This window comes from Myxococcus sp. XM-1-1-1, from assembly GCF_020037095.1.
In the GTDB taxonomy this organism is placed as follows: domain Bacteria; phylum Myxococcota; class Myxococcia; order Myxococcales; family Myxococcaceae; genus Myxococcus; species Myxococcus fulvus.
In genome coordinates, this window is record NZ_JAIQDH010000009.1 from 1 (window position 1) to 230686 (window position 230686).

Sequence of the window (230686 nt, forward strand, 5' to 3'; positions counted from 1 at the left end):
CCAGCTCGTCCGCCCGAGTCTGCACCCTCGAAGTGGAGGGGTACCCCGCTTGGTGCTCGCGAAGCCGCGTCGGTGTGACTGGGAAGGGGGCCAGCTCGTCCGCCCGAGTCTGCACCCTCGAAGTGGAGGGGTACCCCGCTTGGTGCTCGCGAAGCCGCGTCGGTGTGGCTGAGAAGGGGGCCGGCTCGTCCGCCCGAGTCTGCACCCTCGACGTGGAGGGGTACCCCGCTTGGCACGCGCGAAGCTGCGTCGGTGTAGCTGGGGGATGTCCCGGCGAGTCCACGAGAGTCTGAGCTGTCATGACTGAGTGATGCCTCGTCCCGAGCGAGCGAATCGGCGTCGCTGCAGCTGAGATAAGCACGTGAGCCTGATACGTCGTGGCCGGGGGATGCCGCGTCGCTCAAGAGCGAAGGTGCGTCGTTGCGGCTACGAGAACGTCCGGTTCGTTCATACGAGTCGGACTCGTGGCCGAGGGATGCCTCGTCTCCAGCGAGCGAAGGTGTATCGCCAGATGCCCCTGTTCGTTCGTGCGATTCGGATTCGTGGCCGATAGCTGCCGCGTCGCCTGGACGCGAAGGTGCGTCGCTGCGGCTGTCAGAACTCCCTGCTCGTTCATGAGAGTCGGACTCGTGGCCGATAGGTACCTTGCCGTGCTCGCGTGAAGCGGAGTCGCCGTGGTCGAGACCTTCCTCCGCCTGCTCGTTTGCGGCTGGAGCTCCTTGGGCAACGGATTCTCTGTCCTGTCTGCGCGAGGCCGCATGGCCGAGGCCCAGAGGAACGGTGTCTTCTTCGCGTGATGTGGGGCCGCCTTGGTTGAAGGCTGCTTCGTCTTGTCCATGCGGAGCGTGGTGGACGGAGACACTGCTCTTTCCGAGCGAGGATGCGTCGCCGCGGTCGAAGGATGCCGCGTCTCGCCAGAGAGCGACCGAGTGGCTGTGGGTGCCGGATTCAACAATCTGCACGCGAGGGGCCGAGTCTCCGTGGTCGGTACGGATGCCGTCCGGCGTGCGCGAACTCGTGTCCGCATGAACGTGCGGAGCTCGTTCGCCCGCGTGCCACCGTACGTCGCCATCCTCGTCGCGAGGAGCCCCCCTGCGCGGACCATCAACGTCTCCGGAAGGTGACGTGCCACCTCGCTCACGAAGGTGTTCGAGCGCCGCACCGAAGACCTCCGCATGTTTCTGGAGCACTCCTCCCGATGCGCCCCAGTCCGCGATGACGCGCGACAAGAACCCCTGGGCTTCCAGGGGCATCTCCGCCCCGAACAGTCTCCGCAGCAGTCGGCTCACGGTGCTCCGGGAAAGCGGAGCCGTCTCTCCCAGCAACAGCAGCTCATGGAACACCGTCTGCCGCGCACCCTCGATTCCGCCCGGCAGCACCCGCTCCGGAAGCTCGCTCATCGCCCGGAGCAACGCCCGCATCGACCGGGACTCGCGCGGACGCAGCAAGTCCATCACCCTGCCGAGAACATCCTCCCCACTCCGGTCGACGAGCACCGTCCGCAAGTCCTCCGTGTCCCGCAGCGCCAGGAGGAAGTGCCGACTGTCCTCGGGAAACGACGTCAGCAGCGCGCCGAGCAACTCCTCCACCGTCGGCCCTGCCTTCGTCCCGAAGCGAAGTCGGCTCACCAGCGCGGACTTGAGCGCATGTGCCTCCCACCGCGACAGGTCCGCGTCACGAACTCCCCAGTCCTCCGTGCCTCCCGGAACCCGCGTCGCCGAGAGCTCCTCCAGAACCACCGGCTTCCCATCCAGCAGCGCCGCGAGCAGTCGCGCGAAGAACAACGGCTTGTCCTCGGCGCGCGCCGCGAACACGGGCAGCGCCGAGCGCAGCGGACTCCCTTCATCTCCGGGGCGCGGCATCAGCCGCACCAGCAGCTTCGACAGCACCTCCTCGGGAATCCGCCGCACCGCCCGGACCAGCCGCGCCAACGAGCCACCCGATTGCTCCCAACCGAGCGCCCGCCGCTGCAGCGAGCGAGGCAGCTCCGGCAGCGTCGCGACGACCCGCTCCGCCGTCAGCTCCGGCATGCGCACGAGCGTGGCCCACGGCAGCTCCCCATGGCGGAGGTAATACCGAAGCGCCTCCGCCAGCTCATACCGCGCCGATGCCGACTCCGTGGTCGCCAGCTCCTCATCGAGCACCGGAGTCTCCACCTCCTCGACCTCGGGGAGCGGCAGCTCGCGCACCAGCTCCCCGATGACGGACGACAGCGACGCCAGCACCGGGTGCCGCTTCCGCACCTGCTCCAACCCGGAGTCCAGCGTCGTCAGCAGCTCCGGATAGTCCAGGCCCTGGCTCTCCGAGACCCCCTCGAGCAGGAGCTTCAACGCGCTCTTGCGGTTGAACTGCGAGCCCGCGTCCTTCACCAGGTACGTCAGCGTCAGCGACCAGAGCAGCCGTGACAGCGCCCGGTCACTCAGCGGCAACACCGGCTCGATGCGATGGAGCGCCTGGAGGCTGACGATGTAGTCGATGAGCAACGCCGCGTGCTTCGGCTCCAGGAACATCACGAGCTGCTCCAACTGCCGCTGGTCGAGCTGCAACACCAACCGGTCCAACACCCGCCCGAGCGTGGCGTGCTTGCCCACCAGCCGCACCAGCGAGGCCGGAGAGCTCCGGGCAAGCTCGGCGAAGAGCGCGCCGAACGAGAACGCCACGCCATGCGGTGCCCAGAAGGGCAGGGTGCCATGCAGCAGGTAATGCTCCAGCAACTCCAGCCGAAGCTCCTCCTCGGTCCGAGGCCGGTCCTCCGCCCGTGTCGACGAGCGCCGCTCCCGCACCGCCTGCTCCACGGCCTCCTGGAGTCGCAGGGAGAGCCGCTCCTCCACCACCCGCTCGAAGTCGTCGAACGGCACCGTCCCCAAATCCACATCGAGTCGGTCGAGGCGCAGGTGCAGCCCGGGGACATCCACCGCGTCGAACACCTTCTCGATGATGGCGAGCAGCCGACGCCGGTTGAAGTCACTCAGCCGGGGCTGGAGCGCCAGCGCCTGCTCCTCCGACGCCAAGGTCACCCGCAGCGTCTGCTTGCGGAGATGATGCCGCGAGCCCGTCATGCGGTGTCCGCCCCGGACTCACGGGCCGCCGCTTCCAGGAAGTCCCTCAGCCGCGCCGAGGCCAGCGAGAGCCCGGGCTCATCTGCCTGCCGGAGCGCATTCCTCCAGGCCCAGTAGAGCCGCTCGAAGGCCGCCATGCGCGAGGACCCGAGGAACAGACACTCCGCGACCACCAGCGCGGGCGCGTTGCTCCGGATGACCTCGCGCGCGAACGACTGGAACTCCGGCTCACGCCACTCGCCCGTCGCCGTGGAGATGACCGCCGTCACCGTGAAGTTGTAGGGGAAGGCGTCCTCGCCCTCGCGCCGGGCGGACCGCAGCAGCAGGTGCTCCACGATGTAGAGCTGCGAGCGTTGCCGGTTGAGCTGGCGCGCCTGCTCCACGAGCGCATGCGCCCGCGCCACCGCGCTCTCCACAGTCGGAAACTTCCCCGCCAGGTGCCAGCCCGCCTCGGAAGGCGCCTTGCACACCAGGGACAACGAGGACTCCCCCGGCAGCGTCCCCACGCGGAAGTGCTCCACCGCGCCCGCCGCGCTCAGGAACTCGCCCCCCAGCAGCTGGGAGCGCAGGGGCGGCGCGGGAGGACTCTCCGGCGCGGGCAGCGAGGCGACGGGCGTGAAGCGCTCCTCGAGCATGTCCTCATATCGAGCCAGCGCGCGGCTCTCCGGCGCCGTGCTCGCCGAGTCCGAGAGATTCAACCCATGCTCATCCAGCCCATCGATGAGCGTGCGCGAGTCCGCGACGGGCATCCCCAGCTGGATGCGGCTCTTGATGGCCATGCCCGCGACGTTCCGCGGCCCGGGGCGCTCCAGCGCGTCGATACCGCGTCCACGCGAATGCGTGCTCTCGACCAGGTGCTCGAACAGCGCGAGCTTCGCGCGCAGCACCCGCTCGGCCTGGAGCGCGTCCGGAGTGCCGTCCCACGACGTGCCCGCGACGGAGTCCTCGTCCAGTTGCTCCCCGCAGAGCGCCAGCAGCACATCGAGGAACCGGTTGCGGCGCGCGGTGACGGGGTCCTGGCTTGCGACCAGCTCCTCCAGTCCGAGCGCATAGCCCGGCGAGTCCCCTCCCTCCGAAGGCTCCGCGAGCAACGGCTCCACATCCGGAACCGCGTCGGTGAGCAGCTGGAAGAAGTACGTCCGCTGCAGGTCCGGGTCGCCGGAGAACAGGTCCCGCACGTGCGCGAGCTGCGCGAAGAAGTCCGTGAGGAGCTGCTCGAACACGAGCAGGTAGCCCTTGAGCTGGCGCGCCTGGGCCTGACGCAGCGGCGGTGCGCCCTCGGGGAGGCCCGCGGACCCGATGCCGTAGACCATGGGGTACTGCGTCTGGATGGAGGTGTACGCGCGGAAGTCCTGGCGCTGACCTCGGGGCATGCCGAGGTACTCCTCGTATTGGCTCCCCAGCGGATAGGTGCGGCGCTGCTCGGCCCACAGGCGCTCCAGCTCACGGCGCACCCGCGCGGGATGGGGCTTCACCTCCACGCCGTTGCGCAAGAGCCGAATCGAAAACCCGCCCCGCTTCGCGTCCGTGCGGGTGTCGAGCCGCAGCACCTGCTCCGGCGCCACCGGCAGCGCGCCGTCGGGTCCGGTGGCGACCTGGCCACCCGCGCGCAGGCTCACCCCTCGGACACTGGAGACGCCGGGCGTCTGCGCCATGACGCGGATGAGGTCCTGGAGCGCGATGGACGCCGCCTTGGGTTGCAGCTGCGCGTCCGCGATGAAGCCGTTGCGCAGCAGCGGCCCCTCCAGGATTTCATCCGGAGTCCGGCCCGCGTCGAGCAGGGACTTGAGTGACTCGCGACGCGGCTCGGGCGCGAGGAGGTTGCCGATGCGGAAGAACAGCGCGGCGAGGATGTCCTCGGGCGTCCGACGCTCGTCGATGCTGGCCTCGGCGGTGACGACGGCGTCGAGCGGCTCCAGGAGCGAGACGTCGCGGAGGTCCTCGCACAGGGCGCGGTGCCGGCTGTAGACGCGGCGGACGGCGTCGAGGATGGCGTCGGGGGAGCGCTCGTCGGTGGCGCAGTCGTCGCGCCCCGGCGCGAGAATCCTCACGTCGTAGAGCCCCTGGACCTCTCCGGTGGTGACGGGGGTGAGCCAGACATTGGCGACCTGGGGCACGCGGTCGATGAGCAGCTTGCGGTAGTCGCGCTCCGTCACCGGGTCGCACGGGAGGATGTCGAGCGCGGGGAAGAGCCCCTGTCGCGCGGGCTCGATGACGCCCGTGACGGGGTCCACCAGCAGGTCGGCGAGCGGGAACGTCGCGCGGTAGGACAGCTCCGTGAGCGCATAGCAGAGCTGCTGCAGCGTGGTGACGCCGGAGTCACTCGCGTTGTAGTCCGTCCATATCTTCCCCGAGAGCTCCTGGAGGAGCGCGGTGCCCGCCTTCTCGAGCGCGGCGTAGTCCAGGCCCACGTTCGTGGGCGGCGTGGCGGTGACGGTGACGGGCTCTGTCATGGTGTGCTCCGAAAGGGCTCAGTAGCCATCCGCGGCCAGCAGGGCGGCGGGCGCGTCCGCGGCGCTCAGCGCGTGCCGGGTCTCCGAGGTGAGGAAGTACCAGTCGGACTCCAGCGTCTCGGGACGCGGCGAGTGCTCCAGCTCCAGCGAGAGCAGCTCCTCGACATAGGGGCGCGTCTGGATGAAGTCGGAGACGTCCGCGCTCGAGCCGTACTCGCCCTGCCGTGTCGCGCGGGACGCATCGAAGTACCAGGGGGACAGGTACTCCACGAGCTCGCGGTCGAGCCGCTCCAGGCTCGCGCCCGTCTCCTCTCCGGCGCGGAAGCGCACCGCCGCGTCCACCTTCACGCGGACGTAGAGGGGATTGACGGCGCGGACCTGCGCGAAGCCGCTGGCGCGCTCCGCGAGGAATTGCTCGACCTGCTCGAGCAGCTCGGACGTGGCCTGGGGCACCGTCGGGTCCGCCGACGCCGACGCGTCGCGCCCGGGCACCACCACCACGAGCACCGCGCCCGGCACGCCGGACTGACGGGGCGCGTGCGCGGGCAGGGCCTTCACCTTCCAGAGGGACGGGAAGCGCTCCAGGGCCAGCCGCTCGTAGTCCCACGCCAGCACCGCGCGCTCCTTGTGGCGCAGGCGCTCCGAGGCGCGGACCTCGAACGTGTGCGCCGTCTCCGGCGGACGTCCTCCGAACGACGCCATCGGCTGGGAGATGCCGCCGATGTCGGGCAGCGCCTGCACGGACTGGGTGATGCTCCCGGCGGGCACGGGCGTGTCCACATCGACGCCGGGCGCGCTGCGCGTCGCCGTCACCGCGTGCGGCGTGAGCGCGAGCGTCCGGGGGAAGTCGTCCGCCTCCTGTGGGACGGAGGCGCGCAGCCACTGGTAGTCGCCCTCGTCGGCGACCTTCGGCATCAGCGTGCTGCCTCGCGAGGTGAAGGTGGGCAGGCCCAGGGTGAGGATGCCCGTGCCCTGCAGTCCCCGCGTCGAGTCCGAGAGGACCTGGTCCGGAGGCAGCGGGCGCCACCCCGTCGCCGTGAGCCACTCCCACTGCACGGTGGGGACCTCGCCCGTCCCGGTGAAGGTGCCGCTCAGCTGGAACAGCATCGTGAGGCCCTGGGCTTCGTCCAGGCCGGTGAAGCCGAGGTACAGGTTCGCGGGGGCCTTGAAGTGGGGGAGCAGCGCGACGGGCCGCTGGGCGTCGACGGTCACCTGCTTGAAGCCCTCGAAGGGCAGCAGGTGGAAGAAGCGCGCCTCGTCGAGCAGGCAGTGCGCGGAGTAGTGCACGGCCAGCGTCCGCACCTGGGGCAGCCAGGGGGGATTCGGGTACTTGATGTCCTTGAGGAGCCGCGACTCCCGCGAGGAGGTCTGCGAGCCGTCGGGCAGCTCCGCCAGCACCGCGTTCAGCACGTTGACGGTGTAGAGCGAGTCACCGAAGGCATACGACGGGGTGGCCAGGCGCAGCTCGAGCGCGCTCGTCGCCGGGTCGTAGTAGTCGGGTGGAGTGCCGGGGGCCACGTCGAACTGCTTCAGCACGGTGTCCTGGCACAGCGTGCCGCGCGGCTCGGGCGGGGGCGTGTCGCAGTCCGGCTTCGTGCGGAAGAGGCAGCAGCGCACGCCCTCCCGGGGGGCGTCCTCGCTCGGGGGAGAGCCGGGGCACCGCGGCGCGTCGGGCAGCACGAGGGGCTGGAGCGTCCAGGCGCCGGGGCGGAGCACGCGCAGGTCCGCGCTGAAGCTCGTGTTGTCGAAGAGGTCCTCCGTCGGCAGCCCGTCCGGCCCCACGCGATAGTCGCGGTAGTAGCCCGCGAAGCCCTCCGTGTCCGAGGGGAGGTTGAACCAGTCGAGCGCGAGCGAGAGCGTGTCGAGGCGTTTGACGAACAGCTCGGTGTGACGCAGGCGCGCGTACGAGCCCACCACGGGCGACGCACCGAAGAGGGCCCACGGGGTGCTCGGGTCCACCTCGCCCTGGGTGTTCTCGATGCTCACGCCCGTCAGCTCGCGCACGTGGACCTGCAGCTCCAGGTTCTGGAAGGCCACCGCGTCGAGCAGCGACACGGGATGGACCTCGACGCCGTTTCGCAGGGCGACGGGCTCGGGGTTCAGCAAGGCGCGCAGCATGGGCAGGTCCGGCGCGGGCGCGGCGCCGTTGGGCACCACGGCGGGCGCGGACGGGGGCAGCTCGAACCAGAGCCCGAAGAACGTGACCACGGGCACCACGCCCACGGGCCCGAGATTCGCGGGGAGGATGGGCTCGTAGCGCTCCACCGTCAGCCAGCCCTCCTCGATGGAGACCTGGAGGGTGAACGACTCGCGCAGCACCTGCAGGAACACGGTGCTCGCATCGAGGCCGGTGGCCTCGGCGAGCGCCTCCAGTCGGGAGCTCAGGAGGCGAGCGGACTCGGGCGAGAGGGGCACGTTCAACGTCACCACGCGGCTGCCGCCCGTCAGGCTCAGGTAGCCGGAGGCGAGCGCGAAGCCGAGCGTCGCGGGGCCGGTGACGGTGGTGGCGGTGACGCCCTCCCGCACGGCGCCGAACGTCGCCCAGCCGGCAAGGGGCTCCACCGCCGGGTCCGGCGTTGCCTCCGGCTCGAGCGGCATCTCCGAGACGAGCACCTGCTTGACGACGGTGAGTGGCGTCGCGCCCTCGACGGGCGCCGCGACTTCCGGAACCAGCGGTCCGCTCAGCACCCGCAGCGCGAGGCGTCGGGCCACGGTGGCGCGCGAGACGCCCACCGCGGTGTCCGAGGCGAAGAGGATGTCCTGGCCGTCCGGACGCTTCCCCGCGGGGAACAGGGTGCCTCGGGGAACGACCTCACTTCGCACCGCCTCGTCATCGGCGAGCGTGAAGGTGAGGTACGTGCTGTCCGGCAGCGCGCCGCGAGGTCGCAGGCGCAGCACGTCGCGGTAATAGAACGACGCATACCGCCCCGACACCGAGTTGACGGTGTCCTGCGCGGTGCGGAAGAGCCGCACGAACGCCATGTAGAGCGCCAGGTGCGGAGGATGGTCTCCATTCGCCAGCACCGAGGGCAGCACCTGCCGCGCGAGCCCCTGGAGCTGCGAGAGCGAATCCAGGAAGGCCCCCAGCAGCGGCTCCAGCTTCGCCATCGCCGAGCGCGCCCGCGCCTCCTTCGTCGCGCCGCGATACGCCGAGCCATCCGCCGGCAGGTCCTCCAGCCCCCAGAGCGGCGACATCCCAGCGACGTCCAAGCGGATGAGCCGCCCCAAGGCCTGCGGCCCGGCCGCGCCCTTCGCCAGGCTCACCAGCGAGCGCAGCGCCCCAGACAGCGGCCCCTCGACGGCCTTCACCAGGTCCTGCCCCAGGAGCCGCGCCGCCTCGCCCTGCGCGCCCAGCCCCGCGCCGCGCAGCCAGAGGTCGAACCGACGCGCGAGCCCGAGGATGAGCTCGAAGCCCTCCGAGAGCGTCTGGAAGGCGCGCTCCGGCGTCCGCGACAGGTCCACCTCCCGCGTCGTGCGCAGGAACTGCTCCTCCACCGAGTCCGTGTCCAGCGCGTCGATGGACGCGAGCACCATCACCGGGTCCGCGAGGAAGAACTCCGACCAGTTCCCGTCGCGCTGGTTCTTCAAGTCATAGAAGTAGACGAGCGCCCCGAAGCGCGGCGCGAAGTCGAGCAGCTCCGAGCGCGTGCGCCCGTCCACCGGCGCATACCCGTCCTCCAGCGCGCGCAGCCACCGCGTGAGCTGACTGGGCGCGTCGTTGAGGGCGACCTTGTTGTCGAGCGGAGCCATGGTCTAGGGCCCCGTGACCGGGATGCTCCCCTCCTGCAGATAGAAGGGATAGACGAGGTTGCTGCGCGAGTTCGTCTGCGTGACGACATAGGACACGGTGATGGAGAGCAGCCCGTCCACCGAGGCGTCCTTCTGCACCGTCACCGCGTCCACGACGATGCGCGGCTCCCAGTAGAGGATGGCCTGCTGGACGTAGTCCTGTATCTGCCGCGTCAGCGTGGTGTTCACGCCGCGGAACACCATCTGCCGCAGCTCACAGCCGTAGTTGGGCAGCATGGTGCGCTCGCCCAGCGACGTGGACAGGAGCACCCAGAGGCTCTCGCGGATGTCCAGCTCGCCGCTGGCCATCATCACGCCGCCGGTGCTCCGGGAGAACGTGGGCGGGAAGCTCCAGCCGGTGCCGAGGAACGAAGGGGCCTTGGTCTCCATGGCGCCTCACCCTCCAATCATCACCGTGGGCAGGCCCACGAGCACGGTGCCGCCATGGGCCGTCTTGTCCCCCAGCCGCGCCGCGGGCAGCCCCATCACCTTCACCGTCATGGAGCCCTTCACGATGGCGTCCGGAGGCCCCACGCAGATGGCGATGTCGCCCACCTTCGCCGCGGGCAGCCCGCCGATGAGCACGGTGACGGCGCCAGGGCCCGCGATGGGGCCCCCGACGTGCGGCACCTGCACGGGCCCCACGGGCGTCGTCATGGGGCACTGATGGAAGTCGGTGAGTCGGGCTGCGGGAGGCATGAGGCACTCCTTTCAGGCACGGCACTCAGTTGATTTTGACCAGCGTGCCGCGCACCGTGAGGACGCCGCTGGACGTCACCTCGGCCTGCGCGTTGCCGCTGGCCGCGAACTTCATCGAGGCCTTGTTCGTCACCTGCGCGCCGCTCACGGAGACATTTCCCGTGGCCTCGAGCGTCAGGTTCCCACCCGCCTTCACCGCCACGTTGCGCTTCGCCGAAATCTTCACGTCGGACGCGCTGTCCAGCGCGATGCCCCCCTTGGACAGCGACACCGTGTTGCCGTTGCTGTCCTGGAGCGAGAGGGCCCCGGACGTGTCGTCCAGCTTCACCGTGTGGCCGCCGGGCGTCTTGATGAGGATGACCTTCTTCTCGTCGTCGAACGACAGCTCCAGCTTGGAGCGCGTCACCACGGCCTTCTTCGTGTTCTGCTCGTCCGGCGCCGTCGCGGGCGCGCGCTGCTTGCTGTACACGGAGCCCAGGATGATGGGGTCTCTCGGGTCCTCGTTCATGAAGCCCACCACCACCTCGTCGCCGACCTCCGGATAGAACAGCGCGCCCACGCCCTTGGACGCGTAGAACATCCCCAGCCGCGCCCACACGCCCTGGCTCGGGTCCTGGAAGAGCGGCAGCCCCACCAGCACGCGCAGCTCCCCGCCGGGGTCCTTGGCCACCTGCTTCACCACGCCCGTCTGCAGCCCCTTGACCGGAGGAAGCTGCCCGGACGCCCCGGGCGCCGCGATGTCCGGGGCCTCCGACGTGAACCAGCGCGAGGACAGCCCGAAGTCCACCGTCGTCAGCCACCGCCCGTCCTCGATGTGGTGCTGCACGCCGCTGATGAAGGCCGTGCCGTTGAAGCGGGGCCCCAGCCCGCCCAGCTCCAGCGTCTTGCCCACCTTGGCGAGCGCGCTGCCCTGGAAGCGCGCCGTGCCGCGAATCTTCGACAGCTTCGACAGGAGCAGCTCCGCCGAGGCCCAGTCCTGGAGGTCCGTGGACGTCAGCTCCGCGCCCGTCTGCACCACCACCTTCTTCGCGCCGAAGACCTTGGCCAGCTCCGCCGAGGAGACGTTGCCCTGCTCCTTCACCGACACCGCGCGAGGCCCCGACTCGATGAGCTTCTGCGCGCCCGCGTCCCAGGTGTAGCCCTTGATGGAGGACGCATCGAACTGCGTCGTCGCGTCCAGCTCCGCCTGCAGGTCCAGCAGCGTGGTGCCGTACGCCACCGCGAGCACCGGCGCCTGGGCCGTGTCCGGCTCCGCCACTGTCACCTTCCCGCCATCCGCCATGACGACCAGGCCGTTGAGCTGCGCCCGCGTCACCATCAGGTCCCAGTCCGTGGCGTAGTACTGGACGATTTCGTCGTGCACGCCGGTGGTGGCCTCCACGCTCCCGGACAGCCCGTTGCGCGACAGCAGCGTCTGGATGAGCGCGCTGTCCTTCACCTTCTCGAAGAAGCCGCTCTTGCGCTCCAGCGTCATCTTCAGCGCCTCGTCGCTCAGCTCCACCACCAGCTTCGAGCCCGACGCCGCGTCGATGTCCAGCCCCTGCCGGCACACCACGCCCTCGAAGATGCGCGTGTTGTCCCCGTCGTAGCCGGCGGAGATGGTGACGCGCGCGCCGGGCAGGAAGGTGGACGTCGCGCTGATGGGGAAGGTGCCCGTGGACGCATCCCCGTCGAACAGCACCAGCTTCGCGCGCGGCAGCTTGTTGACCCCCAGCCACGTGTCCACCGAGACGACGCGGAACGTGGAGGGGATGAGCGCCCCGTTCGCCTGGATGGCGAACGTCGTCAGGGCGCCCGCGTCCTTCGCCGGAGTGGGCGTGCTCATGTCTGGCCTTCCTTCAGCGGCGGGAAGATGAGCTGCGAGCCCACCGTGAGCCGCCGGAAGTCGACCAGGCCGTTGACCCGGGCAACCTCCAGGTAGAGCGTGCTGGTGCCGTAGATGCGGAAGCACATCAACGGCAGCGTGTCCCCCGCCTTCACCGTGCGCACATGCGTCAGGTCCGGAGAGCTCATCCGGGCCTGGAGCGCCAGCTCCACCTCGTCGTTGTAGCCGAGGAACGTCCCCTTGGCCCGGGCGCGCAGCGGCGTGCCGTCCGGCTTGAACAGCGTGTACGTCATGCTCAGCTTCGACAGCCGGCACTTGAACAGGAACGTGCCCCACGACAGCTTCAGGTAGTTGGGGCTGTGGATGTTCCCGTTGTAGGTGAAGACCAGGTTCTTGAACTTCGACACCTGCTCGGAGATGCCGTCGTCGGTGAAGGGCATCAGCCCCGGCAGCGGGCTGGGCACCACGCCCGTGCCGTCGAACACCAGCTCCAGCTCCACCGTGTCGGAGGGAATCCGGTTGAACTCCGGCGAGCCCCCGCTGCTGCCCTGCGGCTGCACGTCGTTGTACTTGACGCAGTACGTGTGCGAGTACGACGCCGGGTTGATGTACACGGTGTAGCGGCCCACCTCCGACGTGAAGTCGGACTTCTGGTAGGCGAAGACCATCATCTTCTCGAGGCTGCCGGAGAACCCCATGGTCAACGCTCCCGCTGGGCCTTGAGCACCTGGAGCACGCGCCGCACGCACTCCTCCATCATCCGCTCCTTCTCCGCCTTCTCCTCCGCGTGGTTGCAGTCCGCCACCGGCGTGCTGGACACCTCCAGGCCGTCCTCGCCCGAGCCGCCCTTCACGCTGACCTGGATGCCCACCTCGTTGACCTCGAGCGGCATGCGCGCCTCACATCAACCGAGAGGTGAGCTGGGCCAGCTTGATGGCCACGGAGGCCGGGCTGCCCAGGTTCACCCTCTCGAAGTAGTTGTAGGACAGCTCCAGGGACTCGGTGAGGATGCGGTTCTCCTGCGAGCTCATGGGGGAGACCTGCCAGCGCAGCGGCCACGCGTTGACGAAGCCCCACGCCACCAGCGGCAGGCCTTCCTCGTTGAGCAGCAGCACCAGGATGTTCTGCGGGAGCAGGGGCAGGGACAGCCCCGAGCCCACGCTCTGTCCGAACCACTCCGCCAGGAACGAGTCCCGCGTCACCACGCCCCGCTTGAGCACCAGGTTGGAGTACCGGGCCGCCTTGGGCAGCTTGTGGATGAAGCGGTTCTCGCCGCCCTCGGTGACGTCCTCGGTGTCCCAGCGCGCCTCGATGCCGGAGATCTCCTGGAACGACGCGTCCAGATCGCTCGCCGCCGCGAGCAGCGTCGCGGAGCCGAGCACGGAGACGCTGAAGTAGAACGCGCCTGGCGGATAGTAGGGTTCGGACATGGCGATGAGAGGGGATTAAGGCGCGGCGACGACCAGCGTCTCGAAGGCGAGCTCGAGCGTCTCCACGGCCACCTCGTTGCCCTCGGACTTGAGGTCCGTGCCGGAGAGCTTCGTGGGCCACGCGTTGTTCAGCGTCCACGTCATCTTCGGCGCGCCCTGCTCATCCAGCAGACTGATGATGACCGTCCGCCGGGCAATCGTGTTCATCTTGATTTCGTTGTACCAGTCCCAGAAGCGGGCATCGTTCACGAAGATGCCCTTGCGCATCCTCACGTTCCCCACCTTGGCCAGGCCGGGCATCTTGATGGGATAGAAGCTGGGGTTGTTGCCGTGCCGGTACTCGATGACCTGCGTCTCCGTCTCCAGGCCATCCACTTCCTGGAAGCTCACGGAGGTGTCGTCCCCGAGCTGCACGGAGAAATAGAATTTCGGCAACGGCCAGATGTCGTTCTGAACTTCTCCTGCCATGGCGGCTCCTCGTTCGGCTTGAATCGGGTGGAATCAGTCGTGGAACGGCACGAAGGCGCTACGCGCTGGCGCCTTCCATCTTCTGCTTGAAGGTCAGCTCGATGAACTCCGCCGGGCGGATCATCTGCAGGGTGACCTGCACGACCATGTAGCCCTCGAGCACGTCCTGGGCCGTCATGGTGCTGCCCAGACCGCACTCCACGCTGAAGGCATCCGACGCGGTGGCGCCGAGCAGGCCGCCCTGCGACCAGAGCCCCTGCAGGAAGCTGGACACCATGGACGTCACCGACGCCCAGGTGCTGCCGTCGTTGGCGGAGAAGACGAAGCGGTCCAGCGAGCTCTTGATGGACTGCTCCACGTAGACGAGCGTGCGGCGCACCTGGATGTAGCGCCAGTCGTTGCTGTTGCCGTCCAGCGTGCGCGCGCCCCACACCACGGAGCCTCGGCCCACGAACTCGCGCACGGCGTTGATGGCCTTGCCGTCCACCGGGACGTTGAGGTCCGCCTGCTGGTCGTTGTTGAGCTTGAAGGTGGTGCTGGTGACGGACGTCAGGCTGACGTTGGCCGGCGCGTTCCACACGCCCCGGTTGGTGTCGTTCCACGTGTAGATGCCCGCCATGGCGCCGCTGGACGGCAGCACGTCGTCCTTGCCGGTGATGACGCGCAGCATGTCCGTGAGCAGGGGCAGCGCGGCGGTGAGGTTCTGGTTGAGCGCCAGCACCTCCTCCTCGAGCGTGACGGTGCCAATCTTGTCGATGTCCGCGTCCACCGCCGTCTTGCGCGTGGGGTTGGTGGCGTAGAGGTTGGCGCTCTCCAGCTTGAGGATGTCCTTGAGCGTCGCCTCCAGGGTGATGTTCCGGTAGTCGAAGTCGCTCACCTCCTGCACGGAGGTGTGCAGGAAGGGGAAGTACGCCATGCCGTAGTTGAGGAACTTGTCCCCGAGGATGCCGCGGTAGTCGGTGATGACCTGCGTGAGGGTGTCCTTGGTGACGGTGGCGGAGCCCCACACGTCCAGGAGCGCCACGCGGTCCTTGAGCTGCCCGCACTGGTCGAGCATCTTCGAGGAGACCTTCTGGTAGTCGGCCAGCGTGGTGAGGTTCACCGCGTCCGGGACCACGAGCATCGTCGGGCCCACCTGCTCGGCGATGACGTCCAGGCCGCCCTTGAGCGCGTCGGCGCCCAGCGTGGCCGTGTAGTCGCCCACGGAGACGATGTACGCGGTGCCGCCGCCGTTCGCGTAGAACAGCCGCAGGCTGTTGAAGAGGTTGAACTGGGTGCCGGTGGAGTTGACCAGGTTGTAGTACTTCCAGGTGGGCGTGGCCGCGTCGTACACCTTGAAGTCGTAGTCACCGGCCTTCTGCTTGGCGGTGTCGGTGACCTCCTCCAGCCGGAAGAGCGGGTCCGGCGCGCCGCCGAACACCTGCTGGTAGTCCGCCAGCGAGTTGATGAGGATGGGCTTGTTGAGCACGGGCTTGCCGCTCAGCTGGGCCGTCTGGGTGTAGCCGATGAAGGCGGGCACCGCCGTCTGGATGCCGACGACGGAGGGTGGGAAGGCGTCCAGCTCGGTGACATAGACGCCGGGAGTCTTGCGTGCGGGTCGGGTGGCCATCGGGTCCTCGTTTCGTGGGTGGCGCTGCTGCTGCTCTGGGGTTTCAGAGGTTCAGGAAGATGTCCGAGTAGTCGCGCGTTGCTTCCGGCGCGGCCCGCGAGTCACCGGAGCGCCGGGTGGGGCGCGTGCTCCGGGGCCTGCCGGGCGCAGGTCCGCTCCGGGGCAGCACCAGCGCGGGCGTGGCGACGGGCACGCGCGACATCAGCGTGTTCTCGAAGAGGCCCTGGGTCCTCAGCCCCTTGAGCTCGAAGATGAAGCTGGAGAGCTCCTGCAGCGGCAGGTCCTGGTCCGCGATGAAGCACTGGGTCACCCCCGCGCCCGGGACGGGGACGGGGACGGGGCCGGAGAAGGTGACGGGCTGGGACGTGTCCGTGTCGACCAGGCGCAGCTGCTCGTAGGTGACACCCTTGGGCGGGACGACGAAGTAGCACCAGCGCGTGCTGCGCCGCTCGAAGCGCAGCTGCAGCTCCAGCGGGACCACGCGCGCGCCCTCTCCCTGCGGAGGCACGTCGCACAGGGGATACAGCCCCGTGTCCTGCGGCGAGGGCTTCGCCAGCACCAGGTCGATGAAGCCCAGCGGCGCGGGGTACGCCTGCGTGTAGAGGACGACCTCCTGGTCCAGCACCTGTCCGTCGGCGGCGAGCTGCCGCAGGGTGTAGAGCCCCTCTGGTACGGCGACCAGGTCCAGGTAGAGGACCGAGCCCACGCGCTGCTCCTCCCCCGGCCCCTTCGCGCGCGCCTGCGCCACCTGCGCGCAGGTGATGAGGTAGGGCGTTCGCTGGGCCAGCAGGGACCTGGGGATGCTGCACGGCTTGCAGAGGACCTGCTCCCCGGACACGTCCATCACCACGACGCGGTCCACCGCGTCGCTCACCAGCACCACCTGCACTTGGGTGCCCACCACGCGCTGCCGGCTGTCGGCGGTGACGTGCTCACCGGGGTTGAGCAGGATGGGCGGGGTGAGGGCGCCCTCGCAGTGGAGCGGCTGGTCCGTGGGGGACGGGGGGCTGCCCACGAAGTGCGCGCCCAGGTTGTTGAAGTAGAGGTTGTAGAGGCTGGGCTGGAAGTCGCTGGGCAGGTCGGTGAAGTTGACGAAGTAGGGCGTGTCGGAGACGAGCACGAAGGACAGCCACGTCCACTGGCCCTGCTGGCTCCTGCGCTCCACCGCGGAGAAGAAGGCGTCCAGGCGGTTGGAGTCGAAGAGCACGGAGAAGTCCGTGCCCTCGTCGAGGAAGAGCAGCCCCCAGTCGCGCATCCTCACGCGCGTGTCGGGCGTGGGCTGGCAGCGCAGCGCGGGGCAGCGGTCGTCCGAGCCGTTGAAGTACGTGTGGCGCAGGTCCACCGTCACCAGCCGCTCGTAGGCGTAGCGGCGGGCGGGCCCGTCGTTGCCGTGGGGCGCGGGGCCGGGCTGTTGCCGGGGGCCGGGCCTCAGCCGCGAGGGGCCGTCCAGGGCGCGCTCGTAGGCGCGGCGGGCGCGGCTCATGGCTCCTGCTCCCGGGGCTGTCCTGGCGCCTCGACACCCTTGGCCGCCGGCACCTGGGCCTGCATGGCCGTGCCCCGGTAGGGAATCATCCGGACCTTGTAGAAGACGGACGGCAGGTACTTCACCCCCGCCAGTCCCATCAGGTGGTTGAGGCCCAGGAGGTCCAGGTTGACGAACTCGAAGGTGAGCTTGTCGATGTCCGGGTCCAGCCCGGGCAGGCTCTGCTGGGTGAACCAGGGCGTCTGCTGGAAGTAGCTGATGACCTGGGAGATGGCCTCCAGGCCCACCGCGTACGCCTGGTCCTCGAAGTTGGCGTACAGGAGGACGAAGAGGTCGATGTAGAGCGGCGGCGAGACGATGCCGTACGTGTCCTGCGACACGGGCACGTTGCGGTTGTACGTGCTGACGATGGTCTCGTGCTGGAGGTTGGCCAGGTACATCACCACCGCGTCGCGTGCGGGCGCGGCCGGACGGCCCTCGGGGTCCGTCAGGTTGGAGAGCACCACCCAGGGCTCCTGCCGGGGCGCGAGCTCCGCGTTGCGGAGGAACTCATCCAGCCGCGCGCGGACGAGCTCCAAGGTGCCTCCAATCTTGCCCAAGACATACCTCTCTCAGCGCGCCCCCGGGGCACGTCTGTCTTCAAAGGTGGAGTGAGACCCGGAGGGCCGCCGGGCTTCTTCACGAGGGCGCACCGGAAGAGGGCGCGACGTCGTTGCCGCTGAATGCGCTCACGCGAGGGTTCTGCTCGCGGAGTGAAGTCACAGTAACAGGTAAAACCTGTGTGTCAAACGAGGGGGATTGGGCAGACGTGCCGGGGAGGATGTCTGTTCAAACCCGTCGTGTCTGTCTTTGGCGTCTGGGGAAGGAGGCCGCGCGGGGAGGGGTGGCGGGGCGCGGTGATTCCGACGCGCGGCATTCCCCTCCCCGAGGGACGCACGGGGCCAAAGGCCCGTCAGCCGGGGCGCACCTGGAGGGTCCGGGCGGCGGGTGTTCCCGGACAGCGCGGGTCGGGTGGGGCGGCCCGGGCGTCGACGGGAGAGGGTGAGTCAGCGCCGCCCGGGCCGGATTGTCGGCCTCGCGCGCGTTCGGGCGGGGGGGGGACGGAGGTAGGGCCCCGCAAACGAATGAGTCCGCCCTTCTTTCGAAGGACGGACTCGGTGTGGTTCAGCGTCCCCGATGAAGGGGCCGATGGGAAGCAATCAGGCGAGCGACGCGGCGTCCAGGCCGGCGTCGGCCATGAGCAGCGCCAGCTCCGCCTTGAGCTTGTCCTTGGCGCGAATCTCCAGCTGGCGGGCGCGCTCGCGAGAGAAGCCGAAGTGCTCGCCCAGCTCGCTGAGCGTCATCTCGGAGTCGCCCATCACCCGGTTCTCGATGATGAAGCGCTCGCGCGGGTCCAGGCGGCGCAGGGCGCGCTGCACCAGCTCCCGGGTGAGGCCCGCCTGCTGGCGGTCGGCCACCTCGTCCTCGTGCGAGGCGGTGGCGGACTCGACGAAGTCCAGGTGCGTGGCGTCGCCGTCCTCGCCCACGGGGGCGTCGAGCGACAGGTCACGCCCGCCCATGCGCTGCTCCATCTCGCGCACCTCGGAGGCCTTCACGTTCAGCTTGCGGGCGATCTCCTCCGCGTTGACGATGTTCGCGTCGCCGGCGCCCATGCGCTCCAGCTCGCGGCGGGTGCGCGCCAGGCTGAAGAAGAGGCGGCGTTGCGCCTGCGTGGTGCCCAGCTTCACCAGGCTCCAGTTGCGCAGGATGCAGTTCTGGATGTACGCGCGAATCCACCACACCGCGTAGGAGATGAGGCGGATGCCCTTGTCCGGGTCGAACTTCTGCACGGCCTTCATCAGGCCGATGTTCGCCTCCTGGATGAGGTCCGACATCTTCAGGCCGTAGGAGCGGTACTCGTAGGCCACCTTCACCACGAAGCGCAGGTTGCTCGTGACGAGCTGGTGGCCCGCCATCAGGTCGCCCTTGCGGAAGCGCCGCGACAGCTCCTGCTCCTGGGGCTGCGTCAGCAGCGGGTACTGGTTGATCTCCGAGAGGTACGTGGAGAGGGAGTCCGGGGAGGAGAAGTGGGAAGAATCCTGCATGGCGTCTCTCGGGGAAGGGGGCCGTTGGGAGCCGCGCCTCGGCGGCACGGGTGGGGTCCTTCGCAATGCGCATGCCACGGGCCACTTGCGCCATTTCCCAATGAGTCCAGGGGTTTGCATCGAGGCCCGGGGGTGCTTAAGGGCGGACCTCTTTCGTTTTTACAGGGGGCGGATCCGAAGACTCTTCCGACTGTCTTCCAGTCGACGGAGCCTGGGAGTGGGTGTCGGGAGGAGCGCGGGCGAGCGGGGAGGCGGCTGTGTGCGGGGCGTCTCGGGTGGGTGGGATCGTCGCCACCTTGGGGGGATGGCGGACCTGTTCCAGCTCTTCGCGGTGTCGGCGGTGGTGATGGGGGTGTCGCAGACCGTCGCGCGTGAGCGCATCTTCGCGCCGCTCCGGGCGCGGCTGGGGGGCAAGGAGACGTGGTGGGGGTATCTGGTGTCGTGTCCCTACTGCGTGTCCCACTACGTGGCCTTCGTGCTGGTGCCGTTGACGGGGACGTACGCCATCGACGTGGTGGTGGGAGGCTGGGTGGGGTGGGGCTTGAGGTGGTTTCTCTCCGCGTTGCTCGTCACCGTCATCGCGGCCTTCTACCGGGTGCTCTTCTGGTTCGTGGACGAGAGCCAGGGGCTGGTGCGCCGGCGTCAGCGCACCGAGGACGAGGAGACGGCGACGAAGCGGCTGGTGCGAAGACAGGTGGAGCAGAAGGTCTCGGGTGAACCCCCGGAGCCGCTGCCTCCGTCACCGCACTGAGGCGCGGGGCTACCCGTGGCCCGGGCGTCATGAGAAGAAGGAGCCCGTCTGGCGTCCGGAGGACGACTTGAAGCCAGGGGCTCGATGACGGACGAATCGAAGCAGGCGGCCGTCCCGAGCGGGCGCGCCTGGGTGGTGTTCGCGGGGATGGTGGTGGTGGCGCTGGGGTTCTTCGCCCGGGCCGCCTTCTCGAGCGACGTCTTCATCGCGGGCGACACGCTGCGCGCCTTCTATCCGATGCGGGCCTTCTGGGCCGAGCGCGTGTCCGCGTTCGACCTGCCCGAGTGGTACGCGTACGACGGCTTCGGGCAGTCCTTCCTGGGCATCTTCCTGTCGGGCGCATTCCACCCCACGTCGCTCTTCCACCTGGTGTTGCCCCTGGGCGCGGCGGTGAAGCTCACCGTGTTGTCCTGCTACCCGGTGGCCATGCTCGGGGTCTGGGCGCTCCTGCGCGAGTACGGCGTGCCGCGACCGGGCGCGCTCTTCGGCGCGTGCTGCTTCGCCTTCAGTGGCTACCTGGTGTGCATCACCAACAACCCCACCTATCTGCTGGCGGCGAGCACCGTGCCCGCGGCGCTCTGGGGCGCGGTCCGGTTCCTGCGCGCGCCCTCGGCGCGGCGGCTGGCGGTGGGGGCGGGGTTGTTGGCGCTGGTGGCCTTCGCGGGGGACGCGCAGGGCTTCGCGATGACGAACGCGCTCGTCGTGCTGGTGGCGCTGGTGGACCCCGAGGCGGGCGGCTGGCGGCGTCGGGTGACGACGTGTGCGGCGCTGGTGGTGACAGGCGCGCTGCTGTCCGCGCCGCAGCTGTTCCCGGCCGCGGGGCTCGTGTTGTCCGGCGAGCCGGGGGCGCGCTCGGTGGTGGAGGCCCAGCGCTTCTCGCTCCACCCCTTGCGGCTGGGGGAGCTGTTGATGGGGCCGTACCTGGCGGACAAGCACGGGCTGCGCGGCGTCCCGGACGTCGTCGTCTGGAACCTCGTTCCCTCGGGAGGCTTCGGCCGGGTCTGGGTGGATTCCATCTACGTGGGCACGCCCGCGTGTGTGCTGGCGCTGGCGGGGCTCTGGGCCTGTGCGCGGCGGCCGAGGGCGTGGGTGCTCGCGGGGGCGTGGGTGCTCCTGCTCGCGCTCTGCCTGGGAGACTCGATCCCTCTCTATGGCTGGGTCTACCAGGTGCTGCCCTTGTGGCGCCCCTTCCGCTACCCGGAGAAGCTGGTGCCGCTCGTCACGCTGGGTCTGGCGGTGGCGGCGGGGCTCGGCTGGAAGCACTGCCTGGTGGAGGACGGCACGCGCCGCGCCGTCGTGGGCGCGGGGCTGGTGCTGGGCGCGCTGGGGGGCGTGGTGGCATTGGGGGAGGCGGCGGGCGGGTGGTGGACGCGCGGCGTGCTGACGCCTCGCTGGCCGGAGGTTCCCCCGGTCGTCGTGGGGGGGCTGTCGGGCAACGTCGTGTGGGCGGGCGCGGTGACGGTGGTGCTCGCGCTGGCGTGCGCGGCCCTGGCCTGGCCGTGGGGGGCGGCCAGGCTGCGAGCCGGGCTCTTCGTGGCGCTGGAGCTGGGCGCGCTGGTGTGGGCGCACGAGCCGCTGTACGTGCTCGCGCCGGCGGAGTTGCTGGAATTGTCGCCGCCCTTCGCGGACCGGATTCGTGAGCGGGTGCCCGCTGGCGAGCCGGTGCGGGTGGGGTCGTCGGTCCGCGCCATCGGCAACGCGAGGGCGGTGCCGGGGCTCGACCATCACGGCCGGCTGAGCCTCGGCTTCACGACGGGGCTGCTCCCGGACACGGCGACGCTCTGGGGATTGGAGAGCGCCAATGGCTACATGCCCGGGGAGAGCGTGCGGGTGCGCGGGCTGAGGCGGGATGTGTCGCGCTGGTACGGGGAGCTCGCGCCCAGATTGGGCACGCCCTTCTCGGTGCACAGCACGCGCGCGGGCTCCGGCGTGGTGTTGCCCCCCACGGTCCGGGTGCTCGCCGAGGACCCCTTGTTCGAGACAAAGCTGGTGGAGCACCCGGAGGCGCTGGCGAGGGTGCTGCTCGCCCGGCCCCGGTGTGTCGCGGGGAAGGATGAGGCGCTGGGGCTCCTGCTGACGGGGCCACTTCCGCCTCGCGATGTCGCCGTCGTGGAGTGCGCCGGCGGCCCCCTGCCCGAGGCCTCCGAGCGGCTGACGGGCACCGTGCGCGTGGAGCGTCCCTCACCCGAGCACCTGCTCGCCGAAGTGGAGGCCTCCGAGCCCGCGGTGCTCGTCATCAATGATGCCTGGCAGCCCGGATGGACGGCGTGGGTGGATGGACGGGAGACGGCCATCCTCCCCGCCAATGTCGCGGTCCGCGCGGTGGCGGTCCCCGCGGGCCAGCACCAGGTGGAGCTGCGCTACCGGACACCCGGGCTGCGCCTGGGGCTCCTCGTCGCCCTGGGCACGCTGCTCGCGTGGGTCCTGCTGGAGCGCATGGGCAGACACGCGACGGGCAAGGCGACGACATAGCCCGCGGACGCGTCGGCTCCGCGGTGCCCCAGGGGCTCACTTCGCCGGCGCGGCGTTGCTCGCGCGGACCCGCTGGAGCGCGTGCTCGAGGGCCCTTCGCTGCAGATGCTCCCGGGGCATGCCGGGGGTGCTGTCCAGCTCCTCCAGGGCCTCGGTGAGCAGCCGCTCCGCGCGGGCTCCCTCTCCCCGGGCCAGGAGGATGCGCGCGTGCCCTGCGAGCACGGTGCCCCGCGCGATTCGCGGCGCCAGCGCGAGGGCCCGCTCGCTCGCGGCCAGCGCCTCGTCATGGCGTCCGGCCATCGCGTACAACGTCGCCAGCCGGGCCGGCGGGTTGTAGTCCCCGGGGAGCTCCCGCGCGCTGCGCTCCAGCAGCGCCAGCGCCTCGTCGGGCCTGTCCCTCAACGCCGCCGCCATCACCCGATGCGAGTCGAGCGCGGCGCGCTCCTCGGCGTTCCTCGCGTGCCGGGCCTGGGCCCCCAGGAACGTCCACCACCGCTCCGTCATCCCCCGCAGGCCCGCCGTGTCCCCGGCCAGCTCGTACGCCTCACAGGCCAGCTCGAAGAGCGACGAGCGCTGCAGCGGGCTCAACGCGTCCTCGGGCGCGTCGAGGCCCCGCCGGGCCTCCTCGGCGAAGCGGTCTCGCGCCGCTCGCGCCTCCTCGGTGTCGGCATCCAGCGCGCAGCCCATGCCCACGTACAACAGCCGCGTGCGGTCATCCGCGCGCGCAAGTCCCGGCAGCTCCCTCCCCGCCACCCGCACGCACTCCTCGGCCGACCCCGAGGCCGACAGGGACTTGAGCCACGACACCACCGTGCCCGCCCGCCGCGCGTCCTCCGCCGCCAGCCCCGTCAGCGCCTTCCCATAGCCCTGGGCCGCCTCGGCGTGCCGACCCTGGAGCGCGAGCTCATCCGCCCGCGCCAGCAGCTCCGTGCCCCCATGGCCGCGCTGGAAGGTCCGCTCGGCCTGGGCCAGCAGGCCCAGCAACTGGGGCTCGGACACCGCGCCCAGCGAGCGGGTGATGACCGCGCCATGCTCCGGCTCCAGCACCAACAGGGTCGGCCACGTGTCCACCGGGTAGCGCTGGAGGAAGGGCAGGCTGCTCTGCGCATCCGTGTTCATCGTCAGCCACACGAAGCGCTCCGCCCACGCGCCCAGCGCGGGGGACGTCAGCACCGTCGCGCGCAGGGAGCGACACGACTGACACCAGGGCGCCCACGCCTCCACGAAGAGCGGCCGCCCGCCCTCCTTCGCCTCGCGCAGCGCCCCCTCCCAGTCGTCCTCCAGGAAGACGGGCCGTGCAGGAGGGGGCGTGGCGCGCTGCGTCGTGGTCGAGGACGTCGCGCACCCCCAGAGCAGCAGCAGGGCGCCGACGGCGGGTCGCATCGTCATGGATTCTCCAGGGTTGGCCAGGCTCGATGCCGTCCCCGGACACCCTGGGTGCTGGCGCGGTTCCCAGCAGGTGGGGCCCCGACGCAACTTCCCGATGCCCGTGTGAGAAAATGGTGGGAACGCCCAGCACCCCCATGGGCCGGAGCCCTTCATGAGCCCCATCGACCGCAACCGCCCCGTCTCCCCGCCCGTCGCCCCGTCGCAGACCCAGCGCGCGTCGCTGAAGAACCCGCTGGGCGGACTGGTGGAGGCCGCGAAGAACGGGCTGAAGGAGGTCCCGCGCTTCCTGGAGCAGGGCAAGGATGTCTTCGAGGCCACGCACCTGAGCGAGGTCAAGCGCCTGTTCGGCGGCGACGCCAGGCCGGACAAGACGCTGGACGGCAAGCTGATGGGCGCCAAGGGACAGACGTTCCCGCCCGGCACGCCGCTCAAGGACATCCCCGGCGTCACGCCGCAGAACAACCCGAACCCCGACAAGACGGTCCTCTACATCAACGGCATCCTCACGCCGGCCGCCAACCAGCTCAGCGAGATGCGGGCCATCGCGGAGAAGACCGACGCGCGCGTCATCGGCATCCACAACGCCACCGAGGGCTTCGTCGCGGACCTGGCCCAGTGCGTGGGCGACAAGCTGGACAAGGGCAAGAACCCCGCCGTGGACACCCTGGCGGACACCGTCTACGGCGAGCTGAAGGCGGGCCGCGAGGTCCACCTCATGGGCTACAGCCAGGGCGGCCTCATCACCGCGCGCGCCCTGTTCGACGTGGAGCGCCGGCTGCGCATCGAGGACGGCATGTCCTCCGCGCAGGTCGAGAAGCTCATGGGCAAGCTGAGCGTGGAGACCTTCGGCGCCGCGTCCACGCGCTACCCGGACGGCCCCCAGTACGTGCACTACATCAACAACGCGGATGCCGTCCCCACCCTCACGGGCCTGGGCGGCAGCTTCGACCCCATCGCCTTCGCCAAGGACGCGGGCAAGGGCGCCGTGGTGCACCGCTTCACCGATGGCAACCTGAACCTCATCGGCAACCACATGATGGACACGATGTACGTCAAGCACCGCGTGCCCTTCGAGCAGGCGCGCGCCGGGCAGTTCTGACGCGCCCCCCCACACGCAGGTGAAGTCCACGAGGGCTCGTGCACACGCACGGGCCCTTCGTCATTTCAGGCGAGCGTCCAGCCTCGGACATCGTGGCGAAGCATGACCTTCGCGGGCTCCGCCTCGACGCCGCGAGTGGCCAGGGACCTCAGCCGCAGCTTGTCCTTCTTGCTCAGGTCCCTCCAGGGCAGGAAAAGGGGTGATCTCCGTGCGCGCCAGAGCACCACGCCCCTCCAGCCGCCCTTCATCGCCTGCTCGTGAAGGAAGGCATCGAGCTTCTGGGTGAGCGACACGGGCTTCAGCTCGGGGCTGAGCAGGAAGTCGAGCACCGCCAGCTGTCTGGCTTCGACGGCCCTGACCACGGCGCTCGCGACGACCACCGAGCGCAGGTTCGGGAAGGCCTGCTTCGAGAGGATGGCCTGGACCTCGCCCACGGCCCCCTCGTCGACGGCGCGGTAGAGCGGCTGGGTCTGGCGCTTCTCGCGAGAGACGGAGAAGCGCCAGAGCAGGACCAGCGCCGTGAACGGCAGGACCGCCAGGCCCCACTCCTTTAGCGTCGTCATGCGTCTGTCATAGCATCGGGTCCTGGCTTGCAGGTGTGTCCCGGGTGGCTTCGAGGATGCCGGCCGAGGGCGTCGCGACCCGTGCGTGGCGTCCCTCGGACAGCCGACGTCACGGGGGGCGGGGGCCTTCGAGGCTGGAGGTCGTCAACGCGGCGGCCCGGACGAAGGTCTCGAGGAGCTCGGGGCCAAAATACTGAAGCTGGCTCTCACCGCTCTGATTCCGGACGTGCTCGGGCGAATCCAGATAGCCGATGTAATCCCCGGTGAGCGAGATGACGCGGGTTGCGCCGCCCGCGTCCTCGATCAGGCGACCCGCTGGAAGCGTCACTTCGGCGGGCATGAACAGCAGGCTCGCGGACCCCAGGCTCAGTCGAGATGCCTCGGCTTGGCGAGGACCCAGGTGGCACAGGGCGTTCTCGGTGATGCCGTGCAGGCCAACGGGCACCAGTCGGCTGGCATCGGGACGCGGGAGCTTCACCTGGACTCGCGTGTAGGCCAGTCCCTCCGCCGGGACAGGCGTGGGATGGATGCCGCGAGCCGCGTGCGTCAGGAGCGTTGCGAAGAGCGCATCCCGGGAGGAAGCGTCGCCCTCCCGTGGGGGAAGGGCTGCTCGAGCATTCCCGACCATGCCCTGGAGGAAGAGAACCACCCCACCTTCCTCCTCCATCGTGCGGCTGTACCGCCCTGGATAGTCTCCCGAGAGGGTCCGGGACTTGTGGGGCGCGAGCGTCGGATGCGCCGAGAAGATGGAGAGTTCCGCGACCTTCCGCTGCTCGTGTCGGAAGACCAGACGTGTCAACCGGGCATCGGCCTGGGGTTCGTCGCGACCGCGAGAGACGATGAGGTCGGGGACGCTGCCCTCACCCAGCTCGACGGAGACCGGGGTGAGGGCTTCCACCGCTCGCCGCAAGGCGCTGCTTGTCGCCGCGATGACCGCCTGACTCGCGGCCGGGCGGAACCGCCCGACTCCACCGAGCTGGAAGAGAGAGGACGGTTCGTAGCTCCCCATCGAGGAATGGGTGTGGGTGGCCGTCACCAACAGCTCGGTGACCTTCAACTCCTGGAGGAGGCCCGCCAGAGAGCGTCGCATCGCGGACGGGGGGGTCAACAGCTCCGCCGAGACGATGGCCACCCGGACGTCGCCTGACTGGAGCACCAGGGCCCTGATGGCCAGTGGAGTGGTTGCTTCCGTGGCCGAGGGGCGCAAGGGGCCATAGCCGGCGGAGGCGACGGGCAATGGAACGATGATGTCCTCCACTCCCGCGCCAGCCTGGAGCGGCCCCTTGAACGCGGCGGCGGCCACGACGCGTGGGCTCTCGGACGAGGGCGCCGGGCACCACCAGTCCATGGCTGCGATGGCGTGGAGGACGAGGATGAAGAGGAGCAGCGCACCCAGTTTCTTGAGCCATGGCCGGAGGCGGTGTTGTGGGCTCGGGGACATGCGCCGGAGTGAGCGGGTGGAGTGCGCCCGGCAATAGCAACCTCGAATGGGTGCGTCAATCCAGCGGGGCGCCCCTCGGAGGGGCATGCCGTGGCATGCTCGCCCCGAGAGGCAGGAGCCAGACACCTCGTTCAACCGGCGTGGGACTCGGGCGGCTCAGTAGAAGCAGTCACCATTGCACGCGTAGACCCAGCCAGTGCCGCACCCCGTGGGGGTGTAGCTACAGGCCGTTCCGGTCGTGCAGAACGTCAGGATGGGGCAATAGTCCGAGGCCGTGCTGCAGCTGCAGTTGGCTTTGTTGCCGGCGGCGCTGGCCTGCTCTTGCGGCCCGAGGGTGGCGAGGAGCAGCGTCGCCTCGGTCTGGCCAAACAGAGACGTGGCCTGCTCCTTGATTCGGGCAAGGTCCGCGCCCACCGTGCTCACGCTGGAGCCCTGCGCGAAGAGGGACGGAGTGAAGACGCCCAGGAGCTTCTGGATGAACTCGACCTGGGCCTTGTCCAGGTTGGGATGCGTCTCGAGGTACTGCTGATAGTGCTGCTTCCAGAGATTGCTCTGGGCCTCGGGAGAGAGCTTCGCGAAGATGGCCTTGCGGTAGGCCAACGAGAAGCGGGCGAACTCGTCATACTGCGTGGGCAGTTGCTTCGCATGGGCCTCCACCCACGCCTGGGCTTCGATGCACTCCTGGGCCTTGGCCTGGGTGGGAAGGAGCAGGGCGATGCCGCTGAGTGTGAATGCAAGTGCAACCACGAGTGAATTCAATCGCATGGTGTGCCTCTCCTGTTGGAGGTGACGTCGCCGCAGGGTGTTTGCCCTTGTAGCGACGTCTGTTGTTTGGACTTGAATGGGGTGTGAGGTCAAGTTCCAAGTTTGCCATTCATTGATTCTGCGGGGGGTGGCTTTGTCCTGGCGGGCTGGAAATCCAGGCAAGGTGCTGGTTTGCAATCGCCCTGCGAGGAGGCGCGTGGCCTCGCGGGGTGGGCATCGAGGCGGTCAGGTCGCACAAAAGAAAACTGGCGCGAGCCCGGTGGACTCGCGCCAGTTCTTTTCCAACGGTCCGTCTGGTTCAGCGTCCCGGCGGCTTCAGGTCCGCGGGCAGTCCCCCCGACGTCGGCGGGCGCTCCAGCGCGGAGGGCGTGAGCCCCTGGGTGGAGAGGGGGCCCGCGTCCTGCTGCGAGGGCTTCTTGTCATCGTCCGAGCACGCGCCGAGCACGGCGCACGCGGCGATGACGGCGCATAGATGGCGAGTCATCGTTCCTCCTCCCCGTCTCAGTACTTGACCCAGATTTCCGTGCCGGGATGAATCTCCGTCAGCGGCGTCGTGTCCGGCTCGGAGGCGATGAGCTCCTTCGTCACCGGGTTGGCGCTGTACGCGCTCTTGCCCGACCAGACGATGAGCGCGTCCTTGAACACGCTCAGGTCATGCACGTGCTCCTGCACGGTGTACTTGTTCCAGCCCGGCGTGCGCGCGGGGTAGATGAAGACGGCGGGCGCGGGCTCGGCCTGCGGCTCGCTGCCGGCGTCCGTGGCGCCGTGCTGGTGGTCCCCGGACGTGCCCACCCACTCCACCGTCGTCTCCTGGCCCTGGGCGTCGCGGCAGGTCTGCGTGGTGGGGAAGTACACGTTCGCGAACGGCGTGTTCGGCATGCGCGCGCGCAAGGAGACGCGGTGCGCATGCGTGTCCGCGGCCAGCACCTCGGATGCGGAGGCGCGGGTCCAGGTGATGGACTTCACGTTGCCGCTCGCGTCCTTCTCCACCACCGCCTTGCCGAACTGCGAGTCCAGCGGCCGCACGGAGGTGACACCCTCGGGGATGCGAATCTGGAGCCGCCAGGTGTCCGCGCCGCTGCAGCCGTGGCCGACGGTGAACTGCACCTCATAGGACGTGCCTTCGATGGCGGGGCCGGCGCCGGAGGTGCCGATGTGCGCCTGGGCGGCCGTGCCGACCAGCAGGCCCGCGGACGCGAGCAGGAGTGGGAGTGAGGTCTTCAAGCAGGGCCTCCAGTGGAAGGGATTGCGCTGGAGACCCGGGTTAACAGACGGCCCGCGCGCCACCGATGTGGCCTTTTGCCGCAGCCCCGGGGGCACCCCAATCACTTGCCAGCGACAATCATCCGGAGACCGGAGGGTGCCGCGACAATTCGCCGCACCTGTCCATGAATGACCTGGGGCTCACCACACGCCCTGCTCTCGCAGCAGGGTCCCCAGGGGCCGCGCGCCGCCGCGGTGGGACTCGAAGAGGCTCGCGGCGAGCTGCCGGGTGGGGTGGGCCCAGCCGATGCGCTGCTGCCCCTCGTGAGCCACCGGGCCGCAGTGGATGAGGGAGGCGCGCAGTTCCTCGTCGGAAGTGAACACCGCGTGCTCCAGGGGCAGCGGGCTCTGACTGGCGAGGAACACCTGCCGCCCGCCCAGCTCCCCGAGCGCGGCCTCCACCCAGCGCGGGTGCAGTCCATTGGCGGGCTCGTCCAGGATGGCGAAGTCCTCGTTGACGTCCAGGTAGTACAGGAGCGACAGCAGCCGCTTCTGGCCGAAGCCCAGCTCCGCCTGAGACACCTCGCCCCCGTCGCGGCGGACGAAGTGGAAGGTGAAGCCGCCGAGGCCCACGCGCCCGCCGTTGTCGTACGAGCGCTTCTCCAACACCTCCACGCGCAGCCGTCCGGAGGCCATCCCCGCCATCTCCACGAAGCGCGCGAGGAACGAGCGCTCCAGCGCGTCATGGCGCAGCTCCAGCGCGTCCACCAGGGGCTCCAGCTCCACGCGCTCCTTGAGCCACCCCGGCATCCAGGACGGCAGCGCCATCAACCCCAGCGGGAAGATTTCGCCGTCGTGCGCCTCCATCGCGTAGCGGATGGCGCCCAGCCGCTCGTACATCCCGAGCGCCTCGTCGAAGCGCTGCGGCGCGAGCAGGAAGGTGCGGCGCAGCAGCGTCTTGAGCCGCTCCTTGAGCCCCGCGTCGATGTACTGCGCCGTCATGAACAGCAGCGTCCACACCGAGCGGTCCAAGAGCGACCAGTGCATGGTGCGAGACCACGCGCTCTCCCCATCCACCTTGCAGTCGAGCCCCTCCGAGTCCGCGCGCAGCACCAGCCGCGTCGACGGCGACGTCAGCAAGAGCTCCACCTCGATGAGCGGCTGCAGCCCCGACTCGTGCGTGGGCACGCGCAGCGGCAACAGCCCCGCGCCCTGCCGGGGCGTCGCGTCCGTGCGCTCGGGTACGCGCGTGTCATTGCGCGCGAAGACGTGCAGCTTCATGCCCGGGAAGGCCAGCTCGTACTCCAGCGCGAAGCGCTCGTGGATGAGGCCGGAGAAGTCCGAGCCGAGCACGGTGGACAGCAACTCCAGCAGCGTCGTGCGGCCGGTGCCGTTCTCACCGAGGATGAGGTTGAGCGCGGGCCCGGGTGTCAGCTCGGTGCCGGGGGCGACGCCGCGGTAGTGATGGACGGTGAGCCGGGTGAGCTTCATGCGAGGTCCTCACCCGGCAGCTTCGTGCCCCCGGGGTTACGGCGGGAATACTCCACGCACCGGAGTGTCTGGTGGGCCGCCCGGAGCATGACGCGTCCGGGCATGCGCGAAGCGTTTGGTGGGCTCCGGACTCGTCTATACACTCCGCGCGCTTTCGCACCCCTCAAGAACCCTGGATGCAGAATCCAGAAAGGATGAAGTGAGGACGATGAAGAACGTTGCCCTCGGTTGTCTGTTCTCGGCGCTGGTGGCCCTCGTCGCGGCCCCCGCCTCCGCCCAGCTCGAGCTGCCCGCTTCCAGCCCCTCCGCCAAGGTCTCGCAGGAGGTGGGCGTCACGTCCATCTCCGTCGACTATTCCAGCCCGGCGGTGAAGGGCCGCAAGGTCTGGGGTGACCTGGTGCCCTGGGACAAGCCGTGGCGCTCGGGCGCGAACGCGGCCACCAAGATTACCTTCAGCCACGACGTCACCTTCGGTGGCAAGGCCGTGCCCGCGGGCACGTACTCCATCGTCACGCTGCCCTCGCAGAAGGGCTGGAAGGTGATGCTGAACAAGGAGCTGGGTCTGTTCTCCACGCCCGCCCAGTACTCGCCCGCCAACGACATCGTCACCGTCGCCGGCACCACGGCGGCGATTCCCAGCCGCGAGCGCCTGACGTACGTGTTCAGCAACACCACCGAGGACACCACGTCGCTGGATCTGGAGTGGGAGAAGCTGCGCGTCTCCGTCCCCATCAAGGCGGACACCGCGACGCTGGCCAAGGCGAACATCGAGAAGGCGGTGGCGCAGAGCGCCAGTGAGCACGCGCAGGCGGCCCGCTACGTGGCGGAGTCCACCAAGGACTACGCGGCGGCGCTGAAGCTGGCGGACGCGTCCGTGGCCATCGACTCCAACTGGTACAACCAGTGGATTCGCGCGGACATCCTCGCCAAGAGCGGCAAGTACGCGGAGGCTCGCAAGGCCGCGCAGATTTCGTGGGACCTGGGCCAGAAGGCCCCGAACTTCTTCTACAAGGACCAGGTCTCCAAGGCCCTGGCGGACTGGAAGAACAAGTAGTCCTCCGTCCCGGTGGAGCCCTCCTTCAGCGTCGGGGGGCTCCGCCCGCGAGTCGCCGGTAGAGCGACTCGTACCGGTCGATGGCCGGCGCCTGCCTGAAGCGCTCGACGACGTCGGCTCGCGCTCGGAGGGAGAAGGCCCGCCACCTCGCCGTGTCCCGCAAGAGGCCCAGCACGTGGCCCGCCATGGCGCGCACGTCCCCCAGCGGCGCCAGCAGGCCCGTCTCGCCGTGGCGCACCACCTCCGGAATGCCGCCCACGTCGCTGGCCACCACGGGCACCCCGCAGCTGAGCGCCTCCAGCGCCGCGAGCCCGAAGCTCTCCTGCTCACTGGGCAGCAGGAACACGTCGGACGCGGCGAGCACCCGCACGAAGCGCTCCTGCTTGCCGGGGAAGGCCACGCGGTGGGAGAGCCCCAACTCGCGCAGCATCCGCTCCGCGGGCTCGCGCTCCGGCCCGTCGCCCACCATCACCAGCCGGCACGGCAGCTGGCGGTGCACCTGGGCGAAGACGGCCACCACGTCGGTGATGCGCTTGACGGGGCGGAAGTTGGAGACGTGCACGAGCACGGGCTCGTCGTCGCCCAGGTCCGGGAAGAGGGCCTTGAGCTGTGCGCGCTCGCGCGCGGGGGCGTACGCCTCCGTGTCCACGAAGTTGGCGATGACCTCGATGGGGAAGCTGTCAGGGATGCCGAAGCCGCTCCACGTCGCGTCGCGCAGGAAGGCGGACGGCGTCGTCACCGCGTCACTCTTCAGGATGGAGAAGCGCGTCATCGGCAGGTAGCTGGGATGCACGCCGACGAGCGTCGTGTCCGTGCCGTGCAGCGTGGTGACGACGCGCGGCGCTTGGTCACCCAACACCTCGCGCGCCATCCACGCCGCCGTGGCGTGGGGCACCGCGTAGTGCACGTGCAGCACATCCAGGTGCGCCTGGGTGGCGACTTCAATCATCTTGGACGCCAGCGCAATCGGGTACGTACCGGAGCGCTGGAGCGCGGGGTAGTCGCTCTCCTTCACCTCGTGGAACGACACGCCCCTGGGCAGGGCGGCCAGCCGCACCGGCGGCTCGCGCGCGATGAAGTGGACCTGGTGGCCCCGCTCGGCCATGGCCAGGCCGATGCCGGTGGCGACCATGCCGCTGCCACCGAATGTCGAGAAGCAGGTGATGGCGATGCGGAGGGGAGGGCTCATCGGCGGTGAGGGAAGAACAGGGGCTTCTCGAAGCTATTCCGGCGGAAGTGCTCCACCGGGTCGACGAGCCCCAGCGTCTCCCGCACCACGTACGGCTCGCCGTGGGCCACGCCGACCTGGGCGCCGTAGAAGCGGTCCCTCGCCTCCAGGGAGGAGAGCGACAGCGGGGAGCCCACCAGCGTCGCGGGCGCGCCCGGGCGGGGTTCCACCTGACTCGCGTAGCAGCGCACGGCCGCCGTCTTGGTCTCGTAGACGGAGGACACGTCCACCACGAAGCTCGGCTCGGCCAGGTGGCGCAGCGGATAGTAGAGGACCTGTCGGGGCGTGAAGGCCGCGCCGGGGGGCTCGGTCTCGAACTTGCGCACGCCGGAGAAGAACAGCGCGCGTGTCACCAGGGCGCTCGCGGCCTCGTGGTCCGGGTGGCGCTCCTCCTCCCACGGCACGATGACCAGCTCCGGGCGCAGCCTGCGCAGCACCTCCACCACGCGCGCGACGGCGGACGCGCGCACGCGCTCGGCCTCGGGCGCCTCGAAGCCGGCCCACGGGCTGAGCCAGCCGTCGGGCAGCTCCAGGTTCTCGCGCACGGCCAGGCCCAGCACCCGCGAGGCGGCCTGGGTCTCCTCCGCGCGCGACTCGAGCGTGCCGCGCGAGCTCTTCTCCCCTCGCGACAGGTCGATGATGCCCGTGCGGTGGCCCTGGCTCGCGAGCCGCGCCATCAGCCCGCCGCAGAACAGCTCCACGTCGTCCGGGTGGGGACCGAAGGCCAGCGCCTCCAGCCCGTACGTCGCGCCGCTCGCGCTCATGGCGTCAGGTCCTGGAGGTCGCCGGAGAAGGGGATGCAGGCGTCGAGCACCTGGCGGGTGAAGGCCCGCGTGCCGAAGCGACACGCGTGGTAGGCCATGCCGTGGATGCGCTCCTGCGGCGCGCCCTCCGGCAGCAGCATGGCGCGCAGCCGGTCCACGCGCTCGGTGGTGACCTCGTCGCGCAGCGCGAGCGCCCGGCCGTAGCGGGCCGACAAGCGTGACACCGCCGCGCGCACGGTGCCGCGCGTGCGCTTGAGCGCGTCCAACAGCCGCGGGTCCAGCTTCAGCATCGACTCGCCCAGCGTGTCCAGCTCGGCGGAGAACGCGCCGAACAGCCGCGCCTCCACGGCGCCCGCGGGCTCGTAGGGCTCGGCCGCGTCGCGCGTGGCCAGCTTCGTCAGGAGCGCTTCACGCGGCTGGCTCGCCTCGTCCGCGGTGAGGCCCAGCTTGTGGAGCAGCCTGCGCGCGCGGTCATCGAGCACCCGGAAGCGCGCGCGCGGCACCACGAGCGGCATGGGCAGGCCCGCGTGCGCGTAGAGCGGCGCCAGCTGCGCGAAGTAGGAGACCTCGCCCGGGCCGCCGACGTACGCGGCGGTGGGCAGCCACGTGTCCTGGAGCAGCGGGCGCAGGAGCGCGGAGGTGGTGAAGCGCAAAGGCTCCTGCTCCAGCGCGCGCAGCAGCTCCTCTGTGGTGACGGTGGCGCCGCGCGGGTGGCCCACGAGGCTCCACGTCTGGGGCCCCGCGGGGTCCAGCCGGTAGCGCGCGCCGTCGACCTCGTCCGGGGAGAAGAAGCCCAGCGGCGAGCCAGGGCGGATGTAGACCTGCTCGGAGAAGCCCGCGCGGGTCAGCTCCTCCACGCGCTGGGTGAGCGCGGTGGAGAGGGTGGCCGCGTGCTCGAGCGAGCGCCGGTGGATGGGCGCGGCCAGCGGCGCGAGGCGCGCGTCCCTCGGGTCGAGGAACACCAACCCCTCTTCGGCGAAGAGGGTGGAGAGCACCTCGGTGAAGGCCTCCGCGAGCGTCGCTTCGGGGCGGTAGGCCCACTCGAGCAGGGAGAGGTGCTCCTCGGCCTGGGGCTCCGCGCCCAGCTCCGCGCGCAGCGCCTCCAGGGCCTTGAGGACCCCGGGGCCCAGCTTCTGGTGGGCGATGGGCGCGCGTGAGAGGGCCGCGTCGGGGAGGTCGAGCGACACGCGACAGCGCGCGCCCCTCGGGCTCGCGACGAAACAGTGGTCGACCTCCGGCAGGTCGTGGTCCTCGGTCTGGAGCCAGAAGACGGGAACACAGGGGCGGCCGGTTTCTTCCCGGAGTTTTCGGGCCGCGACGATGGCGGCGGCGGCCTTGTAGAGCGTGAAGAGGGGGCCGAGGAACAGCCCCATCTGTTGGCCCGTCACCACGACGATGGTGCCGGGCTGGGCGAGCTCCTCCAGATGCCGGGTCCTGGCGGGGCTCGGTGCCAGCCGGGCGTTCTGGGCTCGCAGCACCTCGAGCAGCGCGGGCGGGACGGAGCGGGTGGAGGCAGCGGCCGCGGCCTCCGCGCGAGCGGCGCGGTGGCGGAAGCGGTCGGGCAGGAAGGCGAGCGCGCGTGGGTCTCCCTGGAGCCACGCGGTGGGAAACGAGGGCGTCACGGTGCGCGGTGATAACAGGTCGCCTTTGCTCCGGCACGCAGAAGGACCGTGGCGCACACTCGACGTGCCAGCGTGGCTGGCCGCGTCATCGCGGATGAAGGCCGCGCGCGCGTGAGGCGGGTCCTTGTTGTAGGGTCCGCGGCGGATGCGAACCCTGCTCACCTTCGGCATGACGCTGGCCATGAGCCTTGGAATCGGGACCACGGCCTTCGCGCAGACACCTCGACAACCGCACGCGGGAGAAATCGCGGCGGGCCTGCGGCGCCTCGGCGTGACGGGCAGCGTGCTCTACGTGGCGGCCCACCCGGACGACGAGAACACGCGCTTGCTCGCCTGGCTCGTCGGAGAGCGCGGCCTGCGCGCGGGCTATCTCTCGCTCACGCGCGGCGATGGCGGACAGAACCTCATCGGCACCGAGCAGGACGAACTCCTCGGGCTCATCCGCACCTATGAGCTGCTCGCCGCGCGCCGCGTGGACGGCGCCGAGCAGTACTTCACCCGCGCGCGGGACTTCGGCTACACGAAGTCCGCCGACGAGGCGCTGCGCATCTGGGGCCATGACGCGGTGCTGGCGGACGTGGTGCTCGCCATCCGCCGCTTCCAGCCGGACGTCATCGTCACGCGCTTCAACACGAAGCCGCCCAACCACGGACACCACACCGCGTCCGCGCTGCTCGCCGCCGAGGCCTTCGCGGCCGCCGCGGACCCGTCGCGCTTCCCGGAGCAGCTGTCGCTGGTGAAGCCGTGGAAGGCGGACCGGCTGCTGCACAACGTCTCCACGTGGAGCCTGAAGCCGGACGCGGACATGTCCGCCTATCTCAAGGTGGACGTGGGCGGGTACGACGCGCTGCTCGGGCGCTCGTGGGGAGAGATTTCGGCGGAGAGCCGAAGCCAGCACAAGAGCCAGGGCTTCGGGGTCCCCGCCGAGCGCGGTCCGCTGCTCGAGTACTTCCAGCCGCTGGACGGCACGCGCCCCAAGGCCGACGTCTTCGAGGGGCTGGAGCTGTCCTGGCGCCGCTGGAAGGGCACGGAGAGCGTGGCCCGCGCGGTGGAGGAAGCGCAGAAGGGCTTCGACGCGCGCGCGCCGTATCGCTCGGTGCCCGCGCTGCTGAAGGTGCATGAGGCGCTGTCCGCGCTGCCGGACGAACACCCGTGGAAGGCCGTGAAGCTGCGCGAGACGGAGGCGCTGGTGGCCGCGTGCGCGGGACTGTTCCTGGAGGCGCGGGCCGCCGAGGCCACGGGCACGCCGGGCACGTCGGTGGCGGTGACGCTGCACGCGCTGAACCGCTCGCCCGCGGCGCTGAAGCTGGTGAGCGTGACGCTGCCGGGTGGGGAGCGCGTGGCGGTGGACTCGGTGCTCGCGGAGCACGCGCCGCTCAAGCTGGAGAAGAAGCTGGCCCTGCCACAGGACGCGGCCGTCACCACGCCGTACTGGCTGCGCAAGCCCGCCTCTGGCGGCCTGTTCGCGCTGGACGACTCGGACCGCGCGCTGACGGGGCTGCCCGAGGCGGGGCCGGCGTTGTCGGTGTCGTTCGTGTACGAGGCCGCGGGGCGGCGCATCACGGTGACGCGGCCGGTGGTGCACGTGTGGACGGACCCGGTGCGCGGGGAGCTGTACCGCGCGTTCGAGGTCGTCCCCGCCGTCACCGCGACGCTGGAGCGGGACCGGGTGATGTTCCCCAACGGCGCGGCGCAGTCGGTGGCCGTGGTCCTGGGCGCGGGGCGTGGGGACGTGAGCGGCAAGGCGCGGCTGGAGCTGCCGAAGGGCTGGCGCTCGGAGCCCGCGGAGCATGCGTTCCAGTTCGCCACGCGCGGTGATGCGCGCACCGTGCACTTCAAGGTGACGCCGCCCAAGGGCGCGACGGAGAAGGGGCGCCTGCGCGTCGTCGTCGACGTGGGCGGGCGCGCCGAGTCGTGGCGGGTGCGGACCGTGTCGTACGAGCACCTGCCTCCCCTGGCGGTGCGGCAGGACTCGGAGGCCACGCTGGTTCCCTTCTCGCTGGCGACGAAGGTGAAGCGGCTGGGCTACATCCCCGGCCCCGGGGACAAGGTGGCCGAGAGCCTGGCCTCGGTGGGCTACGAGGTGACGGTGCTGCCCGAGGAGCGGCTGGACGCGGAGAAGCTGGAGCGCTTCGACGCCATCCTCGTCGGCGTGCGGGCCTTCAACGCGAACCCGCGCCTCGCGGTGCACCGCGAGCGACTGCTCGACTACGTGAAGCAGGGTGGGCGCCTGGTGGTGCAGTACAACACCAACAGCCGCGTGGGACCGCTGTCGGCGTTCGTCGGGCCGTACCCGCTGGAGATTGGCCGCGAGCGTGTGACGGACGAGACGGCGGTGATGACGCCGGTGTCGGCGGACGAGCCGCTCTTGCGCGCGCCCAACCGGCTGACGTCCGCGGACTTCGACGGCTGGGTGCAGGAGCGCGGGCTGTACTTCGCGTCGAAGTGGGACGACAAGTACCGCCCGGTGTTCGCGATGAACGACGCGGGCGAGGAGCCGCTGAAGGGCTCGTTGCTCGTCGCGCGTCATGGCAAGGGCGTGTTCGTCTACACGGGCCTGGCCTTCTTCCGTCAGCTCCCCGCCGGGGTCCCCGGCGCCTACCGCCTCCTGGCGAACGTCCTCGCGCAATGAGCCCTCCCGTGAATCCCTCCTCGTCACCCGCGCCCGTCGAGAAGCGGCCGGAGCTGGATGACGCGCCGCCGCTGCTCGGCTCGTGGCGCAACATCTACCTGCTGGTGGTCGGCTCCTTCGTCCTCTTCGTCGTCCTGTCGGCGGCGCTCACCTGGGTGTACTCGTGACATTGCTCGACTGGGGGGTGTTGGTCGGGACGATTGTGTTCATCGTCTCGTGGGGGTTGTGGAAGTCGCGGGGCTCGAAGAGCACGGAGGAGTACCTGCGGGGGACTCGTGAGCTGAAGTGGCCCACCATCGGCCTGGCGGTGATGGCCACGCAGGCCAGCGCCATCACGTTCCTCTCCGTTCCGGGACAGGCCTACGAAGACGGCATGCGCTTCGTGCAGTTCTACTTCGGGCTGCCGTTCGCGATGATTCTCATCAGCGCGGTGTTCGTCCCCATCTACTACCGGCTGAACGTCATCACGGCGTACCAGTACCTGGAGTCGCGCTTCGACCTGAAGACGCGCCTGTTCGGCGCCTTCCTGTTCCTGGTGCAGCGGGGGCTGGCGGCGGGCATCACCATCTACGCGCCGTCCATCATCCTCTCCACGATTCTGGGCTGGGCGCTGGAGCCCACGGTGGTGGCGATGGGGGCGCTGGTCATCCTCTACACGGTGACGGGCGGCTCCACCGCCGTCAGCCAGACGCAGAAGCAGCAGATGGTGGTGATGATGGGCGGCATGGTGGTGGCCGCGCTGGTCATCCTCTGGCGGCTGCCCTCGCACGTGTCGTTCGGTGACGCGGTGGACGTGGCGGGCGCGTTCGGTCGGATGAACGTGGTGAGCTTCGATTTCAACGTGCAGGACCGTTACAACTTCTGGTCCGGACTCACGGGCGGCTTCTTCCTGGCGCTGTCGTACTTCGGCACGGACCAGTCACAGGTGGGGCGCTATCTCACGGGGCGCTCCATCACGGAGAGCCGGCTGGGGTTGTTGTTCAACGGCGTGCTGAAGATTCCGATGCAGTTCCTGATTCTCTTCGTCGGAATCCTCGTCTTCGTCTTCTACCAGTTCAGCACGCCGCCCCTGCTGTTCAACGAGACGCTGGGCGAGCGGATGCGAGGCTCCGGGCAGGCGGCGGAGTACGCGGCGCTGGAGACGAAGTGGGAAGAGGTCCAGTCGAGCAAGCGCGCGCAGGTGGAGCGGTACCTGTCGGCGGGGGACGAGGCTTCGCGCACGGGTGTGCGTGAGGCGCTGCGTGCCGCGGCGGGAGAGGCGAGCCAGGTCCGCAAGGACGCCAAGGCGCTGGTGACGCGGGCGCTGCCGGGGGCGGAGACGAAGGACTCGGACTACATCTTCATCAGCTTCGTGAAGCGGTGGCTGCCCAGCGGGCTGTTCGGTCTGCTCATCGCGGTCATCCTGTCCGCGGCGATGAGCTCCATCGCGAGTGAGCTCACCGCGCTGGGGGCGACGACGACGGTGGACTTCTACCGGCGGGTGTTCCGTCCGGAGGCGTCGGACCGGCACGTGCTCATCGCGTCGAAGTTGTTCACGGTGTTCTGGGGATTGGTGGCGGTGGGGTTCGCGACCTTCGCGTCGCTGCTCGACAACCTCATCCAGGCGGTGAACATCCTGGGCTCGATTTTCTATGGGACGGTGCTGGGCATCTTCCTGGTCGCGTTCTTCCTCAAGTTCGTGCGAGGGCATGCGGTGTTCACCGCGGCGGTCATCTCGCAGGCGACAGTGATTGGGCTCTTCATGCTCAGTGACATCGGCTACCTCTGGTACAACGTCATCGGCTGCGCGCTCGTCGTGGCGCTGAGTCTGGTGGCGCAGTCGGTGCTGCCGCGTGGACCGGAGGCCGCTCCGGCTCCGGGGGCCTGAGCAGGGCGCGGGCTACGGCGCGTAGCCGAGCGAGGCCCGGGTTGCCTCGATTTCCGCGAGGGACATACCTCCATCGCGGAGCCAGCGGCCTCCGCCCGGGCCCTTGCATCTGCTGGCGCAGAAGGCGTCCTTGTCGTCGAGCGGGAGTCGCAGGCCATCCGAGAAGGTTCCGTCGTGACAGGCGCACACGGTGCCGATGTCCGCGAAGCCGACGTAGGCCACTCCGAAGACCGCGCTGCTCAGGATGGCGATGAGAAGCCAAGGCCGTTGGCTCATGGGTGGACCTGTGTGGACCGGGGCATGGCGTGAGCCTAGCCGGATGGATGCATTCGAGCGCAACGGGCTTTCAATAGAAGACATCCCCTGGAACTGGACGGCCTCGCGTTCCGCGAGCTGCGCACTCGCTGAGCCGTCGCGGTCCGCGGAGTCGGCTCAAGCCGCCACGGCCTCCGTGATGCTCATCGCCGTCGGCGTGGCCAGGATGCGCGAGAGCTTCAAGTCCGCCTGGGCGAAGAGCTCGCGGAAGTCCTCTTCCGTCCGCTCGCGCCCCGGAAGCGAGGCCAGCATCATCACGTCCAGCACCTTGCCCCCGTGCGGCCCATTGCCCGGAGGAATGACGGTGTCCACCACGAGCACGCGGCCTCCCTCCGCCATCGCCGACCGACAGTGGCGCAGCAGCGTGACGCACGTCTCGTCGTTCCAGTCGTGGAGGATGCGCTTGAGCACGTACGCATCCGCCCCCGCGGGCACGGACTGGAAGAAGTCCCCCTCCACCAACTCGCACCGCTCCGCGAGCCCCGCCCGCGCGACTCGCGATCCCGAGAGCACGTGCGCATGGTCGAAGAGCACACCTCGCACCTGGGGCGCCGCCTGGAGCACCTCGATGAGGAATCCGCCGTGCCCACCGCCCACGTCGACCACGCGCCGCAGCGGCGTGAAGTCGTAGCTGCCCGCGATGGCCTTGTTCTCAATGTCGGAGAGGCTGGACATGCCCTGGTGGAAGATGTCCCCCTGGACCGGGTCGCTCGTCAGGTAGTCGAAGAAGGGCTTGCCGAAGATGCGGTCGAACGGCGTCTGCCCCGTGCGCACCGTCTGCGTCAGCTCGCCGGTGGGGGCCCAGAAGATTCTCTGCGTCAGCATGCGCACCGCGCTGTGCAGGGAGCCGGGCGCATCCGTGCGCAGGTACTCCGCGGCGGGCGTCAGTGAGAAGCGTCCTGCTTCATCCTCGGCGAAGACCTCCACGCTCGCGAGCAGCCGGAGGACCCGATAGAGCGACTGCGCATGCACGCCCAGCTCCTCCGCGAGCGATGCCGCGCTCCGAGGCCCCTGGACCAGGCGGTCCGCGACGCCCAGCTCCGCCGCCGTGGACAGCGCGCCGGAGAGGATGAAGCCAAAACCCAGGTCGACGATGCGCTGCGCGGGATGCACGGTAGGTGGAGTCATGGCGACATCTTCACGCAGTCCTCCGACAGGACGCCAATGGCCTGACACACCCGCAGTCCCAGGTGGATTGGCGTGCCGCGTCAGCGCGACGTCAGAGCAACGTCTCGATTTCGGTCGTCAACGCCTCCACGGAGGGCACGTCGTCCTCCTCGAGCGGCGCGCTGACGTGGAGGGTGCCGCCTTCGAGCCCCAGGCGCCTGGGCCCTCCCTCGATGATGACGCGCTGGATGCCCGCCTTCACTGTCTCGCGGCCGAGCTCGGCCTGTGCTGTCGCCTTGAGTGCCCCAGCCACGGCATTGGCGAGCAAGACCAGCCCCCGGAGCGGCTCACCGTCCGCGGTCTTGTCGATGGCGGGCTCCCAGCTCAGCTCGCCGCCCAACAGGGCCACCAGCTCCTTGCGCTGGGCCTCCATCAATCGGCGCGCTCCAAGGCGCGTGGGTGCGGGCTCGGCGAGCGGGGACAGGCCCTCGGGCGCCAGCGTCCCGACAAAGCCCGCGGCGTCATGCACGGTGAGCGCCTCGATGGACCCCAGCGCGACGTACGTCGCATCCGTGCCCGCGTCATTCCGCGACGGTGCGCCGCCGCGAACGAGGACGAACACCTCCTGGCGCAGCTGCGCGAGCGCCAGGATGGTGCCGCTCAGCTCCCGCCCGCTGCGCAGATGCAGGGTGACGCGGGGCAGCCGGACCTGCTCCCCGCGCAGCTCGCGCTTCTGGAGCGCCGCGAGGTCATCCAGCACCTCCGCGAGCGGCCGCGCCGACAGCGCACGCAGCTTGCGTTCGTCCTCGGTCATGGGCGGCGCTCTAGAGAATCGCCTCGATGGCGCCGCGCAGGTCGTCCTCTCCGTAGAGCTTGTCCGAGTAGCCGTAGAAGCTCTCGCGCACGAAGAGGGTGTTGTCCTTGATCTCCACGCTCTTGTCGCCCGGGTTCTCCGCGCTCTTGGCGACGTTCTGGAAGACGATCTTGCTGAACTTCGCCTTCGCGGCCTCCTTCCCGAGGTCATCCGCGCAGATGCTCTTCATCACGGTGACGACGAGGCCCGGGCCGTACGACTCGTAATAGTAGTCGTAGCAATCGAGGACGGTCTTGTCCTCGGGGAAGCTGGCGGTGTCGATCTCGAATGGCATCTCGAAGCCGATGGCGGCATTGAGCTCCGACTGGAAGCGCGGGGAATGAGAATCCCGGATGGCCACGATGCGACGACGCTCTGCGAGACCCATGGTGTGTTCCTGTCTCTGAAGGGTGTGGGACGAAAGCACGCAGTGTCCCCACCCCGGTCTCCCACGTCAACCGGATGGGGCCTCCCAGGGAAGCCAATGGCATGACATCCCGGGCGTCCCGGGCGGTTTGTCCTCCTGCCGCCGGCTGGACAATCTGTGTCGCAACACCTCGCACCCAACTGTGCAGGTCCGCCATGGCGCGAGTGTGAAACATGGTCGCGCGCACGCGAATGCGTTAGGTCTGCGCTCCCACCGCCGTCGCACGCGCTGCCCGCGCGCAGGGAGGCACGTTTCCCATGTTGGACTCCGCCGTACCGTCCTCTTCCGCTGTCTTCGAAGTGAAGGGCGAGGATGGCCATGTCATCTCCGACGACTTCTCCCGCCTCGACCTGGACCTGGTGCACGGCTTCCTGACGAAGACGTACTGGAGCCCGGAGATTCCCCGGGAGACGGTGGAGCGGGCCTGGCGTCACTCGCTGGCCTTCGGTCTGTACGCGGCGGATGGCGCGCAGGTGGGCGGCTGCCGCGTGGTGACGGACCGGGCGACCTTTGCCTACCTGGCCGACGTGTTCGTCCTGGAGTCACAGCGTGGCAAGGGCCTGAGCAAGTGGCTGATGCGGGTCGTCTTCTCCCACCCGGACCTCCAGGGGCTGCGCCGTTTCATGCTGGCGACGAGAGATGCACATGGGCTGTACGCGCAATACGGTTTCACGGCGCTGACGGCACCGGAGCGAATCATGGAGCGCGTGGACCCGGACGTGTATCGACGAAAGAAGCAGGACGCGCGCTGACGCAAGCGGCCCCGGCCGGGCTATCTTCGCCCGGACGAGGAGCGGCCCATGGCGAATGGACAGAGGCGGGGCGCGGGGCCCGGCCGGAACGAGGAGCCCCGCATCGCGCCCGAGGACGAGGACGCGACGCGCGACATCCCGATGTCCTACGCCCCGGAGGAGACCCGCGTGGCGCCTCCGGACCCGCCCGCTTCCGAGACTCGAATCGGTCCCCAGGACCTGGTCGACGAGCAGGAGGACATCGTCACCGAGGCGCGCAAGGGGCAGAGCGTACCGCCGCCGCGAGGTGTCGCCGGTCGAGGCCCCGAGGCCCGTGGCGCGGCCCGGGGCCAGGAGGTCATCGTCACCGAGGCCCGCTCCCATCGGAGCCCCTCCACGGGCGATGCACGCGCGGGCCGGGGCCAGGAGGCCATCGTCACCGAGGCCCGGCCCAGCCGACCTCCCGCGCGAGGAGGCGCGGAGAGTGACCTGCCACCGAAGGGACGCACCGCTGGCCGTGCACCACCGGAGGACCCCAGGGGCCGCGCGGATGCACGCGGCGCGCGGGAGCGCATCCAGGAGTTGGACCTGGATGAGGACGAGGACACCAACGCGTCCGCCGCTCACGCCGGAGGTGACGACGAGGAGTTCCAGCTCTTCACCAGCGGCGGTGTCGAGGACGAGCACCTGCCCTTCGCCACGGAGCTTCGAGGCGGAGGCTCGGCTCCGGCGGCGGGGATGCGAGGAGGCTCGGCCCCGGCAGCGGGGATGCGCGGAGGCTCGGCGACGGAAGTGCGAGAGGGCGCGGCCCCGGCGGCGCGAGGTGGCTCGGCTCCCGCGGGGATGCGAGGAGGCTCGGCGGGGGAGGGGCGAGGTGGCTCGGCGCCAGCGACGGAGGTGCGCGGAGGCTCGGCACCCGCGACGGAGGTGCGCGGAGGTCCAGCCCCCGAAACAGAGGTCCCCGGTGGCCCTCCCCGCGTGGAGCGGGTGAAGGTCCCCGCGAGCAACTGGCTGTCACGCGGGAGCGAGAAGCCGCAGGCCTCCGGCGGGCTCGCGGCGGGCGTCGTACGTCTCAGTCCCCTGGAGCCCGCGGCGGGCAAGGTGGCCGCCGCGGCCGAGGACGGCCCCGCGCTGCGGACGATGTTCGCCAACCACTCCGCGCTGCTCGCAGAGCAGCTGCGCGAGGCCCTGTCCAAGAAGATGTACGGGCGCGGACCGCACCGCGTGCTGCGCATCGACGAGCCCGAGGGCCCCAGCACCGCGGGCGGCAAGCTGGCCCGGCAGAACATCTCCCTGGTGCCGCGCAAGGGCTCCGGCCCGTCCCTGGTCTGCGGCTGGGTGGACGTCTCCAAGCGCGAGGCCCAGCTGCGCAACCACGACGCCGTGGCGAAGCGCTACGAGTCCCACCACGGCGAGCCGCTGGAGCTGGTGGCCGAGGAGTACGAGCGCTTCCTCAACGACGTCGAGGAGGTGCTCGCCAAGGCCGTCATCAAGGTCCGCCTCATCGTCCCCGAGGAGCAGGCCGGAGCCCGGATGGTGGCTCCGGCCGTCCAGGCCCGCGCGAAGGGCGGCGTCCCCATGGTGCTGGTGCTCGTGCTCATGGGGCTCGCCTTCGCGCTCGGCCTGTTCGTCGGGAAGACGCCGGGCTGAAGCCCGCGTCAGGCCGGCGGCGGCGCCTCGCGCGCCCAGTGGCGGTGCGCGGCGATGGCCTTGGCGAACATCTGCCCGAAGCCCCGCGTCTCGTTCTTCGCGCTGCGGATGACGCCCAGCGCGTCATCCAGCCCCTTCGCCATCGGCGTGGAGAACCCCGCGGCGTCCAGCATGGAGGTGGCCGCGCCCGACAGCGCCAGCGCCTTGCAGTGCACGTACGCCTCGCGCACGAAGTCCACCGCGAGCGGCACCTTCTTCAGCGTGGCCACGCTGCGCTCGCCGCCGGGCACGTAGACGGCGTCGTACAGCACGGAGGACGCCGTCAGGTACGTCTTCACCGGCTTCTCCTCGCCGCCGTCCGCGCTGGCGACGGGGCCGAGCGTGGGGCCCACCACCTCCACGATGGCGCCCAGCCCCTCGAGCGTCTTGCGCACCTGCGACAGCTCCCGTCCGGCGAACCCGTCCGCGACGAGCACCGCCACCTTGCGCGTCATGATGGAGTCATGCGGCGTGTTCAGCTGGCTCAACGCCGGTGACGCCGTCAGCTTGGAGACGGGCTTGCTCTCCGGCTGCTTGCCGAGCTTGGGCGGCGCGACGCCCACCGCGTTTGCCACGCGCACGGCCATGTCCCGGTCGATGTTCACCAGGACCTTGTTCACCACGCGCTCGCGAATCTCCTCGCGCTCCACCTTGCCAAGCTCGAACTCGAGCGCGGCCACCAGGTGCTCGCGCTCGGGCTGGGACAGGCTGTTGTAGAAGAGCGTGGCCTGGCTGAAGTGGTCCGCGAAGCTGCCGCTGCGCGCGCGAATCTTGTGCCCCTCCACGCGCTCCTGGCGGTGGACGAAGGCGGACTTGGGGTTGGCCAGCATGGGGCAGCCGCCGCCCAGCGAGTTGGGGTGGTAGTTCGCGCGGCTGGTATTGATGCTCTGGCGCCCGAAGCCGTCCTGCTGGTGGTTGTTCACCGGGCAGACGGGCTTGTTGATGGGCAGCTCCGCGAAGTTGGGTCCACCCAGGCGCGTCAGCTGCGTGTCCAGGTACGAGAAGAGGCGCGCCTGCAGCAGCGGGTCATTGGTGAAGTCGATGCCCGGCACGACGTTGGACACGCAGAAGGCCACCTGCTCCGTCTCGGCGAAGAAGTTGTCCGGGTTGCGGTCCAGCACCAGCTTGCCGACCTTCTGCACCGGCACCAGCTCCTCGGGCAGCAGCTTCGTCGCGTCCAGCAGGTCGAAGCCGTACTTCAGCTCGTCGCCCTCGGGGATGAGCTGCAGGCCCAGCTCGTACTCGGGGAAGTTCCCGGACTCGATGGTGTCCCACAAGTCGCGGCGGTGGAAGTCCGGGTCCTTGCCCGACACCTTCTGCGCCTCGTCCCAGACGAGCGAGTGCGTCCCCAGCACCGGCTTCCAATGGAACTTCACCAGCGTCGCCTTCCCCTTGGCGTTGACCAGCCGGTAGGTGTGGACGCCGAAGCCCTCCATGTGTCGGAAGGAGCGGGGGATGGCCCGGTCCGACATCAGCCACATCACCATGTGCGCCGTCTCCGGGACGAGCGACACGAAGTCCCACAGCGAGTCATGCGCCGAGGACGCCTGCGGAATCTCGTTGTGCGGCTCGGGCTTCACCGAGTGGACGAAGTCGGGGAACTTGATGCCGTCCTGGATGAAGAAGACGGGCATGTTGTTGCCGACCAAATCGTAGTTCCCCTCGGGCGTGTAGAACTTGGTGGCGAAGCCGCGCACGTCGCGCACGGTGTCCGCCGAGCCGCGCGAGCCGCCCACGGTGGAGAAGCGCACGAAGACGGGCGTCTTGGCGCTGGGGTCCGTGAGGAAGCGCGCCTGGGTGTAGCGCTCCAGGGACTCATAGACCTGGAAGTAGCCATGCGCGCCGGCGCCCCGGGCGTGCACGGCGCGCTCGGGGATGCGCTCGTGGTCGAAGCGCATCATCTTCTCGCGGAAGTGGAAGTCCTCCAGGAGCGTGGGGCCGCGCAGGCCCGCCTTCAGCGAGTTGTCCGTCTCGGAGATGGGGATGCCCTGGTCCGTCGTCAGCACCGTGTCCTCCTGGTGCATGCGATAGGGCTCCAGTTGCTCGTTCTTGCTGGGAGGCGGCGGGTTCGGCTTCGACGGAGTCTTTCGCGGCGGCATGAGAACTCCCGGACGGCGAGGAACGCGCCGGCACCTGGCGCGCTCGCGGTCTACGCCTCGCGCCGCATGAGAGGGGAACGGCGCGTGCCCCGTGGCACGCGAGCGTTCACCACCCGCCATGTCTGCCTTCAGGAGGGCCGAGAGGTCGACACTCCGGACGCCAGACGCGACGACGCCTCCGCGCTGGGGGCACGGAGGCGTCGGGAGTCAGCGTGGCCGAGGCGCGCTCGGCCCTCGCCGTTCACGGCGTGGGCTGGGCGACGACCGGCTCGGCGGCAGCGGCCTCGGCGGCGGCCTTCTCCTCGGCGGCCTTCACGGCGGCCGCGCGCGCGGTCTCGGCCTCGGCGCGCTTCTTCACCTCCGCCTCCACGACGCCCTTCAGGTTGGCGAGCCCCTTCTCGAAGTCCTTCCCCACCATCGCATCCATGTCCATGAGCAGGCCGAAGGCCTTGCCCATGAAGTCGTTGGTGCCGCTCATGGCCCAGGTGACCTCGGTGCCGCCGGCCACCGGCTTGAAGTGGAAGTCCGTGAGGTTCGTGGCCGCCCAGGGCTTGATGAACTCCAGCTTGACGCGCACGTGCTCGGGGGCGCGGCTCTGCTCGATGGTCATCCGGCCCTCGCCCACCTGCTCGTTGCCGGTCCACGCGTAGCCCGCGCCGACGCCGCTCTGGGGGCCGGAGTAGGTGGTCTTCATGTTCGGGTCCAGCGCCGCCCAGGGCGACCACGCGTTCCACTGGTGGAAGTCGTTCACCTGCGCGAAGGCCACGTCCGAGGGGCCGGGCAGCGTCGCGGTGCGCTGGATGGTGAACTCGGCGGGGCGGGAGGCGATGACGCCCACCAGGATGAGGATGGTGGCGGCGAGGCCGACGAGCAGCTTCTTGAGCATGGGGTGTGCGGTCCTTGTGTCCGGGCGGCCGCCAGCAGGGCGCCGACCCGGGGGCGCGTCATAGAGGCTCCCCGCCGGCCGGCACAAGGCACCCCGTGTCGAACGCAGGGCTTCTCTGGGGTGGAAACGAAGCGGGGCCCGACCCGGACGTACCGTGTCGAGCCCCGCATGCCCCGGGCGCCTTGGAGGGCGCGAAGGGCTAGTTGTAGGTGGCCGTGTACGTGCCGGCGGGAGCGGCGTCGATGAACGCGAAGCTCACGCCCTTGATGGTGCGAATCACGGTGGTGACGGGGGCGCCGGCGCGGGTGACGGACGTCAGGTTGCGGCCGTTGGCGGCGCGCGTGGGCACCATCAGCGACAGGTTGCGCGCCGGGTTGATGACGTTGAACGTCAGCTGCGTCCCGGTGAAGGCCAGCGACGACACCTGCGTCGCCTCGCGCGCGTCGACCCAGTCGAGCAACTGGCGCGCGGTGATGACGGGCACGCCGTCACGCTTGGCGGCGGCGATGATGGTCGCCGAGCCGGAGGTCCCCGCCGACGAGTGCGAGTCCACGTGCATGTTGGCGTTGATGGCGGCGTAGTAGCCCTTGGTGCCGAGCGCGTTGGCCAGCAGCGTGTCGATGTGCGTGGAGAGCGTCTGCCCGGACTCATCCGTCAGCTGCGTGGCGAGCTGGTAGACGTCCAGCGGCGTGCCGTCCAGGTCCGCGAAGCGCATGGGCAGACCGGTGCCGGTGAAGAGGCCCGGCCGGTCGAGCACCCACTCGTGGGGCCAGTAGTAGTAGTTCGTGTCCAGGCGGATGCCGTGCAGGCGCGACACCTTGGGCTGGGTGGACCAGTCGCTGAACGCGATGCAGTGCGTGCGATTGGTGGTGGGCGAAGGCACGAGCGGATAGGCCTGCGCGAAGCCGTCGAGCTGCGGGGTGAAGAAGGCCGGGTCCAGCGTGTTGGCCGTGTAGTCCGCGCAGCCGGTGTTCACATGCAGGGCGTACTCGAAGCCCTGGGCCACGTAGCTGTTGGCCTGGGTGGCCGTCAGCCCGCCGACGTAGTCGTAGATGGTGCCGCGGATGCACTCCCAATCCGCCACGCTGCAGCCCGGGGCGCTGTCGGCCAGGTACTGGTTCCACCGCGTGGTGGTGAGGCCGCTGGGGTGTCCGTCGCCCGTCATCACCACCACGGCCTTGTGCGAGCGAGGGAAGTACCACAGGCGCGGCAGCGGCACGGAGCTGGTCTGGTGCAGCACGTTGGCCAACAGGCGCTGCTGCTCGTCCGCCTGGGGAATCTGGACCTTGTCCATGTTCACCCAGTCCGGCTGCGGGTCGAACGCCGCGTTGCCGTAGAACATGTCGTTGGCGCGAGCGCCCGGGCCGATGGTGGAGCCGTCCCGGTTCTGTCCCTGCCACGCCGGGTTGCCCTGGCGGGTGAGGACCACCGACTTCGCCAGGTCGTACATGAAGGCGGTGGCGGTGCCGCTGCCCACGGTGCGCTGGCTGATGGCGGTGTACGTCGTCGGGGTGGCGGCGTCCGAGTAGAGCGTGGCCACGGTGCGCGTGCCGGTGGTGACGGTGCGGCGGTCCGCGGGGCCGTGGTACTGCATCGTCTCCGCGGTGATGCCCGTGCCCGGCGCCTGGGTGGCGTTCACCAGGAGGTAGCCATTGCTCAGCGTGCCCTGCGAGGCATTGAGCCCGAGCAGCGACTGGAGGTTGGCGGCGGGGCGCAGCGCGATGAGGCTGCCGCCCGCGTTCACCCAGTTCGTGATGAGCGTCACCTGGGCGGCGCCCAGCGTCTGCTCGCCGAGGATGAGGACCTTGTAGTCATTGAGCGACACGCTGACGCCCAGGTTGCCCGCGTCGGTGGTGGCGAAGGACGCGATGCCCTCGGCCTCCAGGATTTCGCGCAGGTAGTCCGTGAAGGGATTGCCCGGCGCGGTGGCCACGAGCACGGGGCCGGCGCCCTGGACGCCCGGACGGGGCGGCGGGCCGTAGGACTCGAAGATGACGTCCACCCAGTAGTTGGTGTTCTGGTGGCTGCCGCTGGGGAAGGTGGACGCGGAGGCGTAGGTGTAGACGCCGTTGCCGCCGGAGGTGGTGGCGCCGGGCAGGGCGTGCAGGGGAGGCGCGTCCACACCGTTGGCCAGGCCGTTGTTGTTGAACGAGTAGCCGCCGAGCGGCGCGAAGTACGACGCCACATAGGTGGTGCCGGCGGTGATGGCCACGGGCGAGGCGAACGTCACCTCCTGCCAGCCCACCGCCGTCTCGTTGGTGAAGGTGGCGGTGGCCAGGTTCAGGCCGGTGGCGCTCCACAGGTTGCCCACGTGGGTGCCGTTGTTGCCGGCGCCCTTGTAGAAGCGCACGCCCTTGACCTGTCCATCCACGTCCGAGCGGAACTTCACGCCCAGCTCCACGGGCAGCGTCTCGGTGGAGGTGGCGTTGGCGGGCAGCGCGTTGGGCGGGAAGATGCGGTAGGCGTCGTCCTGCGGCTGCGTCGGGGGCGGCGCGCCGGTGGCCTGGAAGACCACGTCCACCCAGTAGTTCGAGTTCTCGAAGCTGTTGACGGGGAAGGTGCCCGCGGCGCCGTAGGCGAAGATGCCGTTGCCGCCGCTGGTGGCGCCCGGCAGGGCGAACAGGGGCGGGGTGTCCTGCCCGGTGGAGAGGCCGCCCTGCTCGAAGGCGTAGGCGCCCACGGGCGCGTGGTAGGACGCGATGTACGTCGTGTCCGCGGCGATGGTGACCGGCGTGGAGAAGAGGACCTGCTGCCAGCCGGTGGCCGTCTCACCGGTGAAGGTGGCGAACGCCAGGCGCTGGCCATTGACGCTCCACAGGCTGCCCACGTGGGTGCCGGTGTTGCCCGCGCCCTTGTAGAAGCGCACACCCAGCACGTCGCCGGTGATGTTCGTCTTGAACTTCACGCCCAGCTCCACCGGGGCGGAGTCATTGGTGACGGAGGCGACGGGAGGCGTGGGGTTGGAGGGCCAGAGCGTGACGGGCTCGGCCGGGCGGAAGACCACGTCCACCCAGTAGTTGGAGTTGCCGAACGCGGTGGCGGGGAAGGAGCCCGCGGCGCCGTAGGTGAACACGCCGTTGCCGCCGTTCGCGGGGCCGGCGAGCGCGTGCAGCGGCGGGGCGTCGTGGCCCGCGGCCAGGCCGCCGTTGTTGAACGCGTAGGCGCCGTTGGGCGCGTGGTACGAGGCCACGTACGTCGTGTTGGCGCTGATGCGCACCGGCGTGGAGAAGAGCACCTGCTGCCAGCCGGTGGCCGTCTCACCCGTGAAGGTGGCGAAGGCCAGGCGCTGACCGGTGGCGCTCCACAGGCTGCCCACGTGGGTGCCGGTGTTGGTGGTGCCCTTGAAGAAGCGGATGCCCAGGATGTCTCCCTCGACATCCGAGCGGAACTTCACGCCGAGCTCCACGGCGGAGAAGTCATTGGTGACGGACGCGACGGCGGGGGTGGAGCCGGGCGTGAACAGGGTGAAGGTCGGCTGGGCTCGGGCGGCGGCGGGCAGCACGAGCAGCACCGCGGCCAGGAGCGCCAGCGTGGGGACACGCGGCACGCTCGCGACCCGCGCGGGTCGTGACTTCGGGGGTGTCATTCGGACTTCTCCTTGGGGGGATGGCACGACAGGGCAAGGCAGGCACGGCGGCGCCATGTCTAACCCAGACATCGTGCTCATTTCCAATCGAAGTCGCTGACTGAACGTTCGCGATTCATTGCCATCTCGCGCGATTTTTCGTCTGTATCGAGCGCGCGCTGAGATGGGAAACCACGTCGGACAATGGAGGTGCGGGGTGCTCCAGGTGGGTGTCTCAGGGCATGTCAGACGCTTGCTGTAGAACGAGCGGCCCCGAGCCGTGTCTCGACCTGGTGACGAGCGACCCGTGTGTCTCGGGTCGCTCGGGGAGCCGCGTGGAATCAGGCCGGCAGCGAGCCCTCGCCGGTGGAGAGGATGTTCATGAAGTCCTTCACCTTGCGCACGTAGGTGGCGTCACCGGTGCCGGCGGGGATTGCATCCGGGTTGCTCTTGTCCACGCCGTTGGGGCCGGAGTTGTAGGCGCGCAGCGCCAGGTCCCAGCCGCCGAACTGCTCCTTCATGTCCTTCATGTAGCAGGCGCCCGCGAGGATGTTGGTGGCGGGGTCGGACAGGTCCTTGCCGGCCAGCTCCGGGTGCTTCGCCTGCAGCTCCTTGAACGTGTTGGGGTTGACCTGCATCAGGCCGGTGTCCGTCAGCCCGTTGCCGCCGTTGGTGGTGACGGCGGCGAGGTCACCGCGCGACTCCTGCCAGATCTGCGCGGCGAGCATCTCCGCGGGCACGCCCGTCTTGGCGGCGGCGGACTCGATGGCGCTCCGGAACTTCTCCAGGCCCGGGGGCAGGTTGCCGCCGAGCTTGCCCGAGCCCTCGGTGGGCACCGAATCCGTGCTGGTGGGCGGCGTCAGCGGGGAGGTGCCGAAGCTGGAGGGCGGCGTGGAGGCGTCGCCGATGCTGGGGGGAGGCGGCGGGAGGCACGGCGCGCCCGTCGGCGTGGGGTTGAGGTCCAGCGGGGGACGGCCGCTCGACGCGGGCGCGGCGGAGAAGCCGCTGGTGTCGAACGGGGACGTGCCGGGCTTGGTGCCTTGCAGCCCCCCCTGGAGTCCCTGCACGCCGCCCTGGGCGGACAGCTGGGAGACGACCTGGACCAGCGTGTTCATCACCGAGAGGGTGCTCTCGAGCAGCTTGCCCAGGTGGGCCTTGTTGGGGGAGCCCAGGTCGAAGCCGTCCTGCTGGAGCCCGGGGCCGCCGGTGCCGCACCGCTGGGGCGTGGTGGGGCGGATGCAGCCGCCAGTCTCCGCGCCGCGCAGCGCGGAGGTCTGGGGGGCGGACACGGCGGTCTTCTGCAGGGGCGCGATGCTCATGGCGGAGGCCTCGGGGGAAGGAGTGTGGCGACCCGGGAGGCCATAGCAGCGCGTGTGCCAGCGCCTCCGGGGAGGAGGGCGGCGGGCAAACCCTGGATGTTGCTGGGAGGCGCGAGCGCGGGCGGCTCACGCCCTGGTGACGGCAGACATCAGGCCGATGTTCGGCCTCACCAGGGGGCGTGGATCAGCACTCGGGGAGTCCGACGCTGAGGTTGGCCACCTCGAGCACGTTGACGGCGAGGCCGCCGCGGGCGGTCTCCTTGTACTTGTCCTTCATGTCGCGGCCGGTGTCGCGCATGGTCTTGATGACCTTGTCCAGGCTGACGAAGTGGCGGCCGTCGCCGGAGAGGGCCATGCGGGCGGCGTTGATGGCCTTCACGGAGGCCATGGCGTTGCGCTCGATGCAGGGCACCTGGACGAGCCCGCCGATGGGGTCGCACGTGAGGCCCAGGTTGTGCTCCATGGCGATTTCGGCGGCGTTCTCGACCTGGAGCGGGGTGCCGCCGAGCACCTCGGTGAGGGCGCCGGCGGCCATGGAGCAGGCGCTGCCGACCTCGCCCTGGCAGCCGACCTCGGCGCCGCTGATGGAGGCGTTCTCCTTGTAGAGCACGCCGATGGCGCCGGCGGTGAGGAGGAAGCGCACGACGCCGTCCTCGTTCGCGCCGGGGGAGAAGCGCCAGTAGTAGTGGAGCACGGCGGGGATGATGCCGGCGGCGCCGTTGGTGGGGGCGGTGACGACGCGGCCTCCGGCGGCGTTCTCCTCGTTGACGGCGAGCGCGTAGAGGTTGACCCAGTCGAGCACGGTGAGTGGGTTGGTGAGGCCGGCCTCGGGGCGGCTGAGCAGGCGCTGGTACATGGAGCCCGCGCGGCGCTCGACCTTGAGTCCTCCGGGGAGGATGCCGGTGGACGCGCAGCCACGGCGCACGCAGGCCTGCATGATCTCCCAGATGCGCAGGAGGCCCGAGCGGATGTCCGCCTCGGAGCGCCAGGTCTTCTCGTTGGCCATCATGAGGGCGCTGATGGGCATGCGCTCGCGCTCGCACAGCTCCAGCAGGGTGGCGGCGGACTGGAAGGGGAAGGGCAGCGGGGTGGCGTCCGGGCGGAGGGGGTCCTGTCCGGAGGTGGCGGTCTCGTCGACGACGAAGCCGCCGCCGACGGAGTAGTAGACGCGCGAGGCCAGCTCCACGCCGTCGGCGCCGAACGCGGAGAAGCGCATGCCGTTGGGGTGGAAGGGCAGGGTGCGGCGGCGGTGCATGACCAGGTGTTCGCCGTCGCGGAAGGTGATGTCGCGCTGGCCGAGCACGCTGATGCGGCCCTCGGTGCGCCAGCGGGCGACGATGGCGGGAATGCCCTCGACGTCGACGGCCTCTGGGGTGTCACCGCGGAGGCCGAGCACCACGGCCTTGTCGCTGCCGTGGCCCTTGCCGGTGGCGCCGAGCGAGCCGAACAGCTCGACCTTCAGGCGGGTGAGTTTTTCCAGATGCCCCCCTTCCGCCAGGCGCACGACGAACGAGCGCGCCGCGCGCATGGGCCCCACCGTGTGGGAGCTCGAGGGACCGATACCAATCTTGAAGAGGTCGAAGACGCTGACAGCCATCGCGGGCGCAACATGCCACGTTTCCACTTCCGTCCCACCGTGACGTCGCGGTTCCCTGTGAGGCGCGTGACTTCTTGGCGTGCCAAGGAGAACAGGGTTGTCGGGACACCGAGCAGGCATGCGCGGTGGAATGACGCGCGTCACCGTGGAGGACGCACTGCGTCGCGACTGCGGGCTGTGCGGCGGCTGTGGTGGACGGAGTGTTCCTGGGGGACTGGAACCCGCGTGTCGGGCGTCAGGCGACGGAGCGTTCGGGGAGGGCGATGACGGTGGCTTCACCGCCGCGCTCCTCTTCGTTCATGGCGAGTGACTTGCGGTACTCGGCGGCCTCTGCGAGTCGGGTCAGCTCGAAGTCGCCGTGGTGCTTGCGCACGGCCTGGGCGATTTCGTCGAGGGTGGCGCGGAAGAACTCCTTGCGCTCGTTGACGCGGTTGACGCGGCGTTGGGCGAAGGTCTTGTGCAGGGCGGCTTCGAGCGAGGGCGCATCCGCGGTGCGGATGATGGCGTGGACGTCGAACTCGAAGGGGACGGAGGCGTCGCCGAGCTCGTCGATGCGGTCCTGGGGGACGAGCCGTCGAGTCATGCCGACCTTGTAGATGTTTTCGCCGAAGGAGCCGATGTTGGAGATGACGTAGACGTGGCCGGTGCGGGTGAGCTGGGCCTGGGAGATGGCGCGCTGGCGCTCCTGGTCCTCGACGACGCGCCGTTCCAGCTCGGCGATGCGCTCCAGGAGCTTCGCTTGCGCCGAGCCCTGGCTCTTATCCAGCTCCTCGCGGGCCTTGCGCAGGGCCTCTTCGTCGCGCTGGGCCTCGCGTTCGGCCTCCAACTTGGCGCGCTCCAGCTCGCGCTGGGCGGCCTCCTCCTCTCGCATCTGCTCTCGGATGCGGCGCTGCTCCTCCTTCTCCTCCTGGCGCTTCTCCTCGTACTCGTGGGCGAGGCGGAGCTCCGCGAGCTTCAGCTTCACGTAGGGCTCGGCGATGGAGCACTGCTGAATCTCGGTGAGGGCGTTGATGGCCTCGGCGGACTTCTGGATGCGGGCCTCCATGGCCTTGATGTTCTTGTAGGTGACCTTGGCGACACAGGCGTCGGCCTCGCCGTTGAAGGCTCGCAGGATGAGCCTGAGGGTGCGGTCCGTCTGTTTCTTGCCTTCGGCCTTGCTGCCATTGACCTCCCATTGGATGCGACAGGACGCGGCCTGTTTGTTCTTGAGCAGGGCTTTCTGTTCCTCGCGGAGGCGGTCGAGTCGCTGCTCGTACTTCTCCGAGGAGGAGAGGTTGTAGATGGGCTTGTAGAGGCCGTAGGAGCGCAGGACAGCTTCTTCCTCGAGCGGTTGCAGCTCGGCCCGTAGCGTGACGATGAGGGTCTCCAGGCGTGCCTTCTCCTCGCGGACCTGGGTGACCTCGGCATCGAGGCGCGTGCGCTCCAGCCGGATGGCGTGGTTCGTGGAGGAGTTGATGCGCTCCACCTCCTCCCTGGCGTCACGGATGGCGGTGTCCGCGAGCTCGCGCTCCCGGGCCAGCTCCGCCGCCACGCGGGTCCGCTCGGTGGCGAGCATATGCTCGGACTCGGCCTGGGGGCGCTCCAGCGCGGAGAGGACACGCTGGCGCTCGGCCTCCACGTCGAGAATGGGCTTGAAGCGCGCCTGGAGGGCACGCAGGCGCAGCGCGGTGCGAACCAGGAGCCCCAGGGACAACAGGCTCGAGAGTGCCAGGACCCAGACGACAGGCTGCATACAGGTATCCCCCGTGAAGTCCCCGCGTCCAAGGTCCGCGGAGGTGACCCACTGTGCGCCTGTGGGACGACCAGGGGAATCACACCCGGGTGGTATTCCCCAATGCCACCGTGGAAGCCCGCTTCCGTCATGCTCCCCAGATCCGAGTCTTCGAGCGAGGGACCGACCTGCTCACGGATGTGGAGCCGACGATTCTCTCCGCCCAGTACAACACCCTCAGTCCCGTTGCCGAGGAGGTCTACGTCCGCGCGGTTCCCGACCCGGCTGCGTTTCGAGAGCTCTGTGATGCGCACTGCTCGCGGGAGGCCATCCTCCAGGCCCTGCAGTCCTGAGTGGGAAGGATGCGGGTCCCTCGTAGGGGCCTATGAATCCCGTCCACCATGAGCATCGAACTGTATGCGTCCCCACCCCTGGGGGGATGAGGCGGGAGGCCCCATCCGTCCAGGAGCCTTGGTTCGAAGTCTCTCGCGGTAGACGGCTGTCCATGCTGCGGGACACCGATTCGGTGGCTGCTCACTCTGGCGATTGAGCGCGTGCGGAGCTGGACCGGGCCTCTCGGCAGCAAGGGGCAAGACCCCTATCTTGTGTGTGGGATTGGAGGCGACATGCCTCTGCTTCCCTGGAAAGCCAATTGCAAGGGGGGCGTCAGCTTGGGAGTGCTCCGCACTTCTCTGCGCCTTCGCGAATTGATGACCCAGGACAGGGCCTCTATCGGTGTGTGTGCGGAATGGCCCGCCTGGACCTGGTGTGTGAAATCTAGACGTCAGTGATTGGGGTGGACATTGGGACCGAGAGATAGGCAGGGGGGCTCGATGATGTCGGGTCTCTGGGTACTTGTAGCGTTGGTGCTCCTTGGGGGAATGACCGCACGCGCCGAGCAGAGGGCTCCGACGTGGGTGAAGACCTATCCGCCGGTCGCAGAGGACGCGCCGTTCGAGCTTTCCAGTCCGCTTCTGCGGTCCGAAGCGAGGGAGTTGGGGGAAGACGGGACGCGAGCCTATGAAGATGCTCGTGCGGTATGGGAGTCGCAGCGAGACGTTGCTCAATCCGAACTCTCCGAAGCATTGACCAGGTCCCATGACGCCCTTGGCGAACGGGCTCCTTGGTGGACGCGATTCTGGCACTCTCCATGGCCGTCGGACTCCGAGAGGAGTGCGCTCGAGAAGTCGCGCGAAGTGTTGCAGGAGGTCCTGCAGCAGCTCCATTCCAAGCGCGACGGAGATGCGGCCGCGCGTGCCTATCGCGCGGACGTTCAAGCGTCGATCGAGCGGCGGCTCCACGACCTCGAGAAGCGCATGCAAGGCGGCTACGCACGTGCATGGCTCCTGCTGCGGGACGGAGATCCGCATGATGGAGTTCTTGAGTTGAGGTCGAAGTCCTTGGCCTGGGAGACCCAACTCACTGTCGATGATGTGAGCCAGGTCGCTCGCATCGAGAAGCTCTCCGCCACCGACTTTCAGGAAGGTGTTGTCGGTCAGCCACTTCCGCAGCCCGTCACTGTGCGCGTGACGACCGCCAACGGAGAGCCGGTGTTGGGGGCTCCGGTGACGTTCAAGGGGGGCGCTCCTTCGGTGCCAGGGTTCCTCTCGGTGTCGGGGGGAACGACCCCTGCCACGCAACTCACGGTCCTCACCGATGAGAACGGCCTGGCATCGGTCCGGGTCCTCCCGGATACGAACATCGCCCGGTACCACATTCGTCGACAGGGTACGCCCCACATGCAGCGGCTTGGGTACACCCTGGTGACGGCGGAGACCACGAACGGCACCGAGACCTTCGCTCTGTCAACCCCCTTCGGTCATGTCGGTCGGCCCGACGTTCCGGCGGTCATCGATCGCCTGGCGAACCTCAATGACCTGCATGAAACCGCGATTCAGCTTTGGACGCCGCTCTTCGCGCGCATCCTCGATCGCTACGGAAATCCCTGCACGAATCAGAAGGTGTCCTGGACCCAATCGATGACGACGGGGCGCTTCTTCCGGTTTCAGGGGGTGATGAGCCCCCAGATGCTGGATACCACCAGCCCGCTACAGCTCATGGCGATGGATGACTGGGCAGACATCGATGGTTTGGCGGGGCCCGGCTACATCCCAGGGCCCACCCGGGGGATCTACTACGTCACCGCGGCCGTGGGCACCCTCAGCAAGACCATCTCGATCAACGTCAATAGCACTGCGACGTATACATACCGGGTCACGAGCAACCACCACTTCAACGGAGCCTACGAAACGACTTCTCCTCTGAAGATGGTCAGTCAGATCCTGCGGAGGCCCTTGAATACTCCTGACTGGGTCCCTGTGACCGGCAATGAGCCCGACCTGCTCGGTGTCATGGTTCGCATCCAGACCTTGGACGAACTGGGCAGTGTCCAGGTGGCATCGGTTGACGTGCCGCCCAGTCAGGTCGGTTCGGATCCATTGGATGACGACAAGACGGTGGTCTTTCGTCAGCGCTACCTGCTGCCTGAGGGTTGGCAGCGGGTCATCTCGTATGGGTTCGTCTACGAGCGTCGTGCCAACAATCAGGTTGAGCAGGTGTGCTGCAACCGTCCGCTCTATGGCGTCAACTCGTCCACGACTCCCTCGCTCGCATCGCGTCGCGTCCTTCCTGGCGGCCAGATTGTTCCGACGGGGGGACTGTCGCTGACCTCGGACTCGGGTTTGGGGGCGTTGGTAGTGAATCGCACCTCCGACCGAGTCTATGTCCGAGTTTCGGTGCAGCCTCATGCTGCTGGAGACGCTGTGTTGGCTGTCGGGAGTTATGAGCGAGATGCCGACAACGACATCGTGCTGCCCGAGGCGAGCAATTTTCAGTTCATTCTTCCAATCTTGACCGGAACTCAAGGTGGACGGGTTCGCTTCGAGGTCTTCGCGAAGGACTACGTCGGAGCTCAACCCGTGAAGGTTCTGCAGTCCAGCGAGGAGGTCGAAGTCCATCGGCCCGACTCCGACCTCATTGTCGCGGGCCTTCCGCTGGCGGCGAAATGGATGTTGCCCGCCTGGGATTTCGTCTCGGCCCAGAAGCCCGCGCCGGGTCAGCCTCCCGATGAGGATGCACAGTCCCCCATGGCCTTCCCCGCGAAACTGGGGGTGAAGGTCTACATCGATGGGCGCCTCGTGGTTTCTCGGATGGGGACGGAACTGGCCTCGGCGAGGGTGCGCACGAATTTCTCGGGCATCACCGAGGTGATTCCCCTGAGCGGTTCTGTGACCCAGGGGCTCGATGGCTTCGCATGGGTGGATGTGCCTCCGGGCTCGGTGGGGACCGAGGACGTGGACGTCACACTGGCTCCGGAGAATCCGAATCAGGAGCCCCTCCACAAAGCCGTGCCGCTGACGACGCTCGTGGGGAGCATGGGCAAGCTTCCCGTCTCCCATACCTTCGTCAAGGGCGTCAGTGTCGTGGATGGGCATCTGGTGCGACAGGCAACGGATGTCGAGTCCCCAAGCCGAGGTGTCGGGCTGGCGTGGACGCGAACGTACTCCTCGGGTGTGGCCGAGGAGGGGCTGCTGGGGCCGGGCTGGTCTCACGGCTACGAGGGCGCCGTGCTGCCCGTGGGGGGCGGATTCCGCTACGTGGTCGTGGGAGGTGAAGGCAGCGGTCAAACGTTCAACTGCACGGGGGAGGGCGTGGGGTGTGTGCCCCAGCGCGGCTTCCACGGAACCTTGCGTGTCGAGGGGATGGGGGCTGGTCGCGAGTTCATCTTCCGCTCGAAGACGGGCGTGGAGTATCGGCATGGCTACTTCGACACCTCGGTGTTCCCGGCCAGGTACCGGCTGACGTCCATCGTCGCTCCGACGGGACACAAGGTCTCGTTGCGCTACGGCGATGCTTCCGTGGACAGGGCGCTGACTCGCATCTACGACGAGTCGAGTGGCCGCTTGCTCCAGTTGAGCCATCAGCGGCAGTCGGGCCGCATTCAGCTCCATCGCGTGCAGTTGCATCACGCGACCAGCGTGGACGCCACGGCGCTGACCTCGTTGAATGTCTGTGTCCAGTACAAATACGACGACCAGCAGCGGCTGACTGAGGTGGCGCGCTACGACGAGGGCTGTGGGGCTTTCTCGCCGGCCAGGGTGGAGTCATATGCCTACGAGACCGGCGTTTCCGAGGTGGGGCGGACGCGGATGTCTCAATACACGGGGCCGGATGGTCAGGTGGTTCGCTACACCTACCATGATGCCAGCGCCCCGATGGCGGGTGAGAGCGACTACCTGTTCCTGACGAACAAGGACACGCGGGTGAGGGCCGTGCAGGAGACGCTCTCAACGCAGCCGCCGCAGGAGGCCACGACCCTGTTCACGTACAGCATCGCGCCCGAGTCGCGAACCGTGCTGGGGCAGTCGCTCACCACCTTCGCCACCGAGGTGAAGGGGCCTCGACCGGAGGTGCCCGCGACGCGATATCGGATGATTGCCACGGGTGGTGTCGCGGAGCTGGAGCGGCCGGTGTCCGACGGCGTGGTGGCCACGACGGCTTCGCTGTGGGACCGCCAGCATCGGACGCGAGAAGTGGAGCAAGACGCTCGGGGGCGGGTGACGCGCTTTGCTTATGACGAGAAGGGCAACCTGATTGCCCGTCGTATCGAGGGGAGTGCTCTCGCGTCTTCTGCCGGTGTGGCGGCCACGGCGGGCGTGAAGGATGCACAGGGGCAGGTGGTCTCCGAAGTGGTGGAGAAGTGGGGCTATGAAGCGAGCTTCAATGTGCTCGTCTGTCATGTGGATCCAGAGGGGTATGCGACGGTGTCTCGCGTCGACTCCACAGGGGATGCACCCGAGGACCTCCTGCCGTTCGGCACGGGGCGAATCCTGGAGACGCGTCGCTATGTGAATCGGGTTTCGCGCCAGGTCCTGTCCTCCGTGGGGACGTGTGCGGACGCGGTGTCCTCGCTGTCGGAGTCTCCTCAGGATGTGGTGTTGCGGTGGAAGTATTGCGGTGTCGAGAACGCGTCGTGTCCGACACGCGCGCTCACGGGTGACTGGGTCGAATCGGTTGGCGCGGATGGACACGTGGAGCGCGCAACCGCCTACGACGTCTATGGGCAGGTGCAGTCGAAGACGCTCCAGGTGAATGGCGCCTCCACGGTGTCGGTGGAGTATTCGCACGACGCCCGGGGGCGCTTGCTGGCGGAGTGGGACGGACTGGGGCGCCATCGGACCCAGGAATGGGATGGGCTTGACCGCGTGGTGCGGGAGGAGCAGCTCAACACCCAGGGACCGGGGACGGTTCGCGCGATGTCGTTCACTCCGGGGGGCGTGCTCTGGCGGGAGGAGATTGGAGAAGACTTTGTCCGGACGCACGATCTGGATGCGGCAGGTCGACGGGTGGTCACGCGGGAGTCCGGTGGTGGGCTGACGGCTCCACTGGAGACCTGGTTCGCCTACGACGAGGCGGGAAATCGCACGTCGGTGACGGACAGACGAGGTGTCCAGACGTCCACGGAGTACGACTTCGCGGACCGTCCGGTGAGGGTCAGGGTGTCGGTCGAGGATGCGCCTCGATTTCTCGCCAATCGAGGGAGTGCCGACGAGGTGGGGCGTACGCGGACGGTGGCTCGGTTCGCTTACGACGCCGTGGGCAACAAGGTGTGGGAGTCGGACCTGTCTGGCCATGACCGGACGTACCTGCTGGACTCGCTCTATCGGGTCATCGAGGAGAAGACGCCCGAGGTGCCGGGGGCGGCGGAGTCCTCGGGGGCGGTGCGGTATACGCTGACGTCCGCGTATGACCTGAAGGGCCAGCGGGTTCGGCAGGCGGATGGGAACGGGCACGCGAGCACGGTCGACTACGACCTGTTGGGGCGTGCCACGGTCCTGACGGATGCGGCCGGGCGCGTGGAGCGCCGGCGCCATGACGGGCGGGGCAATGTGACGGAGGTGCGGTGGGAGGCCGGTGGCGTCCAGCACCGCATGCGAAGCGCGACGTATGATGGTCTGGGCCGCGTGCTCTCGACGGTGGAGACGGTGGCGAAGGAGTCGGGCCAGCACGTCTACACGACCCAGACGGTCCACGACGACGGCGCGCATGTCGAGTGGACGCGCAATGCTCGAGGCTTCCTTCAGGCCAGGTACTTCGATGGATTGGGCCGAGTCATCCAGACGGTGGAGGACGCGAGCGGCGGTCCGTTGTCTCGCCAGCCTGACGTGACTGGGATTGGGCCCGCGCTCAATCTAACGAGCACGGTGGAGTACGACTCCTACGGGCGTGTGGCGGCGCAGGTCGACGCGCTCGGGCGCCGTACAGAGACGGTTCATGATGCCCTGGGGCGTCGGACGATGGTGCTTCGCCCGATGGATGTGTCGGAGTCCCAGACCTTCGACGGCGAAGGAAACGTCATTGGCTCGTCGGACCCGCGCGGTCTGGAGCGGCGCTTCAACTTTGATGCGCTGGGACGTGTGCGGACCGAGGAGATCAAGGAGAAGTTCTCCAAACAGAGCATTTGGCTCACTTGGAGTCAGCGGGCCTACCAGGATGTCCCAGGGCTCGACGGTCTTGTCCAAGAGGAGGTGTTGGATGCGCGGAACAATCTGACCGTGCTTCACCGGGATGGACTCAAGCGAGAGGTTCGCCGAATCGACGCGGGAGGGTACGCCTGGGAGACGCGCTTCGACGCGCTCTACAAGCGACAGGAGAAGGACGCGAAGGGGCAGGTGACGCGGTTCTCGTACGATGCTGTGGGGCGATTGGTGAGCCAAACCGATCACGAGTCCGTCGGACAGTCCGCGGCCTACAGCCAGTCCTGGAGCTACAGCGACGCGGAGCGCAAGCAGACGTATGTGAATCGTCGGAACGTGCCCACGGTGAGTCATTCCGATGGCCTTGGTCGCAAGGTTCGCGTGGTCCGAGGGCAAGGGGACGCGGTTGCCGAGGAGTCCTGGAACTATGACGCGGGGAGCAATGTCGTGCGCTCCGTGGATGCGAACGGATACGCGACGGAGCGCCTCCATGACGGCGCGGGGCGTGTGCTCGCTGAGACGACAGGCGCGGGGACTGCGGATTCGGCGACGTCGACATTCCAGTATGACGCTGCTGGGCAGTTGATTGAGAAGAAGGGCCCCCGTGTGATCGGGTTCGCCTTCGATATGCGTTACTCCTACGATGACCTGGGTCGTCGGGTTCGTGAGGAGAATGCGCTCAACGAAGTCACCATCCGTACCTTCGATGGGATGGGCAACCTGGAATGCGAGGTGAAGCCTAATGCTCAGCCCACGCTGCCTCATGGTGGCGCAGCAGGCATGAGTATTGACTCGCTGTTCGAGGAATGCCGATCGAGCGTGCCGTCTGCTCTTTTCTCGAGCGACGAGTTCGGAAAGAGGCTGACGGTCTACGACGAGAACTCGCTTGTCCATATTTTCATGTATGATCCCGCGCGAAATCTCATAGCGAAGCAAGATGCCAACGGGCATCTCACGACCTACGAGTATGATGCGCGGAATCTCCGTACGGCAGAGCATCAGCATCTCGACCTCCACAGGCCCATCACGGGTGGGCGCCAGAACGTCATTCCTCTGTTCGAGGCCGGAGCCGCGCCCTTCAGCAATGTGGGAACCCTCACCTGGCGGTACACGTACGATGCGAACGGGAACCTGGCGTCAACGGTTGACCCTAAGGGGCAGCGGACAGTCTACACGCATGGGTTGCTGAATCGGCTGACAGAAAAGGCCTACTCGCAGCATACGTTGCCTCGAGAACTACCCTCGTTGGAGGCCGAGAGCTTCCTGTACGACGGCGAGGGCAATACGACGCAGGTGAATCAGCTCAAGAAGACGTCGAATGGTGACGTCAGTGAAGTGACGACGTTTACGTTCGATGCGCTTGACCGGGTCAAGACACGGCTGCGCCAGTTCGACGGGAAGCAGGTTGCGTATGAGTACGACGCCATGGGGCACCGCACACGTGTGGTGGACCCGGATGGAGTCGCTACGGTGTACGAGTACGACGCTCTGGGGCGGTTGACGAGCGCGGGGCTCCCTTCGAGCGGAGGTGTGTACTACTACTACTGGCCCGACTCCTTGTTGAAGAGGACTGAATGGTCCAGTGGTGTGACCGAACACCGCTGCTATGACGTGGCTGGGCGGCTCACCCAGATGTCGGTGGTGCGTGGCTTTGGTAGCGGGGACTGCTCGTCGGGAACGATCAGTCACTATGCGTATACGTATGACGCGAATGGGAACCGCATTACACAGGCCGAGTCGCGCCGGTCGCTTCAAACGAACACGAGCGGTCCTGTTGAGTTGACGTCCTATGGCTATGACGTCTTGAACCGCCTCACGGGGGTTGCAGGGCCAGACGGGAAGACCACGCTCTATCAGTTGGATTTCGTGGGAAACCGCACGGGCGAGCGCGAGGCTCCGACGTCGGCAGTGGTGAGCCTCGGACTTGGGCCCGATGCATTCGAGTCGGTGCCGGAATCGGTGCTGACTCGGAATGTAGCCACAACGTTCAATCGGGTCGACTGGCCACGCTGGTCCGTGGACTTGAAGAACTCCGCGCTGGATGTCCTGCACGAGTACGACTTGGCGGGCAACCTGGCGAAAATGACAACGCGTCCCGCTGAGGGGCAGATTCCGGACAATGAGCGCACCTTCGCGTGGGACGTCCGGAACACGTTGACGGCGGTGTTCGACAATGGGGTGGAACTCGGACGGTACGACTACGACAGCGACCTTCAGCGCATCAGGCGGAAGACGGCTTCCGAGAATGTCTCATACGTCCTGGATGACGGGTTCGTTTTGCAGGAGGTCGATGGGAGCCAGAGCCCGTGGGTGCCGCAGCGCCGTTATCACTATGCAAAGGGGCCGCTGGCGGTCAAAGACAGTGATGCTTCGAATGGGATCCCGACCTTCTTGCTCTCAGATGTTCTGGGCAGCGTGACAGATGGCGTCTCTGTCAGGCCGGGGGGCTTTGTTACCGCAGTCCGACGGTACGACGCATGGGGCAATTACCGAGCAGACTCGACGCCCATTGCCGGTGAGTTCAAGCTTGGCTTCACGGGGCATCAGTACGACGTGGAGACGGGGCTTACCTATGCGCGGGCCCGGTACTACAACGGCAAGGTGGGGAGGTTCATCAGTCGAGATAACTTTGAGGGTGATGTGAGCGATGCTCCAAGTCTGCATCGAAACGTGTACGCTCGCGCAAATCCTCTGGGTTATGTCGATCTGAATGGATATGAGGCAGTCGAGCTGACGGACTTCGGAAAGCAATCTCAGGGACAGTTCTATAGTGCCGAACTTGCTCAACTCAGCGACGAACAGCTCGCTGGCGTTCTTCATGAGAGTGCTTATCAGTACAGGGGTGAGTCAGCTGCGTCGAAACTGCAGGGGCTCATGCAGGATCGCGGGCAACTGGAGTCGACTGTCTGCGGTTATCTGGCCTGCAATACGAGCGCGACGGAGTGGCGTGTTGAGCAGGTGAGACGCGCTCTTGGCGTTGCTGGAGGGCGGACGAGTGAATACCTGTCTGGGCTACCAGTCGTCCGAAAGCTAAGGTCTGCTGGAAACCAAGTGGAAGAGGTCGTTGAATCCTTCAAGCAGAGCGCCGGTGAGACTGCCAAGTTTGCTGTTACTGACGCCATTGCCTCAAAGCAGGCCTCTCGCATTGGAGATAGGTTCGCGAGCGCAATGGGGGAGGCGGCGGAGGTCGAGACCCGCCTCGCATTGAATGCTGGAGAAGGGTATCTGAAGGGCAAAGCTATAGAGGGGGTGTTGGCCATAAGTGGAGCCACTGCCGGAAAAGTCGCTGCTCTAAAAACATCCTCCAAGACAGGAGAGGGGTATCGGCTTGCGCTGGGATTGGGGCAGCATCCGGACCACCTTCGCGATGGGTTGGTTCAGCGTTTTGCGAAGCACGTAAAGGGGAAAACGTATTGGGATTTTTATCCAGAGGATCCTGATAATTTTACGGAACTGGGCGTCCGGTTGGGGAACCTCATGAAGGACTCGAAGGAGATTCACTTCAATCTCGATGGCATGATGCTCGGGAGGACAACGCTCCGGGATGTTTATGCGGCAGGCCGGGATGGTATTGGATCGAAGAATATTACCAATTGGGAGTTTTATCAGGCCGCGACGTATTTCCAAGATAAGTCGAGCTTCTACCTTAGAGGCAAGAAGGTCGACTTGTCCGCCATGGGACTTGAAGTAGATTGAGTGTATTGGAGGGAGTCGCGAGGTCTTTGCTTTTTATGGGATTGGAGGTGTTTATGGATTTGGATGAAGTGGTGCAGGTTTTGACTGAGCGGGGTTTGCATGCGCGGCCTACTCCTTTTGACTACGAGACGGCTGTTTTTGTGAGTAGGCAGGATCTTCGCTTTGAGAGAGGTGATGGGGTGCGTGGGTGGAGAGAGTCTTTTGTGCTGCGCCATCTCGATGGCCGCTGGATGATTCTCAGTGGGAGTCATGGATTGGGGCAGGATGAGGTGGCTTTCTCGGACTTGAATGAAGTGGTTCGATATGCTCATTCGCTTTTCGATCGGGTCTTGTCTGCTCGTGAAGTGTGACTCGGGAGGTCTGGCGCTCTGGATATAATTCCAGTGCGCTTCTTGATGGTATCCGGCCGAGGGCCGGCGTGCTGGGCAGAGGCGGGCACGCCGGTTCTCTTCAGGATGCGACGGCGCCAGAGGGCACGTGCGAGTGGAGTGTTGGGCGCACGTGTGCCGCAAATTCTTCGACGCGCTTTCCACTGCGCCCGAGTCCAAGACGGCGCTCGACTTCATCCTAGCGTTGTGCCGCGTCGAGCATACCACCCAGGACTCCTGGACGCGTGGTACTCCGGAACATCTCCGCGCTCGTCGCACCGCAAGCTCAACTGTCCTCGACGGATGGTTCGTCGACCTTTGTTGGGCCAATCGTTGCCTTGGGTGTGCGTAAAGGAGTTGGCCGGGTTCATTATGCCGGGGGGGGCTCCGATTCCGCTTGGGGAAACGGGATAGCGTTGGCCTGAATGTTTTGGAGGTACTGAATATGGCTGTTTTGTTGACTGGCGAGGATGGGGGTTCTGCGTGGTTCTGGGACATCCTCCGGCGCGCCAATGGTCAGGCGAGCGCGTTGCGAGAGATTCTCTGGGAGATGGGTAAATCGGATGTTGCTCGATTCCATGAGGAGTTCGTCAGGACCTCCTCTGTGCTCCGCGGAGAGCCGTTCGACCAGATACTGGGACAGGAGGTCTCAGAGGATGGCTTGATGGACATCGCGTACTGGGTGGTTGCCCAGGGGCGGGACTTCTACGCGAGTGTCCTCGAGCAGCCTGAAACGATTCCTCGAGGTGTCGAGCTTGGAGACCCCGCGGTCATGCATCACGTGACCGTTGAGGTCTTCGACGAGAAGTTTGGCAAGGCTCTGGATTTCTTCTGATGCTGCCTCCGGCGCTTCAACGGGGCGCCGGCTCGATTCCCATCGAGGGCAGGGGCGTGGAGCCCAGGATCTTGGGGCGAACGGCGAGCAGCCTGAGGCCGTTCGCCACGACGAGCAGGGTGCTGCCTTCGTGCAGGACCACCGCGGAGCTGATGCTCGTCAGTCCGAAGATCGAGGCGACGATGAGCACCGCGCTGATACCCAGTGAGATGACCAGGTTCTGCTTCATCACCGAGGTCGCCTGACGGGCGAGGCTCAGCGCGAAGGGCAGGCGAGACAGGTCGTCGCTCATCAGCACCACGTCCGCCGTCTCCAGTGCCGCGTCGGAGCCTGCTCCGCCCATCGCCACGCCCACCGATGCCGCTGCCAGCGCGGGCGCATCGTTGACACCGTCGCCCACCATCGCCACGGAGCCCGTGCGCCCCATCTCTCGGACCGCTGTCACCTTGTCTGCCGGCATCAGTGGCGCCCGCGCCTCGTCGAGCCCCACTTGCTCCGCGATGGACTTCGCCACCCTCGCGTTGTCTCCCGACAGCATCACCGTGCGATTGATGCCCTGCTGCTTGAGCGTGGAGATGACGTGCCGTGCTCCGGCGCGCACCGTATCCGCCACCCCGAGCACGCCGAGGTATCGGCTCGCCTTGCGCACCACCATCGTCGTCTGGCCCGCCTCCTCCAGTCGGTTCACCCATGTCTGGATTTCGGCCGGCACGGCGTCTCCCGCGAAGAGCGCGAGGCTACCCACGTCTACCCAATCAGTGCCAATCCGGGCACGCAATCCCTTGCCGTGGATGGCCTCCATGTCACTGCCGGCCGGTGGCTTGATGTTTCGGGAAGCCGCCGCTTCCACCACCGCGTGCGCCAGGGGATGTGCTGAGAGGGCTTCCACCGCCGCCGCCGTGCCGAGCAGTTCTTCCTCCGTCACTCCGGCCACGGGCGCCGTGCTCAGCAGCTTTGGTTTGCCCATCGTCAGCGTGCCCGTCTTGTCGAAGGCGATGGCGTTCACCTTGCCGAGCAGCTCCAGGTAGATGCCTCCCTTGATGAGCACACCGCCTCGCGCCGCGGCCGCCACTGCGGACAGCACCGCCGACGGTGTCGAGATGGCCAAGGCACACGGCGATGCGGCGACCAGCAGGGACACCGCGCGGAGGATGGCTTCCTTCAGCGGTGTGCCCATCAACACCAGCACCACCGGGAACACCACCGCGCCAATCATCACCAGCGGCGCGACGGTGCGCTCCAGTCGCTGCGCGAAGCGCTGGTTCGGCCCTTTCTGCGCCTCGGCCTCCGCCACCATGTCCACCACTCGCGCGAGCACGGACTCCGACGACAACCGGGTGACCTCTACCTCCAGCAAGGCCTCGCAGTTCACCGTGCCTGAGAACACCTCGTCCCCTGGCACCTTGGCGACTGGCATCGACTCGCCTGTGATGGCCGCCTGCTCCAGTGAGCTCTTTCCTTCCCGAATGATGCCGTCCAGTGGCACCCGGTCTCCCGGGCGCACCACGACGCGGTCTCCTCGCTGCACCTGCGCCACGGGGACCTCGACCAGCTCCGCGCCTCGGCGTACTCGCGCCACTTCGGGACGCAGGGCCCCGAGTGACTCGATGGAGCGTCGCGCCCGGTCCATCGCCCGGTGCTCCAGTGCATGGCCCGCGCTGAAGAGGAAGAGCAGGAACGCTCCCTCGAACCAGGAGCCCAACACCGCAGCTCCCAGCGCCGCCACCACCATCATCGTCTCGATGTCGATGCGCAGTTGGAGCAGCGACTTCACCGAGCCTTTGATGGCGAAGAACCCGCCACTCAGGATGGACAGTGCCCACAGCACCGTCGGCACCACCTCGTGCACAGGGGCGAAGCGCCCGAGCAACCAGCCCGCGACCAGCAGCACTCCCGAGGCCACCACCAGCGGCATCTCCAGGAGTGGCGCCAGTCCACCTCCGTGCGCGTGGTGTGAGCACGCGTGCCCGTGACTCGGGACCTCCAGCGTGTATCCCAGTGACTTCGCGCGGGACTCGATGTCCCTCAGCGAGACCTCTTCGCTGTCGTACTCGACGACGAGCCGCTCACTCGCGTACGCCACATTCGCGGACAGCACACCCTTCACCTTGGTGAGCCCGTGCTCGATGGCCGTGGCCGAGTCCGCCGAGCTCATCCCTCTCACAAACCATGTGTGGTCCTTGTACCGCCGCGCCACCTGCGCGCTCGTGCGCTGCGCCGTCGCGAGCAGCGCCGCTGAGTTCACCAGCTTCGGGTTGTAGTGGAGGCAGACCTCCGCGTAGCCCTGGTCGCGACGGATGTGCACGTCGAGGACGCCGTGGTGGGCCTCCAGCGCCTCCTCCAACTTCTGGAAGCGGCCGTGGTCGTTCGTCTCTCCCGGCAGCGCTCCCTCCAGGTCGAGCTGGAGCGCGACGCCACCACCCTCCGCCGCGCGATAGCCCGGCGGGCGGATCTTCTTCGGCTTCGGGTGGTGGTGATGATGCCCGTCACCGTGGTCGTGGTCGCACGCGGCGCCGTCTGAATGCGCGTGGCTGCCGCCATGCGCGTGGCCGTCCCCGCCGTGCGCGTGGTCGCAGCCCGGGCCGTGTTGATGCTTGTCCCCGTGCGTGTGCGCAGGGCCGTCGCTGTGCTGGCTGCTCGCTCCCTGCTGGTGGCCGTGGTCATGCGTGCAACCTGCTCCATGCTCGTGCCCGCCTTGCGCGGAGCCATGGTCATGCGCGCCACCAGTGCCGTGCTCATGGACAGGGGCGTGTGCACTCTCGTGTGCATGTCCTTCTTGTGCGTGCCCGTGGTCATGCGTGCATCCAGGACCATGCTCATGGGTGGGAGCGTGGTCATGCGCACACCCGGGCCCGTGGACGTGCTTGCCCGGGTCCTTCGTCCCCACGAGCTTCAGCGACTTGAACACGGGCTTCGCGGCGGGCTTGCCCACCGCGCGGGACGGTGCGTCGCCATGTCCGGCGTCGTGCTCGCAGCCCGGACCGTGGACGTGCTCGCGTGGCTCACCGCTCTTCTTCTGCTCGGACATGGCGTGTTCTTCCTGAACCGTGAAACCTGAAACCTGAAACTCGAAACCCTAGTGACGATGACCACCGTGCTTGCGCCGGGGAGCCGGCTCGGGCGCGCGTACCGGCTCGGGCGCCTCGTCTTCGTGGTGCTCCTCGTCCCCGTGCTCCTCCGGAATCGGCTGCGTGAAGCGCTGCCCCGCGACCTCCAGGGTGAACGCCTTGCACTCCGCTGGCACCTCGAACTCGAGCACCGCCGGCAGCCGTCCCTCGTACGACTTCAGCGTGCGGCCCTGCTCGTCGTACACCGTGCCGCCCGCGGCCACCGTCATCGTCTCGTCCACCAGCACCGCCACCAGCTCCGCCATCTCCTCCATGCGGTCCGCGATGCGGTGACACCACAGATGGCCCACGCCCGGGTACGTCTCGTGGGAGATCTCCTCCATCTGCTCCTCGTCCACCTGGTCGCCCACTCCCACGAAGACGAAGCTCATCCTCGGCAGGCGACCCGCGGCAATTTCCTTCGCCACCTGCGTCGCATACGCCCGCACGTCGTCCCCGTCCGAGAGCTGCGAGTCCGTGATGATGACCGCCAGCCCCCGCCGCGCCCCCTTCGCCACCTGCTGCTTCATGTGCGCGACGAAGTCCCGCAGCACCGGCAGCATCACCGTCGCCTTGCCGTAGGCGCGCGGCCCCGGGAAGCGGAAGTCCTTCGCCTGCACCGCCGACAACAGCCCCACCTCCTCCAACTGGCTGCCGTCCCCCGTGGCCCAGTACGCCACGCGCACCTGCCCGTCCCGGTCCTTGCTCGCCAGGTACTCCAGCATCCACCGCATCTGCGGCTCGACCAGGTTCTTCACCGGCGCCAGCTTCGCCAGCACACCCCGAGGACCGTACTCGTCCTCCATGCTGGCCGAGCCATCCATGTAGAGGGCGACGTCCAGCCCCTCCACCGTCGGGTCATGCAGCAGCGTGGCCACCACCTTGTTCCCCATCCGATGCACGTCCGAGAACGGACGCACCACCACCTCGTGCCCGGCCATCAGTGGTGGTCCTCGTCCTCGTGGTGGTCCTCGTCCGGCAACGGCTGCGTGAAGCGCTGGCCATTCACCTCCAGCGTGAAGCTCTCCGCGCCCTCCGGCACGTCGAACTCCAGCACCGCCGGCAGCCGGCCCTCGTACGTCTTCAGCACCCGGCCCTGGTCGTCGTACACCGTGCCGCCCGCGGCCACCGTCATGTTCTCGTCCACCAGCACCGCGACCAGCTCGGCGACCTGGCCAATCTCCTCGGCGATGCGGTGGCACCACAGGTGCCCCACGCCCGGGTACTCCAGATGGGCAATCCGCTCGAGCTGCTCCTCGTCCACGCCGTCCCCCACGCCCACCAGCACGAAGTTCATCCGGGGCAGTCGCCCCGCGACGATGTCCTTCGCCACCTGCGCGGAGAAGCGCTCCACTTCCTCCGCGTCATGCAGCTTGCCGTCCGTGACGATGACCGCACAGCCGCGCCGCGCCCCGTGCTGCACCTGCTCGCGCAAATAGCGCACGTAGTCCTTCAGCGCCGGCGTCATGAAGGTGTGCCCGCCGGGCTTCTTCGCGCCCGGGAACCGGTACTGCTGGACGTCCACGCCCTTGAGCTCGCCCACCACCTCCACGTCCTTGCCCGACGCGCCCGCCGCCCAGTAGGCGACGCGCAAGAGGCCGTTGCGGTCCTTGGTGGCCAGGTACTCCAGCATCCACTGGACCTGCGGCTCCACCTGGTTGGCCGGGTCCTTCAGCGGCGCGCCTCGCAGCCACTCCAGGAAGGAGCGCTTGGGGCGCTCGTACTTGTACTCCTCCTCCATGCTGCCGGACGCGTCCATGTAGATGGCGACGTCCAGACCCTCCACCGTCGGGTCATGCAGCAACACCGCGCGGACCTTCCCCTCCTCGACGTGGAGATCCGAAAACGGCTCGACTGGCTTCTCGTGACCCATCGTTCCCCCTGCTGGATGCGCCGAACGCTATCACCTTCCAACGGGCCGGAAGGTCCAGCGCAAGCGGGGGCTCAGTCCTCGAAGTCGGTCATCCAGTCGGGCTTCTTCGTCGGCGCGGGGGACTCGCCCGGCTCACGCAAACCTTGCGCGGCGGACGGCGCCGGAGCAGCTCCAAAGTCCTCCATCCAGGCAGGCGTCCCAGCCCTCGCGGGCGGCGGCGCCACGGGCCGCGTCCTCGTCAGCCGGGGCTTCGCCGCCTGGGGCTTCTGCGCGGCATGCGCGGACAGGAAGTCCCGCATCCACTCATCCGGGCGCGCGGGCGGCGCTGGAGCCCGAGGGGGCAGGGGACGTGCCGGCACCTGCGCCACCGGCACCGGCGCGGAGACCGGGGGCAGCCGGTCCCCGGCGCCGACCTGTGAGCGCAGCACTCGCTCCGTCTTCGTGGGCCAGCCGGGAAGCACCGCCAGCGCCTGGCTCGCCAGCTCCAGGAACTCGGGCGCGCCCGCCTCGGGAGGAATCCGCACCTTCTCCGCGCGCAGCCACTCGGCCATGCGCGTGAGCACTCCCGGGTGCTGACGGCGCAGCACCGCCACGTCGCCCTTCACCTCGTAGCCGCGCAGCTCCAGCTCCGCGACGGCCATGGCCCGACTCGGCACCGGCAGCTCCAGCTTCGCCAGCGCCGCGGGCCCTCCGTTCGCCTCCGCGTCCTCCTTCAGCTGCGTGAGCACGTCATGGAGGATGCGCGCCACCATCGGCCCGTTGGAGGCGTTGCCTACCTGCAGCTCCGGCGGCACCACGGGCCACGCGAGCACCGCTCCGCCGCCCTCCTCGAGTTCCTCAGGACGGTCTCCCGGCAACAGCGCGTGATAGCCACGCGGCGCGGCGGTGCTCTCCGGCGTCTGCGCGTACTCGAAGGCGTACGGGGCCTGCCGCGTCAGCCCTGCGAGCACATCCCCGCGCGTCACGGTGAGCTGCCCCGGCACGCGCTTGGGCGACGTGTTCGGCCAGGGACCGGACAGGTGTCCATACAGGTACACCGGGTCGTTGAACCCCTCCGCGTCGGCGGGGTGTTCGACGAGCTCCACCTCGAAGAAGTACACCGTCGACGCCGCGATGCTGTGGGGCGTGCGACCGGTGGCGACCTCATGGTGCGCGAGCTGCGCGAGCGCCGAGGCGGGCAGCCGGCTCCGCTCGCTCGCGGGGATGAAGTGCACCGCCCCCAACGCGTCGAGTCCGACGACCCACTCCGACCGCGCCATGTGGTGGAAGTCCAACAGGAACGTGTCCACCACGTGGACCACCGAGGCCGCGTCCGACAGGACGGGCACCGGCGGCGTGGTGGCATGGGGAACGAAGTAGCGGGGCAGTATCACGAGGGTGGCGTGAGGCTCGCGCAAACCCCACGAGCCACGCAAGCGCCCCGGCTCAGCGCCAGAAGGCCGTGTGCACGTCGCGAGCCTCCTGCAGGGGGATGGGACCCTCCACCTGCGTGGGGCTGCTGCCGCGCTCGAACACCTCGCGGCACGACATGGCCAGCCCTCCCCGGGCCGTGCCCACCAGCTGCGCGAACTCCGCCGACGACAGCGAGAACACCACCCGCCGCACGCCGCCCCAGAAGATGGCGCCCGCGCACATCGCGCATGGCTCCGTGCTCGCGTACATCGTGCAGCCCGCGAGCACCTCCGGCGTGAAGCGCTTCGTCGCGTCCCGCATCAGGTTCGACTCCGCGTGCCCCGTGCAGTCGCGCTGCGTCACCACGGTGTTCTCACCCTCGAGCAGCACCTGGCCCTGGGCATCCACCAGCACCGCTCCGAACGGCTGGTCACCCCGGCTGCTCGCGCGACGCGCGGCCTCGATGGACTGCTGAAGGAATCGAATCTCATCCGGACGCATGGGCGGCCTCCTGTTCGGGGCCGGCAACCTAACGACGCGTCACGTGGGGCGCCACGGTTCCTCGGGGATGGCGGGATGTCCGCCGCTCGACCCGGGGTTCTGCCGGGGCCTGGGCTCCGAACGAGTCCAGGCCCCGAAGGCACGACTACTGGTCGTCGCAGGGCGTGCCCAGGCGGATGCCCTCGTACACACCCAGGTCGTTGTAGATGAGCGGCAGGTTCTCCTCGACGGGCACCTGGCGCAGCTCCAGCGACTTCTTCTTGTTCTCGATCCACACCGAGCTCTTCGCCTTGTCCAACACCAGGCGGAGGTCGCCCTTCTTGGTGGAGAAGATCTCGCCCTCGGAGTCGGCGATGACGTTGGTCATCTTCTGCGCCTTCAGGCCGCCGCGAGGACCGATGAAGACGCGGTAGTTCTTCTGCTCCGGCGTCTTGATGCCCTTGTCGACGAAGTAGTAGTTGCCCTTGGTGTCGCGCAGGAGCGCGTACGGGGCGAACTCCTGCGGGTTGGGGGCGTAGCTGGCCTTGCGCAGGATGTCCGCGCCCTGGGCCGTCTCCACCACGGTGAGTGGGATGTTCTTCTCACCACACCGCATGGTGCACTTCTTCTCCTTGCGGTCGAACTCCACCTCCGACACCACGCGCCAGTCCTGGCCGCGGAAGTTCGGGTTGGCGGACTTGTTGAAGAAGCGCGGGTCCACGAAGCTGGTGCCGGAGGTCCAGGGCATGGACGGGACCTGCACGAACTGCTTGCCGTCGCCGTAGAAGAGCTGGTCTCCGCCGCGCTCCTCCTCGGGGGTGACGACGACGTAGTGGCCCTTGCCGTCGGTGCAGACGGCGGTGGACTCCATGACCATCTTCTGGCCCAGGTTCTCCTCCTTGCCCCAGGGGGGCTGGATGCTCTCGGAGGCCAGGGACGCGCTACAGGCGAAGGACACCGCCACGGCGGCGATACGCTGGAAGTTCATCTCAAATCTCATGGACTAAAGGTTCGTCTTGAAGAACTTCGTGGCGAATTCCTGCTGATTGGACGCGTCGCGGGAGGTGGTCCAGATGAGCTTGTCGCCCTCCACCTTCGGCTCCAGGGCATCGCCGAAGCGGCAGCTGACCTGCTTGAGCTTCTCCTTGACGGTCTGCTTCGCGACGTTGGAGACGGTGCAAAGCTGCTTGAGCGACGCGAGCGGCGCCTCACAGTAGCTGCTGATGCTCAGCTCCTTGAGCTGCTCGTCGTTGATGGACGTCCAGTCGATGGCGGCGGAGAGCGACGTGCCGCACGCGGTGTTCGCGTCCTGCACGTGGGTGACGTAGTCCTTCTCCTGCTTGGCGATCTCCCCCTTGCGGTCGAACGCCATCAGCTTCGCGACGGTGCCGTCCTTCTTCTGCTTCTGGTGCAGGTCATAGACGTCCTCGGCGTCGAGCGCCTTGCTGCGCTTCTCGTCGAAGGTGACGCGAATCTCCTTGGAGCGGCCCGGGACGTAGAGCTCGTACTTGGAGTTGCGCATGTACAGCACCGTGTAGCCACGGCCGCGCCACTGGGTCTTGTAGCTGTGCTGCTCGCTGCTCATGGAGCTGCTGTCGTTCAGCTCGAACGGCAGCACCTTGCCGTCAATCTCGGAGCCGGTGCCCTGCACGCGCAGCAGGTACTTCTTGTTCGAGCGCGGGGCGAGGGGAACGACGGCGACCTCCTCGCCCTCGGGGCCGACGAACACCTTGCCGGCCTCCACGGGGGACGCCGCGAGGCTGGCGGTGGACCCCAGCACGAGCGTGGTGACGAATACCGCGACCAGGTTTCTCAAGAAATTCACCTCGGGAATCAAGGGGCCGTCTCCTGGACGGCGCCGTGTGTCAGAGCTCGATGTCGTGCTGCTTGCAGAACTTCCGGACCCGGGCCTGCTCCGCCCGGGAGACCTTCGGCCACTGGGCCTTGGCGTTGCTGAGGTCTCCCTGACGGCAGAAGGCCCGGGTGAGCAGCGAGTAGGACGCCAGTGGGATGACCTTGGGTTCCCGCCGCTGGCTGCTCCGAGCCAGACGGATGGCCTCCGCGGTGTCTCCCCCGTTTAAAGCACGCTCCGCGTCCGCCAAAAGCTGGCGAAGCTCGTCCGACAGCTTTTCGGGAGTCTCGGGTCGGGTGGAAGGACGTGTGGAGGGGGGCGGGTTCTTCGTCGCCACCCCCGTGGGGTCGTCCGGAGGCGGGTCCACCGGCGTCGGGGTGGTGCCCGTCGGCACGGGAGTCGTCCCGGTGGGCGTGTCGGTGCCCTGGGCTAGCGTGCCGGTGTTGGGCGGAGGTGTCGGGGTGGTGCCCTGCGTGCCCGTGTTCGGGGACGTCGGGGTGGTGCCCTGCGCGCCGGTGTTCGCCGTCGGCGTGACGGCCTGCGTGCCCGTGGCGACGGGCGGCGTGGGCTGAGGGCCGTCCTTGGGGCGGGTCACCCACCAGCCGCCCGCGATGACGACGACGAGCGCCGCCACGGCGATGGCGGCCAGGGGCGCGCGACTCTTCGCGGGCTGGCTCGCGGTGCTCGGGGCCACGGCGGAGGGCACCGGCGCGGGGGCGACCAGGCTCTGACCCGCGACGGGCGGAGGGAGCGACGGGGCCTGCTGGGAGATGAGCGTGGGGTCCAGGCCCGGCGGGTCCATCAGCGGGACCTTGGGCGTGGCGGCCTGCGCCTGGGCGACGCCCATCTGTCCGGTGCCACCCGCCGCGAAGCCTCCAGAGGGAGCCTGCGCCTGGGCGACGCCCATCTGTCCGGTGCCGCCCGCCGCGAAGCCACCGGCGGGAGCCTGCGCCTGGGCGACGCCCATCTGCCCGGTGCCGCCGCTGGCGAAGCCGGCCTGCGCCTGGGCGACGCCCATCTGGCCGGTGCCTCCGGACGCGAAGCCGCGCACGGGCTGCACCACGCCCTGGTTGCCCGAGGAGCCCGGGGCCAGGGTGTCGTCGAAGGCGAGGCGGCCCGTATCGGGGCCCTTCTGGAGGCTGCCCGGCGGCAGGGTGTTGGACAGCGACGGCGGCCCCTCCGAGGGCAGCGCGACGCCGGAGGGCGTGCCGGAGGGACGGGGCAGCGCGGCGTGGGAGCCGGTGGCGGAGGAGAGCGTGTGCAGCGGGCTGCCGGTGAGCGCCTCCACGAAGGACGCGACGTCCTGGAAGCGGTCCTGGGCGCGCTTGGCCAGGGCTTTGTCCACCGCCGCGATGGCGTGGGGCGGGGCCTCCGGACACAGCGGAGCGAGCGGCGGGGGCGGCTCGTAGACGACGCGGAAGATCATCTGCGCGATGCCCCCCGCGCCGAAGGCGGGGGTGCCCGTCATCATCTCGTAGACGATGGCGCCCAGCGCGAAGATGTCCGTGCGCGCGTCGATCTCACTGTTGCGCCCCTGGGCCTGTTCCGGCGACATGTACTGCGGCGTGCCGATGAGCATCGCCTCCTGGGTCTGCACCGTGCCGGAGTCGAGGACCTTGGAGATGCCGAAGTCGAGCAGCTTGAGCCGCTCGCCCACCACGCCGCCCGAGTCGGTGGGGACCAGGAAGACGTTGGCGGGCTTCAGGTCGCGGTGGACGATGCCCGCGCCGTGCGCGGCCTGGAGCGCCGAGCCCATCTGCCGCGTGAACGAGTAGACGTCCGACAACGGCAGCCGCCCCCGCTCCAGTCGGGCCTGGAGGCTCTCGCCGCGCAGGAACTCGAGCACCAGGAACGGGGTGTCGTCCTCCAGCGTGTCGTAGTCGAGCACCTCGACGATGTTGGGGTGACCCAGCCGGGAGGCGATTTCGGCCTCGCGGCGGAAGCGCGCGAAGATCTCCGGGGTCAGGTGGTCTCCGCCGCGCAGCACCTTCACCGCGACCTGCTTGCCGGGCAGTCGCAGGTGTTGGGCCAGGTACACCGAGCCCATTCCGCCGCGTCCGAGGATGGAGACGACCTTGTAGGTGTTGCGCAGGACCGTATCGATGGACAGGTCACCGTCGGACGGTCGGTTCATGGGGTTGTGGCTCGCACGGGATTCAATGGGGAGTTTCCACCCCATTCCATCCTCCCACCCCACCGCGAGGCAACCCTCCCGGGGCGTGATTCCGGACGGAGGGCCTCTCGGCCCATGAGAAGCACTGGTGGCTTTCCGCCAGCCTGCTAAGGAAGCAGCCTGTATGACGAAAGTCGCGCCCCAGCAGTCGCTCGAGGTCCGGGTCCGCCGCATCCACCGCCGTGACCTCAACCGGACCTGGGAGTTCCTCAAGCTCGTCTTCCGCGACGTCAATCGCGAGACGGTGGAGTACCAGCGTCCCCGCTCCAAGCGCCGCTTCATGGAGGTCTACACCTCCGAGTGGATCGAACAGCTCCTCTATGAGGTGGACGGCGAGATTGTCGGCTACTCCGAGTGCGCCTTCGAGGCCACCGGCGACGACAACTGGGTGAACCCGCGCTGGTTCGAGAAGCGCGGCATGCGGCCGCTCTTCGTGGAGGAGCTCGCGGTGCACCCGGACTACCAGGGCCGCGGCGTGGGCAGCTTCATGTTGGATCAACTCCAGCACCTGGCGCGCACGCGGGGCTGCACGCACCTGGTGCTGGAGGTGGCGGAGAACAACGAGTCCGCGCTGGCGTGGTACCGGGCGAGGACGTTCTACAAGCTGGATGCCGCCATCTTCCTCGCGCAGAAGGTGCCGGGAGAGCCGGACCTCTTGCCTCCTCGCCGACTCAAGCGCCGCGTGAAGGCGGCGGAGGGCGAGGAGCCGACCTCTCCCACGACCGGCCCCGCGCCCGCGGCCACGTCGGCGCGTGGGGGTGGTGCGCGCAAGGGCCGCGCCGCCGCGAAGAAGGGCTGAGCCCCGCTGGATGACAGGTGCGTGGGACCCGGGGGCCATGGGCCCGGGCCCACGTGGACCGCATGCTCGCGGGCCGTGTCTCCCCTTCGCGGGAGCGGACCTCGGGGCTTGCTCGGATGAAGACGCGATGGCGTGGGGGATGGCTGCTCATCGCCTTCCTCCTCGCGAGCCCTGTGTGGGCGCAGGACGCGCACTACTGGACGCGGCAGTTCGGCAACCGCGCGTGGCTGCTCGGCGGCGCGCTGCTGGGTGACCCCGCGGACATCAGCGCCGTCTACTACAACCCCGGCGCGCTGGTGCTCGTCAGCAACCTGGAGCTGGAGCTGACGGGGAACGTCTTCGAGTACTCGCGCCTGGCGCTGGTCAACGGCCTGGGGCCCGGCCGTGATTTGACGACGTCGCGCTTCGACGCGCTGCCCGCCTTCATCGCGGGCCCCCTGCGCTTCAAGTGGCTGGGCCGCGCGCGCATGGGCTACGCGCTGCTGACGCGCCAGGGCTTCGAGACGCTGCTCACGCGTCGTGACGACTTCTCCGGGAGCAACCTGCTGGGCGTCCAGGGGCTGGAGCAGCTGTCCTCCGACGTGCGGCTGGAGCACGGCGTGAAGGAGCTGTGGGCCGGCGTGAGCTGGGCCTATCCGTTGAGCAAGACGCTGGGCGTGGGAATCACCCCGTTCCTCGCCGGGCGTCAGCAGCATGGGGACTTCCTGGCCATCTCCCAGGGCAGCGGCGCGGACGGTGGCTCCGTGCTCGCCGCGGTGAACCGCGACTATCGCGTCCAGCACCTGCGCCTGCTCGCCAAGGTGGGCGTGTGCTACCAGCGTGAGCGCTGGGCCCTGGGCCTGACGGTGACGACGCCAGGGCTGGGCCTGTTGGGCAAGGGCGAGGTGGGGCTGGAGCGCGCGCTGAGCCAGCAGGGGCTCCCCATCCAGGGACCCGCGCGCATCTCCGACTTCCAGTCGAGTGTCCGCGCGCGCTTCCAGAGCCCGCTGTCGGTGGGCCTGGGCGGCAACGTCCTGCTCGGCGGCACCACGCTGCACGCGGCGGTGGAGGTGTTCGCGCGCGTGCCGGTGTTCCGCCTGCTCGACAGCGACCCCATCCCCGTGGAGGGCCCGGAGCGTGTGCTCGACAGCGACATCTTCTACGGCTCCGAGCCGGTGGTGAACACGGCGCTGGGCGTCGAGCACCGCGTGGGGGACCGGCTGCGCATCTTCCTGAGCGTCCACACCGACTTCAGCGCCGCCATCAAGCTGCCCAACACCAGCACGTTGCTTGCGACCAGTGACCTGTACCACGTGGCCACCGGCCTGCATTTCCCCGTGCGCACCACGCGCGTCACCGTGGGCACCGACCTGGGGTGGGGCCGTCAGTCCACGCAGCGCTTCTCGGATTTGCTGGCGCTGACGGGGCTGCCCCCTCCGAGCGAGACGCAGCGACTGCACGTCTTCCACGCCACCCTCATCGTCGGAATCACGCTGGGCCTCGGGCGGAACACCGAGGACACCTCGGCGCGCTCCGATTCGGAGGCCGATCTTCCCTAGTCGCGCGCGGCGCTCAGAAGCTCAGCGTGCCGAGCAGCTCGAAGGTGTTGCGCAGCACGTGCACGGGCTCGTTCAGGGGGCCTGCGAGCGCGACGGGGGGCGCGAGGTCCCGGATGCCCAGCTCGTGGCGCGACAGCACGTAGCCCGCGCGGATGCCACCGTCCAGGCCTCGCAGCCCGGGGAAGAAGCCTCGCACCAGGATGATGTCCAGGCCCGCGCCCAGGTGGAACGTGTTGGGCCACAGGTTGCGGAAGAAGCCGGGCAGGCGGACCCAATAGGAGTTGGGGTTGGCCATCCGCTCGCCGTTGATGGCGCCGTCCTCGAGCCGGTACCACGTCAACCCGTAGCCCAGCTTGACGTACGGCTGGAAGCCGCCGGGCAGGATGTTGTAGCGGATGCTGCCCGCGTACTCCCACATGTTCAGCTTGGAGCGCAGCTGGAAGAGGGTCTGCCGGTCCGCCAGCGGGACGTCGAGTCCCACCGTGCTGCGCGAGTGCAGCAGCGTGTTCTCCGACGTGAAGCGGTCGCCCAGATAGAAGCTCACCTTCAGCGTGGCGGACACGGCCGTGTCCACCACCGGCTGGATGAAGTCGGACGAGGCGTTCTCGATGCTCGGGTCCAGGGCGAGCAGCTGCGGGGCCCACTCGGCGAGCTGGCGGTCATTGAGGAGCAGGCCCGCGAAGTCCTTGTCGAGCAGGCCCACGCTGACGCCGGCCTCCACGCTCGCGCGCCGCCGGGGCAGCTTCGCCTGGGGCGTGTAGACGGGCTCGTGCTTCTCCACCACCGCGCGCACGGGCAACCCCAGCACGCGGTAGACGAAGTCGAACGGCGGCAGGCTGATGAGCACGGCCACCGGCCCGTTGAGGAAGCCCAGGTTGTTGGAGAAGTTGTCCTGCACGTCGAGCGGGAAGAACCAGGGCAGCTCTCCGGGCGCGTAGCCGATGAAGCCCGCGTTGGGCGCGGGCCGGTTCCAGCCCTCGCTGAATGCCGGGCCGGTGATGGACAGGTTTCCCATGTCCGAGTGCGAGATGATGCCCGCCAGCGGCGACTTCGCGGACGGATAGCCCCAGCGCAGCGGGAGGATGAGCCAGGACCACTCGCGGCGCACGGACGGGTCCTCGATGGCCAGGTCGTAGACGCGCTCCCAGTCGGGCACCAGGTCGATGCGCTCGGCCATGTCGTAGCGCACCACGCCCTCGGGGAGCGGCCGCTTCGGGTCGGCCAGGTACTCCTGGTGGTCGAAGCGCTTGGGCACCGCCTCCGTGGAGCCCGCGGGCCCCACGCCCTTGAACACGCCGGGCAAGGGATAGGTGGCGTGAGACTCGCGCGCATGCGGGCCGGGCGAGGCGAGCAGCTGCTCCAGGCCCTTCGAGTCCGCGCCGATGTAGCCGATGGGGTGCGTGTTGATGCGCGTCTCCGCCTCGTCCGCCCAGACGTAGCTGCGCACCCGCGCCAGCAGCTTCTTCTCGCCGGGCCGGTCCTCGCCGCGCAGCTCCATCAGCTCCTCCCAGCGCTTGCGGGGCAGGTACGCGTTGGGCCGGGCGAAGTCGAAGACCATCGCGTTGTGGTGGAAGAAGTACTCGGTGCGCTTGAGCACCAGCGGGTCCGCGCCGTCGGCCGGCCAGCCTCCCGAGAGGATGCGTCGCAGCTCCTCCTCGGTGAGCACGCGCTCCACGGCGGACAGCGGCGTGATGACGGCGCTCACGTGCTCCCAGTCGCCCTCGTGGTTGTTGCCGCCCGCGTTGAACGGGTAGAAGAACCAGTACTGGATGAACAGCTCGTAGCCGAGCAGGCCGCGCTCCGCGTCGCGGACCTCCGCGAGGAACGGGTGGGCGTAGACCTTCTCCGTGCCCAGGTAGCGCCGCGCAATCTGCCCGGGCTGCGGGCTCGCGTAGGCCTCGTGCCACGTGTCCGGGTCATACCCGGGGAAGTCCAGGTACATGACGGTGAAGGGCGCCTGCTCGGCGGCCACCGCGTCCTGGCGCAGGCGGGGGATGGTGGGGTGGTCCGGGTGGAACTCCTTCAGGAGCGCGATGAGGCGGCAGTCGTCGCGCGCGTCGCGGCCGGACGACTCGGTCCTCAACAGGCTCTCCGGCGCGCCGTCCTCGGGACACGGGTGGCCGAGCGTGGAGAAGTTGATGGAGTCGCTGCGCATCAGCACCGAGCCGGGCTTGGCGAGGTCCCACGTGTCCAGGCTCAGCAGGAGGCCCCCCGGCAGGTCCCGGAACACCTTGTGGTCCATGGGGAAGGTGTACGTGTTCTTCACCAGGATGGGCGCGAAGCGCACCGCCAGAGCCTGCAGCACCCGGAAGCGCTCGTCGTCGATGCCGTCGCGCGGCGCCTCGTCGCGGTAGCCCGGGTCCGCCGGGTCGCCGTAGAGCGCGAGCGCCTGGCTCGCGCTCGTCTGGCGGACGATGCGCGGGTAGGAGAGCGGGACGAAGCGGAAGTACTCCTCGCGCGTCGGCGGGCCGGAGGCGCTCGCGCCCGAGGGACCCGTGACGAGTCCCACGAGCAGTAGCACTCGAGCGGCGTGGACCGCGATACCTCGGCGCATGGTGTCCCCCCGGGACTGGCGGCTCCCGACTCACGAGGGGCGCGCGCGAACGGCGGGGAGACTAGGAGCCGCGCTCGGGCCACATCGCGAGGCGGGCGTGGGGAGCGTCGGACAGCGTACGGATGCGTGGTCGGCGGTGGACACCCGCGTGCCGGCGCAGCCGGTGGTCAACAATCCCGTCGGGCACCGGGCGCGAAGACCCGGTGCCCCGGTGGGGCCGTCAGGCGGGCAGCGGCTGTGTCGTGTCCCGGGGCGCCGTCGCCGCGGGCTCCACGACAGCCGGCGTGCTCGCGGACGTGGCCTGCGGCGCGGCGAAGCCGGTGGACTCGCCCATCGTCTCGCCGTGCTGGCTCAGGTCCAGGCCCAGCTCCTCGTGCTCACGGGGGACCCGCAGCGGGACGATGCGGTCCACCAGCTTGTAGAGCACGTACGAGCCGACGAAGGAGAAGACGGACACCAGCACCAGCGCGGCCAGGTGCTTGAGGAACGTCGTCGTCTCGCCGTGCACCAGCCCCACGTCCTTGGCCAGCACGCCCGTGAGCACCATGCCCACCACGCCGCCCAGCCCGTGGCAGGGGAAGACGTCCAGCGTGTCATCGAGCGAGGTGCGGTTCTTGAAGTGCACCGCCCAGTTGCTCACGAAACTGGAGACAAGGCCCACCATGATGCTCTGGCCCACGGTGATGAAGCCCGCCGCGGGCGTCACCGCCACCAGGCCCACCACCGCGCCCACGCACGCGCCCAGGGCGCTGGGCTTCCGGCCGCGCAGCCAGTCGAACGCAATCCACCCGAGCATCGCCGCCGCGGACGCCGTGTTGGTGGTGGCGAAGGCCAGCGTGGCGAGCGACGAGGCCGACAGCGCCGAGCCCGCGTTGAAGCCGAACCAGCCGAACCACAGCATGCCCGTGCCCAGCATCACGAAGGGCAGGTTGGCCGGCGTGTGCGCGGCGTTCTCCAGGTGCGTGTGCCGGCGGCCCAGCACCAGCGCGCCCGCCAGCGCCGCGAAGCCCGCGGACATGTGCACCACCGTGCCGCCCGCGAAGTCCAGCACCCCCCACGTGCGCAGGAAGCCCTCCGGGTGCCACGTCCAGTGCGCCAGCGGCGCGTAGATGAAGAGCGTGAAGAGCACCATGAAGAGCACGTACGCCTTGAAGCGCACCCGCTCCGCGAAGGCGCCGGTGATGAGCGCCGGGGTGATGATGGCGAACTTGAGCTGGAACAGCGCGAACAGCAGCAGGGGGATGGTGGGCGCCAGGTCAGGATGCGTCTCGCCCCCCACGCCGCTGAACATGAAGAAGGTGCGCGGGTCGCCGATGAGGCCGTGGAAGCTGTCACCGAAGCAGAGGCTGAAGCCCACCACCACCCAGAGCAGGCTGATGACCGCCATCGCGATGTAGCTCTGCAGGAGCGTGGACACGACGTTCTTCAGCCGCACCATGCCGCCGTAGAAGAACGACAACCCCGGCGTCATCAGCAGCACCAGCGCCGTGGCGGTGAGGATCCACGCCGTGTCCGCCGGGTTGATGGGCCCCCCTTGCCGGGTCTGCGCCGCCGGCGTCACCAGCATGCCCGCCACGCCCACACCCACCAGCAGGGCCACTGCCAACCACTTCTTCATCGCGCCTCCCCAGCAAGGACTGACGCGATGCAGTATGGGTAGGGTGGTCGCTGATTTCAATTCCCCAGAGATTAATTGTGGGTTCTGGAGGATAAATATGCGGATGTTTAAGCTAAAACTATGGAACTTGGGCCTCCGAGACAGGCCTGGCTACTTCACGACGATGCCGCCGTCCTTGATTTCCAGGTCCTCGCCGCCCTTGAGGACGACCTTGCCCTTGTCCGTCTGGACGGTGCAGGGGCCGGAGCCCGGGATGGTGAGGGAGGCCGTCTGGTTCTTGCCGAAGGACACGTGGGTCTTCACGCCGCTGCACACCGCGCTCCACGTGTAGTCGCGCGAGTCGCGGTTGGAGTAGCGCACGGTGATGGCCGCCGAGGCGGTGGACGACACCAGCAAGCCGGCCACGAGGGTGGCAATCGAGAGTCGGGCCTTCATGAGTCCCCCAAGGGGTGTGGAGTGGCGCAGTCATAGCCGCTGGGACTGACGCGCGCTCGTGACGTGTGAACGCCACACCCGGGATGGCGGTGCTCACCCTCCCGCGGGTGGAGTCCTACGGGGACATACGAACCGACGTGGCGCGATGGGCGGTGCTCAGGCCCCAGGCGCGGCGCCGTGCTCCAACTCCTCGGGGTGCAGGTGGAACCAGCGCGCGATGAGCATCACCTCCTGCGCCTCGTGGGCCTTGAGGCCGAGCGTCTCGGGCTCGGGGCGCTCGAAGACCTCCCGCGCGCGCGCGGCGAGCGCTTCGTGTTCCTGGGGTGTGCGGGGCGCGGGGCGCTCATCGCGCACGCTGCCTCGTCGCAGGATGTAGACGCGGTCCTCTCCGGCGTAGCCGGGCACGGTGTACACGAAGGACAGGCGCTTCATCGTCCGTCCCAGGGAGACCATCCACCCGCGCAGCGCCTCGAGCCGTTCCGCGCGGTCCCTCAGCTCCGCGGCGTACTCGAACTGGAGGCGGCGCGCGGCCAGCGCCATGCGCTCGCGCAGCAGCACGAGCGGCGCGTCGGACGTCCCCTCCAGGAAGGCCCGGGCCTGGGTGACGCGCGCGTGGTACTCCGCATGCGTGCAGCCCGCGGCGCAGGGAGACAGGCACCGCGAGAGCTGACCGCGCATGCACAAGGGCTCCAGCTTCACCGGGAAGAGCTGCCCCTGGTCCGCCAGCCGCATCGGCGTGTCCGCGGCGCAGTCGCGCAGCTCGAGCAGGTCGTTCACCGCGCGGACCACCTCGGATACCGCGCCCGGGCCGTGGAAGGGGCCGTAGTAGTCGCCGCTGGCGCCGTTGACGCGCCCCACCACGTGCAGGCGCGGGACGGCCTCCTTCGTGAGGTGCAGGAAGCAGTGTCCCCGGTCCCGCTTGTGCTCCACGTTGTAGAGGGGGCGGTGCTGCTTGATGAGGCGCAGCTCGCGCAAGAGCGCGGCGAACTCGCTGGGCGTGTGCTCCCACTCGACGTGGTGCGCGTGGCCGATGATGTCCGCGGCCTTCTCGCCCGGCTCCGCGCGGAAGTAGGAGAGCAGCCGCGAGCGCACGCGCACGGACTTGCCCACGTAGAGCACCTCGCTCGACGGCCCCAGCATCCGGTACACGCCGGGCCGGTTCTCCGCGTGCGCGCGGACGTGGTCGAGGAGCGTGGCGATGCGGGAAGACATGGTGCGGAGGCGCACGGCGCCACGGGCGCCGGACGGGACACCGTACACCTCGCTGGAGGCGGTGGGGGAATGGCCGCGCCGGCCGCGTCATGCCTGGGTGTGGGGCGAGCCGCCCGGCACCACCCTGGCGAGTGGGCGAGCGGCGCCGTGCAACCAGGCTCCGTTTCGGAACGTGTGTCCCTGGGTTTGTGAAGTTTTGTCAGGCGACTTGTCTCGATGGGTTAACGACGTTAAGTGAGTGGCCGATGTAAACCCGCGCCCACGAGAGGGCCGGGCCTTGGCCCGCCCGAGCCGGTGCGGGCGGGAGTCGCGTCATGATGCGTGCCCCGTCGTTGAGCCTGTGCGCCGCGTGGGTGAGCGGTTTCGCCGTCCTCCTGTTGGGTCTGCAGTCGGTGGCGGGGTGCTCTGCTCCCGCCACCGCGGCGTCGGAGCGCGCCTCCCGTGAAGAGGCTCCGGTGCGGGTCCGCTCGGCGGTGGTGATGGAGGAGGAGGTCGCCCAGCCCGTGCGGGCCAGCGGCGCGCTGGCCGCGAAGCAGGAGTCGCGGCTGTCCTTCAAGCTGGGCGGCATCGTCCGGCAGGTCTCCGTCGAGGAGGGCCGCGCGGTGACGCGCGGGCAGGTGCTGGCGGCGCTGGACCCCTCGGAGGTGGGCCCGCAGGTGGCGCAGGCGCGCGAGGCTCGGGACAAGGCCGCGCGGGACTTGGAGCGGGCCCGGAGTCTGTTCGAGGCCCAGGTCGCCACCCGCGTGCAGCTCCAGGACGCCACCACCGCGTTCGAGGTCGCGGAGGCGGGCCTGAAGGTCGCCACCTTCCAGCAGCGTCAGACGAGCCTCGTCGCGCCCGCCGCCGGCCGCATCCTCCGGCGGATGGTGGAGCCCGGCGAGGTGGTGGCGCCCGGACAGGCGCTCTTCCTGTTCGCCAGCGAGGAGGACGGCTGGGTCGTCCGCGTGGAGCTCGCGGACCGTGACGTGGTGCGCGTGAGGGAAGGGGACTCCGCGGAGGTGTTCCTGGATGCCTATCCGGGGCGGACCTTCCAGGCGCGGGTGCGGGAGATCGCCAGCGCCGCCACGCAGGGACTCGGCACGGCCGGGGTGGAGCTGGAGCTGCTCATGTCCCCGTCGGACGCCGCGCCGAGGTTGTTGTCCGGGCTCTCCGCCAAGGCGCGCGTCTTCCCCTCGGAGCGGCGGGCGCTGCGCTTCGTCCCCGTGGAGGCGCTGCTGGAGGGGGACGGCGACACGGCCAGCGTCTTCGTCCTGGCCCAGGACGGCCAGCGCGCGACGCGGCGGCGGGTGCGCGTGGCGTTCCTCTCCTCCGAAACCGGCCGCGCGGCGTTGTCCGAGGGCGTCGAGGCGGGCGCCCAGGTCGTCACCGATGGAGTGTCCTTCCTGCGCGAGGGCCAGCCGGTGGCGGTGGTGGAGGCGCGATGAGGCTGTCCACGGCGGCGGTGAAGAATCCCCAGCTCACCCTGGTGGTGTTCGCCATGTTGGTGGCGCTGGGCGTCTCCAGCGCGCTCTCCATTCCTCGCGCGGAAGACCCCGTCTTCCCGATGGCGAGCTTCACGGTCGTCGCCGTCTACCCCGGCGCGAGCCCCTCGGACCTCGAGCAACTGGTGGTGGACCCACTGGAGGACTCGTTCGAGGAGCTCGACGACGTGAAGGAGGTGTCCAGCCAGATGGAGGACGGGCTGGCGCAGGTGGAGATTGAATTCGAGTCGTCCTCCGACGTGGACGACAAGCACGCGGAGGTGCTGCGGCAGGTCACCGCCACCCGGCCCAGGCTCCCGTCGGGGCTGGTGCGCCTGGAGGTCATCCGCCACAGCGCGTCGAACGTGAGCGTGGTGCAGCTGGCGTTGGTGGGGCCGCACGTCCCGGCGCGCGAGCTGGAGCGGCGCGCGGATGACCTCTCGGACCGGCTGGGGCGCGTGGCGGGCGTGAAGAAGGCGGAGGTCTTCGCGGCGGCGAAGCAGGAGGTGCGCGTGTCCCTGGACCCCGAGCGCCTGGCGCGCGTGGGCGTGTCCCTGGACCAGGTGCTCCAGGCGCTCACGGGCGCCAACCTCAACATCCCCGCGGGCAGCGTGGACGTGGGCACGCGCCGCTTCAACGTGAAGACAGGCAGCGAGTTCACCTCGCTCGAGCAGGTGCGCGCCACGGTGGTGGCCGGCGGTGCGTCCGGCGTGGTCCGGGTGTCGGACGTGGCCGAGGTGTCCTTCCGCGACCAGGACGCCGTGCACCTGGGCCGCTACAACGGGGAGCGCGCGGCCTTCGTGGGCGTCACGCAGAAGGACGGAGGCAACGTCTTCGCGGTGCGCGACGCGGTGCTGGAGGTGGCCCGGGCCTGGGCGGAGGAGCTGCCGTCGGGGATGCGCCTGGAGACGGGCTTCGACCAGTCGCTCCAGGTGAAGAGGCGGCTGGGCGGCTTCGCGGTGGACTTCGCGCTGGCGTTGGCGCTGGTGCTGGTGACGCTCCTGCCGCTGGGCTTCCGGGCGAGCCTCGTCGTGATGGTCTCGATTCCATTGTCCCTGGCCCTGGGGCTGGCCGCGCTGCACCACGCGGGCTTCACGCTCAACCAGCTCTCCATCGTCGGCTTCGTCATCGCGCTGGGCCTGCTGGTGGATGACAGCATCGTGGTGGTGGAGAACATCGCGCGCTTCCTGCGCATGGGGCGCACCCGGGTCCAGGCCGCCATCGAGGGGACGTCCCAGATTGGCCTGGCCGTGCTCGGCTGCACCGCCACGCTGGTGCTGGCCTTCGTGCCGCTGGTGTTCCTGCCCGGCACCTCCGGCCAGTTCATCCGGGGCCTGCCCATGGCGGTGGTGTTCACCATCCTCGCGTCGCTGCTGGTGTCGCTCACCGTGATTCCGCTGCTGTCGAGCCTGGTCCTCTCGAAGGACGAGCACCCGGAGGGCAACCGGGTGCTGCGCTGGCTCCACCACGGCATCGAGCGGGTGTACCGGCCCGTGCTGCACCGCGCGCTGGCGCGTCCCGTGCTGACGCTGGGGGTGGCGGCGGGGCTCTTCGCGGGCAGCCTCGCGCTGGTGCCTGTGGTGGGCTTCAGCCTCTTCCCCAAGGCCGGCGCGCCCATGTTCTACGTCCAGGTGGAGACGCCCGAGGGCACCAGCCTCTCGGAGACCGACCGCGCGGTGCGCTTCGTGGAGGACGTGCTGCGCCGCCGTCCGGAGGTCCGCTCGGTGTCCGCCAACGCGGGCCGGGGGCAGCCCTCCGTCTACTACAACGTGCAGCCCAGCCCCGAGCGCCCCAACGTGGGTGAGGTCTTCGCGCAGCTGGAGTCGTATGACGCGCGCCAGACGCCCGCGCTGCTCGACCTGCTGCGCGCGGAGCTGTCCACGTACCCGGGCGCGCGCATCGAGGTGCGCGAGTTCGAGCAGGGGCCGCCCATCGAGGCGCCGGTGGCGGTGCGGCTGGTGGGGCCGGAGCTGGAGCCGCTGCGCGAGCTGGCGGACCGGACGCAGCGCGTATTGGAGAGCACCCCGGGCACCCTCTACGTGAAGAACCCGGTGCAGACGCGCCGCACGGACCTGCAGGTGGAGGTGGACCGGGAGAAGGCGGGCCGGCTGGGCGTGCCCGCGGCGGAGGTGGCGCGCGCGGTGCGCTTCGGGCTGGCGGGGCTGCCCGCGGGCTCCTTCCGGGACGAGGAGGGCGACGACCACCCCATCCTGGTGCGGCTGCCCCTGGAGTCGGGCGCGTGGCCCGCGCTCGGCGCGCTGGAGCGGCTGCACGTGGCGAGCGTCACCGGCGCCCAGGTGCCGCTCGGACAGGTGACGCGGGTGCGACTGGAGGCGGGCCCCAATCGCATCACCCATCACGAGGGCGAGCGCTCCGTCACCGTCTCCGCGAGCGTGGCCACCGGCTTCATCAACGACAACGTCATCCAGGAGGCGGTGCGCCGGTTGGACGCGGAGGTGAAGCCGCCCGCGGGCTATCGCCTGGAGATGGCGGGAGAGCTGAAGAGTCGTCAGGAGAGCTTCGACGGCGTGTCCGCCGCCGGCATCATCGCGGCGTTCGGCGTGCTGGCGGTGCTGGTGCTGGAGTTCCGCACGTTCCGGGGCGCGCTCATCGTGGCGTCGGTGATTCCGCTGGGCCTGGTGGGCGGCATCGCCGCGCTGTGGCTCACCGGCAACACGCTGTCCTTCACCGCGTCCATCGGCTTCATCGCGCTGGTGGGCATCGAGGTGAAGAACAGCATCCTGCTGGTGGACTTCACGAACCAGCTGAGGGCCCGGGGTCTGTCGGTGGACGCGGCCATCGAGCAGGCGGGCGAGACGCGCTTCTTGCCCATCCTGCTCACCACCCTCACGGCGCTCGGCGGCCTGTTGCCCCTGGCGCTGGAGAACAGCAGCCTCTACTCACCCCTGGCGTGGGTCATCATCGGCGGGTTGATTTCCTCCACCGTGCTCACCCGCGTGGTGACACCCGTGGTGTACAAGCTGCTGGCCCCGGAGGTGGAGCCCGAAGCCGAGGCTCGCGAGCCGGCCGTGTCCGGCGGTAGCGTCCTGTCCCCCGGAGGCGCGGTGTAGCGGCACGAGCGAGGCATCATGGGCATCAAGGAGCGGCGAGAGCGGGAGAAGCAGGCGACGCGGCAGCGCATCCTGGACGCGGCGCGCGAGCTCTATGGCCAGGAGGGCTACGAGGCGATGACCATGCGCCGGGTCGCCGAGCGCATCGAGTACAGCCCCACCGCCATCTACGTCCACTTCAAGGACAAGGCCGCGCTCGTGCGGGAGCTGTGCACGCACGACTTCCTGCGCTTCGCGGAAGTGCTCAACAAGGTCGCCCGGGTGAAGGACCCGCTGGAGCGGCTCAGGAAGATGGGGCGCGCGTACGTCGACTTCGCCCGCGAGCACCCCACCACCTACCGGCTGCTCTTCATGGACCGCCTCCCCGCAGAGGTGGGGTCCAAGTCCGAGGAGTCCCTCGAGCAGGACAACCCGGAGCAGGACGCCTATGCCTTCCTGCGCAAGACGGTGCAGGAGGCGAAGGACGCGGGCTGCTTCAAGCCCGAGCACCAGGACGTGGAGCTGGTGAGCCAGGTGGTGTGGGGCGGGGTGCATGGGCTGGTGGCCCTGCATCTGGTCAAGACCCAGGAGGACCCGTGGGTGGACCTGCGCCCGCTGCCGCGCGCGGCGGAGCTGATGGTGGAGCTGCTGCTGGAGGGCCTCGCGAAGAAGCCCTCCAGCCCGGCGGGGCTCAAGCGGGCTCGATGAAGTTGAGCCGGTAGCCATCCGGGTCGGTGACGACGACCTCCCGGGTGTGCCAGGGCTGCACGGCGGGACCTTCCACCGGGGCCCCCTGGGCCTGGGCGCGCAGGAGCAGCTCGTCCAGTCCGCTGGGGCCCTCGACACGGATGCCCACGAGCACGCCCAGCCCCCGCCGTCCTTCCAGCTGGAGCTGCGCCGGAGGGGCGACGAGGTAGACGTCCACCGCGCCCGCCCACTGGAGGCGGACGAAGGGCGGCTCGGACTGGGTGCGCTCGAAGCCGAGCGCCTCGTAGAACGCGAGCGAGCGCGGCAGGTCCGTGACGAGCAGCTTGACGAACGCCGTGCTCACTTCTTGAGGCCTTCGGCCACCAGGGCCGCCTGCACATGGGGACGCTCGGCGACGCGGGCCTGGAAGGCGCGCACGGCCGGGAACGGCTCCAGGTCCACCTTCATGGGCGCCGCCCAGTTCAGCACGGTGAACAGGTACGCATCCGCGACGGTGAACTGCTCACCCATCAGGAACGGCTGCTTCGCCAGCACGCCGTCCAGCGTCTTCAGGCGCTGCGCGATGCGCTCCTTGTAGATGGCCTTGCCGTCCTCGGGGAACGCCGGGTTGAACAGGGGGCTGAAGGCCTTGTGCAGCTCGGTGGAGATGAAGTTGAGCGTCTCCTGGAGCTGGTAGCGCGGCAGCGTGCCGTTGGCCGGGGCCAGCTTGGACTGGGGCGCCTGGTCCGCGATGTACTGGACGATGGCGGGGCCCTCGGTCAGCACGTTGCCGTCGTCGAGCACGAGCGCGGGGACATAGCCCTTGGGGTTGACCGCGAGGAAGTCCGCGCCCGTCTCCGTCTTCTTGGAGCGCAGGTCGACCTTCTCGACGTCGAACTTCAGGCCCGCCTCACGCAGGACGATGTGCGGGGACAGGGAACAGGCGCCATTCGTGTAGTAGAGCTTCATGGTGCAAGACCTCGCGTGTGGGATTCGCGGCGCGCAGTTGTGCACCTTCCCGAGGTGGGATGCCACCGTTTCCGTGGTGCTCCCACGGCCTGCCTCGTCGGTCGGACGGGTGTCGCTCGGGTGACGACGTGGGCTCCTGGGTCCACCGGGCCCCGCTGCCCGGGGGGCGCGCGCGGTGGTAGTTCTCTGCCTCCCTGACCCCCGAGCAAGCCGCGGCCTCGCGTGCGCTCCATCAGGCAGACATGGCCGGCGTCCACCCCGGCCTGGAAGGACCCTATGCGCTTCAAAGCCACTCTGTTGCTGCCCCTCGCCCTCCTGGCGTTGGGTGCGATGCCGGCGTGCTCCGGCGACTCCGACGACGACAAGAAGCCCGACGCTGGCGGTTCACCAGACTCCGGCACTCCCGACTCCGGCACCCCCGACTCCGGTACGCCCGACTCCGGCACGCCGGGTGGCGGTGATGGCGGCACGGGCACCGCGTCGTGTCCGTCCCATGCGCTGTTCTGTGAGACGTTCGAGAGCGGCCAGGGCAGCTGGGATGAGCAGAAGACGCACGCCACCATCACCGCGGATGGCACGAAGCCACATACCGGCTCGCGCTCGCTGCACGTGGTGACGGAGGACGGCATCGACGAGAAGCAGGGCGAGGGCGAGGCCATCGCCCGGTGGATCCGCTCGTTGAGCCCCACGTTCAGCACGCAGTTGTTCGTGCGCGCACACGTGTTCATGACCTCGCTGCCGGGAGACTTCGGGCAGATGGGGACCTTCTTCGTCCTCTTCTCGGACGCGGGCAATGACTTCGGCGGCTTCGAGCTGCAGGTCATCCAGGACACGGGCTTCGCGCTGGATGACTGGTCCGCGCGCAACGGACAGGGCTGGAACCGCCAGGGGCCGCCGGTCAACCTGGGCATGTCCACCGGCCGCTGGGTGTGTCTGGAGTGGGAGGTCCGCCGCCCCACCGCGTCCAGCACGCACGGCACCACCACAGTGTACGTGGATGGCGCGAAGGCGCACGAGTTCACCGAGATTGGCATGCGCTCGTTCAACACCTTCATGGTGGGCTACGGCTTCGTCCATCCGCAGGGGCCGTCCGCCTCCGAGACGTGGATCGACAACGTCGCGGTGAGCAGCACCCAGCGCATCGGCTGCGAGTAGCGCCCCCGCGCCTTTGGGCCCCCTCCCGCTCCGGGGCCCGGGGCCTTCGCGCGTCGCCTTGTCAGGTTGAAGGATGAAGCTTCGTGTTTGTGTGACACGAAGCTTCGTGCTCACCACGGGGCTGGCATCGAAAGGCAGCGGGTCATGTCGTTGAAGGAGCTTGCGCGCCAGACGGTGCGCATCACGGAGCAAGGACAGTACGTGGCGCCCTCGGGCCGGGTGGTCCAGGTGGGCGACCTGGTGGAGCGAGCGGTGCGGGGGACGGTGCTCTACCGCCCCGAGGACTTCTCGGGACTGACGCCTCGGGGGCTGGCGGCCGGCACGGCGCCGCGCATCGAGGTGACGGGCGACAAGACGGGGCAGGCGGCGCGCAGGCTGGTGGAGGAGGAGGGGCTGACGCGTGTCGCGGCGCTCAACTTCGCCTCCGCGAGGAACCCGGGCGGCGGCTTCCTGGGCGGCGCCAAGGCGCAGGAGGAGGACCTGGCGCGCTGCTCGGCGCTCTATCCCTGCCTGCTCACGCAGCGCGAGTACTACGACGCCAACCGCGAGGAGCGCTCGGCGCTCTACACGGACCACCTCATCTATTCGCCGGACGTGCCGTTCTTCCGCGACGACTCGCTGGAGCTGTTGGAGCGGCCCTTCCTCCTCTCGATGCTCACCGCGCCCGGGCCCAACGCGGGCGTGGTGCTGCGAGAGGACCCGCGTCAGCGACGTCAGCTCCACGCGGTGCTGCGGGCGCGCGCCTTGAAGGTGCTCCAGGTCGCCGCGCATCAGGGGCATGAGGTCCTGGTGCTGGGGGCGTGGGGCTGCGGCGTCTTCCGCAACGAGCCGGCGGAGGTGGCCCAGGCCTTCTCGAGCGCGCTGACGCAGCTGTACGGCGCCTTCTCGCGCGTGGTCTTCGCCGTGTACGAGCGGGGCGGGGACGGGCCGAACCTGCGCGCCTTCCAGGAGCACTTCGACGGCGGAGGGGCGCGGATTTAACTCCGTTTAATCCCACGCCCGTCCCGATTTGGACGACAACTCCCTGGAGCAGCCGCTCGAGGGGGAAGCCGATGCATGGGGACTGGCGCAGTGTTGGGGACTCGCGGGAAGAGACGTCACTCGTGTTCCGGCGGCTGGATGCTCGCACCGTTCGCGTCCTCGGCGGCCCCCGGGAGATGTTGACGGTGCTGGAGGACTTCGCGCGCGGCGAGGGGGGCGCCGCGGCGGAGGTGCTCGAGCCCGGCGTCTGCGCGAGCTGGTGTGGCTGGCGGCTGGATGTCGACGCCACCGAGGTCCTGGGGCGCGCGTCGTACGCGCAGCTCATGGGCCGGGGCGGCCTCCAGCCCATGCGCGTGGCCACGGGCCTGGCGGGGCGGGGCCGGGAGCTGAGCGTCTTCACCGAGGATGCTCGCACGGGCCGGGAGGACTTCCGCTACACGCTGCTGCTCGGCGACGTCGTGCTGGGCATCCGGGGCGAGGTGGACGCGCCCGAGCGCCACGTCTACGACGTCACGCTCCGGGGCGTGGCTCAGCTGCTCGTGCGTGCGCTGCGGCGGGTGCATGCGCGGTGCGCGGCGCACGGCGACACGGCGGTGCTCGTCTTCACGGCGGAGGACGCGGAGCAGCTTCGCCAGGGCGCGCGGGACTGGTGCGCGGCCACCGGGGACGAGGGGTGCCCGGAGTGGGTGTCGCGGGTGGCGGAAGCGGAGTCCGCGGAGGAGGCCCTCCGGGGGCTCATCACCTCCACCGACGACGCGGCCCGCATCGCCGAGCATCTCTTGGAGCTGGGGGCCTTTCTGCTGGAGTCCGAGGCGGCGAATGCCCGGGACGGGGCCGGGGTGGAATTGCCCGCGTGGCGTCAGGAGTAGCGCGCGAAGGCGGACGCGGCCATGGGCACCGGCTCCGAGGAGAGCTCCGGCTCCGTGGAGGTCAGCGGCGGGTAGGCATCCACCGGTGACGCGCGTCCCACGACGAACTCCGCGGCGCTTCGCAGCTTCTCCAGCGCGCGCTCCGTGCAGTGCAGGGTGATGAGCGGCAGGAAGCCCGGCTCGCTCATCCACTTCACCGCGCCCAGCAGGTGGTTCGCGCTCAGGAACCGCATCACGTCATCCCGCAAGGCACGGCTCTCCTCGCCTGCTGCGACGAGGGCGGCGCGCCTGTCTCGGGGAGGCGGAGCCGGACGTGGCTCGCGCTCCTCCCGGGGCATGATGATGGTCTCGATCCACATCGGAGCGCCCTCCGGACGTAAGACCTGGGGGCTCGCTGACCGGGTACGGCTGCTTGCTCCCTGGCCCTCAGGTAACCGGGGAATGATGCGCGATTTCACTTCCGGTTGTTTTCGTCCGGGCGCCAATTCCTTCTCGACGGGCGACAAAATGTGAAAAATCGGAGTGATATTGGAACCCACGATGTCGGGTGGGGACTCACCGGGTAGGTGCGGCTCGCGTGGGGCGCACACCCCAGGTGTCCAAGGGGGGACATACGAATGGGACAGGAGGGTGTGTCAGGCTGGGGCACATGAGACCTGGCCGCGCGCTGGAGTTCGAGACGTTGTTCCCGCCGTCCCTCACACAGGGTGAGGGGAGGCGAGCGTCCCGGGCCGGTGACTCGCGTCAGGTCGTGACGAGGTGAGCATGCGCGCCGGCACGACGCCTCCTCCCCGTGGTCGTCGACGTGCCCAGGGCACGGCCCCGCGTGGCAAGCGGGAGCCGGTGGCGCGGACGTCCACGCCGCGAGGGCTGGGGCCGCCCGCCGTCTTCGTCGGACGCAATCAGGAGCTCCAGCGGCTGAGCGGCCTGCTGCGCCGCGTGCGCACCGGCGTGGTGTACGGCCTGCCCGGGGTGGGCAAGTCCGCGCTGGTGGCCGCGGTGGCGGCGCGCCATCGGGGGCCGGTGGTCCACCGGCGCATCGCTCCGGGGGACGCGCTGGACTCGGTGGTGGACGACGCGCGCCGGCTCTTGCGCGAGGCGCCCGTGGCGCAGGCGTTGTCGGACGACGCGCGCCTGGAGGACCTGGCCCGGGAGCTGGATGCTCGCGGGGCGCTGTTCGTGGTGGATGACCTGCACGTGCTCGCGCGCGAGGAGCGCGTGGCGTTGGTGGAGGGGCTCGGCGGGCGGCTGCGAAGGGGCGCGCTCCTGGCCACCTCGCGCGAGGAGCTCCCGCGCCTGGCGACGAGCCCGGACCGCATCGAGCTGCGACTGGACGGGCTGCCGGAGTCCGCCGCGAAGCTGCTGTGGCGTCAGCTGGACGCGCTGTATGGCGCGCGCGAGGGCTTCGCCGCGGCCTGGGCCCGCTCCCGGGGTGTGCCGTTCCTCCTTCGCCGCGCGCACGCGAACGACGCGGACGTGGAGGAGCCGGTGCGCGCGGCGCTCTCGTCGCTGCCGCCGGATGAGCGGCGCGTGGCCGCGGTGCTCGCGCTGTCGGAGCTGCCGCTGCCCGCCTCCGCGCTCGCCGACGTGCTGCCGGACGGTGGCGCCGGCGAGGCGCTGCGAAGGCTGTCGGCCCGGCTCCTCGTGGAGACGGACGCGCGCGGCCGCCATGGCGTGCACGACCTGGTGCGCGAGGCGTTCCAGTCGCTGCTCGGCGCCGAGGAGTCGCGGGCCGCACACGAGGCGCTGCTCGCGCTGCTGTCACGCGAGCCGCTGCCGGAAGTGGTGCGGGTGCGTGCGATGTCCCGACACCTGCAGGCCCTGGGGCGGCACGAGGAGCGTCGGGCCTTCATCGTCGGGGAGGCGGAGGCGCTCGTGCGCCAGGGCGCGGCCGGGGAGCTGCTCACGCTCCTGGGCTCGCTGCCGCCCGCGCTGTGCACGCCCGACGTGGGGCTGGCGCGGGCCCGTGCCCAGGTGCGCCTGTTGGACCTGCGCCGTGCCTACGAGGAGCTCTCGGCGCTGCGCGCGTCGCTCGGTGAGGACGGGGACGCGGACCTGCGCGAGCAGGTGGGCACGGTGCTGGTGCGCGTGGCGCTCTTCTCGCTGCAACTGGACGCGTGTGAGCGGACGCTGCAGTCGATGCCCATGCCGCGCGACGCGGAGGTGTTCCTCCAGCAGCTCCTGGCGTGGGCCGCGCTGCGCTTCTTCCAGGGGCGACTGGATGAGTCCCTGGAGATGCTGGACGCGGCGTGCTCCGCGTCCGAGGACCGGCGCGTGCTCGGCTGGGGGGCCTATGCCCGCGCGCTGATGTGTTGGATTGAAGGCCGGGACGACGGGCTGGAGGAGCCGCTCAACCAGTGTCTGTCCTTGCTGGAGGACGCGCCGCTCAACTCGCGCGGGCCGCTGGTGGCCGCCATGTCCGCGGGCATCCTCAGCAGGCTCGGCCGCTTCGCTCAAGCAGAGGCCGCGCTCGCGGGCGCGCGGGAGAAGCTGGGCCAGCTGGGCGCGCCCAGGCTGGCGCTGGAGCTCGACTGCATCGCCGCCCTCGTCCGGGGCGAGCGCGGAGAGCGCGGGGCCTCGCTCGCGGGCCTGCGGGAGACGTCGGCCCGCGCGCAGCAGGGCGGCTATCTCTTCATCCACCACCTCTCGCGCGTCAGCGCCGGGCGCATGCTGCTGGAGCTGGGGCGGCGCGCGGAGGGGCTCGCGCTGCTCGACGAGGCCGCGGCGGACGCGAGGGCCCGAGGCGCCGAGGGACTGGCCCGCGCCGCCGAGTCCGCCCGTTCCGCCGACGTGCTGAGACAGGTGGAGCGCCCGTCGGTGGTGGAGCCTCGCGAGGTGCGTCCGGGCATGGCGGCGCGGCAGCGGGCGCTGGCGGCGCTGGCCTCGGCGACGGCGGGGGACAGCGTGCGCGCCGAGGGACTCCTGGCCTCGCTGGAGCCGCTGGCGCGCGGCGAGGACTTCGCCCTGGAGCGCGCGCTGGCGCACCTGGCGCGGGCGCTGCTGCACCGGCTGGCCGAGCGCGCGGCGGAGTCGCGTGCCTCGCTGGAGGCCGCGGCGCGCTCCGCGGCGGAGGGCGAGGCGGACCCGGAGCTGATTCCCGAGCTGGCGCGCACGCTCGCCTCGCTGCGGGTGGTGACCTCCACCGGCGCGCGCCTGGCCGTCGAGGCGCCCGTCGCCGCGTCGGACGCGGTGGTGCTCGACGCGCGCCACCACGAGCTGCGCGCGGGGGCTCGCTCCGTCTCACTCGCCAAACGCGTGCTCCCGCGAAGGCTGCTCTACGCGCTGGCCCGACGTCCGGGCCGCACGCTGCCGAAGGAGGACTGTGTGCGGGCCATGTGGGAGGCGGCCTATGACCCGAGGCTGCACGACAACGCGCTGCGCGTGCACGTGCGTCACCTGCGGGAGATGCTGGAGGGCACCGGCGCGCGGCTGGTGTTCGAGGACCCGGGCTATCGCCTCGACGTGCCACCGGGCTTCGCCTTCGTCCGCGATGAGCCCGGCGCGTCCTAGAGCGGCAGCTCCACCGCGAAGGTGGCGCCGCCGCCGGGCGTGTCCTCCACGTGGATGTGGCCGCCGTGCGCCTCGACAATCTGCCGGACGATGTAGAGGCCCAGGCCCATCCCGCCCTGTCGCCGCGCGTTGTCGCCCTGGGTGAATCGCTCGAAGATGCGCTCGCGGTCCTTCACGGGCACGCCCGGGCCGCTGTCGCACACCGTCAGCTTCGCCTTGTCGCCGTGCCGCGTGAGCGACAGTGACACGGGGTTGCCCGCGCCGTAGCGCAGGGCATTGGACAGCAGGTTGCTCACCACCTGCTCCAGGCGCAGCCGGTCGAAGCGGCCTTCCATCGGCCCGTCCACCTTCGCGCTCAGCGGCACGCCGGTGTGCCGGGCCTCGTCGCCGAAGCGCGCCACCAGGTCCGCCACGACGGCGGCCAGGTCTCCATCGGCGAAGTGGAAGTCCAGCTTGCCCGTGCGGATGCGGCTGACGTCGAGCAGGTTGTCCACGAGCGCGCCCAGCCTGCGCAGCTGGCGCTCGGTGGTGTCCAGCTTCCCCTGGACCTTGGGTGAGCCGAGCGTCTCCTGCGGTTGGCCCTCGGCGAGCCTCCGCAGCAGCTGGGCCTGCAGGCGCAGGGACGTCAGCGGCGTGCGCAGCTCGTGGCTCGCCAGCGAGAGGAAGTCGTCGCGCGTGCGCACCGCCTCCTGCAGCGCGAACTCCGTCTCCTTCAGCGCGGTGATGTCCAGCAGCGCGCCTCGTACCACCATCACCTTGCCCGTCGCGTCGCGCAGCACCCGCGCGCGGCTGGTGAGCCAGTGCCAGGAGCCATCCGGCCAGTGGGTCCTGAAGGTGGAGACGTATGAGTCCGTCTTGCCCGCGGCGATGTCATTCAGCTGCGTCTGCACGGCCGGGCGGTCGTCGGGGTGGAGCGACTCGATGAACCGCTCGTGCGTCCACTCCGCCAGCGGATGGGGATAGCCGTAGAGGCGGTCATGTCCCTCCGAGCGGAACACCTGACCGGTGGCGACGTTGGTCTCCCAGACGGCCATCTGCGCGGAGTCCAGCGCCACCTGGAAGCGCTCGCCGAGCTGACGGAAGCGCTCCTCGGTCCTGGCCACCTCGCTCTCCGCGCGCTGCCTCCGGGTGATGTCCGCGGCGAGCACCCACGTCTCCTCGCCCACCACGCGGACATTGACGTCCAGCCAGACACGCGAGGGCAGCTCCGCCAGGAAGCGTCCGCCCTCGCGAGTGGAGAGCGCGGCCATCAAGCGCTCGTGCAGTACGGTGCCCGCGAGCGCGGGCTCGGCTGTCCAGGGCTCCTGCCCCTGCAGCTCCTGGGCGGGCACGCCGAGCAGCGCGGCGGCGCGGCCATTCACCTCGCGGATGCGCCCCTGGGCGTCCAGGCAGAGGAACGCCTCGCTCATCATCTCCCGCAACACACACAGGCGGGCCTCGGCGGAGAGCGCAGCTTCGTCGGCGGGCGCGGCGGGCATGGCTCCCGTGGGGATGACAGGGGTGTCCGTGGGAGGGAAGGACACGGTGGACGGCGAGGGGCTCATGTAGACCTGAACCGTCCCCTGGCCCTCCAAATGCGTCAAGTCATCCGCTCCGCCTGGGGAATCACGCTGCGGCGCGGCGTCCGCACGACGGGACATCCACCAGCCCCGACCTCGGCCCCTCCACAGGCCGGCCCCGCGTCGAGGGCGGGACATGCGACTCAGGACCCGCCCGTCGGCGCGGTCGGGTCCACGATGGGTTCCGGCATGACCCACGTCCCGGTGGGGTCCAGGTACGCCTGGTCGAAGGCGTAGAGGATGCCGTTCCAGCGGTCCCAGAAGTCGGCCCAGTTGTACTCGGTGGGCGGCGACGTCAACGGGTTGCCGTCGCGGTCCGGCTGGCTGTTCGCATAGTCGGCGTAGTTCCAGATGACCGTGCCGAACTCGGTGCGCAGCAGCGGGGTGAGGGCCCGCAGCAGCGCGACGCGGGACACCTCGTCCGAGCGGGGTGATGCGGGCGAGAAGACGGGCTGCGCCATGTCGTGCTGCTCGCGCCAGGCGATGTAGTTGTTGGCGACGGCGATGAGCGCGTCGCGGGTGGCGGGGCTCGTGGACAGGCGGGCCTGCTCGTAGAGCGCGAAGGCCGCGACCAGCAGGCTCTTGTAGTGCATGCCCGGGAAGAGCTGGTCGAGCTGATAGGGGCGCGGCGTGTCGAACGCGTGCGCCAGCGCGTAGTCGTAGGCCTGCACGGCCTGGGCGGGCACCGCGTCCACCAGCGTGAACTCCGTGAGCACGCGCTCGGGCGTCACCGCACCGACGGCGCTCCGGCGCCACGCCAGGTAGAGCTGCCCCGAGCCGCCGATGTCCGAGAAGATGGCGAGGTTGCCCTCGTGCAGGGTGCGCTCCAGCGTCAGCACCAGGTTCTCGACCTTGTCGAGCGGCCAGAAGCCCGGCGAGGACTGGTAGAGCGCGGCGAAGCGCGCGGCGGTGATGCTCAGCGTGCGCGGGTCCAGGAGCGCCGCGGTGTTGAGCGAGGTGATGAGCGCGCCGAGCGAGGCCGCCGCGTCCGTGGGCACTCCGCGCAGCACCAGCTCCAGGCCCAGCTTCTCCGGCGTGGCGAGCAGCTGGAGGTCGAGCCCCACGCGCTGGAGCGCATGGAGCACCGACAGCGAGGGCTGTCCCCGCGCGGCGGCGATGATGCGCCTGGCGATGGCGGTGCCGAGCATGCCCTCGCCACCGGTGCGCGAGGCATTGGGCGCGAAGGTGAACCAGGTGGGGCGCACGGCGCTGACGCCACCGGGCTGCAGGGCCGGGTCCAGCACCGCGCCCAGCTCGTAGGCGATGGCGATGTAGCCCTCGGTGATGCGCTGGTTGTCCTCCAGCGGAGTCGCCGTGGGCTGGGCGCTCGCGGAGGCGCAAAAGAAGGCCACGGCGAGCGCGAGCCCTCGAAGGGCGTGAGAAGAACGGAGTGCAGGGAGTCGTCGCATGGGGAGTCCGCCGGGAAGACGTGGGGTCCTGGGGAGGTAGTCACTGCCCAGGCTCTTCCAAAGGCGTGGCGGCCCCGCGCTATTGCGGCGCTGTCGGGTATCCGACGGATGGAGGGGCTTGGGAGCCCATGTGCTCCATGAGGCGTGCTGCTGGCGCGGCGCGCTCAGAGGTGGCGGACGGCGTGCTCCTCCCACAGCGAGCCCGGCGCGGTGAACACGTCGGCGGGCTGGCCTTCGAGGACCCACCAGGCGCCTCGGGCCACCTCCTCCTCGAGCTGTCCGGGGGACCATGCGGAGATGCCCTCGAAGGTGAGGGATTCACCGACGGGCAGGTGCGCCTCGCGGCGTCCTTCGTACCAGGCGATGCCCTCGAGGAGGGGCTGTGCTCCCTCGGGGGCCGGGTGGCGCAGCGTGAGGGTGATGTGGAGCGCGGGGTTCACCGGCCCGCCCCAGCGGTCCACGCCCTCGGGGAGGCGCTCGCCCTGACGGGTGCGCACGCGATTGAGCACCACGCCCCACGTCCTGCGCTGGGCGCCCGCGTCGAGGAGCAGCACCACGGTCTCGTCGAAGTTCTCGGAGACGCGGCCAGGGCGCGCGACGAGCAGCGAGCCCGCACGGAGCGGCGCCGCGGGCAGCTGCTCCAGGGACTTGAGCGCGTCGATGGCGCGCGGGAAGAGCACGAGCAGCGCGGCCGCGACGAGCAGCAGCACCCAGCCGAGGTGCCAGCGCGAACGGCGCATCATGAAGCGGGGACCGGACGTGGGCGGGCTCCGGCCGGGTGGAGGAGGGGCGCGCTCACGGCTTGCGGTGGGGCCGCGCGGGAGGCGGGGCCTCCGACATGTGTTCGGCCTTGAAGCGGGCCAGGGCCTGCGCGGGGTCGATCTCCTGGAGCTGCTCGGCCCGGGTCTTCTGGGGCGATGTGTACGGCGTGAGCTCCGAGGAGGCCTGCTGCTTCGAGCCGCGCAGCCAGCGCCGTGTCAGCGAGAAGAGGACGTAGATGCCGAGCGCCAGCAGGCTGTACTTGAGCAGCCACTTCGCCACGCCGATGAAGAGGCCGACCACGGCGATGGCGACGAGCAGGCCGAGGCCGCCGATGACGAGGACCTCGGCGGTGCTCCACGAGGACTCGCGCTCGTCCGAGCCTGTCGTGTCAGGGGACGCCTGCTCCTTCTGGATGAGGGTGGGCTGCTGAGACTCCATGAGAATCCCCCGACCTGGGCCTGACTGACGCGACCGCGTGTGACTCAGCATAGGAGGGATGCCGTTCGACGGACAGTACGGACAAGCGCGAGCGGCGGTGTCCCGGGCTCATACCGGTTACAGGCGTCGCCAGGGATTCATACCGGTTACAGGGCCTGGGCGAGCCCATCCCGGTGACGCGGGCAATCCGATGCGCTGTCCGCTCATGGGACGAGCATCGAGACGCAATGGGGTTACACGGGCCGCCGAGGGGCGAGCCGGTCCAGGTCCACGGGTGTGTCCACGTCCTCGCCGCCTCCGGGGAGCGGCACGATGGCGACGCGGGTCGGCTCGTGGGCAATCACCCCACGTGCGCCCTGGGCGGGAGACAGGGCCTCCAGCTCCGGGAACACGGCGCGGGAGAACAGCGCGGGGACGCCGTGCGTGCCGTCGTATCCGGAGGCCACGATGGGCGCACCGGTGGTCCGCCAGGTGTCCACGAGGGCTCGGAGATGTGATGCCGTGACGCGGACCTGGTCACAGAGCATGAAGAGCACCGCGTCCACGTCGGGGGTACCCGAGGACATCGCCGAGAGCCCCATCGTCAGGGAGCCGCCGGGACCGCGCGCCCAGTCGGGATGCTCGATGATTCGCAGGGGGAGGTCGACGAGCTCGGGGGCGATGATGTCCCGATGGGCGCCGAGGACCACGAGCACGGGACCTTCGCCGAGGGACAGGGCCGCTTCGGCGGCGCGTCGGATGAGCGTCTTCCCCTCGTGGACGACGAGCTGCTTGGGATGTCCGAGCCGAGACGAGCCTCCCGCCGCGAGCAACACCACGCCTGCTCGCGCACGGCCCGCCCTCACGCGAGCTTTCGTACGGGGGGCGGCGCCACCGTGTGGATGGGCGCGCGGCGCTCGCGCAGCTTGCCTCCCTCCCGCTCCGACACCACGGCCTGCAGCTCGGCGACGATGGACAGGGCAATCTCCTCCGCGCCCTCCGCGCCAAGGTCCAGCCCCACCGGGGCATGCAGCTTCTCCAGCATCGTCGCGCTCGGCGCGGTGGCGAGCCCCGCGAGCAGCCGCTCCGTGCGGGAGCGTGGACCCAACACGCCCAGATACCGCAGCGGACGCGGGAGCAATCCCGCGAGCAGCTCCTGGTCCTGCGGCAGGCTGTGCGTCATCAACACCACCAGCGCGCGAGGTGACACCGGAACCGACGTCGCCGCCTCACCCGTCTTCGCCGAGACCACCGCGTGCGCGAGGGGGAACCTCCGTCGCAGCGTCTGCGCGGGGCGGTCCGCGACCACCGTGACACGCCAGCCCAGGCTCGCGGCCTGCGTCACCACGGGCGCGACGTCGAAGCCGCTGCCGAACAACACCAACTCATGGGGCGGCTCCACCACCTCCACCAGCACGTCCGCGCCGCCACACGGTCCGCTCCACGTGCGGCCCTGCTCCATCGCCTCGCGGGCCGCGACGCGGACGGCATCACCCAGTGCGCCCGCGATGTGTCCCGCCTCCACGCCATCGTCACGCACCATCCACCGCGTCCCCACGGCCTGCGCGGGCCCCTGGTACGCGGTGGCGATGACGGCGCGACGTCCCAGGTTCCGGGCCTCGTCCGCGAAGACCAGGGCATCGGCCGGGCCGGGCTCGCAGCGCTCCAGCAGCACGTCCACGACACCATTGCAGCCGAGCGCGAAGGACAGGCTCCCCTCGTCCTCGATGCCCTCTCCCGTGGAGTCGTAGCGGAGCACGCGAGGCCCGGTGCTCGTCCAGAAGAACGCCTTGCGGACGATGTCGGCCTCCAGGCACCCGCCGCTCACGCCTCCGGCGAGCCAGCCGTCCTCACCCATCAACATCCGGGCACCCGGCTTGCGGTACGACGAACCCGACACGGCGACCACCGTGGCCAGTACCCAGGGCCCACGGGAGCGCGCGCGAGCGCGGAGGATGGCGTCCAGGTCCTTCATGTTGGCCCCGAGCCTAGCAGACGGCCGCTGACGTCACCGCGCCACAGAGCCGTCACCCGGCCCGGGGGAGACCGCGTGTGTTGGAGACCGGGCAGGGGCTCGCGCGGCGAGTCGCGCGGCCTGGGCGCAGAGGAACACGAGCAACACCGGCTCGATGAAGTACTTGAACCGCATGTTCTCGCCCTTCTCGAAGAGCACGCTCACCGAGACGACGAACATCACCGGCAACACCAGCCCTGCTACCTGGAGCCAGTCCACACGACGCTTCAGCTCCCGCGCGGCCCGCGCTCCCGCGAGGAGCACCAGCACCCAGAGCACGGGCGACGAGAAGACGAAGTCGAGCGGCGCTCGCCACGGCAGCCGGTCCACCAGGACGTTGGGCTGGTAGCGGCTGGACGGCACGCCATACATCACCGCGTTCTCCGCGAACGAAGCGAGCGTCGCGGAGAGGGGCCGCTCGAAGAGGGCCCGACGGCACACGTACTTCAGCCCCACCGAGTACCGCAGGGCATCCAGGTGGTTGTAGTTGTAGTAGCCCCCGAGCTTCTCGTCCGTGCGCAGCACCGCGGCGCTGGACGGTGGCGGCAGGGACCTGGGCAGCACGTTGTCGGGCAGCCGCACCGCGCCGAGGTCCGGCTCGCCCAGGCCGATGGCCCGACAGAAGTTGAGCCCGTCGAAGCTGGACGTCATGGACGTGTTGAACAGGGCGAGCTGCTTGGCGACGTAGGGGCCCGCGAAGAGCGCGACGACGACGAGATAGCGACCCACGCTCCGGGCCGAGGCCCCCCGGAGCGCGAGACACAGGGCCACCAGTGGGAAGAACGGCCACTGGAAGATGGAGCGCAGGAAGAAGAGGACGAGCGACGCGGCGGCGAGCCGGGCGATGGAGCCGTCCTCACGTGGGAGGCGCCACAGCTCGAAGCAGAACCACAGGAAGGCGAGGGCGCTGGCGGCGGTGCTGTCCAGGAGGGTCGCGAAGGCGAGGGTCCCCGGATGCAGCGCCATCAGCACCGCGGCGACGCGGGCGAAACGCCGCCCCGCCACCTGGAAGACCCAGGCATGCACGAGCGTCACCGTGCCAGCGAACACGAGCGCCCAGACGACATAGGTCCAGCGGTCCACGGCGTCGACCAGGGCCAGGTCCTCGAGCGGGCCCTGGAACAAGGCCAGCGCGGCGCGGAGCACGTCCAGCAGGGGCGGCTGGATGTGCAGATACCAGAGGGAGCGCAGCGGCTCGTCGCGCAGCTCGCGCAGCGACAGCGTCTGCATCATCCGCTCGGAGCTCCACGCCTGGAAGCGCAGCCCGTCTTGGGTGAAGCGGCGCAGCCCCGCCTCCAGCACGAGCAGGAACAGGAAGGACGCGGCGAAGACGACACCCCGCTCGCGTCGGCTCGCGACACGGGCGTCGGGCATCGCGGGCGCGTCCGAGGCGAGGGGAGGGGATTCGGCCACCAGGGGCGAGTCTCGCAGCCTCCCGGGGTCCTCGTACAGTTCACGGAGTGTGACCCGGTCCTCCGGGCGGGCGCGGGGAATCACCCGGGGGACTGGATGATTCCCCTGTCTCAGGCTGTACTTGGCTTTCGCATGCCCATCCTGCGTCAGGCCCACGCGCTCCAAGCCCTCCGCGAGCTCGGTCGACTGGCTCCAGACCTCGCCCGCGTCCGCGCCAACCGCTCGTTGGAGGACAGCCTGCGCAGCCTGAGCGAGGCCTGTCAGACGACGCTCGGCATGGAGCTGGAGACGCTCATCCTGTTCGACGCGCGCTCCGTCGTGCGGTTGTTCGGGCACGCCGAGCAGGCGCGCATCCTCGCCCACCTGATGGACGAGCGGGCACGCACGCTCGCCGAGCACGGCGACTTCGTGGGCGCCCTCTCGGACACCGTCTACGCGGGGCAGTTGCTCATGTGCTCGCGCCAGCGCTTCGGTGTCCACAAGGACGCTGGCGCCGCCGACGCGCTGGAGCGCGAGCTGCCCAAGCCTGCGCCCTGATTCGACTCAGGAGGCGCGACCCGTGACGCGCGCCCGGGGCCTGCGCACCCTCTCGGCGCCGCACGCGGCCGCATGACGCGCGAGCGCCTCGTCGAGCGCGGCGTCGTCCAGCTTCACGCCCCTCTGCCGCCACAGGTTGTCCACCTGGAGCACGCCCTCGCGCACGCGCGCCTCCAGCCGTCCCACCAGCTTCCCTCGATGGAGCAGCGGACAGACGTACCACCCCCACTCACGCTGCGCGGCGGGCTTGTAGACCTCCCACGTGTAGTCGAAGCCGAACGCCACGCGCACCAGCTCCCGGTCCCACAGCACCGGGTCCAGGGGCCCGAGGATGCGCATCCTCGCGTCGGGCTCCGGCTGCTCCCGCTCCCGGAAGCCCACGGGCGCCAGGTAGCGCCGGGGCGAGCCGGGAATGCTGACCGCCTCCAGCACGCCCTCGTCGACCAGCGTGTCGGGGAGCGAGGAGGTGCGCACCTCGGTCAGCGTGGACCAGTGGGGACCGCTCGCGCGGCTGAGCAGGCCCGCGGCCTCCACGCGCTCGGTCAGCCCCCAGCGCTCGAACGTCTGCGTCACCCGCGCCTCGGCCATCCGGGGCAGGGCGCGATGCGGGACGTCGTACAGCTTGCCGCCCGGGCCTCGGCCACACACCACCACCTGACAGCGCGTCCACAGGATTTCCAGCGCCATCGCCGTGGCGCGGGCCGTGCCCTTCCATCCACTCCAGTCGATGGGCACCACCGCGCCATGGTCCTTCAGCTCGCGCGACGAGGAGCGACCGCGCGCCGTCACCTCCTCGAGCACCGCGTGCAGCACCGCCTCCGGCACCCGCTTGAGTCGCTCCTCCAGTCGCCACCAGGGCGCCTGGGCCGCGCGCTCGCGGTAGTAGGGGAACGCGCTGGCGGGCAGCAGGCAGCGCTCCTTGGCGAAGTGCTCGAAGGCGTGCCCCGGCAGCAGGTGTCGGTACACGTCGCCGCGCGCCAGCCCGTCCACGCGCGCGAGCGCCACCAGGTCCGCGTTGGTGCCGATGACATCCAGCGGGTCCAACTGGATGCAGCGCAGGCGCTTCAGGAGCGCGCGCGCACCCCGGGCCCCCTGCAGCGGGAAGGGGCGCGCGAGCCCGAGGTGCGCGACGAGGAAGCGTCGGGCCTCGTCCGGCGGAAGCACGGTGGCGGGAGGATGCGAGGGCACGGTGTGGACTCTAACGTCGACACGGCCGCTTGCCGGGGCCATGTGGGCTCAGGGGCCGGATTTCTCGGCGACGCGCTCCACGATGTCCCTGGGCAGCCGGAGGGCCCGCTCGAACTCCAGGCGCACCGGAGCAGGCACGGGAGGCGAGCGCGCGTCGAGCTGCGCGAGCAGCCGCTCCCCCAGCGCGAGGAACTCGAGCCCCTGTCGCGCGAGGCTCCGGGAGAACGGGTGGAGCTCCACCTCGACGCGTGGGGTGATGGGCGTGCCGCTCGCGCTCCGGTCCTCCAGGACCAGCGTGTCCCCGTGGCGCCAGAGCTTCATGGCGGACTCCTCCCAAGGGGCGGCCCGTGCCTCGTCGGCACCGTCGAGGAGCTTGTCCAACGCGAAGAACCAGCTCCACGTCATCCAGAGCTCGTCGACCGAGTCCTCGTCGCTGAAGGCCACGCCGCCCACGTCGATGAAGAAGCCTCCGACGAAGCTGCAGCAGCTCACGCGGGGACGACGGAGCACATCGTCGAGGTACTCCCGCTCCAGGCCCTGGAGGTCCGCGAGCCCCACCCACCGCTGCTCGACGAACACCCGGAGGTCGGCACGGAAGGACGGAGCGGACATGGCCCCGACTGTACCGTGCAACCTCCTTGCTCGTGTAACCCCATGGCTCGGACGTGGGCCACGGGGACCTCGTCAGTCGCGCTCGTGCGCGTCGGGGTCCTCGGGCTCCGGCTCCAGGCGCGCCTGCCGCTGGCTGGCCTCCCACGACTCCTCCGCGTCGTTCGCATGGACGATGGCGGCCTCCGCGTCATCCTGGGCGCTGGCCCAGGTGGTGTGCCCGCCGGCGTAACCCTCCAGGGGCCGCGGCCCGCGATGGGCCTCCACCTCCAGGTCCCGCTGCTCCTGCTCGCGGAGCCGTTGTCGCTCCTGCTCCCGCTCCCGTTGATGCTGTCGCTCGAGGATGGAGTCATCCGCCATGGCGCCGTCACCTCCTGGCTCCAAACCTGCGGACGAGGGATGAGCGCCGCAGCGAAGCGGCGCCAGGGCCCGGTGGGCCGCATGCTCGGAGGGCGGCCGGAGTGCACCGTCACCCTCCGAGACGTCAGCCTTCGCGCACGCGCAGGACGACCTTGCCGGTCGCGCGCCGGGCGTCCAGCTCGCGCAGCGCCTGCGCGCCCTGCTCCAGGGGGAAGACGGGCCCGACGACGGGCTCGAGCACCCCCTGGTCCGCCATCGCCTCCAGGTCCTTGGCGATGGTGGGCGTCAGCGACGGCTCGTGGATGAGGAAGCCGCCCCACGCCACGCCCACGACGTCGATGTTGCGCAGCAGCAGCTTGTTCACCGCCACCTCGGGGATGCGGCCTCCGGCGAAGCCCACCACCAGCAGCCGTCCCTCCGGCGCCAGCGCCTTGAGGCTCTTGTCGAAGATGTCCCCACCCACCGGGTCCAACACCACGTTGGCGCCCAGGCCGTCCGTCAGCTCCTTGAGCTGCGTGAGCCAGGGGCCCGAGGACAGCAGCACCTCGTGCGCACCCGCCTTGCGGGCCACCTCCGCCTTGCGCTCGTCGCTCACCACCGCCACCACGCGCGCGCCCGCGCCTCGCGCCACCTGGATGGACGCCGTGCCCACGCCGCCCGCGGCGCCGTGCACCACCACCGTCTCTCCCGCCTTCAGCCGGCCCCGGCGGTGCAGCGCGAAGTGCGCCGTGTGGTAGTTCATCACCACGCCCGCGGCGGCCTCGAAGCTCCAGCGCCGGGGGATGCGGAACACCATCTCCGCGGGAATCGCCGCCACCTCCGCGAAGCCTCCCAGCCCGAAGCTGAAGGCCATCACCCGGTCTCCCGCCTTCACCGACGCGCCCTCGGGCGCCGAGCGCACCACGCCCGCCACCTCCACGCCCGGCACGAAGGGCAAGGGCGGCTTCAACTGGTACTGCCCCTTCGTCAGCAGCAAGTCGGGGAAGCTCACCCCCGCCGCCACCACGTCGATGAGCACCGCGTCCTGCGCCTCGGGCTCGGCAAGCTCCACCAACGCCAGCCCGTCGGGTCCGTCCAGTCGCTGCAGCTGAAGTGCGCGCATGTGCCTTCCTCCCGGGACGCAAGCCTCGCGCACCCGTCCGCTTCCGCAAAGCAACTCCACGCGCGCGCCGCTGTCAGCTTCGCCCTGAAGGGCGCGTCCACCGTGAGGATTTCCGGCGTCCGTCCGGTGTGGCCCGACACGCACTTGGGTGCTTGGGGGCGCTGGTTCGACTCCAGCTCTCCCGACTTCAATCGGGAGATAGCTCAGCGGTAGAGCACGAGCCTGAAACCATGGCCGCGCCACTCGGACGCCGGATTTCCTTCCTCCCAAAATTCCCCGGAAATGCCGCGAGAAATGCGGTCCGCGCGCGGACCCCGTGAAGGCCCTTTCGGCCACGCATTTTCGCGAAATTCTGTTCACACCAGGGTTACCCACTACGTCGGGCGACTCGGCGGAAGCGGCGGGTAGGGCTCCGATAAGTTGCTGAAATAGTTGGGGCTTCTGGCTGAAACTCGCAATGTGAGAATAAGCTACTTAGTAAAATTATCGCGCAACCTTGAAATACACAACCATCCTGTGACACTGTGCTTTCTAATCTTTCCGTTTAGGAGGATTACATGGTGAATCAGCGAGTACGCGGTGTTCTTGGTGTAGCGGCGCTGTCCTTCCTCGTTGGTTGCAACGAGTCCACCCCTGCTCCCGAGGCCAAGCCCCAGGACACCGCGACGAAGAGCGCGGCGGCCCTGCAGCTGACCGGGAAGAAGGTTGTTGCTACGGATTCCTCCGGTGTCGCCAAGTTCATCACCGGCGACCTCGGCCCCGCACCGCAGGCGGCCGCGGGCTTCTCGGCCCTGGGCCAGGCGGACCTGGCTCCGGTGGCGGCGCTCATCGCGCCCCAGCTGAACCTGAACCCGGCGGACCTGGTCCTGAAGAAGACGTTCACGGACCGCCAGGGCGACGGCCACGTCGTCTACGGCGTGAAGGTCAACAACATCCCCGTGCTGTACGGCCAGCTGCGTCTGACGACCCGCGGTGGCAAGGTCATCGCGGCGTCCACCAACACCCGCAGCGACCTGAAGGCCACGGCCAAGGCGAGCGTGGACGTGTCGGTGGCGAAGGACGCCCTGCAGGCGGACCGCTCCACGTTCGACGGCCTGAAGATCGAGGACGGCCACGAGCTGGTCTATTTCCGTGACGGCGACGAGCTGGTGCTCGTCTACAAGCTCATCCAGTCGGGTGAGCGCCGCGACGGGACGCCCGTGCGCGATGTCGTCCTGGTCAACGCGACCAACGGCGACGTGATTGCCCGCCACCCGCAGATCAAGGAGGGCCTGGCCCGCCGGATGCACAACGGCAACAACACCACGACGCTCCCTGGCGCGGTGGTTCGCACCGAGGGCCAGCCCGAGGTCGCCGACCCGGTCGTCAACACGAACTACGACCACCTGGGCACGGTGTACGACTGCTACAGCGAGCTGTTCGGTCGTGACTCGTACGACAACGCCGGCGCCACGCTGGTCAGCACGGTCCACCACCGCGTCGCGTACGTGAACGCCTTCTGGAACGGCACCCAGATGGTGTACGGCGATGGCGACGGCGTGAACGCCAGCAACCTGGCCAACTCCCTGGACGTGACGGCGCACGAGCTGACGCACGCCGTGACGGAGTTCTCCTCCGACCTCATCTACGACAACCAGTCGGGTGGTCTGAACGAGTCCTTCTCCGACATCTTCGGCGCGGTGTGCGAGTGGTACGGCGACGGCAACGTCGTCAGCGCGCGCACGTGGCTGGTCGGCGACGACGTGTGGACGCCGAACATCCCGAACGACGCCCTGCGCTACATGGCGAACCCCACGCAGGACGGGGACTCGCTCGACTACTTCCACGACTACGACGACAGCGTGGACGTGCACTACAGCTCGGGTATCTCCAACCTGGCGTTCTACCTGCTGTCGCAGGGCGGCACGCACCCGACGGGCAAGACCACCATCTCGGTCACCGGCATCGGCATCGAGAAGGCCGCGCAGATCTTCTACCGCGCGAACAACACCATCCTCGAGTCGGACGCCACGTTCGAGGACGCGAAGGTCGCCACCGAGCAGGCCGCCGCGCTGCTGGGCTACACCGCGGATGAGATTGCCTCGGTGACCAACGCCTGGAAGGCCGTGGGCGTGGGCGTGCCCATCATCGTGGACACGACCCCCATCCAGAAGGACGTGCCCATCACCGGCATCGGCTCCACCAGCGGCCAGAAGAAGTACTACGAGTTCAACCTGCCCGAGGGCGCGTACGACCTGAACGTCTCCATCGCCGGCGGCACGGGCGACGCGGACCTGTACGTTCGCTACAACAACGTCCCCACCACCAGCCTGTACGACTGCCGTCCGTACCGCGCGGGCAACGCCGAGTCCTGCGCGTTCGCGACGCCGAGCCAGGGCCGCTGGGTCGTCATGCTCAACGCCTACAGCACCTTCTCCGGCGTGACGCTGACGGTGACCTGGAAGGGTGGCTACATCCCCGTGCAGTCCGGCATCGCGCTGAAGAACCTCTCCGGCGCGGCGGGCTCCTCGAACGTGTACACCATCGAGGTTCCGGAGCGTAAGCCCGGCACCGGCATCAACAGCCTGTACATCCAGACGGGCGAGGGTGAGGGCAACCCGGACATCTACGTGAAGCGCGGCTCGGCGCCGACGAAGTTCGACTACGACTGCCGCAGCGTGAAGGAGCACCAGTCCGAGGTGTGCAACCTCATCAACGTGCCGGCCGGCAAGTACTACATCGAGATCTACGGCGCGAAGGGTGGCTACGAGGGCATCGCGTTCATCGCGTCGCACAAGTAATCACCTGATGTAGACGGCGCGGCCCCGAGGCCGCGCCGCTCCAAGGCCCCGGTCGTCCGTTTCCTCACGGACGTCCGGGGCCGATTCATTTCCAGCGGCGCGAAGCCCTCAGAGCGGGCGGGTGGCGGGGCCGGGGAGGATTTCGCGCAGGCACCGCTCGATGCCGCCCCGGTGCTTCCACTGCATGGGGTAGCCCAGCGACACCTCCTCGAAGCGCACCCCGTCGCGCCACTGGGTGAGCGGGATGTGCAGGTGGCCCGTCACCACGACCTCGGCGCGGTAGCGCGCGTGCCAGTCCTCGGTGCGCCTGGTGCCGCACCAGATGGAGAAGCGGGGGATGCGCGGCAGCCGCACGTGCTCGTGCCGGAGCGGGTAGTGGTTGACGAGGATGGTGCTGCAGCCCGGTGGCAGGGCGTCCAGCCGGGCCCGGGTGGACTCCACGCGCGCGGCGCACCACGCGGAGCGGCTGGGGTACGGGTCCGGATGCAGGAGCACCTCGTCGGTGCACAAGAGGTCGTCCTCGAACGCCCACTCCAGCGCCTTGTCCTCCGGCACGTGGTCCGGGCGGAACGAGTAGTCGTAGCCCAGGAACATGGGGACGATGACGCGGTGGGGGCCCTCGCCGGGCCAGCGCGGGTAGGGGTCCTCCGGCGTGAGCGCGCCGTGGCCGCGGCACAGCGCCACCAGTCGCTGGTAGCGCGCGTCGCCGCGCAGGGAGGGTTGCTCGGAGGGCATGGTCCACAGCTCGTGGTTGCCCGGCACCCAGATGACCTGGCGGAAGCGCGCCGTCAGCGTGCGCAGCATGAAATCCATCTCGGACAGCGTCTCGCCCACGTCGCCGGCGACGATGAGCCAGTCGTCCGGGAAGGCGGGCAGGGTCTGCAGGGCCTGCTTGTTGTCGGCGTGGCGCAGGTGCAAGTCGCTGATGGCGTAGAGCTTCATGGGGCGTGCGTCACCTTAACGTGCCCGGGGGGCATGCGCCGCCACGGCTCAGGCCCAGGGGTGGGCGGTGGCCTGTCCCAGGGCACGGAGCCGCGAGTGGAGCTCCCGGGGATGCGCGGCGCGGTCCACCCAGGTGATTTCGCGCGGACACGACCTGGGAGGTGGGCGCACCGCGTGGAGCGCGCAGGCGGTGTGCGGGTGACGCGCGCGCACCGCCTGGAGCAGGTGCAGCCCGTCTCCATCCGGCAGCAGGTCTCCGCAGACGACCACGCGCGGCGGCTGCTCGTGCACGAGCGCGAGGGCCTCCGCCATGTCGCGCGCGAAGCGCTTGGCGCCGGGGAGGTCCCGGACGAGCCGACGCCACGCCGACAGCGCGAGGGGGTCTTCATCCACGAACAGGAAGGTGACGAAGGGCTGCGTGCTCATGGCTTCGACGTGGCGCGGGTGAGGTGACGCATCAGGTCCGCTTCCCATAAGACTACCTGGGAAGTTCTTGGATGCCAACCTCTCAAGTCATATCGACATGGACGAACCCGTTAGGTTAACGAACATGGAAAAGACCCTCGCATCCCGCCTCGGAGGAGCTGCGCGCCTGGCCCGCACCCGGCTGAACCTGACGCAGGCCGACGTCGCGGAGCGCATCGGTATCGCGAGCGAAGTCTACGGGCGGCTGGAGCGCGGCCACATGTTGCCGAGCATCCAGACCTTCCGGCGGCTGTGCGTGGTGCTCTCCATCTCCGCGGACGAGGCGCTGGGGCTCAAGCCCTCGCAGGAGGTGAAGTGGGCCGCGGAGCCTCCCAGCGAGTATGGCGAGTCGGGGGAGCTGCGCCGGCTGTTGCGCCGGGCCAAGCAGCTGGACCGCAGCGCCATCCGGCTGTTGAGCGTGCTGGCCGCGCAGTTCAAGCCCAAGGGCACCTGAGCCGCGGCTTGTCCCCGTTACTTCCGGGGGCTCGTCGTGGAGAGCTTCGACAGCCGGTCCTTGAGCTTCTTCGCGGAGGGGAAGCCGTGGAAGAGCACGACCTGGGGATGGCCCTCCAGCGTCGCGCGCTCCGAGGGTTGCTTCGCGAGCAGGGCCCGGTCGACGCCCAGGAGCAGGCCCGCGTCGGGCCGGGTGCGCAGCTCCGCGAGCCGGCGGGTGAGGGCGCTCGCGTGCCAGGCGTGGAACAGCTCCAGGGCGAACTCCTGGCGCGAGTCGCGGTGTCGGAAGGTGAGGTCCGGCACGCAGAGGCTGGCGGCGCCCACGTGGCGGGGCAGCGGCGTCAGGTCCAGCTCCCACGCGTCATCCTCGAAGCTGGAGGACAGGGAGGCGACCTCCTCGGGGACGTGACCCAACGCGGCGGGTAGGGGAGAGACGAGCGGGTCCTTGTCGCTCAACATCAGCGTGGCCTGGCGGCGCGAGGGCTCCACCGTGGCCTTGAGCTCCCAGCGCTCCAGCACCGGCACCACGGACAGGAACGAGGCGAGCTGCAGGCCGTACTTCTTCTGCAGGGCGAGCATGGCGCCGGGGCCTTCGACCTCCAGCTCCCAGTCCGGGCCATCGCGTCGGACCTCGGCGACGAGCCGGCAGAACTTCAGCCAGCGCAGCACCTTGCGCACGCGCAAGAGCTCCGGTGCGCGAGCCCGCAGCGTCAGCCGCCGCGCGGACAGCAGCGGCCCCTGGGCGAGGGCGAGGTTGTAGCGGTCCACCAGCGCCTGCGCCGTGGGTGCCTCGCCGTCCCAGCCGAGCAGCTTCCGGTTTCCGGGCAGGTCCGCGTAGAGTGCCGCGCGCGCATCCTGGAGCGGTGTGGAGAGGGCCTGCTCGAGGCGGGCCTCGTAGGCTTCCATCGTGGTGTCGGGCGTGAGGGCGCGGAGCACCTGGGCGACGGTCTTCAGCCGGGCCCAGCGGGTCTCGGAGACATCGGGCGCGGGCTCCTCGAACGTGAGCCGGTCCACGAGCAGCTTCACGAGACCGCGCGCGATCTTCGGACGCGACCAGGCGCCCGCGAGCAGGCCGAGGCCTTCCTCCACATCGTCACAGATGGCGCCTCGCGAGGCCTCGACGGAGGCGAGCAGCTCGGCCGCGAGTGCGAGGAGCGCCGGGTCATCGCGCTTCACGAAGGCGGGACGGAGGATGCCCTTCTGCGTGCGGTACGCGAGCAGCTCCCGCGTCAGCATGGCGCGCCTCCCGGGGAGAGCGCGGGGGCGTCACGCTTCACGAACGCGAGACGGAGGATGCGCTTCTGAGCGTGGTGCGCGAGCCGGGGCGTCATGGCGCACTTCCCGTGGAGGGCGCGGGGGGCGTCATGCCTCACGAAGGCCAGACGGCGGATGCCCTCCTGCGTGCGGCATGCGAGCCAGGTCTGCACGGCGCGCCTCCCCTGGAGCGCGCGAGGGACGCGGGGACGTCGCGCTTCACGAACGCAGGACGGAGGATGCGCTTCTGCGCGCGGTATGCGAGCAACTCCCGGGGCGGCACGGCGCGCCCTGCGAAGAGCGCCTGGGGAAATGGAGGCCCATCGACGAACGGGACGGCGGTGGCTCGCATGTCGCGGGACTCCACAGGTGAAGGCCCAGGGACGCGCGTCACCACCCGGGAGTCCGGGCATGGTGGCTGGGTGCCTGCTGCCGGAGCGCTGACGTCGCATCTAGCCCTCCTCCTGGTAGGCGTCGTGCTGCCTGCGCCGCTCGCTGATGCCGCTCTCCGCCGTCTGCGCGGAGCAGACCTCGTACAACATCGCCCTCTTCCCGGGGCGCTTGCGCAGGATGCGCCCCAGCCGCTGCACATGCTCGCGCACGCTCCCGCTGCCACTGAGCACCACGCCCACACGCGCCTCCGGGACGTCGACGCCCTCGTTCAACACGCGCGAGGTGAGCAGCACCGGCAGCTCCCCCGAGGCGAACGCCGCGAGCAGCGCCTTTCTCTCCGGTATCGGCGTGTGGTGCGTGAGCGCGGGCAGCAGCAGCCGTCGCGCCAGCGTGTACACCGTCTCGTTGTCGTCCGTGAAGACGAGCACCCGGTCCTCGCGGTGCTCCAGCAGGATTCGCCACAGCACCTCCTGCTTGCCGCTGGAGGTGAGCGCGATGCGGCGCTGCTCGCGATACGCCCGGTACGCCGCGCGTCCCTCGTCGCTGCGCTGACTCTGCGCCAGGAAGCGCGCCCAGCCCTCGGGCGCCGACAGCCGCACGCCCAGCTTCCGCACGAAGCCCAGGTACAACGCCCGGGCCTCGTCGTAGCGCGCCTTCTCCTCCGCCGTTAGCGGCACCTCCACGCGCTTCACTTCGTAGGGCGCCAGGTACTCCCCCTGGAGCTCGCGGATGTCGGTGCGGTGCACCAGCGGCCCCAGCAGTTCCTCGACCACCCGCTCTCCGCCGTCCGTGCGCTCCAGCGTCGCGGTGAGCCCCAGCCGGTACGGCGCCAGCGAGCCCTCCGCGATGAACCGATAGCTGGGCGCCGGCAGATGGTGACACTCGTCACACACGAGCAGCCCGAAGCGGTTGCCGTGGAACTCCGTCTGCATCGCCGCCGAGTCGTATGTCGTCACCGTCAACGCCTGCCGGTCGTTCACCCCGCCCCCCAGCATCCCCACCGGGAGCGAGAAGTGGCGCGCCAGCACGCCCTGCCACTGCGTCATCAGGTCCAGCGTGGGCACCACCACCAACGTGGGCCGCTTCACGTGCGCGATGGCCAGCACCGCGAGCAGCGTCTTGCCCGCGCCTGTCGGCAGCTCCACCAGCCCCTTGCCCCCCGCGCGCGTCCAGGCATCGAGCGCCGCGCGCTGGTGGGGGAACGGCTGGATGGGCACCGTCAGCTCCGCCTCGAGCGGTTCGAAGCGCTTCGCGCGGTCCTCGTACGCCACCCCCAGCTCGCGCAACCGCAGCACCACCTCGCGGTAGTGCCGGGCGGCGGCGCGGTACACCCCCGTGCGCCCGTCCTTCTGGAAGAGGGCGCCCAGTCGTACGTCGTCCGGCAGCGTGGGTGCCACCAGCGTGCCGCAGTCGAAGTGGAGCTCGAGGGGGGCGTCCATGGCGCGAGCGTTGGACGTAGCCGGTCGATTCCCCTTTCGCCAGCCTCTTGAGAAGTCGAGAGCCCCCGCGAGTCCGAGCGTGCCACCTTGCGGCCGGCCCGGCGTTCGGGGTACCCACCCGCGCCCATGCGTTTTGTCTCGCTCGTTCCCCTGCTGTGTGGGCTGGCGGTCGTCGCCCAAGGTGGTCTCAACAAGCGCTTCGCCGGCCAGTGGGGCCTGCTGAGCGCGGTCCTCATGAACATGGTGGTGGCGACGGTGGCCACCTTCGCCGTGTACGCGGTGGCGCGCACCGTGCCCGGGCTCTGGCCCGAGGCCGCCGCCGCCGAGGGGCGCTTCTCCGGCTTCACCCCCTGGCACCTGCTGCCCGGCTTGTGCGGCGTGGTCATCGTCGTGGGCATGCCGTGGGCCATCGGCCGGCTGGGCGCGGTGCAGTCCGTGCTGCTGCTCATGGCCGCCCAGCTCGTCACCAGCCTCATCTGGGATGCGATGGTGGAAGGGCGCCCGGCGACGGCCGCCCGGGTGTTGGGCTCGGCGGTCGCCTTCGCGGGTGCGGCCATCGCGGTCTGGAAGGGTTAGCTTCCCAGGCAGATGCGTCGCGTCCTCATCGCCAGTCCCCATGCCGCGTCGCGGGAGCTGCTCCGCCGCGTGCTCGCCGTCGGCGACGAGAGCCTGTCCATCTCCGCCACGGGCGACACGGACGACGCGCTCGCCGCCATCGCGTCCTCGCCGCCCGCGCTCGTGGTGGTGGACCTGCGCCGGCAGGACGAGGACCACCCGCTCTTCCTGGGGCTGTTGCGCAAGCGCTACCCCACGCTGCCCGTCATCGCCCTGGTGCCCGGACGGATGCGCATCCTCGATGGCGTCCGCGAGCGCGTCGTGGACGCGCCCGGTGAGTCCGCCGAGTCCCTCCACCAGCTCCTGGAGTCGCTGCGCACGGCGGTGCGCGAGCTGGTCGCGCAGGATTTGCTGCGCGTCCTGCGCACGCCGGTGGGGCGGGCCTGAGCGCCCGTCACAGGCGCAGCCGGTAGCCCAGTCCGCCCGCGAGGACGCCGCCGACATTCACGTCGCCCGTGGTGACGAAGTCGAGCGGCGCCAGGTGGTAGTGCGCCTCCAGGAAGAGGCCCCCTGGCCCCAGCGGCAGCTCCACGCCGAGCAGGGCCTGGAGCCCCAGTCCGCCGCCGCTCTCCGACGCCGTGGCGCCGAACAGGTCCGACGTGGCGCGGTGCAGGTACAGCCCGGGGCCTCCGCCCACGTACGGCGTCAGCGAGCCGAAGGCCCGCTCGAAGCGATAGACGGCCGACAGCAGGAAGGCCACCTCGCGCACCGCGAGCGTGTAGCGGCCATCCGGCGGCGGCGCGCCGAAGCCTCCGAGCTGCGGGTCCGAGAGGACGCCGGACGTCTGCGGGCGGTGGTAGCCCACCTCCAGCGTCACGGCCAACCGTCGCTCGAGCCAGGGCGTGACGTAGCCCAGCTCCAGCCCCAGGTAGAGGTCTCCGCCCAGCGACGTGGTGGACTTGAAGAAGCCCACCTTGGGCGCGAGCAGCACGTTGCCTCCCTCCGTGGGGGCGGGCTTCGCGCCGGAGGTGAGCGCCGCGAGCGCGACGAGCACGAGGGCATTCATGGCTGCACGGCTCCAGGGAGGTCGAGGGGCGCGGCCTGCTCCGAGGTGAAGCCAGGTCCGCCCACCACCGTGAAGCCCTCCGTCGCGGGCACCTCGCCCAGCGCGCCCGCGGGGTCCAGGACCTCCAGCGCATAGGGGCCGCCCACGACGATGCCGCCAGGGCAGGTGGGGTCACCTCCGGGCTCGTCGAACCCCGAGCACGTGGGCACCACCGCGCGCAGCTCCTGCGGCGACACCAGCTCCACCGAGCGCAGGGGAATTCGCTGCGTCTGGGACGGCGCCGACTTCACCGGGGCCACGATGTAGACCTCGGGCACGGCGCTGAACGCGCGCTGGGCGCCGGTGGGTGTGTTGCGGATGAGGACGGTGGTGTCGCCACGCTCCGCGCCGGAGCGCGGTGACACGGTGAGGGTGCCCAGGCGAGGGTAGCGCACGTCGAGGGCGCCCGTCGCCACGGCCTCACACCCGTCTCCATGCGCGACCACCAGGCTGTAGACACCCTCGGGCGTGCCCGGCGGCAGCTCGGACTCCACGCGCGTGGGCGAGACGACGGTGACGAAGAAGAGCGGTTGATCCTCCACGCCCTCGCGGCGCAGGGAGAGCAGCGGGCTGGTGCCCGGCTGGAAGCCCTGGCCCTCGATGACGATGGGGTTGGAGTCCGCGGCCGAGTAGCCATCCGCGGGCGGCATCACCCGCGCCACCGAGGGCGGCTCCACCACCAGCAGCGCGTCCGGCAGCCGGCCCGTGCCGCCCAGGGGATTGGCCACCTCCACCGCGTAGCTGCCCGGGGAGAGCTCCACCGGCGGCGAGCTGTCGCGCGTGGGCACGTCGAGCAGCAGCAGCTCCGGCCGCACATAGAAGACCTGCTCGCGCGTCAGCGTGTACGTGGACGGGCCGCGCAGGGTGACCTCCGGCAGCTCCACCGTGGGCGCGTCGGTGAGCACCTCGCCCGGCACGGGGGAGAAGCGCCGGCCCTGGAGCTCCAGCCTCCAGCCCGTGGCCCCTCCCTGGGCGTTGCAGAGTCGGGTGAGCTCGCCCACGCGGGCTCGCGGATTGACCACCCGCTCCACGGCGGGCGTGGGTCCCTCCGTCGTTCGCGAGCACCCACCGAGCACGAGCACGGCGGTGGCGATGGCTGTCAGGCGCAAGGCGCTCCCTCCCCTTCGGCTGCGAAGTCGCGCACGTTAGGACGCCCTCCCCGGAGGTCCGGAGATTTTTCCGGTTTCGGTCCCCCAGGCCATCCCGCGGGACGGGGGCTCCTTCGCAACCCCGCGAAGTCATTGGTTTCGAGCGGCGTCCGAGGGACGGCACGGCGGATGCTATGGCCACGCGCCGCGGGGGATGACGCGGGTCGGTGGGGGCGATGGGGGCGGGTCGGTGGGGGGCGCTGGGGGGGACGCGAGCGCGTCGTCGCGAGGGGAAGGGCGGGGACGAGTCGGTGCCTGGAGTGGGGAGGCAGGGCTTGTCGGTGGGACGAGGGATGGGGGCCGGTCGGGGGGAGCAGGACGTCAAGCGCGGCGGAGCTTCGGGCGACGCGAGCGGCGTGGCGGGTGGAGGGGGAAGGGCGGGGGGCGAGGAGGCGGGCTCCGGTGGAACGAAGCAGGCATCCGCCGGAGCCTGGTCCACCTCGTTGAAGGGGGGCGAGGCCATGCGCACCGTTGGTCGGCGGGGGTGGTCGCCCCGATGACGACGGTTGGCAAGGTCAGGGGCCGCGGAGCGTCGCGGCGGCTTGGGGTGGGGATTCGACGCATGGGGACGCGGTCCACGCTGCTCGCGTTGGTGGTGCTGCTCGTGGCACCGATGGCGAGCGCATTCGAGGCAGGGGATATTCGCCGTCGGGCGACACAGGACCCCGAGCGGGTCGCGCCCTTCGGGTTGATGCTGGACGCGGGGGTGACGGAAGGCGCGGGGTTGTCCATCTCGTTCCGTCCCGCGCGGGTGGTGCGGCTGCATCTGGGCGCCACGCACAACGGAGTTCGCGCCGGCGCGCGGGCGGGGCTCACGCTGTTGCCGCTGCGAAGCCGGGTGTCGCCCGCCTTCAGCGTGGAGATTGGCCACGCGCAGCCCGCGGACGTGCGCGCCCTGGAGCGCAGGCTGGCGGACCTGTCACTGCCGCCGCTGCCGTCGCTCGAGCGCGTGGGCTACACGTACGCGAGCGGACTGGTGGGCTTCGAGGTCAGCATGCCCCGGAGCATCACCTTCTTCGTGCGCGGCGGGGTGAGCTTCATGGAGCTGTATGGCCCCAGCTTGAAGGACCTGGACGAGCCGCTCCGGGGCACCGTCGGGCCCGCGGAGGACCGGTCGTGGATGCTGCGCACCGTGCGCCCCACGGCGAAGCTCGGCTTCATCCTGAACTTCGGCTAGCGGAAGGTGTCGAAGAAGGCCAGCGCCTGGTCTTCCGCCCAGAAGCGGGGACGGTGCAGCTTGCCGGCGACGAAGCCCACGTGTCCGCCGTGCGGGGTCAACACCACGCTCAGGTGCGGGTTGTCCTTCGCTTCCGGCGGGATGACGGGCGCCTGCAGCATCGGGTCATCCTCGGCGCTGATGAGCAGCGTGGGCTTGCGGATGGCGTGCAGCCTGGGGCCCGACGAGGACTCGGCGTAGTAATGCTCCGCGCTGTTGAAGCCGTGCAGGGGCGCGGTGACGGCGTGGTCGAACTGGCGCACCGTGCGCGCCGCCTCCATGGCCCGGCCGTCGAAGGCGTTGGGGAAGCGCTTGAGCTTCGCTCGCGCCTTGCTCTTGAGCGTGCGCAGGAAGCGCTCGCGGTAGATGCGGTGGAACGGGCCGGGACCATCCAGCTTGGCGCAGCACGCGTCCAGGTCGTACGGCGCGCTGATGGACGCGGCGGCGCGGACGGGGGCCTCCTCGCCCTGGTCCTCGAGCAGTCGGCAGAGCACGTTGGCGCCCAGGGAGAAGCCCACGGCGAAGAGTGGCCCGGTGACGCGGGCGCGCAAGTCCCGGAGCAGCCCGAGCGCGTCGTCGATGTGGCCCGAGTGGTACGTGCGCGCCAGCCGATTGGGCTCGCCGCTGCAGGAGCGGAAGTTGAGCGCGGTGGCGCCCCAGCCGCGCTGGGCCGCGCCCCGGAGGATGGCGGTGATGTAGCCCGCCTGGGAGGAGCTCTCCAGCCCATGCAGGGCCACCACGTGCGGCGCGCCGCTGGGGCCGTCGAAGGTGTCCAGATCGACGAAGTCGCCGTCGGGCAGCTCGCGCCGCTGGCGCTTCAGCGGAGGGGCGTGACGGGGACGCACGAAGTTCGCGTAGATGGTCTGCGCGTGTTCGTTCGTCAGGCCCGGCGCGGCGACGAAGGGCTCGGTCGGCTGGAAGCTCACGGTCGGGGGATAGCGCCCCGGCTCGCCGGGGACAAGGGGCCGTGTCAGGCCGGCTCGTCCGGGCGTTCTCCACCGGGCGCTCCGGCCTGAAGCCTGGCGGCGGCCTGCCGGGCGCGCTTCATGGAGGGGCAGCCCTGCTCCTTCACGGCGCGGGCCTCCTCCGTCAAATCGAAGAGGGCCAGGTACTTGTGCACGCGCTCGTCCAGGGTGGGCGCCTCGATGAGGCGGCACACCTCGTCGGCCTGGTAGTCGCGGCAGATGTTCGGCCGCTGCTCGTAGATGGCGCAGAGGTTGTCGGGCAGCAGGTGCGGGCACCTGAGCCCGAGCGGCTTGTCGAGCGCCGCGATGTCCGGCGCCACGCAGCAGGCGCCACAGAGGGTGCATTCCATGGGGGCCTCAGCCTCGTGGGCTCAACGTGGGACGGCCTTCTTCACTTCCCCGCCGTTCGTCACCGTGAGGACCACGCCCTGGCCCTTCTTCCACGACAGGAACTCGGCCTCCGTCTTCGGCTCCAGCACCTGCTCCTTCACCCCGTCGTCCTCGTAGCGCACGTTCACCACGTACGTCTCCTCGCGCCGCTGACGGTCCTGCGGTCCCACCTGGAGCGTGGGCCAGCGCGGGGCGCCGTCCTGGCCGGAGGCCTCGCGCCGGTCCACCTTGCGCCACTCGTGCGTGTCATAGGTGCACCGCCGCGCGTAGACGGGCTCGTTGCGGTAGCGCGTCTGGTTCTGACAGTCCTCATAGGACTCGTTGCAGTACTTCGTCACGTCCTCGCAGACCTCCTCCGCGAAGCCGTTGCCCTTGTCGCGTCGGCGGCACTTCTCCTCGGTGCCACACGCCACCCTGCGCGTCTTGGAGCGGCACACGCGCTCGGTGCCGTCCGCCACCTTGCGCGTGCCGCGCTGGCGCTCCACGCAGCCGCGCACGTTCTCCACGCCGGCGATTTCTCCCGCGCCGTTGACGGGCATGCGCGCGCTCGCCTGGCGCAGCTCGTCCGCCCAGCCCTCCTTCTCCACGCGGGTGAAGCGCTCCTGCACCACCGCCACCTTCCACGACGTGCCCGTCACTTCACCCGGGTAGTCGTGCGTCTGGTTCGACCAGCCCGAGTACACACAGGTTCCGAAGCAGCACGACAGCAGCGCACCCAGCAACAGCCACATCCCCAGCCGGGGCTTCTTCTTCGGGGGAGGGGCGGGAGCGGGCGGATGTCCCGACAAATCCTTCCGGGGCCCCACCTTCGAGTCCGACTCGCGCTCGGCGTTGCAGTGCTTGCAGCGGGGATGGTCACCCCGGTTGGCGGCGCCGCAGAAGGCGCAGAACCAGTCCTCGCCCGCGTTCGCCATCTCCACGGCCTTCTCGTCCGTCACGCCCTCGCGCAGGGACCTGCCGCTCGCCGCGTCCACGTCGCCGAAGTCGAAGTCCGACTCGTCGCCCGACAGCTCCCGCGGGTTGTTGCAGGTGGGGCAGCGCTTGTGCCGCGCGAGGATGTCCTTGGCGTCGCACGAGGTGCAGTTCCAGGTGCCTTCGATGATGCGCGTGCGCTTGGCCATGTCGGGGCATCCTAGCCGCGCGTCACACCCAGAGGGCGCGCGAGAAGGTCACCCGCTCGGCGGGCGGCAGCCCGTCCCTCAGCGGACGCAGCATGGGCAGCGAGCCCTCCCGGGCCACGCGCGTGGCGCCCGGAATCCGCGCCAGCCAGGGCAGGGTGCCCGGCTCCTCCCAGACGACCACGCGGGACAGGCCCGCCCGGTGCGCCACGCCCCGCGCGGCCTCCATCAGGGCCATGGAGTCCTCGAGCGACTCCGCGTCGAACAGCAGCACCACCAGCTCGCCGTAGCGGGCCATCATCGCCCACAGCGCGAACGAGCGGCCCACCACCGCGCCGCAGGCCTCCGGCCGGGGGCGACGCAAGAGCTCCGCGTAGACCCGCTCCCGCTCCAGGTGCCAGTCCACCTGCGCCGGGCTCGGCCACAGCAGGAAGGGCACGTCCGGACGCTGCAGGCGCCCCATCACCTCCGGCACGTCCCCGTCGCACAGGAGCGCGTCCACCGCGTGCGTGGACAGTCCACCCATGGCGGGCAGGTTCCAGTCCCACGCGGGCGCCTCGCGATAGCCCGAGCGCCGGTAGAGCGGCGCGCCCACGTCCGAGAAGAGCAGGGCCGCGTGCCGGTCCTGGCCCTCCTGGGCGACGTGCTCGGCGACCTGGTCCATCAGCCGCGTGGCGTGTCCGTGGCCGCGCAGCTCGGGCACCGTGAAGACGCTGGCGATGGCCTCGCTGACGCCGGGCGTGGCCACGCCGTCCGGGCCGCGCAGGTGGCTGTCGGTGCGGAACGTCTCGCACGAGGCCAGCACCTGTCCGCCGTCGTCGACGAGCAGCCAGGTGCGCATGCCCTCGCGGCACCAGGGATGCGCGCGCAGCCGCACCTCGCGCTGGTGGAACTGCTCCACGGTGAGGGGCGAGCCCCAGGCGGCATGGGTGACGCGGTCGCGCTCGGCTTTCTGGGCGTCGGTGGCGAGGACCAAGGGCATGTCACGCCAGGGTATCGCCACCCGGCCATCCCGTGCATCACCCGGTTCCCGCGAAGCCGTCCGTCCGCCTCACAGGCGCGTGCTGTACGGGAAGCGCACGTGGAACTGGAGGTAGGCCTGGCCCACGTGGAAGATGCCGTCGCGCACCCGGTCCGGCAGCCCCAGCCCGCCCAGCTCCTGCGGCACGTAGAGCGCGGACTCCCAGCCCAGGCTGATGAGGAAGCTCTTGGAGAGCTGCAGCTCCAGGTCCACGCCCAGCTCCGCGCCCGGCCTCACGAAGTGCGTGTCCGCCAGCGTGTCCGAGTGCAGGTACGCATACGTCAAGAGCACCCCACCACCCACCGCCAGCCGCACCGGGCCGGACGTCAACGGCAGCCCCAGCCCCAGGGGCTTCCAGGTGATGCCATACATGCCGGTGTCGCGCACCTTGGGGGAGATGATGAGGGCGTCAGGGATGAAGATGGACGGGGAGATGCGCACCTCGTCCACGCTCTTGGCGTACTTGCGGTAGCGGGACGGGATGGCGCGCTGGTTCTTCTTCAGCCAGTCCTTGTCCAGCACCGCCTCGACGGAGAGCTTCAGCCCGGTGTGGATGGGCTGGTCGTCGAAGACGGGCCCGAAGAAGAGGAACGCGGCGGGCCCCACGCCCACGTCCACGGGCACCGTGACGTTCCGGGCGGCGGCCACCACGGGGGACAAGAGCAGGCACAGCGACGCGATGCGGGCGAGGTGCATGGTGGGAATCCTCCTGGGTGAAGCCAGCCCCGCCCCGGAATTAAGCACAACCCGCGAATCAACCATTGCCGCACCGCGCGTGTTTGGAGCAGGAAGGAGACGCGCCGGCCCGGGGGGGAGCCGAGGACGTCTCGCGTCGCCCCGAATCCAGGTCCGGCGGCACCGAGACGACTGGAGAACCGATGCTTTCCGCCGCCCTTCTGATTGCCACTTCCCTGCAGGCCCAGACGCCTGCGCCCACGCCCGCCGCGCAGGAGCCCGCCGCCCCCGTCGCGGCCGCGCAGGCCACCACGCCCGAGGAGCGCGCCGCCGTCGCCGCCGAGCGCGCCGCCGCCGCCGCCGAGCGCGCCGCGGAGGCCAGCGTCCGCGCCGCCGAGGCCGCCGAGCGCGCCGCGGGGGTCATCGCCGGCACCCCGGCCGCCCCGGGCGCCGCCGCCCCCGCGGACGACAAGAAGAAGAAGGAGGAGTGGGACATCACCCTGGGCCTGGGCCTCATCTCGCTGACGGGCAACGCCTCCACGCTCACCTTCAGCGGCCTGGCCAGCGCGCAGCGCACGACGGAGCACTGGATTGTCGGCATCCGGGGCTACGGCAACTACGGCCGCAGCCGCCCGCCCGAGGTGGCCGGGGAGGAGCAGGAGTCGCAGCTCGTCGCCCTCAACGCGGGCCTGGAGCTGCGCGGAGACCGCCGCTTCACGCAGATGCTCAGCGGCTACCTGCTGACGGGCGCCGAGACGGACCACGTCAAGAGCGTGGAGTCGCGGACCATCGGCGAAGGCGGTCTGGGCGTGCTGTGGTGGGACGAGAAGAAGAAGGACGAGCGCGAGTCCTACCTGCGCACGGACCTGGCCTTCCGCTACGCGCGCGAGACGCGCTTCCAGTACTACCCCTCGCGCCTGGACCTGCCGGACGTGGACATCGGCGGCCCCCGCTTCGGTGTCGCCTTCCGCTACGGCATCACCAAGGACGTGCTCTTCAAGGAGGACGCGGAGGTGCTCCTGAGCGTCATCGGCGACTCGCGCGTGCTGGTGAACAGCCAGACGCAGCTGGCGGTGAACCTGACGGAGGCGCTCTCCTTGGGCGTCAGCTTCCTGGTGAAGCACGACAGCAAGCCGCCCGAGGGCAAGGTGCCCACCGACACCGCGCTGGCCTTCAACGTCCAGGTCGCGCTGTAGCCCGCAAAAGCAACGCGGCGCCGGGGAGGGTCCTCGGCGCCGCGGCTTGATACGAGGGGCTGCTGCTGCCCCCGGTGGTTCTCAGTGGCTCGGCGCCGGAGGCGGCGAGTCCTTCACGTCCGTCGAGCGGATGCCGCCGCCGAAGCGGCCGCGCTGCTCACCCGTGCCGATGTCCGGCGGCTGCAGGTCGCTGTACTGCGAGCCCGGCGGGTTGGCGCCGCGGAAGCGCGTGCCCAGGTCCGCCATGGGGATGACGAGCGCGAGAATCACGAAGACGATGGACACGGCGAAGATGAGCCGGTTGACGCCCTGGTGCTCCGCGAGGTGCATGAAGTACAGCGTCACCAGCGTGCCCTTCACCGTCGCGATGACGATGGCGAGCAGCAGGCCGAACGACGGCAGGTGCATGCGGCCGGTGACGACGGTGACGACCGTCAGCACCAGGAGGACACCCCAGATGAGCCAGTAGCGGCCCGCTCCGTGGTGCTCCGTCATGTTCTTCTCTTCCTGATGGGATTCGTTGGCGATGGCCATGGTGGTGTCGCCCTCAGACCAGGTACAGCATGGGGAACAGGAAGATCCACACCAGGTCGACGAGGTGCCAGTACATGCTGCCCAGCTCGACCATCGTGTAGTTCTTCGGACCGAAGTCGCCCTTCTTGAAGGCGCGAATCATCGCCACCGTCAGCACGCCCATTCCGATGAGGACGTGCAGGCCGTGCAGCGCCGTCGAGCAGAAGTAGACCGTGAAGTACAGCGAGATGCCCGGCAGCTGGATGTCCGGGTAGCTGTAGTAGCGGCCCGGCAGCGTCCCGACGTGGAACTTGTGGCTGTACTCGAAGTACTTGATGACGAGGAAGGCGACGGCCATCAGGAGGGTGAGCGCCAGCATCACGCCCACCTTCTTGTTCTCGCCGTGCTTCGCATGATGCACCGCGAGCGCCGCCGTCAGCGAGGACGTGATGAGGACCACGGTGTTCACCGTGCCCATCGTCAGGTCCAGGCTGCGGCTGCCCGCCGCCCACGCCTCCGGGAAGAGGAAGCGGTAGCAGCCGTAGCAGACGAAGAGGCCGGCGAAGAGCAGGATTTCCGTCGCCAGGAACAGCCACATCCCCAGACGGGCGGCGTGGTTCTGCACCTCGAGCGACGCGAAGTGCATCGCCAGGCGCGGCGTGTTGGCCGCGCCGTCGGCGGTGTGAGCGCTAGACTGCATCGGGAACCTCGGCCTTCTTCGGGTCGACGTAGAAGTGGGGCTCCTCGGGGAACGTCGGCTGAGGACCCACGAAGTTGTGCGTCGGCGGAGGAGACTCGCTCAGCCACTCGTAGCCCTTGCTGCGCCACGGGTTCTTGCCAGCGGCCTTGCCGTACACCAGCGCGTACGCCAGGTACATGGCGATGATGATGAACCCGAAGGCCAAGAGCGTCGCGCCCGCGGTGGAGGCGACGTTCAGCGCCTGGAAGCGCTCCGGGTAGTCATAGTACCGGCGCGGCATGCCGTTGTTGCCCAAGAGGAACTGGGGGATGAACGTGGCGTTGAACCCCAGGATGATGAGCGCCGCGGACACCAGGCCCCATCCCTCGTGGTACGTGCGCCCGAACATCTTCGGGAACCAGTAGTGCAGGGCGGCCAGGAAGGCCATGATGGTCGCGCCCACCATGATGAAGTGGAAGTGCGCCACGACGAAGTACGTGTCGTGCCACGCCACGTCCAGCGACACCGTGCCCAGCGCGATGCCCGTCATGCCACCGAACACGGTGAAGAACAGGAAGCCGCAGAAGTAGGCGAAGGGCGTCTTGAAGTCGACCGCGCCCTTGTAGACGGTGCCCACCCAGTTGAAGACCTTGATGGCGGTGAACACACCCACCAGCATGGTCAGCACGCCGAACACGCCGGCGTCGAAGGTGGACTGGCCGGACACGAACATGTGGTGGCCCCAGGCGAAGAAGCCCACGAAGGCGATGCCCAGGGACGAGTACGCCACCGCGCGGTAGCCGAAGATGTTCTTGCGGCTGTACGTGCTGACGATCTCGCTCATCACGCCGAAGGCCGGCAGCACCATGATGTACACGGCCGGGTGGCTGTAGAACCAGAACAGGTGCTGGAAGAGCACCGGGTCGCCGCCGCGCGCCGGGTCGAACATGCCGAAGCTGAACAGGTTCTCCACCGTCACCAGGACCAGCAACAGGCCGATGACCGGCGTCGCGAGCACCTGGATGCAGCTCGTCGCGTAGATGGCCCACACGAACAGCGGCATCTTGAACCAGGTGATGCCCGGCGCCCGCATGGTGTGGCAGGTGACGATGAAGTTGATGCCCGTGGCGATGGAGCTGAAGCCGATGATGAACGCGCCGAACAGCACGGGCGCCACCGTCGTCGTCGTGTGCGTGCTGTACGGCGTGTAGAACGTCCAGCCCGTGTCCAGGCCGCCGTTGAGCATGCCCCACAGCGCCAGCACCGCGCCCGCCAGGTAGATGTAGAGCGAGGCCAGGTTCAGTCGCGGGAAGGCCACGTCCTTGGCGCCCAGCATCAGCGGCAGCATGAAGTTGCCGAAGACGGCCGGAATCGCCGGAATCATGAACAGGAAGATCATGACCAGGCCGTGGAGCGTGAACGTACGGTTGTACGTCATCGCGTCCATGATGGTCGGGCCCGGGGTGAGCAGCTCCACCCGGATGAGCAGCGCGAAGATGCCGCCCACGAGGAAGAAGAGCAGGACCCAGAACAGGAACATCAGGCCGATGCGCTTGTGGTCCACCGTCAAGAGCCAGCTCTTGATGGTGGTGCCGTCCACCAGATAGCTCGGGTGGTGGTCGTGGTGCTCGTCGTGCGGGGCGGCCCCCGCCGTGTCGATGCTACTGGATGGGGTCATAGGCGGGTCCCTCGGAGGCGCCCTCGCGGACGTTCGGAGTGCGAAGCGACTTGATGTATTCGACGATGGCGGCCGTCTCGGGGCCCTGCAGCTTGCCCTGGTACGTCGGCATCACGTTCTGGTAGCCCGCCACCAGGTGGGCTCCCGGGTCCATCATCGACTGGGTGATGTAGGCCTCGTCCACCCGGATGTCCTGACCGTCGTCGAGCTTCTCCACGCGGTCATACATGCCGAGGAAGGTGGGGCCGATGTGCGCCGAGCCGTCCACCGAGTGGCACTTGAGGCAGCCCTGCGTACCGGCCAGGATCTGCCCCTGCTCGACCATCCGGGCGACCGGCGGCACCAGCGAGGTGTCCGCGAGCGCGTCCTGACGGTCCTGCAGCCGGCCGCGGCGCTGCTCCTTGATCCAGTCCTCGTACTCCTCCTCGGGGAGCACGACGACCTCGGCCAGCATCTTCGAGTGCGACAGGCCGCAGTACTCGGTGCAGAGCACCTGGTACGTGCCGGGCTTGGTCGCCTCGAACCAGATCTGCGTGTAGCGACCCGGCAGCGCGTCCATCTTGATGCGGAACGCCGGCACGTAGAACGAGTGCAGCACGTCACGGGACGTGATGAGCAGGCGCACGGGACGGTTGGCGGGGACGTGCATCACGTTCACGCCGTTGGGGCCCTCCGGGTAGGAGAACTTCCACATCCACTGCTTGCCCATGACGTAGACGTCCATCGCGTCCTTGGGCGGGGTGGTGACCCAGGTGAAGTCCCGGAAGCCGATACCGAACCAGGCCAGGAAGAACACCAGCGGCACGGAGACGAAGAGGAACTCCGTCTTCAGCGTGGGGACGACGTACTCCGTCGCCTGGGCGGGGAGCCGCCGGCGGTACCGGAAGAACATGAACAGCGCCGCGAGGCCGACACCCGTGGACATCACCATCGTCGTTCCCACGACGAAGTGGTGCAGCAGGTCGACCCGTTCCGCGAACGTGGACGCGCTCTCCGGGAGGAACAGAAGGTTGTTGAGAAGCTCGCTCATGCCGCCGCGCCTTTCTTCAGCTCGCGCCTCCAGAAATAGATCAGCATCGTCGCCAGGGCGAAGAAGACGGCCAGTGCGCCCAGGCGGATGAACCCGAAGATGTAGAAGCCATACCGCCGGGTGGCGGTGTCATACTTGAAGCAGGACATCACCACGCGGTCGAAGCTGGTACCCACGCGGCCGCCGGCCGCCTCCAGCAACGCCAGCTTCATGTCCTTGGGAGGGAAGTCCGTCCCGTACAGGTACCGCGACAGCGTCCCTTCCGGCGTGAGCACCATCACCACCGCGGGGTGGGCGTACTGCCTGGTGCTCTCGTCGTACGTGTACTTGAAGCCCACCGCGTCCGCGAGGCGGCGGATCTCCGCGTCCGTCCCGGTGAGGAAGTGCCAGGGCGCGCTCTCGGGCTTGCCCATGGACTGAAGGTGCTTGCGCCGGCGCTCGCTGCTCATCGCCGGGGTGTCCTCGGGGTCCACGCTGATGGTGACCGCCTCGTAGTCGCGGCCCAGCTCCAGACCCAGCTCCCGCATCGTCTTCACCTGGGCGTTGAGCACCAGGTTACAGAGCATGGGGCAGTTGTAATAGACGAGCGTCAGCAGCGTGGGCAGCGTCTTGGGCAGCACCGTCCCCAGCGTCACCTCCTGGCCATTGGAGTCCAGGAAGCGGGTGAGGGGAGGAACCGGGTCACCCAGGTGCTCCTCCACGTCCACGCCCTTGAGCTGGGGCGGGGCGTCCTGCTGGGCCTCGACGATGGAGCGGGGCGTCTTGCCACCGCCGGGCATCGCCGGGGCCGGGGTCGCCGTGCCCAGCACCAGGGCCACCGCGACGAGCATCCCCAGGCGGGGGGCGCACTGGGGGATGTGGGAGAAGAGGGACATCATCGCGAGCGGCTCTTACGTGATGCTGGCGGCGGAAGCTACTGCCGAGGAGCCGGGGTCGGCTCCTGGGGCTGCTCGGGGGCCGGCGCCGGGGCAGGCGGGGGCGGGGCGTTCTGCTTCGTGATGACCGTCTTCATGGCCTCATCCAGGGACGGATGGGCCTTGACACCCGGCTGGTCACCCCAGCCGGCCTTGAGCGCCTGCTGCTGGCCGCCGATCTTCTCCTCGGCGTGCCAGTCCTGCTCGAACAGGCGCTGGTTGACGATGCCCACCTCGTACTGCCCCATGGCCGCGGGAATGGGAGGAGGACCGTCCGGCTGGGCCTCCTTCATCGTGCGCACCTGGATGGCGTAGGCCCAGACGATGCCCACCGCGAAGATGACGAGCGAGCCGACACCGATGCCCACCACCTTGCTCATGACGATGTGGTCTTCCTCGGCGGCCACACCGTGGGCGCCGACGATGACACGCGACTCGAGCTCAACCTGGGTCTTCTTCATGGCTGCACGTACCTCAGGGACTCCGCGATGTAGGGGTCCTTCACCGGCATCGTGTAGCTGTTGCTCGCGTTCTTCAGCGCGAACCCCACCGCGATGCCACCCACGCCCACGAACGAGGTGACGAGCGTGATGATGCTGAGCGGGTTGGCCAGCAGCTGAGGCCCGGCATTGCCCGTCAGCGCCGGCCAGATGAGCCAGTACAGGTCGAACGCGTGGACCGCCAGCAGGTAGAAGGCCACCAGCGACAGCTTGCGGGGCTGCAGCTTCAGATTTCGCGACAGCAGCGTGAAGAACGGCAGCACGAAGTGCAGGAAGAACAGGGCGATGGAGGCCGGCTTCCACGCTCCGAAGATGCGCAGGCCGTACCAGGGCGCCTCTTCCGGGATGTTGGCGATCCACACCAGCATGAACTGGGAGAAGGCGATGTAGGCCCAGAACGCCGTGAAGGCCAGCATCAGCTTGCCCAGGTTGTGGAAGTGGGCCGTCGTCACCAGGTTGCCGAACAGGCCCTGGCCCCGGGCGTACGTCGCGACGATGGTCAGGATGCAGAACGCCGACAGGAAGCTGCCCGCGAAGTAGTACACGCCGAAGATGGTGGACTGCCACAGCGGCGTCAGGCTCATCAGCCAGTCGAAGGACGCGAAGGTGATGGTCAGCGCCAGGGGAGGGAGCATGCCCGGGGAGAAGCGGCGCAGCCGCCGGGTGAAGTCCAGGCCACCCTCGGTGTCCTGCTGCACGCTCAGCTTGCGCAGCTTCCACGCGGCGAAGATCCACACCGCGAAGTAGATGACGTGACGGATGCCCATGAAGTCCGGGCGCAGGTACCAGTGGATCTTGTGCGACAGGTGCTCGGCTTCCAGGCCGGTGATGCTCGCGGCCAGCGGCGAGCCCGGCCACCAGGGGTACAGGTAGCCCGCCATGAAGACCAGCGGGATGATGAGCGCCACGAAGACGGGGATGGTGGACGCACCCGTCTCCATCGTGCGGCGCAGCAGGATGAGCCACTTGGCCTTGGCCGTGTGGAAGATGGCGATCATGATGATGAACGCCACGCTGATGCCCACCCAGTAGGTGAACGCGAGCAGGTAGCTGTGGGCGGCGATGCCCTTCGCGTCGGTGGCGAAGAAGATGGCCAGGGTGGCCAGGATGCCCAGGACGCCCACGCCGAACGCCGGCACCATGTACTTCGGCGTGCCGGTGTAACGCTCGAGGGGAACGGAGGCTTCGGCTGCGGGGCTCATCGGTTCTCCTGCGGGACGGGCTGCTGACCGGCCGTCCGGATGTTTCGGGCTTCCTGGAGGGCTCGCACGTAGGCGACCACGGCCCAGCGCTCGCGCACGTCGAGCTCGCCGGAGAAGGACGGCATCACACCGTAGCCCTCGTTGATGGCCGTGTAGAAGTGACCCGCCGGCTTGGTCTCCAACTCCAGCAGCGACGGAGGCAGGCGCAGGGCCATGTTCTCCGCCACCACGCTGTTGCCGTCGCCGAGCACGCCGTGGCACTGCGAGCAGACGATGTTGTACTTGCGCTGGCCCAGCGTCAGCAGCGCCTGGTCCACCGTCACGGGGATGGTGGCCGTGGGCTGGCCGTTGGCGCGGCCGGTGACGGCCGTCTGGCGGGCGATGGGGTCCTTGATTTCGGACACGCTCGCGAAGCGCTCACGCGGAATGGTGTTCGCCGGGGGCTGGCGCATGGCGCGGCCATCCGCCCAGAAGTCCGAGGCCTCGTAGTACTCGTACTTGGCCTGGTGCTCCATGCGCTGCAGGAACTCCGAGGGGACGTCGCAGCCCGACAGCGCGACGAGTCCGGCGGCGGGGATGAGCCACCTCATTCCTTCTCTCCCGTGACGACGGTCACCTGGGTGGCACCCAGGGCCTTGAGCTGGTCGATGACGGCGGTGGAGTCCTGGCCCGTCGCGTGCGGCACGCTCAGCCAGTAGCCGTGCGTGGACGCCGTGCGGAACTCCTCGGACTCGAAGACGGGGTGGTACGGCTGCGGCAGCCGGCTCAGCCCCAACAGGCCGAAGAAGATGCCGAACGCCGCGAACAGCACCGACAGCTCGAAGGTGATGGGCACCCACGCCGGCAGCGACAGCAGCGGGCGACCGCCGATGTTCAGCTTGTAGTCGATGGTGTTCATCCACGTCTGCATGGAGAGCGCCGTCACCAGGCCCGTCAGGCCGCCGCACAGGGCGATGAAGGGCACGCGGGACGGCGGGAGGCCCAGGGCCTCCGAGCCGCCGTGCAACGGATAGGGGGAGTACGTATCCATCCCCTGGAAGCCCTTCTCCCGCATCTGGCGGGTGGCATCCACGAGGATGTCTGGCGTCGCGAACTCGGCCAGCACCCAGGAATCGAGGACCTTGGCTTCCATGACTCTAGTGCGCTCCGTGGCTGTTGTGGTGGGCGGCGTGCTTGAGCTCGAGCTGGAGCTCCTTCACCTCGCTGATGGCCACCGCGGGCACGAACTTCAGGAACAGCAGGAACAGGGTGCCGAACAGGCCCAGCGTCCCCACGTAGATGCTCCAGTCCACCCACGTCGGCGAGTAGATGCCCCAGGACGACGGCAGGAAGTCCTGGCTCAGCGACGTGACGATGATGATGAAGCGCTCGCACCACATGCCGATGTTCACGGCGATGGAGGCGACCCACATGATGGGGATGCTGGTCCGGCACTTCTTGAACCAGAAGATGTTCGGCGTGATGACGTTGCAGGCGATCATCAGCCAGTACACGCCGGCGTAGGGGCCCGTCGCGCGGTTCACGTAGAACGTCCAGAACTCGTACTGGTTCTGCGAGTACCACGCGATGAAGTGCTCCATCAGGTACCCGTAGGAGACGAGCAGGCCCGTCGCCAGGATGACCTTGTTCATGTTCTCCAGGTGCCGGTCCGTGATCACGTCCCGCAGGCCCAGGTACTTGCGCGCCGGGACGATGAGCGTGATGACCATCGCGAAGCCGCTGAACACGGCGCCGGCCACGAAGTAGGGCGGGAAGATGGTCGCGTGCCAGCCGGGCAGCAGGGAGACGGCGAAGTCGAACGAAACGATGGTGTGCACCGACACGACCAGCGGCGTGGAGAGGCCGGCCAGGAGCAGGTACGCAATCTTGTAGTTGTGCCAGTGACGACCGGAGCCGCGCCAGCCGAGCGCGAACAGGCCGTAGATGGTCCGCTGCAGCTTCGTCTTGGACGAGTCACGCAGCGCGGCCAGGTCCGGGATGAGGCCCACGAACCAGAACAGCGCGGACACCGTGAGGTACGTGGAGATGGCGAACACGTCCCACACCAGCGGCGAGCGGAACTGCGGCCACGCGCCCAGGGTGCTGGGGTACGGGAACAGCCAGAAGGCGAACCAGGGACGGCCCGTGTGGAGCAGCGGGAACAGACCCGCGCACATGACGGCGAACAGCGTCATGGCTTCGGCGAAGCGGTTGATGCTCGTGCGCCACTTCTGCTGGAAGAGCAGGAGGATGGCGGAGATGAGCGTACCGGCGTGGCCGATACCGACCCACCAGACGAAGTTGATGATGTCGAACGCCCAGCCGACCGGCTGGTTGTTGCCCCACACGCCGATACCGCGGGCCAGCGTGTAGGTGACACCGATGACGAGCAGACCCAGCGCGCTGAGCGACAGGCCGAAGAGCATGAACCAGCCCTTGCCCGGCTTGCGCCAGACATGGTCCAGCAGCGTCTCGTTGAGTGACTTGTCGTCGTGGTGCGGCGCGACGAGGTCCCGTGGCTCGAGCGGGTCGAGCGGGTGGTGGGCAGCGGTCTCGGCCATGGCTTAGTGGCTCCCTTCCTGCGGCGCGGCCTTGGCCGGCTCGAGGGCGGTATTCGGGTTGCGCACGCGGATGAGGTGCGCGGTGCGCGGACGGGTGCCCAGCTCGTGGAGGAGCTTGTAGGCGCGCACGTCCTCATGGAGCTGCGAGACGAGCTGCTTCTCGTCGTGGAGGGAGCCGAAGACGATGGCCTGGGCGGCGCACGTCTGCTGGCAGGCCGTCTTGAGGTCGGCCTCCTTGATGAGCTCCTTCTTGACGCGCGCGTCGATGCGAACGCGCTCGATGCGCTGGACGCAGTACGTGCACTTCTCCATGACGCCGCGGTTGCGCACCGTGACGTCCGGGTTCATCAGCATCTTCTCGGTGGCCGTCTTGTCCGCGGTGTAGTGCAGGTAGTTGAAGCGGCGGACCTTGTAGGGGCAGTTGTTGGAGCAGTACCGCGTGCCGACGCAGCGGTTGTACACCATGTCGTTCAGGCCCTCGTCCGAGTGCACGGTGGCGTTCACCGGGCACACGTACTCGCAAGGCGCCTTCTCGCAGTGCACGCACGCGACGGGCTGCATGACCATCTTCGGGTCGTTCTCCGGACCCTCGAAGTACCGGTCGATGCGCAGCCAGTTCATCTCGCGGCTGACGGCCACCTGGGCCTTGCCCACCACGGGGATGTTGTTCTCGGCCTGGCAGGCGATGACACAGGCGCTGCAGCCCGTGCAGCGCGACAGGTCGATGGCCATCGCCCACTTGTAACCGTTGTACTCGAAGGGCTCGAGGTTGTCCTGGATGCCCAGCTTCAGCTCACCCTTCACGCGGTGCAGGGTGTGCTGGGTGGCGACCGAGGGGTTCTCCAGCTCGGACAGCGGCATGTCCAGCGCGATGGGGCGGTTCTCCATGCGCCAGTGCGTCTGGGTCAGGCTGAACTTGTGGGTGCCGCGCACCTTGGTGAGCGTGGCGCCGCCGTCGAACCAGGGGTTCTTGCTGGTGCGAATCAGGTTGGCGTTGAAGCCCACGCCCTTGGCGACCTGCTCGTGCAGGCCGTCGCGGCCGTAGCCCAGCGCCACCGTGACGGTGTCGTCCTCGTGACCGGGGACCACCCACACCGGGACCGTCAGCTTCTGGCCGGCGTAGGACAGCTCCGCCAGGTCGCCAGGGGACAGGCTCAGCTTCTTGGCCGTGTCGGGGCCGACGAGCGCGGCGTTGTCCCAGGTCATCTTGGTGATGGGCTCGGGCAGCTCCTGCAGCCAGGAGTTGTTGCCGAAGCGGCCATCGTAGACCTTGTAGTCCGTGATGAAGTTCAGCTCGAGGTCACCGGTGGCCGGGGGCGTGTAGCCCGCGACCAGCGAGGCCGCGGCGCCGAAGTCCGGGGCGGTGGCCACGGCGGCGGACGCGGTGTTCTCGATGAAGCCCTGGGACACCCACGTCTCCCAGCGCGCCTCGAAGTCCGCCGCGTTGGCGGACTGGCCGCGCCAGTAGTCGCGCAAGAGCTGGTAGGCGGGGCGGAAGGGCTCGTCCAGGAACATGGCGAGCAGCTCCGCCTCCGGCACGCCCGCGAAGAGCGGCTGGATGAGCGGCTGCGCGATGGAGACGGTGCCGTCCACCGAGCGGCCGTCGCTCCACGTCTCCAGCGGGTGCGCCGCGGGGATGAACCAGTCGGCGTGCGCGCTGGTCTCGTCCTCGTAGAGGCCCGTGTAGATGACGTTCAGCTTGGCGCGGTTGGGGTGGTCCTTGCTGAGCACCTTGGCCAGGCCCACGTCCGCGGGGAGCGTGTAGACGGGGTTGTAGGCGGTGATGACCAGCGTGTCGACGCGGCCCGCCTCGATGTCCTCGACCAGGGCGCGCGCCTGCGACAGGCCGGTGGCCTCCGCGATGGACGCCTGGACGTAGCGGACGGTCTTGTTGGCGTTGCCGAGCGCGTCGTTGATGGCGTGGGCCAGCGCGTGCACGGCGGCCGGCTGACGCTCACCCGCGATGACGAGCGAGCGGCCCGGACCGGCGGCGCGCAGGTCGGCGGCGACCGCCTGCACCCAGTTGCCCATGTCCCCGCGCAGCTCCGACTTGGCGGCGGCGGGACCGGCGAGCGACGCGGCGCTGCCACCCACGGCCTGGGCCACGGCGGCGGCCAGTCCCAGGATCTCGCGGGACTTCAGGCGCTTGCGGTGGTCGGCCATGCCGCCGGTGATGGAGAAGCGGGCCTCCGCCATGTAGAGGCGGTTGAGCTTGCCCTTGCGCGGGTCGCGGCGGTCCGCGAACTCGCGGATGTGGCGCAGGTTGCCCGGGCAGCTCTCCAGGAAGTCCGCGTCCAGCGACAGCACGACGTCCGCGTTGGCGAAGTCGTACAGCGCGGTGACGTGCTGGCCGCCGAACAGCGTGCGCAGGGCGTCCGCGCTGTTGTCCTGGTGGGAGGACGCGCTGAAGAAGCGCGCGTTGGGCAGCTTCTTCAGGATGCGGTTGCGCAGGTCACCCGTCAGCGGGGAGCCCACGGCCTCCGTGAGGAAGCGCACGCGCGAGCCGCCGTTGGCCGCCTTGGTCGAGAGCCCGGCCAGGGTCTCGTTGAGCACGCGCAGGGCGCGGGGGCTCTTGCCCTGGCGCAGCACGCGGGCGCGGCTGGGGTCGTACAGGGACAACAGCCACGCCTGCTCGAAGGTGCAGGCGGCGCCCTGGTTGATGGGGTGGTCCGGGTTGCCCTCGATCTTCACGGGGCGACCCTCGCGGGCGGTGATGAGCAGGCCGGAGGTGTGGCCCGACAGCGTCATCGCGGACGCGTAGTGCAGCGGGTTGCCGGGGGTGACCTCCGGCGGCGTCTTCGTGTACGGCAGCAGCTTCTCGTCCTGGGGACGGGTGCTGCAGGCCGTGGCGCCGGCCAGCGCGAGCGACGCGCCGAGCAGCTGCATGAACTCGCGGCGCACGAAGCCGGAGGGGGGCAGGTCAGCGCCCGCGGGGAACTCGGGGCGGGTCTCCTCCAGGTACTCGGAGGCGCCGAGCTTCTCCTCGAGGCTGCGCCAGTACGTCTGGCCGTAGCCGTGCTCGGAGGAGTTCGCGTGCCGGGCGGCGTGGTCCAGCGCCTCACCCACGGCGTCGGGCGCCGGGGCGGGCCGGTCCGAGACGACCGGGAGCGCGAAGGAAGAGGACTCCTGCGACGGGGCGCCGTCGCGCTTCGTGTTCATCGGTGGCATGTGGAGCAGCTCTCGCGCGAGTGGACGTCGTACTCTTCCTTCAGCTTCTTGCCGAGCGCGGCGGCCTCGGCCTTGTCCTTGGGCGGAGTCCACGTCATCGACGTGATGAACTCCGCGGGCCGCAGGTTCGGCTCGGGGTTGCGGTGGCACTCGAGGCACCAGGCCATGGTCAGCGGCGCGGCCTGCTCGATGGCGCCCATCTGGTCCACGCGGCCGTGGCACGTGGCGCAACCGACGCCCTTGTTCACGTGGATGGCGTGGTTGAAGTAGACGAAGTCGGGCAGGTTGTGGACGCGCACCCACTGGATGGGCATGTCCGCGAAGAAGGCCTTGCGCACCTCGGTCAGGTACGGGCTCTTGTTCCAGACCTGTGCGTGGCAGGACATGCACACGGTGGTGGACGGGATGCCCGCGGAGGGCGCCTTGTCCACGGACCAGTGGCAGTACTGACAGTCGATCTTCTCGTCACCCGCGTGGTGGCGGTGGTCGAATTCGATCGGCTGTTCGACGGGCATCTGCTGGTTCGTGACGTACGGAGACCGTACGTACGCCATGAGGCCGCCGATGCCGATGGCGGGCACGGCAAGAAGCGCCGCGGCGGAGAGCCGAGACACCGTGTTCGTCCAGCGTGGAAACAGAGGGCCGCTCATACCAGGACCATGGGCAAGGGGGCTTCAACGACTACGGTGAACGAGGAGGAGGAAGAGGCCAACGCGTGACTCGACGCGAACAGCGGCGGAACGATCCCGGCCCCGTGGGGGCGGGGGGGCGGCTCCTGGCGCGCGGAAGACGAAGCAGTCACGTCCAACGAAACCTCTATGGATGTTGCCGCGGGCGGGTCCCTCCTCCTGTCCAACCCAGCGCGGCGCGGGACCATTGACCATCGACACCGCAGTGTCAACCATTCTGATGTTGTGGCCGTGGGATACCATTTCCTCGCGCGGAGGCGGGAAATCGCGGTCCGGAAGCGATGAATCTCTCTTCTGGCGGGCGGAAGCGACGTTGAGTCGTTTCCGTCTGAGACGGATCAACGACCCTGTTTCAGCCGCCCCCGGATGCGCGTGTCGGCCCTCACAGACAGGTCGCGCGGCGCGGGTGCGTGAGGTGGCTCACTCCGGGTCGGAGTCCTCGTCGCCCCCATCCGGTGCGCGCCAGCGCTCGCGGCGGCGGGCGAGCAGCTTCTCGACCAGCTCCCGGGCGCGGGCATCGCGGTGGTAGTGGGGGTCGTGGCGGGTGCCCTTTCCCTGGTTGCAGCGGGCGCACGCCAGCGCCAGGTTCTCCAGGCCGTCGGTGCCGCCGGCGGTCCGCGGGACGATGTGCTCGATGGTGGCCCGGCTGATGGGCTCCCCATCCAGGCCCACCAGCAGGTGGGCGTTGCAGTGCAGGCACTTGCCCAGCCAGGCCTCGCGTCCCCGGTGTTCGGTGCGCTCGAAGGTGAGGTCCGTGGCGATGATGCCCAGGATCCTGCGGCGCTTGGCGGTGCTCATCCTACACCTCGACCACGGAAGGGCCGGCGAGGGCGAAGACACGCTCGCCGGGGCGGCGGGTCATGTCGAAGCCGCCGGTGAAGGCGCTGAAGGCCGGGAGGACTCCCACATCCCGACCCAGGTGGAAGCATGGGAGACGGAGCCTGTCCCGGCCAGCCGACAGCCGCACGGTGGGGTGCAGATGCCCCGCCCACACGTAGCGACCTGTCTCGGGGGTGGGGTGATGGGCGAAGCGGAAGGGTCCCTCATCCAGGTGGGACTCGTGGACGTCCAGGCGCCACGCGTCCGGCGGCGGGCCGGCCCTGAGGTCATGGTTGCCCCGGATGAGGACCATCGTCACGTCGGCGTGGGACTCACGCCAGGCGGCGAGTCTTTGGACGAGGGCGGGGGTGAGGCCCTCGCGGGCGTGGACCAGGTCGCCCAGGACGAGCAGCCGGCGCGCTTCGGTGGAGCTGAGCGCGGAGGACAGCCGGGCCAGGTCCTCGTCGAGCACGCCCAGGGGGAGGGGGATGCCGTGGCGCTGGAAGCTCTCCGTCTTGCCCCAGTGGAGGTCGGCCACGGCGAGCGTGCGGGCTTCGGGCCAGAAGAGGGCCCGCTCCGGGAGGAGCTCCAGCGGGGTGCCGCCTACGCGGACCTGGCATCGTCGCGGGTCCATCGCTCCTTCATTCGCTCCACGCGCTCCAGCAGGGACTCATTGGAGACGCTGGCGCTGATGCGCTCGACGACCAGGGGGAAGGCCAGGGGTGTGGGCCTGCGGACATGGACCTGCTCCACCGGGCCCGCCTCCAGTCGCTCCAGGGCGTGCTCCAGGCGGCCCTGCTCGAATTGCTGTTCGAGCACCTCGCGTCGGGCCTGGAGCAGCAGCAGGTGTCCGGGGTCATGGCGGGCGAAGACGTCGTGGAGGAGGGCGGCGCTCGTCTGCACCTGTCGTGTGGACTTGCGGGCTCCGGGGAGGCCGGGGAGCACCAGCCCCGCGACGCGGGCGATGTCGCGGAATTGGCGCTTTGTCAGCTCACCCACGTTGACGCTTTCCAGCACGTCCTCCTCCAGATGCTCGCGCGTGAAGAGCGCGGGGCGCAGCGCCTCCTCGAAGGGGAAGGGCGCGGGGGTGACCAACTCCAGGCCGTAGTCGTTCACCGACACGCTGAAGGTGGCCTTCTGCAGCCGCGTCAGTCTCAGGGCGAGCAGGGCGGCCAGGCCCTCGTGCACCCGTCGGCCCTCGAAGGGGTAGAGGAAGAGGTGGTGACCGTCGCGCGTGTGGCACAGCTCCGCGAGCACCGCGTTCGCCGCGGGGATGCGGGACAGCTTCTCCTGGGTCTCCAGCACGGGCCACGCGGCGGCCAGCTCATCGGAGGTGACGTCACCGTGGCGCGCGGCATCGAGCGTGCGTCGCACCGCGGCGGCCAGGGAGGTGGACAGCGGCAGCCTGCTTCCGCCCCAGCGCGGGGTTCGCGTCACCTTCGTCTTCGCGGGGCGCACGTACGCGGTGAGACCCTGCAGTCGGTTGAACTCGAGCTTCTTGCCGCCGAACTGGAAGGTGTCTCCGGGGCGCAGGCGGCTGACATAGGACTCCTCCACGCTGCCCAGGCGGCCCCCGGTCCAGTAGCGCAGCTCCACCATCGCGTCCGAGGTGATGGTGCCGATGTTGAGCCGGTGCAGCCGCGCGACGCGTGGGTCCTTCACGACGAAGCGGCCGTCGTGCTCCTCCACGCGGCGGAACTCGGGGTAGGCGCTCAGCGTGGGGCCGCCCTCGCGCACCAGCGTAAGCGTCCAGTCGAACTCCTCGTCGGCGAGGCTCGCGTAGGCGGAGGCGCTCCGGACTTCCTCTCGCAGCGCCTCGCGGGTGAATCCGCCGCCGAGCGCGCAGGTGACGAGGTGTTGCGCGAGTACATCCAAAGGCTTGCTGGGTGGAAGGCGTGGCTCCACCTCCTTGCGCGCGAGGGCGTCCCTGGCTGCGGCCATCTCCACCAGCTCCAGCGCGTGCGTGGGCACGAAGAGGATGTTGCAGGTGGCGCCAGGACGATGGGCTCCGCGCCCCGCGCGCTGGAGCGTCCGGCCGATGCCCTTGGGACTGCCCACCTGGACCACGCGCTCCACGGGGCCGAAGTCCACGCCGAGGTCCAATGACGAGGTGCACACCACGAAGCGCAGCATGCCGTCCTTGAGGCCGCGCTCCACGCGCTCGCGCTCCTCCTTGTCGATGGAGCCGTGGTGCAGGGCGAGCAGGTGTTCCCAATCGGGGCGCGCGAAACGGAGACCTTCGTACCAGCGCTCCGCCTGTGAGCGCGTGTTGGTGAAGATGAGCGTGGACTGCTTCGGGTCCAGCCTCGCCGCCACGCCGGCCAGCATGGTGAAGCCCAGGTGGCCCGCCCAGGGGAAGCTGTCGACCGCCTCCGGCAGCAGCGTCTCCACTTCGACGGGACGCTCCATGTTCGCGCTGATGAGCGTGGGTGTGTTCCCGGTGCCGACGACATGGCGCGCGGCCTCGTCCAGGTTGGCCAGCGTCGCGGACAGGGCCCAGGTGCGAAGTCTCGGCGCGAAGTGCCGAAGCCGCGCCAGGGCAAGCTCTGTCTGTGTTCCCCGCTTGGAGCCGAGCAGCTCGTGCCACTCGTCGACGATGACGGCGCGCAGGCAGGAGAACAGCTCCGGTGCCCGCTCGTTCGACAGCATCACGGAGAGGGACTCCGGGGTGGTGATGAGCACCTCGGGGAGCCGCTCGCGCTGACGCTGACGCACGGATGACGAGGTGTCCCCGGTACGGCTCTCCACGTCCAGGTCCGTGTCCAGCACGCTCAAGGGTTCGAGGAGCGCCCGCTCCACGTCTCGCGACACCGCGCGCAGCGGCGTCACGTAGAGAATCTGGAGCCCCGTCTCGCCATGCTCCACCACGTCCGCGAGCGGGCCGAGATACGCGGCATAGGTCTTCCCCGCGCCGGTGGGGACGTGGATGAGCCCGCTGTCGCCTCTGCCGTACGCGGCCCAGGACTCCTCCTGGAACGCATGGGGCGTCCAGCCCTTCGACGAGAACCAGGCGCGCAGCCGCTCCATCGGCGGCGGGCCTCCGGTGACTCGCTCACGTGGGGTCGTCCGCTTGCGGCGCTTGGGAGGGGAGGGTGTCTGGGTTTCGCCTCGGAGCGCCTTGCGTCGGGCCTGGAGCTGCGCCTTCAGCGAAGGCGACCTACGCGCCGGCATGGAGCAGCTCCTTGAGCGAGTCCAGTGAGTCGGCGTCCTGGGGCTTCTTGTCCGTGCGCCACCGGGCGATGCGTGGGAAGCGCAGCGCGACGCCGGACTTGTGACGCGGTGAAGACTGGATGCCCTCGAAGTGCAGCTCGAAGACCTGCTCGGGCTCCACCGAGCGCACCGGTCCGAACTTCTCCCGCGTGTGCGAGCGAATCCACCGGTCCAGCTTGCCAATCTCCTCGTCCGTCAGCCCCGAGTACGCCTTCGTCACCGGCAGCAGGTCCGTCCCGTTCCACACCGCGAAGGTGTAGTCCGTGTACAGCGACGAGCGTCGCCCGTGTCCCGGATGCGCGTAGAGCAGCACCGCGTCCACGGTGAACGGGTCGATCTTCCACTTCCACCAGTCGCCCCGCTTGCGGCCCGTGAGGTATGCGGAGCTCTTGCGCTTGAGCATGAAGCCCTCGACGTTGCGCTCGCGGGCCTCGCTTCGCGTGTGCGCCAGCGCCTCCCATGACTCCGCCTCGACCGCGGGCGAGATGGGGAAGCGGGGATGCGCCTTCAGCAGGGTCTCGAGTCGTGCGCGTCGCTCGTTCAGCGGCAGCGAGCGGACGTCCTGCCCTTCGTGCTCCAGCAGGTCGTAGACGATGAAGGCCGCGGGGGCCTCCGCGAGCACCTTCGCCGTCAGCTTCTGTCGCCCGATGCGACGCTGGAGCCGCGCGAAGGGCAGGGGCTTGCCGTCCTCGTACGCGAGCACCTCGCCGTCCAGCACCGTGCCTTCCGGCAGGGCCTTCGCGGCCTCGGTGATTTCGGGGAAGCGCTCGGTGAGCAGCTCCTCGCCCCGGCTCCACAGGTACACGTCACCGTGGCGGTGGATGAGCTGGCCCCGGATGCCGTCCCACTTCCATTCGACCAGCCAATCCGACAGCTCGCCCAACGCCTCGGGGGGCTGCTCCAGGGGCGAGGCCAGATAGAACGGATACGGCCTGGAGCTCTCTGCGTCCGAGACATCCGGCGAGATGAGCTGCTGGAAGAACTCGCGCGACGGCGTCCAGGTGCCCATCAGTCGATGCGCGACATCTGGCGCGGGCAGCCCCGCGACCTTCGCCACCGCGCGCACCACCAACGTGGAGGACACGCCCACGCGCAGCTCGCCCGTGAGCATTTTGTTCAAGAGGAACACCTCGCGCCGGGGCATCGAGCGCCACCAGGACACGACCTGTTCGCGCTGCTCGGCCACGTCCAACTCGCGCAAGGGCAACAGTCGCTGGGTGAGCCACACCGAGAGCGGCAGCTCCTCCGGCTCGGCGGGCCGCTCCAGGTTGTCCAGCAACAGCGCGATGACCTCGGCCAGATCTCCGACGGACGCGTACACCTCCGTGAAGAGCCAGTCGGGGATGCCCGTCAGCTCCTGCGTCCATCCGACGAGCAGCTTCGTGGTGAGCAGCCGCTTCAGCTTCTGTCCCGTGAGGAAGTACAGCGCCCACGCGGCGTCCTCCGGGGGCGCCTCCGTGAAGTAGCGCGTGAGCGCGTCCACCTTCGCGTTGGTGGACATGGTCTGGTCCAGCCGTTCGTACAGGTCCGCGAGTCTTCGCACGCGTCAGTCCTCCGCCTCGCCCTCGAAGGGCGTGGCCAGCGGGGAGGCATCCACACCCTTCTCTCGGAGGTAGCGCGCCAACGGTTCCGCGGAGCCGTGCGTGGTCAGCACGCGCTGCGCTCCAGTGTCTTCCACCGTGCGCAGCAGGTCCGGCCAGTCCGCGTGGTCCGACAACACGAAACCCCGGTCGAAGCCGCGCCTGCGCCGGTTGCCGCGCACCCGCATCCACCCCGAGGCGAAGCCCGTCTCCATCTCCCCGAAGCGGCGCATCCACGTGGAGCCGCCCGCGCTCGGAGGCGCCAGCACCAGCGCCCCCGCGAAGGACGTGCCCTTCTCCACCTCCGACACGAGCCGCGTGGGAATCATCTTCACCCCCGCTTCCCGGTACGCATCCACGAGGCCGTGCATCGCCCCGTGGATGAAGGCGGGGCGGTCGGTCAGTCGCGCCAGCTCCGCGAGGATTCGCTGCGCCTTGCCCAGCGCGTAGCAGAACAACACCACCGAGCGCCCCAACGCGCGGTTGGCGTCCCACCACCGCAGGATGTCCTCCGCCACCAGCCGCGCGTCGTCCCAACGGAAGATGGGCAGGCCGAACGTCGCCTCGGTGATGAACGTGTGGCAGCGCACCACCTCGAACGGCGCACACGTCGGGTCCGCCGCGCGCTTGTAGTCGCCCGAGACGACCCACACCTCGCCCCGGTGCTCCATGCGGAGCTGCGCGCTGCCCAGCACGTGCCCCGCGGGGTGGAAGCTGACGGTGACGTCGCCAATCTTCAGCGGCTCGCCATAGTCCAATGTGTCGATGGCGGAAGTGGCCCCCACGCGGCGCCGTAGCAGGGACTCGCCTGCTCGGGCGCCCAGGTAGCGCTGATGGCCCGAGCGCGCGTGGTCGCCATGGGCATGGGTGATGAGGGCCCGCTCCACCGGCTGCCAGGGGTCGATGTGGAAGCCCCCGGGCTCACAGAAGAGGCCCTGGGGCGTCACCGTGACGAGCGGCCTTCGAGGATTGAAGGAGACGGAGGCGTCCACAGTCCTTCTGAAATAACGAGGGCTTCCAGGGGTGACCACCCAGGGTGCGCGTGCCTCTCACCTGGGTCGCTCGCCGGCATGCTCGCCAGGCGCCCATCGCCCGAGCCGGCTTGCCGCGCACGGAAACATCCCGTCGTCGTGAAAGGGCGCGATGTCCCTCGCCCGGGGCGGGGCTCCGCGCTACACCGGTGGGGCCGTCGCGAACCGTGGTTTCTGCTCGCGAGGAGTGAGGCGCGGGCGCGGCTCCCCGTCGCTGTCCGGGACGGGTGATACTGGTCGCGGGGGAAAGGTCATGACGATGGATGCACAGGAGCGGAAGGCGGCGTATCGCCAACGCGCGGAGCAGGGCGAGTCGGTGCCGGTGTCGGTGGAGTTGCCGGCGGACCTCGACACGCCGCTGTCGGCGTATCTGAAGCTGGGCGGAGGCTCGCGCGGCTTCATCCTCGAGTCGTGCTACGGCGGCGAGCGCTTCGGGCGCTACAGCCACGTGGGCACCCACGCCGCGGGGCGTGTGCGGCTGGACGCGCAGGGGGCCACGTTGTGGCGTGGCTCGCGCGAGGAGCGCCGCGAGGGCAAGCCGCTGGACGTCCTGCGCACGTTGTGGCGAGAGCTCGCCGTGGCGCGACTGCCGGGCGAGGCCCCGTTCCTGGGCGGGCTCGTGGGGTACATGGGCTACAACTGCATCTCGTGGATGGAGCCCACCGTCCCGGACCGGCACCCGCGCGACACCTCGTTCCCGGACTCCGAGTGGCTCATCTGCGAGGACTTCGTCACCCACGACTCGCGCACCGGGACGCTCAAGGTCACCGCGATTGCCCGGCCGTCGCTCCATGGCAGCGTGGCCCACGCGCTGAAGGACGCGGAGGAGCGCGCGCAGGCCATGGCGGAGAAGCTGCTCAAGCCGCTGCCTCCGGAGGCCTACGTGCCGTCGCCTCGCATGAAGGGGGACTCGGCGCCCGTCGCCTGTTGGGACCGCGCCGGTTACGAGGCCGCGGTGGAGCGCTCCAAGGAGTACATCCGCGCGGGTGACATCTTCCAGGTGGTGCTCGCCCGGCGCTTCGAGGCTCGCGGCGCGCCTCCGCCGCTGTCGCTCTACCGCGCGCTGCGACGGGTGAATCCCTCTCCGTACCTGTTCCTGGTGGAGATGGGCGAGGCGCGCGCGCTGGTGGGCGCCTCCCCGGAGCTGCTGGTGCAGGTGCGAGATGGGGATGTGGTGGTGCGGCCCATCGCGGGGACGCGTCGACGCGGGGCCTCCGAGGCGGAGGACCTGGCGCTGGAGAAGGAGCTGCTCGCGGACGAGAAGGAGCGCGCCGAGCACATCATGCTGGTGGACCTGGGCCGCAACGATGTCGGCCGCGTGGCGGCGCCCGGCTCGGTGCGCGTCGAGGACCTGATGGTCATCGAGCGCTACAGCCACGTGATGCACATCGTCTCGCAGGTGCGCGGGAAGCTGGACTCGAAGTTCGACGCGCTCGACGCGCTGGCCAGCACGTTCCCCGCGGGCACCGTGTCCGGGGCTCCGAAGATTCGCGCGATGCAGATCATCGACGAGCTGGAGGTGCAGCGACGCGGGCCGTACTCGGGCGCGGTGGGCTACCTGTCCTTCTGCGGCACGCTGGACGTGGCCATCGCGCTGCGCACCTTCTTCGTCGACGGTGACAAGACGTTCTGGACCGCGGGCGCGGGGCTGGTCGCGGACTCGGTGCCGTCGAAGGAAGCCGATGAGACGGAGGCCAAGGCCGGCGCCATGGCCGCCGCGCTCCGGCTGGCTCGCGAGGGAGGTGGGCGATGATTCTCGTCATCGACAACTACGACTCGTTCACCTTCAACCTCGTCCAGCTCCTCTACACGCTGGGCGCCGAGGTGAAGGTGGTGCGCAACGACGCGCTCACGGTGGAGGCCATCGCCGCCGAGGGCGCGTCGCACCTGGTGATTTCGCCAGGGCCCTGCACGCCGCACGAGGCCGGGGTCAGCGTGGCCGCCATCGCGCAATCGAAGGTGCCGGTGCTCGGCGTGTGCCTGGGACACCAGTCCATCGGCGCGGCCTTCGGCGGCAACGTCATCCGCGCGCCCGAGCCCGTGCATGGCAAGTCCGCGCGCATCCGGCATGAGGGCTCGGGCGTGTTCACCGGCGCGAGCCAGGGCTTCCAGGCCGCGCGCTACCACTCGCTGGTGGTGGAGGCGTCCTCGTTGCCCGCGTCACTGGAGGCCACGGCGTGGAGTCAGGACGGGCTCATCATGGCGCTGCGCCACCGCGAGCGGCCCGTCGTGGGCTTCCAGTTCCACCCCGAGAGCGTGCTCACTCCCGAGGGCCCCACCCTGGTCCGCAACTTCCTGGAGGGGCGTCTCTGAGAGGGGACATCACCCTGGGGTACGAGGGGATTGTCGGGCTGGCGACACTGTCTGGAGCCTGACAATTCCGACGTTCTTGACGGAAAAACCACACGCATAGCGTGGGCCCTTCCGGCGACCGAGGCTCCATCCAGGAGTCGGCGCCGGGAGGAGCCCACGATGAACGTGCGAAGTGCGATGTCTCGCGGTCTGGTCGCGATGTTCGGCGCGCTGGTGCTGGGCGCGTGTGGTGGGGAGCCGTCCGCCGAGGCTGGCGCGGGCGTCCCGATGGATGAGGCGGAGCTGACCACGGTGGACTCGTCGCTGGGCCAGTGCCCGGGCTACGACTCCTGCGCGAACTGGTCCCCCTGGTACGCGGTGGGTGGCAGCTACTGCGGCGCCAACGCCAGCACCTGCGGCTCGACCTGGGTCTGCGAGGAGGACCCCTGGGGCTGTCCGTACGGCGTGGCTCCCGAGGCGACCGTGTCCAAGGATGGCCAGGAGTTGCTGCCCCCGTGTTGCGGCATCCTCTATCGCGAGCCCAACCCGGCGCTCATCGGTACGCAGGAGCGCTACCGCGTCTGCTTCAATCCGGCGGGTGCGTCGTGCACCGACTACGAGCAGACCAGCGGCGGGGTGTTGAGCTGCGGCTGCTGAGCCTCATGGCTTGAGATGGGTGGTGTCGTTCCAGCCGGCGAGCGCCGGCTGGGCGGCATCCGGCCCGTCCGCGCCGAGCACGCTGATGGAGCCGGTGCTCAGCAGGAACAGGCGCCCCTCGGAGGGCGCGAGCCCCAGCCACCGCGCCGCGAGCACTCGCAGGAAGTGGCCGTGGGAGAAGATGAGGATGTCGCCGGTCTGCTGGCGCAGGTCGGAGATGACGCGGTCCGCGCGAGCGCCCACCTGCTGTGCCGTCTCGCCGTTGGGGACGCCGTCCTTCCACACCGTCCAGCCGGGATGCTCCACGCGAATCTCCGCGCCGGTGCGGCCCTCGTGGTCGCCGTAGTCCCACTCCATCAAGTCATCGCGGCGCACGGCTCCTTCGCCGTAGCCCGCGAGCGCGCAGGTCTCGAACGCGCGGCTCAGGGGGCTGGTCCACACCTGGGCGAAGTCCCACGCGCGCAGGGGCTCACCGAGCTTCGCCGCCATCGTCCGTCCGGCCTCGAGCAGCGGGACATCGGTGCGCCCCGTGTGCTGCCCACCCCGGCTCCATGCTGTCTCTCCGTGACGAACGAGCACCACCTGGGGACCGCGCGTTTTCATAGGGGCCGGATTGTGCCACCCGGAGAGGGCAGGGCGCGCGTTTCATGAAACACGCGGTGGCGATCGGACAGTAGCCTCGCGTCCATGCACTCCCTTCGTTCGATTCCCCATGTGTCGTTCGTCCTCGCGTCGTTCCTGGCGCTGACGCTGGCCCTGCCCGGACACGCGCAGTCCGCCGCGGCGAAGAGTGGCGGCACGGACGGCACGATGCTGCTGACCATCTTCATGAAGCACGACCAGGGCAAGACGCTGGAGGAGATCAACGCGCACCTGGACCGCACGGGCTTTCGCAAGAGCTTCCCGCCCGCGGGCGTGGAGGTGGTGTCCTGGTACGTGATGATGGGCGTGGGGCAGGTCGTCACGGTGCGCCTGCCTCCCGAGAAGCTGCGCGAGGTGAACCTCGCGTTCGAGAAGGGCGCGTGGGGCGCGTTCCGCACGGAGTTCTACCCGACGTACGATTACCGGCCCATCTGGGAGAAGACGCGCTCCGCCACGCCGTGAGCGGGGTTGGGTATGCTCGTGGCTCGCGTGTCTTCTCCAGAGCCTCCTGCCCCCGCCCTGCCTCCGAGTGTTCCGCCGCGTGACGCGCGGGTGTCCCAGTGCTTGTTGCTGGTGACCTGTGCGTTGGCGCTGACGGCGCTCTACTTCTCCCGGGTGTTCGCCACCGGCGAGATGTTCAGCGCGCGCGACTCGCTGTACGTCTACCTGCCGGCGTTCCACTACTGGCGCGAGGCGGTGCTGGGCGGGCGGATTCCGGAGTGGCTGACGCTGGATGGCTTCGGTCAGCCCTTCGCGGGCACGTTGGTGGTCGCGCCGTTCCATCCGAGCAAGCTGCTGTACCTGCTGTTCTCCCTGCACCACGCCTTCAACGCGAACATCCTGCTGTGCTTCCCGGTCGCGCTGTTGGGGGTTCATGCGTTGACGCGGCTGTGGGAGGTGCCTCGCGCGGGGGCGTTCCTCGCGGGGATGGCGTATGCCTTCAGCGGCTACCTGGTCTGCATCACCAACAACCTCTGCTACCTGATGGCCGCGGCCACGGTGCCGTGGGCGCTGTGGGCCACGGAGCGTCAGCTCCGCGTGCCGGGGGCGGGGAGGTTGCTGGCCGCGGGGGTGTTGCTGGCGCTGGTGCTGCTCGCGGGGGACGTGCAGGCGTTCTGTGTGACGTATGGGGTGGTGGTGTTGCTGGCGCTCTCCTCGCCCGTGGAGTCGCGGCGGGCCCGGCTCGTGTCCGTGTTGGGAGTGCTGGGGGTGGGGACGTTGCTGGCCTCGCCGCAGTTGTTCTCGTCCGCGGCGTTGATGGGGACGGCGCAGGCGGGTGGCAGGTCGCTCGACATCGCGCAGGAGTACGCGGTGCATCCACTGCGGCTGCTCGAGCCGTTGCTGGGGGCCTATCTGGAGATGCCGGACGAGCGTCCGGACGTGACGCTGGCCATCGTCACGAAGCTTGCGCCCTCGGGATACGCGAGCTTCTGGGTGGGCTCTCTGTATCTGGGTGTGCCCGTGCTGCTGCTCGCGGGGGTGGCGGCCTGGTTGAATCGCCGCTCCCGGAGGTTGTGGCTCTGGGGCGGCGTGTGGCTGTTCGTCGTAGGGCTGTCGCTGGGGCCCGCGCTGCCGCTCTACGAGGCGATGTACACGTGGGTGCCTCCGTGGCGCGTGTTCCGCTATCCGTCGAAGCTCGTTCCGTTCCTGGGGCTGGGGGTCTGTTTCCTGGCGGCCCTGGGGTGGAAGCACGTGTTCGAGGGGGAGGGCCGGCGGGTGTTCCTCCGGCTCGCGGCGGCGGTGGGCGTGGGGTGTCTGGTGCTCATCGTGGGCGAGTCCCTGGGGCGGGGGTTCACCGCGTTGCTGCTGGTGCCTCGCTGGCCGGAGATGCCCGGGGAGCTGCGCGAGCTGCTGTCGCGGCAGTTCGTGCTCGTCTCTGGGGTGGCGCTGGTGAGCGCGGTGCTCTGTGTGGGTGGGGTGCTGTGGACGCGTGGGAGCGCCGGGGTGTTGTTGGTGACGCAGTTCGTGTCGGGCTTCGTGGTGGGGTTCGGGAGCTACGAACTGCTCACGCCGGAGGTGTTGTCCACACCGCCTCCGTTCGCCGAGCACATCCTCTCGCAGCCTCGCGAGGATTCACGGGTGCCCATCCGGGTGGCCTCGCACTACGACGTCGCTGGCGTGACGTCGCTCATCCCGGGGATGGATGCTCGGCAGTGGCGCTCGCTGGTCGCGGCGCAGACGCTCATGCCGGACACGCCGGGGCTGTGGGGCATGGAGAGCGCGGATGGAACCCTGCCCGCCACGAGTCGACGGGTGCGTGCGGTCGTCTGGGATGTGACGCCGTGGTTCCTGGAGCGCGCGCCGCTGTTCTCCGTCGCGTACTCGGTGCATCCGCTCGTGGAGTGGCAGGTGCTGGAGGCGGCTGGGAAGAAGAACGCGGTCACGGACCGGTCCATCAAGGCGGTGTTGGTGGAGCACCCGGAGGTGCTGCCTCGGGCGTTCCTGGCGAATGCGCGCTGTGTCGAGTCGTACGAGGCGGCGATGCCGGGACTGGCGGACCCGCTCGTGCGTGCCGGGCAGGTGGCGCTGGTCGAGTGTGGTGGGACCGGGCTCGCCTCTGGAGACACGTCTCCCGTGGGGGACAGGTGAAGGTCAAGCGCTACGAGGCGGAGACCCTGGAGTTCGAGGTGGAGAGTCCTCGCGACGCGGTGCTCATCGTGAACGACGCGTGGTTCCCCGGGTGGACGGCGACGGTGGATGGCGTGGAGACGCCGATTCTTCCGGCCAACGTCGCGGTGCGTGCGGTGCCCGTGAAAGCGGGGCGACATCGGGTAACACTGACCTATCGGGATGTTGCCGCGCGGTGGGGACTGGGCGTCTCCGCGATGACGTTCCTGGGCCTGCTCGGGTTCGCGGTGGTGCGTCGGCCGCGTGGGGCTTCGTGACGCGGTGAGGGTGCTCAGGGCTTCGCGTCATGGAGCAGGCGGTACGCGGTGTGATGGAGGGAGCGAGCCCGCATGGAAGGAGCATCCTCCGATTCGCCATCCGTGAATGAGTTCGGCGGCTGGTAGAGCAAGTCCTTGGGGCAGATGGGGGATTGGAAGTCGATTCGATGCCACGCGGGCTCCTGGATTCCACAAGTCCACTCGAGCGTGACGATGTGGCGCAGATGCACATCACATTCCACCGGGCGCTCGGGTCGTGTCGCCGCATCAACCAGGTCGCGGAGAAACCATTCGCCGTCAGGGCGGACGTATCGCCGCGTGGGCACCTGGATGCTCTCGGTGAGGCCGGACGCGTGCGCTCCCGAGACGGAGAGGTGATGGGCACTCCGGGTGAGCTCCAGATGCCCCTGGCCCTGATGGCCCTCTCCGTGGATGCCGAACTGGACCTTCAGGATGGAGTCGGGTGACAGCAGGAGGCAGCGCGGCGTGGGTAGCAGGCGCATCTCCTTCAGTGAGAGCCCCTGCTCCACCGCACGCTCGTAGCCGTCGAGCCCGTGGTCGATGCGTGACCAGGTGAAGCCTTCATCCATGGACTCCCATGCTGTGTTCTCCGTCAGCGCGAGCAGTCGCGCGCCGAGCGGCGTGTCCTGGAAGTGGAGCTTCTGGATGGGGAACGCCGTGGAGGGAGGCCCTCCCCGGACGAACCAGGTCTTGCCCTGGTCGTGAGATGCGAGGACCTTCCGTGAGGTCCAGCCGAACCGTTCACCCGACGGATGCAGCAGGACTCCCAACAAGCGGGTCGATTGTTCTGGTCCCTGACTGATGAGGGGGATTGCCCTGATTCGCTTCCCCGCGACATCCCATCGGAAGGGTCCTCGTCGGCCGTAGCGCCTGTCGATGCTCACGACGGTGTCGAGGCCCATCACCTCTGTGATGCGCTCCAGGGTTGGGACCCATTTCGACAGGGGAAGGTTCGGGGCCGTACGTCCCAGGGTGACGATGTGTCGTTCAGGCTCGAGGTGGACGATGCCGAAGCCCGCTTGGGCTTGTTGAGGGCTCAGCGGACGGGACTTCCACGTGAGCCCACCATCCGTGGTCTGGAATCGCCCCCCTGCTCCGAGTGCCCAACCCACCCTGCTGGAGAGCAGGAGGGCTTGATGTAGCAAAGGGGGCGTACGCTCGCCGGAGGAAGGTTCGACGGGAGGTCGTTCGGGAAGTGGCAGCTTGTGCCAGGTTGAACCTCCATCTTGGGTCTCCCAGAGTCCTGACTTCGAACCCACGACCCAGCCGTGGTTTTCGTCTCGGAAGGAGAGGGACTCGCACCGGTTGGTGATGCTCTGGAACGGAAGGCTGGAGAGCTCTCGCCACTCGGCGCCTTGGGTGTCGCTGATGAGAAGGGTGGCACCGACTCCGCAGAGCCAGGTGCGTTGCCCCACACGCGCCATCGCACGGAGTGAGAGGGGCTTCGTGAGAGCGACCTTCTTCCACGTGCGGCCACCATCCGAGGTGCGGAACACATGGTTCCCGAGGTCGCCCGCGATGATTCCGACGCTGGGGGTGTACCAGATGAGGAACTCGAAGCGAGGCGAGGCTGAGGAGAGGAGCCTTGTGGGCGCGCGGATTGCTGAAGCGGCCTCTCTGTCTTCTCGCCAGGTGAGCCCCTTGTCTGCGCTGCGGAAGACGCGGGCTCGCTCGTCAATCCCTTCTGGATGCGGCTTCCTGTGGAACGCGAGGGCCCACCAGTCGTCATCGGTGCGCCGCGCGAAGGTGATGGGACCTTGGATGTCGAACTCCCTGACGCCGAGGTTCACGAGAGGGAGCGGTGTCTCCTCTGCTCGGGAGGTGGCCCCTGATAGCAGGAGCATCAGCACCAACACCGCGTGGATGTTCCATCCGCGTGGTGCCTTCATCAGCGGAGCGCCTCGCGGAGCATCAGGTGCGCGGTGCGATAGAGCCGGTGTGCGCTCGTGGTCTCGCGTGGGGCGGGGCTGGGAAGATTGGAGAGTTCATCTTCGTCACATATCGACGCATGGAAACTGGCTGCGCGCCATGCCTCGGGGCTCCGCGTGTCGCAGGTCCACTCGAAGGTGACGGCGTAATAGGCCCAGTCGGAGGCGCGGCATTTCGGCGTTCCTTCGGGTTGGAGTGCGCCATCCACCAATGCCCGGAACATCTGTTGCGAGACGAAAGGTGGCAGGACCCGCGATGACACGTTGAGGAGGATGCGACGCGACTCTCTGACGTCCCCTTCGATTCGTGATGCGACGGGAGTGTGGGTCAGCGTCAACGAGCCCCAGTTACCGCCAAAGCAAGGGACGTACTGCCCGAAGCGGAGCCTCACGGCTGCATGGGAGGCGTCGAGGAGACACTCCGGGGAGAGGTCTCGATGTGGCCGCCATTGCTCTTCCGCGAGGCAGGGACTGGTCACCAGTGCCACGAGAAGCCCGCTTACCGCCCATCGATTGCCACGCATGGTGCGCTCCTTGAGAGAGCGCCCATGAAAGCGATGCCGAAGGGACGGCTTCCTCACGGAAGCATCATGGCCTCAGCATGAGGGTCGCACGGGCACGCAGCGCTTCCGTGCCCATGCGCCCTCGACTTCAGCGCTTCAAGCCGCGCTTGATGTCCGCGCACAGCGCCTTGACGGCCTGCGGACCATCCGAGTGCGCGGCCCGGACGAGCGCGCTGCCCACCACCACGCCATCCGCGTGCGCCGACAGCGTCCGCGCCTGCTCCGCGCTGGAGATGCCGAAGCCCGCCACCACCGGCACCGGTGACGCCTTGCGCACCAGGTCCAGCCGCTGCGACAGGTCCGGAGGCAGCTCCGCGCGCATGCCCGTCACTCCCGCTACCGACACGCAGTACACGAAGCCGCGCCCATCCTTCGCGATGGCCTCGGCTCGCGCACGCGGGGTCGTCGGCGCGCACAGCGGAATCAGGTCCACGCCCGCCGCGTCGAACGTGGCGCGCAAGGCCCCGCTCTCCTCGGGCGGCAGGTCCGGCAGGATGGCTCCCGACACGCCGCGCTCCCGCGCCAGCTTCGCGAACCGCTCCTCGCCCATCGCCATGATGACATTCACATACGTCATGATGACCAGCGGCGTCTCCGGGCAGCGCCGATGCACCTCCGGCACCACCTCGTCGAGCACCCGCTTGAGCGTGGAGCCCGCCTTCAACGCGCGCTCCGATGCACCCTGGATGACCGGCCCGTCCGCGATGGGGTCGCTGAACGCCACGCCCACCTCGAGGATGTCCGCGCCTCCCTCCACCATCGCCGTGAAGACCTCCACCGAGCGCGCCAGGTCCGGGTCTCCCGCCATCCCGTACGCCACCAGCGCGCCCTCGCCCCGAGCCTTCGCCCGCGCGAACGCCTTCGCGATTTCGCCGCTCACGCCTTCACCCCCACCGCCGGCGGAACCCCGCGTGCCGAAATCGTCGCGACGTCCTTGTCCCCTCGACCCGAGCAGTTGATGACCAGGTACTTGCCCGCGCCCAGCTCCCGCGCCAGCTCCCTGCCTCGCGCGAACGCATGCGACGTCTCCAGCGCCGGGAGGATGCCCTCCATGCGCGCCACCTCGTAGAACGACGCCAACGCCTCGTCGTCCGTCGCCGTGCGCACCTCCATCCGCCCAATCTTCGCCAGGTGCGCCAGCTCCGGCCCCACGCCTGGATAGTCCAGACCCGCGCTGATGCTGTGCGCCTCCTGAATCTGTCCATCCGCGTCCTGGAGCACCAGCGAGCGCGAGCCGTGCAACACGCCCTCCGTCCCCAGCGTCAACGACGCCCCGTGCTGGCCCGAGTCCAGCCCGTGCCCACCTGCCTCCACGCCGATGAGCCGCACGCTCGCATCGCCGATGAACGGATGCAGCACGCCAATCGCATTCGAGCCGCCCCCCACGCACGCGACAATCGCATCCGGCAGCTGCCCGAACGCCGCCATCGCCTGTGTGCGCAGCTCCTTCCCGATGATGGACTGGAAGTCGCGCACCACCGACGGATACGGGTGCGGCCCCGCCGCGCTGCCGATGACGTAGTGCGTGTCCGAGACCTGCGACACCCACGTGCGCATCGCCTCGTTCATCGCGTCCTTCAGCGTCCGCGAGCCCGACTCCACCGGCCGCACCACCGCGCCGAGCGCCCGCATCCGGAAGACGTTGAGCGCCTGCCGCTCCACGTCCAGCGCGCCCATGTACACCTCGCACGGCAGCCCGAAGAGCGCGCACGCGGTGGCCGTCGCGACGCCGTGCTGGCCCGCGCCTGTCTCCGCGATGATGCGCTTCTTGCCCATCCGCTTCGCGAGCAGCACCTGGCCCACGGTGTTGTTGATTTTGTGCGCGCCCGTGTGCGCCAGGTCCTCGCGCTTGAGCCACACGTTCGCGCCGCCCCACGCCTCGGTGAGCCGGCGCGCCGGCGTCAGCGTCGTGGGCCGACCCACGAACTCACGCAGCACCCGCGCCACCTCGGCGTCGAACGTCGGGTCCGCCCTGGCGGCCGTGTACGCCTCTTCCAACTCCATCAGCGCCGGGACGAGCGTCTCCGGCACGTAGCGCCCACCGAAGCGGCCGAAGCGGCCGGTGGAAGTCTCCGTGTTCATCCCTGTCACTCCCAGAGGTTGATGGACTTCGCGGCCCGCACGAAGGCGCGCACCGCGTCCATGTCCTTGATGCCCGGGGCCGACTCCACCCCACTGGCCACATCCACTCCGTAAGGCCGCGTCGCGCGCACCGCCTCCGCCACGTTGGAGGGCTTCAGCCCTCCCGCCACCAACACCGGCACGCCGCTACCCGACACTCCCGCCACCAGCGACCAGTCGAACCCCACGCCCCCACCGCCGTACCCAGGCGCCGCCCCGTCCAGCAGCAACCCCGTCACGTCGCCCACTCCCACGTACGCCCGCGCCCGCGCCACGTCATCCGCGCCGCGCACCCGCAGCGCCTTGATGACCGGCACCCCGAACCCCGAGCAGGCCTCCGGTGGCTCGTCCCCATGGAGCTGCACGGCCGTGAGGCCACACTCCGTCACCGCCCGCCGGATGTCCTCCGCCGCCGCGTTGACGAACACGCCAATCAGCGCCCCCAGGGGCGGCCGCGTGCGCCCGAGCTTCGCCGCCGTGGCCAGGTCCAGATACCGGGGGGAGGGCAGATAGAAGTTGAGCCCGAGCGCGTCCACCCCCGCGTCCCACGCGGCCCGAGCATCCTCGAGCCGCGTCACGCCACACACCTTCACCCGGACACTCACGGCGGCGTGCCTTCCTGTCCGAGCAGCCGCGTGAGCGCCCGTCCCGGCTCCGCGTCGCGCAGGAGCGACTCGCCCACCAGCACCGCGTCGGCGCCGGCCTCTCGCGCGGCGACCAGTTCCGTCACCGACTTGAGCCCGCTCTCCGCCACGAGCACGCGGGCCCGCGAGCGCAGCCTGGGCATCACCCGCAGCGCCGTGCCCACGTCCGTCTTCAACGTGGCCAGGTCTCGGTTGTTGATGCCCACCAGCTCCGCGCCCGCCGCCAGCGCCCGCTCGGCGTGCGCCTCCGTGTGCGCCTCCACCAGCGCGGCGACGTTCACCGCGCGCGCCGTGGCCAGCATCTCGCGCAGCTCACCGTCCTCCAGCGCATCCGCGATGAGCAGCACCGCGTCCGCGCCCCACAGCGCGCTCTCCTCCACCTCGCGCGCCGCGACGAGAAAGTCCTTGCGCAGCACCGGCACCGACACCGCGGCTCGCACCGCGACGAGGTCCTCCAGCGCGCCTCCGAAGTCCGGCCCATCCGTCAGCACGCTGATGGCGCTGGCGCCCGCGGCCTCGTAAGCCCTCGCCACTGCCACCACGTCCGCGTGCGGAAACGCCCCGCCAGACGGACTCTTGCGCTTCACCTCCGCGATGACGCTCACGGGACGCCCGGCTGCTCGTCGCAGCAGGCCGCCCGCGAAGTCACGCGGCTCGGGACGGGGGCGCGGCGACAGGGGAGGCCGCTCCGCCAGCTCCCGTCGCTTGCGCGCCATGATGAGGTCCAGCGTCCCCGGCGCGACCGGAGACGACGTGCTACCGCGCTGGCCCCCGCTCACGACACGGCCCCATGGATGAGCGAGGCGAGCTTGCGCGACGCCGCGCCCGAGTCGATGGCGTGCTCCGCCTTCTTCACGCCCTCGCGCAAGTCGTTCGCTTGCCCGACCACGACGAGCGACGCCGCCGCGTTGAGCAGCACCGCCGTGCGCAGCCCGGAGCGCTCACCGTCCAGCAACGAGCGCAGCCGCTTCGCGTTCTCGTCCGCGTCACCGCCAGCGATGGCCTCGCGCGGCACCACTTCGAGCCCCGCGTCCTCGGGCCTCACCGTGAAGCAGCGCACGGTGCCGTCCTCGCGCAGCTCCGCCACCTCGGTGGGCGCGCAGGGCGAGATTTCGTCCAGCCCGTCGTGGCCATGCACCACCCACGCGCGCCGACTGCCCAATCGCCCCAGCACTCGCGCCGTCTGCTCCACGCGCTTGCCGTCGAACGTCCCCAACAGCTGATAGCGCGCGCCGGCCGGGTTGGTCAGCGGTCCCAGCAGGTTGAACATGCTGTGGAAGCCCATGTCCCGCCGGGCCTGCGCCACGTGCTTGAGCGCGCTGTGATGCGAGGGCGCGAAGAGGAACCCCACGCCGTATTCGTCGATGTCGAGCGCGACGCGCTCATGCGGCCGCTCCATGGACACACCCAGCGCGGCGAGCACGTCCGCGCTGCCGCACCGACTGGAGACCGCGCGGTTGCCGTGCTTGGCCACCGTCACCCCCGCCCCGGCGGCCACGAAGGCCACCGCGGTGGAGATGTTGAAGGTGTGCGCGCCGTCCCCGCCCGTGCCGCAGGTGTCGAGCACCACCTGCGCGCGCGGAGACAGCTTCGCCGCGCAGGCCCGCATGGCCTCCGCCGCGCCGAGGATTTCGTCCTCGGTCTCACCCTTCATCTTGAGCGCCGTCGCCAGCGCCCCCACTTGAGCAGGCGAAGCCTCGCCCGCGAGCATCAGGCCCATGACCCGGGCCATCTCCTCGCGGGTGAGGTCGCGCCGGCCCACCACCTTGCCCAGCGCTTCCTTGAGGGTCATCGCGCGCTATCCCAACCGCACGACTTCACGGCCCATGGCCTGTGCAATCGCCCGCACTTCGTTCATGGACTTGTCGAACTCGGAGAAGTCCAACGACTGGGCGCCGTCCGACTTCGCGCGCGGCGGGTCGGGGTGCACTTCCACGATGATGCCGTCGGCGCCCACCGCCACCGCCGCCCGCATCATCGCCGGCACCGCCTTGCGCACGCCGATGCCGTGCGAGGGGTCCACGAAGACAGGCAGGTGCGACAGCTGCTTGAGCATGGGCACGGCGTTCAGGTCCAACGTGTTGCGCGTCATCGTCTCGAACGTGCGGATGCCGCGCTCGCAGAGGATGACCTGGGTGTTGCCGCGCGCGACGATGTACTCGGCCGCCATCAACAGCTCCTTGATGGTCGCGCTCATGCCGCGCTTGAGCAGCACAGGCTTGCGCCGCTCGCCCACCGCCTCCAGCAGGCTGAAGTTCTGCATGTTGCGCGCGCCAATCTGGAGGATGTCCGTGGCGTCCGCCACCGCGTCCAGCGTCGCGGTGTCCTTCACCTCGGTGGTGACGAGCAGGCCCGTCTCCTGGCGCGCCTCGGCCAGCAGCGCGAGGCCGTCACCCTTGAGGCCCTGGAACTCGTAGGGGCTGGTGCGCGGCTTGAACGCGCCGCCGCGCAGCATGGTGGCGCCCGACTTCTTCACCGCGTGGGCGGTGGACAGAATCTGCTCGCGCGACTCCACCGAGCACGGCCCGGCGATGACGTGGAAGGACGCGCCGCCGATGGTGAGGTTGCCCACGCGCAGCTGCGTGTCGTCCGGCTTCACCTCACGGCTGACGAGCTTGAACGGCTGGGAGATGGAGACCGCGTCCGCGACGCCGGGCAGCACTCGGAAGGGTTCGGGCTCCACCGCGCCGGGGTTGCCGGTGATGCCGATGGCCGTGCGAGTGCCCCCTGGAATCGCGTGCGGTTGCCAGCCACGGCGGCGGATCTCGTCGTTCACACGCTCGATGTCCTGGGCCGTCGCGTCTGGTCGCATCACGATCAACATGGGGTAACCCGCCTTCTCTCCACTCAGGTGACGCCGGGAAGCCCGGCGTTTCGAGGCTCTTGCATGTGGCGCCTCGCCTCCCAGTTCTGCACAAGTGTTCGCTCCCGAGCAACCCGGACGACGGTACGGGTTGCGGCCCGCGCGCTCGCCGCACCAGCATGGAGGGGAGCCAGCGTGGATGTGGGAGAGCGCGTGTCGAACCCGGACGTCATCGTCGTGGGCGCGGGTCTCGCGGGGCTGGCGTGCGCGCGAGCGCTCGTCCAATCCCGCTTGAAAGTGGTGGTCCTGGAAGCCGGGGATGCTCCCGGTGGCCGCGTCCGCACGGATGCTCATGAGGGCTTCCTGCTGGACCGTGGGTTCCAGGTGTACCTGACGGCCTACCCGGAGGGGCGGAGGCTGCTCGACCTGGAGGCGCTGCGGCTGCGGCGCTTCATGCCGGGGGCGAAGGTGTGGCGACACGGGCGGCTGTGCACGGTGGCGGACCCGCTGCGTCAGCCGGTGACGGCGCTCTCGCACCTGCTCGACATGCCCGGGACGTTCGGCGACAAGCTGCGCGTGCTGGAGCTGCGGCAGCTGTCGCGCTCGGGCGAGGACGAGGACGTGTGGCTGCGTCCCCAGCGCACCTCGCGGCGCTACCTGGAGGAACTGGGCTTCACGGAGGAGATGGTGGAGGGCTTCCTGCGGCCCTTCCTCGCGGGCGTCTTCCTGGACCGCTCGCTGAACACGTCCAGTCGCTTCCTCGAGTTCGTCTTCCGGATGTTCGCCTCGGGCGAGGCCGGGGTGCCGGAGCAGGGGATGGGGGTGATTGCGGAGCAGCTCGCCGCGAAGCTGCCTCCTGTCGCGCTGCGCAGGCATGCACCCGTGGCCGATGTGTGGGGCCACCGGGTGCGACTGGAGGACGGGGAGATGCTGGGCGCGAAGGCGGTGGTGGTGGCCACGGACCCGCTGGCCGCGGCGCGGCTGCTCCCCGGGATGCCGGTGCCGATGATGAACGCGGTGACGTGTCTGTACTTCGCCGCGCCGGAGCCGCCGGTGGAGGGGCCGTGGCTGCTGCTCAATGGTGACGGGAAGGGCGTGGTGAACAACGTCGCGGTGATGAGCGAGGTGTCGCCCGCGTATGCGCCCCCGGGACAGGCGCTCGTGTCCGTGTCGGTGCTGGGCGTGCACTCGGATGAGGCCGCGTTGCGCGAGCAGGTGTGCGTGGAGCTGGCGGAGTGGTTCGGCGCCGCGGTGGCGGACTGGCGGCACCTGCGCACGTACTCGCTGCCGTTCGCGCTGCCGGCGCAGACGATGGCCGCGCTGGAGCCGCCGCATCGGCCGGTGCGACTGTCACCGGGGCTCTACGTGTGTGGTGACCACCGGGACAGCGCGTCCATCCATGGCGCGCTCGGCTCGGGGCGGCGCGCGGCGGAGGCGGTGCTGCTCGACATGGGGTTGTGATGGGGTGGGCTCGCGCGGCGAAGCATCCCTGCGCGATGCGCCGCGAATGGTGCGAGTGAACGCGAAGGTGCCGCGCGGAGAGCACACCATGGAGGCGCGCCCGGCTCTCCAGCGCATGAAGCCACCGTCGGTTGTGAAGCAAGCCGCCGCGCACGTCAGCCGCGCGCGGCGTCACGGACCTCGCTTCAGCGAGCGCCCTTCTTGCCCTTGCGCTTCGTCGCCGCGCGAGCGGTCTTGGTCTTCGCCTTGGCCGCCTTGGGCTTGCCGGACGTGGAGCGCTTCGCGCTGACCGCGGTGCCCCGGCGCTTGCCACCGGTCCGCTTGCTCGTCGCGGTGGGACGCCGACGCTTCGCGGCCTCCTCCGTGCGCTCCGTCCGGGCCACCTTGGCGGCCTGCTTCCCACGCGCCTTGCCGCCCGCGGCCTTCTTCGCCCGCGCGGTGCCAGCCTTGCGCGCGCCCTTGCGACGCGCACCCTTGCGTCCGCCGCTCGTGGCCTCGGTGGCCTCCGTCGCGGGGGCCTCGCTCACCACGGGCGCGGGCGCCACCTCGACCGCGCTCACCACCACCTCGGCCTGCACGGGCGCCGCGCTGATGACGGGCGCTGCCGCGCGGGCCCTCCGAGTCACGCTCCGACGAGGACCGGGAGTCGCCACGCGCCGGGCCCGCGCCGACGCGCCCAGGAGGCTCTGCGCCTCACCGGCCTCGTCCGCCCACTGCAGCGGGAAGTCGTCCGCGGTGAGCGGGCCCGAGGCGAGCAGCAGCGGCGCCGCCAGCTCGTCCGCGCCCGAGGCCACGGCGGCCATCGCGGTGACCAGGCTCAGCGTCGTGGGCGTCGCCCCACCCAACGGATAGAGCGCCACCGAGCCCATGTCGTTCCAGCCGACGACCAGGTAGCGGAAGGACTCCGGGTAGCGCGCGCGCAGCGTGCTCAGCACCAGCACGAAGGCATTGAAGCCACCGTCGTCGAAGCGCACCAGCCACTGGTTGCCGAGCGGCTGACGCACGCGACGGTGGGGCTTGCTGAGCTCCGCGCGGACCACTCCCTGGATGGCGGAGCGGACAGAGGCGTCCGCCGTCGGGAGGATGTCGCAAGTGAAGACGGCGAAGGAGGTCTGGGACATCCAGCCATCATTCCCTATCGCTCACAAGGCTGTCTAATTGTGCGCCGGCGAATCGCGCGAAAGGCGGCGAAAGGCCCCTCCCGCGCCCGGTGCACGAGGACCTCCACCCCTCGCGAGTGGAGGCCCTTTCACCCCAGTACCGTGCCCTAGCTCGCGGCCTGCGCCGGGGCCTCCGGCTTCGGCGCGTCGGACACCGGCGCCTTCACCGCCTGCCCCGCCACCTGCGTGAGCAGCGTCGTCAGCCGGCGCGCGAAGCGGTTCGGGTCGGAGATGGTGCTGCCCTCGGTGAGCAGCGCCTGGTCATGCAAGAGCTCAATCCACTCGGCCACCTGCGCCTGGGCCGGGTCCTGGGCGTGGAGCGTCTTCAGGTGCTCGATGACCGGATGCTTGGGATTGACCTCGAGGATGCGCTTCACCCTCGGCATTCCCTTACCCCGCTGCTGCAGCAGCCGCTCCAGGTACGCGGGCGAGCCGCCCTCGGGGACGACCAGGCACACCGGCGAGTCCGTGAGCCGGTCCGACACGCGCACCTCGCGCACCGAGTCCTGCAGCACGTCCTTCATCCGCGACGTGAGCCCCTTGAGCCCCTCGCTCTTCTCCTCGTGCTCCTTCTTCTGCTCGTCCGTGGACTGCAGCTTCAGGTCCGCCTGGAGCGCGGACACCAGCGGCTTGCCCTGGAACTCGCGCAGGCCCTGCGCCGCCCACTCGTCCACCGGGTCCGTCATGAAGAGGACCTCGTAGCCGCGCTGCTTGAGCGCCTCCAGGTGCGGGCTGTCCTCCACCGCCTTCCGGGACTCGCCGTAGATGTAATAGAGCGCCTCCTGGCCCTCCTTCATCCGCGACACGTAGTCCGCCAGGGACGTGAGCCCCTCGTCGCGCGAGCTCTCGTAGCGCAAGAGGCCGCCCACCTTGTCCTTGTGCTCGGCCTCGGTGGCCAGCGCCTCCTTGAGCACCGTGCCGAAGGCCTTCCAGAACGTCGTGTAGTCCTCGGGCTTGTCCTTGGCGAGCTTCTCGAGCAGGTCCAGCGACTTCTTCACCACGTGCTTGCGGATGGCGCGCACCACCTGCGAGTCCTGCAGCAGCTCGCGCGACACGTTGAGCGGCAGGTCATCCGAGTCGATGACGCCGCGCACGAAGCGCAGCCACTGCGGCACCAGCTCCTCGCAGCGGTCCATGATGAACACGCGCTTGACGAACAGCCGCACCCCGCGCTGCTGCTGCGCGTTCAGGTCGAACGGCGGGTTCTTCGGCAGGAAGAGCAGCCCGGTGAACTGCTGGTTGCCGTCCGCCTTGAAGTGCGTCCACGCGAGCGGCTTCTCCCAGTCGTGCGTCAGGTGCTTGTAGAACTCCTGGTACTGCTCGTCGGTGATGTCCGACCTGGCGCGCTGCCACAGGGCGCTCGCCTTGTTCACCACCTCCAGCGAACTCTCCGTCTTCGCGTCGTCCCCCGTGCCCGTCGTCTTGGTCACCTGGAGCTTGATGGGGTGGCCGACGTAGTCGGAGTACTGCGTAATCAGCGAGCGCACGCGCCACTCGTCCAGGAACTCCTTCTGGTCCTCCTTGAGGTGGAGGATGACGGAGGTGCCCCGGGCCGCGCGCTCGGCGGGCTCCACGGTGAAGGTGCCGTGCGCCTCGGACGTCCACTTCCACGCCTGGCTGTCCTTGCCGGCGGCGCGGCTGACGACCTCCACGCGGTCGGCGACGAGGTACGCGCTGTAGAAGCCCACGCCGAACTGGCCGATGAGCTGCATGTCCTTCTGGCCGCGCTGGGTCATCGCCTGGATGAACTCGCGCGAACCGGAGTGGGCGATGGTGCCCAGGTTCTTCACCAGCTCGTCGTGCGACATGCCGACGCCGGTGTCCTCGATGGTGAGGGTGTTCTTCTGGGCGTCAGGGATGATGCGCAGCTCCAGCTCCGGCGCGTCCGCGAGCAGCTCCGGCTCCGTAATCGCGCGGAAGCGCAGCCTGTCGAGCGCGTCCGAGGCGTTGGAGACCAGCTCCCGGAGGAAGATCTCCTTGTGGCTGTAGAGCGAGTTGATGACCAGGCTGAGGAGCTGGTTGATCTCCGCCTGGAAGGCGTGGGTTTCCCGCTGGGGGGAAGCGTCGACGGTCATGGGTTCAAGGCCTCCGGGGCGCCCCGTGTGGGCGCGAAGCGTCGTCTCCCCATAACCATGCAAACCGGCCTGTCGAGGGCCGTCGCCCGAATGCCCCCCGGCGGGCCCGGCGCTGGACGGCCAGGCCCCCGGGTCGGCCCTCGGGAGGGCTAGAGGGGAGGGTAGATGGGCGGGTAGTTGTAGCCGAAGTTGTTGTCCCAGTACGTCTGCCCGTTCACCTCGTACCGGATGTAGTACAGCGGCGTGCCGGACACGGCCGGGATGCGCGCCTGCCAGCGCTCCACGCCGTACGCGTTGGGGCTGGAGATGTACGCGTAGCCCACCGAGTAGCCGGGGACGAAGGACGCGGCGACCTCGTGGGACGTGGCCCAGTTGTCCGTCGTGTACACCACCGTGACGCTCTTGGTGTAGGCGAGGTTCTTCACGTCGATGCCGATGTCCACCTCACCCGTGGGCTGCCAGTAGCTGCTGCCCACCAGCACGTTGGCTCGCGGGAGCAGCGGCCCGTTGGTGCGCACCAACTGGTAGTTGGCCCCGCCGTTGTTGTCCCAGTACGTCTGGCCATTCACCGTGTACTTCGCCACGAACTCCAGATCGCGCGTGGGCTGCGGGGACGTGCCCCAGCTCTGGTACTGCCGCGTCACCTTCCACAGCTCGTGGCCCGTGCCCGCGTCGCCCGCGTAGCTGGCCTCCAAATCGAGCCACGTCCCATCCGGCTGCTTGTCGTGGATGGCGACCTGCTTCTCGTAGGCCAGGTTCTTCACCACCAGGAGGTAGGTGACGTCCTGCCACGTCTGCCCATAGCGGCTGCTCACCGTGCTCACCGCCTTGAGCAGGCGCACCTCGTCCGCCGCCAGCGCGGAGGAGGAGAACAGCCCCACGCACAGGGCCACCAGCAGCCCCGGCAGCGCGCCCCGGCGGGCCAAGGGGTCGGTTCGAGTCGTCGTCATGAGAAGTCCTCGCGTGCCCGGGTTGAAGGGCACCTGGGTTGCCCGGGAAATCCAGGCTTGCGCATGTTGTCAGCCGGCTCCGACGCGCGCCGCCAAACCGTCCTGGCTGGAATGTTCCGATGCGTACAGGAGCACGGGAGCGCTGGGAGGGGGCGCGACGTTGGGGTAGGGAAGGGCCATGAACCGAACCCTCCTGTCCGTGCTCGGTGCGGCGATGCTGTCCGGCTCCGCCCTCGCCGCCGAGCACGCCGCCGCCCCCGTCGCCCTGCCCGACGCCGCCGAATTGCAGCGCCTCACCGCGCGCTTCGCCCCGGTGGAGCTGAAGGTGGACTTGAAGGCGCTGCCCGCCAACGAGCGGCAGGCGCTCGCGCGCATCGTCCAGGCCTCGCAGTTGATGGACGCGCTCTTCCTGCGCCAGCGCTGGGCGGGCAGCGAGACGGTGCTGCTGGGGCTCACGCGGGACGACTCGCCGCTGGGCCGCGCGCGTCTGCACGCGTTCGTGTTGGACAAGGGCCCGTGGAACAGCCTGGACGAGGGGCGGCCGTTCCTGCCGGGTGTGCCCGCGAAGCCGGAGGCCGGCAACTTCTATCCGGCTGGCGCCACCAAGGAGCAGGTGGAGGCGTGGGTGAAGTCGCTGCCGGAGGCCCAGCAGAAGGAGGCCACGGGCTTCTACACCACCATCCGCCGGGGCACCGACGGCAAGTTCGTCTCCGTGCCGTACAGCATCGAGTACCAGGGGGAGCTGGCCGAGGCCGCGCGCCTGTTCCGCGAGGCCGCGCAGCTGACCAAGCAGCCCACGCTCAAGGCGTTCCTGGAGTCGCGCGCGGACGCGTTCGGCTCGAACGACTACTACGCGAGCGAAGTCGCGTGGATGAAGCTGGACGCGAGCATCGAGCCCACCGTGGGGCCCTACGAGGTCTACGAGGACGGCTGGTTCAACTACAAGGCCGCGTTCGAGGCCTTCGTCGGCCTGCGCGACGACGCGGAGACGCAGAAGCTCGCGAAGTTCAGCGACCACCTGCAGGACCTGGAGAACCACCTGCCCATCGACGCGAAGCTGCGCAACCCGAAGCTGGGCGCGCTGGCCCCCATCCGCGTCGTCAACAGCCTGTTCTCCGCCGGTGACGCCAACCGGGGCGTGCAGACGGCCGCGTACAACCTGCCCAACGACGAGCGCGTCACGGAGGCCATGGGCTCCAAGCGCGTGATGCTCAAGAACGTTCAGGAGGCCAAGTTCCAGCGCGTGCTGGTGCCCATCGCCAAGGTGGCGCTGTCCGCCAAGGACCAGCAGGACGTGGCCTTCGACGCCTTCTTCACGCACATCCTGATGCACGAGCTGATGCACGGGCTGGGGCCGCACAACATCACCGTGGGCGGCAAGGCGACGACGGTGCGCCAGGCGCTCCAGGTGTCCTCCAGCGCGCTCGAGGAGGCCAAGGCGGACATCTCCGGCCTGTGGGCGCTGCAGCGGCTGATGGACACGGGCGTCATCGACAAGGCGATGGGCCGCACCATGTACACGACGTTCCTGGCCTCCGCGTTCCGCTCCATCCGCTTCGGCATCGACGAGGCGCACGGCAAGGGCGTGGCCCTGCAGCTCAACCACTTCCTGGACACCGGCGCGGTGAAGGTCGCCCCCGACGGCACCTTCTCCGTGGTGCCGGAGACGATGAAGAAGTCCGTCACCTCGCTGACGAAGCAGCTGATGGAGATTCAGGCCAAGGGTGACCGCAAGGCGGCCGAGGCGCTCCTGGCGAAGATGGGCGTGATTCGTCCGCCGGTGCGCAAGGTGCTCGAGCGGCTCAAGGACGTGCCGGTGGACATCGAGCCGCGCTACGTCACCGCGGAGGAGCTGGTGCGCGAGGCCTCCGCCCCCGCGGCCGACGCCGGCGTGCGGAAGTAGCCACGGCCGACGGCCCGCTCGCCGCGCCGGGGTGCTTTCCCGTGCGCGGCGGCGCCGTCATCCCCATGAGTCAGGTGAGATGGAGACCTCGGCCCGTCATCGCGCACCGCCGCTCGGCCCCTGGGGCGTCGTCATCGCGCTCGTCATCATCGGCGCGTGGGGCGCGCACCTGACGTGGATGCTGATGTCCCCGGGGTGGCTGCCCCTGGACTCGCCCCTCACGTGGATGCACGTCGCCTTCCAGGCGTGGCTGTGCACGGGGCTGTTCATCACCGGCCATGACGCCATGCACGGCACGGTGGCCCGCCAGGGCTGGGTGAACGAGGCGGTGGGGACGCTCGCCTGCTTCCTGTTCGCGGGGCTGTCCTACCGGCGACTGGTGCTCAACCACCATGCGCACCACCAGCACCCCACGGGCGACGACGACCCGGACTTCTCCACCCGCACCCAGTCCTTCTGGCCGTGGCTGGGGACGTTCATGGTTCGTTACACCACGCTGCCGCAGCTAGGGGTGATGGCGGCCAAGTTCAACGTCCTCGTCTTCCTGGGCGTGTCCCAGCCGCGCGTGCTGGTGTTCTGGGTGGTGCCGGCCGTGCTGGGGACGTTGCAGCTCTTCTACTTCGGCACCTACCTGCCGCACCGGCGCCCGGACACGCCGGACATGGCGCCGCACCACGCGCGCACGCTGCCGCGCAACCACGCGTGGGCCATGCTGTCCTGCTACTTCTTCGGCTACCACTGGGAGCACCACCAGTCCCCCGGCACGCCCTGGTGGCGACTGTGGCGCGTCAAGGATGCTCGCGCCGTGCCGCAGCGGGCGGGCGATGTAACGGCCGGGGACGCTGGGCCGTTATAAAGGGTCATGAGCGACAAGCCGCCCGTGGAGCCGCCCGGCTCCGAAATCACCTCCGAACGGCTCTACCTGCGCCGCCGGGACTTCCTGCGCAACGCGGGCCTGTTCACGGGCACGGCCGCCGCCGTGGCGGGGGGCCTGTACCTGCTCACCCGCAAGCAGCGCCGCTTCATGGACGCGTATGTCCCGGACGCGGGCGCCGTCACCGGGCCCGTGGTGAAGGCGAAGGGCGCGTTCGACACGGACGAGCCGCGCACCCCGTACGAGGACGTCACCACGTACAACAACTTCTACGAGCTGGGCCTGGACAAGAACGACCCGGCCCGGCTCGCGCACTCCTTGAAGCCCCGGCCGTGGACCGTCACCGTGGACGGGGAGGTGCACGAGCCGAAGACGGTGGACATCGACCAGCTGTTGTCCTGGTTCACCATGGAGGAGCGCGTCTACCGGATGCGCTGCGTGGAGGCCTGGTCCATGGTGATTCCGTGGCTGGGCTTTCCGCTGGCCGCGCTGCTCTCCCGGGTGAAGCCCACCAGCCACGCGCGCTACGTGACGTTCACCACGCTGATGGACCCGGAGCAGCTGCCCGGACAGAAGCGGCCGGTGCTGGACTGGCCCTACCTGGAGGGGCTGCGGCTGGACGAGGCGATGCATCCGCTGACGTTCATGGCCATGGGGTTGTACGGCAAGCAGCTGCCGGCGCAGAACGGCGCGCCGCTGCGGCTGGTGGTGCCGTGGAAGTATGGGTTCAAGGGGGGCAAGTCCATCGTGCGCATCTCGCTCACGCGCACCATGCCGATGACCACCTGGAACATGGCGGCGCCGCACGAGTATGGCTTCTACGCCAACGTGAACCCCGCGGTGTCCCATCCGCGCTGGAGCCAGGCCTCCGAGCGGCGCATCGGCGACTTCGAGCGCCGGCCCACGCTGCCCTTCAACGGCTACGGCGAGCAGGTGGCGCACCTCTACGCGGGCATGGACCTGCGCGAGAACTTCTGACGCCATGGCCTCGTCTCCCCATCCGTGGCTGAACCCCGCGCTCACCGTGGGCGGGCTGCTGCCCCTGGCGCTCCTGGCCGTGCAGGGGCCGCTGGGACAACTGGGCCCCAACGCCATCGAGGCGGCGCTCAACCAGACGGGGCTGCTCGCGCTGGTGATGTTGCTGGCGTCGCTGGCGTGTACGCCCGTGCGGCTGCTCACGCGGTGGACGTGGCCCGCGCGCGTGCGCCGCACGCTGGGGCTTTTGGCCTTCACGTACGCGTGCGCGCACCTGCTCACCTACGCGGTGCTGGACCAGGGGCTGGCGTGGCGGGCGCTGGGGGAGGACGTGGTGAAGCGGCCCTTCATCACCGTGGGCTTCACCGCGTGGGTGCTGCTGGTGCCGCTGGCCGTCACGTCCACGAACCGCTGGGTGAGGAGGCTCGGCTTCCCGCGCTGGCAGCGCTTGCACCGGCTGGCCTACGTGGCCGCGGTGCTGGGCGTGGTGCACTTCGTGTGGCGGGTGAAGCAGGACGTCACCGAGCCGCTCATCTACGGCGCGGTGCTCGCGCTGCTCTTCGCGGTGCGCGTGGGTGAGGCGATGCGAAAACGCCGGGCCCGCGCCGCTGCGGCGGCCCGTAACCCGGCGTGAGGTGAGGGCGGCTCGCCCGTCGTGCTGCTCGCGAGGCCTCGGGAGAAGGCGTCCACCCGCCGAGGGACTCGCGCTGCTCCAGCGTGCCGGAGCCTGAGGTGAGGGCGGCTCGCCCGTCGTGCTGCTCGCGAGGCCTCTGGAGGAAGGCGTCCACCCGCCGAGGGACTCGCGCTGCTCCAGCGTCCCGGAACCTGACGTGAGGGCGGCTCGCCTGTCGTGCTGCTCGCGAGACCTCGCGAGGACGGTACCTGCTCGCCGAGGGAGTCGTTCTGCTCCCGCGGACCTGCCCCTGGCGTGAGGACGGGGCTACTTGCGCGGCAGCGGGAGGATGGTGTCCACCAGCGTCATGAGCTGTGCGCAGCTCACCGGCTTGCGGACGAAGGCGCTGATGCCGGCCTTCTGACCCAGCGCGCGCACCTCGGCGACGTTCGGGTCACCCGTCATCATCAGGATGGGGACCTTGGCCAGCCGGGGGTTGGCGTTGGCGCGAATCTGCGCCGCGAAGTCGGCGCCGTTCATCCCGTCCATGTGGAAGTCGGTGAGGATGAGGTCGATGCCCTCCGCCTCGGCGACCTTCAGTCCCTCTTCGGCGGACTCCGCCTCCAGGAACTCGAAGTTGCGCGCCATGAGGTAGATCTTCAGCAGCGTCCGGATGGAGCGGCTGTCGTCCACCAGCAGCACGCGCTGCGGCGCGCCGCCCGTCGCGGTCCGGCTTCCACCAGGGCGCGCCGGGTCCGTCGTGGTGCGGTTGGGAACGGGCTCTGGGGAGGGAAGGGTACCGGCCTTCATCGGATCACGACCTCAGGTGGGGCTGTCCCCCTGCAGACCCAAGCATGTTGACGGAAGGACATGGCGAAGTCAAAGCACCGTCCTTCCTCTCTTTTTTCCCGATGTGGGGCGCCGCACACCCTTACGCGCCACGAGGTGGGGCTCAGGGGACCTCAAGCACGAAGGCCTGACTTTCGACGCCCGGAATCCCGATGCTCGCCGCCAGCGGCGGGGCGAGCTCGTTGGGGACCCGCCACGTCTGCCCCGTGGATTGGATCAGCACCACGGAGTAGCGACCCTTCGGCAGCCCGTCCAGACGGGCCGGGGCGGCCGCGTCGCTGGCATCCAGGGCGATGGGCTGCACGGCCACCTGGAGCTCCGCCAGGGGGACGGGCGTCATCCGGGGCTGACCGTTCTCATCCGTCAGCGCCGCGATGATGGGGTCCATCACCAGCCCCGCCGCGAGCACCACCAGGTCCGGCCTGCCGTCACGGGTGCCGTCGGCGCGCAGGTAGTCGATGCCGTCCGCGTCGAGGACGCTGTCGCGGTCCTTGTCGTTGTCCTCGAGCAGGCCCGGCTCATCCGCCAGCTTGCGCACCACGACGCGCGGCCAGACATCCGGCACCCCGTCGCGGTTGGCGTCGTCCGGCACGCCGTCGCGGTTGGCGTCCACGTAGCTGACGAGGAAGGCCTTGGGCCGCTGCGTCACCGGGCTGGCCTCCACCACCTGCGGCGTCAGCCGCAGCACCTTCATGGGCCCGCCCGCCGCCAGGGTGTTGTCTCCGCCGCCGGCGACGGTGACCTGGAAGGCGGGCCGGTCCACCGGCACCTGCGCGGTGGCCTGCGAGAAGCTCACCGTGACGTTGGTGAGCGGCTGCGGATGGCCCTCCTCGTCCTTGGTGACCTCCAGGACCAGCGGCTGGCCGTTGGTCAGGTCCACCGCGGCGCCGCCGATGTCGCCCGTGTTGGGCTCGCTGGTGACGCCGTACCAGGGGTTGAAGTCGGGGACGTGGCAGGGCGTGACGCCCGTCGCGCAGGTGTCCACGTCGATGAAGCCGCGCAGCATGTACTTGCCCGCGCCCACCAGGCTGAACGCGAAGGGCGCGGTGAAGGGGCCGGGCGAGTGGGTGCCGAGCGCCGGGCCGAACAGCTGCGCCGCGGGGATGACGGTGAAGGCCACCGGACGACCGCTGCCCTGGGGCGGCGGCAGCGGGCGCTTCTCCACGTCGTAGAGGAACACCACCGCGTTGCCCCGGAGGGCCGACTGCACGACGAGGCTGCCCTCGATGCGGGCGGTGTGCAGGGCCTGCTGGCCGTCCGCCGTGGGGACCACGGACGGGGACTCACAGCCCAGCACGAGCAGGGACGAGGCGAGCGCGACGAGCGCGGAGTGCTTGAACGAGGAGGTGCGGCTCATGGAGTCACCGTCAGCGTCGCGTAGACGCGCCGCTCGATGCGGTTGCCGAAGGGGTGTTGGGAGTGCGCGGCGCCCAGCTGGCTGCCGATGAGCGCCACGTCCACCAGGTTCTTCACCGCCGTGTAGCCCACGCGCGCGTTGATGATGGTGTGGGCGCCCAGCGGGTTGGAGGCCAGCTCGATGCGGGTCGGGTCCGCCGCCGCGGGCTCGCGCTCAATCCAGGTCGTGGACGAGGTGTAGGCCAGGTCCACGCCGAACTCGAGGTCCGCCTGGGTGCGGTAGGTGACGCCGCCGTACAGCTTGAGCTGCGGCACCTGGCTGCACGGGCCGCACTCCGCCTTGTCCTCCAGGTCCGAGGAGACCGTCTGGAAGGCGGCGCTCGCCTTGAGGCCCAGGCCGTCGATGAGGGCCAGCGTGAGGCCTGCTTCCGCGCCGCGCGCGGTGTAGATGGAGTCCTCGTTGACGAAGCGCGAGCGGCCGATGAGGTAGTTGCCCGTGGCCGCGTCGTAGGACTCGCCCACCGGCAGCCGCTCGAAGTTGGACAGGCCGATGAGGTCCTTCACCCGGTTCTGGTACAGGGCCACGTCCCAGTCCATGCCCAGCTCCGCGGACTCGCCGCGCCAGCCCAGCTCGAAGGCGGTGAGGCGCTCGGGGCGCAAGGCCGTGTTGCCCGTCGTCAGCGCGCTGGCGCCGTTGACGCCCTGCACGGGGACCAGCAGCCGCGTGTAGCTCTCCAGGAACGTGGGCTCGCGGAAGGCGGACGCCGCGCTGATGCGGAACGCGTGGCCCTCCACGGGCATGAACAGCGCGGACACGCGAGGCGAGTGCGCCAGGCCCGGCGAGCCCCCGTCGAGCAGCGGGTGGCGGTCCACGCGGTAGCTGGCGATGAGGCGCAGCGGGTCCGCCAGCCGCCACTCGTCCTGCACGAAGGCGGCGGCGTGGACCTCCTCACGCAAGGGGCCCAGGTAGTCCCAGCCCACGCGCTTGAGGCGGCCCTCCACGCCGACGTTGAGCTGGTGCTCGCCGCCCAGGTGGAAGGCGCGCGCGAAGAGCAGCTCCGCGTTGAACAGGTTGGAGCTGACCTCCGTGCCCAGCGAGCGCTGACCGATGGGCTCGTACTGGGGACCGGCGCTGCCGGAGATGTGGTTCCAGAACGTCTTGAGCTTCAGCGGCCCCAGCTCCACGTCGCCCTTGGCGTACGCGTTGAGGCCGTCCATGAAGTAGTTGCGCAGAAGGCCCAGCGGGTAGATTTCCGTCGCGTAGCGGTGCACGCCGCCGGACAGGCCCACCGTGCGGCCCTCCGCGAAGCTGTACACCGTGGACAGCGTGGCCCGGGCCCCGCGCATGCCGATGTCCGGGTCCGGGTCCCTGAGCACGATGTCCGGCCGGTCGCTGGCGTAGTCGCGGCTCCACTTGTCCGCCTGCGAGTACGCCACCGACGCGCGGTAGCGCAGCGCCCCGGAGCTGCCGTGGCTCAGGAACGAGCCCGCCACGCTGTGGCCGGTGCCGCCCGTCACGGTGAAGCGCGCGCGGGGGCCGGAGCCGGGGGCCTGGGTGATGATGTTGATGACGCCCAACATGGCGTTGGCGCCGTAGAGCGCGCTGCCCGGGCCGCGGATGACCTCGATGCGCTCGATTTCATCCAGGCCGATGGGGATGGACGACCAGAGCGTCAGGCCGAGGAAGTCCTGGTACTCGGTGCGGCCGTCGACGAGCACGAGCACCTTGTTGGCGATGCGCTGGTTGAAGCCGCGCATGGACACGTTGGCGCTGCCGATGCCCAGCGACATCACGTCCGCGCCCGGCACGCGCCGCAAGAGCTCCGGCAGGCTGGTGGCGCCCGACAGGCGGATGTCCTCCGCGGTGATGACGGTGGTGGCGTTGGGCGCCTCCAGCGAGGACTGGGCGCGCCGGCTGGCCGTCACCACGCGCTCCTCGTAGGGCACCGCGCCGTCGTCGCCCGTGGCCGCCTCGGACACGCCGGGCAGCACGGAGGGCACGTACGTGGAGGGCGCGGGCGTCGCGGGGCCCGAGGGCATGGACTCCGCGCGCTCGATGGCCTTCTCCAGCCGCTCCAGGAGCCCCGCCAGCTGCTGCTGGGACTGGACGCTCGCGGGGGGCGGCGGCATGGGCAGCGCGGAGGTGTCCGTCGCGGCGGCCTCCGCCTCGCGCTGCTTCGCCTCCAGCGCCGCGACGGTGGTCTCCACCGTGGCCGCGTCGGGCGGGTTGCTCGCCAGGTAGCGCCGGTAGGTCTCCAGCGCCTCCGCGGAGCGGCCCGCGTCCTGGTACGCGCGCGCGATGTTGAAGAGGACGTTGGGGTGCGGCTTGATGGCGTACGCCTGCTCCAGCTCGGCGATGCCCTGGTCGTACTCCTTCCGGGCGATGAGGCTCATGCCGGTGCGGAAGTGACGACGGGCTTCCAGGCGTGCGTCCGCCAGGGCCTGCGACGCGCAAAGACACAGCGCCACGAGGCCCACTCGACGAAGGGATTTGAAGTGTTTCACTAGTAGGGGTTGTCCTTGAAATTGTCGCGCGACTCAGCGGGCCGCTGGGGGCGGGCCGGCGCAGTCGGCTTCTTCTTGAGCCTGTGGCGGATGGTCTGTTCGGTGCCGGTGCCCTCGGCCTTCACCGTGAGGGGCTGGTAGCCCTCCAGCGTGAAGGTCAGATCCGCGCTCGCCCTGCCTTCACCGTCCTGCCGCACCTTGTACGTCACGGGGGTGACACCCAGGTCCTTGTTCCCCGCGCGGACGCGGGCGCCCATGGGCTCGCTCTCGATCTTGAAGAGCACCGAGGGCGCGTTGCCGGGCACCAGCGGCGCCAGCGCCAGGTCGTCGTCCACGGCGACGGCCGTCGACCCCGGGGGCGCCTTCTCGGGCGCGGGGGGCGCCTTGGGCGCCATGGCCTGGGTGGGGACGGCGTTGGCCGGCAGCGGCTTGAGCTTGGGCTCGCGCATCATCATGGCCACCGCGAAGAGTCCGCCGCCGATCACGATGGCGCCGCCGAGGATGGCCAGGGGCAGCAGCAGGCCCTTGCCGGACTTCGCGGCCGGCTCCTCCACGGCGATGTCCAGCGCCATGGTGCTGGGGCCGGAGCCGGCGGCGTTCACCGGCCCGCTGATGGGGCCGCTGCGAGGACCGCTGCCGGTGCCCGTCAGGCGCGGGCCGCTGAAGACGCCGCTGACGCCCACCACGTGCGACAGGCGGCGCATGGCCTCCAGCACCTCGTCCATGGACTGGTAGCGCTCGGAGGGAATCTTGGCGAGGCACTTCATGACGAGCGCCTCCACCTCCGCGGGCACGCCATGGCTGGCCCAGACGGCGCCGAAGGCGGGAGGGGGCTCGTTGATGTGCTTGACGATGACGTCGATGCTCTGCGCGGCCAGGAAGGGCGGCTGGCCCATCAGCATCTGATAGAGCACCACGCCCATGCTGTACACGTCGCTGCGCGGGTCGGCGACGTTGCGCGCCTGCTCCGGCGCCATGTACTGCGGCGAGCCCAGGATGATGCCCGCCTGGGTGAGCGACGTGTCCTGCGGCACGTCCGCGTCGCCGATGAAGGACTTCACCAGGCCGAAGTCGAGCACCTTGACGATGTCGTGGTCCGTCTCCTGGTTGAGGACCATCACGTTGGCGGGCTTCAGGTCGCGGTGGATGAGGCCGACCTTGTGCGCCTCGCGCAGCGAGCGGGCGATCTGCTGCGTGATGTTGAGCGCGCGCGCCCACGGCAGCGGGCCCACCTGCGTGAGCAGCTGGCCGAGCGTGAGCCCGTCCAGGTACTCCATCGCGATGTAGTAGATGCCGTCGTCCGTCTTGCCGTAGTCGATGACGGTGACGGTGTTGGGGTGGCGCAGCTTCGCGGTGACGCTGGCCTCCAGGAAGAAGCGCTTCTGGAAGCCCGGGTCCTTGCCCTCGTCGTTGTAGTGGGGATTGAGGACCTTCAGCGCGACCAGCCGGTCCAGCGGCGCCTGCACCGCCTTGTAGACGCGGCCCATGCCTCCGGCGCCCAGGGTCTCCAGGATGCGGAAGCGCTCGTTGAGGACGCGCCCCAGCAGCGGATCCACCATGTCGGGCGGCGCGCCATTCGTCGGGGCGTTGTTTTCAATCATGTCTGCCCCCACCGACCGGGAAGGCACACGACGCTCCGGTCGAACATGCGTGCGGATGCTAACACCGCAATCGTCCACTGCCCAAGCGACCTGCCAGGTTGGCGCAGTGCATCAACGGCCGAGAAACCGGCCCGGGCGCCGCAACGTCCGGCACCGGACACGCGGCCGGTGGATCAGCCGGCAGACGCGGACTGGGGGGCGGGAGCGTGAGCGACTCGGAGTGTGGAACAAGGTTTTCGGGATTTCATGAAGCCTCCGCGAAGAGGGTGCGCGCGGTTAGGGTGGCGGGATGAGCGTCCACCTGACCGAGTTGCTTTCCAGCGCGCCCGCCTACCCCCGGCGGGTGGTGTGCATGACGGAGGAGACGACGGAGGTGCTCTACCGCATCGGCGCGGGGGAGCTGGTGGTGGGGGTGTCTGGCTTCACGGTGCGGCCGCCGGAGGCGCGCAAGAAGCCCCGGGTGTCGTCGTTCCTGGACGCCAACTTCGAGCGCATCTTGGAGCTCAAACCGGACCTGGTGTTGGGCTTCTCCGACTTGCAGGCGGACCTGGGCCGCGAGCTGTGCAAGCGGGGCGTGCCCGTGTACCTGTTCAACCAGCGCTCGGTGGCGGAGATCCTCCAGTCGGTGCGGCTGACGGGCGCGCTGGTGGGGCGCGCGGAGGCGGCGGAGAAGCTGGCGGAGGAGCTGACGGCGAACCTCACGCGCCACGCGGACGCGGCGGAAGCGCTGCCGCGCCGGCCGCGCATCTTCTTCGAGGAGTGGCACGAGCCGCTCATCTCCGGCATCCGCTGGTGCTCGGAGCTGGTGGAGCTGGTGGGCGGCGAGGACGTGTGCCGCGAGTCGCGCGCGTCGCAGGGCGCGAAGGGGCGCATCTTCGAGCCCGAGGAGGTGGCGCGCAGGAACCCCGACGGCGTCATCGCCAGCTGGTGTGGCCGCAAGGCGAAGCGGGACAAGATTGCCGCGCGTCCGGGCTGGGAGAAGGTGACGGCGGTGGTGGAAGACCAGCTCTACGAGGTGAAGAGCAGCCTCATCCTGCAGCCGGGCCCCGCGGCGTTGTCGGACGGCGTGGAGAAGCTCGCGCGCATCGTCTCGGCGATTGCGCGCGGGGAGAAGCTGCCCGTGCCGAAGGGCGCGGACCTGCGCGGCGGATGACGGAAGTCCGGACGCCGCGTAGGGGACGGGCTCCCTCGATGGAGTGAGCCGGTGCGACAGTCGAGCCGGAACGACAAAGGGGCTCCTATGCTCGGGCCCGAGGACACACGCAACGCAAGGAGGCAGGACGTGGAAGGATTTCCGCTGAGGCTCACGTGGAAGGGCTCCACCGCGAGCGAGTACAGCCGCAACGCGGTGGCTGGCACGGATGGCAAGCCGGACATCCTGGTGAGCGCGGGGACGGGGTATGGCGGTGAGGACTCGCGCTGGAATCCGGAGGACCTGCTCGGGGCCTCGGTGGCGCAGTGCCACCTGCTCACGTTCCTGGCGCTGGCGAAGAAGCTGCGGCTGGATGTGCGCTCGTACGAGGACCAGGTGACGGTGTTCCTCGACACGGTGGAGAAGGTGAAGCGGGTGAACAAGGTCCGCCTCGCGCCGCTCATCCGCGTGGCGCCGGGCACGGACGTGGAGAAGGTGCGCGAGATGTTCGTGAAGGCGCACAAGTACTGCTTCATCGGCCAGAGCATCACCGCCGAGGTGGTGATGGAGCCGACCATCGAGGTGCAGTCCGAGGCGTAGCGCTCAGCGCTTCCTGCGCGGCTTCTGCTCGGACACCTTCTTCACGACGGCGTCCGAGCACGCCAGGGGCCGGCCGTCCTCGGCGCGCAGCTCCAGGGGGCGCACCGGCCTGCCGTGCTCCGTGTCGACCAGTCGGGAGCGGGGCTCGTCGGGTTGGAAGCAGTGGTGCTCGCCCCACTGCCGCAGGGCCACGATGACCTGGAACAGGTCCTTGCCCTTGGGCGTCAGCGCGTACTCGTGGAACGCGCTCCCGTCGGACGCGGCCACCGTCTCCAGGATGCCGTGCGCGACCAGGTTGCGCAGGCGGCCGGAGAGGATGTTGCGCGCCACGCCCAGGTTCTTCTGGAGCTCTCCGAAGCGGCGCAGGCCGTCGAACACGTCCCGGAGGATGAGCAGGGACCACTCGTCACCGAGGATGTCCACGGTCCGCTCGACGGGGCACTCGGCCTGGCTGTGGGGTTTTCGCTGCGCCATTCGGAAACGGAGGTTGCCACATCCCCTCCGGCCCGTTAACTCCCCGCTGGTTTCATTTTGAAACCAGATGCGGGCAGGTGGTGGATGCGACGGGAGTCCAAGGTGGTGGAGCCTGCGGGCAGGGGGGCGCCCGGGCTGTCGGGCGCGGTGACGGGGTTGTTGGCGGTGGCCTGCGGGCTGGCCGTCGCCAACGTCTATTACGCGCAGCCGTTGTTGGATGCGATGGCGCGGGAGCTGGGGTTGCAACCCGCGACGGTGGGCGTGGTCGTCACTGTCACGCAGGTGGGGTACGGGTTGGGGCTGTTGCTCCTGGTGCCGCTGGGAGACCTGGTGGAGCGGCGTCGGCTGGTCGCCCTGCAGATGCTGCTGTCGGTGGCGGCGTTGACGCTGGTGGGGCTGGCGCCCTCGGGCGCGGTGTTGCTCGGCGCGCTGGCGGTGGTGGGGCTGCTCGCGGTCGTCACGCAGGTGTTGGTGGCGTTCTCCGCGTCGCTCGCGTCGCCAGCCGAGCGGGGCCGCGTGGTGGGGCTGGTGACGAGCGGGGTGGTGATAGGCATCCTGATGGCGCGCACCGTGGCGGGCTTCCTGTCCGATGTCGCCGGGTGGCGCTCCGTCTATCTCGTGTCGGCGGGCGCGACGTTGCTCGTGGCGCTGGCGCTGCTGCGGGTGCTGCCTCGCGAGCGTGCGCGCACGCGGCTGTCCTATCCGGAGCTGCTGCGCTCGGTGCTCACGCTGTTCGTGGAGGAGCCCGTGCTGCGGGTCCGCGCGGTGCTCGCGCTGTTGGGCTTCGCCGCGTTCAGCACCTTGTGGACGCCGATGGTGCTGCTGCTGGCGGCGCCGCCGTTCTCGCTCTCGCACACGCAGGTGGGCCTGTTCGGCCTCGCGGGGGTCGCGGGCGCGCTGGGGGCGTCGAGGGCGGGGCGGCTGGCGGACCGGGGCTTCGGGAATCGGACGACGCTGTTCGCGCTCGGGCTGCTGCTGGTGTCGTGGGTTCCCATCGTGCTGACGCAGACGCACCAGTCGCTGTGGGCGCTGGGGTTGGGAATCATCGGTCTGGACCTGGCCATCCAGGCGTTGCATGTGACGAACCAAAGCGAGCTGTACGCGGTTCGCCCGGAGGCGCGCAGCCGGTTGGTGGCGGGCTACATGGTCTTCTATTCCATCGGCAGTGGCGCGGGCTCGCTCGCGTCCACGGTGGTGTTCGCGCACGCGGGTTGGGTGGGCGTGTGCGTGCAGGGGGCGGCCATCGCCGCCGTGGCGCTGGGGTTCTGGGGCGTCACGCGACTGGCGGCGCGGGAGCGGGGATTCGCGAGGGTTCGCCGCGTCTCGTCATGACGTGGGTGCTCGATTCGTGAGACGCCTGCCCTCCGGTCCCGGGGGTGATTCGTGGAGCAGGTGGTGCGCAGGTCGCCGCTGTACACATTCGTCATCTGTCCGAACAACAGCGGCAGCACGTTGCTGGTGCGGCTGCTGGCCACGTCGGACCAGGTCTCCGTCTTCGACTCGATGAACCACGAGGGACAGTGGCTGGTGCACCGGGATGACCCGGAGGCGATGCCCATCCCCGACACCGAGTCGGACGAGCTTCGCAACTGGACGACGAACGAGGCGAAGTTCGCGGACCCCCAGCGCTACCACTGGGAGCGCATCAAGGCCGTCTGGCATCGCGCGTGGGATTTGGGCAAGGCGGTGCTCGTGGAGAAGAGCCCGCCCATGGTGATGGCCGCGCCGCTGTTGCAGGAGCAGTTCGCGCCCGCGCGGTTCATCGTCTCGGTGCGCAGTCCGTATGCCTTCGCCGAGGGCGTGCGGCGCAAGCGCGGCTATCCGCTGTCCGTCGCGACGGCGCATTGGGTGCGCTCCAGCCGGCTGCAGCTCCGCAACCGGGCCGTGCTGCGAGGCTCGCTCTTCTTCCGGTACGAGGACCTCTGTCAGTCCCCGGAGACCATCGCCGCGAGAATCCTCGAGTACATCCCGGAGCTGGGGCGGCTGGATGTCGGCCGCGCGTTCGACATCATGGGCGAGCGCAGCACCATCCGTGACTTCAACGGGGACTCGCTCGGACGCATGAGCGCCGCGGACCTGGAGGAGATCAACACGGCGCTCGCGGGTCATGAGGACGTGCTGGAGGCGCTGGGCTACGAGCGCCTCGTCCGGGCTTGAGCGGGTGGGGATGACCGCAGTTGCTGGCGAAGCCGTGCATAGGAGGGGATTCCGAGTGGCACCTCGATGTCCGCGCGCCAGGTCGCGGCGAGCGCGTCGTGCACCGCCGCGGACAGCTCCGAGGAGTCTCCCACGCGGCCGGCTCGGACCTTGGTGGTCTGGACCTCGGGTGGGAGCGCGGTGAGTCGATTGACGGCCTCGGTCGTCGGGTGGTCGTCGAACTGGGACTCGTGCGCGTGCATGAACTCGAAGGTGGACTGCTTCGTCACGAGCGCGACGAGCGCGTCGTCCAGGGGGATGCCCATGAAGGCGCCGATGCGTCGGACCGCGGACGCCAGGTCCTCCTTCATGTCCTCGTAGGCGAGCAGCAGCACGTCGTCGCGCTCGCGGACGCTCCACCAGGCGCGCAGGTGTTCCCAGTAGCGGCCGAAGCGCGCGTCCTTCAGGAAGATGCCGAAGCAGAACTCCTCCACGCTGACGGAGTCGGGCTCGAACATCCAGCCGTTCACGTAGTGGTAGAAGGACGTGAGCGTGTCCGCCGGGTCTCGCATCACGTGGATGTAGCGCCCGCCCTTCGGCACCCGCTCCCAATGCAGGTGTGTCTTGAACGCGCGCGGTTTCGCGACCTGGGGCCCCGCGAGGTCGACGCCCGGGAGGGGTGGGCTCTCCAGCCACGGGACGACGAGGGAGATCTCCTCGAAGCCCATGTCGCCGCGCGTGCGCAGGCCGTGGACGATTTGCTGCGTCCACGTGGTTCCGCACTTGGGATAGGTGGCGACGAAGATGTCTGTCGGCTCCACGTGGAAGTGCGCGGGGCCGGAGATGGGCTCGCGCCATGCGCGCAGGGCCTGCAGCTCCGGAAGCGATTTCGGCAGGCGAGATGATGGCTGACGGTGCGCGGCGTCCGACGTGGTCATGCGGCGTGCCCCCCAGGTGGAGTGACTCCACCCGCGCGGGAGCCTAGCGTCAGTCCGTGCCCGCATCGCGTGCCGCGTTCGTCACGGGCCTTGGTCGAAGGCCGTTCGACGCGGGATGTCACTTCGACGCGGGGAGTTATCGCGCGGTCAGGATGGCGCGGAGGTCCTCGGGGATGTCCATGGGTGTGAAGATGCCCACGTTGGCGCCGCCCGTGTTGCCCAGCGGCGCGCGACCGAGCCACGAGCCCGGCGCGGCCAGGAGGAGTCGCGGCAGCTGTCCGAGCAGCTCCCCCCAGTCTCCGTGTCGAACGGCCCAACGGAACATGGCGCCGTGGACGCGCAGGTGGGGCCACGCATGGGCCTGACTCAGGATGTGGGCGCGCTCCAGGAAGCGCCAGGCGTCTTGATGGGCACCGCGTGCATGGGCTTGCTCGGCGCGGCGCAGCTCGAGGTCGAAGTGGGTTCGCAGGGTCGGGGTCATCGGAGGTCTCGGCGGGGCGCTGGCGAGGGGGGCATCTTCAGGGCGAGGGACTCGAGGTCGGCGGCGGGGCCGGACTCGCACGGTGCCGTCAGGCGCATGCGGCGTGGCGGGTGTCACCAGGGGCGCAGGGGTGGCAGGTCGCGGCGAGCGCGGGTTCGAGTTGGAGTGTGACGTGCTCGATGCCGAACGTGTCGTGCAGCCGGGCCTTCAGCGAGGGGACGAGCGCCTCGGTGCCGGACGGCGCATCCACCACGAGGTGGGCGGTGAGGGCCGACTCGGTGGTGCTCAAGGCCCAGACGTGGAGGTCGTGCACGCCGGTGACACCGGGCGCCTGCGTCATGAGGCTTCGCACCGCGCCCAGGTCGATGTTCGCGGGAACGGCCTGCAGCGCGAGGTTGAAGGAGTCCACCAGCAGCCTCCACGTGCTGACGAGGATGAGCAGCGCGATGCCGAGCGTCACCACCGGGTCCAGCCACGCCTGCCCCGTGAAGTAGATGAGCGCGCCGCTGAGCACCACGGCGAGCGACACGCCCGCGTCGGCCGCCATGTGCAGGAACGCGCCCCGCACGTTGAGGTCGTTCCTGCGCCCCTTCCAGAACAGCAGGGCCGTGGCGGTGTTGATGACGACGCCGATGCCCGCGACGCTCATGACGGTGAGGCTGGCGACGGGCGCTGGCTCGCCGAAGCGGCGGAGGGCTTCCCAGCCGATGGCGCCGACAGCGACCAGCAGGATGAGCGCGTTGAAGAGGGCCGCGAGGATGGAGGCACCGCGCAGGCCGTAGCTGCGCCGCTCGGTGGGCTGGCGTCGGGCGAGGATGCTGGCGCCCCAGGCGAGCACGAGCCCCAGCACGTCGCTCAGGTTGTGGCCCGCGTCCGCGAGCAGCGCCAGCGAGCCGGAGAGGAAGCCGTACAGCGCCTCGATGGCCACGAAGGCCAGGTTGAGCGTGACGCCGAGCGCGAAGGCTCGGCCGTGTGACGTGGGCGCGTGGCTGTGTGAACCCGACATGGGGAAAGGGACCTCCAGGAATGGATGGCTCCGGGGGCGAGCGCTCGAGGACCCACGAGCCGCGACCCACCGTTCATCGAGGAAGACGCCACCTTTCGCGCGGTATTACAGCGGCATTTCCCGAGGGTTTTCGACGGCGAGCGTGCTGCCAGCGGGCCCGTTGCTCGGGAGGCTCCGCGCGGCGGATTCGGTTCCGACACAGGGCCCTGGTCGTCCTGCGACTCGGGCGACAGCCACCACCGAGAGGCCCGCGCCAGGAGCCGCACCGAAGGCGGTGCTCCGTGCACGTGGTGGTGCTGTCTGGGGTCCTTGGGCCTGGGCGGTTCTCGCCCGAGCGATAGCCCGGACATCACGGAGGGGGCCGACGTCGACGAACCGCGCCATCCGAGCTTCCCGCGATGAAGATGCTCGCCAGGAATGCGGCGCATGCCAGGATGGTGGGGTGGCGCTACCACTGGTTGCCCTCATCGTCGTTCCTCTTGCCCTGACTCCACTCCAGGCGGAGCCTGTCGTCGCGTTGCTGTCACCTGCCGCGCTTGTCGCGACGCCACAGGGCGTGCAGGCGGCCCCCAGCCCCGAGAAGCGGGCGCCTGTCGTTGCGTCTCCGCCACGGGTCGCGCTCGTCGCGACGCAGCAAAGCGAACTGGCGGAGCCCGTCTCGGAGACCCCGACTCCCGCCGTTGCGTCGCCGCTACTGGGCGTGACGCAGCAAAGCGAACTGGCGGAGCCCGTCTCCGAGACGCCGGCTCCCGTCGTCGCGACTCCGCCGCCGGACGCGCCCGTCGCGACACAGCAGGGTGAGCAGCCCGAGGGCGCCACGGTGGAGCCTCCACCCGCGCGCGCACCCGGGCTGACGCAGGAGAACTACGAGGAGGCCCTCGTCGTCGAGTCGCTCGTCCGGCATGGCCGCCAGGTGGACCCCTCCCCGGAAGGAAAGCCGCTCTCGGATGTGCTCGTGGACACCGAGGAGGTGGTGGCCGAGAGCGACCCGTATCCTGACTTCCTCAACATCTTCCACGTGCGCACGCGCGACGAGGTCGTCCGGCGCGAGGTGCTGCTGCCGCTCGGTCAGCCCTACTCCACGCGCCTCGCGGAGGAGACGGCGCGCAACCTGCGCGCACTGCGCCTGTTCTCCGTGGTGCGAGTCGTCCCGCTCGTCGGCAAGACGCCCGGCACGGTGTCGCTGCTCGTCGTCACCAAGGACATCTGGTCGCTACGACTCAACAGCGACTTCTCCGCGGTCGGCTCGCTGCTCCAGTACCTGCGGCTGCAGGGCACGGAGCAGAACTTCCTGGGCCGGGGCAAGAAGCTCGCGGTGGACTTCATCCTGCGCCTGGACACGCTCAGCCTCGGACAGAGCTACACCGACCCGCGCGTGCTGGGCAGTCGCTGGTCGTTCACCGAGTCCGCCGCCATCATCATCGGACGCGAGAGCGGCCAGGCCGAGGGCTCGCGGGGCAGCGTCTCCGTGAGCCGGCCCCTCTACTCGCTGTCGACGCCGTGGAGCGTCAGCTCATCCGTGGCGTGGAACGTGGAGACCAATCGCGTCTACCGGGGCGCGGACATCTGGCAGCTCCCGTTCCCCGGTGGCCCGACGGTGCCCTACGTGTACCGGACGGAGGAGGTCGCGGGCGCGGCCTCGTACACGCGCTCCTTCGGCCTGCGCTACAAGCTCAACCTGAGCGGCTCCGTGGGCGCGTACCACTACGCCTACGACCCGCCGAGGTCGTCGATGTTGACCGAGGACCAGTCCGCCTGGTTCCGGCGCAACTACCTGCCGCGCGCCGAGGACGCGGGCTACGTGTCCATGTCCCTGCGCGCCTTCGAGGCCCGCTACGAAGTCCTCCGCGACGTGGACTCCTATGTCCTCTCCGAGGACTACCAGATGGGGCACTGGCTCTCCGCGACGCTGCGCTACGCGCCGCCCGTCTTCGGTGACGACACGCACTTCACGGAGGCAGGGCTGGCCGCGCGCTACCGCCTGCGCTGGGGCGAGGCGCTCACCACTGTCGCCGCCTCCGGCTCCATCCGTCGACAGATGGGCGACGCGGCGACCTGGAACAACCGCCACTGGGCCGCGGAGCTGACGCAGGTGTCGCCCAAGGTGCTCGGAGGACGCTTCGTCGCGCGCGGCCTGCTGGACGTCAACATCGACGACCTGTTCGACCGGGTGACGCTCCTCGGTGGAGGCAACGGCCTTCGCGGCGCGCCCGCGGACGAGTACTCCGGCAAGCGGATGTTGCTCGTGAACGTGGAGTACCGCACCGCGCCGCTGGTCATCAAGACCGTGCACGTGGGCGGCGTGCTCTTCCTCGACTCGGGCAGCGCGTTCAACGACAGGCCGGACATGGTGACGTCCGTGGGCGTGGGCCTGCGGCTGCTCTTCCCTCAGTTCAACGTCAACCCGTTCCGAATCGACTTCGGCTACGTGCTCAACGGCGACCGGCCTCCCATCGGCAGCCGCTTCACGTTCGCCGGCGGCCAGGTGACGGACCTGCGCCCCAGCTTCCTCGACTCACCGCTGTAGCCGCTCACGGCGGCTCGACGCGCAAGAGCTCCCGGAACAACACCTCGGCGACATCCCGGAACAGCTCCCCGGACGCGAGCAGTCCGCCGCAGTGGTGCGGCTCCCTCGCGAGCGTCAGCGCCACCGCGCGCTGGAGCACCGCGTCCCAGAAGGGCTCGGAGCCGTCGGGCAGGAGGAACTCTCGGATGATGGCGCGCGGCCAGGGCAGCACCGTCGTCGGGTCCGCGTCGCTCAGCGAGGTGAAGCAGTCCAGGTCCACGTCCAGCAGCACCCGCTCCGCGTCCTCCAGCACGTCCCGCACCGCGTCACCCGGAGCAGGGTGGCTCCACGCCTCGGACGCGCGGTCCACCGTGGGCACCACCACCAGTCGGTGCGAGCGGCCTCGCGTGTCCACGTAGGTGTCCCCCGCGAAGGCGCCCCGGGGCCGCGTCCGGGCGATGAACAACGCATCCCCCACCAGCCCCGCCTCCATCGCCGCGAGGATGTGGTCGTAGTTGCGCACGTCCAACTCCCACCGGGCGTGCTCATCCAGCGCTCGCAGGCCCGCCGAGCGGTCCGGCACCGCCTCCGGCCTCCGGGGCACCACCACGTCCAGGTGGCGGTCCAGCGTGACGAGCAGCGCGGCGGGCCCGGAGTCCCCCAGGGCCATGGCCCAGGAGGGCAGGGCGAGCCGGTGGGGGTCGAAGACGTACGCGTCCGTCGGCCCCCGGCCGCCTCCCAGCCCCAGCCGGATGATGCCCGCCAGGCGCAGGTGGAGCAGGGCGTCGTCGTCGGTCTTCATGCCTCGGGAATCCTCGCGTCCGTCGCGGGTTTGCTCAGCTTGCGCGGCGGCCGAGTGTAGGCTTCCCCGCACCTTTCCGTGAAAGGAGCCCCGCCGCTGGCGGGAGTTCGACTACGCATGCGCCAGGTCCTCGCCGCAGCGCTCATTTTCGTGAGCGCGCCCGTATACGCCCAGGAGATGAAGCCCCTCACCATGCCCCAGACGGCGCACTCGCAAGACCCCTTCTTGAGGCAGCTGTCGGAGACCCGCAACTTCTCCAGCGGCCGCCCGGTGAGCGTACGGGTCACCCCGGACGAGAAGCAGGTCCTCTTCCTGCGCACCCAGGACACCTCCAACGTCCAGACGCTCTATGCGTTCGACGTGGCGACCGGGGAGGTGAAGGAGGTGCTCACCCCCGAGGCGCTGCTCAAGGGCACCGAGGAGACGCTCACCCCCGAGGAGAAGGCCCGCCGTGAGCGCATGCGCGTCAGCGCCCGGGGCTTCACCTCGTACCAGATCTCCGACGACGGCACGCGCCTGCTCGTCCCGCTCTCCGGCCGGCTCTATGTCGTCGAGCGCGCGAGCGGCAAGGTGACCGAGCTCAAGACGGGCCCCGGCGTGCTGGACCCGCGCTTCTCCCAGGACGGCAAGCAGGTGGCCTACGTCCGCGAGAACGACGTCTACCGAATCGACATCGCGGCGAACAAGGAGCAGCGCGTGACGAAGGGAGGCACCGCCGAGAAGACGCACGGCGTGGCCGAGTTCGTCGCCCAGGAGGAGATGAGCCGCTTCTCCGGCTACTGGTGGAGCCCCGATGCCAGGCGCGTCGCCTACACCGAGTCCGACACCTCGGAGGTGGAGAAGCTCACCATCGTCGACGTGATGCACCCCGAGCGCGGCGGCGAAATCTTCGCGTACCCGCGCCCCGGCAAGCCCAACGCCAAGGTGCGCCTGGGCGTCACGGCCGTTACCGGTGGCAAGACGACGTGGGTGCAGTGGGACGCGGCGAAGTACCCGTACCTGGCCACCGTGGTGTGGCCCAAGGGCGGCCCGCTCACCATCCTGGTGCAGAACCGCGTCCAGACGGAGCAGCAGCTGCTCGCCGTCGACCCGGCCACGGGCAAGACGCGGGAGCTGCTGGTGGAGAAGGATTCGGCCTGGCTCAACCTGGACCAGGACTTCCCGCTGTGGCTGGACGATGGCTCGGGCTTCCTCTGGTACACCGAGCGCAACGGCGGCCCGGAGGTAGAGCTGCGAAAGGCGGACGGCTCGCTCGACAAGAGCTTCGTCAAGCCGGACGCGGGCTTCCGGGGCATGACGCGCTTCGTGCAGAAGGACCGCACGCTGTTCTTCAACGGCGGCCCCAACCCCACGCAGAGCGTGTTCTGGCGCGTGAAGGACGGCGGGGTGCCCGAGCGCGTGACGAAGAACGGCGAGGGCATCGAGGGTGGCTCCGCCTCGCGCGACGGCGGGGTGTTCGTCGTCAACACGTCCAGTCTCAAGAGCATGAGCCGCACGGAGGTGCTGCGCGCGGACGGCACGCGCGTGGGCCAGCTGCCGGAGGTGGCGCAGGAGCCGCCCTTCGTCCCCAACACGGAGCTCAGGCAGGTGGGCCCCAAGCGCTACTGGGCGTCCATCACCCGCCCGCGCGACTTCAAGCCCGGCAAGAAGCTGCCCGTCATCGTCGACATCTACGGCGGCCCCACCACCACCGTGGTGCACCACAGCATGGCCGCGCACCTGATGTCCCAGTGGATGGCGGACCAGGGCTTCCTCGTCGTGAAGTTCGACGTGCGCGGCACCCCCCTGCGCGGCGCCGCCTGGGAGCGAGAGGTGAAGTACGACTTCGCCACCGTCACCCTGGATGACCAGGTGGACGCGCTCCAGGCGCTGGCCAAGGAGCTGCCCGAGCTGGACCTCAAGCGCGTGGGCATCCAGGGCTGGAGCTTCGGCGGCTACATGGCCGCGCTGGCCGCCCTCAAGCGCCCGGACGTCTTCAAGGCCGCGGTGTCCGGCGCCCCCGTGGTGGACTGGCTCGACTACGACACGCACTACACCGAGCGCTACCTGGGCCTGCCCCAGGAGCACCCCGAGGCGTACGAGAAGAGCTCGCTGCTCACCTACGCCAAGGCGGACAAGCCCATCGGCAAGCTCTTGCTCATCCACGGCACCGCGGATGACAACGTCTACTTCTTCCACACGCTGAAGCTGAGCGACGCCCTGTTCCGCGCCGGCAAGCCGCACGAGCTGCTCCCGCTGAGCGGCCTGACGCACATGGTGCCCGACCCGCTGGTGAAGCAGCGCCAGTGGGAGCGCGTGATGGAGCACTTCAAGAAGAACCTGTGACGGGCGCGGGCCCGGGCGCGTCCGGGGGACGCTCCGGAAAGCAAGAGGCCCGGTTCCCTGGGGACAGGGGCCGGGCCTCCGTTCGTGAGCCCCTCGCGGGGAAGGGCTCATCGCAACGACGTCTCAGGCGGCGCGAACGTTCTGAGCCTGCAGGCCCTTGGGGCCACGCGTCACTTCGAACTCCACCTTCTGACCCTCGGCGAGGGTGCGGAAGCCGTCCATGTTGATGGCGGTGTGGTGGCAGAACACGTCCTCACCACCGCCGTCCTGGGTGATGAAGCCGAAGCCCTTCGCGTCGTTGAACCACTTCACGGTACCGGTTGCCATTGCACTTCCTTCAGTCTCGCGGGGCGACGCGTGAGAGTCGCCCGTTCTTCCCGCCCCCCGACGACCGGGAGACATGTCCGGTTTTAGTGAAACGCCTGCCTGGAAGTCCAGCCAGCGACCTGAAATGCCCGGTTTGCATTGAGGCCGGGCATCTCAGTCAATACTGACGCGTCGCGTTGGCGGCCTCAGACGTCGAGCAGGAGCCGCTCGGGGTCCTCGATGCACTCCTTCACGCGCACGAGGAACTGGACGGCCTCGCGGCCGTCGATGAGGCGGTGGTCGTAGGTGAGGGCCACGTACATGATGGGCCGGATGACCACCTGGCCGTCGCGGGCGACGGGGCGCTCGACGATGTTGTGCATGCCCAGGATGCCCGTCTGCGGCGGGTTGATGATGGGCGTGGACAGCATGGAGCCGAAGATGCCGCCGTTGGTAATCGTGAAGGTGCCGCCCTGCAGCTCCGGCAGGGTGAGCTTGTCGTTGCGCGCCCGGGTGCCCAGGTCGCCCACGCCCTTCTCCAGCTCCGCCAGGGACAGCTTGTCCGCGTTGCGGATGACCGGCACGACCAGGCCGCGGCTGCCGCTCACCGCCACGCCGATGTCGTAGTAGTGCTTGAAGATGACGTCTTCGCCGTCGATCTCCGCGTTGACCTGGGGGAAGGCCTTGAGGGCCTCGATGGACGCGCGGACGAAGAAGCTCATGAAGCCGAGCTTCACGCCGTGCCGGGCCTGGAACTTGTCGTTGTACTTCTTGCGCAGCGCCATCACCTCGCCCATGTCCACCTCGTTGAAGGTGGTGAGCAGGGCGGCGTTGGACTGGGCCTGGACCAGGCGCTCGGCGACGCGCTTGCGAAGCGGCGTCATGCGCACGCGCTCCTCGCGCGCGGCGTTGGGGCGCGGGCCCGCGGGCTGGGCCGGGGCGGCGGGCTGGGAGGGCGCGGCCGGGCGGTTGAGCTGACCGAGCACGTCCTCCTTGGTGATGCGGCCGCCGGCGCCGCTGCCCTTCAGCTGGGTGACGTCGACCTTGTTCTCCTCCGCCATCTTCCTGGCGGTGGGGGTGATGCGCGCGTCGGACGCGGCGTCCTGCGCGGGCGCGGCGGCGACGGGCGCGGCCGCCGGAGCGGCGGGAGCAGCGGCCGCCGCGGGCCTGGCGGCGGCGCCGGCACCGGCCTCGATGAGGCCGAGCACGTCGCCCACGCGCACCTTGTCACCTTCCTTGAAGGCGACCGACGCCAGGGAACCGGCCGCGGGCGCGGGCACGTCGATGGTGACCTTGTCGGTCTCCAGGACGACGAGCGGCTCGTCCGCGGACACCGCGTCACCCGGCTTCTTGTTCCACTTGCCGACGACGGCCTCGGTGATGGACTCGCCCAGGGGGGGTACTTTCAGTTCAACGGCCATTCTTGGTCCCTCGGAAGATGGCTTCCTCGATGATGAGCTGCTGCTCGATTTCGTGAGTCTTCGGGAAGCCGGTTGCGGGGCTGGCGGCCTCCGCGCGCCCGATGTAGCCCAACTTCACGGGTTGCTGCGAGCGCGACGACACCAGGTCATGCAGGCGCGGGAACATGAAGTGCCACGCGCCCGCGTTGCGGGGCTCCTCCTGCACCCAGTAGACCTCCGCGAGCCTGGGCAGCTTCGCCACCAGGTTCGCCAGCTCGTCCGCCGGGAACGGGTAGAGCTGCTCCACCCGGACGATGGCGATGCTGTCGTCCTTGCGCTCGTTCCGCGCCTTCACCAGGTCGTAGTACACCTTGCCGCTGCACAGGAGCAGCCGCGTCACGCCCGCGGGCGCCACGCTGTCCAGGATGACCTCCTGGAAGCCGCCCGTGGCCAGCTCGTCCACCTTGCTGGTGGCCTCCGGCCGGCGCAGCAGGCTCTTGGGCGACATGATGACCAGGGGCTTGCGCACCGGGCGCACCACCTGACGGCGCAGGAGGTGGAAGATCTGCGCGGGCGTCGTGGGGTAGCAGACCTGGATGTTGTCCTCGGCGGACAGGTCCAGGAAGCGCTCCAGGCGCGCGCTGGAGTGCTCGGGGCCCTGGCCCTCGTAGCTGTGTGGCAACAGCAGCGTGATTCCGCTCAGCCGGCGCCACTTGCTCTCCGCGGCGGCGATGAACTGGTCGATGATGATTTGGGCGCCGTTGGCGAAGTCGCCGAACTGGGCCTCCCAGAGGGTGAGGCCGTCCGGGACGTCCAGGCTGTAGCCGTACTCGAAGCCGAGCACGCCCATCTCCGACAGGGCGCTGTTGACGACCTGGAAGCTGGCGCGGCCGGTGGAGAACTGCTGCAGGGGCGTGTACTTGGCGCCCGTCTGCACGTCGTGCAGCACCGCGTGGCGGTGGCTGAACGTGCCGCGCTCGCAGTCCTGGCCGGACAGGCGCACCGGGTGGCCCTCGGAGAGCAGCGTGGCGTACGCCAGCGACTCACCCTCGCTCCACTGCAGCTCCTCGCTGTCGAGCATGCCCAGGCGCTTCTTGATGACGGTGCGCTCCACGTCGCGGTGCACGTGGAAGCCCTCGGGCACCGTGCACAGCCGCTGGAGCGCGTCGCGCAGCTTCGCCTTGTCCACGGCGGTGGACACCTGGGGCGCGCTCTTCACCGAGCCGCCCTGGTAGGCCTTCCACAGGCCCTCCAGCGCGCTGGGCTCCTTGAACTCGCTTTCCTGGCGCGCGCGGGTCAGCGCCGCGTCGAACTCCGCCAGGCAGCGCTGCTTGATGGCCTCCGACTCCTCCGCGCTGATGCGGTTGCCGTCCGCCAGCGCCTTCGCGTAGCGCGTGCGCACCGTGGGGTGCTTGCGGATGATGTCGTACATCGCCGGCTGGGTGAACGAGGGGTCGTCGCCCTCGTTGTGGCCGTAGCGGCGGTAGCAGATGAGGTCGATGACCACGTCGCTGTGGAACGTCTGGCGGTACTCCGCCGCCAGCCGCGCCACGTGCACGCAGGCCTCCGGGTCATCGCCGTTCACGTGGAACACGGGGATGTCCAGCATCTGCGCGATGGCGGTGGCGTAGATGGAGGAGCGCGAGTCGTGGGGGTCGGTGGTGAAGCCGACCTGGTTGTTGATGACGACGTGGAGCGTGCCGCCCGTCGTGTAGCCCTTGAGGCCCGACAGGTTGAGCGTCTCCGCGACGACGCCCTGGCCCATGAAGGCCGCGTCGCCGTGGATGAGCAGGGGCATCACGCCCACGCGCTCGGTGTCGCCGAAGCGCTCCTGCTTGGCGCGCACGCGGCCCTCGACCACCGGGTTGACGGCCTCCAGGTGGCTGGGATTGAACGCGAGCGACAGGTGCACGTTCTTGCCCTGGCGCGTGGTGTGGTCCGACGAGAAGCCCATGTGGTACTTCACGTCGCCGCGGCCCAGGTACGCCCGGGGGTCCTTGGGGCCGTCGAACTCGCTGAAGATTTGTCCCGGCTGCTTGCCCAGGATGTTCGTCAGCACGTTGAGGCGGCCGCGGTGGGCCATGCCGATGACGACCTCCTTCAGCCCCAGGCCGCTGCCCACCTCGGCGATGGCGTCCAGCATGGGGATGAGGGCCTCGCCGCCGTCCAGGCTGAAGCGCTTGGCGCCCACGTACTTGGTGTGCAGGAAGTTCTCGAAGCCCTCCGCGTAGGACAGCTTGGTGAGGATGTGCCGCTGGTCCTCCACGGAGAACGCCGTGCGGTTCTCGCTGTGCTCCATCCGCTGCATCAGCCAGCGGCGGCGCTCGCTGTCGAGGATCTGCATGAACTCCACGCCGACGCTGCCCGTGTACGTGCGGTGCAGGCGCGCGAGCAGCTCGTCCAGCTTCACCTTCTGCTGCGGGAAGACGTTGTGCGTCTCCACTTCCTGCTCGCGCTCCTTGGGCGAGAAGTGGCCGTCATCCACCATGCTCACGTCCGCCACGTGGGCGAGCGCGGGACGCGGACGGTTCAGCGGATCCAGGTCGGCGCGCAGGTGGCCGCGCAGCCGGAACGCGAAGAGCGCCTGGTCCACCTTGGACTGCAGCTCCAGCGCCTGGGCCTGGGCGGTGCTCTGGGCGGCGACGGGGGCCGCGGCCGGCGCGGCGGCGGGGGCCTGGGCGGCACCCGCGGCCTTGCCGTTGCCCTTGCCGGGCGCGACGGCCGCCGCGGGCACCTCCAAGAGCTTCGTGCTGAAGATGGGACGGCCGGCACCATCGTTTCGCTCGAAGATCTCTCGCCAGCTTGCATCCACGCTGGCGGGGTCCTCGAGGTAGCGGGCGTAGAGCCCCTCGATGAAGTCGATGTTGGCGCCGGAAAGGAACGAGTCCTGGAAGTTCGCCATGGCGGTGTCGTCTTTTACTGGATGACCGCCCCGTTGGGGGTTTTTCGAGGCGTCTTTGTTGGGCCCTGGCGGCACCCCAGGGGAGGGGCCTGTTCAGGGGAGCAGGCCAAGTCATGCCGCTGTTGAGCCCAGCTTCACCTGGGAACACCCCGACACCCGGGGACTCCCAGCACCCGTTTCGTCCCGTTTCGGTCGAAAGGAGTGCTAGACAGCCCGCTCCCCCAACCCCTTCTCCCTCCCAAGAGGCCGCCTCACATGCTGCTCCAGGGCAAGAAGCTGCTCATCACCGGGGTGCTCACCCCCCAGTCCCTCGCCTATGGCATCGCCGAGCACGCGCTCCAGCAGGGCGCGGACATCCTCCTGACGGGCTTCGGTCGGGCCAAGTCCCTCACCGAGCGCAGCGCCAAGCGCCTCAAGCCGGGGCTCGAGGTGCTGGAGCTGGACGTGACCAACCCCGAGCACTTCAAGGCGCTCACCGAGTCGCTCAAGCAGCGCTGGGACCGCGTGGACGGCGTGCTCCACGGCATCGCCTACGCCCCGGACGACGCCCTGGGCGGCAACTTCCTCAACACGCCCTGGGAGAGCGTCCAGACGGCGTTCCGCATCTCCGCGTTCTCCCTCAAGGAGCTCGCGGTGGCGTGCGTGCCGCTGATGCCGCCGGGCGGCTCCATCGTGACGCTGGACTTCGACAACCGCGTCGCGTGGCCCATCTACGACTGGATGGGCGTGTGCAAGGCCGCGCTGGAGTCCACCGTCCGCTACCTGGCCAGGGACCTGGGCCCCAAGGGCATCCGGGTCAACGCGCTGGCGGCGGGTCCCTTGTCCACCATGGCCGCCAAGGGCATCCCGGGCTTCAAGGCGCTGGAGGCGGGGTGGGGTACCCAGGCCCCACTGGGCTGGAGCGCCAAGGACAGCCACGACATGGTGTCCAGGACGGCGTGTGCCCTGCTGTCGGACTGGCTGCCCTCCACCACGGGCGAAATGATCCACGTGGACGGTGGTTATCACGCCGTGGGTGCGCCACCGGTGCCCCCGGAGTCCGTGGCGGGAGCCCAGCCCGCAGGCACCAAGCCTCCGAGCGAGTAGGCGCCACCCGCTCCCGGCGTCGAGGTCATCCGACACCTGCCCGCCCGCCGTGAATGCGGACAGGTCCCCCCGCTTTCTCCCGTGAGAGCGCTCACGGTAGAGTCCTCCCACGTTTCGCAGGGGACGGCCGCATTGGCCCAACCCCTGCGCAGGAGCCGTGGCACCGTGAGCACCAACAGCACCAACATCTTGCTGGTGGACGACAGCCCGACCGTTCGGAACATCGTCAAGATCTACCTCATGAACCTCAAGGTAGGGACGGTGGAGGCGGAAGATGCATCTCGTGCGCTGCAACTCCTCAAACTCGTCCCGGTGAATCTGGTCATCGCGGACATCAACATGCCCGGGATGGACGGCATCACCTTCGTCAAGGAGGTCCGGGCCAGCAAGAACGCGCAGCTGCGCACCGTGCCCATCCTGCTGCTGACGGCGGAGAAGGACGTGGCCCTGCGCCAGCGGGGCACGGAGGCGGGCGCCAACGCGTTCATCCAGAAGCCGGTCTCCCACCACGAGCTGACGGAGACCGTCCGTCAGTTCTTGACCAAGGCTTGATGCCGTGAGCCTGCCGTCCCTGCTGCTCGTCGACGACAGCGACGCCATCCTGGCGCTCGAGCGCGCCATCCTCTCCGGCCACTACACCATCCACACCGCGAGCAACGGCCGCGAGGCGCTGGAGAAGGTCTCCCGCCTCAGGCCCGCCGCGGTGCTGCTGGACCTGTCGATGCCGGAGATGGACGGCGACGAGGTCCTCCAGCGGATGAAGGCGGACCCGGCCACGTCGGACATCCCGGTCATCATCATCTCCTCGGAGAAGTCGCGCGCGGAGGCGTGTCTGGGGTTGGGCGCGGAGACGTTCCTGGCCAAGCCCTTCCGCGCGGATGAGCTCTTGCACGCGGTGGGGGAGGCGCTGGCCAACTCGCGCCGCCGCGCGCGCACCGGCTCGCTCCTGGTGTTGCGGGTGACGGTGGGCACGCTGGAGTTCGCGGTGCCGCTGGACGCGGTGCGCGAGGTGCTGCTGCATCCGGCGACGCGGCCGTTGCCCACGGCGCCCTCGTACCTGCGCGAATACGTGGAGGTGCGCGGCGAGGCGCTGTGCGTGCTGGACGTGGCGCGCCGCCTGAGCGTGGAGCACTCGCTGCCGCGCGTGGAGCGGATGCTGGTGGTCATCCAGGTGGACGGGGTGGCGCTGGCGCTCGCGGTGGACACGGTGAAGGACCCGGAGGAGTACGCGGCGGCGGACATCGACCGGCGCGAGCGCGTGGGCGGCACGGACCATGGTCCGCTGCGCGAGGGGCTCATCGGGATGTTGCGCGCCGGGGGGCACCTATTGCCCATCCTGGACCCGCGGGTGTTCGTGGCGCGGGGCCTGTTGCAGGACCTGCCCAAGATGGTGGAGGCCGCGGAGGCCAGGCGGAGCGCATGAGCGCAGAGCTCGACCCGCGGCTTCTGACCCGAGCGCGGGAAGTGGTGTCCTCCATCACCGGCTTCCGCGACGACGCCATCGCCTCCGAGGCCATGGAGCGCGTGGTGCGCCAGGAACTCGCGCGCGGACGCTCGTCGGCGGACCTCCTGGGGGAGATGCTCTTCCCCCAGTCGCCCCTGTCCGGGACGCTGGTGCGCGCGGCGCTGGTGGGGGAGACGTACTTCTTCCGGCAGCCCGAGCACTTCCGCTTCATCTCTCAGGTGGGCGTGCCGGCGGCGCTGCGCAAGGGCGCGCTCGCGCTGCGCGGCTGGAGCGCGGGCTGCGCCACGGGCGAGGAGGCCTACTCGCTGGCGGCGGCGCTGCTGGCGTCGGTGCCGCACGGCTTCCCGGTGGAGGTGCTGGGCACGGACCTGCACGAGGCCAGCCTGGAGACGGCGCGGCGCGCGTCCTACGGCACCTGGTCCCGGCGCGAGTCGGCGCCGCGGCTGTTCCCGCTCTACCTGGACGCGCCGGAGCGGCAGGTCACCATCCTCCCCGTGGTGCGCCGCATCACCACCTTCGCGCAGGGGAACCTGCTGGCGCCCTTGCCCGAGCGCTTCGGCCGCTTCGACTTCATCCTCTGCCGCAACGTGCTCACGTACTTCTCCCCGGCAGCGCGCGAGCAGGCCATCTCGCTCTTGACGCGGGCGCTCAACCCGGGCGGCTTCCTGTTCCTGGGCGCCGTGGAGGCGGACCGGGTGCCGCCCGGCATGGTGCGCGAGGGCCCGCCGGAGCTGCAGACCTTCCGCATGCTGGCGCCCGGTGAGCTGACCACGCCCGCGCCCGCGCCGCGCCCGGTGGAGCGCGCCGAGCCGCCCGCGCCGTTGTTCCGCAAGCCCAAGGCCACGCCCGTGCCGGTGGTGCCCGCGCGGGTGACGCCGCCGCCCCCGCCGTCCCGGCTGCACCTGGAGGCGCTGGAGCGCATCGAGGAGGGCGACGTGGAGGGCGCGGCGGCGGTGCTGGAGTCGCTGGTGCGTCAGGCTCCCGACTACCTGCCGGGGCTGCTCGAGCTCGCGCTGCTTCGGGAGCGCACCGGGGCGCGCGAGGCGGCGGTGCCGCTGATGCGCGCGCTGCGGGTTCGCGCGGAGCGGCTGGCGCCGGACCACCTCGTGGACGGGCCCGAGGCCCTGCCGGCGCGGTTCTATCAGGCGTCCGCTGACGCCTACCTCAATCAAGGGGCCCTCGAATGAAAATCCTTCCCAGAAGCATGGAGGAGGCCCAGGAGCAGGAGGCCGTCGAGCTGCTCGAGCGGCGCGCCTCGCGTCTGCGCGAGCAGGCCGAGACGACGGTGGAGGAGGCGGTCCACTGGATTGCCGAGTTCCCGCTGGGCGAGGAGCGCTACGCGCTGTCGCTGGAGATGCTGCGCGCGGCGCTGCCCCTGCGGATGGTGACGCCGGTGCCGCTGTCCTCGCCGCATGTCGTGGGTGTGCTGCGCTTCCAGGGCCAGGTGCTCTCCGCGCTGAGCCTCGCGTCCATGCTGGGCGGGCACGGCTGGCGGCAGGATCCGGCGGTGCTGCTGGTGGTGGACCGCGGCGACGGCGAGCTGTGCGCGCTGGACTGCGAGGCCATTCCGCGCCCCACCACGCTGCCGGCGAGCGCGGTGGAGGCCGCGCGCGTGCGGGCCGAGGGGCCGGTGATGGAGGTCTTCACCCAGGACCGGCAGCTCATCCACCTCATCGACCTCAAGCGCCTGTTCACCACCCGCTCGACGGGAGGACGCAATGCCCGTTGACCCGATGCTGCAGGGACTCGTCACGGGGTTCGCCGTCGAGGCCCAGGAGGTCATCCAGAAGGTCACCATGGACCTGCTGGAGCTGGAGCGCGAGGGCCTGGACTCGGGCGCGCTCGCGAAGCTCTACGTCCGGCTGGGCCGGCACCTGCACACCCTCAAGGGCAGCGCGTCCAGCCTGGGGCTGCAGGACCTGGGCGACATCGCCCACAAGCTGGAGGACGCGCTCGCGCCGCTGAAGGCCACCACGCAGAAGATGCCCCGGTCCGTGGTGGACGTGCTGCTGCACGGCCTGGACCTGTTCATGCTGCGCGCCCAGGCGCACGCGGATGGACGCGGGGACTCGCTGCCGGACCCGGCCGCCGCGCTGGCGCAGCTGGTGGCGGACGGCCCCGCGCCGGAGTCGGTGGGCGCGCAGGCGGCCGCGGGCTCGAACGGCGCCGCGGAGCCAGAGACGAACGGCGCCTCGGAGGACGCCGGGTCCCTGGAGCTGTCGGCCCAGCTGGACCCGCAGGCGGAGTCCGCGGACACGGGCTGGCGCGTCAGCGTGCGGCAGGTGACGGCGCTGATGCGCGAGGTGGAGCGGCTGCGCGAGGTGCGGCTGCGCGTGGAGGAGCGCGGCCGCGAGCTGGACCGCGTGGTGACGGTGCTGGCCAAGCAGGGCCTGCTGGCGGAGACGGCCGAGGCGCGCACGCTGCTGTCCGGCACGTCGCGCTCGCTGCGCACCGATGGCGAGGAGACGAGCGACATCGTCGACGCGCTGGAGGAGGGCCTCAAGGCCATCACCACGCGCCCGGTGCGCACCATCCTGGACCCGCTGCAGCGCATGGTGCGTGACTTGTCGCGCCAGCTGGGCAAGGAGGCGCGGCTGTCGGTGGTGGGCTCGGAGCTGTCCTTGGACCGGCGCCTCCTGGAGAAGCTCCAGGGCGCGCTGGTGCACCTCTTGCGCAACGCCGTGGACCACGGCCTGGAGCTGCCGTCCGAGCGCGAGAAGGCGGGCAAGCACCACGAGGGCGCGCTCACGCTGCGCGTGGAGCAGCAGGGCAACCTGCTCTTCCTCGAGTGCGCGGACGACGGCTCGGGCATCGACGTGACGCGGGTGCGCAAGGTGGCCGAGTCGCGCGGCGTCATCGCCTCCGACGAGGCGGAGCGGCTCAACGAGAACCAGCTGCGCGACCTCATCTTCCGGCCGGGCTTCAGCACTCGCTCGGACGTGACGGACACGTCGGGCCGGGGCGTGGGCCTGGACGCGGTGCGCGCGTCGGTGGAGGGCCTGCAGGGCCGCATCGAGGTGAACAGCACGCCGGGCCAGGGCACGCGGTTCGTGATGACGCTGCCGGTGGACCTGGGCAGCTCGCCCGTGCTGGTGGTGCGCGCGCTGGAGCAGCTGGTGGGCCTGCCGATGCTCGCGGTGGAGGCCACGCAGCTGGCGCGCGCGGACTCGCTGCGGCTGGGCAAGCGCAAGGCGCATCTGGAGTACCAGGGGCAGCTGTTGCCGGTGGTGGACCTGGGCGCCAGGCTGGGCCTGCGCGCGCTGGCGCCGCCCGCGGAAGGCCAGCCGCTGCTCATCGTGCAGAGCGGAGGCAAGCGCGTGGCGCTGGGCGTGGACGCGGTGGTGGGGGACCGCGACCTGGTCATCCGGCCGTTGCCCTCCGAGGTCCGCGACGTGCCGGCGTGGCAGGGCGCGGCGACGCTGAGCCGAGGCGAGCTCTTGCTCATCTGCCGGCCGGACTGGCTGGTGACGGAGTCGGGCCAGACGCAGGTGACGGCGCAGCGCCGGGCGCTGGTGGTGGACGACTCGCTCACCGCGCGCGCGCTGCACCGGGCCATGCTGGAGGCGGGCGGCTTCAGCGTGCACCTGGCGGCCAGCGGCGCCCGCGCGCTGGACCGGCTGGCGACGGACACCTACGACGTCGTCATCTGCGATCTGGACATGGAGGAGATGGACGGCACCCAGCTCATCGCCCGCCTGCGGGAGAAACGGGAGACGGCGTCGCTGCCGGTCATCCTCGTCTCCGCGCATGACAGCGCGGCGGCGCGGGAGCGGGGCCTGGCGGCGGGAGCGGATGGCTACCTGAGCAAGCGCGAGTGCGCCGCGGGCCGCCTGCTCGCCGAGGTGCTCGACGTCATGAGCCGCAGGGGAGCGCGCGCGTGAACAACCGACGCCCCATCCGGGTGCTCGTGGTGGACGACTCGCCCACCATGGCGAACACACTGACGGCCCTGCTCACCGAGGACCCTCGCATCGAGGTCGTCGGCCGCGCCGGGGACGGCAACCGCGCCGTGCAGCTGGCGCGCCTGCTGCGCCCGGACGTCATCACCATGGACCTGCTGCTGCCGGGGCTGGACGGCCCCAGCGCAATCACCGCCATCATGTCCCAGGCCCCCGCGCGGGTGCTGGTGGTGAGCGCGGTGGCCGAGCAGCGCGGCGTGGACCTGGGCTTCCAGGCGATGAGCGCCGGCGCGCTGGAGCTCATCGGCAAGCCCAACGTCACCAACGTGGAGGAGCTGCGCCGGTGGGGGCGCGACCTGGCCCACTCGGTGTGCCTGATGGCGGAGGTGCCGGTCATCTCCCGGCGCCAGCGCGCCAACGTGGTGACGCCGCCGCCCATCGGCGCGCGCGTGGACGTCTTCGGCGTGGTGGCCTCCACCGGTGGCCCGCCCGCGCTGGCGGAGCTGCTCTCCAAGCTGCCCAAGGACCTGCCGGTCCCGCTGCTCATCGCGCAGCACATCACCGTGGGCTTCACGCAGGGCATGGTGCGCTGGCTGTCGCAGGTGACGCCGCTGACGGTGGACGTGGCGCGGGACGGCGAGCGGCTGGAGCCCGGCCGCGTGTACTTCCCGCTGGACGGGCACGACCTGCTGGTGGACCCGGCGGGGCTGGCGCGGCTGCAGCGCAGCAAGGGCGGTCCGTGCCCCAACGGGGACGTGCTGCTGTCGTCGCTCGCGGCGTCGTTCGGCCGGCGCAGCGGCGGGGTGGTGCTCACCGGCATGGGCGAGGACGGCGCGCGCGGGCTGCTCGCCATCCGCAAGGCCGGCGGTGTCACCTTCTCCCAGGACGAGGCCACCTCCGTGGTCTACGGCATGCCCCGCGCGGCGCTGGAGATCCACGCCACGGACCAGGGCGTGCCCCTGGCCTCGGTGCCGGAGCTCATCCTCCAGAGCTGCATCCCCCCCAACTTCCGGGCCGGTGGGCGCGGAGAGGGTGGGGTGGGACGATGAGCCCGTCAGTGCCCCCTGTTCGTCGCGGGCCGCTTGCTGGTAGTCCCGAGTCGTTTGTATTCACCCCGCGCCCTCGCGGGTGTCGTCCCGACGTCTTCCGGGTGGTGATGCCGTGAGCACCGAACAGACCTCGTTCACCACGCAGCTCGGCCAGCAGTTCCGTCAGTCGCTCGGACTGGCGCCGAAGCTCGTCCTCGTCACCACGCTCGTCAGCGCGACGGTGGCCGCCATCCTCACCGGTATCGCCACGCGGCGGCTGGAGGCGGACCTCGTCTCCAGCCACATGGGCGAGGGCCAGCTGCTCGCCCGCAGCCTCGCGGTGGCCGCGGAGCAGGGCGCGAAGATGGGCCTCACCACGCTCCAGCCCCTGCTGGACGTCTCGCGCACCAGCGAGGACGTCGCCTACGTCTTCGTCTCGGACGCGGGCGGCAACGTGGTGGCGCACAGCCTGACGGGCGCCTTCCCCGAAGCGCTGAAGGCGTCCGCGGTGGCGCAGGGCGAGGTGAGTGAGGAGAACGGCTGGGGCGAGGTGCTCGAGTTCGAGACCGAGGGCCGCACGCTGCACGCCTCGAACGTGGCGGCGCCCGTGGCCGGTGGCCGGCTGGGCACGGTGCACGTGGGCATCTCCCGCGACCACATCGACGACCTGGTGTCCGCGCTGCGCTGGCGGATGATGGGCTTCGCGCTGTTGCTGGTGGCGCTGGGCGTGGCGGTGGCGGCGGCCTTCGGGCGCAGCATCGTGCGCCCCATGCGCGAGCTGACGGAGGTCGCCGGCCACATCGTCGAGTCCGGTGACCTGACGCGCCCCATCCACGCCAAGAGCGGCGACGAGGTGGGCCGGCTGGCCAACTCCTTCGCGCAGATGGTGGCCCGGCTGCGCGAGGTGACGCTCAACCTCCAGCAGGCCGCGCAGGCGCTGACGCAGTCCACCGAGCACCTCAACACGTCCTCCACGGACCAGGCGCAGACCATCTCCCGGCAGGCCGCCGCGCTCCAGGAGACGCAGGTCACCGCGCAGGAAATCAAGCAGACCTCCATGCTCGCCGCGCAGAAGGCGGAGAGCGTGCTGTCGGTGGCCGAGCGCGCGGACGCGCTGGCCCGCGCGGGCGAGGCCTCCATCGAGCAGACGATGGCGGGCCTCAACGACATCCGCGTCCAGGTGGGTGAGATTGCCCAGAAGATTCTCGAGCTGGGCGAGCGCACGCAGCAGATTGGCGGCATCACCCAGACGGTGAAGGACCTGGCCGACCAGTCCAACATGCTCGCGCTCAACGCGGCGATTGAATCGGTGCGCTCGGGCGAGCACGGCAAGGGCTTCGGCGTGGTGGCGCGCGAGATTCGCGCGCTGGCGGACCAGTCCATCCAGGCGACGACGCGGGTGCGGGAGCTGCTCGACGACATCGCCAACTCGGTGACGGCCGCGGTGCGAATCACCGAGCGCGGCGCCGAGCGCATGGAGGCGGGCCTGGCCCAGGTGCGCACCAGCGGGCAGAACCTGCGCGAGCTGTCCTCCATCGTCCAGGACAACGCCGCCGCCGTCCGTCAGATTGCCGCCGCGGTGTCCCAGCAGAACGTGGGCATCAACCAAATCACCCTGGCGGTGAACGACCTCTCCAAGATGATGGACGAGACGGTGGCCCGCATCGGCTCCACCGGCGAGGCCGCCACCACGCTGCAAATCATCTCCGAGCAGCTCTCCAGCGCGGTGAAGATCTACCGCGTCGAGTAGCGCGGCTGCTGGAAACGTCAGAGGCCCCGACTCCCACGGTGGGAATCGGGGCCTCGTTCGTTTCGAGGGCCTTGCTCGCGCGGCGCTACGCCGGCACGGGCTCGGCGGGGGCGGCGGTCGTCTGGAGGTCCAGCTTGTCGCCGCCCTTGTCCACGTCGTAGCGGGCGGTGCCGCCGTTCTTCAGCTCACCGAAGAGCAGCGCCTCGGCGAGCGGCTTCTTGAGCGAGTTGTCCACGAGGCGGGCCATGGGCCGGGCACCGAAGGCCGGGTCATACCCACGCTCGGCCAGCCACGCGCGCGCGGCGGGCGTCAGCTCCAGCTTCACCTTGCGCTCCTCGAGCATCTTCTGGAGGAGGCGGACTTCCTTGTCCACGACCTTGAGGATGATTTCCGGCGGCAGGCCGGAGAACAGGAGCCACCCGTCCAGCCGGTTGCGGAACTCCGGCGTGAAGGTGCGCTCAATCGCCTTCTTCGCGCGCGTCGCGTCCGCGGGCTTCGCGAGGTCGCCGAAGCCGATGGACTTGGTGCTCATCTCCTGGGCACCCGCGTTGGTGGTGAGGATGAGGACGATGTTGCGGAAGTCGGCCTTGCGGCCGTTGTTGTCCGTCAGCGTCGCGTGGTCCATCACCTGGAGCAGGATGTTGAAGAGGTCCGGGTGGGCCTTCTCGATTTCATCCAGCACCACCACGGCGTACGGGTGCTTGCGCACCGCGTCCGTGAGCAGGCCGCCCTGGTCGAAGCCGACGTAGCCCGGCGGCGCGCCGATGAGCCGGCTCACCGTGTGCTTCTCCGAGTACTCGCTCATGTCGTAGCGCAGGAACTCCACGCCCAACGTCTGCGCCAGCTGTTTGGCCAGCTCCGTCTTGCCCACGCCCGTGGGGCCCGAGAAGAGGAACGAGCCGATGGGCTTCTCCGGCGCGCGCAGCCCCGAGCGCGCCAGCTTGATGGCGCTGACCAGGTCCTTGATGGCCCCGTCCTGCCCGAAGATGACCGCCTGCAGCTCCTTCTCCAGGTTCTGGAGCTGGACGCCCTCGCTCGCGGACACGCTCTTGGCGGGAATCTTCGCCATCTTGGCGACGACGGCCTCCACGTCCGCGCCGGTGACGGTGTTGGTGCGCGCACCCTCCGGCTTGAGCTTCTCCGCCGCGCCCGTCTCGTCGATGACGTCGATGGCCTTGTCCGGCAGGAACCGGTCGTTGATGTGCTTGGCCGCCAGCTCCGCCGCCGCGCGAATCGCCTCGGGCGTGTACTTCACGCCGTGGTGCTCCTCGTAGCGGCTCTTGAGCCCCTCCAGGATGAGGACGGTGTCCTCGACGGAGGGCTCGGCGACTTCAATCTTCTGGAAGCGCCGCGACAGCGCGCGGTCCTTCTCGAAGGAGGACTTGAACTCCTGATACGTCGTCGAGCCGATGCAGCGCAGCTTCCCGCTGGCGAGCGCCGGCTTGAGGATGTTGGACGCATCCATGGAGCCGCCGCTGGTGGCGCCCGCGCCGACAATCGTGTGGATCTCGTCGATGAAGAGGATGGCCTCCGGCTGCTCCTGGAGCGCCTTGAGCACGCCCTTGAGCCGCTCCTCGAACTGACCGCGGAACTTGGTGCCCGCGAGCAGGGAGCCCATGTCCAGCGAGTAGACGATGGCGTTCTTCAAGGGCTCGGGGACGCGGCCCTCGTGGATGTAGAGCGCCAGGCCCTCGGCGATGGCCGTCTTGCCCACGCCCGCCTCGCCCACGTAGAGCGGGTTGTTCTTGCGGCGGCGGCAGAGCACCTGGATGGTGCGCTCCAGCTCCTTGTCGCGGCCGATGAGCGGGTCGATGCGCCCCTCCTTGGCCTCGATGTTGAGCTGCGTGGTGTACGTCTCCAGCGGGCTCTTGCGCGGCGACTCGCCCTCCTCGTCGTCGTCCCCCGCGGGCGCGTGCCCGTTGCCGGCGCCGCCCTCCTCGCCCTCGCCCGCCTCATCCTTGGAGATGCCGTGGGAGATGTAGTTGAGCAAATCCAACCGGGTGACGCCCTCCTGCTGGAGCAGGTAGAGCGCGTGGCTCTCCTCCTCGCGGAAGAGGGCCACCAGCACGTCGCCGCCGTCGATGAGCTTCTGCTCGGCGGACAGGGCGTGCATGGCGGCGCGGTGGAGCACCCGCTCCACGCCGATGGTCTGCTGGGGGTCGGCCTCCGCGTCCTCGGGCAGCCGTTCGACCGTCTCCTCCAGGAAGGAGACGAGCCTCTCTTGGAGGCGCTTGACGTTGGCCCCACACGCCTTGAGGACCTCGCGGGTGCGCGAGTCCTTGGTGAGCGCCAGGAGCAGATGCTCCAGCGTCAGGTACTCGTGGCCCATCTTCCGCGCCTCCTCCAGGGCGGTGCGGAAGCTGGCCTGCAATTCTTTGGCAATCAGCGGTCCTGCCACGGTTCAACCTTCCTCGGGTTCCATGGACAACCGCAGCGGGAACCCATTGTCCTGGGCCGCGGCCTCCACCGTCTTGAGCTTCGTCTCGGCGACCTCGAACGTATAGACGCCGGCCACTCCGACTCCGTTGTAATGGACGTGCAGCATGATCTGCACGGCATCCGACTCCGACTTGTGGAAGACCTCCTTGAGGACGGCCACCACGAACTCACGCGTCGTGTAGTTGTCGTTGTGCAGAAGCACCTTGTAGAGGGTCGGCTTCTTGAGCTTCTGCTTGGGGGCGGTCTCCGTGGCGACGGAGCCGTCGTTGTCATGCTTCTGCGCCATATTCCTGTCCGACTCCCTCTGATGACCTGGGAAGCGCGCCGTTTCAGGCCACTCCCTTGAAACCTGTCTCCGCCCGCCACTGCGGCAGTCCGCCCTGGACGGCTGCCCGCTCGTGCTCCAGGAAGCCGCGCACCGCCCGGTCCAGCCCCGGGTGGAGCAAGAGGTGGGCACTGTACGTGAGGCGCGGCTCGAAGCCCCGCGTGAGCTTGTGCTCGCCGCCCGCGCCCGGCTCGAAGCGTGTCAGCCCCTGGGCGATGGCCTCGGCCACCGGGTGGTAGAGGCACACGTTGAAGTGCAGGAAGGGGTGCTCCTCGAAACACCCCCAATAACGCCCGTACAGCACCTGGGGAGCCCTGAAGTTGAACGCGCCCGCCACCAGCCGGCCTTCCCGCCGGGCCTCCACCAGCTCGCAGCGGTGACGGAAGCCGGAGAGCATCCGCGCGAAGAAGTCGCGGGTGAGCAGGCGCGCGCCCCACGGATACTTGTCCACCGTGGAGGCGTACAGCCGGTGGAGCGTGTCCACGTCCACCTCGCACAGCGCGTCGCCGCGCAGCGTCTTCAGCTCGAGGCCCTGCTCGGCGGGCGCGCGCAGCTCCCGGCGCACCTGGTTGCGGCGCTTGGAGTGGAAGCGGGCGAGGAAGTCCTCCATCGTCCTGTAGCCGGCGTTGTCCCACTGGTACTGCACGCCCAGCCGCAGCGCGTAGCCCTGGGCCTCCAGCGTTGGCAGCTCCTCCTGGGTGGGGAACAGGACGTGGACGCCGGAGAGCTGCTCGGCGCGCGCGAACTCCAGCGCGCCCTGGTACAGCTCCGCCTCGCGTGCGGCGCGGTCCTCGCCGGGGGCCACCAGGACGCGCCGGCCGGTGGCGGGCGTGAAGGGCACGGTGAGCACCAGCTTCGGGTAGTAGCGCAGTCCCGCGCGCTCGGAGGCGGTGGCCCACGGCGCGTCGAAGATGAACTCGCCCTGGCTGTCGTCCTTGAGATAGGCGGGCGCGGCGGCCACCAATCGGGAGCCGCGCCACAACGTCAGGTGGCGGGGGTGCCAGCCGCGCTCGGGCACCGCGCTGCCGCTGTCCTCGAGCGCCGCGAGGAACGTCCACTCCAGGAAGGGCAGGGCCGCCTCGTCCACGAGCCCGTCCCAGAGGGAGGCGGGGACCTCGTGGATGGAGGGCAGGATGCGCAGGGTGGTGGGCAGCGGGGTGGACATCGGCGGCGCACGGTGGAGCGTGGGGCCAGCCTATAACGACGCGGGGCCCCTCATGCCACGGCCGGCCGGCCCCTACTTGCCGCGTGTCAATTCGGCGGCAAGGAAGCGGCCCGCCTCGGCCATGCCCTCGTCGCCCCGTCGACGTCCCTCCTCGGTCTCCATCACCCGGCGGGCCGCGTCGCTGGCGGTGCCCGCCTCCAGGTCCGTCAGCACCAGGAAGGCGCTCCAGGCGGGCGTCACCTCCGCCACGCGGCCCGGGCGCAGCGGGCGCTCCGACAACGTACCGGCGACCTTCTCCAACAGCCCGTCATCCGTGAGCCGCTTCGTCTTGCCGCGCATCGCGGTCCACGCCGCGTCCAGCAGCGCCGCGAGCATCCGCCCGGACATCGCGGACGTCAGCCGCTGCGCGGCCTCCTCCTCGTCGAGTCGGTGCGCCTGGGCGTAGGTGGGCACCAGCTTCGCGACCACGACGGCGCGGGTGGCGAGGTGGGCGAGTCGGGGAGGGTAGGACATGAACTCTCCTGGGCCCGTGCGGGCCCGGGTTACCAGCGGACGAGCAGACGGTAGCCCTCGACGTTGCGCTCCTCCACGGTGATTCGCGGCTGGGCGTTGGCCAGCTCCATCATCCGCTCCAGGCCGCCGGCCATCAGGTCCGGGCGGTTGTAGCGGTCCGTGAACACGATGCGCCGGCCCCGCTCACCCACGGGCGTCTGGGTGACGTCGATGTCCGTGCGCCCCATCAGCGCCAGGTAGCGCGGGATGCGCTCCGCCGCGCGCGCGGGGCCAATCATGGGCAGGGCCACCGCCGCCACCCGGCCGACCAGCGTGGAGGCGAAGCCGTCCACCAGCGTGCGGCCCAACCGACGGTAGGCCTCCTCGTCCGTCAGCGCGCCGAAGACCTCCCGCCTCGCCAGCAGCACCGCGCGCTGGAAGACCTCCACCGGATAGTCCACCTCCGGCCGCTTGATGTCGTAGCCCAGCGCCTCCAACTCCTCCACCAGCCGCCCGGAGACCTTCAGCCCCCGGACGAACAACCCCTCCAGCACGCTCGTGGGGATGCGTGGAGCCGCGGGCGCGGTTGACTCGACGGAGCGACGCAGCGGACTCGAGGCCATGTACGGCTCACCGGGGTGCAGAGGTCCTCCCACCATAGATTGTTTCAGGTTCCGCCGCGAATTCCGGCTGTTCTTTTATTTCCGGTTGAGAAGGCGAGGGACCTGGTGGGAGGGGCCCGAGCGGACGTTTGATTCCCCGAGGGTCGGGTTGCTATGGGGCCCCGAGCGCCTTAGAGGAGTGGCCGAGGAGAACTGCATGTCGGTGAACATCCAGCTTGAGTGGACCCCCAACCCCAGCACGCTGAAGTACGTGGTGGATCGGCGCCTGTTGGCGGGTGGCGCGGTGAGTATCACGAATCGTGAGGACGCCCAGGCGAAGTCGCCGCTGGCGCACAAGCTGATGGACGTGCGCGGGGTGACGGCGGTGATGATCGGCTCGAACTTCGTGACGGTGACGAAGGGCGAGGACGGTGAGTGGGACGAGCTGAACGACCAGGTGATGGAGACCCTGGACACGCACCTGACGGCGAACGAGCCGGTGGTGGACGAGGCGGCGGTGGCGGCGGCGCGTCAGGTGTCCTCGGAGGGGGGGGGCTCGGTGGAGTCGCGCATCCGCGAGGTGCTGGACGCGGAGATTCGTCCCGCGGTGGCGATGGACGGCGGTGACATCACGCTGGACCGCTTCGAGGACGGCATCGTGTACCTGCACATGAAGGGCTCGTGCGCGGGGTGTCCGTCGTCGACGGCGACGTTGAAGATGGGCATCGAGGGGCGTCTGCGGGAGATCATCCCCGAGGTGCTCGAAGTGGTGTCCGTCTGAGGCGCAACGTCAAGGCGTCGCAGGTCCGGCGGGAGCTCCTGCCGGACCAGTCGAAGGCGCTGTTGCGCGAGCTGCACCTGCTCACGCGCGAGGGGCACCTCAACGCGGACGCGCTGCGCAAGCTCAAGCAGGTCAACCACCTGATGGGGCTGATGCGTCCGGCGGTGGAGGACGTGAAGGCTCGCCATCCGGAGTCCGCGGTGTTCGTGGACGCGGGCAGCGGCAATGCGTACCTGGGGTTCGTGCTCTACGAGCTGTTCCTGAAGGACGCGGCCGGGGGCACGCTGTTGTCGGTGGAGGGGCGGCCGGAGCTGACGGAGCGCGCGAAGGGGCGCGCGGAGCGGCTGGGCTTCTCTCGGATGACGTTCCAGACGGCGCACATCGACCAGGCGGCGTATCCGGAGCGCATCCACCTGCTGATGGCGCTGCACGCGTGTGACACGGCCACGGACGACGCGCTCATCGCGGCGATTCGTCACGGGGCGGACCACGTGGCGGTGGTGCCGTGCTGTCAGGCCGAGGTGGCGGCGCAGCTCAAGGAGCAGCGGGCGGCGGGGAAGGGGAGCATGGGGCTGTTGTATGCGCACCCGTGGCACCGTCGCGAGTTCGGCTCGCATCTGACGAACGTGGTCCGCGCGCTGACGTTGGAGGCGTTCGGGTACCAGGTGACGGTGACGGAGCTGACGGGGTGGGAGCACTCGTTGAAGAACGAGCTCATCCTCGGGCGGCGCGTGCACCGGGACAATCGCCGGGCGCGGGTGCAGTTGGAGCGGCTGCTGGCGGAGACGGGTGTGAACCCGAAGCTGACGCGGGAGCTGGGCGTGAAGCCCGCGGCGTCGGGTGCGACGGAGCTGCCCGCGGAGCCCGTGGCGGAGGCTCCCGTCGAGGAGGCTCCGGTGCCGTCCGAGGGTTGATGCGCCGAGGCCGCGAGTGCTGCTCGCGGCGTTGGCCTCGCGATGAGCTGAGGCGTCCGAAAGGCGAGGCCGTCGGGCGCCGCTCGCGGTGTTGGCCCGCGATGCGTTGAGCCAAGGAGTCCGAAAAGCGAGGTCGTCGGGCGCCGCGCGCGGTGTTGGCCCGCGATGCGTTGAGCCAAGGAGTCCGAAAAGCGAGGCCATCGGGCACCGCTCCTGCGGCGGAGACACCGAGGCCGCGAGTGCTGCTCGGCGCGCTGGGGCGTAGTCATCTCGGCGAGCGAGGAGCGAGGAGCGCTCGGTGTCGGTGATGCGCCGCCTTGGTCAGAAGGGCGCGGGGCAGTCGAAAGTCACGCGCTCACCGGTCCCTGGATGCAGGAGGGTGAGTGACTCCGCGTGGAGCATGAGCCGCTCGCCGTCGCGGCCGTAGAGCCGGTCGCCGACGATGGGCGCGCCGAGGCCGAGCGGATGCGCGGCGTGGACGCGGAGTTGGTGCGTCCTGCCCGTGAGTGGGAAGAGGGCCACGCGCGTCCGACCGCCGCGACGCTCCAGCACACGCCACTCCGTCACGGCGGGCTTGCCGTGGATGGGGTCGTGAATCTGTCGGGGCCTGTCGTCGAGGTCGACGCGCATCGGGAAGTCGATGCGACCCTCTTCCCCGGTGACGATGCCGTCGACCCAGGCCACGTAGCGCTTGTGCACCTCGCGGTGGACGAACTGGCGTTGCAGCGCCGAGTGCGTGCGCGCATCGAGCGCGGCGACGAGCAGCCCGGAGGTGTCCAGGTCCAGCCGGTGCACGAGCAGGGGACCGGTGGCGTCGGGATGGCGTGCCCGCAGTCGCGTGAGGACCGAGTCGCTCAGCGAGGCCTCGCGCCCGGGAACGGAGAGCAGCCCATGGGGCTTGGCGATGACCACGAGCCAGCGGTCCTCGAACAGGATGCTCAGTGCGCCTGGAGTGGTGGACGGAGGCGTGAAGGTCCTTGGTGGCGCGACGTGGAGTCCCTCCAGCATGAAGGGCAACAGGGGGCCGCACTTGTCGCGACAGGCCGCGTAGTACGCGCCGGTGACTCGTCCTCCGGAGGGAGGCGGCGCGCCCCACCAGAACTCCGCGAGCGCGACGGGACGCAGCCCGTGAGCCCGTGCATATGCGAGCAGCTTGGGCGCGGCGCAGTCGGCGGCGCCCGAGGGCGGCTGGGCTCGCTCGTAGAGGCCGCGCAGGAGGCGGCGCTCTCCACGCGCATTGGTGATGACGTAGGTGTCGTGGATGCGCCGCATGACGGCGCGGCTCACCATGTGGCGCAGCCGGTCTAGTGCGCGAAGCCGACGCTCCAGACGCAGCAGCTTCGGCTCGAGGCTGCTTCGCTCTGAAGCATGGGTGGTCTCCAGGCGTCGTCGCTCGGCCTTGTCGCCACGGCTCTCCTGGTCGAGCGCGTGAAGACTGGTGCGCAGCGCCGCTGCCTGGGTGGCAGCCTCCGGAGTGGCACCCTCGCCATGACTCTCGGCCGGGCGCGAGGCGGGTGACTCCACCGTTCCACCCGGACGATCCACCCATGCCGGCGCGGCTCCATCGTCACGGCTTGATGCGCTGGGCACCTGTTGTGGACGCTTCGAGGATGCCCCGGTCAGCTCCGCCCTGCGTGCATGCCGCTGCTTTCGTCGGACCTCGTGCCGCTCACGCAGCGCCGCGAGCTCCGCCGCGTGTCTCGCGGATTGCTCCGCATGTGCTGCCCGCAGGGTCAGCAGCTCGGGAGAGGCCCGCATGGTCTCCGCGCGGGCGAGGAGCGCCTTCACGGTGGCCTCGCCCTGGGGCTCAAGGCTCGCTCGCGCCGCACGGTCGAACAGCGGAGGCACATACCCCTCCACGTCCCAGTGTCCAGCGAGCATCCCCGAGAAGGCCCGGAGGAACCCCAGACGCCCATCGGACAGGCGCACCACCAGGACGCCGAACATCTTCCCGCCCTCGCGGCCCTCCAGCGGCGGCGTGGGGACGCCCGGAGCCACCCACCCCTCACGAAGCTCGCGCTGCAACACCTCCGCTGCCTGCCTCGCCAGCGGCGAGGGGCCCAGCTCATCGAACGGGCTCGGCAGGCCGCCCCCGTCGAGAGGCGCCTCCCATCCTGGGTCGAGCAGGGTGATGCGCGCGTCGTCCACGTCGCCACCGCTAACACGAAACCCAGGCCCACGGGGAACGGGCCTGGGCACCCGGCGACGGACCTACTCGAGCGCGACCTTCTCCTCCGCGGGCCGCCGCTGGAAGCGATACAGCACGAAGCCGACCCCGAGCGCGATGGCCCCCGCGATGAGGTTCTTCTTCTCCGCGCTCAGCGCGAACACGACACACAGCGACGCCGCCGCGATGGGAATCACCGGCCCGCCGGGGATGCGGAACGCGTTGGCCGGCTGCTGGAGCTTGCGGCGCAGCACCGGGACGGCCACCGCCGTGCCGAAGTACGTGGCCAGCCGGGCCACCACGGACAACGTGGCGAGCACCTCGAACGAGCCCGAGAACGCCAACGGCAACGCGATGCCCGTCTGTACCAGGATGGCCGCCGTGGGCGTGCGGAAGCGCGGGTGCAGCGTGGCGAGCACCGCGGGCCCGAAGCCATCCCGCGCGAGCGCATACAGATACCGAGGCCCCGCGAGCACCGTGTTGCTGTTGGTGCCCAGGATCGACAGCGCGCCGCCCACCGTCATCATCAGGCCGCCCCAGCCCCCGAGGAACCTCGCGGCGGCGTCGGCCAGCGGCGTCTTCGCGTCCACCACCCCGGGCAACGTCCCCAGCGCCACCCACTGCACCGCGGTGTAGATGAGCGTGACGACGCCAATCTGCACGATGAGCGCGAAGGGCACGTCGCGGCGCGGGTTCTTGAACTCCCCCGCGGGCGCGGCCGTGTTCTCGAAGCCCGCATACGCGAACAGGAGCAGCAGCACCGCGGCGCCCAGGCTGCCGGTGCTCTTGGGCTCCACGGAGGTCGCCAGCGGCGCCGACACGAAGAAGATGCCCACGCCGATGAAGACCAGCAGCGGCACCGTCTTGGTGATGGCCAGGAAGACCGCGGTGCGAGCGCCGCTCTTCACCCCGACGACGTTGATGGCCGTGAGCGCGAGCAGCGGAATCGCGATGGCCAGGCTCTGACCGAAGCCCGCATTGGCGCCGGGCCACAGGTAGCCGAGCGCCCGGGAGAAGCCGACCGACAGCGAGGCCACCGAGGCGACGCGGGCCAGCCACGTCATCCACCCGACCTGGAAGCCCACCAGCTCGCCGAAGGCCTCGCGCGTGTAGAGGTACGCGCTGCCGGGCTTGTCGAAGTAGCTGGCGGCCTCCGCGAAGCAGAGCACGAGCAGCAGCACGGCCAGCCCGGCGAGCACCACGGCGCCGGTGCTCGCGGAGCCCAGGTTCGCCGCGGCCGCCGCGGGCAGCAGGTACACCCCGCTGCCGATGACGTCATTGATGGAGAAGCCCACCAGCTCCCAGCGGGAGACGGCGCGCCGCATGCCAACGTCTTGGGGACTCGAATCGCTTCCAGTCGTCATGGTGGGGTGGGGCGCCCGGGGGTGCTGACAGGGTGGGAGCAGGAAGCATACGTGCGTCGCCGCCTGTTTCGTCGAGTCCTTGGCGAAGGTCTCGCGGACTGCCCGTTCACGCGTTGCTGCACGACTCGAACACGAGGGGGAAAGAATGTCCTCGAATTGGTGGGGCGCAGTGCTTGCGGGTGTCGTGGTGTTGTCCTCCACGTCAGCCCGCGCGGATGTCCGTATCTACAATCAGGATGCCGAAGTTCCCATCTGGGTGAACTGGGACAGCTTCGAGGCGCAAGGGATTCCGGCCAGTTGGCGTGACCCCTTCATGTCCTGTCTCTACAACGCCATCGTGAAGTGGCGCACCATCGGCGCCTTCCGACTCAAGCCCGCCGTCTATGGCTACACGACGCGCACGGTGGCGTCGTCGGGCGAAATCATCGTGCAGATGAACGAGAAGCACGGCGATGGCTCCCGGGTGGCCTCCACCTTCGGGACGGGCAGCGCCATCACCATCATCTTCCACCGCAAGAGCTCCAACGGGACGCCCTGGACCTTCACGCCGCACCGCAACACCACGGGCGCCATCGACATGCAGGGCGTGGCCATCCACGAGTTCGGGCATGCGTTCGGCCTGGACCACGAGGACGGCATCACCACGGCGGTGATGTTCCCCTCGGTGCATGCGGGCATGCGCCATGGCCCGACGACGAAGGACTACACGGACGTGCGCGCGCTCTACGGTGCGCGGGATTACGACCGCGTCTACATGAAGCGCTCCACGGACAACGGCGTCTCCTGGAGCGCTTTCCCCACGAACCTCTCCGGCATCGGCGTGACGACGTCCATCGACCCGACGGCGCTGCGGGACACCAGCCAGACGGTGTTCTTCTACACGGGCGCGGGGAAGAACCCGCAGTGGATTCGCGGCAACTCGGACGGCTCCGTCTATGACACCAGCAAGTGGTTCGTCTTCGGCGGCGAGCGCAGCATCTACGGCACCACCGGCCATGGCTGGAACAATGACTACATCATGGCGTGGGTGGACCCGCTCAACGACGCCATGCAGATCCGCATGGTCAAGTCCACCGACGGAGGCGTCAGCTGGTTCGGTGTGGGCAACGTCGCCGGCGCCACCACCATCGGCACGCCGGCGGTGCACAAGCTGACCGACACCGTGTGGATTCTCGCGTACGCGAAGCTCGACCGCGCCAATCCCAACAATGACGGTCAGGTGGTGACGCGCGTCTCCACCAACGGCGGCTGGAACTGGGGGCCGGAGGTCGTGGTGCCGGTGCCTGCCTACTATCGGGCGCTCGCGGGGGTCTCCATCACCAGCTCCGGCAACAGCTTCATCCGGATCGGGTTCAGCTGGTCCGATGACATCCTGCACTCGAAGTACCTGGTGCGGACGCTGAAGCTGCACTGGGACGGGGCGGGCCTGGTCTACGACGGGATGCTGTACGGCACGGATGAGACGCGCACCCAGCCGTCGCTGGCGAAGAGCCTCAGTGGCATGCATCAGGCCGTCCGGGGCACCAACTTCGCGGGGGTGCTGTACTCGCGGACGTCGCCGAACGATGGCTCCGCGTGGGGCACGGCGGGGCCGGAGATTGCGCCGGGCTCGCTCGTCACGCCCTCGTTGTCCGCGCACAGGGACTACAGCTTCGTCTTCGCGCACTACCTGCAGTGAGTTCCTCCGGGGCGCCCCATCCCGTCTCCGCCTGGGGCGGGGTGGGGGCATGGTTCCTTCGTCGTGCGAAGCGAGGAGTGATTGACATGCATGGGACCACGCTCACGCGGCTTGGGCTGATGGTGCTGTTCGCGGTTTCGGTGTCGGCGAGGGCTTCGTCCTCCATGGGGCCGATTCCGCCCGAGGACATCGTGCGGCAGGGCACGTCGGTGGTGGTGGGCCGCTTCCTGGAGGGGGCGTCGGTCCACTGGCGCGAGCTGGGCGGACAGTTCGACGACCAGGGACGCCCCATCACGGTGCGCGAGGTGTACACGCTGCGCGACTTCGAGGTCCTCGAGGTCGTCGATGGCGCGCCACCGCCGGCGCGGCTGCGCATCCTGACCGTGGGCGGCACGGTGGAGGGGATTCACACGCCGGAGAGCTTCAACGCGCCGCCGCCTGGAGTCGCGGTGGGGTTGGCGTTGCTGCCCGTGGAGGGGCAGGGCGAGACCTTCCTCATCGTACACGTCCGCTCGTTCGAGGCGGACTCGCCCGCGAAGCTCGCGTCGTTCAGGGGCTTCGTGCGTGAGGCCCGCAAGCCCGTTCCGGAGTCGCCCGAGGACGCGCTGGCTCGTGACCTCGAGCGGCAGCAGCCCCCGCCTCCGGACCCGGCGCTGCAGGTGACGGACGAAGCGACAGGGCCCAAGGTGCCAGAGGAGCCTCCCGTCGAGGAGGTGGGGCCCGGGACCCGAGCGACGCCTGAAGATGCTCGCGGGACGCCGGATGTCGTTGCTCCGCGGGGCGCGCCCACGCCCGCCCAGGACAGGGCACCATCGGAGCGAGAAGTGGATGCCGGGTCAGCGCGTCAGGTGCCCCCTTCTCCCGCGGAGGCCGCGACGAAGGCCGTCGAGGATTCGGACACCTCGGCGATTCATGTTGGCTGGGCGGGCTCACTCTTCGCCATCGTCGTCGCGGTGGCCATCGTCGCCCGGGTGACCTTTCGTCGCCGCGATTGAGCCGAGGTGCCGAACCTCCGTGGTGGCTCGCGGAGGTGAAGACCGCGTCACGGGTCGAGACCGTTGCTCCAGGCGGCAGGGGTGCGAGGCCGTCGATGGACGGAGCGCTGGCGGCGCTCTCCGCGAGGGCCACACTTCCCGGGGACACGTGCGTGGTTGTTCAGCGGCGCGGCGAGAGCGCCTCCGTGAGGAGCAGCTTGCAGCGCAGGCCGCCGTTGCGCACGGGCAGGCTCCGCGCCTCCGGCAGGTTCAGCGCCTTCACGAGCCCCGTGTCCTCGGGGACCAGCAGCGCCGCGCGCCAGCCGGTGAAGCCCTTGCGGAGCGTCTCGCCCATCGCCCGATAGAGCCCGGGCAGGTCCTCGCCCTCGCCCACGCGCTTGCCGTAGGGCGGGTTCGCCACCAACAGCCCGGGGCCTCCGGGGGGCGCCGTCAGCGTCTTCACGTCCTTGCGCTCCAGGGAGAGCGTCACGCCCGCGCGGCGCGCGTTCCTTCGGGCGGTTCCCAGCGAGCCCGCGTTGATGTCGAAGCCGTGCAGGGCCCCCCGTGGCGCGGCCAGCGCTTCCGACTCCGCCCGCGCCTTGCGCTCCGCCCAGCCATTCGCATCGAAGCCCGGAAACGATTCGAACGCGAAGCCATGCATCAAGCCTGGCGCTCGCTTCATCGACATCCACGCGCCTTCCACCAGGAAGGTCCCCGAGCCGCACATCGGGTCCACGAGCGGCTCCGCGCCGTCGTAGCCCGCCAGCGTCAGGATGCCCGCCGCGAGCGTCTCCCGCAGGGGCGCGCGGCTGATCTCCTGTCGATAGCCGCGGCGATGCAGCGGCTCGCCGCTGGTGTCGGCGCTCACCGTGAAGACATCGCCCTCCACGCGCACGAGCAACGTGAGCCCGGGACCGCCCTCCTCGTCGAGCGGCCCCGCGCGGGCCACCGACTCCACGCCCCACGCCTCCGCCGCCGCGTCCATCACCACGTCCGCGCCCGGGACTCCCGAGCGCTTCAGCGTCACCGACATCCGAGGTGGCGAGCGACGGTCCCAGATGCGCGACAGCTCCAGTCCGCGCAGGCCCCGGACCAGCACATCCTCGTCGTTCGCCCGGAAGACGCCCAGTCGCAGCAGCACACGGCTGGCGGTGCGCAGGCGCAGGTTCGCCTCCTGATGCAGCCCGGTGGGCCCCTCCAGCTCCACACCGCCCTCGGCGCGGCGAGGCTTCCATCCGAGCGCGGCGCACTCCGACTCCAGCGCGGGCTCCAGTCCAGGAAGGGTGGAGACATAGACATGCTCGGAGGCGCGGGCGTTGGTCACGGGAGGCCCATTGTCCGTGCTCCCGTGCGGACCGCAACGACTCATTGCGGCCTCGCTCCCCGAGGCCGAGCGCTTCGTGGCGAACCGAAGTGACTGAGCGCGGGTTCGCCCGAGGACACCCTCCGTGGCGGGGGCATCACTCGCGCCTCGCGTCCTCCACGCCAAGGCGCGGGATGCGGGCCCGCGGTCCTGCCCGTGGAGCTCCCGTGCAGGGCTCCACGGGCCCCGGCACGCAAGCCCTCACGGGGCTGGCGCGGAGGGCGGCTCGTGCAGCCGTGTCACCGACAGCGGAGTCGGGGGATTCGCGTAGACGCCCTGGTACTCGGGAGGCAGCAGCCGCGCCACCCGGCGCATCATCGCGTCCGCCAGCGCCTGCCTCGCGTCCTCCGCGCCGACGGTCTCGGGCTCCAGGTCCTCCATGCGGAACGCCGGCCCCACCCGCACCCGGACCTGCGCGTGGTACAGCCGCTCACCCCCCATGTCCGAGTCGTTGATGGGCATCAGCTTCTCGGTCCCCATCAGCGCCACCGGCACCACGGGCACCCCCGCGCGCTTCGCGATGAGCGCCACGCCCTTCTTCGCCTGGAGCAGCTCGTGGGTCCGGCTCCGCGCGCCCTCGGGGAAGATGAGCACCGAGCTGCCGCCCTTGAGCGTCTCCACCGCGCGCCGCATCGCCTCGATGTCCGGCGAGTTGGGCTTGATGGCAATCGTCTCCATCACCTCCGAGGCCAGCCGCGTCATCACCGTGCCCTGCAGCTTCACGCCCGCCAGGAACACCAGCTTCCGGGGACGGAAGGCGCGGTCCAGCGTGAAGCCGTCCGCGTTCGACAGGTGGTTGCAGATGTAGAGACAGGGCACGTCCGGGAGGTTGCCGCGGCCCTCCACCACCTCGTCGGCCAGGGCATCCCACACCCCGTCCATCAGGGTACGCACCACGTGGCGCCGGACTCCCTCCGGCAGCCGTGCCATCAGCGAAAAGAGAATGCGGAGCACGCGTCGGTCGCCTCCACCTCGGGACGGCTTGAGAGCATGGACAAGTCGGCGCCCAGGCGTCCGACCTCTTTCACCCATCCTTCAGCCCCACCACTGGCCACCAGAAGATGTAGTCCCAGCCTCCTTCCCGGTCAGCGCCCACGCCGCGCCAGCCCCCTGCCCGCATGCCGTCCCGTCGTGCAGCCAACGCTCCGGACCGACTCCGGGACGGGCCACTCGGGGCCCCTGTCACGGACCGGTATCCCACGCAGTCCGCGTCAACCCCATCGGCGAGCACCCCGGGTTTGGGCTAAGGGAGGGGCCATGAGCGCCGCCGAAGCGAGTCCCTCGCGCAGCAGGAAGCCCGTGGAGTACGAGGTCACCGTCGACCATGTGCGGATGGACACGCACGACACGGCCACCCTCTTCCTCGACTTCGGGGACGTCCGGCCCGACTACAAGGCCGGCCAGTTCATCAACATCGACCCGCACCAGTTCCCCGCGCTCGGGCGCTTGTCCGCCTACCTGCAGGAGCAGAAGGGGCGCAAGGAGCCCCAGCGCTCCTACTCCCTGGCCTCCGCCCCCCACGAGCGCCACGTGGCCATCACCGTGAAGGACGAGGAGTTCATCCCCGGCCTCACCCGCTACCCGCCGCTGCTCTCGCCCTTCCTCGTCCACGGCCGGCTCACCGGCGCGCGCCTCAAGGTGCTCGGCTTCATGGGCCCCTACGTGCTGCCCGACGACGTGGAGACGCGCACGGGCCACGTCGTCCACCTGGTGGCCGGCTCGGGCGCGGTGCCCAACTTCGCCATCCTCAAGGACGCGCTGCACCGCGGCCTGAAGACGCGCCACACCGTCCTCATGTCCAACAAGACGTGGAGCGACATCCTCTACCGCGACGAGCTGGAGGCCCTGGCCCGGCGGCACGCGGACCGCGTCCGGCTGGTGCACACCCTCACGCGCGAGCTGGACGAGTCGCGCTTCGGCGGCGACGTGCGCAAGGGCCGCGTCCACCAGGCGCTCCTCGAGGAGCTCATCCCGGACCGCGACACGTGCCTGGTCTACGCGTGCGGCCCCGCGATTACTCCGTGGGACCGACGCAAGGCGCTGGAGACGCGCACGCCCGCGACGCCGCGCTTCATGGAGACGGTGCTCGGCCACCTCCACGCGCTCGGCATCGACGACAAGCGCATCAGGCGGGAGACCTACGGGTAGGCTCCAGCGGGAGCACCACCTCGAAGCGCGCGCCCCGCTTCGGCCGACCACTGGCGCGCACCTGCCCGCCATGCGCCAGCACCACGCGCTTGACGATGGCCAGCCCCAGCCCGCGTCCGTTGGCGCGCGTGAGGAAGAAGGGCTCGAAGACGCGGCGCGGGTCCACGTCGGGGATGCCCGGGCCCTCGTCCTCCACCGTCAGCCGCACGCCCTCGTCCCCGGGCTCCACGCTCAGCTTCACGCGCCCGCCCGGAGGCGAGGCCTGCACCGCGTTGCGCACCAGGTGCGTCACCGCGAGCTGGAGCAGCGTCTCGTCGCCCATCAGCTCCGGCGTGTCGGGAGCCTCGTCCACGGTGAAGCGCAGCGTGGGCGCGTCCGGAGGGCCGTGCATCTGCCCCAGCGCGCGCCGCACCAGCTCGCCCAGGTGGACCCTCCGGGGCCTGGGCTCCAGCGGACGCACCACGTCCAGCAGGTCGCGGACGATGTCCTCCAGCCGGATGGCCTCCTCCTCCAGCATGCCCACCGCGGCCTGCCCCGTGGGGCCCAGGTGCGCCTCGCGCCGCAGCACCGCCACCGCGTTGAGGATGGCGCCCAGGGGGTTGCGCACCTCGTGCGCGACCACGCCCGCGGCCTCGCCCAGCACCATCAGCCGCTCCTGCGCCACCAACTCGTCCTGCAGCCGTGACACCTCCTCCAACCGCTGTGAGGCGACGCGGTGGTGGCGCACGTTCTCCAGCACGCCGCCCACCATCTGCGCGAACAGCTCCAGCGTGCTCGCGGCGGCGGGCGTGAGGTTCAAGCCCTGCGCGGAGAGGATGCCGAAGGGCTGGCCCTCCACGAAGATGGGCGCGTCCAGCGCGCGGATGCCGGGAGGGTAGGCCCGCTGGATGTCCTCGAAGACCTCGCTGCTGTGGATGCGGTGGGCCGCGCCGAGCGCGTCCTGATGGAAGGCCGCCTTGCGCCGCGAGAGCACCTCCGCCAGATGGGGGAGGGTGGTGAGCGGCAGCCGCACCTGGGTGACGGGCATGCCGTACTTGCGCTCGGCCAGCGCGACGATTTCGGGCTCCTGCCGCATGGGCCCGTGCCGGAAGGTGTCGCCCTCCACCAGGAGGATGGCCGCGTAGAAGCCCTGGCGGTGCACGGCCTCCACCGCCGTCTCCAGCACCTCGTGCTCGTCCCGGGCGTGGAGCAGCTCCGTGGCGGCGGCGCCCAGGGCCTCGGTGAGCCGGCGCGCGGTGTCCTCGCCTCCCGCGTCGTGCAGCAGCACCACCGTCTCGTCCGGCGACGCGCCGGGCGCGTACGTGGCCGTCAGCGTGCGCTCCTGTCCATCCGCGCGGCGCATGCGCAGCCAGAGGGGATGCTCGGGACGGTTGCCGTCGCGCACGAGCGCCTCGTGGAAGGCCTCCACCCAGCCGCGCTCGGCGGAGATGAAGCGCGCGATGTGGGCGGAGACGGGCGTGGCCTTCAGCTCCTCGAGGGAGATTCCCAGCAGCGAGGCCATGGCCTGGTTGGCCACCAGGACCTGCTCTCCCCGGATGACGGACGCGGCGGTGGGCAGCCCGTCGAGCAGCCAGTAGTCAGGAGGCGTGGCGGGGGCGTCGGGAGGCACGGAGGTCATCCTGGAGGGCGTCGGGAGGGGGGATGCAATCGTCGGCGCGGTGTCCCGTAGGAAAGGGGGAGGGGGCAACACGAGGGACGGAGGACACCATGAACAACTTCATGAATGTGATGGGCCGCGATGACCTGGAGCTCAAGGCGGTGATGGCGGTGATGGCGACCTTCGTGATGACGGGCGCGGTGCTGCTCGGACAGCTGCTCTAGGCGTCCTGTCCGAGCGGCCCCTACCGCTCGGGCCTACTTCGGGGGCTTGCGGCTGACGAACTGCTGGATGAACTCGCGCTCCTCCTTGCGGAGGCTGCTGAGCCGCAAGCCGTAGCCGCGAGGGTTCTTCCCGTCGTCCAGCGAGTTCTCCCAGATGACCGAGCTGCGCAGCGTCATCACGCGCGACGGGTCATCGAAGCGCAACGTCAGCTCCACCAGCGTGCCCAGCCGCAGCGGCTTGTCCGTCGCGATGAACAGGCCGCCGGAGGACAGGTTGATGATGCGGTGGTCCGTGAAGATGCCGGTGTTCTGCATCGACACCTTCACGTCCGCGTGGATGCGATCATCCTGGCGGCGCTCCAACCCCACGAACTCCGCGCTGGAATAGGTGGGCGCGGCGGCGGCCCGCCTCAGGGGCACGGCCGGGGGCGGCGGCGCGGGCTGCGGCGGCGGCAGGGTGTGCGTGCGCTGCACCGGCGGCGCGGCGGGCACCCGGGCCGCCACCGGCGCCGAGGGCTGCATCACCGGCGGCGGCGGACGCGGCGGCGGCGCGGGCTGCGGCGGCGGCTGGGGCCTGGCGGCGACCGCCACCGGCGGCGACGCGTACGCGGGGGCGGCCACGGGCGGCGGCGCATGGACGGGCGCGGCCACCGGCGGCGGCGCGTACGCGGGGGCAATCGAGGGCGGAGGCGCGGGCGGCAGGGGCCCGTTCATGTCCAGCCGGGGCGGCACCGGGCGGGCCTGCTGGTAGGCGCCTTGCGAGTAGAGGACCTCCACCTCGCGCATGCAGCGCGACAGGAAGTCGAAGATCTCCGCGGACACCTTGCGCAGCTCCGGATGCGTCTCCGGGGCCAGGTGCTCGGGTGCGAAGCGCTTGGCCATGCGGAAGAAGGCCAGGCGCACCTCGTCGAGCGAGGACGAGGGCTTGGCGCCGAAGACCTCGTGTGGAGGCAGGTTCTGCAGCCCCTTGAGCTGGGTGCGCAGGCGCTCGGCCTGCTGCTGCTCCACCGACTGTGACGGGCGCGCGGCGGTGAACAGGTCCGCCAGCTCCGGCAGCTCCTGGAGGGCCACCCATTGGGTGCCATCGCGCGACGCGCGCACGGCGGCCTTCATCCGACCGGAGGCAATCAGCTCGCGCAGGGCCTGGAGGGCGATGGGCCCCAGTACGCGGCCGAGATTGTCCGCTACCCAGTAACCGACAGCAGGAGACGACACGCAGACACCTCTGAAGTCAGTGGGCCAACGCCTGGCGCACGGCCGAGGCGATTTCCAGCGGATGGAAGGGCTTACCCACGAAGCCCACCGCGCCAGCGGCCATGGCCTGCTCCACCACGGGCTCCGCGTCCATGCTGCTGATGACGAGCACTCGCGTGCCGGGCGACACCTGCTTGATGGCGCCGAGCACCTCCAGGCCGCTCTTCTTCGGCATGAACAGGTCCAGGAACATCACCGCGGGCTTCTCGCGTGCGGCCACCGCGAGGCCCTCTTCTCCGTCGGCGGCCTCGAGCAGTCGCAGCTCGATGCCCGTGTCGGCGATGACGTCCTTGAGGATGCGGCGCACGAAGCTGTCGTCGTCGACGAGCAGCAGTGTCGGGGTGTCGGACATGGCGCCGCATGATACTTGGACCGCGCAACATCCGCGCGAGGGTCTGCGTCGCCTGCCTGCCTTTTTGGGTTAAGGGGTGAGCATGTCCATTGACCAGGCCCTCTCTCACTTCGAGTCCCAGAAGAACGCCTACCTCGAGGACCTCATGGCCCTCGTGCGCATACCCAGCGTCTCGTTCCCCGGCTTCGACGCCGCCCGTGTCCGGCAGAGCGCCGAGGCGACTTCTCGACTCTTGAGGGACCGTGGGTTTGAAAACATCCAGCTACTCGAAATCGGGGATGCCCATCCCTATGTGTATGGGGAGGTCCTGCGGGCGCCAGGTGCACCGACGTTGCTGTTGTATGCCCATCACGACGTGCAGCCGGCGGGGGATGAGTCGCTCTGGAAGAGTCCTCCGTTCGAGCCCACGTTGCGCGACGGGCGGCTGTACGGGCGGGGCACCGCGGACGACAAGGCGGGCATCGTGGTGCACACGTCGGCGGTGGACGCGTGGTTGAGGGGCGCGGGGAAGCTGCCGCTCAACGTGAAGGTGCTCATCGAGGGGGAGGAGGAGATTGGCAGCGGGCATCTGTCGGAGTTCCTGCGTCGGCACGCGGCGCTGTTGCAGGCGGACGCGATTGTGCTGACGGACACGTCGAACTTCGACACGGGGCTGCCGTCCATCACCACGGCGCTGCGGGGGCTGGTCACGGTGGACGTGGAGGTGCGGGGGCTCAAGCAGGCGGTGCACTCGGGGATGTGGGGTGGGCCGGTGCCGGACCCGGTGATGGCGCTGTGCCGGATGCTGGCGACGCTGACGCACGCGGACGGCTCCATCGCGATTGAAGGGTTGGGTGAGAAGGTGAAGCCGCTGACGGCGGGGGAGCGCGCGAGCATCCAGTCGTTGCCGGGGGACGAGGCGACGTTCCGCGAGCAGGTGGGGTTGTTGCCGGGGGTGGAGGTGCTGGGCGGGCGGCACCCGTACGAGACGAACTGGCGTCAGCCGAGCATCGCCATCAACGCCATCCAGGCCAGCAGTCGGAAGGACGCGCGCAACATCATCTGCGACGCGGCGTGGGCGCGCGTGGGCATCCGCATCGTTCCGGACCTGGACCCGGCGGACGTGGAGCGGCGGTTGAAGGAGCACCTGCGCAAGGTGTGCCCGTGGGGGCTGGAGGTGGAGTTCCAGACCGAGGGCGCGTCGGGGTGGTGGTACACGGACCCGTCGCATCCGGCGTTCCAGGCGGCGTTCCGCGCGCTGGAGAAGGGGTACGGGACGAAGGCGGTGGCCATCGGCTGTGGCGCGTCCATTCCGTTCGTGGAGCCGTTCGCGCGGGAGCTGGGCGGTGTGCCCGCGCTGCTCATCGGCGTGGAGGACCCGTACACGTACGCCCACTCGGAGAACGAGAGCCTCCACGTGGGCGACTGGGAGAAGTCCATCCGCAGCGCCATCCACATCTACGAGGAGCTGGCGCGGGCGCTCACCGCGCGGTGACTACTTCCTGAACCCCAGGTGCGCGAGCGCCGCCTTCACCCATTCCTTGATGGACACGGTCTCGAAGGGCACGGCCTCGCGGCCGGGGTACTTCTTCTCGAAGTACGTCACCGCCGCCACGCCCATCGCGAACGCGGTGCCGCCGCTGGCCGCGCCCTTGAGCAACCAGCCCGCGACCGGAATCCAGCCCACCGTCTCGCCCACGATGGAGCTGGCCGCCTTGCGCGCCACGATGCCCGCGCCCAGCGTCGGAATCAGCCCGAGCGACTCACCCAGGCTGAGCTTCTCTCCGTAGATGCCCGCCACGTGAAAAATCATGTACGCCTCGATGGCGGACGTGAGCGCCGTGTGCGCGCCCGGCACCGGGATGGGCAGCGCGGCGGCCCCCGCGGCCCTCAACGCACTCTCCTCCACCCAGCTTCGCGCGGCCTTCTCTGCTGACATGTGCTCGTCTCCCGAGGACTGGCTCCTCCCCACCTTAGGGACTCCCCGGGCCGCGCGAAAGCACGCGGCGCCCCCTCACCCTGGACGGAAGCGGTCCGTGGCCTCCAACAGCGCCGCCGTCGTCCCCGGCTCGTTCGCCGAGTGCCCCGCGTCCGGCACCATCACGAACCTCGCCTCCGGCCACGCACGATGCAACGCCCACGCGCTCTCCGGCGGACACACCACGTCGTATCGCCCCTGCACGATGACCGCCGGGATGTGACGGATGCGCGGCACGTCCTCCAGCAGCTGCGTGTCCGAGCGCAGGAACCCGCGATGGAAGAAGTAGTGGCACTCGATGCGCGCGAACGCCAACGCGAAGTCCCCCGTGCTGTTGCGCGCCACCAGCTCCGGGTTGGGATGCAGGTAGCTGGTGTGCGCCTCCCACACGCTCCACGCCCGCGCGGCCTCCAGCCGGACCGCCATGTCCGCGCTCGTCAGGCGGCGGTGGTACGCGCCCAGCAAGTCCTGCCGCTCCTCGATGGGAATGGGCGCGAGGTACTCCTCCCAGGCCTCCGGGAACAGCGCGCTCGCGCCCCGCTGGTAGAACCAGTCCAGCTCCTGCTTGCGCAACAGGAAGATGCCTCGCAGCACCAGCTCCGTGACGCGCTCCGGATGCGCCTGCGCGTAGGCGAGCGACAACGTGCTGCCCCACGAGCCCCCGAAGAGCATCCACCGCTCGACGCCCAGGTGCTCGCGCAGCCGCTCCAGGTCCGCCACCAGGTCCCACGTGGTGTTCTCCTCGAGGCTCGCGTGCGGCGTGCTGCGGCCACAGCCCCGCTGGTCGAACAGGATGATGCGGTACGCGGCCGGGTCGAAGAAGCGCCGCTGCCGCGCATCCGTGCCGCCACCCGGGCCCCCATGGACGAACACCACGGGCTTGCCCTGGGGATTGCCGCTCTCCTCGAAGTACAGCTCGTGGAGCGGGGACACCCGCAGGCGGCCCATGCGGTAGGGCTCCACGGGTGGGTACAGCGTCCGCGACGACCGGGACGGGACGGACATGCGCCTTCCGGGACTGCGAGAGAGCCCGAACGCTAGCGGATGCGCGCGGCTCCCGCGACGCCACGCCCTAGGCCCGCATGCGCGGGTGTTCGCGTGTCCTCTCGCTCGGCGTGGAGACTGTCAGGCAGGGCACAGCCCCCAGGCTCCGGGGCGCGCCAGGCGCGATGTGACGGCGAAGTTGCCCGCGTGCGACGTGGTGTTTGCGGGGGTGGTGGATGCTGCGCGCAACTCCACACCCCGGAGCGTTCCATGAACATCGCTTCCCTGATGAACCCCCCTCGGAAGAATGCGCAGGACACGTCGACCCACCTCACCACCCTGGTCCGCGTCCAGGCCACCGTCCTCGCCCAGGGCGCGCTCACCGTCGCCAAGGACCAGGTGAAGTCCTTCCGCCACATGCTCGACGTGCTCACCGGCGCCTACGCGCAGGCCCGTCCGTAGCACCTCGACCGCGCAGGCGGCCATTCCTCGCGGGCATGACGACGCGCGAGCCGCGTGAGTGCTCGAGAGGGGCTCCCACCGGAGGCTGAACCCCTTCGACGTGCCCCAGAGGCGACTCCGGGGCGCGTCAGCGTGAAGCCGACGTCGACGTGCTCGCGGGGCGTGTCGGTCCCCGAGGGGCACGTGGACGTCTCAGGAGGGCGCGCCGGGGCTCGGGCTGGTTCCCGGGCTCGAAGGCGCGTCCTCCTTCGGAGGCGGGGGAGGCACGCCCTTGCCCGCGGGCGCCACCATCCGCACCTCCGATGTCTCCCCGAGCGCCAGGCCGTCGCCCTTGGGCTCCGTCTCCGTCACCGCGATGACGTCACCCCGGTGCAACTGGAGGAAGCGCTCGTTCTTCTCGTTGCGGTGGCGCTCCTGCATCGCCAGGCCCACGCGGCCCTCGGGCCCGCAGCCGATGTAGCGGTGGCGCCCCTTGCCCTCCAGCGGCTCGGAGACGATGCGGAACAGCCGCCCCGGCGGCGTCTGGGGCCACTCCTCGCCCTTGGGCGCCAGCATCAGGTAGCTCATCTTCAGCGCTTCCTTGTGCAGGCTCGCCGCTCTGGCCAGCTCCTCCACGACGCGAGGCATCGGCCACGGCCGCTCCGCGTGGCACCAGTCGGTCTCCTTCACCAGCGCCGGACACGGCCCCCGGTACATGCACGGCGCGCGCACCGCGTAGCCTCGCGCCACCAGCGCGTCGCGCACGTGCAACAGGCCCCGGCTCGTCTCGCGCAGCGCCGGCTCCATCACCAGCAGGCTGCCGCCCTTCTTCACCTTCGCCAGCACCGCCTCCAGCAGCGCCGCGCGCGGGTTCGTCGCCGCGTCGCCCGTGCCGTACAGCTCGTTGATGACGTGCCCCATCGTGATGAGGTCGAACTGTCCCTCCGGCAGCGCCGCGGCCTTCTTCGTCGGGTCCCACTCGCGCGTGGCCAGCGCCTCGCCGGCCTCGGTCGCCAGCGCGCGCGCCAGGTTCAGCGCCGGCTTGCTGCGGTCCGCCGCCGTCACCTCCTTGGCTCCCGAGTCCATCGCCGCGAAGGCCACCGGCCCCGGGCCACTGCCCAAATCCAGCACCTGCCGGGGCCGGTTCGGCAGCTCTCCCAACACCTGCCGGGCCTGCGCGTAGGACACCGGCCAGTAGAAGAGGAGATAGGCGCCCAGGAGCTTCGGGTCGTCCATGTAGCGCGCGCCCGCGAGCTGCCGCTCCCGCGTCAGGCCCAGGGACAGCTGCCGCACGCCGGCGCCCACCTCCTTGACCTCCTGCGGCGTCAGCTTCGTCTCCGGCCCGTCCCCCCGGCCGCGCGACTGGCGCCACACGGCGATGAGCCGCGGCATCCACCGCTCCAGGTCCTTGCTGTATGCGTTGCTCATCCCGCCAAGCCTTCGACCGAGGGGCCGCTCCCGGCAGCGGCCCGTGTCAACCCGTTGTCACCGCGCCACTTGCTCAACTCCACGGTCGCCACCCGGGGGCGTCCGCGTTAAACCCTTGTCGCACATGATCTCCGTCCAAGGGCTGCGCAAGCACTACAAAGTCCACAAGCGCCCGCCTGGCCTCAAGGCGGCCCTCCGCTCGCTCTTCCACCGCACCTACACCTCCGTGAAGGCCGTGGATGGCATCTCCTTCGACATCCGCCCCGGCGAGCGCGTGGGCTTCCTGGGCCCCAACGGCGCAGGGAAGACGACCACGCTCAAGGTCCTCTCCGGCCTCTTGCACCCGTCCGAGGGCGAGGTCCGGGTGGACGGCCACGTGCCGCGCCTGCGCGAGGAGGCGTTCCTCAAGAAAATCATGCTCGTCATGGGGCAGAAGCAGCAGCTCCTGTGGGACCTACCACCGGCGGAGACCTTCGAGCTCAACCGCGCCATCTACGACGTGCCCGCGGCCCAATACAAGCAGACGTTGGACGAGCTGGTGGGCCTCTTGGAGATTGGCGACCTCATCGGCAAGCCCACCCGGCAGCTGTCCCTGGGCGAGCGCATGAAGTGCGAGCTGGCCGCGGCCCTCATCCACCGCCCCCGCGTGCTGTTCCTGGACGAGCCCACCATCGGCCTGGACGTGTCCATGCAGGCCACCATGCGGACCTTCATCAAGGACTACAACGAGAAGTACGGCGCCACGCTCATCCTCACCAGCCACTACATGGACGACGTGGCCGCCCTGTGTCCGCGCGTCATCGTCATCGACAAGGGGCTGCTCTCCTACGACGGCAGCCTGGACGCGCTGGTGCAGCGCGTGCGCCCGGAGAAGCGCGTGGTGCTGCGCCTGTCCGAGCAGGTGGAGGCGGGCCGGCTGGAGCCTTTGGGCAAGCTGGTGACGCACGAGGCGGGGATGGCGGTGCTCCAGGTGCGCCAGGACGCGGTCAACGCCACCATCTCCCGCGCCCTGTCGGGCCTGCCGGTGACGGACCTCACGGTGGAGAACGCGCCGCTCGAGGAGGTCATGAGCGAGCTGTTCGCGGAGAACAAGGCGCGCCGCGAGTCGACGGCTCAGGTGGTGCCGGCGTGAGCGCCCGAGGCGTGCTGCGCGCCCTGCCCACCATGCTGCGCGTGGGCTTCGCCGAGTCGATTGCCTACCGCGCGGAGATGTTCGTCTGGGTGCTGTCCACCACCATGCCGCTGGTCAACATGGTGCTGTGGATGGCGGTGTCCAAGGACGCGCCCGTGGGCAACTACGGCCAGGTCGACTTCGTCAGCTACTTCCTGGCCACCTTCGCGGTGCGCCAGCTCACCAGCGCCTGGGCCGCGTGGCTCATCAACTGGGAGGTGAAGCAGGGCACGCTGGCCATGCGCCTGTTGCGTCCCGTGTCGCCCCTGTGGGCCTACGCGTCGGAGAACGTCGCGGGCTTCCCCATGCGCGTCGTGGTCGCGGTGCCGGTGGTGCTGGTGAGCGTGGCGCTGGTGGGCGCCGACAAGGCGGTGCCCCAGCACGCGTGGGGCTGGGCCCTGTTCATCATCGCGGTGCTGGGCGGCTGGGCGATCACGTTCCTGGCCAACGTGGCCATCGGCGCGCTGAGCCTCTTCATGGACAGCAGCCAGAAGATGATGGAGGTCTGGATGGTCCTCTTCTTCGTCTGCTCCGGCTACATGTACCCGGTGGAGCTGCTGCCCGAGGGGCTGCGCACGCTCATCGACTGGCTGCCGTTCCGCTACCAGATGGGCCTGCCGGTGGAGCTGATGACGAGCGCGCATGATGTGCCCACGGCGCTGGGGCTGCTCGCGCGGCAGTGGGCGTGGGTGCTGGGGATGGGCGTCCTGGCGGTGACGCTCTGGAAGCAGGGCGTGAAGCGCTTCGCGGCGTTCGGAGGGTAGGGGCATGGTGCGGCGTTATCTGCGACTGCTCGGCGTACAGCTCAAGGCCTCCGGGCTCCAGGCGCTCCAGTACCGGGCGGACTTCCTCACCGAGGGCTTCACGTCCCTGTGCTGGGTCTTCACCGCGCTGGCGCCGCTGTTCGTCGTCTACGGGCGACGGCCGGCGGTGGAGGGGTGGACCTTCGGCGAGTCGCTGCTCGTGGTGGGCTGGTTCACCCTGCTGCAAGGCGTGCTCGAGGGGGCCATCAACCCCAGCCTCACGGGCGTGGTGGAGCACATCCGCAAGGGCACGCTGGACTTCGTGCTGCTCAAGCCCGCGGAC

191 protein-coding genes and 2 pseudogenes (1 of these 193 cut by a window edge) are annotated in these 230686 nt (G+C 69.7%); 65 read left to right on the plus strand and 128 right to left on the minus strand.

Annotated features, from left to right (window positions below):
• The 14 genes from K8640_RS18890 to K8640_RS18955 all read right to left on the minus strand — a co-directional run.
• Positions 1-3059, minus strand: a 3059-nt coding sequence (locus K8640_RS18890; RefSeq protein ID WP_223748296.1) for a contractile injection system tape measure protein, incomplete at its 3' end; no start/stop codon positions are given.
• Entirely contained in the window at positions 3056-5512 is a 2457-nt protein-coding gene (locus K8640_RS18895) for a hypothetical protein (protein ID WP_223748297.1), read from the minus strand. The genes K8640_RS18895 and K8640_RS18890, both read right to left, overlap by 4 nt.
• A gap of 18 nt (positions 5513-5530) precedes the next feature.
• A complete protein-coding gene (locus K8640_RS42880) occupies positions 5531-9262 on the minus strand; it encodes a baseplate J/gp47 family protein (RefSeq protein WP_305070667.1) in 3732 nt (1243 codons plus the stop codon).
• A 3-nt stretch (positions 9263-9265) separates the two neighbouring features.
• Positions 9266-9691: a GPW/gp25 family protein gene (locus tag K8640_RS18905; protein WP_223748298.1), complete on the minus strand. Its 426-nt coding sequence runs from the start codon at positions 9689-9691 to the stop codon at positions 9266-9268.
• Positions 9692-9697: 6 nt separating this feature from the next.
• Positions 9698-10000 carry a PAAR domain-containing protein gene (locus K8640_RS18910; protein ID WP_046716010.1) on the minus strand — a complete coding sequence of 101 codons (303 nt, stop codon included), beginning with the start codon at positions 9998-10000 and terminating at the stop codon, positions 9698-9700.
• A 25-nt stretch (positions 10001-10025) separates the two neighbouring features.
• Positions 10026-11825, minus strand: a complete 1800-nt coding sequence (gene vgrG, locus K8640_RS18915; RefSeq protein ID WP_223748299.1) for a type VI secretion system tip protein VgrG — start codon at positions 11823-11825, stop codon at positions 10026-10028.
• Complete coding sequence (locus K8640_RS18920; RefSeq protein ID WP_141329741.1) at positions 11822-12523, minus strand: LysM peptidoglycan-binding domain-containing protein; 702 nt, start codon at positions 12521-12523, stop codon at positions 11822-11824. The genes vgrG and K8640_RS18920 overlap by 4 nt, the downstream gene beginning before the upstream one ends.
• A 2-nt stretch (positions 12524-12525) precedes the next feature.
• On the minus strand, positions 12526-12717 hold the full coding sequence (locus K8640_RS18925) for a DUF5908 family protein (RefSeq protein WP_223748300.1): 192 nt from the start codon (positions 12715-12717) through the stop codon (positions 12526-12528).
• Positions 12718-12724: 7 nt separating this feature from the next.
• Entirely contained in the window at positions 12725-13255 is a 531-nt protein-coding gene (locus K8640_RS18930) for a phage tail protein (protein ID WP_046716006.1), read from the minus strand.
• Between the two features lie 15 nt (positions 13256-13270).
• A complete protein-coding gene (locus tag K8640_RS18935; RefSeq protein ID WP_046716005.1) occupies positions 13271-13723 on the minus strand; it encodes a phage tail protein in 453 nt (150 codons plus the stop codon).
• Positions 13724-13781: 58 nt separating this feature from the next.
• Positions 13782-15332 carry a phage tail sheath C-terminal domain-containing protein gene (locus tag K8640_RS18940; protein WP_223748301.1) on the minus strand — a complete coding sequence of 517 codons (1551 nt, stop codon included), beginning with the start codon at positions 15330-15332 and terminating at the stop codon, positions 13782-13784.
• A gap of 43 nt (positions 15333-15375) precedes the next feature.
• On the minus strand, positions 15376-16815 hold the full coding sequence (locus K8640_RS18945; RefSeq protein ID WP_223748302.1) for a hypothetical protein: 1440 nt from the start codon (positions 16813-16815) through the stop codon (positions 15376-15378).
• Positions 16812-17393 carry a Pvc16 family protein gene (locus K8640_RS18950; protein ID WP_223748303.1) on the minus strand — a complete coding sequence of 194 codons (582 nt, stop codon included), beginning with the start codon at positions 17391-17393 and terminating at the stop codon, positions 16812-16814. The genes K8640_RS18945 and K8640_RS18950 overlap by 4 nt, the downstream gene beginning before the upstream one ends.
• Before the next feature lie 621 nt (positions 17394-18014).
• On the minus strand, positions 18015-18899 hold the full coding sequence (locus tag K8640_RS18955; protein WP_141333508.1) for an RNA polymerase factor sigma-32: 885 nt from the start codon (positions 18897-18899) through the stop codon (positions 18015-18017).
• A gap of 304 nt (positions 18900-19203) precedes the next feature.
• On the opposite strand from K8640_RS18955, the gene K8640_RS18960 reads away from it, so the two are divergent.
• Positions 19204-19650 carry a hypothetical protein gene (locus tag K8640_RS18960; protein WP_223748304.1) on the plus strand — a complete coding sequence of 149 codons (447 nt, stop codon included), beginning with the start codon at positions 19204-19206 and terminating at the stop codon, positions 19648-19650.
• A gap of 84 nt (positions 19651-19734) precedes the next feature.
• Complete coding sequence (locus K8640_RS18965; RefSeq protein WP_223748305.1) at positions 19735-22122, plus strand: YfhO family protein; 2388 nt, start codon at positions 19735-19737, stop codon at positions 22120-22122.
• 36 nt (positions 22123-22158) lie between these two features.
• Here the strand turns inward: K8640_RS18965 and K8640_RS18970 are convergent, their stop codons facing one another.
• Entirely contained in the window at positions 22159-23511 is a 1353-nt protein-coding gene (locus K8640_RS18970; protein ID WP_223748306.1) for a thioredoxin family protein, read from the minus strand.
• Between the two features lie 151 nt (positions 23512-23662).
• On the opposite strand from K8640_RS18970, the gene K8640_RS18975 reads away from it, so the two are divergent.
• Positions 23663-24610 (plus strand): hypothetical protein, encoded by a 948-nt coding sequence (locus tag K8640_RS18975; RefSeq protein ID WP_223748307.1) that lies wholly within the window; start codon positions 23663-23665, stop codon positions 24608-24610.
• Positions 24611-24675: 65 nt separating this feature from the next.
• On the opposite strand, the gene K8640_RS18980 is transcribed toward K8640_RS18975, so the two are convergent.
• The 6 genes from K8640_RS18980 to K8640_RS19005 form a co-directional block, all read right to left on the minus strand.
• The gene (locus K8640_RS18980; protein WP_141326314.1) at positions 24676-25173 is read right to left on the minus strand and encodes a hypothetical protein; all 498 of its coding nucleotides are present in this window, start codon (positions 25171-25173) and stop codon (positions 24676-24678) included.
• 109 nt (positions 25174-25282) lie between these two features.
• Positions 25283-26701: a neutral/alkaline non-lysosomal ceramidase N-terminal domain-containing protein gene (locus K8640_RS18985; RefSeq protein ID WP_141326312.1), complete on the minus strand. Its 1419-nt coding sequence runs from the start codon at positions 26699-26701 to the stop codon at positions 25283-25285.
• Positions 26702-26770: 69 nt separating this feature from the next.
• Complete coding sequence (locus K8640_RS18990; protein ID WP_223748309.1) at positions 26771-27379, minus strand: bacteriocin fulvocin C-related protein; 609 nt, start codon at positions 27377-27379, stop codon at positions 26771-26773.
• A gap of 298 nt (positions 27380-27677) precedes the next feature.
• Positions 27678-27863, minus strand: a complete 186-nt coding sequence (locus K8640_RS18995; protein WP_141326308.1) for a hypothetical protein — start codon at positions 27861-27863, stop codon at positions 27678-27680.
• 17 nt (positions 27864-27880) lie between these two features.
• Positions 27881-28603, minus strand: a complete 723-nt coding sequence (locus K8640_RS19000) for a DUF1775 domain-containing protein (protein WP_141326306.1) — start codon at positions 28601-28603, stop codon at positions 27881-27883.
• A 180-nt stretch (positions 28604-28783) separates the two neighbouring features.
• Positions 28784-30073 carry an AAA family ATPase gene (locus K8640_RS19005; RefSeq protein ID WP_223748310.1) on the minus strand — a complete coding sequence of 430 codons (1290 nt, stop codon included), beginning with the start codon at positions 30071-30073 and terminating at the stop codon, positions 28784-28786.
• 208 nt (positions 30074-30281) lie between these two features.
• Between K8640_RS19005 and K8640_RS19010 the strand changes: the two genes are divergently transcribed.
• Complete coding sequence (locus tag K8640_RS19010) at positions 30282-31127, plus strand: DUF2911 domain-containing protein (RefSeq protein ID WP_223748311.1); 846 nt, start codon at positions 30282-30284, stop codon at positions 31125-31127.
• A 25-nt stretch (positions 31128-31152) separates the two neighbouring features.
• On the opposite strand, the gene bshA is transcribed toward K8640_RS19010, so the two are convergent.
• The 3 genes from bshA to bshC are packed head-to-tail and all read right to left on the minus strand — an operon-like array spanning position 31153 to position 34741.
• Positions 31153-32316 (minus strand): N-acetyl-alpha-D-glucosaminyl L-malate synthase BshA, encoded by a 1164-nt coding sequence (gene bshA, locus K8640_RS19015; RefSeq protein ID WP_223748312.1) that lies wholly within the window; start codon positions 32314-32316, stop codon positions 31153-31155.
• Positions 32313-33119 (minus strand): bacillithiol biosynthesis deacetylase BshB1, encoded by an 807-nt coding sequence (gene bshB1 / locus K8640_RS19020; protein WP_223748313.1) that lies wholly within the window; start codon positions 33117-33119, stop codon positions 32313-32315. Before bshB1 ends, bshA begins: the two co-directional genes overlap by 4 nt.
• Positions 33116-34741, minus strand: a complete 1626-nt coding sequence (bshC, locus tag K8640_RS19025; RefSeq protein ID WP_223748314.1) for a bacillithiol biosynthesis cysteine-adding enzyme BshC — start codon at positions 34739-34741, stop codon at positions 33116-33118. Before bshC ends, bshB1 begins: the two co-directional genes overlap by 4 nt.
• Positions 34742-34886: 145 nt before the next feature.
• Between bshC and K8640_RS19030 the strand changes: the two genes are divergently transcribed.
• Genes K8640_RS19030 through K8640_RS19040 form a run of 3 tightly spaced genes read left to right on the plus strand, consistent with a single transcriptional unit; the run spans position 34887 to position 39240 of the window.
• Complete coding sequence (locus K8640_RS19030; protein WP_223748315.1) at positions 34887-37373, plus strand: PIG-L family deacetylase; 2487 nt, start codon at positions 34887-34889, stop codon at positions 37371-37373.
• Positions 37374-37381: 8 nt separating this feature from the next.
• Entirely contained in the window at positions 37382-37540 is a 159-nt protein-coding gene (locus K8640_RS19035; RefSeq protein ID WP_223748556.1) for a hypothetical protein, read from the plus strand.
• Positions 37537-39240, plus strand: a complete 1704-nt coding sequence (locus K8640_RS19040) for a sodium:solute symporter (RefSeq protein WP_223748316.1) — start codon at positions 37537-37539, stop codon at positions 39238-39240. Before K8640_RS19035 ends, K8640_RS19040 begins: the two co-directional genes overlap by 4 nt.
• A 12-nt stretch (positions 39241-39252) precedes the next feature.
• Here the strand turns inward: K8640_RS19040 and K8640_RS19045 are convergent, their stop codons facing one another.
• The 4 genes from K8640_RS19045 to K8640_RS19060 all read right to left on the minus strand — a co-directional run bounded on the left by K8640_RS19045 (position 39253) and on the right by K8640_RS19060 (position 41903).
• Complete coding sequence (locus K8640_RS19045) at positions 39253-39516, minus strand: hypothetical protein (protein WP_223748317.1); 264 nt, start codon at positions 39514-39516, stop codon at positions 39253-39255.
• Positions 39517-39672: 156 nt separating this feature from the next.
• Positions 39673-40683, minus strand: a complete 1011-nt coding sequence (locus K8640_RS19050; protein WP_223748318.1) for an acetylserotonin O-methyltransferase — start codon at positions 40681-40683, stop codon at positions 39673-39675.
• Between the two features lie 91 nt (positions 40684-40774).
• The gene (locus K8640_RS19055) at positions 40775-41476 is read right to left on the minus strand and encodes a hypothetical protein (protein ID WP_223748319.1); all 702 of its coding nucleotides are present in this window, start codon (positions 41474-41476) and stop codon (positions 40775-40777) included.
• A gap of 10 nt (positions 41477-41486) precedes the next feature.
• Positions 41487-41903: a hypothetical protein gene (locus tag K8640_RS19060; RefSeq protein WP_223748320.1), complete on the minus strand. Its 417-nt coding sequence runs from the start codon at positions 41901-41903 to the stop codon at positions 41487-41489.
• A 296-nt stretch (positions 41904-42199) separates the two neighbouring features.
• On the opposite strand from K8640_RS19060, the gene K8640_RS19065 reads away from it, so the two are divergent.
• On the plus strand, positions 42200-42694 hold the full coding sequence (locus K8640_RS19065; RefSeq protein ID WP_223748321.1) for a GNAT family N-acetyltransferase: 495 nt from the start codon (positions 42200-42202) through the stop codon (positions 42692-42694).
• Between the two features lie 48 nt (positions 42695-42742).
• Positions 42743-44323, plus strand: a complete 1581-nt coding sequence (locus tag K8640_RS19070; protein WP_223748557.1) for a hypothetical protein — start codon at positions 42743-42745, stop codon at positions 44321-44323.
• 8 nt (positions 44324-44331) lie between these two features.
• Here K8640_RS19070 and K8640_RS19075 read toward each other — a convergent pair whose 3' ends face one another.
• The 6 genes from K8640_RS19075 to K8640_RS19100 all read right to left on the minus strand — a co-directional run bounded on the left by K8640_RS19075 (position 44332) and on the right by K8640_RS19100 (position 55560).
• Positions 44332-46461, minus strand: coding sequence for a catalase (locus K8640_RS19075; RefSeq protein ID WP_223748322.1), 2130 nt, complete (start codon positions 46459-46461; stop codon positions 44332-44334).
• Between the two features lie 241 nt (positions 46462-46702).
• Positions 46703-47347, minus strand: coding sequence for an SRPBCC family protein (locus K8640_RS19080; protein ID WP_223748323.1), 645 nt, complete (start codon positions 47345-47347; stop codon positions 46703-46705).
• A 199-nt stretch (positions 47348-47546) separates the two neighbouring features.
• On the minus strand, positions 47547-50933 hold the full coding sequence (locus K8640_RS19085) for a DUF4082 domain-containing protein (RefSeq protein ID WP_223748324.1): 3387 nt from the start codon (positions 50931-50933) through the stop codon (positions 47547-47549).
• A gap of 320 nt (positions 50934-51253) precedes the next feature.
• A complete protein-coding gene (locus K8640_RS19090; RefSeq protein WP_223748325.1) occupies positions 51254-52231 on the minus strand; it encodes a lytic transglycosylase domain-containing protein in 978 nt (325 codons plus the stop codon).
• Between the two features lie 184 nt (positions 52232-52415).
• Positions 52416-53828, minus strand: a complete 1413-nt coding sequence (locus tag K8640_RS19095; RefSeq protein WP_223748326.1) for an L-serine ammonia-lyase — start codon at positions 53826-53828, stop codon at positions 52416-52418.
• Between the two features lie 235 nt (positions 53829-54063).
• On the minus strand, positions 54064-55560 hold the full coding sequence (locus K8640_RS19100) for a DUF4041 domain-containing protein (protein ID WP_223748327.1): 1497 nt from the start codon (positions 55558-55560) through the stop codon (positions 54064-54066).
• Positions 55561-55649: 89 nt separating this feature from the next.
• Here K8640_RS19100 and K8640_RS19105 point away from each other — a divergent pair, with 89 nt between their 5' ends.
• The 5 genes from K8640_RS19105 to K8640_RS19125 all read left to right on the plus strand — a co-directional run bounded on the left by K8640_RS19105 (position 55650) and on the right by K8640_RS19125 (position 66914).
• Positions 55650-55892: a hypothetical protein gene (locus K8640_RS19105; RefSeq protein WP_141328052.1), complete on the plus strand. Its 243-nt coding sequence runs from the start codon at positions 55650-55652 to the stop codon at positions 55890-55892.
• 843 nt (positions 55893-56735) lie between these two features.
• Positions 56736-65711, plus strand: a complete 8976-nt coding sequence (locus K8640_RS19110; RefSeq protein WP_223748328.1) for an RHS repeat-associated core domain-containing protein — start codon at positions 56736-56738, stop codon at positions 65709-65711.
• A gap of 53 nt (positions 65712-65764) precedes the next feature.
• Complete coding sequence (locus tag K8640_RS19115) at positions 65765-66061, plus strand: hypothetical protein (protein WP_141328054.1); 297 nt, start codon at positions 65765-65767, stop codon at positions 66059-66061.
• A 133-nt stretch (positions 66062-66194) separates the two neighbouring features.
• The gene (locus K8640_RS43150) at positions 66195-66431 is read left to right on the plus strand and encodes a transposase (RefSeq protein ID WP_223748546.1); all 237 of its coding nucleotides are present in this window, start codon (positions 66195-66197) and stop codon (positions 66429-66431) included.
• A gap of 93 nt (positions 66432-66524) precedes the next feature.
• Positions 66525-66914, plus strand: coding sequence for a DUF4240 domain-containing protein (locus tag K8640_RS19125; RefSeq protein WP_141328058.1), 390 nt, complete (start codon positions 66525-66527; stop codon positions 66912-66914).
• 16 nt (positions 66915-66930) lie between these two features.
• Here K8640_RS19125 and K8640_RS19130 read toward each other — a convergent pair whose 3' ends face one another.
• The 8 genes from K8640_RS19130 to K8640_RS19165 form a co-directional block, all read right to left on the minus strand.
• Positions 66931-69942, minus strand: coding sequence for a heavy metal translocating P-type ATPase (locus K8640_RS19130; RefSeq protein ID WP_223748329.1), 3012 nt, complete (start codon positions 69940-69942; stop codon positions 66931-66933).
• Positions 69943-69990: 48 nt separating this feature from the next.
• Entirely contained in the window at positions 69991-70962 is a 972-nt protein-coding gene (locus tag K8640_RS19135) for a vWA domain-containing protein (RefSeq protein ID WP_141328060.1), read from the minus strand.
• On the minus strand, positions 70962-71894 hold the full coding sequence (locus K8640_RS19140) for a vWA domain-containing protein (RefSeq protein WP_223748330.1): 933 nt from the start codon (positions 71892-71894) through the stop codon (positions 70962-70964). Before K8640_RS19140 ends, K8640_RS19135 begins: the two co-directional genes overlap by 1 nt.
• A gap of 71 nt (positions 71895-71965) precedes the next feature.
• The gene (locus tag K8640_RS19145) at positions 71966-73267 is read right to left on the minus strand and encodes a hypothetical protein (RefSeq protein WP_223748331.1); all 1302 of its coding nucleotides are present in this window, start codon (positions 73265-73267) and stop codon (positions 71966-71968) included.
• Between the two features lie 52 nt (positions 73268-73319).
• Positions 73320-73787, minus strand: coding sequence for a nucleoside deaminase (locus K8640_RS19150; RefSeq protein WP_141328066.1), 468 nt, complete (start codon positions 73785-73787; stop codon positions 73320-73322).
• Positions 73788-73932: 145 nt separating this feature from the next.
• Positions 73933-74754 carry a hypothetical protein gene (locus K8640_RS19155; protein WP_223748332.1) on the minus strand — a complete coding sequence of 274 codons (822 nt, stop codon included), beginning with the start codon at positions 74752-74754 and terminating at the stop codon, positions 73933-73935.
• A gap of 15 nt (positions 74755-74769) precedes the next feature.
• Complete coding sequence (locus K8640_RS19160) at positions 74770-75591, minus strand: hypothetical protein (RefSeq protein ID WP_223748333.1); 822 nt, start codon at positions 75589-75591, stop codon at positions 74770-74772.
• Positions 75592-75631: 40 nt separating this feature from the next.
• Entirely contained in the window at positions 75632-77752 is a 2121-nt protein-coding gene (locus K8640_RS19165) for a serine/threonine-protein kinase (RefSeq protein ID WP_223748334.1), read from the minus strand.
• A 163-nt stretch (positions 77753-77915) separates the two neighbouring features.
• Between K8640_RS19165 and K8640_RS19170 the strand changes: the two genes are divergently transcribed.
• A complete protein-coding gene (locus K8640_RS19170; RefSeq protein ID WP_223748335.1) occupies positions 77916-78590 on the plus strand; it encodes a GNAT family N-acetyltransferase in 675 nt (224 codons plus the stop codon).
• A 116-nt stretch (positions 78591-78706) separates the two neighbouring features.
• The gene (locus tag K8640_RS19175; protein WP_223748336.1) at positions 78707-80128 is read left to right on the plus strand and encodes a hypothetical protein; all 1422 of its coding nucleotides are present in this window, start codon (positions 78707-78709) and stop codon (positions 80126-80128) included.
• A 13-nt stretch (positions 80129-80141) separates the two neighbouring features.
• Here the strand turns inward: K8640_RS19175 and K8640_RS19180 are convergent, their stop codons facing one another.
• The 4 genes from K8640_RS19180 to K8640_RS19195 all read right to left on the minus strand — a co-directional run bounded on the left by K8640_RS19180 (position 80142) and on the right by K8640_RS19195 (position 85947).
• Entirely contained in the window at positions 80142-82637 is a 2496-nt protein-coding gene (locus K8640_RS19180; protein ID WP_223748337.1) for a hypothetical protein, read from the minus strand.
• Between the two features lie 265 nt (positions 82638-82902).
• Positions 82903-84300: an ammonium transporter gene (locus tag K8640_RS19185; protein WP_223748338.1), complete on the minus strand. Its 1398-nt coding sequence runs from the start codon at positions 84298-84300 to the stop codon at positions 82903-82905.
• A gap of 150 nt (positions 84301-84450) precedes the next feature.
• Positions 84451-84735: a hypothetical protein gene (locus K8640_RS19190; RefSeq protein WP_223748339.1), complete on the minus strand. Its 285-nt coding sequence runs from the start codon at positions 84733-84735 to the stop codon at positions 84451-84453.
• A gap of 156 nt (positions 84736-84891) precedes the next feature.
• Positions 84892-85947, minus strand: a complete 1056-nt coding sequence (locus tag K8640_RS19195; RefSeq protein ID WP_223748340.1) for a GIY-YIG nuclease family protein — start codon at positions 85945-85947, stop codon at positions 84892-84894.
• Between the two features lie 314 nt (positions 85948-86261).
• Here K8640_RS19195 and K8640_RS19200 point away from each other — a divergent pair, with 314 nt between their 5' ends.
• Genes K8640_RS19200 through K8640_RS19210 form a run of 3 tightly spaced genes read left to right on the plus strand, consistent with a single transcriptional unit; the run spans position 86262 to position 91165 of the window.
• Positions 86262-87371: an efflux RND transporter periplasmic adaptor subunit gene (locus K8640_RS19200; protein WP_223748341.1), complete on the plus strand. Its 1110-nt coding sequence runs from the start codon at positions 86262-86264 to the stop codon at positions 87369-87371.
• Positions 87368-90478, plus strand: coding sequence for an efflux RND transporter permease subunit (locus K8640_RS19205; RefSeq protein ID WP_223748342.1), 3111 nt, complete (start codon positions 87368-87370; stop codon positions 90476-90478). The genes K8640_RS19200 and K8640_RS19205 overlap by 4 nt, the downstream gene beginning before the upstream one ends.
• A gap of 18 nt (positions 90479-90496) precedes the next feature.
• On the plus strand, positions 90497-91165 hold the full coding sequence (locus K8640_RS19210) for a TetR/AcrR family transcriptional regulator (protein ID WP_223748343.1): 669 nt from the start codon (positions 90497-90499) through the stop codon (positions 91163-91165).
• On the opposite strand, the gene K8640_RS19215 is transcribed toward K8640_RS19210, so the two are convergent.
• Both K8640_RS19215 and gstA read right to left on the minus strand, forming a co-directional pair.
• Positions 91149-91508 carry a VOC family protein gene (locus K8640_RS19215; RefSeq protein ID WP_046715961.1) on the minus strand — a complete coding sequence of 120 codons (360 nt, stop codon included), beginning with the start codon at positions 91506-91508 and terminating at the stop codon, positions 91149-91151. The two genes, K8640_RS19210 and K8640_RS19215, sit on opposite strands and share 17 nt — an antisense overlap.
• Entirely contained in the window at positions 91505-92113 is a 609-nt protein-coding gene (gstA, locus tag K8640_RS19220) for a glutathione transferase GstA (RefSeq protein ID WP_223748344.1), read from the minus strand. The genes K8640_RS19215 and gstA overlap by 4 nt, the downstream gene beginning before the upstream one ends.
• A 276-nt stretch (positions 92114-92389) precedes the next feature.
• On the opposite strand from gstA, the gene K8640_RS19225 reads away from it, so the two are divergent.
• The 3 genes from K8640_RS19225 (at position 92390) to K8640_RS19235 (ending at position 95118) form a co-directional block, all read left to right on the plus strand.
• Positions 92390-93268, plus strand: a complete 879-nt coding sequence (locus tag K8640_RS19225) for a hypothetical protein (RefSeq protein ID WP_223748345.1) — start codon at positions 92390-92392, stop codon at positions 93266-93268.
• A 144-nt stretch (positions 93269-93412) separates the two neighbouring features.
• A complete protein-coding gene (locus tag K8640_RS19230) occupies positions 93413-94249 on the plus strand; it encodes a TIGR02452 family protein (protein ID WP_223748346.1) in 837 nt (278 codons plus the stop codon).
• Positions 94250-94371: 122 nt separating this feature from the next.
• Positions 94372-95118 (plus strand): hypothetical protein, encoded by a 747-nt coding sequence (locus tag K8640_RS19235; protein WP_223748347.1) that lies wholly within the window; start codon positions 94372-94374, stop codon positions 95116-95118.
• On the opposite strand, the gene K8640_RS19240 is transcribed toward K8640_RS19235, so the two are convergent.
• Entirely contained in the window at positions 95109-95477 is a 369-nt protein-coding gene (locus tag K8640_RS19240) for a hypothetical protein (protein ID WP_223748348.1), read from the minus strand. The two genes, K8640_RS19235 and K8640_RS19240, sit on opposite strands and share 10 nt — an antisense overlap.
• 406 nt (positions 95478-95883) lie before the next feature.
• Here K8640_RS19240 and K8640_RS19245 point away from each other — a divergent pair, with 406 nt between their 5' ends.
• Positions 95884-98628, plus strand: a complete 2745-nt coding sequence (locus tag K8640_RS19245) for a winged helix-turn-helix domain-containing protein (protein WP_223748349.1) — start codon at positions 95884-95886, stop codon at positions 98626-98628.
• Here K8640_RS19245 and K8640_RS19250 read toward each other — a convergent pair.
• From K8640_RS19250 to K8640_RS19280, 7 genes are all read right to left on the minus strand, one after another.
• On the minus strand, positions 98625-100268 hold the full coding sequence (locus K8640_RS19250; protein WP_370640362.1) for an ATP-binding protein: 1644 nt from the start codon (positions 100266-100268) through the stop codon (positions 98625-98627). The genes K8640_RS19245 and K8640_RS19250 overlap by 4 nt on opposite strands.
• A 62-nt stretch (positions 100269-100330) precedes the next feature.
• A complete protein-coding gene (locus tag K8640_RS19255; protein WP_255653244.1) occupies positions 100331-101596 on the minus strand; it encodes a hypothetical protein in 1266 nt (421 codons plus the stop codon).
• Positions 101597-101760: 164 nt separating this feature from the next.
• On the minus strand, positions 101761-102339 hold the full coding sequence (locus tag K8640_RS19260) for a YqgE/AlgH family protein (protein ID WP_223748352.1): 579 nt from the start codon (positions 102337-102339) through the stop codon (positions 101761-101763).
• Positions 102340-102391: 52 nt separating this feature from the next.
• Entirely contained in the window at positions 102392-102796 is a 405-nt protein-coding gene (locus K8640_RS19265; protein ID WP_223748353.1) for a hypothetical protein, read from the minus strand.
• Positions 102797-103029: 233 nt separating this feature from the next.
• Complete coding sequence (locus K8640_RS19270) at positions 103030-103641, minus strand: nucleotidyltransferase family protein (RefSeq protein ID WP_223748354.1); 612 nt, start codon at positions 103639-103641, stop codon at positions 103030-103032.
• On the minus strand, positions 103638-104750 hold the full coding sequence (locus K8640_RS19275; protein ID WP_223748355.1) for an XdhC family protein: 1113 nt from the start codon (positions 104748-104750) through the stop codon (positions 103638-103640). Before K8640_RS19275 ends, K8640_RS19270 begins: the two co-directional genes overlap by 4 nt.
• A gap of 33 nt (positions 104751-104783) precedes the next feature.
• Entirely contained in the window at positions 104784-106163 is a 1380-nt protein-coding gene (locus tag K8640_RS19280) for a hypothetical protein (protein ID WP_223748356.1), read from the minus strand.
• Positions 106164-106334: 171 nt separating this feature from the next.
• On the opposite strand from K8640_RS19280, the gene K8640_RS19285 reads away from it, so the two are divergent.
• Positions 106335-106739, plus strand: coding sequence for a hypothetical protein (locus K8640_RS19285; protein ID WP_223748357.1), 405 nt, complete (start codon positions 106335-106337; stop codon positions 106737-106739).
• Between the two features lie 6 nt (positions 106740-106745).
• On the opposite strand, the gene K8640_RS19290 is transcribed toward K8640_RS19285, so the two are convergent.
• The 4 genes from K8640_RS19290 to K8640_RS19305 form a co-directional block, all read right to left on the minus strand.
• Entirely contained in the window at positions 106746-107927 is a 1182-nt protein-coding gene (locus tag K8640_RS19290) for a winged helix DNA-binding domain-containing protein (RefSeq protein ID WP_223748358.1), read from the minus strand.
• 48 nt (positions 107928-107975) lie between these two features.
• Entirely contained in the window at positions 107976-108539 is a 564-nt protein-coding gene (locus K8640_RS19295) for a hypothetical protein (protein ID WP_223748359.1), read from the minus strand.
• 72 nt (positions 108540-108611) lie between these two features.
• Positions 108612-108896: a hypothetical protein gene (locus K8640_RS19300; RefSeq protein WP_223748360.1), complete on the minus strand. Its 285-nt coding sequence runs from the start codon at positions 108894-108896 to the stop codon at positions 108612-108614.
• Between the two features lie 124 nt (positions 108897-109020).
• Positions 109021-109998 carry an NADPH:quinone oxidoreductase family protein gene (locus K8640_RS19305; RefSeq protein ID WP_223748361.1) on the minus strand — a complete coding sequence of 326 codons (978 nt, stop codon included), beginning with the start codon at positions 109996-109998 and terminating at the stop codon, positions 109021-109023.
• A 557-nt stretch (positions 109999-110555) separates the two neighbouring features.
• Between K8640_RS19305 and K8640_RS19310 the strand changes: the two genes are divergently transcribed.
• Positions 110556-112778 carry a M4 family metallopeptidase gene (locus tag K8640_RS19310; protein WP_223748362.1) on the plus strand — a complete coding sequence of 741 codons (2223 nt, stop codon included), beginning with the start codon at positions 110556-110558 and terminating at the stop codon, positions 112776-112778.
• A gap of 108 nt (positions 112779-112886) precedes the next feature.
• Here the strand turns inward: K8640_RS19310 and K8640_RS19315 are convergent, their stop codons facing one another.
• Both K8640_RS19315 and K8640_RS19320 read right to left on the minus strand, forming a co-directional pair.
• Positions 112887-113720 (minus strand): metallophosphoesterase, encoded by an 834-nt coding sequence (locus K8640_RS19315; protein WP_223748363.1) that lies wholly within the window; start codon positions 113718-113720, stop codon positions 112887-112889.
• Positions 113721-113768: 48 nt separating this feature from the next.
• The gene (locus tag K8640_RS19320; RefSeq protein WP_223748364.1) at positions 113769-114146 is read right to left on the minus strand and encodes a response regulator; all 378 of its coding nucleotides are present in this window, start codon (positions 114144-114146) and stop codon (positions 113769-113771) included.
• 124 nt (positions 114147-114270) lie between these two features.
• Between K8640_RS19320 and K8640_RS19325 the strand changes: the two genes are divergently transcribed.
• Positions 114271-114639, plus strand: a complete 369-nt coding sequence (locus K8640_RS19325; RefSeq protein WP_046715939.1) for a helix-turn-helix transcriptional regulator — start codon at positions 114271-114273, stop codon at positions 114637-114639.
• 17 nt (positions 114640-114656) lie between these two features.
• Here K8640_RS19325 and K8640_RS19330 read toward each other — a convergent pair whose 3' ends face one another.
• Both K8640_RS19330 and K8640_RS19335 read right to left on the minus strand, forming a co-directional pair.
• Positions 114657-115874 carry a DUF790 family protein gene (locus K8640_RS19330; protein WP_223748365.1) on the minus strand — a complete coding sequence of 406 codons (1218 nt, stop codon included), beginning with the start codon at positions 115872-115874 and terminating at the stop codon, positions 114657-114659.
• A gap of 470 nt (positions 115875-116344) precedes the next feature.
• Positions 116345-117724, minus strand: a complete 1380-nt coding sequence (locus K8640_RS19335; protein ID WP_223748366.1) for a DEAD/DEAH box helicase — start codon at positions 117722-117724, stop codon at positions 116345-116347.
• A 126-nt stretch (positions 117725-117850) separates the two neighbouring features.
• On the opposite strand from K8640_RS19335, the gene K8640_RS19340 reads away from it, so the two are divergent.
• Together K8640_RS19340 and K8640_RS19345 are read left to right on the plus strand one after the other, a co-directional pair.
• Positions 117851-118300 carry a DMT family transporter gene (locus K8640_RS19340; protein ID WP_141325312.1) on the plus strand — a complete coding sequence of 150 codons (450 nt, stop codon included), beginning with the start codon at positions 117851-117853 and terminating at the stop codon, positions 118298-118300.
• Positions 118301-118312: 12 nt separating this feature from the next.
• Complete coding sequence (locus K8640_RS19345) at positions 118313-118726, plus strand: response regulator (protein ID WP_046715934.1); 414 nt, start codon at positions 118313-118315, stop codon at positions 118724-118726.
• A gap of 7 nt (positions 118727-118733) precedes the next feature.
• Here K8640_RS19345 and K8640_RS19350 read toward each other — a convergent pair whose 3' ends face one another.
• Entirely contained in the window at positions 118734-119345 is a 612-nt protein-coding gene (locus tag K8640_RS19350; RefSeq protein WP_223748367.1) for an outer membrane beta-barrel protein, read from the minus strand.
• Positions 119342-120493 carry a hypothetical protein gene (locus K8640_RS19355; protein WP_223748368.1) on the minus strand — a complete coding sequence of 384 codons (1152 nt, stop codon included), beginning with the start codon at positions 120491-120493 and terminating at the stop codon, positions 119342-119344. Before K8640_RS19355 ends, K8640_RS19350 begins: the two co-directional genes overlap by 4 nt.
• A 601-nt stretch (positions 120494-121094) precedes the next feature.
• Here K8640_RS19355 and K8640_RS19360 point away from each other — a divergent pair.
• Positions 121095-121709, plus strand: coding sequence for a hypothetical protein (locus tag K8640_RS19360; protein ID WP_223748369.1), 615 nt, complete (start codon positions 121095-121097; stop codon positions 121707-121709).
• On the opposite strand, the gene K8640_RS19365 is transcribed toward K8640_RS19360, so the two are convergent.
• The 5 genes from K8640_RS19365 to K8640_RS19385 form a co-directional block, all read right to left on the minus strand.
• Entirely contained in the window at positions 121706-122674 is a 969-nt protein-coding gene (locus tag K8640_RS19365) for a hydrolase (protein WP_223748370.1), read from the minus strand. The two genes, K8640_RS19360 and K8640_RS19365, sit on opposite strands and share 4 nt — an antisense overlap.
• Positions 122675-122718: 44 nt before the next feature.
• Positions 122719-123063, minus strand: a complete 345-nt coding sequence (locus tag K8640_RS19370) for a YkgJ family cysteine cluster protein (RefSeq protein ID WP_223748371.1) — start codon at positions 123061-123063, stop codon at positions 122719-122721.
• A 21-nt stretch (positions 123064-123084) separates the two neighbouring features.
• Complete coding sequence (locus K8640_RS19375) at positions 123085-124224, minus strand: hypothetical protein (RefSeq protein ID WP_223748372.1); 1140 nt, start codon at positions 124222-124224, stop codon at positions 123085-123087.
• 22 nt (positions 124225-124246) lie between these two features.
• A complete protein-coding gene (locus K8640_RS19380; protein WP_223748373.1) occupies positions 124247-125203 on the minus strand; it encodes a GNAT family N-acetyltransferase in 957 nt (318 codons plus the stop codon).
• Between the two features lie 69 nt (positions 125204-125272).
• Positions 125273-125938, minus strand: coding sequence for a hypothetical protein (locus K8640_RS19385; protein ID WP_223748374.1), 666 nt, complete (start codon positions 125936-125938; stop codon positions 125273-125275).
• A gap of 182 nt (positions 125939-126120) precedes the next feature.
• Between K8640_RS19385 and K8640_RS19390 the strand changes: the two genes are divergently transcribed.
• The gene (locus K8640_RS19390; RefSeq protein WP_223748375.1) at positions 126121-127113 is read left to right on the plus strand and encodes a DUF481 domain-containing protein; all 993 of its coding nucleotides are present in this window, start codon (positions 126121-126123) and stop codon (positions 127111-127113) included.
• An 81-nt stretch (positions 127114-127194) separates the two neighbouring features.
• Here the strand turns inward: K8640_RS19390 and K8640_RS19395 are convergent, their stop codons facing one another.
• The 17 genes from K8640_RS19395 to K8640_RS19475 all read right to left on the minus strand — a co-directional run bounded on the left by K8640_RS19395 (position 127195) and on the right by K8640_RS19475 (position 146666).
• Positions 127195-127647, minus strand: a complete 453-nt coding sequence (locus K8640_RS19395) for a cytochrome C oxidase subunit IV family protein (RefSeq protein ID WP_223748376.1) — start codon at positions 127645-127647, stop codon at positions 127195-127197.
• Positions 127648-127660: 13 nt separating this feature from the next.
• Positions 127661-128326, minus strand: coding sequence for a cytochrome c oxidase subunit 3 family protein (locus tag K8640_RS19400; RefSeq protein WP_141332232.1), 666 nt, complete (start codon positions 128324-128326; stop codon positions 127661-127663).
• A complete protein-coding gene (gene ctaD / locus K8640_RS19405; protein WP_046715924.1) occupies positions 128316-129983 on the minus strand; it encodes a cytochrome c oxidase subunit I in 1668 nt (555 codons plus the stop codon). Before ctaD ends, K8640_RS19400 begins: the two co-directional genes overlap by 11 nt.
• Entirely contained in the window at positions 129967-131013 is a 1047-nt protein-coding gene (gene coxB, locus K8640_RS19410; protein ID WP_223748377.1) for a cytochrome c oxidase subunit II, read from the minus strand. The genes ctaD and coxB overlap by 17 nt, the downstream gene beginning before the upstream one ends.
• Complete coding sequence (locus K8640_RS19415; RefSeq protein ID WP_141332230.1) at positions 131010-131891, minus strand: SCO family protein; 882 nt, start codon at positions 131889-131891, stop codon at positions 131010-131012. Before K8640_RS19415 ends, coxB begins: the two co-directional genes overlap by 4 nt.
• A gap of 35 nt (positions 131892-131926) precedes the next feature.
• The gene (locus K8640_RS19420; RefSeq protein WP_074951071.1) at positions 131927-132388 is read right to left on the minus strand and encodes a hypothetical protein; all 462 of its coding nucleotides are present in this window, start codon (positions 132386-132388) and stop codon (positions 131927-131929) included.
• Positions 132385-133629 carry a hypothetical protein gene (locus K8640_RS19425; protein ID WP_223748378.1) on the minus strand — a complete coding sequence of 415 codons (1245 nt, stop codon included), beginning with the start codon at positions 133627-133629 and terminating at the stop codon, positions 132385-132387. Before K8640_RS19425 ends, K8640_RS19420 begins: the two co-directional genes overlap by 4 nt.
• Complete coding sequence (locus K8640_RS19430; RefSeq protein WP_223748379.1) at positions 133626-134219, minus strand: cytochrome c; 594 nt, start codon at positions 134217-134219, stop codon at positions 133626-133628. Before K8640_RS19430 ends, K8640_RS19425 begins: the two co-directional genes overlap by 4 nt.
• Positions 134216-134761: a DUF3341 domain-containing protein gene (locus K8640_RS19435; RefSeq protein ID WP_223748380.1), complete on the minus strand. Its 546-nt coding sequence runs from the start codon at positions 134759-134761 to the stop codon at positions 134216-134218. Before K8640_RS19435 ends, K8640_RS19430 begins: the two co-directional genes overlap by 4 nt.
• Positions 134762-134765: 4 nt before the next feature.
• Positions 134766-136169 (minus strand): NrfD/PsrC family molybdoenzyme membrane anchor subunit, encoded by a 1404-nt coding sequence (gene nrfD / locus K8640_RS19440; protein ID WP_223748381.1) that lies wholly within the window; start codon positions 136167-136169, stop codon positions 134766-134768.
• Positions 136170-136172: 3 nt separating this feature from the next.
• Positions 136173-139328: a TAT-variant-translocated molybdopterin oxidoreductase gene (locus K8640_RS19445; RefSeq protein WP_223748547.1), complete on the minus strand. Its 3156-nt coding sequence runs from the start codon at positions 139326-139328 to the stop codon at positions 136173-136175.
• Positions 139325-139987 (minus strand): cytochrome c3 family protein, encoded by a 663-nt coding sequence (locus K8640_RS19450; protein ID WP_141329433.1) that lies wholly within the window; start codon positions 139985-139987, stop codon positions 139325-139327. Before K8640_RS19450 ends, K8640_RS19445 begins: the two co-directional genes overlap by 4 nt.
• Positions 139988-140446: 459 nt before the next feature.
• Positions 140447-140824 (minus strand): HNH endonuclease, encoded by a 378-nt coding sequence (locus tag K8640_RS19455; protein ID WP_141329431.1) that lies wholly within the window; start codon positions 140822-140824, stop codon positions 140447-140449.
• A gap of 1 nt (position 140825) precedes the next feature.
• On the minus strand, positions 140826-141479 hold the full coding sequence (gene pdeM / locus K8640_RS19460; protein WP_223748382.1) for a ligase-associated DNA damage response endonuclease PdeM: 654 nt from the start codon (positions 141477-141479) through the stop codon (positions 140826-140828).
• Positions 141449-143872: a ligase-associated DNA damage response DEXH box helicase gene (locus tag K8640_RS19465; protein ID WP_370640367.1), complete on the minus strand. Its 2424-nt coding sequence runs from the start codon at positions 143870-143872 to the stop codon at positions 141449-141451. The genes pdeM and K8640_RS19465 overlap by 31 nt, the downstream gene beginning before the upstream one ends.
• A gap of 130 nt (positions 143873-144002) precedes the next feature.
• Positions 144003-145598 carry an ATP-dependent DNA ligase gene (locus K8640_RS19470; protein WP_223748384.1) on the minus strand — a complete coding sequence of 532 codons (1596 nt, stop codon included), beginning with the start codon at positions 145596-145598 and terminating at the stop codon, positions 144003-144005.
• Positions 145599-145601: 3 nt separating this feature from the next.
• On the minus strand, positions 145602-146666 hold the full coding sequence (locus tag K8640_RS19475; protein ID WP_370640363.1) for a ligase-associated DNA damage response exonuclease: 1065 nt from the start codon (positions 146664-146666) through the stop codon (positions 145602-145604).
• Between the two features lie 259 nt (positions 146667-146925).
• On the opposite strand from K8640_RS19475, the gene K8640_RS19480 reads away from it, so the two are divergent.
• The 3 genes from K8640_RS19480 (at position 146926) to K8640_RS19490 (ending at position 149615) form a co-directional block, all read left to right on the plus strand.
• Complete coding sequence (locus tag K8640_RS19480) at positions 146926-148419, plus strand: anthranilate synthase component I family protein (protein WP_223748548.1); 1494 nt, start codon at positions 146926-146928, stop codon at positions 148417-148419.
• Positions 148416-148979 (plus strand): aminodeoxychorismate/anthranilate synthase component II, encoded by a 564-nt coding sequence (locus K8640_RS19485; RefSeq protein WP_141329421.1) that lies wholly within the window; start codon positions 148416-148418, stop codon positions 148977-148979. Before K8640_RS19480 ends, K8640_RS19485 begins: the two co-directional genes overlap by 4 nt.
• Before the next feature lie 159 nt (positions 148980-149138).
• Positions 149139-149615, plus strand: a complete 477-nt coding sequence (locus K8640_RS19490) for a hypothetical protein (RefSeq protein WP_223748386.1) — start codon at positions 149139-149141, stop codon at positions 149613-149615.
• A gap of 3 nt (positions 149616-149618) precedes the next feature.
• Here K8640_RS19490 and K8640_RS19495 read toward each other — a convergent pair whose 3' ends face one another.
• Complete coding sequence (locus tag K8640_RS19495) at positions 149619-150218, minus strand: histidine phosphatase family protein (RefSeq protein WP_223748387.1); 600 nt, start codon at positions 150216-150218, stop codon at positions 149619-149621.
• An 84-nt stretch (positions 150219-150302) separates the two neighbouring features.
• On the opposite strand from K8640_RS19495, the gene K8640_RS19500 reads away from it, so the two are divergent.
• From K8640_RS19500 to K8640_RS19510, 3 genes are all read left to right on the plus strand, one after another.
• Positions 150303-150719: a hypothetical protein gene (locus K8640_RS19500; RefSeq protein WP_223748388.1), complete on the plus strand. Its 417-nt coding sequence runs from the start codon at positions 150303-150305 to the stop codon at positions 150717-150719.
• Positions 150720-150821: 102 nt separating this feature from the next.
• Complete coding sequence (locus K8640_RS19505; protein ID WP_223748389.1) at positions 150822-152846, plus strand: hypothetical protein; 2025 nt, start codon at positions 150822-150824, stop codon at positions 152844-152846.
• Positions 152843-153142 (plus strand): YfhO family protein, encoded by a 300-nt coding sequence (locus K8640_RS19510; protein WP_223748390.1) that lies wholly within the window; start codon positions 152843-152845, stop codon positions 153140-153142. Before K8640_RS19505 ends, K8640_RS19510 begins: the two co-directional genes overlap by 4 nt.
• A gap of 14 nt (positions 153143-153156) precedes the next feature.
• On the opposite strand, the gene K8640_RS19515 is transcribed toward K8640_RS19510, so the two are convergent.
• The 9 genes and pseudogenes from K8640_RS19515 to aroF all read right to left on the minus strand — a co-directional run bounded on the left by K8640_RS19515 (position 153157) and on the right by aroF (position 161243).
• Positions 153157-153936: a hypothetical protein gene (locus tag K8640_RS19515; protein ID WP_223748558.1), complete on the minus strand. Its 780-nt coding sequence runs from the start codon at positions 153934-153936 to the stop codon at positions 153157-153159.
• Positions 153937-154368: 432 nt separating this feature from the next.
• Positions 154369-155052 (minus strand): annotated as a pseudogene (locus K8640_RS43420) (WD40/YVTN/BNR-like repeat-containing protein); the annotation flags it as partial.
• Positions 155052-155615 (minus strand): hypothetical protein, encoded by a 564-nt coding sequence (locus tag K8640_RS19525; protein ID WP_223748391.1) that lies wholly within the window; start codon positions 155613-155615, stop codon positions 155052-155054. The pseudogene K8640_RS43420 and the gene K8640_RS19525, both read right to left, overlap by 1 nt.
• Positions 155616-155742: 127 nt before the next feature.
• Positions 155743-156534: a tryptophan synthase subunit alpha gene (gene trpA, locus K8640_RS19530; RefSeq protein ID WP_223748392.1), complete on the minus strand. Its 792-nt coding sequence runs from the start codon at positions 156532-156534 to the stop codon at positions 155743-155745.
• Entirely contained in the window at positions 156531-157736 is a 1206-nt protein-coding gene (trpB, locus tag K8640_RS19535) for a tryptophan synthase subunit beta (RefSeq protein WP_141333160.1), read from the minus strand. Before trpB ends, trpA begins: the two co-directional genes overlap by 4 nt.
• 5 nt (positions 157737-157741) lie before the next feature.
• Positions 157742-158380 carry a phosphoribosylanthranilate isomerase gene (locus K8640_RS19540; protein WP_223748393.1) on the minus strand — a complete coding sequence of 213 codons (639 nt, stop codon included), beginning with the start codon at positions 158378-158380 and terminating at the stop codon, positions 157742-157744.
• Positions 158377-159135, minus strand: coding sequence for an indole-3-glycerol-phosphate synthase (locus K8640_RS19545; protein WP_223748394.1), 759 nt, complete (start codon positions 159133-159135; stop codon positions 158377-158379). Before K8640_RS19545 ends, K8640_RS19540 begins: the two co-directional genes overlap by 4 nt.
• A gap of 59 nt (positions 159136-159194) precedes the next feature.
• Positions 159195-160211: an anthranilate phosphoribosyltransferase gene (gene trpD / locus K8640_RS19550; RefSeq protein WP_046715902.1), complete on the minus strand. Its 1017-nt coding sequence runs from the start codon at positions 160209-160211 to the stop codon at positions 159195-159197.
• A gap of 6 nt (positions 160212-160217) precedes the next feature.
• On the minus strand, positions 160218-161243 hold the full coding sequence (gene aroF, locus K8640_RS19555; protein ID WP_046715901.1) for a 3-deoxy-7-phosphoheptulonate synthase: 1026 nt from the start codon (positions 161241-161243) through the stop codon (positions 160218-160220).
• 174 nt (positions 161244-161417) lie between these two features.
• Here aroF and K8640_RS19560 point away from each other — a divergent pair, with 174 nt between their 5' ends.
• A complete protein-coding gene (locus tag K8640_RS19560; protein ID WP_370640364.1) occupies positions 161418-162683 on the plus strand; it encodes an NAD(P)/FAD-dependent oxidoreductase in 1266 nt (421 codons plus the stop codon).
• A gap of 185 nt (positions 162684-162868) precedes the next feature.
• On the opposite strand, the gene K8640_RS19565 is transcribed toward K8640_RS19560, so the two are convergent.
• The 3 genes from K8640_RS19565 to K8640_RS19575 form a co-directional block, all read right to left on the minus strand.
• Positions 162869-163804 (minus strand): hypothetical protein, encoded by a 936-nt coding sequence (locus K8640_RS19565; RefSeq protein ID WP_223748395.1) that lies wholly within the window; start codon positions 163802-163804, stop codon positions 162869-162871.
• Positions 163805-163950: 146 nt separating this feature from the next.
• The gene (gene htpG / locus K8640_RS19570; RefSeq protein ID WP_223748396.1) at positions 163951-165918 is read right to left on the minus strand and encodes a molecular chaperone HtpG; all 1968 of its coding nucleotides are present in this window, start codon (positions 165916-165918) and stop codon (positions 163951-163953) included.
• A gap of 149 nt (positions 165919-166067) precedes the next feature.
• A complete protein-coding gene (locus K8640_RS19575) occupies positions 166068-166868 on the minus strand; it encodes a carbohydrate-binding protein (RefSeq protein ID WP_223748397.1) in 801 nt (266 codons plus the stop codon).
• Positions 166869-167046: 178 nt separating this feature from the next.
• Between K8640_RS19575 and K8640_RS19580 the strand changes: the two genes are divergently transcribed.
• From K8640_RS19580 to K8640_RS19595, 4 genes are all read left to right on the plus strand, one after another.
• Positions 167047-168771 carry a dipeptidyl-peptidase 3 family protein gene (locus K8640_RS19580; RefSeq protein WP_223748398.1) on the plus strand — a complete coding sequence of 575 codons (1725 nt, stop codon included), beginning with the start codon at positions 167047-167049 and terminating at the stop codon, positions 168769-168771.
• A gap of 79 nt (positions 168772-168850) precedes the next feature.
• Positions 168851-169627: a fatty acid desaturase gene (locus K8640_RS19585; RefSeq protein WP_223748399.1), complete on the plus strand. Its 777-nt coding sequence runs from the start codon at positions 168851-168853 to the stop codon at positions 169625-169627.
• Between the two features lie 6 nt (positions 169628-169633).
• Entirely contained in the window at positions 169634-170623 is a 990-nt protein-coding gene (gene msrP / locus K8640_RS19590) for a protein-methionine-sulfoxide reductase catalytic subunit MsrP (protein WP_223748400.1), read from the plus strand.
• Between the two features lie 4 nt (positions 170624-170627).
• Positions 170628-171254, plus strand: a complete 627-nt coding sequence (locus tag K8640_RS19595; protein ID WP_223748401.1) for a sulfite oxidase heme-binding subunit YedZ — start codon at positions 170628-170630, stop codon at positions 171252-171254.
• A 306-nt stretch (positions 171255-171560) separates the two neighbouring features.
• Here the strand turns inward: K8640_RS19595 and K8640_RS19600 are convergent, their stop codons facing one another.
• From K8640_RS19600 to K8640_RS19615, 4 genes are all read right to left on the minus strand, one after another.
• Positions 171561-172043, minus strand: coding sequence for a response regulator (locus K8640_RS19600; protein WP_046715893.1), 483 nt, complete (start codon positions 172041-172043; stop codon positions 171561-171563).
• 142 nt (positions 172044-172185) lie between these two features.
• On the minus strand, positions 172186-173439 hold the full coding sequence (locus K8640_RS19605; RefSeq protein ID WP_223748402.1) for a hypothetical protein: 1254 nt from the start codon (positions 173437-173439) through the stop codon (positions 172186-172188).
• Positions 173436-175901, minus strand: a complete 2466-nt coding sequence (locus K8640_RS19610; RefSeq protein WP_223748550.1) for a TonB-dependent receptor domain-containing protein — start codon at positions 175899-175901, stop codon at positions 173436-173438. The genes K8640_RS19605 and K8640_RS19610 overlap by 4 nt, the downstream gene beginning before the upstream one ends.
• Positions 175902-175942: 41 nt before the next feature.
• Positions 175943-177544 (minus strand): serine/threonine-protein kinase, encoded by a 1602-nt coding sequence (locus K8640_RS19615; protein WP_223748403.1) that lies wholly within the window; start codon positions 177542-177544, stop codon positions 175943-175945.
• Between the two features lie 289 nt (positions 177545-177833).
• On the opposite strand from K8640_RS19615, the gene K8640_RS19620 reads away from it, so the two are divergent.
• Both K8640_RS19620 and K8640_RS19625 read left to right on the plus strand, forming a co-directional pair.
• Positions 177834-178697: an ABC transporter substrate-binding protein gene (locus K8640_RS19620; protein ID WP_223748404.1), complete on the plus strand. Its 864-nt coding sequence runs from the start codon at positions 177834-177836 to the stop codon at positions 178695-178697.
• A 129-nt stretch (positions 178698-178826) separates the two neighbouring features.
• Positions 178827-179276, plus strand: a complete 450-nt coding sequence (locus K8640_RS19625; protein WP_223748405.1) for an OsmC family protein — start codon at positions 178827-178829, stop codon at positions 179274-179276.
• 3 nt (positions 179277-179279) lie between these two features.
• Here K8640_RS19625 and K8640_RS19630 read toward each other — a convergent pair whose 3' ends face one another.
• Positions 179280-179699, minus strand: coding sequence for a helix-turn-helix domain-containing protein (locus tag K8640_RS19630; protein WP_223748406.1), 420 nt, complete (start codon positions 179697-179699; stop codon positions 179280-179282).
• A 135-nt stretch (positions 179700-179834) separates the two neighbouring features.
• Between K8640_RS19630 and K8640_RS19635 the strand changes: the two genes are divergently transcribed.
• Positions 179835-181082: an MFS transporter gene (locus K8640_RS19635; RefSeq protein WP_223748407.1), complete on the plus strand. Its 1248-nt coding sequence runs from the start codon at positions 179835-179837 to the stop codon at positions 181080-181082.
• A gap of 63 nt (positions 181083-181145) precedes the next feature.
• Positions 181146-181907, plus strand: coding sequence for a sulfotransferase (locus K8640_RS19640; protein WP_223748408.1), 762 nt, complete (start codon positions 181146-181148; stop codon positions 181905-181907).
• On the opposite strand, the gene K8640_RS19645 is transcribed toward K8640_RS19640, so the two are convergent.
• The 3 genes from K8640_RS19645 to K8640_RS19655 all read right to left on the minus strand — a co-directional run bounded on the left by K8640_RS19645 (position 181883) and on the right by K8640_RS19655 (position 184311).
• Positions 181883-182824, minus strand: coding sequence for a sulfotransferase domain-containing protein (locus tag K8640_RS19645; RefSeq protein WP_223748409.1), 942 nt, complete (start codon positions 182822-182824; stop codon positions 181883-181885). The genes K8640_RS19640 and K8640_RS19645 overlap by 25 nt on opposite strands.
• A gap of 136 nt (positions 182825-182960) precedes the next feature.
• A complete protein-coding gene (locus K8640_RS19650; RefSeq protein ID WP_223748410.1) occupies positions 182961-183305 on the minus strand; it encodes a DUF3703 domain-containing protein in 345 nt (114 codons plus the stop codon).
• A gap of 88 nt (positions 183306-183393) precedes the next feature.
• Entirely contained in the window at positions 183394-184311 is a 918-nt protein-coding gene (locus tag K8640_RS19655; RefSeq protein ID WP_223748411.1) for a cation diffusion facilitator family transporter, read from the minus strand.
• Positions 184312-185011: 700 nt separating this feature from the next.
• On the opposite strand from K8640_RS19655, the gene K8640_RS19660 reads away from it, so the two are divergent.
• Positions 185012-186838: a BamA/TamA family outer membrane protein gene (locus tag K8640_RS19660; RefSeq protein WP_370640365.1), complete on the plus strand. Its 1827-nt coding sequence runs from the start codon at positions 185012-185014 to the stop codon at positions 186836-186838.
• 4 nt (positions 186839-186842) lie between these two features.
• Here the strand turns inward: K8640_RS19660 and K8640_RS19665 are convergent, their stop codons facing one another.
• Positions 186843-187619 carry a UPF0489 family protein gene (locus K8640_RS19665; RefSeq protein WP_223748412.1) on the minus strand — a complete coding sequence of 259 codons (777 nt, stop codon included), beginning with the start codon at positions 187617-187619 and terminating at the stop codon, positions 186843-186845.
• Positions 187620-187736: 117 nt separating this feature from the next.
• On the opposite strand from K8640_RS19665, the gene K8640_RS19670 reads away from it, so the two are divergent.
• Positions 187737-189944, plus strand: coding sequence for an alpha/beta fold hydrolase (locus K8640_RS19670; protein WP_223748413.1), 2208 nt, complete (start codon positions 187737-187739; stop codon positions 189942-189944).
• Positions 189945-190067: 123 nt separating this feature from the next.
• Here K8640_RS19670 and K8640_RS19675 read toward each other — a convergent pair whose 3' ends face one another.
• From K8640_RS19675 to K8640_RS19685, 3 genes are all read right to left on the minus strand, one after another.
• A complete protein-coding gene (locus K8640_RS19675; protein ID WP_141332297.1) occupies positions 190068-190271 on the minus strand; it encodes a cold-shock protein in 204 nt (67 codons plus the stop codon).
• Positions 190272-190456: 185 nt separating this feature from the next.
• Entirely contained in the window at positions 190457-191671 is a 1215-nt protein-coding gene (odhB, locus tag K8640_RS19680) for a 2-oxoglutarate dehydrogenase complex dihydrolipoyllysine-residue succinyltransferase (RefSeq protein WP_223748414.1), read from the minus strand.
• Positions 191661-194552: a 2-oxoglutarate dehydrogenase E1 component gene (locus K8640_RS19685; protein ID WP_223748415.1), complete on the minus strand. Its 2892-nt coding sequence runs from the start codon at positions 194550-194552 to the stop codon at positions 191661-191663. Before K8640_RS19685 ends, odhB begins: the two co-directional genes overlap by 11 nt.
• A 255-nt stretch (positions 194553-194807) precedes the next feature.
• Between K8640_RS19685 and fabI the strand changes: the two genes are divergently transcribed.
• The 8 genes from fabI to K8640_RS19725 all read left to right on the plus strand — a co-directional run bounded on the left by fabI (position 194808) and on the right by K8640_RS19725 (position 203780).
• Positions 194808-195638: an enoyl-ACP reductase FabI gene (fabI, locus tag K8640_RS19690; RefSeq protein WP_223748416.1), complete on the plus strand. Its 831-nt coding sequence runs from the start codon at positions 194808-194810 to the stop codon at positions 195636-195638.
• 165 nt (positions 195639-195803) lie between these two features.
• Complete coding sequence (locus K8640_RS19695) at positions 195804-196190, plus strand: response regulator (RefSeq protein WP_141330178.1); 387 nt, start codon at positions 195804-195806, stop codon at positions 196188-196190.
• 4 nt (positions 196191-196194) lie between these two features.
• On the plus strand, positions 196195-197061 hold the full coding sequence (locus tag K8640_RS19700) for a response regulator (protein ID WP_141330176.1): 867 nt from the start codon (positions 196195-196197) through the stop codon (positions 197059-197061).
• Complete coding sequence (locus tag K8640_RS19705; protein WP_223748417.1) at positions 197058-198290, plus strand: protein-glutamate O-methyltransferase CheR; 1233 nt, start codon at positions 197058-197060, stop codon at positions 198288-198290. Before K8640_RS19700 ends, K8640_RS19705 begins: the two co-directional genes overlap by 4 nt.
• Complete coding sequence (locus tag K8640_RS19710; protein WP_141330172.1) at positions 198287-198832, plus strand: chemotaxis protein CheW; 546 nt, start codon at positions 198287-198289, stop codon at positions 198830-198832. The genes K8640_RS19705 and K8640_RS19710 overlap by 4 nt, the downstream gene beginning before the upstream one ends.
• Entirely contained in the window at positions 198822-200984 is a 2163-nt protein-coding gene (locus tag K8640_RS19715) for a response regulator (RefSeq protein ID WP_223748418.1), read from the plus strand. Before K8640_RS19710 ends, K8640_RS19715 begins: the two co-directional genes overlap by 11 nt.
• The gene (locus K8640_RS19720) at positions 200981-202051 is read left to right on the plus strand and encodes a chemotaxis protein CheB (protein WP_141330168.1); all 1071 of its coding nucleotides are present in this window, start codon (positions 200981-200983) and stop codon (positions 202049-202051) included. The genes K8640_RS19715 and K8640_RS19720 overlap by 4 nt, the downstream gene beginning before the upstream one ends.
• A 112-nt stretch (positions 202052-202163) precedes the next feature.
• Positions 202164-203780: a methyl-accepting chemotaxis protein gene (locus tag K8640_RS19725; RefSeq protein WP_223748419.1), complete on the plus strand. Its 1617-nt coding sequence runs from the start codon at positions 202164-202166 to the stop codon at positions 203778-203780.
• Between the two features lie 85 nt (positions 203781-203865).
• Here the strand turns inward: K8640_RS19725 and clpA are convergent, their stop codons facing one another.
• The 5 genes from clpA to K8640_RS19750 form a co-directional block, all read right to left on the minus strand.
• The gene (gene clpA, locus K8640_RS19730) at positions 203866-206178 is read right to left on the minus strand and encodes an ATP-dependent Clp protease ATP-binding subunit ClpA (RefSeq protein WP_223748420.1); all 2313 of its coding nucleotides are present in this window, start codon (positions 206176-206178) and stop codon (positions 203866-203868) included.
• A 3-nt stretch (positions 206179-206181) separates the two neighbouring features.
• Entirely contained in the window at positions 206182-206505 is a 324-nt protein-coding gene (locus K8640_RS19735) for an ATP-dependent Clp protease adaptor ClpS (protein ID WP_046715870.1), read from the minus strand.
• 43 nt (positions 206506-206548) lie between these two features.
• Positions 206549-207709: a GNAT family N-acetyltransferase gene (locus K8640_RS19740; protein WP_223748421.1), complete on the minus strand. Its 1161-nt coding sequence runs from the start codon at positions 207707-207709 to the stop codon at positions 206549-206551.
• A gap of 72 nt (positions 207710-207781) precedes the next feature.
• On the minus strand, positions 207782-208222 hold the full coding sequence (locus K8640_RS19745) for a hypothetical protein (RefSeq protein WP_223748422.1): 441 nt from the start codon (positions 208220-208222) through the stop codon (positions 207782-207784).
• A 29-nt stretch (positions 208223-208251) separates the two neighbouring features.
• Positions 208252-208824, minus strand: coding sequence for a DUF2378 family protein (locus K8640_RS19750; RefSeq protein ID WP_223748423.1), 573 nt, complete (start codon positions 208822-208824; stop codon positions 208252-208254).
• 196 nt (positions 208825-209020) lie between these two features.
• Here K8640_RS19750 and K8640_RS19755 point away from each other — a divergent pair, with 196 nt between their 5' ends.
• Both K8640_RS19755 and K8640_RS19760 read left to right on the plus strand, forming a co-directional pair.
• Positions 209021-209584 (plus strand): NifU family protein, encoded by a 564-nt coding sequence (locus tag K8640_RS19755; protein WP_141331543.1) that lies wholly within the window; start codon positions 209021-209023, stop codon positions 209582-209584.
• Positions 209585-209697: 113 nt separating this feature from the next.
• Positions 209698-210498, plus strand: coding sequence for an SAM-dependent methyltransferase (locus tag K8640_RS19760; protein WP_255653271.1), 801 nt, complete (start codon positions 209698-209700; stop codon positions 210496-210498).
• A 321-nt stretch (positions 210499-210819) separates the two neighbouring features.
• Here the strand turns inward: K8640_RS19760 and K8640_RS19765 are convergent, their stop codons facing one another.
• Together K8640_RS19765 and K8640_RS19770 are read right to left on the minus strand one after the other, a co-directional pair.
• Positions 210820-212646 (minus strand): RluA family pseudouridine synthase, encoded by a 1827-nt coding sequence (locus tag K8640_RS19765; RefSeq protein ID WP_223748424.1) that lies wholly within the window; start codon positions 212644-212646, stop codon positions 210820-210822.
• 63 nt (positions 212647-212709) lie between these two features.
• A complete protein-coding gene (locus tag K8640_RS19770) occupies positions 212710-213990 on the minus strand; it encodes an APC family permease (protein WP_223748425.1) in 1281 nt (426 codons plus the stop codon).
• A 184-nt stretch (positions 213991-214174) separates the two neighbouring features.
• On the opposite strand from K8640_RS19770, the gene K8640_RS19775 reads away from it, so the two are divergent.
• Together K8640_RS19775 and K8640_RS19780 are read left to right on the plus strand one after the other, a co-directional pair.
• Positions 214175-215707, plus strand: a complete 1533-nt coding sequence (locus tag K8640_RS19775) for a matrixin family metalloprotease (RefSeq protein WP_223748426.1) — start codon at positions 214175-214177, stop codon at positions 215705-215707.
• An 86-nt stretch (positions 215708-215793) separates the two neighbouring features.
• Positions 215794-216702, plus strand: coding sequence for a hypothetical protein (locus K8640_RS19780; protein WP_223748427.1), 909 nt, complete (start codon positions 215794-215796; stop codon positions 216700-216702).
• Positions 216703-216862: 160 nt separating this feature from the next.
• Here the strand turns inward: K8640_RS19780 and K8640_RS19785 are convergent, their stop codons facing one another.
• Positions 216863-218050, minus strand: a complete 1188-nt coding sequence (locus K8640_RS19785; RefSeq protein WP_223748428.1) for a class I SAM-dependent RNA methyltransferase — start codon at positions 218048-218050, stop codon at positions 216863-216865.
• Between the two features lie 195 nt (positions 218051-218245).
• On the minus strand, positions 218246-218998 hold the full coding sequence (locus K8640_RS19790) for a 1-acyl-sn-glycerol-3-phosphate acyltransferase (protein ID WP_141331553.1): 753 nt from the start codon (positions 218996-218998) through the stop codon (positions 218246-218248).
• A gap of 303 nt (positions 218999-219301) precedes the next feature.
• On the opposite strand from K8640_RS19790, the gene K8640_RS19795 reads away from it, so the two are divergent.
• Positions 219302-220192 carry an oxidoreductase gene (locus tag K8640_RS19795; protein ID WP_223748429.1) on the plus strand — a complete coding sequence of 297 codons (891 nt, stop codon included), beginning with the start codon at positions 219302-219304 and terminating at the stop codon, positions 220190-220192.
• Here the strand turns inward: K8640_RS19795 and K8640_RS19800 are convergent.
• The 3 genes from K8640_RS19800 to K8640_RS19810 form a co-directional block, all read right to left on the minus strand.
• Positions 220170-221810: an ATP-binding protein gene (locus K8640_RS19800; RefSeq protein WP_370640366.1), complete on the minus strand. Its 1641-nt coding sequence runs from the start codon at positions 221808-221810 to the stop codon at positions 220170-220172. The two genes, K8640_RS19795 and K8640_RS19800, sit on opposite strands and share 23 nt — an antisense overlap.
• Before the next feature lie 236 nt (positions 221811-222046).
• Positions 222047-223228 (minus strand): TIGR02266 family protein, encoded by a 1182-nt coding sequence (locus K8640_RS19805; protein ID WP_223748431.1) that lies wholly within the window; start codon positions 223226-223228, stop codon positions 222047-222049.
• A 16-nt stretch (positions 223229-223244) separates the two neighbouring features.
• Positions 223245-223619: a response regulator gene (locus tag K8640_RS19810; RefSeq protein WP_046715860.1), complete on the minus strand. Its 375-nt coding sequence runs from the start codon at positions 223617-223619 to the stop codon at positions 223245-223247.
• Positions 223620-223701: 82 nt separating this feature from the next.
• Here K8640_RS19810 and K8640_RS19815 point away from each other — a divergent pair, with 82 nt between their 5' ends.
• Complete coding sequence (locus tag K8640_RS19815; RefSeq protein WP_223748432.1) at positions 223702-225093, plus strand: M20/M25/M40 family metallo-hydrolase; 1392 nt, start codon at positions 223702-223704, stop codon at positions 225091-225093.
• Here K8640_RS19815 and K8640_RS19820 read toward each other — a convergent pair whose 3' ends face one another.
• Both K8640_RS19820 and pip read right to left on the minus strand, forming a co-directional pair.
• Positions 225094-225537 (minus strand): DUF697 domain-containing protein, encoded by a 444-nt coding sequence (locus K8640_RS19820; protein ID WP_223748433.1) that lies wholly within the window; start codon positions 225535-225537, stop codon positions 225094-225096.
• 75 nt (positions 225538-225612) lie between these two features.
• Positions 225613-226581 carry a prolyl aminopeptidase gene (pip, locus tag K8640_RS19825; protein ID WP_223748434.1) on the minus strand — a complete coding sequence of 323 codons (969 nt, stop codon included), beginning with the start codon at positions 226579-226581 and terminating at the stop codon, positions 225613-225615.
• A gap of 249 nt (positions 226582-226830) precedes the next feature.
• Between pip and K8640_RS19830 the strand changes: the two genes are divergently transcribed.
• Entirely contained in the window at positions 226831-227022 is a 192-nt protein-coding gene (locus K8640_RS19830; protein WP_046715856.1) for a hypothetical protein, read from the plus strand.
• 192 nt (positions 227023-227214) lie between these two features.
• On the opposite strand, the gene K8640_RS19835 is transcribed toward K8640_RS19830, so the two are convergent.
• Positions 227215-228429 (minus strand): small ribosomal subunit Rsm22 family protein, encoded by a 1215-nt coding sequence (locus K8640_RS19835; protein WP_223748435.1) that lies wholly within the window; start codon positions 228427-228429, stop codon positions 227215-227217.
• Positions 228430-228661: 232 nt separating this feature from the next.
• Here K8640_RS19835 and K8640_RS19840 point away from each other — a divergent pair.
• The 3 genes and pseudogenes from K8640_RS19840 to K8640_RS19850 form a co-directional block, all read left to right on the plus strand.
• Positions 228662-229561: pseudogene (locus K8640_RS19840) on the plus strand (ATP-binding cassette domain-containing protein); the annotation flags it as partial.
• A complete protein-coding gene (locus K8640_RS19845; RefSeq protein WP_223748437.1) occupies positions 229558-230364 on the plus strand; it encodes an ABC-2 family transporter protein in 807 nt (268 codons plus the stop codon). The pseudogene K8640_RS19840 and the gene K8640_RS19845, both read left to right, overlap by 4 nt.
• Positions 230365-230368: 4 nt before the next feature.
• A protein-coding gene (locus K8640_RS19850; RefSeq protein ID WP_223748438.1) for an ABC transporter permease crosses the window boundary here: on the plus strand, positions 230369-230686 show its 5' end (the start). Its footprint extends 486 nt past the window's final position; only the first 318 of its 804 coding nucleotides appear in the window; the start codon lies at positions 230369-230371; its stop codon lies beyond the right edge, outside the window.

Coding starts and splice junctions, on each gene's coding strand:
- K8640_RS19185 (WP_223748338.1), bottom strand. CDS start 84,300: ATGAAGAAGTGGTTGGCAGTGGCCCTGCTGGTGGGTGTGGGCGTGGCG.
- K8640_RS19010 (WP_223748311.1), top strand. CDS start 30,282: ATGAAGAACGTTGCCCTCGGTTGTCTGTTCTCGGCGCTGGTGGCCCTC.
- K8640_RS19265 (WP_223748353.1), bottom strand. CDS start 102,796: ATGGAGTCTCAGCAGCCCACCCTCATCCAGAAGGAGCAGGCGTCCCCT.
- K8640_RS19785 (WP_223748428.1), bottom strand. CDS start 218,050: ATGAGTCGTTGCGGTCCGCACGGGAGCACGGACAATGGGCCTCCCGTG.
- K8640_RS18920 (WP_141329741.1), bottom strand. CDS start 12,523: ATGGGGTTCTCCGGCAGCCTCGAGAAGATGATGGTCTTCGCCTACCAG.
- K8640_RS19655 (WP_223748411.1), bottom strand. CDS start 184,311: ATGTCGGGTTCACACAGCCACGCGCCCACGTCACACGGCCGAGCCTTC.
- K8640_RS19635 (WP_223748407.1), top strand. CDS start 179,835: ATGCGACGGGAGTCCAAGGTGGTGGAGCCTGCGGGCAGGGGGGCGCCC.
- K8640_RS18945 (WP_223748302.1), bottom strand. CDS start 16,815: ATGAGCCGCGCCCGCCGCGCCTACGAGCGCGCCCTGGACGGCCCCTCG.
- nrfD (WP_223748381.1), bottom strand. CDS start 136,169: ATGGCCGAGACCGCTGCCCACCACCCGCTCGACCCGCTCGAGCCACGG.
- K8640_RS19670 (WP_223748413.1), top strand. CDS start 187,737: ATGCGCCAGGTCCTCGCCGCAGCGCTCATTTTCGTGAGCGCGCCCGTA.
- K8640_RS19545 (WP_223748394.1), bottom strand. CDS start 159,135: ATGGCGCGCAAGCGACGGGAGCTGGCGGAGCGGCCTCCCCTGTCGCCG.
- K8640_RS18990 (WP_223748309.1), bottom strand. CDS start 27,379: ATGCGATTGAATTCACTCGTGGTTGCACTTGCATTCACACTCAGCGGC.
- K8640_RS19585 (WP_223748399.1), top strand. CDS start 168,851: ATGGAGACCTCGGCCCGTCATCGCGCACCGCCGCTCGGCCCCTGGGGC.
- K8640_RS19200 (WP_223748341.1), top strand. CDS start 86,262: ATGATGCGTGCCCCGTCGTTGAGCCTGTGCGCCGCGTGGGTGAGCGGT.
- K8640_RS19370 (WP_223748371.1), bottom strand. CDS start 123,063: ATGGAATGCACCCTCTGTGGCGCCTGCTGCGTGGCGCCGGACATCGCG.
- K8640_RS19815 (WP_223748432.1), top strand. CDS start 223,702: ATGTCCATTGACCAGGCCCTCTCTCACTTCGAGTCCCAGAAGAACGCC.
- K8640_RS19170 (WP_223748335.1), top strand. CDS start 77,916: ATGACGAAAGTCGCGCCCCAGCAGTCGCTCGAGGTCCGGGTCCGCCGC.
- K8640_RS19775 (WP_223748426.1), top strand. CDS start 214,175: ATGTCCTCGAATTGGTGGGGCGCAGTGCTTGCGGGTGTCGTGGTGTTG.
- K8640_RS19650 (WP_223748410.1), bottom strand. CDS start 183,305: ATGACCCCGACCCTGCGAACCCACTTCGACCTCGAGCTGCGCCGCGCC.
- K8640_RS19260 (WP_223748352.1), bottom strand. CDS start 102,339: ATGATGCGCCGTTCGCGCTGGCACCTCGGCTGGGTGCTGCTGCTCGTC.
- K8640_RS42880 (WP_305070667.1), bottom strand. CDS start 9,262: ATGGCTCCGCTCGACAACAAGGTCGCCCTCAACGACGCGCCCAGTCAG.
- K8640_RS19245 (WP_223748349.1), top strand. CDS start 95,884: ATGCGCGCCGGCACGACGCCTCCTCCCCGTGGTCGTCGACGTGCCCAG.
- K8640_RS18985 (WP_141326312.1), bottom strand. CDS start 26,701: ATGCCCCTCCGAGGGGCGCCCCGCTGGATTGACGCACCCATTCGAGGT.
- K8640_RS19130 (WP_223748329.1), bottom strand. CDS start 69,942: ATGTCCGAGCAGAAGAAGAGCGGTGAGCCACGCGAGCACGTCCACGGT.
- K8640_RS19280 (WP_223748356.1), bottom strand. CDS start 106,163: ATGCCCGACGCCCGTGTCGCGAGCCGACGCGAGCGGGGTGTCGTCTTC.
- K8640_RS19250 (WP_370640362.1), bottom strand. CDS start 100,268: ATGTCCCGTCGTGCGGACGCCGCGCCGCAGCGTGATTCCCCAGGCGGA.
- K8640_RS19745 (WP_223748422.1), bottom strand. CDS start 208,222: ATGTCCTACCCTCCCCGACTCGCCCACCTCGCCACCCGCGCCGTCGTG.
- K8640_RS19205 (WP_223748342.1), top strand. CDS start 87,368: ATGAGGCTGTCCACGGCGGCGGTGAAGAATCCCCAGCTCACCCTGGTG.
- K8640_RS19375 (WP_223748372.1), bottom strand. CDS start 124,224: ATGGCCAAGCGCACGCGCATCATCGAAGGCACCTGGAACTGCACCTCG.
- K8640_RS19415 (WP_141332230.1), bottom strand. CDS start 131,891: ATGATGTCCCTCTTCTCCCACATCCCCCAGTGCGCCCCCCGCCTGGGG.
- htpG (WP_223748396.1), bottom strand. CDS start 165,918: ATGACCGTCGACGCTTCCCCCCAGCGGGAAACCCACGCCTTCCAGGCG.
- bshB1 (WP_223748313.1), bottom strand. CDS start 33,119: ATGAGCGCGAGCGGCGCGACGTACGGGCTGGAGGCGCTGGCCTTCGGT.
- K8640_RS19080 (WP_223748323.1), bottom strand. CDS start 47,347: ATGCTCAAGAAGCTGCTCGTCGGCCTCGCCGCCACCATCCTCATCCTG.
- K8640_RS19125 (WP_141328058.1), top strand. CDS start 66,525: ATGGCTGTTTTGTTGACTGGCGAGGATGGGGGTTCTGCGTGGTTCTGG.
- K8640_RS19740 (WP_223748421.1), bottom strand. CDS start 207,709: ATGTCCACCCCGCTGCCCACCACCCTGCGCATCCTGCCCTCCATCCAC.
- K8640_RS19820 (WP_223748433.1), bottom strand. CDS start 225,537: ATGTCAGCAGAGAAGGCCGCGCGAAGCTGGGTGGAGGAGAGTGCGTTG.
- K8640_RS19810 (WP_046715860.1), bottom strand. CDS start 223,619: ATGTCCGACACCCCGACACTGCTGCTCGTCGACGACGACAGCTTCGTG.
- K8640_RS18955 (WP_141333508.1), bottom strand. CDS start 18,899: ATGCAGGATTCTTCCCACTTCTCCTCCCCGGACTCCCTCTCCACGTAC.
- K8640_RS19770 (WP_223748425.1), bottom strand. CDS start 213,990: ATGCGGCGCGCCGTCTCCCGCTGGGAGCTGGTGGGCTTCTCCATCAAT.
- K8640_RS19310 (WP_223748362.1), top strand. CDS start 110,556: ATGGTGAATCAGCGAGTACGCGGTGTTCTTGGTGTAGCGGCGCTGTCC.
- K8640_RS19715 (WP_223748418.1), top strand. CDS start 198,822: ATGCCCGTTGACCCGATGCTGCAGGGACTCGTCACGGGGTTCGCCGTC.
- K8640_RS19430 (WP_223748379.1), bottom strand. CDS start 134,219: ATGAGGTGGCTCATCCCCGCCGCCGGACTCGTCGCGCTGTCGGGCTGC.
- K8640_RS19065 (WP_223748321.1), top strand. CDS start 42,200: ATGTTGGACTCCGCCGTACCGTCCTCTTCCGCTGTCTTCGAAGTGAAG.
- K8640_RS19385 (WP_223748374.1), bottom strand. CDS start 125,938: ATGCACCTCGCCCGCATCGCGTCGCTGTGCCTGCTCTTGTCCCCCGTG.
- K8640_RS19645 (WP_223748409.1), bottom strand. CDS start 182,824: ATGACCACGTCGGACGCCGCGCACCGTCAGCCATCATCTCGCCTGCCG.
- K8640_RS18975 (WP_223748307.1), top strand. CDS start 23,663: ATGAGCCCCATCGACCGCAACCGCCCCGTCTCCCCGCCCGTCGCCCCG.
- K8640_RS19155 (WP_223748332.1), bottom strand. CDS start 74,754: ATGAACTTCCAGCGTATCGCCGCCGTGGCGGTGTCCTTCGCCTGTAGC.
- K8640_RS19665 (WP_223748412.1), bottom strand. CDS start 187,619: ATGAAGACCGACGACGACGCCCTGCTCCACCTGCGCCTGGCGGGCATC.
- K8640_RS19255 (WP_255653244.1), bottom strand. CDS start 101,596: ATGCGACGACTCCCTGCACTCCGTTCTTCTCACGCCCTTCGAGGGCTC.
- K8640_RS18905 (WP_223748298.1), bottom strand. CDS start 9,691: ATGGAGACCAAGGCCCCTTCGTTCCTCGGCACCGGCTGGAGCTTCCCG.
- K8640_RS19480 (WP_223748548.1), top strand. CDS start 146,926: ATGGATGCACAGGAGCGGAAGGCGGCGTATCGCCAACGCGCGGAGCAG.
- K8640_RS19565 (WP_223748395.1), bottom strand. CDS start 163,804: ATGTCCCAGACCTCCTTCGCCGTCTTCACTTGCGACATCCTCCCGACG.
- K8640_RS19400 (WP_141332232.1), bottom strand. CDS start 128,326: ATGCAGTCTAGCGCTCACACCGCCGACGGCGCGGCCAACACGCCGCGC.
- K8640_RS19615 (WP_223748403.1), bottom strand. CDS start 177,544: ATGATTGAAAACAACGCCCCGACGAATGGCGCGCCGCCCGACATGGTG.
- K8640_RS19325 (WP_046715939.1), top strand. CDS start 114,271: ATGGAAAAGACCCTCGCATCCCGCCTCGGAGGAGCTGCGCGCCTGGCC.
- odhB (WP_223748414.1), bottom strand. CDS start 191,671: ATGGCCGTTGAACTGAAAGTACCCCCCCTGGGCGAGTCCATCACCGAG.
- K8640_RS19100 (WP_223748327.1), bottom strand. CDS start 55,560: ATGCAGCCTGTCGTCTGGGTCCTGGCACTCTCGAGCCTGTTGTCCCTG.
- K8640_RS18940 (WP_223748301.1), bottom strand. CDS start 15,332: ATGGCCACCCGACCCGCACGCAAGACTCCCGGCGTCTATGTCACCGAG.
- K8640_RS19485 (WP_141329421.1), top strand. CDS start 148,416: ATGATTCTCGTCATCGACAACTACGACTCGTTCACCTTCAACCTCGTC.
- K8640_RS19490 (WP_223748386.1), top strand. CDS start 149,139: ATGAACGTGCGAAGTGCGATGTCTCGCGGTCTGGTCGCGATGTTCGGC.
- K8640_RS19135 (WP_141328060.1), bottom strand. CDS start 70,962: ATGGCCGGGCACGAGGTGGTGGTGCGTCCGTTCTCGGACGTGCATCGG.
- K8640_RS19190 (WP_223748339.1), bottom strand. CDS start 84,735: ATGAAGGCCCGACTCTCGATTGCCACCCTCGTGGCCGGCTTGCTGGTG.
- K8640_RS19445 (WP_223748547.1), bottom strand. CDS start 139,328: ATGAACACGAAGCGCGACGGCGCCCCGTCGCAGGAGTCCTCTTCCTTC.
- K8640_RS19435 (WP_223748380.1), bottom strand. CDS start 134,761: ATGGAAGCCAAGGTCCTCGATTCCTGGGTGCTGGCCGAGTTCGCGACG.
- ctaD (WP_046715924.1), bottom strand. CDS start 129,983: ATGACCCCATCCAGTAGCATCGACACGGCGGGGGCCGCCCCGCACGAC.
- K8640_RS19750 (WP_223748423.1), bottom strand. CDS start 208,824: ATGGCCTCGAGTCCGCTGCGTCGCTCCGTCGAGTCAACCGCGCCCGCG.
- K8640_RS19195 (WP_223748340.1), bottom strand. CDS start 85,947: ATGTCTTCCCGCATCGCCACGCTCCTCGACCACGTCCGCGCGCACGCG.
- K8640_RS19230 (WP_223748346.1), top strand. CDS start 93,413: ATGTCGTTGAAGGAGCTTGCGCGCCAGACGGTGCGCATCACGGAGCAA.
- K8640_RS19675 (WP_141332297.1), bottom strand. CDS start 190,271: ATGGCAACCGGTACCGTGAAGTGGTTCAACGACGCGAAGGGCTTCGGC.
- K8640_RS19045 (WP_223748317.1), bottom strand. CDS start 39,516: ATGAGCCAACGGCCTTGGCTTCTCATCGCCATCCTGAGCAGCGCGGTC.
- K8640_RS19150 (WP_141328066.1), bottom strand. CDS start 73,787: ATGCGTCCGGATGAGATTCGATTCCTTCAGCAGTCCATCGAGGCCGCG.
- K8640_RS19600 (WP_046715893.1), bottom strand. CDS start 172,043: ATGAAGGCCGGTACCCTTCCCTCCCCAGAGCCCGTTCCCAACCGCACC.
- K8640_RS19420 (WP_074951071.1), bottom strand. CDS start 132,388: ATGAAGAAGACCCAGGTTGAGCTCGAGTCGCGTGTCATCGTCGGCGCC.
- bshA (WP_223748312.1), bottom strand. CDS start 32,316: ATGAGCCCTCCCCTCCGCATCGCCATCACCTGCTTCTCGACATTCGGT.
- K8640_RS19275 (WP_223748355.1), bottom strand. CDS start 104,750: ATGAAGGACCTGGACGCCATCCTCCGCGCTCGCGCGCGCTCCCGTGGG.
- K8640_RS19285 (WP_223748357.1), top strand. CDS start 106,335: ATGCCCATCCTGCGTCAGGCCCACGCGCTCCAAGCCCTCCGCGAGCTC.
- K8640_RS19210 (WP_223748343.1), top strand. CDS start 90,497: ATGGGCATCAAGGAGCGGCGAGAGCGGGAGAAGCAGGCGACGCGGCAG.
- K8640_RS19005 (WP_223748310.1), bottom strand. CDS start 30,073: ATGAAGCTCACCCGGCTCACCGTCCATCACTACCGCGGCGTCGCCCCC.
- fabI (WP_223748416.1), top strand. CDS start 194,808: ATGCTGCTCCAGGGCAAGAAGCTGCTCATCACCGGGGTGCTCACCCCC.
- K8640_RS19605 (WP_223748402.1), bottom strand. CDS start 173,439: ATGAGCCGCACCTCCTCGTTCAAGCACTCCGCGCTCGTCGCGCTCGCC.
- K8640_RS19090 (WP_223748325.1), bottom strand. CDS start 52,231: ATGAGCATCGCGCCCCTGCAGAAGACCGCCGTGTCCGCCCCCCAGACC.
- K8640_RS19240 (WP_223748348.1), bottom strand. CDS start 95,477: ATGTGGATCGAGACCATCATCATGCCCCGGGAGGAGCGCGAGCCACGT.
- K8640_RS19075 (WP_223748322.1), bottom strand. CDS start 46,461: ATGCCGCCGCGAAAGACTCCGTCGAAGCCGAACCCGCCGCCTCCCAGC.
- pdeM (WP_223748382.1), bottom strand. CDS start 141,479: ATGGACCCGCGACGATGCCAGGTCCGCGTAGGCGGCACCCCGCTGGAG.
- K8640_RS19525 (WP_223748391.1), bottom strand. CDS start 155,615: ATGCGTGGCAATCGATGGGCGGTAAGCGGGCTTCTCGTGGCACTGGTG.
- K8640_RS19830 (WP_046715856.1), top strand. CDS start 226,831: ATGAACATCGCTTCCCTGATGAACCCCCCTCGGAAGAATGCGCAGGAC.
- K8640_RS19495 (WP_223748387.1), bottom strand. CDS start 150,218: ATGAAAACGCGCGGTCCCCAGGTGGTGCTCGTTCGTCACGGAGAGACA.
- K8640_RS18965 (WP_223748305.1), top strand. CDS start 19,735: ATGACGGACGAATCGAAGCAGGCGGCCGTCCCGAGCGGGCGCGCCTGG.
- K8640_RS19755 (WP_141331543.1), top strand. CDS start 209,021: ATGTCGGTGAACATCCAGCTTGAGTGGACCCCCAACCCCAGCACGCTG.
- K8640_RS18930 (WP_046716006.1), bottom strand. CDS start 13,255: ATGTCCGAACCCTACTATCCGCCAGGCGCGTTCTACTTCAGCGTCTCC.
- msrP (WP_223748400.1), top strand. CDS start 169,634: ATGAGCGACAAGCCGCCCGTGGAGCCGCCCGGCTCCGAAATCACCTCC.
- K8640_RS19335 (WP_223748366.1), bottom strand. CDS start 117,724: ATGGACGCCCCCCTCGAGCTCCACTTCGACTGCGGCACGCTGGTGGCA.
- trpD (WP_046715902.1), bottom strand. CDS start 160,211: ATGACCCTCAAGGAAGCGCTGGGCAAGGTGGTGGGCCGGCGCGACCTC.
- K8640_RS19425 (WP_223748378.1), bottom strand. CDS start 133,629: ATGAGCCCCGCAGCCGAAGCCTCCGTTCCCCTCGAGCGTTACACCGGC.
- K8640_RS19140 (WP_223748330.1), bottom strand. CDS start 71,894: ATGGGTCACGAGAAGCCAGTCGAGCCGTTTTCGGATCTCCACGTCGAG.
- K8640_RS19595 (WP_223748401.1), top strand. CDS start 170,628: ATGGCCTCGTCTCCCCATCCGTGGCTGAACCCCGCGCTCACCGTGGGC.
- K8640_RS19500 (WP_223748388.1), top strand. CDS start 150,303: ATGCACTCCCTTCGTTCGATTCCCCATGTGTCGTTCGTCCTCGCGTCG.
- K8640_RS18960 (WP_223748304.1), top strand. CDS start 19,204: ATGGCGGACCTGTTCCAGCTCTTCGCGGTGTCGGCGGTGGTGATGGGG.
- K8640_RS19450 (WP_141329433.1), bottom strand. CDS start 139,987: ATGAGCGGCCCTCTGTTTCCACGCTGGACGAACACGGTGTCTCGGCTC.
- K8640_RS19305 (WP_223748361.1), bottom strand. CDS start 109,998: ATGCGCGCACTTCAGCTGCAGCGACTGGACGGACCCGACGGGCTGGCG.
- K8640_RS19225 (WP_223748345.1), top strand. CDS start 92,390: ATGCGCTTCAAAGCCACTCTGTTGCTGCCCCTCGCCCTCCTGGCGTTG.
- K8640_RS18895 (WP_223748297.1), bottom strand. CDS start 5,512: ATGACAGAGCCCGTCACCGTCACCGCCACGCCGCCCACGAACGTGGGC.
- K8640_RS19050 (WP_223748318.1), bottom strand. CDS start 40,683: ATGACTCCACCTACCGTGCATCCCGCGCAGCGCATCGTCGACCTGGGT.
- K8640_RS19330 (WP_223748365.1), bottom strand. CDS start 115,874: ATGCTGACGCGGGAGCTGCTCGCGTACCGCACGCAGAAGGGCATCCTC.
- K8640_RS19620 (WP_223748404.1), top strand. CDS start 177,834: ATGAGCGTCCACCTGACCGAGTTGCTTTCCAGCGCGCCCGCCTACCCC.
- K8640_RS19175 (WP_223748336.1), top strand. CDS start 78,707: ATGAAGACGCGATGGCGTGGGGGATGGCTGCTCATCGCCTTCCTCCTC.
- K8640_RS18925 (WP_223748300.1), bottom strand. CDS start 12,717: ATGCCGCTCGAGGTCAACGAGGTGGGCATCCAGGTCAGCGTGAAGGGC.
- K8640_RS19300 (WP_223748360.1), bottom strand. CDS start 108,896: ATGGCGGATGACTCCATCCTCGAGCGACAGCATCAACGGGAGCGGGAG.
- K8640_RS19800 (WP_370640366.1), bottom strand. CDS start 221,810: ATGACCTCCGTGCCTCCCGACGCCCCCGCCACGCCTCCTGACTACTGG.
- K8640_RS19780 (WP_223748427.1), top strand. CDS start 215,794: ATGCATGGGACCACGCTCACGCGGCTTGGGCTGATGGTGCTGTTCGCG.
- K8640_RS19580 (WP_223748398.1), top strand. CDS start 167,047: ATGAACCGAACCCTCCTGTCCGTGCTCGGTGCGGCGATGCTGTCCGGC.
- K8640_RS19085 (WP_223748324.1), bottom strand. CDS start 50,933: ATGACACCCCCGAAGTCACGACCCGCGCGGGTCGCGAGCGTGCCGCGT.
- vgrG (WP_223748299.1), bottom strand. CDS start 11,825: ATGAGCACGCCCACTCCGGCGAAGGACGCGGGCGCCCTGACGACGTTC.
- K8640_RS19095 (WP_223748326.1), bottom strand. CDS start 53,828: ATGGCTGTCAGCGTCTTCGACCTCTTCAAGATTGGTATCGGTCCCTCG.
- K8640_RS19705 (WP_223748417.1), top strand. CDS start 197,058: ATGAGCGCAGAGCTCGACCCGCGGCTTCTGACCCGAGCGCGGGAAGTG.
- K8640_RS18935 (WP_046716005.1), bottom strand. CDS start 13,723: ATGGCAGGAGAAGTTCAGAACGACATCTGGCCGTTGCCGAAATTCTAT.
- K8640_RS19735 (WP_046715870.1), bottom strand. CDS start 206,505: ATGGCGCAGAAGCATGACAACGACGGCTCCGTCGCCACGGAGACCGCC.
- pip (WP_223748434.1), bottom strand. CDS start 226,581: ATGTCCGTCCCGTCCCGGTCGTCGCGGACGCTGTACCCACCCGTGGAG.
- K8640_RS19070 (WP_223748557.1), top strand. CDS start 42,743: ATGGCGAATGGACAGAGGCGGGGCGCGGGGCCCGGCCGGAACGAGGAG.
- K8640_RS19350 (WP_223748367.1), bottom strand. CDS start 119,345: ATGAATGCCCTCGTGCTCGTCGCGCTCGCGGCGCTCACCTCCGGCGCG.
- K8640_RS19060 (WP_223748320.1), bottom strand. CDS start 41,903: ATGGGTCTCGCAGAGCGTCGTCGCATCGTGGCCATCCGGGATTCTCAT.
- K8640_RS19455 (WP_141329431.1), bottom strand. CDS start 140,824: ATGAGCACCGCCAAGCGCCGCAGGATCCTGGGCATCATCGCCACGGAC.
- K8640_RS18980 (WP_141326314.1), bottom strand. CDS start 25,173: ATGACGACGCTAAAGGAGTGGGGCCTGGCGGTCCTGCCGTTCACGGCG.
- K8640_RS19390 (WP_223748375.1), top strand. CDS start 126,121: ATGCTTTCCGCCGCCCTTCTGATTGCCACTTCCCTGCAGGCCCAGACG.
- K8640_RS19795 (WP_223748429.1), top strand. CDS start 219,302: ATGAGCGCCGCCGAAGCGAGTCCCTCGCGCAGCAGGAAGCCCGTGGAG.
- K8640_RS19835 (WP_223748435.1), bottom strand. CDS start 228,429: ATGAGCAACGCATACAGCAAGGACCTGGAGCGGTGGATGCCGCGGCTC.
- K8640_RS18970 (WP_223748306.1), bottom strand. CDS start 23,511: ATGACGATGCGACCCGCCGTCGGCGCCCTGCTGCTGCTCTGGGGGTGC.
- K8640_RS18910 (WP_046716010.1), bottom strand. CDS start 10,000: ATGCCTCCCGCAGCCCGACTCACCGACTTCCATCAGTGCCCCATGACG.
- aroF (WP_046715901.1), bottom strand. CDS start 161,243: ATGTTGATCGTGATGCGACCAGACGCGACGGCCCAGGACATCGAGCGT.
- trpB (WP_141333160.1), bottom strand. CDS start 157,736: ATGAACACGGAGACTTCCACCGGCCGCTTCGGCCGCTTCGGTGGGCGC.
- K8640_RS19340 (WP_141325312.1), top strand. CDS start 117,851: ATGCGTTTTGTCTCGCTCGTTCCCCTGCTGTGTGGGCTGGCGGTCGTC.
- K8640_RS19575 (WP_223748397.1), bottom strand. CDS start 166,868: ATGACGACGACTCGAACCGACCCCTTGGCCCGCCGGGGCGCGCTGCCG.
- K8640_RS19320 (WP_223748364.1), bottom strand. CDS start 114,146: ATGAGCACGCAGCCCTTCGTCACCTTCCTGTTCGTGGATGAAGACCCC.
- K8640_RS19395 (WP_223748376.1), bottom strand. CDS start 127,647: ATGGCCATCGCCAACGAATCCCATCAGGAAGAGAAGAACATGACGGAG.
- K8640_RS19165 (WP_223748334.1), bottom strand. CDS start 77,752: ATGAACCGACCGTCCGACGGTGACCTGTCCATCGATACGGTCCTGCGC.
- K8640_RS19685 (WP_223748415.1), bottom strand. CDS start 194,552: ATGGCGAACTTCCAGGACTCGTTCCTTTCCGGCGCCAACATCGACTTC.
- K8640_RS19295 (WP_223748359.1), bottom strand. CDS start 108,539: ATGTCCGCTCCGTCCTTCCGTGCCGACCTCCGGGTGTTCGTCGAGCAG.
- K8640_RS19345 (WP_046715934.1), top strand. CDS start 118,313: ATGCGTCGCGTCCTCATCGCCAGTCCCCATGCCGCGTCGCGGGAGCTG.
- K8640_RS19465 (WP_370640367.1), bottom strand. CDS start 143,872: ATGGAGCGGCTGCGCGCCTGGTTCTCGTCGAAGGGCTGGACGCCCCAT.
- K8640_RS18995 (WP_141326308.1), bottom strand. CDS start 27,863: ATGACTCGCCATCTATGCGCCGTCATCGCCGCGTGCGCCGTGCTCGGC.
- K8640_RS19710 (WP_141330172.1), top strand. CDS start 198,287: ATGAAAATCCTTCCCAGAAGCATGGAGGAGGCCCAGGAGCAGGAGGCC.
- K8640_RS19030 (WP_223748315.1), top strand. CDS start 34,887: ATGCGAACCCTGCTCACCTTCGGCATGACGCTGGCCATGAGCCTTGGA.
- K8640_RS19315 (WP_223748363.1), bottom strand. CDS start 113,720: ATGAAGCTCTACGCCATCAGCGACTTGCACCTGCGCCACGCCGACAAC.
- K8640_RS19055 (WP_223748319.1), bottom strand. CDS start 41,476: ATGACCGAGGACGAACGCAAGCTGCGTGCGCTGTCGGCGCGGCCGCTC.
- K8640_RS19115 (WP_141328054.1), top strand. CDS start 65,765: ATGGATTTGGATGAAGTGGTGCAGGTTTTGACTGAGCGGGGTTTGCAT.
- gstA (WP_223748344.1), bottom strand. CDS start 92,113: ATGAAGCTCTACTACACGAATGGCGCCTGTTCCCTGTCCCCGCACATC.
- K8640_RS19360 (WP_223748369.1), top strand. CDS start 121,095: ATGGGGACGCGGTCCACGCTGCTCGCGTTGGTGGTGCTGCTCGTGGCA.
- K8640_RS19380 (WP_223748373.1), bottom strand. CDS start 125,203: ATGCCCTTGGTCCTCGCCACCGACGCCCAGAAAGCCGAGCGCGACCGC.
- coxB (WP_223748377.1), bottom strand. CDS start 131,013: ATGAGCGAGCTTCTCAACAACCTTCTGTTCCTCCCGGAGAGCGCGTCC.